The 229,169-nt window shown below is 69.0% G+C and carries 214 protein-coding genes, 1 tRNA gene, 1 other RNA gene, 3 pseudogenes and 1 riboswitch (2 of these 220 running past the window's edge); of the genes and pseudogenes, 115 read left to right on the plus strand and 104 right to left on the minus strand.

Features of this window, described 5'->3' with window-relative positions; all coding sequences use genetic code 11:
* From wag31 to ftsW, 10 genes are all read right to left on the minus strand, one after another.
* Positions 1-92, minus strand: the beginning of a protein-coding gene (gene wag31, locus LTT66_RS02365; protein WP_233063497.1) for a DivIVA-like cell division protein Wag31. 766 nt of this gene lie to the left of the window's left edge; only the first 92 of its 858 coding nucleotides appear in the window; its start codon is at positions 90-92; its stop codon lies beyond the left edge, outside the window.
* A gap of 69 nt (positions 93-161) precedes the next feature.
* Positions 162-464, minus strand: coding sequence for a YggT family protein (locus tag LTT66_RS02370; RefSeq protein ID WP_039797136.1), 303 nt, complete (start codon positions 462-464; stop codon positions 162-164).
* Positions 465-553: 89 nt separating this feature from the next.
* On the minus strand, positions 554-1,336 hold the full coding sequence (locus LTT66_RS02375; protein WP_195065140.1) for a cell division protein SepF: 783 nt from the start codon (positions 1,334-1,336) through the stop codon (positions 554-556).
* Between the two features lie 105 nt (positions 1,337-1,441).
* Positions 1,442-2,203, minus strand: coding sequence for a YggS family pyridoxal phosphate-dependent enzyme (locus LTT66_RS02380; protein ID WP_233063498.1), 762 nt, complete (start codon positions 2,201-2,203; stop codon positions 1,442-1,444).
* A gap of 37 nt (positions 2,204-2,240) precedes the next feature.
* Positions 2,241-2,969 (minus strand): peptidoglycan editing factor PgeF, encoded by a 729-nt coding sequence (gene pgeF / locus LTT66_RS02385; RefSeq protein ID WP_233063499.1) that lies wholly within the window; start codon positions 2,967-2,969, stop codon positions 2,241-2,243.
* A 233-nt stretch (positions 2,970-3,202) separates the two neighbouring features.
* A complete protein-coding gene (ftsZ, locus tag LTT66_RS02390; protein ID WP_181724532.1) occupies positions 3,203-4,447 on the minus strand; it encodes a cell division protein FtsZ in 1,245 nt (414 codons plus the stop codon).
* 350 nt (positions 4,448-4,797) lie between these two features.
* The gene (locus LTT66_RS02395) at positions 4,798-5,520 is read right to left on the minus strand and encodes a cell division protein FtsQ/DivIB (RefSeq protein WP_233063500.1); all 723 of its coding nucleotides are present in this window, start codon (positions 5,518-5,520) and stop codon (positions 4,798-4,800) included.
* 6 nt (positions 5,521-5,526) lie between these two features.
* Positions 5,527-7,050 carry a UDP-N-acetylmuramate--L-alanine ligase gene (murC, locus tag LTT66_RS02400; RefSeq protein ID WP_233063501.1) on the minus strand — a complete coding sequence of 508 codons (1,524 nt, stop codon included), beginning with the start codon at positions 7,048-7,050 and terminating at the stop codon, positions 5,527-5,529.
* Complete coding sequence (murG, locus tag LTT66_RS02405; RefSeq protein WP_233063502.1) at positions 7,047-8,159, minus strand: undecaprenyldiphospho-muramoylpentapeptide beta-N-acetylglucosaminyltransferase; 1,113 nt, start codon at positions 8,157-8,159, stop codon at positions 7,047-7,049. Before murG ends, murC begins: the two co-directional genes overlap by 4 nt.
* Positions 8,156-9,562 carry a putative lipid II flippase FtsW gene (ftsW, locus tag LTT66_RS02410; protein ID WP_233063503.1) on the minus strand — a complete coding sequence of 469 codons (1,407 nt, stop codon included), beginning with the start codon at positions 9,560-9,562 and terminating at the stop codon, positions 8,156-8,158. Before ftsW ends, murG begins: the two co-directional genes overlap by 4 nt.
* A 154-nt stretch (positions 9,563-9,716) precedes the next feature.
* On the opposite strand from ftsW, the gene LTT66_RS02415 reads away from it, so the two are divergent.
* Positions 9,717-10,007 carry a DUF6355 family natural product biosynthesis protein gene (locus tag LTT66_RS02415; protein ID WP_233063505.1) on the plus strand — a complete coding sequence of 97 codons (291 nt, stop codon included), beginning with the start codon at positions 9,717-9,719 and terminating at the stop codon, positions 10,005-10,007.
* Between the two features lie 62 nt (positions 10,008-10,069).
* Here the strand turns inward: LTT66_RS02415 and murD are convergent, their stop codons facing one another.
* The 10 genes from murD to LTT66_RS02465 all read right to left on the minus strand — a co-directional run bounded on the left by murD (position 10,070) and on the right by LTT66_RS02465 (position 21,774).
* Positions 10,070-11,527: a UDP-N-acetylmuramoyl-L-alanine--D-glutamate ligase gene (murD, locus tag LTT66_RS02420; RefSeq protein WP_233068962.1), complete on the minus strand. Its 1,458-nt coding sequence runs from the start codon at positions 11,525-11,527 to the stop codon at positions 10,070-10,072.
* Between the two features lie 47 nt (positions 11,528-11,574).
* A complete protein-coding gene (gene mraY, locus LTT66_RS02425; protein WP_181724526.1) occupies positions 11,575-12,651 on the minus strand; it encodes a phospho-N-acetylmuramoyl-pentapeptide-transferase in 1,077 nt (358 codons plus the stop codon).
* Entirely contained in the window at positions 12,648-14,186 is a 1,539-nt protein-coding gene (locus LTT66_RS02430; RefSeq protein ID WP_233063506.1) for a UDP-N-acetylmuramoyl-tripeptide--D-alanyl-D-alanine ligase, read from the minus strand. Before LTT66_RS02430 ends, mraY begins: the two co-directional genes overlap by 4 nt.
* Positions 14,183-15,766: a UDP-N-acetylmuramoyl-L-alanyl-D-glutamate--2,6-diaminopimelate ligase gene (locus LTT66_RS02435; protein ID WP_181724524.1), complete on the minus strand. Its 1,584-nt coding sequence runs from the start codon at positions 15,764-15,766 to the stop codon at positions 14,183-14,185. The genes LTT66_RS02430 and LTT66_RS02435 overlap by 4 nt, the downstream gene beginning before the upstream one ends.
* A 214-nt stretch (positions 15,767-15,980) precedes the next feature.
* A complete protein-coding gene (locus tag LTT66_RS02440) occupies positions 15,981-17,876 on the minus strand; it encodes a peptidoglycan D,D-transpeptidase FtsI family protein (RefSeq protein ID WP_408638732.1) in 1,896 nt (631 codons plus the stop codon).
* A complete protein-coding gene (locus LTT66_RS02445) occupies positions 17,873-18,649 on the minus strand; it encodes a hypothetical protein (RefSeq protein WP_233069545.1) in 777 nt (258 codons plus the stop codon). Before LTT66_RS02445 ends, LTT66_RS02440 begins: the two co-directional genes overlap by 4 nt.
* Before the next feature lie 127 nt (positions 18,650-18,776).
* Positions 18,777-19,751: a 16S rRNA (cytosine(1402)-N(4))-methyltransferase RsmH gene (gene rsmH / locus LTT66_RS02450; protein WP_233063507.1), complete on the minus strand. Its 975-nt coding sequence runs from the start codon at positions 19,749-19,751 to the stop codon at positions 18,777-18,779.
* Positions 19,752-19,935: 184 nt separating this feature from the next.
* Positions 19,936-20,367 (minus strand): division/cell wall cluster transcriptional repressor MraZ, encoded by a 432-nt coding sequence (gene mraZ, locus LTT66_RS02455; RefSeq protein ID WP_039797118.1) that lies wholly within the window; start codon positions 20,365-20,367, stop codon positions 19,936-19,938.
* A 403-nt stretch (positions 20,368-20,770) separates the two neighbouring features.
* A complete protein-coding gene (locus tag LTT66_RS02460; protein WP_233063508.1) occupies positions 20,771-21,184 on the minus strand; it encodes a DUF3040 domain-containing protein in 414 nt (137 codons plus the stop codon).
* A 149-nt stretch (positions 21,185-21,333) separates the two neighbouring features.
* Positions 21,334-21,774, minus strand: coding sequence for an SAV_6107 family HEPN domain-containing protein (locus tag LTT66_RS02465; protein ID WP_233063509.1), 441 nt, complete (start codon positions 21,772-21,774; stop codon positions 21,334-21,336).
* Between the two features lie 170 nt (positions 21,775-21,944).
* Here LTT66_RS02465 and LTT66_RS02470 point away from each other — a divergent pair, with 170 nt between their 5' ends.
* From LTT66_RS02470 to LTT66_RS02490, 5 genes are all read left to right on the plus strand, one after another.
* Positions 21,945-22,556 carry a GNAT family N-acetyltransferase gene (locus LTT66_RS02470; RefSeq protein WP_043689302.1) on the plus strand — a complete coding sequence of 204 codons (612 nt, stop codon included), beginning with the start codon at positions 21,945-21,947 and terminating at the stop codon, positions 22,554-22,556.
* Positions 22,557-22,563: 7 nt separating this feature from the next.
* Positions 22,564-24,129, plus strand: a complete 1,566-nt coding sequence (locus LTT66_RS02475; protein WP_233063510.1) for a phytoene desaturase family protein — start codon at positions 22,564-22,566, stop codon at positions 24,127-24,129.
* Positions 24,126-24,998 carry a carotenoid biosynthesis protein gene (locus tag LTT66_RS02480; protein ID WP_408638733.1) on the plus strand — a complete coding sequence of 291 codons (873 nt, stop codon included), beginning with the start codon at positions 24,126-24,128 and terminating at the stop codon, positions 24,996-24,998. The genes LTT66_RS02475 and LTT66_RS02480 overlap by 4 nt, the downstream gene beginning before the upstream one ends.
* A gap of 80 nt (positions 24,999-25,078) precedes the next feature.
* Positions 25,079-25,861, plus strand: a complete 783-nt coding sequence (locus LTT66_RS02485; RefSeq protein ID WP_220135801.1) for an LppM family (lipo)protein — start codon at positions 25,079-25,081, stop codon at positions 25,859-25,861.
* Positions 25,862-25,895: 34 nt separating this feature from the next.
* Positions 25,896-27,062 (plus strand): glycosyltransferase, encoded by a 1,167-nt coding sequence (locus LTT66_RS02490; protein WP_233063511.1) that lies wholly within the window; start codon positions 25,896-25,898, stop codon positions 27,060-27,062.
* 27 nt (positions 27,063-27,089) lie between these two features.
* Here LTT66_RS02490 and LTT66_RS02495 read toward each other — a convergent pair whose 3' ends face one another.
* Positions 27,090-27,788, minus strand: a complete 699-nt coding sequence (locus LTT66_RS02495; RefSeq protein WP_233068965.1) for a hypothetical protein — start codon at positions 27,786-27,788, stop codon at positions 27,090-27,092.
* A 383-nt stretch (positions 27,789-28,171) separates the two neighbouring features.
* A riboswitch (SAM riboswitch) is annotated at positions 28,172-28,265 on the plus strand.
* Positions 28,266-28,340: 75 nt separating this feature from the next.
* Here LTT66_RS02495 and LTT66_RS37320 point away from each other — a divergent pair.
* From LTT66_RS37320 to LTT66_RS02540, 9 genes are all read left to right on the plus strand, one after another.
* Positions 28,341-28,652 (plus strand): hypothetical protein, encoded by a 312-nt coding sequence (locus LTT66_RS37320; RefSeq protein ID WP_408638734.1) that lies wholly within the window; start codon positions 28,341-28,343, stop codon positions 28,650-28,652.
* Between the two features lie 117 nt (positions 28,653-28,769).
* A complete protein-coding gene (locus tag LTT66_RS02505; protein ID WP_233063512.1) occupies positions 28,770-30,389 on the plus strand; it encodes an ABC transporter substrate-binding protein in 1,620 nt (539 codons plus the stop codon).
* 2 nt (positions 30,390-30,391) lie between these two features.
* The gene (locus LTT66_RS02510; RefSeq protein WP_233063513.1) at positions 30,392-31,396 is read left to right on the plus strand and encodes an ABC transporter permease; all 1,005 of its coding nucleotides are present in this window, start codon (positions 30,392-30,394) and stop codon (positions 31,394-31,396) included.
* A gap of 135 nt (positions 31,397-31,531) precedes the next feature.
* Positions 31,532-32,329, plus strand: a complete 798-nt coding sequence (locus LTT66_RS02515; RefSeq protein ID WP_408638818.1) for an ABC transporter permease — start codon at positions 31,532-31,534, stop codon at positions 32,327-32,329.
* Complete coding sequence (locus LTT66_RS02520; protein ID WP_233063514.1) at positions 32,326-33,939, plus strand: dipeptide ABC transporter ATP-binding protein; 1,614 nt, start codon at positions 32,326-32,328, stop codon at positions 33,937-33,939. The genes LTT66_RS02515 and LTT66_RS02520 overlap by 4 nt, the downstream gene beginning before the upstream one ends.
* A gap of 179 nt (positions 33,940-34,118) precedes the next feature.
* Positions 34,119-34,454 (plus strand): hypothetical protein, encoded by a 336-nt coding sequence (locus LTT66_RS02525; RefSeq protein ID WP_233063515.1) that lies wholly within the window; start codon positions 34,119-34,121, stop codon positions 34,452-34,454.
* A complete protein-coding gene (locus tag LTT66_RS02530) occupies positions 34,454-34,591 on the plus strand; it encodes a hypothetical protein (RefSeq protein ID WP_233063516.1) in 138 nt (45 codons plus the stop codon). The genes LTT66_RS02525 and LTT66_RS02530 overlap by 1 nt, the downstream gene beginning before the upstream one ends.
* A complete protein-coding gene (locus tag LTT66_RS02535; RefSeq protein ID WP_233063517.1) occupies positions 34,588-35,394 on the plus strand; it encodes a DUF1684 domain-containing protein in 807 nt (268 codons plus the stop codon). The genes LTT66_RS02530 and LTT66_RS02535 overlap by 4 nt, the downstream gene beginning before the upstream one ends.
* Complete coding sequence (locus LTT66_RS02540) at positions 35,391-36,542, plus strand: LLM class flavin-dependent oxidoreductase (protein WP_233063518.1); 1,152 nt, start codon at positions 35,391-35,393, stop codon at positions 36,540-36,542. Before LTT66_RS02535 ends, LTT66_RS02540 begins: the two co-directional genes overlap by 4 nt.
* A gap of 143 nt (positions 36,543-36,685) precedes the next feature.
* Here the strand turns inward: LTT66_RS02540 and LTT66_RS02545 are convergent, their stop codons facing one another.
* Positions 36,686-37,687 (minus strand): methylenetetrahydrofolate reductase, encoded by a 1,002-nt coding sequence (locus tag LTT66_RS02545; RefSeq protein ID WP_233063519.1) that lies wholly within the window; start codon positions 37,685-37,687, stop codon positions 36,686-36,688.
* A 184-nt stretch (positions 37,688-37,871) separates the two neighbouring features.
* On the opposite strand from LTT66_RS02545, the gene LTT66_RS02550 reads away from it, so the two are divergent.
* The 4 genes from LTT66_RS02550 to LTT66_RS02565 all read left to right on the plus strand — a co-directional run bounded on the left by LTT66_RS02550 (position 37,872) and on the right by LTT66_RS02565 (position 43,439).
* Positions 37,872-39,005, plus strand: a complete 1,134-nt coding sequence (locus tag LTT66_RS02550; protein WP_408638735.1) for a polyprenyl synthetase family protein — start codon at positions 37,872-37,874, stop codon at positions 39,003-39,005.
* 37 nt (positions 39,006-39,042) lie between these two features.
* The gene (crtI, locus tag LTT66_RS02555; RefSeq protein ID WP_233063520.1) at positions 39,043-40,626 is read left to right on the plus strand and encodes a phytoene desaturase family protein; all 1,584 of its coding nucleotides are present in this window, start codon (positions 39,043-39,045) and stop codon (positions 40,624-40,626) included.
* 63 nt (positions 40,627-40,689) lie between these two features.
* A complete protein-coding gene (locus LTT66_RS02560) occupies positions 40,690-42,408 on the plus strand; it encodes an alpha-(1->6)-mannopyranosyltransferase A (RefSeq protein WP_408638736.1) in 1,719 nt (572 codons plus the stop codon).
* On the plus strand, positions 42,405-43,439 hold the full coding sequence (locus LTT66_RS02565) for a phytoene/squalene synthase family protein (protein ID WP_233063521.1): 1,035 nt from the start codon (positions 42,405-42,407) through the stop codon (positions 43,437-43,439). Before LTT66_RS02560 ends, LTT66_RS02565 begins: the two co-directional genes overlap by 4 nt.
* Positions 43,440-43,898: 459 nt before the next feature.
* Here the strand turns inward: LTT66_RS02565 and LTT66_RS02570 are convergent, their stop codons facing one another.
* Complete coding sequence (locus LTT66_RS02570; protein WP_233063522.1) at positions 43,899-44,267, minus strand: Rv2175c family DNA-binding protein; 369 nt, start codon at positions 44,265-44,267, stop codon at positions 43,899-43,901.
* Positions 44,268-44,385: 118 nt separating this feature from the next.
* Between LTT66_RS02570 and pknB the strand changes: the two genes are divergently transcribed.
* Positions 44,386-46,353: a Stk1 family PASTA domain-containing Ser/Thr kinase gene (pknB, locus tag LTT66_RS02575; RefSeq protein ID WP_233063523.1), complete on the plus strand. Its 1,968-nt coding sequence runs from the start codon at positions 44,386-44,388 to the stop codon at positions 46,351-46,353.
* A 43-nt stretch (positions 46,354-46,396) separates the two neighbouring features.
* On the opposite strand, the gene LTT66_RS02580 is transcribed toward pknB, so the two are convergent.
* Positions 46,397-47,782, minus strand: coding sequence for a class II 3-deoxy-7-phosphoheptulonate synthase (locus LTT66_RS02580; protein ID WP_195153212.1), 1,386 nt, complete (start codon positions 47,780-47,782; stop codon positions 46,397-46,399).
* A gap of 186 nt (positions 47,783-47,968) precedes the next feature.
* On the opposite strand from LTT66_RS02580, the gene LTT66_RS02585 reads away from it, so the two are divergent.
* Positions 47,969-48,469 (plus strand): polyadenylate-specific 3'-exoribonuclease AS, encoded by a 501-nt coding sequence (locus LTT66_RS02585; protein ID WP_195065660.1) that lies wholly within the window; start codon positions 47,969-47,971, stop codon positions 48,467-48,469.
* A gap of 67 nt (positions 48,470-48,536) precedes the next feature.
* Here LTT66_RS02585 and qcrB read toward each other — a convergent pair whose 3' ends face one another.
* The 4 genes from qcrB to ctaE form a co-directional block, all read right to left on the minus strand.
* Complete coding sequence (gene qcrB / locus LTT66_RS02590; RefSeq protein WP_233063524.1) at positions 48,537-50,156, minus strand: cytochrome bc1 complex cytochrome b subunit; 1,620 nt, start codon at positions 50,154-50,156, stop codon at positions 48,537-48,539.
* Positions 50,153-51,328 (minus strand): cytochrome bc1 complex Rieske iron-sulfur subunit, encoded by a 1,176-nt coding sequence (gene qcrA / locus LTT66_RS02595; RefSeq protein ID WP_372478723.1) that lies wholly within the window; start codon positions 51,326-51,328, stop codon positions 50,153-50,155. The genes qcrB and qcrA overlap by 4 nt, the downstream gene beginning before the upstream one ends.
* 103 nt (positions 51,329-51,431) lie before the next feature.
* A complete protein-coding gene (gene qcrC / locus LTT66_RS02600) occupies positions 51,432-52,295 on the minus strand; it encodes a cytochrome bc1 complex diheme cytochrome c subunit (RefSeq protein ID WP_233063525.1) in 864 nt (287 codons plus the stop codon).
* An 85-nt stretch (positions 52,296-52,380) separates the two neighbouring features.
* Positions 52,381-52,992, minus strand: a complete 612-nt coding sequence (ctaE, locus tag LTT66_RS02605; protein ID WP_195097748.1) for an aa3-type cytochrome oxidase subunit III — start codon at positions 52,990-52,992, stop codon at positions 52,381-52,383.
* Positions 52,993-53,202: 210 nt separating this feature from the next.
* On the opposite strand from ctaE, the gene LTT66_RS02610 reads away from it, so the two are divergent.
* Both LTT66_RS02610 and trpD read left to right on the plus strand, forming a co-directional pair.
* On the plus strand, positions 53,203-53,622 hold the full coding sequence (locus tag LTT66_RS02610) for a hypothetical protein (RefSeq protein WP_233063526.1): 420 nt from the start codon (positions 53,203-53,205) through the stop codon (positions 53,620-53,622).
* Positions 53,623-53,950: 328 nt separating this feature from the next.
* Positions 53,951-55,012 (plus strand): anthranilate phosphoribosyltransferase, encoded by a 1,062-nt coding sequence (gene trpD / locus LTT66_RS02615; RefSeq protein ID WP_233063527.1) that lies wholly within the window; start codon positions 53,951-53,953, stop codon positions 55,010-55,012.
* Between the two features lie 268 nt (positions 55,013-55,280).
* On the opposite strand, the gene LTT66_RS02620 is transcribed toward trpD, so the two are convergent.
* Positions 55,281-55,556 carry an Lrp/AsnC family transcriptional regulator gene (locus tag LTT66_RS02620; RefSeq protein ID WP_043722599.1) on the minus strand — a complete coding sequence of 92 codons (276 nt, stop codon included), beginning with the start codon at positions 55,554-55,556 and terminating at the stop codon, positions 55,281-55,283.
* A 5-nt stretch (positions 55,557-55,561) separates the two neighbouring features.
* A complete protein-coding gene (locus tag LTT66_RS02625) occupies positions 55,562-57,346 on the minus strand; it encodes a DEDD exonuclease domain-containing protein (protein WP_233063528.1) in 1,785 nt (594 codons plus the stop codon).
* A 584-nt stretch (positions 57,347-57,930) separates the two neighbouring features.
* Here LTT66_RS02625 and LTT66_RS02630 point away from each other — a divergent pair.
* The 10 genes from LTT66_RS02630 to LTT66_RS02675 all read left to right on the plus strand — a co-directional run bounded on the left by LTT66_RS02630 (position 57,931) and on the right by LTT66_RS02675 (position 66,765).
* The gene (locus LTT66_RS02630; protein WP_233063529.1) at positions 57,931-58,500 is read left to right on the plus strand and encodes a C40 family peptidase; all 570 of its coding nucleotides are present in this window, start codon (positions 57,931-57,933) and stop codon (positions 58,498-58,500) included.
* Between the two features lie 281 nt (positions 58,501-58,781).
* Positions 58,782-59,783, plus strand: a complete 1,002-nt coding sequence (locus tag LTT66_RS02635) for an NlpC/P60 family protein (protein ID WP_181723521.1) — start codon at positions 58,782-58,784, stop codon at positions 59,781-59,783.
* Between the two features lie 147 nt (positions 59,784-59,930).
* Positions 59,931-60,932: a hypothetical protein gene (locus LTT66_RS02640; protein ID WP_233063530.1), complete on the plus strand. Its 1,002-nt coding sequence runs from the start codon at positions 59,931-59,933 to the stop codon at positions 60,930-60,932.
* Positions 60,933-61,124: 192 nt separating this feature from the next.
* Positions 61,125-62,252: a glycosyltransferase family 4 protein gene (locus LTT66_RS02645; protein WP_181723487.1), complete on the plus strand. Its 1,128-nt coding sequence runs from the start codon at positions 61,125-61,127 to the stop codon at positions 62,250-62,252.
* A 29-nt stretch (positions 62,253-62,281) separates the two neighbouring features.
* Complete coding sequence (locus LTT66_RS02650) at positions 62,282-62,665, plus strand: polyketide cyclase / dehydrase and lipid transport (protein ID WP_181723488.1); 384 nt, start codon at positions 62,282-62,284, stop codon at positions 62,663-62,665.
* Positions 62,666-62,702: 37 nt separating this feature from the next.
* On the plus strand, positions 62,703-63,140 hold the full coding sequence (locus LTT66_RS02655) for an SRPBCC family protein (RefSeq protein WP_233063531.1): 438 nt from the start codon (positions 62,703-62,705) through the stop codon (positions 63,138-63,140).
* Between the two features lie 29 nt (positions 63,141-63,169).
* Positions 63,170-64,447 (plus strand): ArsA family ATPase, encoded by a 1,278-nt coding sequence (locus LTT66_RS02660; RefSeq protein WP_332909688.1) that lies wholly within the window; start codon positions 63,170-63,172, stop codon positions 64,445-64,447.
* Positions 64,437-64,850 (plus strand): hypothetical protein, encoded by a 414-nt coding sequence (locus LTT66_RS02665; protein WP_233063532.1) that lies wholly within the window; start codon positions 64,437-64,439, stop codon positions 64,848-64,850. Before LTT66_RS02660 ends, LTT66_RS02665 begins: the two co-directional genes overlap by 11 nt.
* Positions 64,847-65,857 (plus strand): ROK family protein, encoded by a 1,011-nt coding sequence (locus LTT66_RS02670; RefSeq protein WP_233063533.1) that lies wholly within the window; start codon positions 64,847-64,849, stop codon positions 65,855-65,857. Before LTT66_RS02665 ends, LTT66_RS02670 begins: the two co-directional genes overlap by 4 nt.
* 176 nt (positions 65,858-66,033) lie before the next feature.
* Complete coding sequence (locus LTT66_RS02675) at positions 66,034-66,765, plus strand: lysophospholipid acyltransferase family protein (RefSeq protein ID WP_233063535.1); 732 nt, start codon at positions 66,034-66,036, stop codon at positions 66,763-66,765.
* Positions 66,766-66,828: 63 nt separating this feature from the next.
* On the opposite strand, the gene LTT66_RS02680 is transcribed toward LTT66_RS02675, so the two are convergent.
* Together LTT66_RS02680 and LTT66_RS02685 are read right to left on the minus strand one after the other, a co-directional pair.
* Positions 66,829-67,851 carry a prenyltransferase/squalene oxidase repeat-containing protein gene (locus LTT66_RS02680; RefSeq protein WP_233063536.1) on the minus strand — a complete coding sequence of 341 codons (1,023 nt, stop codon included), beginning with the start codon at positions 67,849-67,851 and terminating at the stop codon, positions 66,829-66,831.
* A gap of 365 nt (positions 67,852-68,216) precedes the next feature.
* Positions 68,217-69,083 (minus strand): DMT family transporter, encoded by an 867-nt coding sequence (locus LTT66_RS02685; RefSeq protein WP_233063537.1) that lies wholly within the window; start codon positions 69,081-69,083, stop codon positions 68,217-68,219.
* 221 nt (positions 69,084-69,304) lie between these two features.
* Here LTT66_RS02685 and LTT66_RS02690 point away from each other — a divergent pair, with 221 nt between their 5' ends.
* The 6 genes from LTT66_RS02690 (at position 69,305) to LTT66_RS02715 (ending at position 75,002) form a co-directional block, all read left to right on the plus strand.
* Positions 69,305-70,069 carry a sporulation protein gene (locus tag LTT66_RS02690; RefSeq protein ID WP_233063538.1) on the plus strand — a complete coding sequence of 255 codons (765 nt, stop codon included), beginning with the start codon at positions 69,305-69,307 and terminating at the stop codon, positions 70,067-70,069.
* A gap of 76 nt (positions 70,070-70,145) precedes the next feature.
* Positions 70,146-71,711, plus strand: a complete 1,566-nt coding sequence (locus LTT66_RS02695; RefSeq protein ID WP_233063539.1) for an alkaline phosphatase D family protein — start codon at positions 70,146-70,148, stop codon at positions 71,709-71,711.
* Between the two features lie 52 nt (positions 71,712-71,763).
* A complete protein-coding gene (locus LTT66_RS02700; RefSeq protein ID WP_233063540.1) occupies positions 71,764-73,041 on the plus strand; it encodes an FAD-binding oxidoreductase in 1,278 nt (425 codons plus the stop codon).
* A gap of 552 nt (positions 73,042-73,593) precedes the next feature.
* The gene (locus LTT66_RS02705; protein WP_233063541.1) at positions 73,594-74,052 is read left to right on the plus strand and encodes a hypothetical protein; all 459 of its coding nucleotides are present in this window, start codon (positions 73,594-73,596) and stop codon (positions 74,050-74,052) included.
* Positions 74,053-74,151: 99 nt separating this feature from the next.
* A complete protein-coding gene (locus LTT66_RS02710) occupies positions 74,152-74,700 on the plus strand; it encodes a hypothetical protein (protein WP_233063542.1) in 549 nt (182 codons plus the stop codon).
* Positions 74,697-75,002 carry a hypothetical protein gene (locus LTT66_RS02715; protein WP_233063544.1) on the plus strand — a complete coding sequence of 102 codons (306 nt, stop codon included), beginning with the start codon at positions 74,697-74,699 and terminating at the stop codon, positions 75,000-75,002. The genes LTT66_RS02710 and LTT66_RS02715 overlap by 4 nt, the downstream gene beginning before the upstream one ends.
* Positions 75,003-75,199: 197 nt before the next feature.
* On the opposite strand, the gene LTT66_RS02720 is transcribed toward LTT66_RS02715, so the two are convergent.
* The 3 genes from LTT66_RS02720 to LTT66_RS02730 all read right to left on the minus strand — a co-directional run bounded on the left by LTT66_RS02720 (position 75,200) and on the right by LTT66_RS02730 (position 76,895).
* Positions 75,200-75,529 carry a hypothetical protein gene (locus LTT66_RS02720; RefSeq protein WP_233063545.1) on the minus strand — a complete coding sequence of 110 codons (330 nt, stop codon included), beginning with the start codon at positions 75,527-75,529 and terminating at the stop codon, positions 75,200-75,202.
* 280 nt (positions 75,530-75,809) lie between these two features.
* Entirely contained in the window at positions 75,810-76,142 is a 333-nt protein-coding gene (locus tag LTT66_RS02725; protein ID WP_233063546.1) for a hypothetical protein, read from the minus strand.
* Positions 76,143-76,352: 210 nt separating this feature from the next.
* A complete protein-coding gene (locus LTT66_RS02730; RefSeq protein WP_233063547.1) occupies positions 76,353-76,895 on the minus strand; it encodes a nitroreductase family deazaflavin-dependent oxidoreductase in 543 nt (180 codons plus the stop codon).
* Positions 76,896-77,147: 252 nt separating this feature from the next.
* On the opposite strand from LTT66_RS02730, the gene LTT66_RS02735 reads away from it, so the two are divergent.
* The gene (locus tag LTT66_RS02735; RefSeq protein WP_233063548.1) at positions 77,148-77,909 is read left to right on the plus strand and encodes an alpha/beta hydrolase; all 762 of its coding nucleotides are present in this window, start codon (positions 77,148-77,150) and stop codon (positions 77,907-77,909) included.
* A gap of 239 nt (positions 77,910-78,148) precedes the next feature.
* Here the strand turns inward: LTT66_RS02735 and LTT66_RS02740 are convergent, their stop codons facing one another.
* Both LTT66_RS02740 and LTT66_RS02745 read right to left on the minus strand, forming a co-directional pair.
* Positions 78,149-78,466 (minus strand): hypothetical protein, encoded by a 318-nt coding sequence (locus tag LTT66_RS02740; protein ID WP_233063549.1) that lies wholly within the window; start codon positions 78,464-78,466, stop codon positions 78,149-78,151.
* Positions 78,466-78,681 carry a hypothetical protein gene (locus tag LTT66_RS02745; protein ID WP_233063550.1) on the minus strand — a complete coding sequence of 72 codons (216 nt, stop codon included), beginning with the start codon at positions 78,679-78,681 and terminating at the stop codon, positions 78,466-78,468. Before LTT66_RS02745 ends, LTT66_RS02740 begins: the two co-directional genes overlap by 1 nt.
* 270 nt (positions 78,682-78,951) lie before the next feature.
* Between LTT66_RS02745 and LTT66_RS02750 the strand changes: the two genes are divergently transcribed.
* Positions 78,952-80,136, plus strand: coding sequence for an MFS transporter (locus tag LTT66_RS02750; RefSeq protein ID WP_233068973.1), 1,185 nt, complete (start codon positions 78,952-78,954; stop codon positions 80,134-80,136).
* A gap of 89 nt (positions 80,137-80,225) precedes the next feature.
* Here the strand turns inward: LTT66_RS02750 and LTT66_RS02755 are convergent, their stop codons facing one another.
* A complete protein-coding gene (locus LTT66_RS02755) occupies positions 80,226-80,786 on the minus strand; it encodes a recombinase family protein (RefSeq protein WP_233063552.1) in 561 nt (186 codons plus the stop codon).
* Between the two features lie 215 nt (positions 80,787-81,001).
* Between LTT66_RS02755 and LTT66_RS02760 the strand changes: the two genes are divergently transcribed.
* Both LTT66_RS02760 and LTT66_RS02765 read left to right on the plus strand, forming a co-directional pair.
* The gene (locus LTT66_RS02760; RefSeq protein WP_233063553.1) at positions 81,002-81,517 is read left to right on the plus strand and encodes a hypothetical protein; all 516 of its coding nucleotides are present in this window, start codon (positions 81,002-81,004) and stop codon (positions 81,515-81,517) included.
* A gap of 668 nt (positions 81,518-82,185) precedes the next feature.
* Complete coding sequence (locus tag LTT66_RS02765) at positions 82,186-83,427, plus strand: IS256 family transposase (RefSeq protein WP_233062422.1); 1,242 nt, start codon at positions 82,186-82,188, stop codon at positions 83,425-83,427.
* Positions 83,428-83,543: 116 nt separating this feature from the next.
* On the opposite strand, the pseudogene LTT66_RS02770 reads toward LTT66_RS02765, so the two are convergent.
* Positions 83,544-83,639, minus strand: a pseudogene (locus LTT66_RS02770) (type VII secretion protein EccB); the annotation flags it as partial.
* 480 nt (positions 83,640-84,119) lie between these two features.
* Between LTT66_RS02770 and LTT66_RS02775 the strand changes: the two are divergent.
* The 4 genes from LTT66_RS02775 to LTT66_RS02790 all read left to right on the plus strand — a co-directional run bounded on the left by LTT66_RS02775 (position 84,120) and on the right by LTT66_RS02790 (position 85,719).
* Positions 84,120-84,506, plus strand: coding sequence for a hypothetical protein (locus LTT66_RS02775; protein ID WP_233063555.1), 387 nt, complete (start codon positions 84,120-84,122; stop codon positions 84,504-84,506).
* A complete protein-coding gene (locus tag LTT66_RS02780) occupies positions 84,503-84,853 on the plus strand; it encodes a hypothetical protein (RefSeq protein WP_233063556.1) in 351 nt (116 codons plus the stop codon). Before LTT66_RS02775 ends, LTT66_RS02780 begins: the two co-directional genes overlap by 4 nt.
* A complete protein-coding gene (locus tag LTT66_RS02785; protein ID WP_233063557.1) occupies positions 84,813-85,337 on the plus strand; it encodes a DUF4254 domain-containing protein in 525 nt (174 codons plus the stop codon). Before LTT66_RS02780 ends, LTT66_RS02785 begins: the two co-directional genes overlap by 41 nt.
* A 226-nt stretch (positions 85,338-85,563) precedes the next feature.
* A complete protein-coding gene (locus LTT66_RS02790; RefSeq protein WP_233063559.1) occupies positions 85,564-85,719 on the plus strand; it encodes a hypothetical protein in 156 nt (51 codons plus the stop codon).
* A 157-nt stretch (positions 85,720-85,876) separates the two neighbouring features.
* Here LTT66_RS02790 and LTT66_RS02795 read toward each other — a convergent pair whose 3' ends face one another.
* Positions 85,877-86,293 carry a cytochrome c oxidase subunit 4 gene (locus LTT66_RS02795; protein ID WP_233063561.1) on the minus strand — a complete coding sequence of 139 codons (417 nt, stop codon included), beginning with the start codon at positions 86,291-86,293 and terminating at the stop codon, positions 85,877-85,879.
* Between the two features lie 14 nt (positions 86,294-86,307).
* Positions 86,308-87,426 carry an aa3-type cytochrome oxidase subunit II gene (gene ctaC / locus LTT66_RS02800; protein ID WP_228825942.1) on the minus strand — a complete coding sequence of 373 codons (1,119 nt, stop codon included), beginning with the start codon at positions 87,424-87,426 and terminating at the stop codon, positions 86,308-86,310.
* A 337-nt stretch (positions 87,427-87,763) separates the two neighbouring features.
* On the opposite strand from ctaC, the gene asnB reads away from it, so the two are divergent.
* Positions 87,764-89,707 carry an asparagine synthase (glutamine-hydrolyzing) gene (gene asnB / locus LTT66_RS02805; RefSeq protein ID WP_233063562.1) on the plus strand — a complete coding sequence of 648 codons (1,944 nt, stop codon included), beginning with the start codon at positions 87,764-87,766 and terminating at the stop codon, positions 89,705-89,707.
* A gap of 92 nt (positions 89,708-89,799) precedes the next feature.
* On the opposite strand, the gene LTT66_RS02810 is transcribed toward asnB, so the two are convergent.
* Positions 89,800-90,768 (minus strand): carbohydrate kinase family protein, encoded by a 969-nt coding sequence (locus tag LTT66_RS02810; RefSeq protein WP_043689202.1) that lies wholly within the window; start codon positions 90,766-90,768, stop codon positions 89,800-89,802.
* A gap of 262 nt (positions 90,769-91,030) precedes the next feature.
* Positions 91,031-91,381, minus strand: a complete 351-nt coding sequence (locus tag LTT66_RS02815) for a HesB/IscA family protein (protein WP_181723503.1) — start codon at positions 91,379-91,381, stop codon at positions 91,031-91,033.
* 197 nt (positions 91,382-91,578) lie between these two features.
* Between LTT66_RS02815 and LTT66_RS02820 the strand changes: the two genes are divergently transcribed.
* Positions 91,579-92,250: a DUF3043 domain-containing protein gene (locus LTT66_RS02820; protein WP_408638737.1), complete on the plus strand. Its 672-nt coding sequence runs from the start codon at positions 91,579-91,581 to the stop codon at positions 92,248-92,250.
* A gap of 490 nt (positions 92,251-92,740) precedes the next feature.
* Here the strand turns inward: LTT66_RS02820 and LTT66_RS02825 are convergent, their stop codons facing one another.
* Positions 92,741-92,902 (minus strand): hypothetical protein, encoded by a 162-nt coding sequence (locus LTT66_RS02825; RefSeq protein ID WP_233063563.1) that lies wholly within the window; start codon positions 92,900-92,902, stop codon positions 92,741-92,743.
* An 85-nt stretch (positions 92,903-92,987) separates the two neighbouring features.
* Between LTT66_RS02825 and LTT66_RS02830 the strand changes: the two genes are divergently transcribed.
* The 5 genes from LTT66_RS02830 (at position 92,988) to LTT66_RS02850 (ending at position 98,120) form a co-directional block, all read left to right on the plus strand.
* Positions 92,988-93,956: a helix-turn-helix domain-containing protein gene (locus LTT66_RS02830; RefSeq protein ID WP_233063564.1), complete on the plus strand. Its 969-nt coding sequence runs from the start codon at positions 92,988-92,990 to the stop codon at positions 93,954-93,956.
* A 493-nt stretch (positions 93,957-94,449) separates the two neighbouring features.
* Positions 94,450-95,004, plus strand: coding sequence for a bifunctional adenosylcobinamide kinase/adenosylcobinamide-phosphate guanylyltransferase (gene cobU / locus LTT66_RS02835; protein ID WP_233063565.1), 555 nt, complete (start codon positions 94,450-94,452; stop codon positions 95,002-95,004).
* A 297-nt stretch (positions 95,005-95,301) separates the two neighbouring features.
* Positions 95,302-96,381 (plus strand): nicotinate-nucleotide--dimethylbenzimidazole phosphoribosyltransferase, encoded by a 1,080-nt coding sequence (cobT, locus tag LTT66_RS02840; protein WP_233063566.1) that lies wholly within the window; start codon positions 95,302-95,304, stop codon positions 96,379-96,381.
* Positions 96,382-96,517: 136 nt separating this feature from the next.
* On the plus strand, positions 96,518-97,273 hold the full coding sequence (locus LTT66_RS02845; RefSeq protein ID WP_233063567.1) for an adenosylcobinamide-GDP ribazoletransferase: 756 nt from the start codon (positions 96,518-96,520) through the stop codon (positions 97,271-97,273).
* 133 nt (positions 97,274-97,406) lie between these two features.
* Positions 97,407-98,120, plus strand: a complete 714-nt coding sequence (locus tag LTT66_RS02850) for an MBL fold metallo-hydrolase (RefSeq protein WP_181723510.1) — start codon at positions 97,407-97,409, stop codon at positions 98,118-98,120.
* Position 98,121: 1 nt separating this feature from the next.
* On the opposite strand, the gene LTT66_RS02855 is transcribed toward LTT66_RS02850, so the two are convergent.
* From LTT66_RS02855 to LTT66_RS02865, 3 genes are all read right to left on the minus strand, one after another.
* A complete protein-coding gene (locus LTT66_RS02855; protein ID WP_043689177.1) occupies positions 98,122-99,219 on the minus strand; it encodes a branched-chain amino acid aminotransferase in 1,098 nt (365 codons plus the stop codon).
* 154 nt (positions 99,220-99,373) lie between these two features.
* Positions 99,374-100,474, minus strand: a complete 1,101-nt coding sequence (gene gcvT, locus LTT66_RS02860; RefSeq protein ID WP_233063569.1) for a glycine cleavage system aminomethyltransferase GcvT — start codon at positions 100,472-100,474, stop codon at positions 99,374-99,376.
* Between the two features lie 52 nt (positions 100,475-100,526).
* Positions 100,527-101,132: a GNAT family N-acetyltransferase gene (locus LTT66_RS02865; protein ID WP_233063570.1), complete on the minus strand. Its 606-nt coding sequence runs from the start codon at positions 101,130-101,132 to the stop codon at positions 100,527-100,529.
* 110 nt (positions 101,133-101,242) lie between these two features.
* Between LTT66_RS02865 and LTT66_RS02870 the strand changes: the two genes are divergently transcribed.
* Positions 101,243-102,046, plus strand: coding sequence for a TetR/AcrR family transcriptional regulator (locus tag LTT66_RS02870; RefSeq protein WP_233063571.1), 804 nt, complete (start codon positions 101,243-101,245; stop codon positions 102,044-102,046).
* Positions 102,047-102,055: 9 nt separating this feature from the next.
* Positions 102,056-103,567 carry a leucyl aminopeptidase gene (locus LTT66_RS02875; protein ID WP_233063572.1) on the plus strand — a complete coding sequence of 504 codons (1,512 nt, stop codon included), beginning with the start codon at positions 102,056-102,058 and terminating at the stop codon, positions 103,565-103,567.
* 346 nt (positions 103,568-103,913) lie between these two features.
* Here the strand turns inward: LTT66_RS02875 and LTT66_RS02880 are convergent, their stop codons facing one another.
* Positions 103,914-104,276: an oxidoreductase gene (locus LTT66_RS02880; RefSeq protein WP_181723516.1), complete on the minus strand. Its 363-nt coding sequence runs from the start codon at positions 104,274-104,276 to the stop codon at positions 103,914-103,916.
* Positions 104,277-104,535: 259 nt separating this feature from the next.
* On the opposite strand from LTT66_RS02880, the gene sucB reads away from it, so the two are divergent.
* From sucB to lipA, 5 genes are all read left to right on the plus strand, one after another.
* Positions 104,536-106,323, plus strand: a complete 1,788-nt coding sequence (gene sucB / locus LTT66_RS02885; protein ID WP_233063573.1) for a 2-oxoglutarate dehydrogenase, E2 component, dihydrolipoamide succinyltransferase — start codon at positions 104,536-104,538, stop codon at positions 106,321-106,323.
* Positions 106,324-106,342: 19 nt separating this feature from the next.
* Complete coding sequence (locus LTT66_RS02890) at positions 106,343-107,251, plus strand: TIGR01777 family oxidoreductase (RefSeq protein WP_233063574.1); 909 nt, start codon at positions 106,343-106,345, stop codon at positions 107,249-107,251.
* On the plus strand, positions 107,248-107,784 hold the full coding sequence (locus LTT66_RS02895) for a GNAT family N-acetyltransferase (protein WP_233063575.1): 537 nt from the start codon (positions 107,248-107,250) through the stop codon (positions 107,782-107,784). The genes LTT66_RS02890 and LTT66_RS02895 overlap by 4 nt, the downstream gene beginning before the upstream one ends.
* A gap of 142 nt (positions 107,785-107,926) precedes the next feature.
* A complete protein-coding gene (lipB, locus tag LTT66_RS02900) occupies positions 107,927-108,679 on the plus strand; it encodes a lipoyl(octanoyl) transferase LipB (protein WP_233063577.1) in 753 nt (250 codons plus the stop codon).
* Positions 108,680-108,689: 10 nt separating this feature from the next.
* Positions 108,690-109,730, plus strand: coding sequence for a lipoyl synthase (gene lipA / locus LTT66_RS02905; RefSeq protein WP_233063579.1), 1,041 nt, complete (start codon positions 108,690-108,692; stop codon positions 109,728-109,730).
* 11 nt (positions 109,731-109,741) lie between these two features.
* On the opposite strand, the gene LTT66_RS02910 is transcribed toward lipA, so the two are convergent.
* Positions 109,742-111,178, minus strand: a complete 1,437-nt coding sequence (locus LTT66_RS02910; RefSeq protein WP_233063580.1) for an ATP-binding protein — start codon at positions 111,176-111,178, stop codon at positions 109,742-109,744.
* An 872-nt stretch (positions 111,179-112,050) separates the two neighbouring features.
* On the opposite strand from LTT66_RS02910, the gene LTT66_RS02915 reads away from it, so the two are divergent.
* A complete protein-coding gene (locus LTT66_RS02915) occupies positions 112,051-112,632 on the plus strand; it encodes a transglycosylase SLT domain-containing protein (protein ID WP_233063581.1) in 582 nt (193 codons plus the stop codon).
* 322 nt (positions 112,633-112,954) lie between these two features.
* Here the strand turns inward: LTT66_RS02915 and LTT66_RS02920 are convergent, their stop codons facing one another.
* Complete coding sequence (locus LTT66_RS02920; RefSeq protein WP_233063582.1) at positions 112,955-114,412, minus strand: helix-turn-helix domain-containing protein; 1,458 nt, start codon at positions 114,410-114,412, stop codon at positions 112,955-112,957.
* A 44-nt stretch (positions 114,413-114,456) separates the two neighbouring features.
* Between LTT66_RS02920 and LTT66_RS02925 the strand changes: the two genes are divergently transcribed.
* From LTT66_RS02925 to LTT66_RS02960, 8 genes are all read left to right on the plus strand, one after another.
* Positions 114,457-114,669 carry a hypothetical protein gene (locus LTT66_RS02925; protein WP_233063583.1) on the plus strand — a complete coding sequence of 71 codons (213 nt, stop codon included), beginning with the start codon at positions 114,457-114,459 and terminating at the stop codon, positions 114,667-114,669.
* Positions 114,666-114,881, plus strand: a complete 216-nt coding sequence (locus LTT66_RS02930) for a hypothetical protein (RefSeq protein ID WP_233063584.1) — start codon at positions 114,666-114,668, stop codon at positions 114,879-114,881. The genes LTT66_RS02925 and LTT66_RS02930 overlap by 4 nt, the downstream gene beginning before the upstream one ends.
* 117 nt (positions 114,882-114,998) lie before the next feature.
* Entirely contained in the window at positions 114,999-115,511 is a 513-nt protein-coding gene (locus LTT66_RS02935; protein ID WP_233063585.1) for a DNA-directed RNA polymerase subunit beta, read from the plus strand.
* A gap of 156 nt (positions 115,512-115,667) precedes the next feature.
* Positions 115,668-116,210, plus strand: a complete 543-nt coding sequence (locus LTT66_RS02940; RefSeq protein WP_233063586.1) for a DUF3558 domain-containing protein — start codon at positions 115,668-115,670, stop codon at positions 116,208-116,210.
* A 15-nt stretch (positions 116,211-116,225) separates the two neighbouring features.
* On the plus strand, positions 116,226-116,600 hold the full coding sequence (locus LTT66_RS02945) for a hypothetical protein (RefSeq protein ID WP_233063588.1): 375 nt from the start codon (positions 116,226-116,228) through the stop codon (positions 116,598-116,600).
* 13 nt (positions 116,601-116,613) lie between these two features.
* On the plus strand, positions 116,614-116,997 hold the full coding sequence (locus tag LTT66_RS02950; RefSeq protein WP_233063590.1) for a hypothetical protein: 384 nt from the start codon (positions 116,614-116,616) through the stop codon (positions 116,995-116,997).
* Positions 116,958-117,899 (plus strand): hypothetical protein, encoded by a 942-nt coding sequence (locus tag LTT66_RS02955; RefSeq protein ID WP_233069546.1) that lies wholly within the window; start codon positions 116,958-116,960, stop codon positions 117,897-117,899. Before LTT66_RS02950 ends, LTT66_RS02955 begins: the two co-directional genes overlap by 40 nt.
* Positions 117,900-117,966: 67 nt before the next feature.
* The gene (locus LTT66_RS02960) at positions 117,967-118,728 is read left to right on the plus strand and encodes an ESX secretion-associated protein EspG (RefSeq protein WP_233063592.1); all 762 of its coding nucleotides are present in this window, start codon (positions 117,967-117,969) and stop codon (positions 118,726-118,728) included.
* Between the two features lie 208 nt (positions 118,729-118,936).
* Here LTT66_RS02960 and LTT66_RS02965 read toward each other — a convergent pair whose 3' ends face one another.
* The 4 genes from LTT66_RS02965 to LTT66_RS02980 form a co-directional block, all read right to left on the minus strand.
* Positions 118,937-119,395 carry a hypothetical protein gene (locus LTT66_RS02965; RefSeq protein WP_233063593.1) on the minus strand — a complete coding sequence of 153 codons (459 nt, stop codon included), beginning with the start codon at positions 119,393-119,395 and terminating at the stop codon, positions 118,937-118,939.
* A gap of 486 nt (positions 119,396-119,881) precedes the next feature.
* Positions 119,882-120,778, minus strand: a complete 897-nt coding sequence (locus LTT66_RS02970; RefSeq protein WP_233063594.1) for a hypothetical protein — start codon at positions 120,776-120,778, stop codon at positions 119,882-119,884.
* Positions 120,775-121,122: a hypothetical protein gene (locus LTT66_RS02975; protein WP_233063595.1), complete on the minus strand. Its 348-nt coding sequence runs from the start codon at positions 121,120-121,122 to the stop codon at positions 120,775-120,777. The genes LTT66_RS02970 and LTT66_RS02975 overlap by 4 nt, the downstream gene beginning before the upstream one ends.
* A 2-nt stretch (positions 121,123-121,124) precedes the next feature.
* A complete protein-coding gene (locus tag LTT66_RS02980; RefSeq protein ID WP_233063596.1) occupies positions 121,125-121,658 on the minus strand; it encodes a YbaB/EbfC family nucleoid-associated protein in 534 nt (177 codons plus the stop codon).
* Positions 121,659-122,328: 670 nt separating this feature from the next.
* Here LTT66_RS02980 and LTT66_RS02985 point away from each other — a divergent pair.
* Positions 122,329-122,832, plus strand: coding sequence for a hypothetical protein (locus LTT66_RS02985; protein ID WP_195065231.1), 504 nt, complete (start codon positions 122,329-122,331; stop codon positions 122,830-122,832).
* 18 nt (positions 122,833-122,850) lie between these two features.
* On the opposite strand, the gene LTT66_RS02990 is transcribed toward LTT66_RS02985, so the two are convergent.
* Positions 122,851-126,294: a phosphotransferase gene (locus tag LTT66_RS02990; protein ID WP_233063597.1), complete on the minus strand. Its 3,444-nt coding sequence runs from the start codon at positions 126,292-126,294 to the stop codon at positions 122,851-122,853.
* Positions 126,295-126,441: 147 nt separating this feature from the next.
* Here LTT66_RS02990 and LTT66_RS02995 point away from each other — a divergent pair, with 147 nt between their 5' ends.
* The 3 genes from LTT66_RS02995 to LTT66_RS03005 all read left to right on the plus strand — a co-directional run bounded on the left by LTT66_RS02995 (position 126,442) and on the right by LTT66_RS03005 (position 131,780).
* Positions 126,442-127,866: a WGR domain-containing protein gene (locus LTT66_RS02995; protein ID WP_233063598.1), complete on the plus strand. Its 1,425-nt coding sequence runs from the start codon at positions 126,442-126,444 to the stop codon at positions 127,864-127,866.
* A gap of 152 nt (positions 127,867-128,018) precedes the next feature.
* The gene (locus LTT66_RS03000; RefSeq protein ID WP_233063600.1) at positions 128,019-129,488 is read left to right on the plus strand and encodes a serine hydrolase domain-containing protein; all 1,470 of its coding nucleotides are present in this window, start codon (positions 128,019-128,021) and stop codon (positions 129,486-129,488) included.
* A 96-nt stretch (positions 129,489-129,584) separates the two neighbouring features.
* Entirely contained in the window at positions 129,585-131,780 is a 2,196-nt protein-coding gene (locus LTT66_RS03005; RefSeq protein WP_233063601.1) for an elongation factor G-like protein EF-G2, read from the plus strand.
* A gap of 125 nt (positions 131,781-131,905) precedes the next feature.
* On the opposite strand, the gene LTT66_RS03010 is transcribed toward LTT66_RS03005, so the two are convergent.
* Genes LTT66_RS03010 through LTT66_RS03020 form a run of 3 tightly spaced genes read right to left on the minus strand, consistent with a single transcriptional unit; the run spans position 131,906 to position 136,576 of the window.
* Complete coding sequence (locus tag LTT66_RS03010; RefSeq protein WP_233063602.1) at positions 131,906-133,999, minus strand: hypothetical protein; 2,094 nt, start codon at positions 133,997-133,999, stop codon at positions 131,906-131,908.
* Positions 133,999-136,011 carry a type VII secretion target gene (locus LTT66_RS03015; protein WP_233063603.1) on the minus strand — a complete coding sequence of 671 codons (2,013 nt, stop codon included), beginning with the start codon at positions 136,009-136,011 and terminating at the stop codon, positions 133,999-134,001. The genes LTT66_RS03010 and LTT66_RS03015 overlap by 1 nt, the downstream gene beginning before the upstream one ends.
* Positions 136,012-136,045: 34 nt before the next feature.
* Positions 136,046-136,576 carry a hypothetical protein gene (locus LTT66_RS03020; RefSeq protein ID WP_233063604.1) on the minus strand — a complete coding sequence of 177 codons (531 nt, stop codon included), beginning with the start codon at positions 136,574-136,576 and terminating at the stop codon, positions 136,046-136,048.
* 243 nt (positions 136,577-136,819) lie between these two features.
* Here LTT66_RS03020 and LTT66_RS03025 point away from each other — a divergent pair, with 243 nt between their 5' ends.
* Positions 136,820-137,911 carry an FAD-binding oxidoreductase gene (locus LTT66_RS03025; RefSeq protein WP_233063605.1) on the plus strand — a complete coding sequence of 364 codons (1,092 nt, stop codon included), beginning with the start codon at positions 136,820-136,822 and terminating at the stop codon, positions 137,909-137,911.
* 73 nt (positions 137,912-137,984) lie between these two features.
* Positions 137,985-139,010: a hypothetical protein gene (locus LTT66_RS03030; protein ID WP_233063607.1), complete on the plus strand. Its 1,026-nt coding sequence runs from the start codon at positions 137,985-137,987 to the stop codon at positions 139,008-139,010.
* 153 nt (positions 139,011-139,163) lie between these two features.
* Here LTT66_RS03030 and glnA (LTT66_RS03035) read toward each other — a convergent pair whose 3' ends face one another.
* The gene (glnA, locus tag LTT66_RS03035; RefSeq protein ID WP_043689092.1) at positions 139,164-140,600 is read right to left on the minus strand and encodes a type I glutamate--ammonia ligase; all 1,437 of its coding nucleotides are present in this window, start codon (positions 140,598-140,600) and stop codon (positions 139,164-139,166) included.
* A gap of 251 nt (positions 140,601-140,851) precedes the next feature.
* On the opposite strand from glnA (LTT66_RS03035), the gene LTT66_RS03040 reads away from it, so the two are divergent.
* Together LTT66_RS03040 and LTT66_RS03045 are read left to right on the plus strand one after the other, a co-directional pair.
* Complete coding sequence (locus tag LTT66_RS03040; RefSeq protein WP_181720566.1) at positions 140,852-141,307, plus strand: RDD family protein; 456 nt, start codon at positions 140,852-140,854, stop codon at positions 141,305-141,307.
* Between the two features lie 53 nt (positions 141,308-141,360).
* The gene (locus LTT66_RS03045; protein ID WP_233063608.1) at positions 141,361-141,732 is read left to right on the plus strand and encodes a YrdB family protein; all 372 of its coding nucleotides are present in this window, start codon (positions 141,361-141,363) and stop codon (positions 141,730-141,732) included.
* A gap of 66 nt (positions 141,733-141,798) precedes the next feature.
* On the opposite strand, the gene LTT66_RS03050 is transcribed toward LTT66_RS03045, so the two are convergent.
* On the minus strand, positions 141,799-142,533 hold the full coding sequence (locus LTT66_RS03050) for a DUF4191 domain-containing protein (protein WP_043689086.1): 735 nt from the start codon (positions 142,531-142,533) through the stop codon (positions 141,799-141,801).
* 62 nt (positions 142,534-142,595) lie between these two features.
* A complete protein-coding gene (locus LTT66_RS03055) occupies positions 142,596-143,039 on the minus strand; it encodes a TY-Chap domain-containing protein (protein WP_233063609.1) in 444 nt (147 codons plus the stop codon).
* 601 nt (positions 143,040-143,640) lie between these two features.
* Here LTT66_RS03055 and LTT66_RS03060 point away from each other — a divergent pair.
* From LTT66_RS03060 to LTT66_RS03075, 4 genes are read left to right on the plus strand one after another with little or no spacing between them, the layout of a single operon-like run.
* Positions 143,641-145,308 (plus strand): CocE/NonD family hydrolase, encoded by a 1,668-nt coding sequence (locus LTT66_RS03060; RefSeq protein ID WP_233063610.1) that lies wholly within the window; start codon positions 143,641-143,643, stop codon positions 145,306-145,308.
* Positions 145,305-146,675 carry a M20 family peptidase gene (locus tag LTT66_RS03065; RefSeq protein ID WP_233063611.1) on the plus strand — a complete coding sequence of 457 codons (1,371 nt, stop codon included), beginning with the start codon at positions 145,305-145,307 and terminating at the stop codon, positions 146,673-146,675. Before LTT66_RS03060 ends, LTT66_RS03065 begins: the two co-directional genes overlap by 4 nt.
* Positions 146,672-147,559: an alpha/beta hydrolase gene (locus LTT66_RS03070; protein ID WP_233063612.1), complete on the plus strand. Its 888-nt coding sequence runs from the start codon at positions 146,672-146,674 to the stop codon at positions 147,557-147,559. The genes LTT66_RS03065 and LTT66_RS03070 overlap by 4 nt, the downstream gene beginning before the upstream one ends.
* A gap of 9 nt (positions 147,560-147,568) precedes the next feature.
* Entirely contained in the window at positions 147,569-148,021 is a 453-nt protein-coding gene (locus LTT66_RS03075; RefSeq protein WP_043722355.1) for a 6,7-dimethyl-8-ribityllumazine synthase, read from the plus strand.
* 6 nt (positions 148,022-148,027) lie between these two features.
* Here the strand turns inward: LTT66_RS03075 and LTT66_RS03080 are convergent, their stop codons facing one another.
* Positions 148,028-149,467, minus strand: a complete 1,440-nt coding sequence (locus tag LTT66_RS03080; RefSeq protein WP_233063613.1) for a neutral zinc metallopeptidase — start codon at positions 149,465-149,467, stop codon at positions 148,028-148,030.
* Positions 149,468-149,864: 397 nt separating this feature from the next.
* Between LTT66_RS03080 and LTT66_RS03085 the strand changes: the two genes are divergently transcribed.
* The 3 genes from LTT66_RS03085 to LTT66_RS37325 all read left to right on the plus strand — a co-directional run bounded on the left by LTT66_RS03085 (position 149,865) and on the right by LTT66_RS37325 (position 153,131).
* On the plus strand, positions 149,865-150,164 hold the full coding sequence (locus tag LTT66_RS03085) for a hypothetical protein (RefSeq protein ID WP_233063615.1): 300 nt from the start codon (positions 149,865-149,867) through the stop codon (positions 150,162-150,164).
* Positions 150,165-150,474: 310 nt separating this feature from the next.
* A complete protein-coding gene (locus LTT66_RS03090; protein ID WP_233063618.1) occupies positions 150,475-152,622 on the plus strand; it encodes a TPR repeat region-containing protein in 2,148 nt (715 codons plus the stop codon).
* On the plus strand, positions 152,619-153,131 hold the full coding sequence (locus LTT66_RS37325) for a DUF3558 family protein (RefSeq protein WP_408638738.1): 513 nt from the start codon (positions 152,619-152,621) through the stop codon (positions 153,129-153,131). The genes LTT66_RS03090 and LTT66_RS37325 overlap by 4 nt, the downstream gene beginning before the upstream one ends.
* Positions 153,132-153,195: 64 nt before the next feature.
* On the opposite strand, the gene LTT66_RS03095 is transcribed toward LTT66_RS37325, so the two are convergent.
* Together LTT66_RS03095 and LTT66_RS03100 are read right to left on the minus strand one after the other, a co-directional pair.
* Positions 153,196-153,636 carry a hypothetical protein gene (locus LTT66_RS03095; RefSeq protein ID WP_233063620.1) on the minus strand — a complete coding sequence of 147 codons (441 nt, stop codon included), beginning with the start codon at positions 153,634-153,636 and terminating at the stop codon, positions 153,196-153,198.
* Between the two features lie 109 nt (positions 153,637-153,745).
* On the minus strand, positions 153,746-154,690 hold the full coding sequence (locus LTT66_RS03100) for an endonuclease/exonuclease/phosphatase family protein (RefSeq protein WP_233063622.1): 945 nt from the start codon (positions 154,688-154,690) through the stop codon (positions 153,746-153,748).
* A gap of 112 nt (positions 154,691-154,802) precedes the next feature.
* Between LTT66_RS03100 and LTT66_RS03105 the strand changes: the two genes are divergently transcribed.
* Entirely contained in the window at positions 154,803-155,204 is a 402-nt protein-coding gene (locus LTT66_RS03105; protein WP_233063624.1) for a hypothetical protein, read from the plus strand.
* Positions 155,205-155,323: 119 nt separating this feature from the next.
* Here LTT66_RS03105 and LTT66_RS03110 read toward each other — a convergent pair whose 3' ends face one another.
* Together LTT66_RS03110 and LTT66_RS03115 are read right to left on the minus strand one after the other, a co-directional pair.
* Positions 155,324-155,971, minus strand: coding sequence for a cysteine hydrolase (locus tag LTT66_RS03110; protein WP_233068975.1), 648 nt, complete (start codon positions 155,969-155,971; stop codon positions 155,324-155,326).
* Between the two features lie 2 nt (positions 155,972-155,973).
* Positions 155,974-156,300, minus strand: coding sequence for a YciI family protein (locus tag LTT66_RS03115; protein ID WP_043689051.1), 327 nt, complete (start codon positions 156,298-156,300; stop codon positions 155,974-155,976).
* A 116-nt stretch (positions 156,301-156,416) separates the two neighbouring features.
* Between LTT66_RS03115 and LTT66_RS03120 the strand changes: the two genes are divergently transcribed.
* Positions 156,417-156,752 (plus strand): winged helix-turn-helix transcriptional regulator, encoded by a 336-nt coding sequence (locus LTT66_RS03120; RefSeq protein ID WP_195065261.1) that lies wholly within the window; start codon positions 156,417-156,419, stop codon positions 156,750-156,752.
* Between the two features lie 43 nt (positions 156,753-156,795).
* On the opposite strand, the gene LTT66_RS03125 is transcribed toward LTT66_RS03120, so the two are convergent.
* The 3 genes from LTT66_RS03125 to LTT66_RS03135 form a co-directional block, all read right to left on the minus strand.
* Positions 156,796-159,807 (minus strand): bifunctional [glutamine synthetase] adenylyltransferase/[glutamine synthetase]-adenylyl-L-tyrosine phosphorylase, encoded by a 3,012-nt coding sequence (locus LTT66_RS03125; RefSeq protein ID WP_233063626.1) that lies wholly within the window; start codon positions 159,805-159,807, stop codon positions 156,796-156,798.
* A gap of 57 nt (positions 159,808-159,864) precedes the next feature.
* Positions 159,865-161,202, minus strand: coding sequence for a type I glutamate--ammonia ligase (gene glnA / locus LTT66_RS03130; protein WP_233063630.1), 1,338 nt, complete (start codon positions 161,200-161,202; stop codon positions 159,865-159,867).
* 161 nt (positions 161,203-161,363) lie between these two features.
* Positions 161,364-162,908, minus strand: coding sequence for an alpha/beta hydrolase (locus LTT66_RS03135; protein ID WP_233063632.1), 1,545 nt, complete (start codon positions 162,906-162,908; stop codon positions 161,364-161,366).
* 181 nt (positions 162,909-163,089) lie between these two features.
* On the opposite strand from LTT66_RS03135, the gene panB reads away from it, so the two are divergent.
* The 4 genes and pseudogenes from panB to LTT66_RS03155 all read left to right on the plus strand — a co-directional run bounded on the left by panB (position 163,090) and on the right by LTT66_RS03155 (position 166,441).
* Positions 163,090-163,944: a 3-methyl-2-oxobutanoate hydroxymethyltransferase gene (panB, locus tag LTT66_RS03140; RefSeq protein ID WP_195098367.1), complete on the plus strand. Its 855-nt coding sequence runs from the start codon at positions 163,090-163,092 to the stop codon at positions 163,942-163,944.
* A gap of 195 nt (positions 163,945-164,139) precedes the next feature.
* Positions 164,140-164,589, plus strand: coding sequence for an RIP homotypic interaction motif-containing protein (locus LTT66_RS03145; protein ID WP_233063633.1), 450 nt, complete (start codon positions 164,140-164,142; stop codon positions 164,587-164,589).
* Between the two features lie 13 nt (positions 164,590-164,602).
* A pseudogene (pip, locus tag LTT66_RS03150) lies at positions 164,603-165,550 on the plus strand (prolyl aminopeptidase); the annotation flags it as partial.
* 21 nt (positions 165,551-165,571) lie between these two features.
* Complete coding sequence (locus LTT66_RS03155; RefSeq protein ID WP_233068976.1) at positions 165,572-166,441, plus strand: CHAD domain-containing protein; 870 nt, start codon at positions 165,572-165,574, stop codon at positions 166,439-166,441.
* A gap of 24 nt (positions 166,442-166,465) precedes the next feature.
* On the opposite strand, the gene LTT66_RS03160 is transcribed toward LTT66_RS03155, so the two are convergent.
* The gene (locus LTT66_RS03160) at positions 166,466-167,917 is read right to left on the minus strand and encodes an RNB domain-containing ribonuclease (protein ID WP_233063634.1); all 1,452 of its coding nucleotides are present in this window, start codon (positions 167,915-167,917) and stop codon (positions 166,466-166,468) included.
* 15 nt (positions 167,918-167,932) lie between these two features.
* The gene (locus tag LTT66_RS03165) at positions 167,933-168,202 is read right to left on the minus strand and encodes a hypothetical protein (protein WP_233063635.1); all 270 of its coding nucleotides are present in this window, start codon (positions 168,200-168,202) and stop codon (positions 167,933-167,935) included.
* A gap of 497 nt (positions 168,203-168,699) precedes the next feature.
* On the opposite strand from LTT66_RS03165, the gene LTT66_RS03170 reads away from it, so the two are divergent.
* Entirely contained in the window at positions 168,700-169,071 is a 372-nt protein-coding gene (locus LTT66_RS03170) for a hypothetical protein (RefSeq protein WP_233063636.1), read from the plus strand.
* A 93-nt stretch (positions 169,072-169,164) separates the two neighbouring features.
* Here the strand turns inward: LTT66_RS03170 and rnpB are convergent.
* Positions 169,165-169,582: RNase P RNA component class A (gene rnpB / locus LTT66_RS03175), an RNA gene on the minus strand.
* 36 nt (positions 169,583-169,618) lie between these two features.
* On the opposite strand from rnpB, the gene LTT66_RS03180 reads away from it, so the two are divergent.
* The 3 genes from LTT66_RS03180 (at position 169,619) to LTT66_RS03190 (ending at position 171,754) form a co-directional block, all read left to right on the plus strand.
* Positions 169,619-170,506, plus strand: coding sequence for an alpha/beta hydrolase (locus tag LTT66_RS03180; protein WP_233063638.1), 888 nt, complete (start codon positions 169,619-169,621; stop codon positions 170,504-170,506).
* 165 nt (positions 170,507-170,671) lie between these two features.
* Positions 170,672-171,244 (plus strand): NUDIX hydrolase, encoded by a 573-nt coding sequence (locus LTT66_RS03185; protein ID WP_233063640.1) that lies wholly within the window; start codon positions 170,672-170,674, stop codon positions 171,242-171,244.
* Between the two features lie 48 nt (positions 171,245-171,292).
* Complete coding sequence (locus LTT66_RS03190; protein WP_233063642.1) at positions 171,293-171,754, plus strand: GNAT family N-acetyltransferase; 462 nt, start codon at positions 171,293-171,295, stop codon at positions 171,752-171,754.
* Between the two features lie 6 nt (positions 171,755-171,760).
* Here the strand turns inward: LTT66_RS03190 and LTT66_RS03195 are convergent, their stop codons facing one another.
* From LTT66_RS03195 to LTT66_RS03205, 3 genes are all read right to left on the minus strand, one after another.
* Positions 171,761-172,441, minus strand: a complete 681-nt coding sequence (locus LTT66_RS03195; RefSeq protein ID WP_233063644.1) for a hypothetical protein — start codon at positions 172,439-172,441, stop codon at positions 171,761-171,763.
* Complete coding sequence (locus LTT66_RS03200; RefSeq protein ID WP_233063646.1) at positions 172,438-173,025, minus strand: GNAT family N-acetyltransferase; 588 nt, start codon at positions 173,023-173,025, stop codon at positions 172,438-172,440. The genes LTT66_RS03195 and LTT66_RS03200 overlap by 4 nt, the downstream gene beginning before the upstream one ends.
* A 91-nt stretch (positions 173,026-173,116) precedes the next feature.
* Complete coding sequence (locus LTT66_RS03205) at positions 173,117-173,515, minus strand: hypothetical protein (RefSeq protein ID WP_233063648.1); 399 nt, start codon at positions 173,513-173,515, stop codon at positions 173,117-173,119.
* Between the two features lie 129 nt (positions 173,516-173,644).
* On the opposite strand from LTT66_RS03205, the gene LTT66_RS03210 reads away from it, so the two are divergent.
* Entirely contained in the window at positions 173,645-174,463 is an 819-nt protein-coding gene (locus LTT66_RS03210) for a helix-turn-helix domain-containing protein (protein WP_233063650.1), read from the plus strand.
* A gap of 7 nt (positions 174,464-174,470) precedes the next feature.
* Here LTT66_RS03210 and LTT66_RS03215 read toward each other — a convergent pair whose 3' ends face one another.
* The 7 genes from LTT66_RS03215 to cobC all read right to left on the minus strand — a co-directional run bounded on the left by LTT66_RS03215 (position 174,471) and on the right by cobC (position 189,822).
* Positions 174,471-181,709, minus strand: coding sequence for an amino acid adenylation domain-containing protein (locus LTT66_RS03215; RefSeq protein WP_233063652.1), 7,239 nt, complete (start codon positions 181,707-181,709; stop codon positions 174,471-174,473).
* A 177-nt stretch (positions 181,710-181,886) separates the two neighbouring features.
* On the minus strand, positions 181,887-184,358 hold the full coding sequence (locus LTT66_RS03220) for an FAD-dependent monooxygenase (RefSeq protein WP_233063654.1): 2,472 nt from the start codon (positions 184,356-184,358) through the stop codon (positions 181,887-181,889).
* A gap of 310 nt (positions 184,359-184,668) precedes the next feature.
* The gene (locus tag LTT66_RS03225; protein WP_233063656.1) at positions 184,669-185,856 is read right to left on the minus strand and encodes a bifunctional RNase H/acid phosphatase; all 1,188 of its coding nucleotides are present in this window, start codon (positions 185,854-185,856) and stop codon (positions 184,669-184,671) included.
* Between the two features lie 34 nt (positions 185,857-185,890).
* A complete protein-coding gene (locus LTT66_RS03230; protein WP_181720597.1) occupies positions 185,891-186,628 on the minus strand; it encodes a zinc ribbon domain-containing protein in 738 nt (245 codons plus the stop codon).
* A 72-nt stretch (positions 186,629-186,700) separates the two neighbouring features.
* The gene (locus tag LTT66_RS03235; protein WP_233063658.1) at positions 186,701-187,345 is read right to left on the minus strand and encodes a hypothetical protein; all 645 of its coding nucleotides are present in this window, start codon (positions 187,343-187,345) and stop codon (positions 186,701-186,703) included.
* Positions 187,346-187,481: 136 nt separating this feature from the next.
* Complete coding sequence (locus LTT66_RS03240; RefSeq protein WP_233063660.1) at positions 187,482-188,603, minus strand: Nif3-like dinuclear metal center hexameric protein; 1,122 nt, start codon at positions 188,601-188,603, stop codon at positions 187,482-187,484.
* Between the two features lie 178 nt (positions 188,604-188,781).
* Positions 188,782-189,822: an Rv2231c family pyridoxal phosphate-dependent protein CobC gene (gene cobC, locus LTT66_RS03245; RefSeq protein ID WP_233063662.1), complete on the minus strand. Its 1,041-nt coding sequence runs from the start codon at positions 189,820-189,822 to the stop codon at positions 188,782-188,784.
* A 44-nt stretch (positions 189,823-189,866) separates the two neighbouring features.
* Between cobC and LTT66_RS03250 the strand changes: the two genes are divergently transcribed.
* Together LTT66_RS03250 and LTT66_RS03255 are read left to right on the plus strand one after the other, a co-directional pair.
* Positions 189,867-190,388 carry a low molecular weight protein-tyrosine-phosphatase gene (locus LTT66_RS03250; RefSeq protein WP_195065282.1) on the plus strand — a complete coding sequence of 174 codons (522 nt, stop codon included), beginning with the start codon at positions 189,867-189,869 and terminating at the stop codon, positions 190,386-190,388.
* Positions 190,388-191,287 (plus strand): SURF1 family cytochrome oxidase biogenesis protein, encoded by a 900-nt coding sequence (locus tag LTT66_RS03255; protein ID WP_233063664.1) that lies wholly within the window; start codon positions 190,388-190,390, stop codon positions 191,285-191,287. Before LTT66_RS03250 ends, LTT66_RS03255 begins: the two co-directional genes overlap by 1 nt.
* A 296-nt stretch (positions 191,288-191,583) precedes the next feature.
* Here LTT66_RS03255 and LTT66_RS03260 read toward each other — a convergent pair whose 3' ends face one another.
* Complete coding sequence (locus LTT66_RS03260) at positions 191,584-192,501, minus strand: cobalamin biosynthesis protein (RefSeq protein WP_233063666.1); 918 nt, start codon at positions 192,499-192,501, stop codon at positions 191,584-191,586.
* 148 nt (positions 192,502-192,649) lie between these two features.
* On the opposite strand from LTT66_RS03260, the gene sigJ reads away from it, so the two are divergent.
* The gene (gene sigJ, locus LTT66_RS03265; protein WP_233063670.1) at positions 192,650-193,609 is read left to right on the plus strand and encodes an RNA polymerase sigma factor SigJ; all 960 of its coding nucleotides are present in this window, start codon (positions 192,650-192,652) and stop codon (positions 193,607-193,609) included.
* On the opposite strand, the gene ald is transcribed toward sigJ, so the two are convergent.
* Positions 193,610-194,719 carry an alanine dehydrogenase gene (gene ald / locus LTT66_RS03270; protein ID WP_233063672.1) on the minus strand — a complete coding sequence of 370 codons (1,110 nt, stop codon included), beginning with the start codon at positions 194,717-194,719 and terminating at the stop codon, positions 193,610-193,612. It abuts the gene before it with no gap.
* A gap of 129 nt (positions 194,720-194,848) precedes the next feature.
* The gene (locus tag LTT66_RS03275) at positions 194,849-195,616 is read right to left on the minus strand and encodes an MBL fold metallo-hydrolase (protein WP_233063675.1); all 768 of its coding nucleotides are present in this window, start codon (positions 195,614-195,616) and stop codon (positions 194,849-194,851) included.
* Positions 195,617-195,687: 71 nt separating this feature from the next.
* Between LTT66_RS03275 and LTT66_RS03280 the strand changes: the two genes are divergently transcribed.
* The 3 genes from LTT66_RS03280 to LTT66_RS03290 all read left to right on the plus strand — a co-directional run bounded on the left by LTT66_RS03280 (position 195,688) and on the right by LTT66_RS03290 (position 197,569).
* On the plus strand, positions 195,688-196,635 hold the full coding sequence (locus tag LTT66_RS03280) for a GlxA family transcriptional regulator (RefSeq protein WP_233063677.1): 948 nt from the start codon (positions 195,688-195,690) through the stop codon (positions 196,633-196,635).
* Between the two features lie 65 nt (positions 196,636-196,700).
* Positions 196,701-197,216 carry a gamma carbonic anhydrase family protein gene (locus LTT66_RS03285; protein ID WP_233063679.1) on the plus strand — a complete coding sequence of 172 codons (516 nt, stop codon included), beginning with the start codon at positions 196,701-196,703 and terminating at the stop codon, positions 197,214-197,216.
* Positions 197,217-197,383: 167 nt separating this feature from the next.
* Positions 197,384-197,569 (plus strand): hypothetical protein, encoded by a 186-nt coding sequence (locus LTT66_RS03290; RefSeq protein WP_043688967.1) that lies wholly within the window; start codon positions 197,384-197,386, stop codon positions 197,567-197,569.
* A gap of 24 nt (positions 197,570-197,593) precedes the next feature.
* Here LTT66_RS03290 and LTT66_RS03295 read toward each other — a convergent pair whose 3' ends face one another.
* A complete protein-coding gene (locus LTT66_RS03295; RefSeq protein ID WP_233063681.1) occupies positions 197,594-198,589 on the minus strand; it encodes a GAF domain-containing protein in 996 nt (331 codons plus the stop codon).
* Between the two features lie 119 nt (positions 198,590-198,708).
* Positions 198,709-199,521, minus strand: a complete 813-nt coding sequence (locus LTT66_RS03300; RefSeq protein WP_233063683.1) for an SDR family NAD(P)-dependent oxidoreductase — start codon at positions 199,519-199,521, stop codon at positions 198,709-198,711.
* Positions 199,522-199,864: 343 nt separating this feature from the next.
* On the opposite strand from LTT66_RS03300, the pseudogene LTT66_RS37330 reads away from it, so the two are divergent.
* Positions 199,865-200,224 (plus strand): annotated as a pseudogene (locus LTT66_RS37330) (TetR/AcrR family transcriptional regulator); the annotation flags it as partial.
* Here the strand turns inward: LTT66_RS37330 and LTT66_RS37335 are convergent.
* Entirely contained in the window at positions 200,189-202,120 is a 1,932-nt protein-coding gene (locus LTT66_RS37335) for an Eco57I restriction-modification methylase domain-containing protein (RefSeq protein WP_408638739.1), read from the minus strand. The pseudogene LTT66_RS37330 and the gene LTT66_RS37335 overlap by 36 nt on opposite strands.
* 180 nt (positions 202,121-202,300) lie before the next feature.
* Between LTT66_RS37335 and LTT66_RS03315 the strand changes: the two genes are divergently transcribed.
* The gene (locus LTT66_RS03315) at positions 202,301-202,987 is read left to right on the plus strand and encodes a nitroreductase (protein WP_233063685.1); all 687 of its coding nucleotides are present in this window, start codon (positions 202,301-202,303) and stop codon (positions 202,985-202,987) included.
* 59 nt (positions 202,988-203,046) lie between these two features.
* On the opposite strand, the gene LTT66_RS03320 is transcribed toward LTT66_RS03315, so the two are convergent.
* The 7 genes from LTT66_RS03320 to aceE form a co-directional block, all read right to left on the minus strand.
* A complete protein-coding gene (locus LTT66_RS03320) occupies positions 203,047-203,532 on the minus strand; it encodes a winged helix-turn-helix transcriptional regulator (RefSeq protein WP_233063688.1) in 486 nt (161 codons plus the stop codon).
* Positions 203,533-203,747: 215 nt separating this feature from the next.
* Complete coding sequence (locus LTT66_RS03325; protein WP_181720614.1) at positions 203,748-205,181, minus strand: acyl-CoA carboxylase subunit beta; 1,434 nt, start codon at positions 205,179-205,181, stop codon at positions 203,748-203,750.
* A 121-nt stretch (positions 205,182-205,302) separates the two neighbouring features.
* On the minus strand, positions 205,303-206,553 hold the full coding sequence (locus LTT66_RS03330; RefSeq protein WP_043688957.1) for a KasA/KasB family beta-ketoacyl-ACP synthase: 1,251 nt from the start codon (positions 206,551-206,553) through the stop codon (positions 205,303-205,305).
* Positions 206,554-206,563: 10 nt separating this feature from the next.
* The gene (acpM, locus tag LTT66_RS03335; protein ID WP_014982996.1) at positions 206,564-206,863 is read right to left on the minus strand and encodes a meromycolate extension acyl carrier protein AcpM; all 300 of its coding nucleotides are present in this window, start codon (positions 206,861-206,863) and stop codon (positions 206,564-206,566) included.
* Positions 206,864-206,983: 120 nt separating this feature from the next.
* Positions 206,984-207,898, minus strand: a complete 915-nt coding sequence (locus LTT66_RS03340; RefSeq protein WP_233063691.1) for an ACP S-malonyltransferase — start codon at positions 207,896-207,898, stop codon at positions 206,984-206,986.
* Between the two features lie 128 nt (positions 207,899-208,026).
* A complete protein-coding gene (locus LTT66_RS03345) occupies positions 208,027-209,361 on the minus strand; it encodes a PucR family transcriptional regulator (RefSeq protein WP_233063693.1) in 1,335 nt (444 codons plus the stop codon).
* Positions 209,362-209,372: 11 nt separating this feature from the next.
* Positions 209,373-212,171, minus strand: coding sequence for a pyruvate dehydrogenase (acetyl-transferring), homodimeric type (aceE, locus tag LTT66_RS03350; RefSeq protein ID WP_456299738.1), 2,799 nt, complete (start codon positions 212,169-212,171; stop codon positions 209,373-209,375).
* Between the two features lie 327 nt (positions 212,172-212,498).
* Between aceE and LTT66_RS03355 the strand changes: the two genes are divergently transcribed.
* From LTT66_RS03355 to LTT66_RS03370, 4 genes are all read left to right on the plus strand, one after another.
* Positions 212,499-213,056: a hypothetical protein gene (locus LTT66_RS03355; RefSeq protein WP_233063696.1), complete on the plus strand. Its 558-nt coding sequence runs from the start codon at positions 212,499-212,501 to the stop codon at positions 213,054-213,056.
* Positions 213,057-213,182: 126 nt separating this feature from the next.
* Positions 213,183-213,605: a DUF3052 domain-containing protein gene (locus LTT66_RS03360; RefSeq protein WP_043688988.1), complete on the plus strand. Its 423-nt coding sequence runs from the start codon at positions 213,183-213,185 to the stop codon at positions 213,603-213,605.
* Between the two features lie 78 nt (positions 213,606-213,683).
* The gene (locus LTT66_RS03365) at positions 213,684-214,148 is read left to right on the plus strand and encodes a peroxiredoxin (RefSeq protein WP_043688949.1); all 465 of its coding nucleotides are present in this window, start codon (positions 213,684-213,686) and stop codon (positions 214,146-214,148) included.
* Positions 214,149-214,165: 17 nt separating this feature from the next.
* A tRNA-Val gene (locus LTT66_RS03370) sits at positions 214,166-214,237 on the plus strand.
* Positions 214,238-214,616: 379 nt separating this feature from the next.
* On the opposite strand, the gene LTT66_RS03375 is transcribed toward LTT66_RS03370, so the two are convergent.
* Positions 214,617-215,093, minus strand: a complete 477-nt coding sequence (locus LTT66_RS03375) for a hypothetical protein (RefSeq protein WP_233063698.1) — start codon at positions 215,091-215,093, stop codon at positions 214,617-214,619.
* A 194-nt stretch (positions 215,094-215,287) separates the two neighbouring features.
* Here LTT66_RS03375 and LTT66_RS03380 point away from each other — a divergent pair, with 194 nt between their 5' ends.
* Together LTT66_RS03380 and LTT66_RS03385 are read left to right on the plus strand one after the other, a co-directional pair.
* Complete coding sequence (locus LTT66_RS03380; RefSeq protein ID WP_233063700.1) at positions 215,288-215,902, plus strand: GNAT family N-acetyltransferase; 615 nt, start codon at positions 215,288-215,290, stop codon at positions 215,900-215,902.
* A gap of 38 nt (positions 215,903-215,940) precedes the next feature.
* Entirely contained in the window at positions 215,941-216,660 is a 720-nt protein-coding gene (locus LTT66_RS03385) for a hypothetical protein (RefSeq protein WP_233063702.1), read from the plus strand.
* Positions 216,661-216,677: 17 nt separating this feature from the next.
* Here LTT66_RS03385 and LTT66_RS03390 read toward each other — a convergent pair whose 3' ends face one another.
* Positions 216,678-217,496 carry a class I SAM-dependent methyltransferase gene (locus tag LTT66_RS03390; protein ID WP_233063704.1) on the minus strand — a complete coding sequence of 273 codons (819 nt, stop codon included), beginning with the start codon at positions 217,494-217,496 and terminating at the stop codon, positions 216,678-216,680.
* Positions 217,497-217,751: 255 nt separating this feature from the next.
* Positions 217,752-217,973 carry a hypothetical protein gene (locus LTT66_RS03395; RefSeq protein WP_233063705.1) on the minus strand — a complete coding sequence of 74 codons (222 nt, stop codon included), beginning with the start codon at positions 217,971-217,973 and terminating at the stop codon, positions 217,752-217,754.
* 330 nt (positions 217,974-218,303) lie between these two features.
* Here LTT66_RS03395 and LTT66_RS03400 point away from each other — a divergent pair, with 330 nt between their 5' ends.
* Complete coding sequence (locus tag LTT66_RS03400) at positions 218,304-219,071, plus strand: methyltransferase domain-containing protein (protein ID WP_408638819.1); 768 nt, start codon at positions 218,304-218,306, stop codon at positions 219,069-219,071.
* A gap of 181 nt (positions 219,072-219,252) precedes the next feature.
* On the opposite strand, the gene LTT66_RS03405 is transcribed toward LTT66_RS03400, so the two are convergent.
* On the minus strand, positions 219,253-219,786 hold the full coding sequence (locus LTT66_RS03405; protein WP_181720629.1) for a DUF3145 domain-containing protein: 534 nt from the start codon (positions 219,784-219,786) through the stop codon (positions 219,253-219,255).
* A 95-nt stretch (positions 219,787-219,881) separates the two neighbouring features.
* Positions 219,882-220,715 (minus strand): serine hydrolase domain-containing protein, encoded by an 834-nt coding sequence (locus LTT66_RS03410; protein ID WP_233063707.1) that lies wholly within the window; start codon positions 220,713-220,715, stop codon positions 219,882-219,884.
* Between the two features lie 42 nt (positions 220,716-220,757).
* Here LTT66_RS03410 and LTT66_RS03415 point away from each other — a divergent pair, with 42 nt between their 5' ends.
* A complete protein-coding gene (locus tag LTT66_RS03415) occupies positions 220,758-221,951 on the plus strand; it encodes a serine hydrolase domain-containing protein (RefSeq protein ID WP_233063708.1) in 1,194 nt (397 codons plus the stop codon).
* Positions 221,952-222,020: 69 nt separating this feature from the next.
* Positions 222,021-222,368: an iron chaperone gene (locus LTT66_RS03420; protein WP_195097952.1), complete on the plus strand. Its 348-nt coding sequence runs from the start codon at positions 222,021-222,023 to the stop codon at positions 222,366-222,368.
* Between the two features lie 6 nt (positions 222,369-222,374).
* Here LTT66_RS03420 and LTT66_RS03425 read toward each other — a convergent pair whose 3' ends face one another.
* The 3 genes from LTT66_RS03425 to LTT66_RS03435 all read right to left on the minus strand — a co-directional run bounded on the left by LTT66_RS03425 (position 222,375) and on the right by LTT66_RS03435 (position 225,308).
* Complete coding sequence (locus LTT66_RS03425; protein WP_181720633.1) at positions 222,375-223,505, minus strand: NDMA-dependent alcohol dehydrogenase; 1,131 nt, start codon at positions 223,503-223,505, stop codon at positions 222,375-222,377.
* Between the two features lie 143 nt (positions 223,506-223,648).
* A complete protein-coding gene (locus tag LTT66_RS03430; RefSeq protein ID WP_233063709.1) occupies positions 223,649-224,179 on the minus strand; it encodes a DinB family protein in 531 nt (176 codons plus the stop codon).
* 73 nt (positions 224,180-224,252) lie between these two features.
* Complete coding sequence (locus tag LTT66_RS03435; RefSeq protein WP_408638740.1) at positions 224,253-225,308, minus strand: phosphotransferase family protein; 1,056 nt, start codon at positions 225,306-225,308, stop codon at positions 224,253-224,255.
* Positions 225,309-225,397: 89 nt separating this feature from the next.
* Between LTT66_RS03435 and pabB the strand changes: the two genes are divergently transcribed.
* Entirely contained in the window at positions 225,398-227,647 is a 2,250-nt protein-coding gene (gene pabB, locus LTT66_RS03440) for an aminodeoxychorismate synthase component I (RefSeq protein ID WP_233063711.1), read from the plus strand.
* 12 nt (positions 227,648-227,659) lie between these two features.
* Here pabB and LTT66_RS03445 read toward each other — a convergent pair whose 3' ends face one another.
* On the minus strand, positions 227,660-228,157 hold the full coding sequence (locus LTT66_RS03445; RefSeq protein WP_181720637.1) for a hypothetical protein: 498 nt from the start codon (positions 228,155-228,157) through the stop codon (positions 227,660-227,662).
* An 84-nt stretch (positions 228,158-228,241) separates the two neighbouring features.
* Here LTT66_RS03445 and LTT66_RS03450 point away from each other — a divergent pair, with 84 nt between their 5' ends.
* Positions 228,242-229,169 carry the 5' end (the start) of a TerD family protein gene (locus LTT66_RS03450; RefSeq protein WP_233063712.1) on the plus strand. It continues 1,088 nt past the right edge of the window, so the window shows 928 of its 2,016 coding nt (coding positions 1-928); the start codon lies at positions 228,242-228,244; its stop codon lies beyond the right edge, outside the window.

Below are 229,169 nucleotides of genomic sequence, written 5' to 3' on the forward strand. Positions count from 1 at the left end.
AACGCGTCGACTTCGTCCTCGTTGTAGCCGCGCTTCCCGATCGGCGGTTTGCTGAACGCGACGTTGTGCACATCGGCTGGGGTCAGCGGCATGGAAGGATCCCTTCACGCGTCTTTTGGAGATCTAGCAGATCTAGCAAGCTGTCTTCTCGGCCCATTCTGTCACACCGGAGCTACCGGTTGCCCGAGCCTGCCCACGATCGACATCAGGATGAAGACGATGAAAAGCAGGACCATAATCGACAGATCCAGGCGAATTCCGCCCAGCGACACCGGGGGTATCAACCGCCTCAGCAGTTTCACCGGAGGGTCGGTGATCGTGAAGATCACCTCCAGGACGACGACCACGACACCGGTAGGACGCCAGTCTCGGGCAAAGCTACGGATGAACTCGACGATCACCCGGCTGATCAGCAACAGCCAGAAGATGAACAGTACGAAGTACAGCACCGCGAACAAGGCCACGACTTCACTCTGCCGTAAAAATCGCTTCGCGCAAAATGACCGCGCCGCACAACCTGCGTGCGGTCTGCTCCACCCCCTAGATCACGAGCTTATTTCTGGTTGTAGAAGCCGGTTTCCGCGATGCGTCTGCGTTCTTCCGCTGATACGTCGACATCCGCCGGTGAGAGCAGGAACACTTTCGTCGCCACCTTGTCGAACGACCCGCGCAGCGCGAAGGCCAGACCCGCGGCGAAGTCGACCAGCCGCTTGGCGTCGGCGTTGCTCAGATCCACCAGGTCCATGATCACCGGGTTGCCCTCACGGAAGCGTTCGCCGATGATCCGAGCCTCGCTGTAGTCGCGCGGGCGCAGCGTCGTGATCTTGGACAAGGGGCCTCCGTCCTCGAAGATCCCGGGCCGCCGCACCGGGGCGGGCTCGGGACGCACGCGCTCCTCCAGCCTGCGCTCCTCGGCGTCGGGATCGACGGCGAGCGCGCCACGGGTGGCACCGCGCAGCGGCGGCGCGGTTCCGCCCGCGCGGAACCGGCCCGACGGGGCGGAGTCGATCCGGGTGGGACGCCGGGGCGCGTCGTAGCGATCGTCGCCGTAGGGCTCGTCGCCGTAGTCGTCGCGACGAGACACCGAGTAACCCGGCTTGTACGGCGACTTGTAGGCGGGCTCGGGGTAGTCGACGTCGTCGAAACGGCCCGCGCCGTATCGATCTTCGCCGTAGCGATCGACGTAGCCGTCGCGGTCGGTGTAGTCACGGGGCCGGGGCCGACGAGCACCGCGCTCGTCCACGCCCCGGGGGGCGCGGTCGTCGACGTAGTCGTCTTCGTAATCCTCGAGCGGAACCATGCCGAAGTACGCCTTGAACTTGTGCAGCGTGCTCATTGGTCGACCTTCCTTCGGCCCCGGTGGCGGCCGGGTGTTGAAGTCTTGCTCAGCCCTCTTCAGTTGCCAGCATATGTGTCGAATGTGACTGATGAGGTTTCTTTGCTAGCCCGAGGTTATCGGTCGCATACCCATCAAGGCGGTACCGACACGCACAACCGTCGAACCGTGTTCGATCGCGGATTCCAGATCGCCCGACATTCCCGCGGAAAGCTCCGTCGCGTCCGGATGAACGGCGAGCAACAACGTGTGCAACGTCGCAAGTCGCGCAAATGCGGCATCAGACTCCACCCCCAAGGGCGGAATGGCCATCAGACCCGACAAACGTAATCCCGAAGAGTTCGCAATCCGTTCTGCGAGCACGGGAAGATCGTCCGCCGCGACACCCCCGCGCGCCGGGTCGTCGTCCAGGCTCACCTGGAGCAACACCTGGATCGGTGCGGTACGCTCCCCCGCCTCCAGCGCGGCCACCGCACCGGCGTCGAGAGCGGTTGCCAGACGTTCGCTGTCGACCGAGTGGACGGTGTGCGCCCACCGGGCCACGCTGCGTGCCTTGTTCCGCTGCAACCGCCCGATCATGTGCCAGCGGAGGTCGGTGAGGCCTTGCTCACGCAGAGCCGAGACCTTGGCGGCGGCCTCCTGCTCGCGCGATTCGCCGAACTCGCGCCGGCCGAGCCGGTGCAGAATCGCCACATCGGAGGCGGGGAAGAATTTCGTCACCGGTAGCAGCCGCACCGAATCGGGCGCCCGGCCCGCCGCCCGGCAAGCCGCGTCGATGCGGGCGAGCAGACCGGCCAGGTTCTCCGACAGTTCGGCGGTACGTGCGGCGAGCGAGCCGTCCACCGCGATCCCCGTTTCGGCGCTCATGCCCGCACCTCGCCCTGGTCGCGGATCGCGCCCCGGCTCATACGGTGGCCTCCATCCAGATCACTCCGCCGATCCGGCCGGTCGGCGCGCCACGGCGATGACTGAACAAGGTGTGGTCCTCGATGGTGCAGCGCGGGTCGACCGCGATTCCGCCGACACCTGCCTCGGCGAGCTGGCGGGAAATGCCCGCGCGCAAGTCGAGGCCGGGCGTGCCGCGCACGGTGGTGGTCGCGCTGCCGGGCAGGTGCGCTTCGACGTCGGCGCGCATCGCGGCGGGAACCTCGTACTGACGGCCGGAGGCCGCGGGCCCGAGGAACGCCCCGATCCGGTCCAGGCGAGCACCGACCGACACCATCGCCTCCAGCACGCGCGGCACGATGCCGATGCGGGCGCCGATCCGCCCGGCGTGCACGGCGGCGATCACGCCCGCCTCGTCGTCGGACAGCAGGACGGGTACGCAATCGGCGGTGAGCACTACCAGCGCGAGGCCGGGCACCGTGGTCACGAGCGCGTCGGTGGCGGGGACCGGCTCGGCGCGCGGGCCGTCGACGATCTCCACGTTGCGGCCGTGGATCTGTTCCATCCAGACCAGCCGCTCGGGCGTCAGGCCGATGCCGTCGGCCAGCCGGTCGCGGTTGCGCCGCACCGCCGCCGGATCGTCGCCGACGTGGTCGCCGAGGTTGAACGAGTCGTAGGGTGGCGCCGAGTAGCCTCCGGACCTGGTCGTGGTGACCCGTCGGACAGTGATGGTCGGCGCGATAGTCATGGCCACGAGCCTAATGGCGCTCGGCGAAGGCCGTCGAAATGCCCAGGTAGAGGCGGAATCTTCCCCCGATAGATCGCGCAGGGCCGTCTCCCGGCCTGCGCTCCCCCCTGAAATTGCTTGTCGGTCGTCGTACTTCGCCGACACCACCCCCGTGTCCCGCTCGCGCGTCCCGGCGCCGGCCGGGATCGCTCTTTCAGCTCGGTCCCGGCCTGCGCCGGAACCTCGTTCCAGCGCTAGCCCCTCCGCATGAACGAAGGCACGTCCACGTCGTCGTCATCGTCGCCGGCATCAGGCGGCGTAATGTGCGATCGCGAGTTGCTCGCCACGGTCGGCTCGGCCAGGGTGCGCGCCCGTTCGGTGTCGCGATAGCTCGGCACCGCGCCGCGGCCGACGGCACTCGCACCGGACGTGCTCGGGGTGCTGTCGCTGCCGCGCGCCGCGATCTCACTGGCGCGGCTCTGCCCGATCTCGCCCGAGCGCGCCGTGCCGATGGTGCTGCGGCCCGGGGTCTCGAAGGTGCGCCGGGCGGGCCCGCCACCGTCGAAGCCTGCCGCGATCACGGTGACCCGGACCTCGTCACCGAGCGAATCGTCGATCACCGTACCGAAGATGATGTTGGCCTCGATGTGCGCGGCCTCCTGCACGAGCGACGCCGCCTCGTTGATCTCGAACAGCCCGAGGTCGGACCCGCCCGCGATCGACAGCAGCACGCCGTGCGCACCGTCCATGGACGCTTCCAGCAGCGGCGAATTGATGGCGGACTCGGCCGCTTTCACCGAGCGGCCCTCGCCGCGCGCCGAACCGATACCCATCAGCGCGCTGCCCGCCCCGGACATCACGCTCTTGACGTCGGCGAAGTCGACATTGATCAGACCGGGGGTGGTGATCAGGTCGGTGATGCCCTGCACACCGTTGAGCAGCACCTCGTCCGCGGAGCGGAACGCGTCCATCAGGCTCACCGCCGCGTCACCGAGCTGCAGCAGCCGGTCGTTCGGGATGACGATCAGCGTGTCGCACGACTCGCGCAGCAGGTTGATGCCGACCTCGGCCTGGTTCCCGCGCCGCTTGCCCTCGAAAGAGAACGGACGGGTGACCACGCCGATGGTCAGCGCGCCGAGCTTGCGCGCGATCTGCGCGACGACCGGGGCGCCGCCGGTACCGGTGCCGCCGCCCTCACCCGCCGTGACGAAGACCATGTCGGCGCCCTTGAGCACCTCTTCGATCTCGTCCTTGTGGTCCTCGGCGGCCTTGCGCCCGACCTCGGGGTCCGCGCCGGCTCCCAGCCCGCGGGTCAGCTCGCGGCCGACGTCGAGTTTGACGTCGGCATCACTCATCAGCAGCGCTTGGGCGTCGGTGTTGACCGCGATGAACTCGACACCTTTGAGTCCCTGCTCGATCATCCGGTTGACGGCATTCACACCGCCGCCGCCGATACCGACGACCTTGATCACCGCAAGGTAGTTGTGCGGGGGCGTCATGGGCTCTCGCCTTCCTTCGATCTAAAGCCTGTCGTTTTCGGATTCCCGGCACTCCGCCTCGGCCCGTTCCGCGGGTGGCGTCGCTGCGAAAAAGCGAACCGCGGTGGGGCAAACCCTAAAGCTCAACCATAGGGTTAGCGTTATGTCAAGTATCCGACTGGTGCGGAACGCTATTCGCAGCCGACGCGATACGCGCGCAGGCGCGCCGAGACGAGAGCCAGAATCTTGCCTGATCCCGCTCGTCTCGCCGCTCCACACGTCGTATGGTGAACGGTTGCCCCCCGGCCCTGCGCTCGGCGCCGGAACAGCTCCCGGACCGCCGAATATTCGCTGGGCGCAATGGGTGTTGATCACTTTACCGTGACCAGATTGGGACTCGACACATCGAACACCGTTCCGGGGCGCGTCAACAACGGCAACACGACCGCCGACTTCCGTTCCGCGTCGTTGGTCCCGCCCCAGAGTACCGTGCGCCCGTCCTTCAGATTCAGCGAAATATCCGAAATGGACCGTGCGGCAACCTCGCTCACCTGAACGGCCAGCGCAGGCGGCACGATGGCGAGTATCGAGACCGCCGCCCTGGTCACCGGATCGGCGGCGCCGGGGTGCTCGCTGACCAACTTCGGCACGCCGATCGGCGTGGGCTCGATCGCGAATTCCACGCCGTCGGCATCGAGCAGATGCGCGCCCTCCGGGCTGTCGTAGAACAACACCGCGGTGCGCTCGACGACCGTCACCCGGACGGTGGACGGAAATACGCGCTGCACCCGCGCCGTGCGCACCTTCGGAATGCTCGCCACCCGCCGCGCGATCGCGGTGGTGTCGATCCGCAGCATCGAACGTCCGGACGGAATTTCGAGCACATCCCGCACCTGCTGTTCGGAAACCGCCACCGCCCCCTCGATCCGCACCGTACGCACCGAGAGCGCCGGAGTGAACCAGGCGACGGCACAGATCACCGCGAGGACGCACACGGCCGGCAATCCCCACAGGCGAACTCGGCGCCAGTCGATCGCGCCGAACCGATCACCCGCGCGGCGCCCGGCCGCGCGCGCCGAACCGACCCCGCGCACGCCTGGTCACCGACCGTGCTGGGGCCGCGCCCGTAGTCCGTCGAGAATCTGACTGCCCAGCATCGTCACGTCGCCCGCGCCCATGGTGATCACCACGTCGCCCGGCAACGCCAAACCGGCGACCTGGCGGCCGACCCGCGACATGTCGGGCTGGTAGTGCACCGGTTTCGTCACCGACTGGGCCACCAGCGCTCCGTTCACGCCGGGCAGCGGCTTCTCCCGCGCGCCGTAGACGTCGAGCACGACGGCCTCGTCGGCCAGGCTGAGCGCGGCGCCGAAGTCCTGCGCGAAGGTCGCGGTCCGGCTGTAGAGGTGCGGCTGGAAGACCACGATCACCCGGCCCTGCCTGGACCGGGCGCCGTCGCGCGCCTCCTGCTGGACCAGTTCGGCGGCGGCGCCGAGCACGGCGCGCACCTCGGTCGGGTGATGGGCGTAGTCGTCGAAGACCCGCACGCCGTTCTCCCGTCCGGCGAACTGGAACCGGCGGTGCACGCCACCGAACCCCTCCAGGCCCTGGATGACCTCACCCACCTCGGCGCCGGTGGCGTGGGCGGCGAGCAGGGCGCCGAGCGCGTTGAGCGCCATGTGCCTGCCCGGCACCGACAGGCGCAGGGTGCGCGGCGCGGCCTCGTCGGCGAGCTGGAACTGCACGAGCCCGCCGACATCGCGCGGCTCCCAGCTGTGCAGCCGCGCGCCCACCGGCACCGGCGCGTCCGCGAGGTCCCCCGAGCCGTAACCGAGGACCCGGACGTTCCGCTCGGCCAAGCGCTCGCCCACTCGCTCGGCCAGCGCCCGCGAGCCCGGATCGTCCAGGCACACCACCAGCAGGCCGCCCGCGGCGAGCCGGTCGGCGAAGTCGTCGAAGACCTGCACGTAGGCCTCGTCGGAGCCGAAGAAATCCAGGTGGTCGGACTCGATGTTGGTGATCACGGCGACGTCCGGGTCGTACTGCAGCAGCGAGCCGTCGCTCTCGTCGGCCTCGGCCACGAAGATGTCGCCGGTGCCGTGGTGGGCATTGGTACCCGCCTCGTTCAGCTCCCCGCCCACCGCGAACGACGGGTCCGACCCGCAGTGCTGCAGCGACACGATGAGCATCGAGGTGGTGGAGGTCTTGCCGTGCGTACCGGAGACGAGCAGGGTGCGATGCCCCTGCATCAGCGATGCCAGCACCGTCGGGCGCAGCAGCACCGGAATGCCGCGCCGGTTGGCTTCGACGAGTTCCGGATTGGTCTTCGGGATGGCCGCGTACGTGGTGACCACCGCGGTCGGACCGCCAGGGAGCAGATCCAAGGCGCCGGTGTCGTGCCCGATCCGCACCTGCGCGCCGCGAGCGCGCAGCGCCAGCACGCCCCGGCTCTCCTTGGCGTCCGACCCGGACACCGAACCGCCGCGAGCGAGCAGGATGCGCGCGATGCCGGACATTCCGGCCCCGCCGATGCCGACCATGTGCACGCGTTCCAGTTCGGGCGGCAGCGCGGTCCGTTCGGTGTCGGTATCCGGCGTCGCCCGGTCGGCGGTGGTGTCGCTCATCGGCGCGCCACCTCCGCCACGATCCGCGCCACTTCGTCGGCGGCGTCGCGGTGCCCGGCGCCTGCGGCGGCCCGGCCCATCTCGGTCAGCCGTGCGGGGTCCATGAGCAGCGGAATCACCTCATCGATCACGTACTTCGGCGTCAACTCGGAATCGGGGACAATTCTGCCACCCCCCTGGCGCACCACCGGCCGGGCGTTGAGTTCCTGTTCCCCGTTGCCGTGCGGCAGCGGCACGTAGAACGCGGGCAGCCCGACCGCGGAGACCTCCGCGACGGTCATCGCGCCCGATCGGCAGACCACCGCGTCGGCGGCGGCGTAGGCGAGGTCCATCCTGGACAGGTACGGCACCGCCACGTAGCGGGCGCCGTTCGGCCCCTTCGCGGCGGAGTCGTCCAGGTCGAGAGTGTTCTTGGGGCCGTGCGCGTGCAGCACCGAGATGCCCGCCGCGGCGAGCTGGGGCGCGGCGCCCGACACCGCCTCGTTCAGGGTCCGCGCGCCCTGCGAACCGCCGAAGACCAGCAGCGTCGGTCCTTCCGGCGGCAGGCCGAAGTGCGCCCGCGCCTCAGCACGCAGCGCGGCGCGGTCCAGGCCGGTGATCGAGGCGCGCACGGGAATGCCCACCACTCGGGCATTCGCCAGCCCGGAGTCCGGTACCGCGGCGAGCACCCGCGCCGCGCGACGGGCGCCGACCTTGTTCGCGATGCCCGCCTTGGCGTTCGCCTCGTGCACCACCACCGGAACCGGGCGCCTGCGCCGCAGCACGCCCGCGCCCGCCGCGAGATACGCCGGAAGCGCCACGTACCCGCCGAAACCGACGATCACGTCGGCCTCGACCGCATCGATGACCGCACGGGTCGCGGCGACCGAGGCCCGCACCCGACCGGGCAACCGCAGCAGGTCGACAGTGGGTTTGCGGGGCAACGGGACCGGAGGGATGAGCTCGAGGGGGTAGCCGCGTTCGGGGACCAAGCGAGTCTCCAGACCGCGTTCGGTGCCCAGTGCCGTCACCCGGATCGAATCGTCGAGCCGCCGCAACGCGTCGGCCACCGCCAGTGCCGGTTCGATGTGGCCCGCCGTGCCGCCGCCCGCGACGATTACCGAGATCACCTAGATCTTCCCCGTTCTCTTGCGTGATTGACCGGATAGCTGGGTTCCCAAGCCCTGGTGGCGCGCGCCGAGCTGGTACCGCGGCTCTCCGGCGAGCGGCGCCGCGGCGGTTCCGCGCCGGACCGCCCGCGCCTGCCCGGCGGCAGCGCCGACTGTCCGCGATCGGTCGTCCGGGGCGCACGGCCGCGGCGGGCCGCGCTCGCCCGAGCCGGTGCGTACACCTCGGGTTTGGGCAACCGCAACAGCCTACTGAAACGACCGTCCTGTCCGGCGTGCAGCGCCGCCACCGCCTCCGGCTCGTGCCGGGCGGCGTTGGCGATGAGGCCGAACATGAGCAACGTGATCGCGAGCGACGAGCCACCAGCCGACACCAGTGGAAGCTGCAGACCGGTGACCGGCAACAAACCCACCACATACCCGATGTTGATCATGGCTTGTCCCGCGATCCACGTCGTCGCGGAGGCGGTGAGCACTTGGAGAAACGGATCCGCCGACCGGCTGGCGATGCGCAATCCCGTGTATACGAACAGTGCGAAAAGCCCGAGCACCAGTGCGCAGCCGAGGAAGCCCAATTCCTCCCCGATGATCGCGAAGATGAAGTCGTTGTGCGCGTTCGGCAAGTAGCTCCACTTGGCCCGGCTCTGTCCCAGACCTCTGCCCCAGATTCCACCGTCGGCGAGGGAATACAGCGCCTGGCGAGCTTGGTAGTTGTCGCCCTGCGGATCCGAGCCCGGGTTGAAGAAGGACCGAACTCGATTCGACCGATATCCAGCGGACATCGCGAGCACACCCGCGGCCACGACACCGGAAACCGCGATCGTCACGAACAGCCGGACCGGCAGGCCGCCGAACCACAGCAGGGCGCCGAGGACGATTCCCACCGCGACCGTGGTGCTGAGGTTCGGCTGAACCACGATCAACAAACACACCAGCACACCGGCCGGGACGAGCGGAACCAGAATGTCACGCAAACTCGAACCGCTCGCTCGCCGAGAAACCAGCAGATGTGCGCCCCATACGATCAGGGTCACCTTCACGATCTCCGACGGCTGCACCGAAACAGGACCGAATATCAACCAACGACGTGCGCCCTGCACGCGGGTACCGATACCCGGGATGAGAACCAGCACCAGCGCCAGCACCGAGATCGCGAACAGTGGGAACGAGGCTTGGCGCAACAGGCGCAGCGGAACCCGCAGAGCCAGATAGAACAGTACGGCGCCGATCGCCGCGAACAACGTCTGCTGGATGAACAAGGAGTACGCCGACCCACCTCCCGCGTACTCCACGACTCCGGATGCCGACAAGACCATGACCAGTCCGAGAGCCGTCAACAGCGTGGCGATCGTAACGATCAGGTGGAACGACGCAAGCGGCCGCGCCAGCCACGCCCCGGGGCCCATACCCAATGCTCGGGCACGCCGTGGTTGCGAGCCGACTTGTCGTGTGCCGGCCGCCTTGGCGGCCCCGCGCGCGCCGCTACCCGGACTCACAATGCGCCCCCGGCCTGCTCTTTGTCGTCGCTCCCAGACCGCCGTTGTGACACCCTGCGGCCGAATGCATTGCAGGCACGCCTTTGCCGCGGCTGGTATCGCCGCGTTGGCATGGACCGGCGTCGTTGTCGTCCAGGCGCCCACGGCTTCGGCGGGTGGTTGTGGTTTCTACACCGAGCGCGGTCGACACTGGTACAACCACTGTGGCAGCGGCAACGTTCGAATCAAGATTCACTGGGCGAACATCGGCCCCGACCGGCACGAAACCCGTTGCGTCGGGCCGGGCGAAACCGAGATCGGCGTGCCGAACGAATTCCAGCGGATCGACTGGGCGAACGCCGAAGGAGCCTGCTAGTCCGCGGAGGTGACTCGGCCGACCGGGGTGGGCGTCCACGCCGCACCCGCCCCGGTCGGCAGTCATCGCAAACCCCCGAGGTCGGTGGTCCCCAGGTCACCGTCTTCCAGAGCGTGCACCGCCGCGGCGAAGCTGCGGCCGCGGTGCGTGTAGTCGGCGAACATGTCCAGTGACGCGGCGGCGGGAGCCAGCAGAACGGTGTCGCCGCGGCGGGCGAAACCGGCGGCCGCTCGCACGGCCCGCGCCATGACGGCGTCGGCGGCGGCGGTTCTCGACGCTTCGTCACCCATCCCTGCATCGTCTCCCGAGACCAGCTCGATGACGGGGACCTCGGGTGCGTGTCGTGCCAGCGCGGCCGCGAGCACCGGCGCGTCGGCGCCGATCAGCACCGCCGCGACCAGCCGGTCGGCGACCTCCTCCACCAGGTCCTCGACGTGCGCGCCTTTGAGCTGGCCACCGGCCACCCAGACGACCTGCGGATGGGCCAGGATCGACGAGCGCGCGGCATGCGGATTGGTGGCCTTGGAGTCGTCGACGAAATCGACACCGGCCAGCTCGCGCACGAACGCGGCGCGGTGCGGGCCGACCTTGTGCTCGATCAAGCCCTCCCGCACGAACTGCGGAGCGACGTCGATCGCCCTGGTCAGCGCGGACGCGGCCAGTGCGTCGGCGACGCCGGCGGGTCCGGGCGGGCTGATGTCGCCGACCTCGGCCAGGATCGCGGCCTTGGTGAACGCGCGGTCGAGCAGCTTGCCGTCCACCACGCCGAGCTCGCCGTCGGCGGGCACCCCGACCCGGAAACCCACGGTCCGGCGAGCTTTGGACTTTCGGGCGAGCGCGGCCGCGACCGGATCGTCCAGGCCGACCACGCCGACCCGGCCGACCAGCGCCCTGGCCTTGGCCGCGGCGTAGGCGTCCAGGCCGCCGTGCCAATCCAGGTGGTCCTCGGCCACGTTGAGGACGACGCCCGCCTCCGGGCGCACCGACGGCGCCCAGTGCAGCTGGAACGACGACAGCTCGACCGCGAGCACCTGCGGACCGGGGTTGCGGCGCAACGCGTCGAGGATGGGAAGGCCGATGTTGCCGCAGGCGACACTGGCGATTCCGGCGGCGCGCAGGATCGCGTGGGTCATCTGGGTCGTGGTGGTCTTGCCGTTGGTGCCGGTGATCACCAGCCACTTGCGCACCGGACCGTAGATCCTGGCCTGATCCACCCACCAGGCGAATTCCACATCGCCCCACACCGGTGTGCCCTCGGCCACCGCCGATGCCAGCACCGGCGAGTCCGGCCGCCAGCCCGGGCTGGTGATCACCAGCGCGAACCGGCTCCAGTCGGCGTTCTCCAGCTCCGCGCCGGTGGCCACGTCCAGCCCGAGTTCCGCGGCCTCGGCCAGGGCAGCGGCGCCGCCGTCGGTGACCACCGGGCGCGCGCCGATGTCGCGCAGCGGTTCGACCAGCGAGCGTCCCGACACACCCCAGCCGGCCACCAGAACGTCGCGACCGCGGAGGAATTCGAGCATGGGGCCTGGTGTGCGCAGGGCCCGCGGAGAATGTTCGACCATCTCGTTCACCCGACCGCGGAGAGGTATTCGCTGTAGAACAGCCCGAGCCCGACGGCGGAGGCCATCGCGGCCAGTAACCAGAACCTGATGATCACCGTCGTCTCGGCCCATTTGCTGAGCTCGAAGTGGTGGTGGAACGGCGCCATCTTGAACAACCGGTTGCGCGTGGTGCGGAACACCGCGACCTGCAACACCACCGACGCCGTCTCGGCGACGAACAGCGCGCCGATGACGATCATCAGCAGCTCGGTCCGGGTGGTGATGGACAGCCCGGCCAGCAGGCCGCCGAGCGCCAGCGAACCGGTGTCGCCCATGAAGATCTTGGCGGGCGCGGCGTTCCACCACAGGAACCCGACGCATGCCGCCGCGCCCGCGGCGCAGACCAGGGCGAGATCCAGCGGGTCACGCACGTTGTAACAGCCGGCCTCGGGCTTGGTTTCGCAGGCGTGGTAGTACTGCCAGAACGTGATGATCACGTATCCGCCCAGCACCAGGCTCATCGAGCCGGCGGCCAGCCCGTCGAGTCCGTCGGTGAGGTTCACCGCGTTGGACCAGGCGACGACCACGAAGCAGACGAACACCAGGAACACGACCACGCCCATGGTCACCGTGCTGATGTCGCGCACATAGGACAGGTGCTTGCTGGCGGGAGTCAGCCCGCTCGCGCCACGGAACTGCAAGGCGAGAAAGCCGAAGATCACGGCCGCGGAGAGCTGGCCGAGATACTTGCCCGCCGCGGTCAGGCCCAGGTTGCGTTGCTTGCGGATCTTGATGAAGTCGTCGATGAAACCCACCGCGCCCAGTGCCGTGGCCAGGCCGAGCACCAGCAACGCCGACGCCGACGGCCCGTCGGCGTCGTAGCCGATGCCGATCAGGTGGGAGCCGAGGTAGCCGGCCCACATGCCGACCAGGATGGCGACGCCGCCCATGGTCGGCGTGCCGCGCTTGGCCTGGTGGCTGGCGGGACCGTCGACCCGGATCTCCTGCCCGAACCCCTGCTTGGCGAACAACCGGATCAGCAGTGGCGTCAGCAGGATCGAGACCGTCAGCGCGATCGCCGCGGCGAAGAGAATCTGTCTCATCCTGCTGCCTCCGTGTCCTGCCCCACCCGGGTGTCCGCCGCGCCGCCGCGTGCGAGCGCGGCGTCCGGGTCGGTCAGATGCTCGGCGACCTCCCAGAGGCCAACCGACTTCGATGCCTTGACCAGCACCACGTCACCGGGGGCGAGGTCCTTGTCCAGCAGTGCGATCGCCGCCTCGATGTCCGGTACGAGAATCGACTCCTCGCCCCACGACCCTTCCATCACCGCCCCTTGGTGCAGCGCGCGGGCAGGTCTTCCGGTGCCGACGACGACCACGCGGCTGACGTCCAAACGCACCGCGAGCCGTCCGATGGCGTCGTGCTCGATGACGGACTCCGCGCCGAGTTCGGCCATCTCGCCGAGCACCGCCCAGCTGCGCCGGGGCGTCCCGCCCGCGCGCGCCATGCTCACCAGCGCTTTGAGCGCGGCGCGGACCGAGTCGGGATTGGCGTTGTAGGAGTCGTTGACGACGGTGATCCCGTCCGTGGTGGTTCGCACGTCCATCCGGCGGGCGGACGCGGCGCGCGCGCCGGACAGCGCCGCCGTGACGGTCTCGAGGTCGGCGCCGCAGGCCAGCGCGACGGCGATCGCCGACAGCGCGTTGCCCACCTGGTGCTCACCGTGCACGGCCAGGTGCACCGGGGCGCTGCCCTCGGGCGTGTGCACCGTGAACGCGGCCCTGGCTTGGTCGTCGAGCCGGATGTCGGTGGCCCGAATCTCGGCGTTCGCGGCCTGCCCGACCGAAACCACCCGCGCCGACGTGCGCGCGGCCATCGCGGCGACCTGTGGATCGTCGGCGTTCAGCACGGCGAGCCCGGTCGGCGGCAGCGCCTCGACCAGCTCGCCCTTGGTCTTCGCGATGGCCTCGCGGCTGCCGAACTCGCCGAGATGCGCGGTGCCGACGTTGAGCACCACGCCGATACTCGGCGGCGCCACCTCGGCCAGCGCGGCGATGTGCCCCGGCCCGCGCGCGGACAGCTCCAGCACCAGGAACCGGGTGTCCGCGTCGGCGCGCAGTGCGGTCCACGGGTGACCGAGCTCGTTGTTGAACGAGCCGGGCGGAGCCACCACCGTGCCCAGCGGTGCCAGCACAGCGGCCAGCAGGTCCTTGGTGGAGGTCTTGCCGGACGAGCCGGTCACGCCGACGACGGTGAGGCCGCCGTCCGCGGCCAGGCGCGACACGCTGGCGCGGGCCAGCGCGGCCAGCGCGGTCAGCACGGCGGCGCCGGAACCGTCCGAATCATGGCTCAGGGCAACCGAACTCGAGGGCACAGCGCCCCGGCTCGGGGTGACCACGATGGCGGGCACGCCCACCGGCCGCGCCGCCAGCACCGCCACCGCGCCCGCGGCGATCGCCGCGTCCGCGTAGTCGTGACCATCGGAACGCTCGCCCGGCAACGCCAGGAACAGATCGCCGGAACCGATTCGGCGCGAATCGAATTCGACCGAGCCGGTGACGCGCACCTCCGGGTCTGCGACGTCGTGCAGCGTGCCGCCGACGACCTCCGCGATCTCCCGCAGTGTCATCTCGATCATGAAACCGTCAAGTCCTCCGCGTGGTTGCCTTGCGGACAACGTCTTTCCAATGCGGCCGCGAGTACGTCGCGGTCGTCGAACGGGTGCTTCACGCCCTGGATCTCCTGCCCTGCCTCATGTCCTTTGCCCGCGATCAGCACCACGTCACCGGGGCGCGCCCACTCCACCGCGGCCGCGATCGCTTCCGCCCGGTCACCGATCTCGCGCACTTCGCCGCGGTCGGTCTCCGGGACCTGCAGCGCACCGGCGCCCACGGCGGCGCGGATGGCCGCCGGGTCCTCGGTGCGCGGGTTGTCGTCGGTGATGATCAGCAGGTCGGCGCCCCGTGCGCCCGCGGCGCCCATCAGCGGCCGCTTCGCCGCGTCCCGGTCGCCGCCCGCGCCGATCACCACCGCGAGCCGTCCCGCGGTGTCGGCCGCGAGATGTCCACGCAGCGTGGCGATCACGGACTCCAGCGCCGCGGGCTTGTGCGCGTAGTCGACGATCGCCAGGAAGTCCTGCCCGCGCTCCACCCGTTGCATCCGGCCGGGCACGTCCACCGTCGCCAACGCGGGCGCGGCGACCGACGGCTCGACGCCCGCCGCGGCGCAGACCGCCACCGCGAGCAGGCCGTTGGCGACGTTGTAGTGGCCGGGAAGCCGCAGGCGCACAGCGATTTCCCCGTGCGGACCGGCCGCGGTGAAGTCTTGTTCGCCGCCGTGCGCCGACACCGCGCCGGTGACGCTCCAGGCGGCGGTCCGGGTGGTCGACACGGTGACGGGGTCCGGCAGACCGGCGGCCAGGCGTCGGCCCCACTCGTCATCGACGCAGACCACGGCGGTGCGCGCGGCGACCGGCGAATCCGGTTCGAACAGCTTGCGTTTGGCGGCGAAGTAGTCGTCGAAATCGGCGTGGAAGTCGAGGTGGTCCTGGGACAGGTTGGTGAACGCGCCGACCGCGAAACGCACCCCGTCCACCCGCCCCAGCGTCAGCGCGTGGCTGGACACCTCCATCACCACCGCGTCCACGCCCTGCTCGACCATCAACGCGAACATCGCGTGCAACTGCGGCGCCTCGGGCGTGGTCAGGGCACTCGGCACCCGCCTGCCGCCGATCCTGGTCTCGATGGTGCCGATCAGCGCGGTGGACAGCCCGGCCGCGGCCAGGCCCGCCTCCACCAGATAGGAGGTCGTGGTCTTGCCGGAGGTTCCGGTGATCCCGACGATGCGCAGCCGCTCGGACGGATTGCCGTAGATCGTCGCCGACAGCTCGCCGAGCACGGCCCGCGGGTTCTCCCGCACCAGCACCGGTACCGGCAGCGGGCCGGCCAGCTGCGCGCCCGCCGCGTCGGTCAGCACCGCGACCGCGCCCTTGGCGACCGCGTCCGCGGCGAAACGGGCGCCGTGCGCGCGGGCGCCCGGCAGCGCGGCGAACAGGTCCCCGGGGAGCACGGCGTCGGACCGCTGCTCGATGCCGGTGACCGACACGCCGCGCGCGGCCGAGTCGGGGCTCGTCGCGGCCCCGATGACGGCGGCCAGCGACGCCAGCGGCGTCGACGGCGAATGCTCTGGCCGCAATGCGCGCGGTTGACCGGACTGCACAGAAACCAGGCTCCTTTCGGGGGCATCGATCGACGTGTCAGGTTACCGGCGACCGGTCACGGCGGGACCATGCGCCCCATCGCAAGGGCGGGGAGGTCGCCCCCGCACCCTACGGGTTCGCCCACCCGGCCGAGACCGCGCCACGCGGCGTCCGGACACCGCGGGGCGCAGCCGCGGCGCACACGCCCGCCTCGCGCCGGGCCAGGGGGCCGGATCACCCCGCCTGCAGGACGAATTGCCTGGACGGCTGCGGCGACGGCGGTATGCGGTCGCGCTGCAGCGCCCACGAGGCGATGTTGTGGAACAGCGGAGCGACCGAACCGCCACCGGAGCCGTCGGAACTGCGGACGGGCGCGTCGAGCATGAGTCCGATCACGTACCGCGGATTGTCCGCCGGAACCATGCCCGCGAAGGTGATCCAGAACGACGACGTGGAGTAGCACCGGCAATTCCGGTCCACCTTCTGCGCGGTGCCGGTCTTGCCCGCCACCTGGTAGCCCGTGATGGCCGCGGGCCACCCGGTGCCGTTCTGGTTGGCGTTCATCGGGTCGCGCTGCACCACCGCCTGGAACATCGTGCGCAGCGTGGCGGCGGTCTGCTTGCTCACCACCCGCACGCCGTCGGGCTGGGTCTCCTCGGTGCGTGTGCCGTCCGGCGCGATCTTCGCCCGGACGATCCTGGGCGGAATACGGACGCCGTCGTTGGCGATCGCCTGGTACATGCCCGCCATCTGCAACGTGGTCATCGAAAGACCTTGCCCGATCGGGAGATTCGCGAAGGTGCCGCCGGACCACTGGTCTCGGTCGGGCATCAGGCCCGCGCTCTCTCCCGGCAGGCCGATGCCCGTGCGCTGCCCGAGCCCGAACCGGTGCGCCATGTCGGCGAAGCGGTCCTCGCCCACTCGCTGCGCGAGCATGAGCGTGCCCACGTTGGACGACCTGCCGAAAATGCCCGTCGTCGTGTAGGGCTCGACGCCGTGCGTCCACGCGTCGTGCACGGTGACACCCGCCATCTGGATCGCACCGGGTACCTGGTGCACCTCGTCCGGATCGGTCAGGCCGTACTCGACGGCGGCGGCCGCCGTGACGATCTTGTTCACCGAGCCGGGCTCGAACACGTCCGTGACCGACGGGTTGCTCAGGTCGGTGTCGGCCCACTTCTGCGGCCCCAGGTCCGGGTTGAAGGTGTTGTCGTTGGCCATGGCCAGGACCTGCCCGGTCTTGGCGTCCAGGACGACCGCCGAAGCGGAGCCCGCACCCGACATGTCTTTGGCCTGCTGCACCTGTTGTTGCACGTAGTACTGCAGATCCGAGTCCAGGGTGAGTTCGACGGCCGACCCGTTGACCGCGGGCTGTTCGTCCCGCCAGCTGCCGGGGATGACCGCCCCGTCGGAACCGCGATCGTAGGTGTAGGAACCGTCGGTACCGGCCAGCACCGAGTCCAGCGACGACTCGAGCCCGACCGTGCCGTGGCCGTCCCATCCGGTGGCGCCGATGACGTTCGCCGCCAGCGAGCCGCCGGGGTGCACCCGGGGGCTCTGATGATCGGAGCCGACTTGGGGGAACTTCTCGATGATCTCGCTCGCGATCCTCGGGTCCACGTTGCGCGCCAAGTACACGAACGACTCGTCGCTGCGCAGCTTCGCCAACAGGTCCGCTTCCGACGGCGCGTCCTTCACTTTCTCGTGGATGGTGCGCGCGATGTCGCGCAGCCGCTGGTCCGGGTCGGGCGCCTTGTCGTTCTCGGCCTTGGCCTCGGCCAGGTCCTGGCGAACCCGGACCGGTTGAAAGGTCAAGGCTTTCGCGGAGACGGTGAAGGCCAGCGACTTGCCGTTGCGGTCGGTGATCGGCCCACGGGTGGCCGGGTCCGGTTGGTGGGTGGTGCGCTGGCTGGCCGCCTGCGCGGACAATCCGGGCGCCGCGACGCTCTGCACCCACAGCAATTGCAGCGCGACCACGGCGAGTGCGACGAGCATGACCACCCGGCCGACGCCGAGGCGTAACCGCAGCGGACCGTCCGGGACAGCGGTGGTGGGCTGGCGTGGCCTGCCCGCGGCGCGGGCGCCGGACGGCCCGCGCCGCGGGCGCGGCGCGGGCCTGGGGTGCGTCACTGCGGCACTCCACCGGCTGCCGTCTCAGGCTGCTCCGCGTCGGATCCCGGCACCGTTTCCGCAGGTGGCTGGGGCGCCTCGACCGGTGGCGCGGGCAGCGGCGAAGGTGGCGGGACGACTGCCGCGGGCGGTCTCGGGACCGGACTTCCCGGAGCGGGCGCCGCGTTCACCTGCGGGTTCTGCGATCCGGCGCTCGGCCTACCCGGTACAGGGGCACCGGGCGTGGTGGTGACGGGAACCACCCGCTCGCCCCACGGCCGCGCCGAAGGCGAGGCGTTCAGCGGGGGCACGGGAGTGCCCTGGGCCGGAGCGGGCTTGCCGATCACCGTGACCGAGCCGTCCGGGCCGACCAGCAGGCGGGCCGGATCCTTGGCCGGGATCATGCCGAGTTCGCGTGCTCGCGCGGCCAGTTCCGGCGCCGAATCGGCGGCCTCCACCTCCCGCTGCAACGCGGCGCGCTCGTCGGCCAGCCGCCGGTTCGTCGCCCGCGCGTCGCCGAGCTGATAGCTGTCCTCCGCGGCGCGCGTGGTCAGCAGCAACGTGAGCGCGAGACCGCAACCGAGCAGGGCGATGATCGCCGTGACGAACGGAATGCGCGCGGCCATCGCCGAGCGCCGCACAGTGGGCAGAAAGGCGGTGTCCGAACCGCTTTCGGCACGCAGGCGCCGCCGCGCGTAGGCGCGCTGCGCCGCGCCCGACTTCACCCGTTCGGCATCCTGGACCCGCCGGGCGACCCGGCCCGGCGCTTCGACGGTCCGCGTCCGCACGCTCATCGATTCCCCTCCTCTGTCCTCCCGGGACGCCGCGGAAGCACAGCGCGATGCTGTCTCATCCGGCCTCCGATATCTCTGCGGGACATCCGCACACAGCCGACGCGATGAGGCGCCGCGCACAGCTTCCTCACCCGGCCTCCTGGATCCGCTCGGCGGCGCGCATGCGCACCGGGGCCGCCCGCGGGTTGTCCTCGATCTCCTGCTCGGTCGCCTTCTCCGCCCCGCGAGTCAGCATCCGGAACTCCGGCCCCATCCCGGGCAGCTCGACCGGCAGGCCCACCGGCGTCCTGGACGCGGTGTGCGTGACGAGTTCGTGCTTGACCACCTTGTCCTCCAGCGATTGGTAGGACATGACCACGATCCGGCCGCCGACACGCAGCGCGGCGAGCGCGGCGGGCAGCGCGGCACGCAAGGAGTCGAGCTCCCCGTTGACCTCCACTCGCAGCGCCTGGAACGTGCGCTTGGCCGGGTGCCCGCCGGTGCGGCGGGTGGCCGCGGGGATCGCGGCGTACAGCAGCTCCACCAGCTCGGCGCTCGTGCTGAACGGTTTGATCTTGCGACGGCGGATGACCTCGGCCGCGATCCGGCTCGCGAAACGTTCCTCGCCGTAGGTTTTCAGTACCCGGGCCAGATCGCCGTGGCTGTAGGTGTTCAGCACGTCGGCGGCGGTAAGCCCGCGGGTCGGGTCCATCCGCATGTCCAGCGGGGCGTCGACGGAATAGGCGAAGCCGCGATCGGCCTCGTCCAGCTGCATCGAGGAGACGCCCAGGTCCATCAGGATCGCCGAGACCGAACCGGTGGGCGGCAGCCCTGCCTCGGCCAGCGCGTCGGCGATGCCGTCATAGCGGGTGTGCACCAACGTGACTCGGTCCGCGTACGGCTCGAGCCGCTCGCCGGCCAGCTTCAACGCGGCGGTGTCGCGGTCGAGCCCGACCAGATGGATGCCGGGGTACGTGCTCAGGAAATGTTCGGCGTGGCCACCCAGGCCCAGGGTCGCGTCGACGTAGACCGCACCCGACTCGGCCAGGGCCGGACCCAGCAGCGCGTCGGCTCGCTCGAGCAGAACCGGAACATGGCGGGGACCGCGCTGTTCACGGTTCACCTCGACCTCCCGGAGTCCTGCCTCGCGTCGTCGCGCACCGCACACGGGTCGCCTTGATACACAGTGCTTTCGATACGGATACGAATGCCCCGTGGTCTCTGACCGAACCTCGGCACCTGGCGTCGGGGAAGTACGTCAGGGTCCGCGTCCGGGCAGAGACCGCGTGGCACTCGTTCGCCCGCGGCTAGAAGATTCCGCCCAGCGACTCGTCTCTGGCTTGCGAAAAGTCCTCCTCGTGCTCGGCGAGGTAGGACTCCCACGCCTGCTTGTCCCAAATCTCCAGGAAGTCGACCGAACCGATCACCACGCAATCCCTTTGCAGGTTGGCGTAGCGACGATGGTCGGCGGACAACACGATCCGGCCCTGCGCGTCCGGACGCTGCTCGTCCGTTCCGGCCGCGAGGGCCCGGACGAACGCGCGTGCCTGCGGGTTGCTTCGAGACGCGGCCGCGGCACGCCGAGCGAGCGCGGTGAACTCTTCCTTCGGGTACACGGCAAGGCTGTGGTCCTGCCCCTTCGTGACCATCAACCCTCCCGCCAGATCGTCTCGAAACTTCGCAGGCAACGTGAGTCGCCCCTTGTCGTCCAAGCGAGGTGTATAGGTACCGAGAAACATCTCGATACCTCCCTATTCGATCACCTCGATGGTCGGCCCTTCAGTACTGCGCGCTCCACATTACCCCACTTTCCCCCACTTTCAATCGAAACAAGCGGTGATCTGGCTCCCGACCCAGACGATTCCGCAGGTCATCCCAGCTATCACCGCCGTGGAGAACTTTCACGAGTTCTGCCGACACGCGCAGGCCCCACGGACAAACCCCCGAAAACACCCAGCAAACGCCCTGGCGCCCCGTGCGCGGGGGCATCGTGGGGGAAGTTTGTGGGGAGGTGTGGGGGAAGGGGGAAGTCCCGCCCGAAGATCATTCGCGGCGCGCTCGGCCGCGCACACGAACCGGCGACGCCGCACCTCTACGGTGCGGCGTCGCCGGTAATGCTGAAGTTGTCAGGCTACGAGCGAGCTACTCTTGCTCGAAACGCCGCCGGAAGCGATCCTCCATACGCTCGGAGAAACCGCCGGACTTCCGCTGGCGCCCACGGCCGCCCGCGCCACCGGCGGAGGCTTCGCCGCCCGAGCGGTCGTTCTTGGCGGCGCTCTTGGAGGTGCCGACCAGCAGGAGCACGCCCGCACCGAACATCACGATGAACCCGATCAGGCTGATGATCGGGAAGCCGCCTGGCTTCACGGGCGCTGCGATGCCTGCGACTAGGAGAAAGAGGCCGAGGACGAACAACGCCGCGGCCTGGAGTCTGCGACGACTCGAGGTCGAACGAAGCCGTCCGCCGCGGACGGACGAGGCGAACTTGGGGTCCTCAGCATAGAGAGCGCTCTCGATCTGTTCGAGCATGCGCTGCTCGTGCTCGGAGAGTGGCACGGTACCTCCCCCGGCACTAGGCGTGGCTGTCGCCTCCGGGTAGGCGACAGATAGCCGACCTTGGCGGCCATCTGTCACCAATGATACGAGTTCGATCAGGGCCAGACCACCTTATGGGCTCAGTCGGCGTAGTCCGTCTTCAGCCCGCATTAAGCGGTCATGCCGCCGGTGACTCCCGGAGCGGGACGCAACCGAGCCGACGCCGCGAGGAGATCCTCCACGTCGTGCAGGAATGCCGCCACCCGCGAAGAGAACTCGTCGGCCTCGTGTTCGTCGACCTTTCGGTCCAGCCCGGCCTCCAGCGCGGCCCGGGTCTCCGAGCGCGCGCTGAAGTAGTCCGCCCACATCACGAACTCGGGCGCGGCACGCTGCATCAGCACCCACGCGTTGCGCGAACGCGCGCGGGGTGCGGCGTCGGCGCCCGTGAGCGCGATCACCGCGCCCGCGCCGCGCAGGGCTGCCAGGTAGGCGGTGCGGAACCGCTCCCGCGGATCTCGTTCCCCCGCCGCCTGCATGAGCAACCCGTCCGCGCGCTCCAGCAGCTTGCCGGCCCGGCCGGGCCGGCCCGGATGTTCCACTCGACCAGACATCGCCGTCCTTCCACCATCGCGTACCTTGGCCCGTATCCGCGCTGGAGGCGGCGTCCCCCACCGCTTTCCAGCAACCGCTCGGACCGAACAGGTATTCGAACGTTTGAATTGAGCTTCAATATAGAGACGCCCACCGACAAACTTCCGCGTCCGCGCGACCGACGAGAGCCATGACCGCCGTCAAGCCCAATCACACTCCCGCACCCGCCGTCATCGATCTCTCGGTGGCGGCTCTGCGCTCCCGGCTGCACGACGCACTGGCGGTCTACGTGGCCGCCATGGACTATCCGCGCGGGACCGAGAACCATCGCGCACCGATGTGGACCGAGCACACCACCCGGCCCGGCTGGCAGGCGGTCGCCGCGGTGCTGCCCGACGACTCCGGCCGGATCGATCTGCGCCGCGCACCGATCGTGGCGATCGCCTACGGCTATCGTGGCGCCGCGCACCAGTGGTGGCATCAGCAGGTGCACAGCGGAATGCGGCGCTCGGGCTGGCCGGAACACTCCACGCGCGAACTGCTCTCGGACTACTTCGAGCTCACCGAGCTGCATGTGCATCCGACCGCGCAGGGCCGCGGCATCGGCGCCACGCTGCTGGAACGGTTGCTGCGCGACCGCACCGAGCGCGCCGTGCTGCTGTCGACGCCCGAGGTGGCCGGTGAGGACAACCGCGCCTGGCGGTTGTACCGCAGGCAGGGATTCACCGACGTGGTCCGCAATTTCGTGTTCGCGGGCGACAACCGTCCGTTCGCGATCCTCGGCAGGCGGCTGCCGCTGTGAGGGTCACGTGACGGTGGTCGTCGTCGGCTCGGGCCACAACGCCTTGGTCGCCGCGTGTTATCTCGCTCGCGCCGGCCACGAGGTCGAGGTGCTCGAACGCGACGAGGTGCTCGGCGGCGCGGTGTCGACGGTCGAGCGGTTCCCCGGCCATCGGGTCGATCGCGGCTCGTCGGCGCACATCATGATCCGCCACACCGGCATCGTCGAGGAACTCGAACTCGACCGCTTCGGGCTGCGATACATCGACTGCGACCCATGGGGTTTCACGCCCGCGCACGCGGGCCGCCCCGCCATCGTGTTCCACCGTGACCTGGAAGCGACCTGCGCGTCGATCGCGGCGGCCTGCGGCCGCCCGGACGCGACGGCCTATCGCCGGTTCGTCCAGGTCTGGGGTCCGCGCAGCGCCCGCGTGATGCGAGCCTTCGGTGGCGGACCGACGCCGGGCAGGCTCGTGCGGTCGTTCTGGGGACTGGACGCGAAAGACGGCGGCAGCGCCCTCTCGCGGGAATTCCTGCAATCCGGGGACGCGCTGCTGGACGCCTTCTTCGAGGACGAGCGCCTGAAGGCGTCGCTGGCCTGGTTCGGCGCGCAGTCCGGGCCGCCGATGTCGGAGCCGGGCACGGCGCCGATGGTGGGCTTCGCCGCGCTCATGCACACCCTGCCGCCGGGGCGGGCGGTCGGCGGCAGCGGAGTGCTGACCACGGCGCTGGTGGCGCGGCTGCGCTCGGACGGCGGAGCGGTCACCGCGGGCGACGCGGTGGCGGCCCTGCGCCGCGACGGCGCCCGCTGGCGGGTGCGCACCGGGTCGGGCCGAGAGCTGTGCGCCGACATCGTGATCGCGGGCAGCCATGTGCTGACCACGCTGGAGCTGCTGCGCGACGGCGGATTCGACGGCGCGGTGCTCGACGACTGGCGGCGGCGCATCCGCGTCGGTCCCGGGATCGGGATGGTGGTGCGGGCCGCCACCTCGGCGCTGCCCAGCTATCCCGGCAGCCCGATCGATCACTCCGCCCGCGGCCTGCAATTCCTGGTGTCCGACCGCGCGCAGTTGCGCCGTGCGCACGGCGCGGCGCTGGCGGGGGACCTGCCGCCGCGGCCGGTGGTGCTGGCGATGAGCTTCAGCGCCCTCGACCCCACCATCGCGCCGCCGGGTGAACATCAGTTGTCGCTGTGGGCGCAGTGGCACCCGTACCGACTGGCCTCCGGTGCCGACTGGGCCGGCCTCGCGCAGCGGGAAGGCGACCGGATCATCGCCGAAGTCGAGTCGTACGCACCCGGTTTCGCGCAGACGGTGTCGCGCACGCACGTGCAGACGCCGGTGGACTTGGAGCGCGAGCTCGGGCTCGTCGGCGGCAACGTCATGCACGTGGAGATGTCGCTGGACCAGATGATGCTGTGGCGGCCGCTGCCGGAACTGGCGGGGCAGCGGGTGCCCGGTGCGCCGGGGCTGTATCTGACCGGCGCGTCCACCCACCCCGGCGGCGGTGTCTCCGGCGCGAGCGGCCGCACCGCCGCCGCGCTCGCGCTGCGCGACCTGAAACGGCGTCGGCTACGCCAGTGGCCGCGACGATGACGGACTCGGGCGAGCCGGCACTGCTGCCGGGAAAGACCGCGTCGACACAGGAACACCCCACGGACCCGGTGCCCTGGAATCGCTCGGTGCGCCTTCTCCTTCCCCTCGTCTTCGCCGCCGCGGCGATCGTCGCGCAGATCGGATATCCGCTGACCACCGGCGGCGCGCGCGACCGGATCACCGTCGCGATCGTGCTGCTGTCCGCGGGCGCCGCGCTGGCACACGCCACCGCGACCAGGGGACTGCGGTACGCCATCGGCTTCCTGGTCGTCGTCTCCGGTCTCGGGCTCACGGCCGAGGTGATCGGCACCGCGACCGGAGTGCCGTTCGGCTGCTACGAGTACGCCGTCGACCGGCTCGGTCCCGCCTTGCTCACGGTGCCGTTGATCGTGCCGCTGGCCTGGACCGGCGGAATCTACCCGGTATGGGTGGTGGCCGGGATGTTGTCGCGGCACACGCTGGTACGGATCGTGACGACGGCGGTCGGTGCGGTGGGCTGGGATCTGTTCCTCGATCCGCAAATGGTGGCCGACGGGCAGTGGACCTGGTGTGACACCCACTCCGGACTACCGGGGCTGGACTGGATTCCGGTGACGAACTACCTGGGCTGGTTCGGCGTCGCGCTCGTGATGGGCGGATTGCTGGCGGCCTGGGAGCAAGCGGCGCCGGATCCGGTACGGACGCCGCCGGAACACGGTCGCGCGCCGGCACGCGTCGTCCCGGTGACCTTGTTCCTGTGGACCTGGCTGGGGTCGGCGCTGGCCCACGCGGTGTTCCTCGGCCTTCTGCCCTCCGCCGGTTACGGCTTCGCCGGTATGGCTGTGCTCGGCGTTCCCTTACTGGTCGTAGCTGCTCGGGCGCGCCGCTGACCCGGTGCGGTCCACCCGGCGCGGCAGACCGACGCGCGTTGCGACTGGTGCGTTTCATTCCGGGCCGACGGCCTGGCACGATGTCACCCGTGCAGCCGAGTCCCGTCACCACGAAGCCCGATGCCCCGGACCTCCCGCAGCGGCGGGCCCGACGCCGCGGCGTGCGTGTCGCGGCGGCCGTTCTGCTCGCGGCGATGCTGGTGCCGATGCTCGCTAGCTGCCTGCGGGTCCAGGTGTCGATGGGCGTCTCGTCCAACGACCGGGTGTCGGGGCGGCTCGTGGCCGCCGTGGTGCCCGCCGACTCCGGCGACAAGGGCCCGCAGCTGAAGGCTCCCGAGACGCTGGCCGCGAAGGTGCGCGTGGAGCCGTACGCCCAGGACGGTTACACCGGCAGCCAGGTGTTCTTCGAGGATCTGTCCTTCGGTGAGGTGCAGCAGCTCGGCCAGCTGTCCGAGCAGACCCAGGGCATGTTCCAGCTGCAATTCCAGCGCACCGGCGACCTGGTCAAGATGACCGGGCGCGTCGACCTCAAATCCGTTCCGCCGCACGGCTCCGACGTGCAGTTCACCATCGCGTTTCCGGCCCGCGTCGCCAAGACCAACGGCAGCCGCGACGGCGACAACGTCGTCTCCTGGAGGCTGCCGCCCGGCGAGGTCTCCAGGCCCAGCGCCGAGGTGAGCTACGCCGACCCGAACACCCGCTCGTTCGCGGGCTGGGCGGGCATCGCGGGCGGCATCACCCTCGCGGTAGCCGCCATCGTCGCCGCGCTGGCCTACATGGACCGCAACCCCGCCCCGCCCGGTGCGCCGGAAGTCGGCTTCTCGATGAGCCGCTGGTGGCGCTCGGTGACGCAGAATCGCTGAGCGGTAGGTCGGTGTGCCGGATAGCGTGGCGCACATGGTGAGTGCCGACCTGCCGAAGACGTTGCGCGCGACCTCGCTGCTGCCGCCCTGCGCTACCGCGCTGGCCGTGCTCGGCGCGGGTATCGCGCTGTACAACCGGATCACCCTGCGGCGGTTGGCGGACACCCCGACGACGGTGATCGAACCCGTCACCGTCTGCGTCCCGGCACGGAACGAGGCCGACCGGCTGCCCGACCTGATCGCCGACCTACGCGCCCAGGTGGGCGTACCGCGCCTGACGGTGCGCATCCTCGACGACGCGTCCACCGACGACACCGGCGCAGCCGCCCGCGCGGCGATCGGGGACGATTCCCGTTTCACCCTGCTGCGCACCGAATCCGGCCCGCTGCCCGGCTGGACCGGGAAGGCCGCCGCCTGTGTCCGGCTGGCCGAGGAGGTGACGGCGCCGGTGCTGATCTTCGTGGACGCCGACGTGCGACTGGCCCCGGCGGCGATCGCCGCGGCGGTCGGCGCTCTGCGCAGACGAGGAGCCGCGCTGGTCTCGCCGTGGCCGTCGCAAGTAGCCGGTTCGGTCGCAGAGGCCATAGTGCAGCCGCTGCTGTGCTGGTCGTGGGCCTCCACACTGCCGGTCGCGGTGTCCGACCGGAGCCTGCGGCCCTCGACGGCGGTGGCGTGCGGACAGTTCCTCGTGTTCGACAACGCGGTGTACCGCGCGGTGGGTGGCCACGCGGCGGTGGCCGGGAGCATCACCGAAGACCTCAACATCGCCCGTACGCTGCGGCGCGCCGGTCACTCCACCGTTCTGGTGGCCGCAGGGCCGCTGGCCGGCACCAGGATGTATCGCGGCGCCGCTGAGCTGGACGCGGGCTACACCCGCTGGCTCTGGTCGGCCTACGACGGCACGATCGCGGGCGGAGCGGCGGTGGGACTCGTTGCCGCTCTTGCCTATTGGGTGCCGCCAGTGGCCGCAGTGCTCGGCAGGGGCGCGGTCCGGCGGACGGGCGCCATCGGCTGGCTGGCCGCCGTCGGCGGGCGGCTGCTGGCCCGCTCCACCGAGACCGGCGGTCCGCTGCGGGCCTCGGATGTGCTGGCCGCCGCCGCGCATCCGGTGTCGGTGGCGGCGTATCTGCTGCTGTGGGCGCGTTCGCATCGGGCCCGCCGCCGCGGCACAGCGCGCTGGAAAGGTCGCTCGCTCGGCTGAGCGGTCAGCGCCGCGGCGGCCGAGACCTCATGGCACCGGCGTGATTCCGACCGTCGGCAAGAAGAAGCAGGACTTGGCGCCGTTCTGCACCGTGCCGAACACCGCGGCGAGCACCGTGCCCTTCCCGGTGTCCACCGGGACCGCGCGCACCCCGCCCATCGGCAGGGCCGCGAAGAGGAAGTCCCGGATCGCCTGCTCGGCCGCAGGCCGCAGGTCGGCGGGAACGGACGAAGGGATCATCGCGCGGGCGACCTCCGACAGCGGCCCCATGGCGGCCGTGCCGCCGCGGCCGGTGTTCAGGTTGAGCCAGGCGACCTGCATGCCCGCGGTGTTCGGGCCGTCCGGACCGAGGCCGTAGGGCACGAAGGTGAACATGGCCTGCCCAGCCTTGACGGCGCTGAGGTCCTGGCCTGGAATCTGCACGGTGTTCTTCGGCCATGGTCCCGGAATGGCGCCCGCCACGGCGGGCGCCAAACCGCCCGTGGTGTTGTCGAGGCAGAACGCCGACGCGGTCGGGTACGCGAACGGCGCGATTCCGAGCGCGCGCAGCGCGTCGAGCGCGGCTTGGTAGGCGCCGAACAGGTCGCCGGGGGCGGCCACCTGTACGGAGTGGTCGGAGAACGCGGGAATCGGGGCATCCGGAGCCGCGAGCGCGGCGCCCGGCCCGGCGAGCACGAGAGCGATGGAACCGGACACGACAGCGGACAATTGGGTCAGAGAGCGCATTGTGATCACGAAACCTCCTCATCGGCGGGACGATCGAGGGGCACAGTACTCCGGCAAACGCGTCCAGCAGTATGGATTACGAACAGCAATTTTGTGGCGAGTCCCGTTTGCCCGAAAACGAACCCGCCGCATTCCCCACCCTCGGCAAGAGCCGTATGCTGCATCGGGCCGTCGGCATTCGGTACTGGACCTCGCCGGCGATGACGCGGTGGGCTCGCACCACCCTTCGGCAGAGCAGCGCATGCCTGGTTACTACAAAGATCCGATGAATCCGGGTGCGACAAGATCTACGCTCACGGTGATTACTTCTCTTGTTCCCGGCTTCACTTGCTGGGCATCATGATTCGGCTCGACCCGGTCACCGGTTGACGGGGGGTCGGCGCCAACCATCCAGAGCGACCGAGAGACCTGGCTCGTCGACGTCGCAGCAACCCCCCGGTCACCGGGTGCGGGTGCTTCCGCCGGGACCGATGGAGGAACCGAAGTGATCATCGAGGACCGGCCGACCGCGTACGCGGTCGCGCCGAAACCGAGCGCACGCCGGGCGCGGGCATGAGCGCGTCCACCGCACCCGATGCCACCCCCGCGGCGGCCGCGCCGGGCGAACCGGATCCGACCGGCACACTCGTCCTCGTTGCCGCTCCCGCCGACGCCGCCCCGACCCCCACCGTGGCCAAGACCCGGCACCCCTGGCGCTGGGTGGTCAGTGCCGTCGCGCTGATCCTGCTCGCCCAGTTCGTGCACGCGCTGGTCCACGCCATCGAGCACGGCGCCTACCAGCAGGTGATCGACCGCTGGGGGCTGCACAGCGAGGCGGTCACCGAATCGCGGATCAACCCGCCCGGCCTGCCGACGAAGCGGTGAGCCGATGACCCGGCAGCGCCGCATCATGCCCAGCCGACCGTCGGCGACCGTTGTCGCCGGCGCCGATCCCCGCCAGGGCGAACAGCTCGCCCGCACCGAAGTATCTGGAGTTGTCTCGTGACCCGAACCCGTCACCGAATCCTCGCGCTGGCCGGCGCGCTCGCCGCGGCCACCACCGTGGCCGCCTGCGGCAGCGATTCGGCCGCGCCCGGCGGCGACGCGGGCCCGCCCCGGCCGGGCGGCACCCTGCGCTACGGCCTGTCCCAGGCGCCGACCTGCTCGGACCCGGCCCAGGCCGGCACCAACCAGACGGTGTACGTGGCACGGCAGATCGTGGACTCGCTGACCGACCAGGATCCGGCCACCGGCAAGCTGAAGCCGTGGCTGGCGCAGAGCTGGGAGGCCACCCCCGACGCGAAGGTCTTCACCTTCCGCCTGACCGACGGCGTCACCTTCAGCGACGGCACGCCGCTCACCGCGGACTCGGTGCGCAACACCTTCGATTCGATCCTGCGGCTCGGCTCGGGCAAGGCGCCGCTGGGCAGCAGTTACCTCACCAACTATGTCGGCGCCACGGCCGTCGACCGGCTCACCGTCCGGGTGGAGTTCAGCAAGCCCAACGCGCAGTTCCTGCAGGCGTCCTCGACCGCGCAGCTCGGCATCCTGGCCGACGCGACCACGGCGAAGCCCGCCGAGCAGCGCTGCCTCGGCGACAACGTCGGCAGCGGGCCGTTCACCTATGCGGCCTACCGCCAGGACGCGGCGGTGATGCTGGCCAAGCGCACCGGTTACCACTGGGGTTCTGCGGTGTTCGCGCACCGCGGCGAGGCCTACCTGGACAAGATCGAGTTCACCGTGGTGCCCGAATCCGGCGTGCGCACCGGCAGTCTCGCGTCCGGGCAGCTGGACGCGATCAGTGACGCGCTACCGCAGGACGCCCCGCAGATCGAGGCGGCGGGCGGACGGGTGCTCAGCACGGCCAACCCGGGCGTGCCGTTCGGCCTGCAGCCCAACGTCACCCGCGGACCGTTGCGCGATCCCGCTGTGCGCCGAGCACTGCTGCCCGCGATCGATCGCAGGCAATTGGTGGACACCGTGCTCGGCCCGCAATTCCGGCCCGCCACCAGCGTCCTGGCAGGCAGCACACCCGGCTACACCGACCTCTCGGCCCGCCTGGCCTACGATCCGGCGAAAGCGCGCACCATCCTCGACCAGGCCGGGTGGGTGCCCGGCGCGGACGGCGTCCGGACGAAGAACGGTGAGCGCTTGTCGTTCTCGGTGCTCTTCAGCCAGGTGTTCGCGGGCAACCAGGCGATCCTCGAGCTGGTGCAGCAGCAGCTGCGGCAGGTCGGCGTCGAGCTGAAGCTGGACCTGGCGTCGGTGGCGGAGACCACGGCGCGGCAGGGCAGCAAGGACTTCGACACCTTCTACGGCAACACCACCCGCGCCGACGGCGACATCCTGCGCACCAACTTCGGTCTCGAAGGGCGCAATCTCAACGCGCGCGGCCCCATCCCCGCGTTGGACGACGCGCTGACCGGCCAGGTGAGCACCGTTGACACCGCGACGCGCAACGGGCTCATCCGCACCGCGCAGCAGCAGGTGCTCGACGCGGGGCTGTTGATCCCGACCGTGGAGCTGTCCCAGGCGATCGGAGCGGGCGGCAACACGCAGGACCTGAAGTTCGAAGCCTCCGCGCGATTGCAGTTCTTCGACACCTGGTTGAGCGGACGATAGTCATGGCACGCTATCTGGCCCTGCGGGCGCTGCAAGCGATCTGGGTGCTGTGGGCGGCGTTCACGCTGTCGTTCGTTGTGCTGTATCTGCTGCCCGCCGACCCGGTCTCGATCGCGGCCGACGGCGGCGGCTCGGGCACACCGGTGGACCAGGCCGCCATCGCCGAGTTGCAGGCCCGCTACGGTCTGGATCGGCCGCTGTGGGAACAGTATCGGACCGCCCTCGGCCATGCCGTCCGCGGTGATCTCGGGCATTCCATCGCGACCGGGCAGCCGGTCACCGACGCCATCGGTGACGCGCTGCCCGCCACGCTCGAGTTGACCGGCACCGCATTGCTCTTCGCGGTCATCGGTGGCGTCACGCTGGCCTTCGCGGCGACCCAGACCCGTCGGCCGTGGCTGCGCAACGCCTTGGCCGCGCTGCCCTCGCTGGGTGTCTCGGTGCCGACCTTCTGGACCGGACTGCTCCTGCTGCAGGTGTTCTCGTTCCAGTTGCGGTTGGCGCCCGCGTTCGGCGGGCACGGGTTCGCGGGCACGGTGCTGCCCGCCCTCACCCTGGCGCTGCCGATCGGCGCGGTCATCGCGCAGGTGCTCACCGCCGGTCTGGAGACGACCTGGCGTCAGCCGTTCGTCGACGTGGCCCTGGCCAAGGGCGGATCGCGCTGGTGGGTGCGGCGCACGCACGTGCTGCGCCCGGCCAGTGTGCCCGCGTTCACCATCGCCGGGGTCCTGGTGGGCAACATGCTCGCCGGATCGGTGGTGGTGGAGACGGTCTTCGCCCGCCAAGGCGTGGGGCGACTGACCCAGACCGCGGTGCTGGCCCAGGACATCCCGGTGGTGCAGGGCATCGTGCTGCTCACTTCGGTGGTGTTCGTCAGCGTGAATCTCGCGGTCGACCTGCTGTATCCGCTGCTCGACCCGCGTATCGCGGCCCGTTCACGCGGCGCGAGCGGCGAGTCCGAGCAGACCGCCGCGAACGCCACCGAGGAGGCGATCATCCGTGCCTGACGCTGCTCCCGCCGTCCGTACCGGTGCGCGACGCGCCGCTTGCCGAGGAGGTGCGCACCCGTGGTCGGCGTGACCGAAGAACAGCGCAGAGCGGTACTGCCCCGCCTGCGGCGACCGGCCGTGAGCTGGAAGACGTTGCGCGCCAACGCTGGATTGCTGATCGCGACTACGGTCGCGCTGCTCGCCGTGGGATGGGCGCTGGCGCCGTCGGTGTTCGCCGGCGGCGACCCGCTGACCGGCGTGCCCGCGCAGAAGTTCCAGTCCCCCAGCGCCGAACACTGGTTCGGCACCGACAACCTCGGACGCGACCTCTACACCCGGATGGTGCACGGCGCCGGTCTCTCGCTGACCGCCACGCTGGCCGCCGTCGGCATCGCGCTGGTCGCCGGGTCGCTGCTCGGGCTGCTGTCCGGCGCGATCGGCGGCGTGGTCGACGCGGTGGTGATGCGGCTGGTCGACGTACTGCTGTCGGTCCCCGCGCTGCTGCTGTCGCTCGCGCTGGTGACCGCGCTCGGCTTCGGCACCGGCAACGTGGCCGTCGCGGTGGGCGTTTCGCTGGTGGCCAACTTCGCGCGCGTGATGCGTTCGGAAGTGCTGCGGGTCCGCCAGGCGGTGTACGTGGAGGCGGCGCACGCCGCGGGCGTGCGCTGGTACACGGTGCTGGCCAGGCACGTGCTGCCCAACTCCTACCAGCCGGTGCTCGCCCTGGCCGCGGTCGAATTCGGCATGGCAGTGCTGGCCGTGTCGGCGCTGAGCTTTCTCGGCTACGGTGCGAAGCCGCCCACCCCCGAGTGGGGCACGCTGATCTCCGAGGGACGCAACTACCTCGCGACCGCATGGTGGATGACCACACTGCCCGGCTTCGTCATCATCGCCGTCGTGCTCGCCGCCCAGCGCCTCGGCCGCGCGATCGCGAAGGGTGAACAGCCATGAGCGCCACGGCGTCACCGCTGCTGCGCATCGAGGACCTGCGGGTTCGCTATCGGTCCGAAACAGGCCCGATCACCGCGCTGGCCGGCGTCTCGCTCACCGTAGCCCGCGGTGAGGTGGTGGCGCTGGTCGGCGAATCCGGTTCCGGCAAGTCCACTCTCGCCCAGTCCGTGATCGGGCTGTTCGGGGCGAACGCCGAGATCACCGGTGGGACCGTGACCTTCGACGGGGCGGTGGTCGACACCGGCGACGAACGCGCGCTGCGGCGGCTGCGCGGCGCCCGGATCGGCTTCGTCCCGCAGGACCCCGGGTTGTCGCTGAACCCCGTCCGCCGCGTCGGCGATCAGGTGGCCGAAGCACTGCTCGTGCACGGGCGCGCCGACCGCAAGGCGGCTCGGGCGCGGGCGATCGACCTACTGGCCGACGCGGGCTTGGATCGGCCGCAAGCGCGCGCGGCCCAGTATCCCCACGAGTTGTCCGGTGGTCAGCGCCAGCGGGTGCTGATCGCCGCGGCGCTGGCCTGCGCGCCGGACCTGGTCATCGCCGACGAGCCGACCAGCGCGCTCGACGCGACCGTCGCGCGCCGGGTGCTGGACCGGCTCGCCGAGCAGATCGCGGCGCGCGGCACCGCGGTGCTGCTGATCACCCATGATCTGGCCGTCGCCGCCGAACGCGCGGACCGGCTCGTCGTGCTCAGCGGTGGCGAAGTGGTGGAGAGCGGCCCCACCGCCGAGCTGCTGGCGGCGCCGCGCCACCCGTATACCAAGCGCCTGCTCGCGGCGTCGCCGAGCCTCGCCCCTCCCGGCGACTATCGCGCGCCCAAGCCGCGCGCGGGCGAGCCGCTGCTGGTGTTGCGCGAGATCCACAAGAGCTTCCGCGCGCACGGCGGTCACACCGTGACCGCGGTGGCCGGCGTCGGTTTCGAACTCGGCCGCGGCGAGACGCTCTCGCTGGTCGGTGAATCGGGATCGGGCAAGTCCACCACGGCGCGGATAGCGTTGCGGCTCACCGAACCCGACCGCGGCGAGGTCACCTTCGACGGGCAACCGCTGTCGAAGGCCCGCGGGTCGAGACTGCGCGCACTGCGTAAACGCTTCCAGGTGGTGTACCAGAACCCGTACGCCTCGCTGGACCCGCGCTGGCGGGTGGGCGCGATCATCGAGGAACCGTTGCGCGCGTTCGGGGTCGGGAATCGCGCGGGGCGGCGGGACCGGGTGGCGGAGCTGCTCGCACAGGTCGCGCTGCCGTCCGAGTTCGCCCAGCGCCGACCCGCCGAACTCTCCGGCGGACAGCGCCAGCGGGTCGCCATCGCCCGGGCGCTGGCGCTGCATCCCGAGCTACTGGTGCTCGACGAGCCCGTCTCCGCGCTGGACGCCTCGGTGCAGGCGCAGATCCTCGAGCTGCTGGACCGTCTGCAGGCCGAGCTGTCGCTGAGCTACCTGTTCATCTCGCACGATCTGGCGGTGGTGCGCCGCATCAGCGACCACGTCGCGGTGCTGCGGCACGGCCGCGTCGTCGAATCCGGCCGCACCGCCGAGATCTTCGACAACCCGCGCCACGAGTACACCCGCGAGCTGTTGTCGGCCATCCCCGCCGCGAAAGGCGTGGCGTGATGCCGGATCCGGCCTACCGCCACAGCCGGGTACTGAACCGGCGGGCGCGCTGGGCGCCGTGCCGCAGCCGCCCGGAGCCCGCCCTCCCGTCCTCCGCGACCAACCGTCCCCACCTCCCGGAACCCACCATCGGCCACAAGCCGGACACGTGGTGGCACCGACCGAAAAGGATCGCTCTGATGGTGTACTCCGCCTTCCACCGGAAACCGGCCGCCACCGACGCCGGAACGTCACCCGCGCCGGAGATTCCGGCCGACCTCGCCGCCCCCGAGGCCGGTCCGTCCCGCTGGTGGCGCACCCGCCTGCGCGCCCCGCGTACCGCCGACACCTCCGGTAGCGGCCGGGTGCACGCCGTCGCACCTGTTCGCGCCGAGCGGGAGCGCCGCGTCGTCCGGTCCTCGCGCGGCGTATCCGCCGCGCTGTGGCAGGAGGCGTTGTTCCTGGCGCCCGACGTCGCCGGTGCGGGAACACACCCGGCGTTGCGGCGGCAGATCGACGCGGAGGGCACGGCCTGATGACGCACCCGCTCGACACCCGCGCGCGATCCGACGCCGAGTTCGTCCTGCGCCCGCACCTCACCCCGCGCGGCCACCTCGACCCGCACCACCCGCACCGTCGCACCACCGCCCACGAAGGAGCCAAAGCGTCATGACCACCAGCATCACCAGCGTTTTCGAGACCGAATGGGCGCATTGGCACCACACGCGCGAAGACCGGTTGCGCGACCCGCTCGGCTTTCTCAGCCTGACCGGGCTGCACTGGCTCACCGACAGCCCCGAGCGGCTGCCGGACGTGCCCGGCACCTGGTGGGTCACCGACGGCAAGGTGTTCATCACCGCACAACCGGCCGACCGGCTGCAATTCGACGGAGTGGGCATCGCGGGCGTGCAGATCGTCACACCCGTCGAAGGCGCGCCCGGCCTGCACGTGTCGCACGAGCGGCGGGTGCTCGAGGTGATCCGCCGCAGCGGCCGCCACGCCGTGCGGGTGCACGACCCGGCCGCTCCCGCCCTGCTCACCTTCGACGGCATCCCGGCCTACCGGCCCGATCCGCGCTGGGTGGTCTCCGGGCGGTTCACCCCGTTCGAAACCCAGCAGACCGTGATCACCGGCGCCGTGTTAGAGGGCCTCGAGCACCACCACAGCGCAGCGGGCACCATCGAATTCCGCGTCGGCGAGGTGACCGAACGCGTCGTCGCGTTCGGCGACCGGAACGACCTTCGGGTGCTGTTCACCGACGCGACCAGCGGTGTGACGACCTACCCGGCGGCGCGTTCGCTGACCGTCGGTACGCCGGGCCCGGACGGCACGGTGGTGCTGGACTTCAACCGGGCCGCGAATCTGCCGTGCGCCTTCACCGATTTCGCGACCTGCCCGGTCGCGCCCGCGCAGAACCGGCTGCGCGTGGCCATCGAGGCGGGCGAACAGGATCCACGGCAGGGACGTGCGGCATGACCGTCCCGCTATCGATCCTGGACCTGTCCCCCATCAGCGCGGGCTCGACCGCGCAGCAGGCGCTGCGCAACACCGTCGATCTGGCCCGGCACGCCGAACAGTGGGGTTACCACCGGTACTGGCTGGCCGAACACCACTTCGTCTCGGTGGCCAGCTCCTCCTCGATCACCCTGATCGGCTTGGTCGCGGCGGCCACTCAGCGCATCCGGGTGGGTTCGGCGGCGGTGCAGGTGGGGCAGCACACCTCGGCCTCGATCGTGGAGGCGTTCGGCACGATCGACGCGCTGTACCCCGGGCGGCTCGACCTGGGTCTGGGCCGGTCGGGTCATCGGCGCAGTCGGTTCGGGGCGGAAACCGCGCGGACCGAAGGCGGAAAGCCGGTGGTCGACACGGTGACCGGGCGCACCGAGATCCGTGACGGGGTGGTGGTTCCGCCGCCGTTCGACCCGGGCCGCATCCTGGACCGGTCGAAATTCATCGCCTCCGTGGGCGCGTTGCAGCAGCGCGGCGCGCAGCCGCTGGACTTCGCCGAGCAGGTCGGCGAGGTGCGCGCCCTGCTGGAGGGCACCTTCGTCAGCGCGGAAGGCGTCGCGCTGCACGCGGTTCCGGGTGAGGGCGCGCAGGTGCGGCTGTGGCTGTTCGGCAGCACCGCGGGTGAGAGCGCGGAACTGGCCGGGCGGCTCGGGCTGCCCTTCGCCGCGGCCTATCACGTCTCGCCGGGCACCGCGCTGGACGCGATCGCGGCGTATCGCAAGGCGTTCCGCCCGTCCGCCGAGCTGGCCGAGCCGTACGTGGTGATCTCGGCGGACGTGGTCGTGGCCGACAGCGACGCGACCGCGCAGCGGCTGGCGGCAAGCTACGGCCACTGGGTCTACAGCATCCGCAGCGGCGCAGGCGCGGCCGACTATCTCGACCCCGCGACCGTCGCCCCGCTCACCGCCGAGCAGCGGCGCCTGGTCGACGATCGCCTGGCCACCCAGTTCGTCGGTTCACCGGGCACCGTCGCGGAGCGGCTCGCCGCGCTGCAGCGGGTCTCCGGCGCGGACGAACTGCTGGTGACCTCGATCACCCATCGGCACGCCGACCGCCTGGAATCGCATCGGCTGCTCGCCGAGGCATGGGGGCTGCGCGCCGCCCGTGCGGCCTGAACCGGTTCCGGCCGGCGCGCCCGCGCGCGCACCGGCCGGAGCCTGGGCGCGCGGGCCGATGCTTCGCGGCGACGATGCCACCGCGGTGATCGCCGGATCGGCTCGGCCACGCCGTCCCGGACGGTCCACGTGGGGGGATGCGCTCAGGCGCTGACCGGTGCGGCCGTGACGCCGTAACCGAGGTTGGTCAGCACCTCGCTGGTCGCCTTGGCGAAATTGAGCGTGATGAAGTGCAGGCAGGGCGCGCCCTCGTCGATCAGCCGCTGCGCGATCTCGGTGGCGATCTCGATGCCTGCCGCGCGCACCGCAGCGGCGTTCTCCTCGTGCCCGTCGCCCGCCGCGGTGCGCAGCCGCCGCAGCACGGAGGCGGGCAGCGGCCTGCCGCACAGTTCCTCGGCGCGCTGCACGGTGCGCAGCGACGTGATCGGCATCAGCTCCGGAATGATCGGCTTGGCGCCCTCGATCGGGTCCAGCGCCACGAGCCGATCGCGCAGGCGCAGGTAGTGCTCGACGTCGAAGAACATCTGGGTGATCGAATACTCCGCGCCCGCACGCAGTTTGGCGGCCAGGAACGCGGTGTCGGTCGCCAGGTCCGGCGAGCGGTGGTGGCCCTGCGGGAACGAGGCGACGCCGACGTGGAAATCACCGAGGTCACGCACGATGCGCACCAGTTCCTCGGCATAGGAGACGCCCTCGGGGTGCTTGTGCCACTCGCCGAGCGGATCGCCGGGCGGGTCGCCGCGCAGGACCAGGATGTTGCGGATGCCGCAGTCGGCGTACGCGCCGACCAGCGAGCGCAGCTCGGCGACGCTGTGGTCCACCGCGGTCAGATGCGCGACGGGCAGCAGCGTGGTCTCCTGCGCGAGCTCTCCGGTCACGCGGACGGTGCGGTCGCGAGTGGAACCACCCGCGCCGTAGGTCATCGACACGAAGGCGGGGTGCATGCGCTCGAACTGCCGCACGGCGCGCCACAGCCGCGCCTCGGCGGCGGCGTCACGGGGCGGATTGAACTCCACGGAGAACGGCACCGCGCCCCCCGTGTGAGCCCGCAGCCTCTGTACGACCGAAGGTGTTCCAGAGACGTTCGGGTGCGTCCGGGACGGCCGGCCAGGGGTCGAGCTTCCCCGCACGTTGTCGAAAGTCACCGGTTCAGTGTAGAGGTGGCCGGTGGCGGCCCCGTGGGGTCGCTCGCACACCCCGCGTATTCTTCGCATCGGGCGACCCGTTCGCCACGCCGGGCGACACGCGCGACCGTTTCCGCTCGGCCCCGAATCACCCGCAGCGCCCGGGCACCCTCCGCGACCCCGTGCGTCCATCATCCGCACGACCTTGGAGGCTCCTCTGTCCGCCGGAACCGGGACTCAGACGCCGCGCCCCGCCGTGCCCCAGCCGGGCACCCCCGCCTTCGTCACCGCCGTGGAAGACGCCCTGACCGGGTTCTTCGCCACCCGGCGTCCGACGACCGAGCGCCTCGGCCCGGTCTTCGTCGAGGCCACGGACGCGCTCGAACAGTTCGTCCTACGCGGCGGCAAACGCACCAGGCCCGCGTTCGCGTGGACCGGGTGGCTCGGCGCGGGCGGCGATCCGCACGCGCCCGAGGCCACCGCGGTGCTCACCGCCTGTTCCGCGCTCGAGCTCGTCCAGGCGTGCGCGCTGATCCATGACGACATCATCGATTCCTCCCGCACCCGCCGCCGCTTCCCCACCGTGCACGTCGACTTCGAGCAGCGCCACCGCGACCGCGGGTGGGCGGGCGACTCGGCGCACTTCGGTGCCAGCGTGGCCATCCTGATCGGCGATCTGGCGCTGTCCTGGGCCGACGACATGGTGCACGCGTCGGGTCTGGCTCCGGCGGCCGTCGCCCGGTTCGCGCCGGTGTGGGCCGACATGCGCACCGAGGTGCTCGGCGGCCAGCTGCTCGACGTCAACGGCGAGGCGGGCGGCGACGAGTCGGTGGAGGCCGCGTTGCGGATCAACCGCTACAAGACCGCCGCCTACACCGTCGAACGCCCGCTGCATCTCGGCGCCGCCATCGCCGCCGCCGATCAAGGGCTGATCGGCGCCTACCGCACCTTCGGCACGGCCATCGGCATCGCCTTCCAGCTGCGCGACGACCTGCTGGGCGTGTTCGGCGACCCGGCGGTGACCGGCAAGCCCTCCGGCGACGACCTGCGAGAAGGTAAGCGCACCGTGCTGCTGGCCGAGGCGCTGCGCCGCGCCGACGAGACCGATCCGGCCGCGGCCGCGCTGCTGCGCGCGAGCATCGGCACCGACCTGAGCGGCGAGCAGGTGCAGCGGCTGCGCGCACTGCTGGTCGAACTCGGGGCGGTCGACGAAGTGGAACGCCGGATCGCCGAACTCACCGACAGCGGGCTGGCCGCCGTCGAATCCAGCTCGGCGACGGCCGTGGCCAAGGAACGGCTGCGCGCGATGGCCCTGGCCGCGACCAAGCGGGCGGCGTGAGAGCGATGGCCGGCGCCGCGACACAGAGAGGAACCGGATGAGAACCGTTGCGGGGCCGACCGATCGCGTTGTCGTCGTCGGCGCGGGACTGGCCGGCCTGTCGGCCGCCCTGTATCTCACCGGTGCCGGTCACACGGTCACGGTGCTCGAGCGGGCCGACCACCCCGGCGGCCGGGTCGGGCGCTACCGCGGCCGGGACTACGCCATCGATTCCGGCGCCACCGTGCTCACCTTGCCCGAGCTGATCACCGACGCGCTCGCCGCCGTCGGCCGCACGCCGGAGACCTGTCTGCCTCCGCTGCGCATCCACCGGCTGGCGCCCGGCTATCACGCGCGGTACGCCGACGGCGCCGAGATCAGGGTGTTCGCCGATCCGGACGCGATGGCCGCGGAGGTCGAGCGGACCTGCGGCCCGGCCGAGGCACGCGGATACCGGCGCCTGCGCGCGTGGCTGGCACGGGTCTACGCGGCCGAGTTCACCGAGTTCATGGACACCAACTTCGATTCGCCATTGGATCTGGTGCGCCTGCGGGAAAAGCGCCGCGCGCTGGTCGATCTGGCGCGACTCGGCGGCTTCGGCAGGCTCGGCCCGCAGGTGCGCAAGTTCGTGCGGGATCCGCGCCTGGCGCGCCTGTTCACCTTCCAGGCCCTCTACGCGGGTATGCCGCCCGCTCGGGCGCTCGCGGTCTACGGCGCGATCCCGCACATGGACACCTCCCTCGGCGTCTACTTCCCCGAGGGCGGCATGCGGGCGATCGCCGCGGCGCTGGCGAACGCGTTCACCGAGGCGGGCGGCACGCTGGAACTGAACGCCGAAGTGACCGGGATCGACTATGCCCGCCGGCGGGCCCGGCGCGCCCGCACCGCCGACGGGCGCTCGTTCGACTGCGACGCGCTCGTGCTCACCGCCGACCTCGGGTCGCTCGACCGCTTCGGCGTGCGACCCCGGCGCGGGCTGCGCGCCTCGCCGTCCGCGGTCGTCGCGCACGGCACCGTCCCCGCCGCGGTCGCGGCGCGCTGGCCGGTGCAGGCGCACCACACCATCGAGTTCGGCCAGGCCTGGGACCGGACGTTCGCCGAGATCACCGCCCGGCGCGGCCGCGGCAAGTTGATGAGCGACCCCTCCCTCCTGCTGACCCGGCCCGCCCTGACCGATTCCGGCCTGTTCATCACCCGCGGCGGCGAACGACACGAACCGTTCTCGGTGCTCGCGCCCTGCCCGAATCTGTCATCGGCGCCGCTGGACTGGCCGCGACTGGGCCCCGCCTACCTCCGCGAGCTGCTCTCCGTGCTGGAAGCGCGCGGCTATCGGGGCATCGCCGAGCATTTCGCCGTCGATCGGCTCGACACGCCGCAAACGTGGTTCGACCACGGCATGCTGGCCGGCACGCCGTTCTCCGCAGCCCACCTTTTCCGGCAAACCGGTCCGTTTCGACCGAGCAATTTCCCGCGTTCGAGCGACAACGTGGTTATCGCCGGTTGCGGCACCACTCCCGGCGTCGGCGTGCCGACCGCACTGTTATCCGGAAAACTGGCGGCAAACCGCATAGCGGGCGAGTTCGGGCGCGCTTCGCGTGGAACCCCCCGCACCAGCCGGATAGTGTTCGAGGCGACGCCGTAAACTAAGCGCCGACCTATTCGCTCGCGGTTGCGACCGCCGACCACTCGGGGGGACCGACACCAGATGGCATCCCCCGAAACGCGCACCGCTGAGGCCGCCTCCACCGGTGTCACCGACCCCGAGTCGCCCGCCTCCGCACACCGCGATTCGGCCACCCCCCGTGGCGTCCTGTGGTGGATGCGCGCCTCCGCCGACTTCGCCAGAAGCCCGGAGGGTCACGCCGCCCTGCTCGGTTTCTTCGGCGCGATCATGATCACGTTCGGCGGGTTCGGCGCGGGCAGCGTCCGCAAGCGGGATCCGCTGCTCGAGGCCATGCACCTGTCCTGGCTGCGCTTCGGGCACGGCTACGCGCTGTCCACGATCTGCATCTGGATCGGCGTGCTGCTCATGATCACCGCCTGGGTCCGGCTCGGGCGCGCCACGATCGGCACGGGCGACCGGACCGGCGCGGAGGTGACGCTCAACGAACTGCGCGCCATCGTCGGCATCTGGATCGCGCCGCTGCTGTTCGCCGTGCCGATGTTCAGCCGCGACGCCTACTCCTACCTCGCCCAGGGCGCGCTGCTGCGCGACGGTTTCGACCCCTACCAGGTCGGGCCGGTGGCGAATCCCGGTGTGCTGCTGGACAACGTGAGTCCGGTGTGGACCACGACCACCGCGCCTTACGGCCCGGTCTTCCTGCTGCTCGGACGTGCCATCACCGCCGTGACCGGCGACAACGTGGTGGCGGGCACCATCGCGATGCGGCTGGTCATGCTGCCCGGCCTCGCGCTGATGATGTGGGCCGTGCCGTATCTGACCAAGCACCTCGGCGGCAAGCCCACCGTGGCGCTGTGGCTGGCGGTGCTCAACCCGCTGGTGCTGATCCACCTGATCGGCGGCGTGCACAACGAGATGCTGATGGTCGGCCTGATGTGCGCGGGCATCGCACTGGTGCTGGAACGCCATCACGTCGCGGGCATCGTGGTCGTCGCGATCGGCGTGGCCATCAAGGCCACCGCGGGCGTGGCGCTGCCGTTCCTGGTGTGGATCTGGATGCTGCACGAACGCGAACGCCGCGCCGCACAGCGGGTCGGGCGCGATCCGGCGCACCTGCCTGCCGACGAGCAACCCGGCGACGCCGCGGAGCCGACCGAGGACATGCCGCATCCGGCGCTGATGTTCGCCAAGATCGCGGGGCTCGGCCTGAGCGTGTTCGCCGTCGTGTTCGTCGCCGCCTCCGCCATCGCGGGGGTCGGCATCGGCTGGCTGACCGCGCTGTCCGGGTCGAAGAAGATCATCAACTGGCTGTCGCTGCCGACCGTGATGGCGCACGCGACCACCTGGATCACCCCGCTGCGCCTGGAATCGGTACTCGAGGTGACCCGCGCGATGTGCGCGCTGGCGCTGGTCGCGGTGCTGGCCTGGACCTGGTGGCGATTCCGGCACAGCGAACGCGAGGCCGTACTGGGCATCCTGATCGCGTTCGTCGCGATCGTCATCCTCTCGCCCGCCGCACTGCCCTGGTACTACTCGTGGCCGCTCGCGCTGGCCGCCGGATTCGCGCTGTCCACCACGACCCTGATGGGCCTGGTCGGCGTGTGTACCTGGCTCATGCTGGTCTTCCAGCCGGACGGTTCGATCGGCCTGTACAACTTCTGGCACGTCGTCGCGGCCACCTTCGCCGCGGTGGTGGCGGCGCTGTCGCTGCGCACGGTGGACCCACTGCGGCTGCGCGCCGCACCGCCGAGCAATGTCGCGGTCACCTCCCGCGACACCGCCGCTTCGCCCGCCACTCCATGACCGAAGGCCGTCTACCGGATTCCGTCCTGCTCCCGCTCGCCTACCGCGAGTGCAGGCAGATCGCCGCCACCCACGGCCGGACGTATTTTCTGGCCACTCGGCTGCTGTCGGCCGAGCGCCGCCCCGCGGTGCACGCGCTCTACGCGTTCGCGCGAATGGTGGACGACGTCGTGGACCGTGCTGGCCGGCCGGCGGCGCACGCGGATCCGGCAGCGGAACTGGACCTGATCGAGCGGGACCTGCGCGCCGCGCTCGGATCGGGCCCCAGTGAGACGGGCACTCCGAGCAGTGCTCCGCTCCCGTCTGCCGCGGATACGGAGCACGGCCGGGCATGGGAAGCCGACCAACGGCCGCGCACGCTCGTGCTGGCCGCCGTCACCCACACCATCCACCGCTACGGCATTGCCGCACAGCACTTCTGGACGTTCCTGGATTCCATGCGCATGGACGCGCCGGGTGCGCCGGGCTTCCGGAACCGCTACGCGACCATGGCCGAGTTGCGCGAATACATGCGCGGCTCCGCGGCCGCGATCGGATTGCAGCTGCTCCCGGTGCTCGGCACGGTCGTCCCGGTGGACGAGGCCGAGCCGTCCGCCGCCGCGCTCGGTGAGGCGTTCCAGCTGACCAACTTCCTGCGCGATGTCGCCGAGGACCTCGACCGCGACCGGATCTACCTGCCCGCCGATGCCCTCACCGCGTTCGGCGTCGACCACGACCTGCTGCGCGAGTGCCACAGCACCGGACGCACCGATCCGCGCGTGCGCCGTGCCCTCGCCCACCTCATCGCGGTCAACCGCGATCTCTACCGCCGTGCCGAACCCGGCATCGACCTGCTCGAACCACGAGTGCGCCCCGCCATCCGCACCGCGGCCACCCTCTACGCCGACATCCTGCGCCACATCGAACGCAGCGACTACGCCGTCTTCGACCACCGCGCCGTAGTCCCCCGCCACCACCGGCTCCGCATAGCCGCCACCGAATTCACCACCGCGACCCTCCGCAACCGACTCCCCCGCCTCTCCGCACCGTAGGCCGAGCCGCGCCTATCTGTCCGCCGCGCCCCAGCAGTTCCTGGCACCACCGCCAGCGGTTGACACAGGAGCGAGCGGCGAACACTCGCCCCACCGCACGCAACCACCCAGCCGAACCACCGGTTTCGAGCAAGCGAGACCTAGCATTGCCCGTTCGCGGGCGCTAAAAACCAACACCGCCAAGCTCGCGCCCGACCGGCCGCCGCGTACGCGACGAAGGAGCAGCCGCGAACACTCGACCACCCGCAACGGCAAACCTTCGCACGACACGGTCCCCGCAGCACGCAACCACACCAGCTCAACCACCGGTTTCGAGCGAAGCGAGACCTAGCATGCGCCGTTCGCGGCCCGGCTCGCGTCCGAGCGGCCGCCGCGTAGGCGACGAAGGAGCAAGCGGCGGTCGCTCGGACGCGAGCCACAAGAGGGCCGCGAACACGCCGCGCCCGCGCGGCCAAAGATTCAGAACGGATCCGCGGCCGCCCGGCGCAGGACTTCGCGGGCCAAGGGGCCTTGCAGGGCGTCGACGGGTTTGCCGGGGAGGCTCTCGTCTTCGGTGAAGATCCATTCCAGGATCTCCTCGTCGGTGTACTTCGCGTCGCGCATCACGGTGATCAGGCCGGGCAGGTGTTTCACGACCTCGCCGGTGTCGTCGAAGAAACGCTCCGGGACGCCCGCCACACCGTCTCTGCGGACGGCGATCAGTTGATGGTCACGCAGCATCTGATGGACCCGGGTCACCACCAGCCCGAGCCGGTCGGCCACCTCCGGCAGCGGCACCAAGGTCACCGACTGCGGAAGGACGTCGTCACTGCAGGGAAATGCACTCACGCGGACAACGGTAGACGGTGCCGCGCCGCACGTCGTGAGACACCCGGGGTGGTGGGAGTCGATACCATCGTGGGGGCCGCACCCAGCGGCGAACTTTGTGAAAGCCGGAGGACTTCTCTTGATCGGCCAGATGCTGGAAGGGCGCTATCGGATCGATGCGCCGATCGCCCGCGGCGGAATGTCGATGGTCTTCCGCGGGGTCGACACCCGCCTGGACCGGCCGGTCGCCATCAAGGTGATGGATCCGAAGTTCGCCGGCGACCCGCAGTTCCTGTCCCGGTTCGAGTTCGAGGCGCGCGCGGTCGCCAAACTCAAGCATCCGTCGCTGGTCGCGGTGTACGACCAGGGCGTCGACGGCGACCATCCGTTCCTGATCATGGAGCTGGTCGAGGGCGGCACACTGCGCGAGTTGCTGCGTGAACGCGGCCCGATGCCGCCGCACGCGGTGCGCGCCGTCGCCGAGCCGGTGCTCGCGGCGATCGGCGTCGCGCATTCGGCCGGTCTGGTGCATCGCGACATCAAGCCGGAGAACGTGCTGATCTCCGACGCGGGCGAGGTGAAGATCGCCGATTTCGGGTTGGTGCGCGCGGTGGCCGCGGCGAACACCACGTCGGCGAGCGTCATCCTCGGCACCGCCGCCTACCTGTCGCCCGAGCAGGTCACCAGCGGCTCCGCCGACGCACGCAGCGACGTCTACTCCTTCGGCTTGCTGATCTTCGAATTGCTCACCGGCCGGGTTCCGTTCACCGGCGACACGTCGATCTCGGTGGCCTATCAGCGCATCGAGAACGATGTGCCGAGCCCGAGCGGGTTCATCTCCGGGGTGCCGCCGGAGTTCGACGAACTGGTCGCCAAGGCCACCGCGCGCGAGCCGGCGCATCGGTTCGCGGACGCGAACGAGATGGCCGCCGCGCTGCGGCAGATCGGCGTCGCACTGCAACTGCCCTCCTACCGGGTGCCAGCGCCACAGGAGTCCGCCGAACATCTCAGCGCCGGCTACCGAACCGTCCAGCCGGATCACGACGACCGGCCGGAATTCGCCGGGGCGTCGGCCCACGAACCTCACGCAGCGCAGCCTGTGCAGCACACCAGAGTGGTCACCGCCCAGCGGCCCCGGCTCGACTACCCGCCGGACGCCTACGACCGTCCGCAACCGGTGCGCCAAGCCCACCCCGCGTCGCCGTATCCGCCCTATGCCGACGAACTCAACCGGTCGCGGCGCACGGTGTGGCTGTGGGTAGCCATCGTCGCGATTCTCACGTTGGTGGTGGGTATCGGTGGCTGGTGGCTGGGTGTGGGCCGCTACACGGCCGTGCCGCCGATCGCCGGGCTGGACACCGACAAGGCGGTCGCCACCCTGCAGAACGCCGGGTTCGAGACCGAGATCCGGCAGAAGGCGTCGGACACGATCCCGGTCGGCGGCGTGGTCGGCAGTGACCCGTCGGCCGGATCCAAGATCACCCAGGGCTCCACGGTCGCCGTCCTGGTCTCCAACGGCAAGCCCAAGGTGCCGGACGTCAAAGCGGGTGATCCGACGTCGAAGGTCAATCAGTTGATCCGGGACAACGGCTTGCAACCGGTCGACGCCGGGGAGGAGTCGAGTTCAGCGCCCAAGGGAACGGTGGCCCGGGTGGAGCCGAGGCCGGGGACGGTGTTGCCGCTCGGCGCGCAGGTGAAGGTGTATCGCAGCAAGGGGTCCAAACCGGTGAAGATCCCGGACGTGCGGGGCAAATCGACCGCCGAGGCCACCAAGATCCTCACCGACGCCGGCATCGCGATTCGCGAGACCACGACCCAGTTCGACCGCGCCGTCGAAGCGGACAAGGCGATCGGCACCCAGCCGGCCGCGGGCGCCACCATCCAGTCCGGCGACGGCGTCGTCCTGCTGGTGTCCAACGCCCTGCAAATGCCCGATGTGCGCGGGTGGACCGTAGGCAACGCCCGCACCAAGCTGGAAAGCCTCGGCTTGCAGGTCGAGGTGAAACAGTTGGCCAAGTCGGACAGCTCGCTGGTGGTCTCGCAGACCCCGGCCATCGGAGTCAACCTCGAAGCGGGCGACACGGTCACGATCGTGGCGCTGCCCTAGGTTTCGTTCCGGCACCGGGCGCAGAAGCGCCCGGTCCGCGTGTTCAGCGCAGCATCTCGGCGACGAGGAACGCCAGCTCCAGCGACTGCTGAGTGTTCAGCCGCGGGTCGCAGGCGGTCTCGTAGCGGCCGGACAGATCCAGGTCGGAGATGTCCTGGGCGCCGCCGAGGCATTCGGTGACGTCCTCGCCGGTGAGCTCGATGTGCATGCCGCCCGGGTGCGTGCCCAGCGCGTGGTGCACCTCGAAGAAGCCTTGCACTTCGTCGACGATGCGGTCGAAGTGACGGGTCTTGAAGCCGGTGGACGCTTCGTGCGTGTTGCCGTGCATCGGGTCGCACTGCCAGATCACCTGGTGACCGGTGGCCTGCACCTTCTCGATGATGGGCGGCAGCACGTCGCGCACCTTGCTGTGGCCCATGCGGGAGACGATGGTCAAACGGCCCGGCTCGTTGTTCGGATCCAGCCGCTCCACGTACTCCACGGCCTGCTCGGGCGTGGTGGACGGGCCGATCTTCAGACCGATCGGATTGGCGACCAGTTCCGCGAACGCGATGTGCGCGCCGTCGAGCTGACGGGTGCGCTCGCCGATCCAGAGGAAGTGCGCGGACAGGTCGTAGAGCACCGGCTCGCCGATGGCGTTCTCGCTCAGCCGCAGCATGGCGCGCTCGTAGTCCAGCACCAGCGCCTCGTGGCTGGCGTAGATCCGGGCGGATTTCAGGCTCGGGTCGTTGACCCGGCACGCGGTCATGAACGCCAGGCCGCGGTCGATCTCCTCGGCCAGCGCCTCGTAGCGCGCGCCTGCGGGCGACTTGGCCACGAAGTCACGGTTCCAGTCGTGCACCTTGTGCAGGTCGGCCATGCCGGCGCCGGTGAGGGCGCGCACGAGGTTCATCGCGGCGCTCGCGTTGGCGTAGGCCCGCACCAGGCGCGACGGGTCGTGCTCGCGCAGCGCCGCGTCGGCGGCGAGCGCGTTCACCATGTCGCCGCGGTAGGACTTCAACCCGAGCGAGTCGACGTCCGAGGAGCGCGGTTTCGCGTACTGACCGGCGATCCGCGCGACCTTCACCACCGGCATACTCGCGCCGTAGGTGAGCACGACCGCCATCTGCAGGAGGGTGCGGATGTTGCCGCGAATGTGCGGCTCGGTGTTGTCGGCGAACGTCTCCGCGCAGTCGCCGCCCTGCATGAGGAACGCCTCACCACGGGCGACCTCGGCCAGCTGCTCGCGCAGCTCCTCCACTTCGGCGGGCACGCAGATCGGCGGCACGCTCTCCAGCACAGTGCGCATTTTGGCCGCCTGCTCCGGATCCCAGGACGGCTGCTGCAGCGCGGGTCGCGCCAGCGCGTCGTCCAGCCGCCTGCGCAGTTCTGCGGGCAGCGGCGGCAGTTCCGGCAGGCGATCGATGGGTACGTCGACGGTCCAGTTCACATGTTTCAGAATACGGACCGCTACCCCTGCGGGGATAGCCGGTAGCAGTGCTGAAGGGCCGCACCAAGGTGGCGGAAATCTCCACCGCATGGGCCCTTGCACACGCCGCCCCGCCCATCACCTTAGGGTTGCCAGGAACCCGTACCTGCCACAACGGCACCGGAAGCCGAGGAGAGACCGATCTCGCTGCGATATTTCTACGACTGCGAATTCATCGAGGACGGTGTGACCATCGATCTGGTCTCCATCGGCGTCGTCTGCGAGGACGGCAGGGAGTACTACGCGGTGTCCACCGAATTCGATGCCGAGCGCGCGGGGCCGTGGGTCCGCAAGTACGTACTTCCGCAATTGCCTTCGCCGTCCTCGCCGCTGTGGCGCAGCCGCGAGCGGATCCGCGACGAGCTGTACGCGTTCCTGGTACCGCGGCCGACCGTGCAACCGGAGCTGTGGGCCTGGGTTGCCGCCTACGACCATGTCGCCTTGTGCCAGCTGTGGGGCTCCATGGTGGATCTGCCGAACACACTGCCGCGCTACACCAACGAGTTGCGCCAGCACTGGGAGGCGCACGGCCGTCCCGAGCTACCGCCGATCCCGCCGGACGCGCACGACGCGCTGGCCGACGCCCGGCACAACCTCGCCAAGTTCGACGCCATCGAAGCCGCTCGCCGCGCGACGCCACGCCTGTGACGCGCGCGCCGTGACGCGCGACGGCCCCGAGTCGAAGATTCGACTCGGGGCCGTCGCGTGCCGGGCGTCAGTGGCCGTGCTTGCCGTTGGCCGCCTCTTGAGCCCGCTGCAGCACCTTCAGCTGCCTGTGCTCTTCCTCGTGCTCGATCTCGAAGTGCCGATCGCTCTCCTCCTGCGGGTCGGGCCGCAGGAAGCTGCCGGTGCCGGGCTTGCCGGCCGAGCCGAGCTGGTTCATCTTCTTCGGGACGGGGGCGCCCTGGTACTCCAGCGGAATCGGGTGACCGTGCGCGTCCACCGGGCCCAGCGGCTGGTGCACCTCGATGTACTCGCCGTGCGGCAGACGCTTGATCACACCGGTCTCGATGCCGTGCTCGAGCACCGCGCGGTCGCTGCGCTGCAAACCGAGGCAGAACCGGTAGGCGATGTAGTAGGCCGCAGGCGGGGCGACGAGCAGGCCGATGCGGCCGATCCACGTGGTCGCGTTCAGCGAGATGTCGAACTTCAGCGCGATGATGTCGTTGACACACGACAGCGTCAGCACCACGTAGAACGCGATCGCCATCGAACCGATCGCGGTCCGGACCGGGACGTCACGCGGGCGCTGCAACAGGTTGTGGTGCGCGCTGGTGTCGCCGGTGAGCCGCTTCTCGATCCACGGATAGGCGATCAGCACGGTGAACACCAGACCCATGATCAGCGCGACCCAGAACACCGCGGGCACGGTGTAGTTGCCGATGTACAGCTCCCACGGCGGCATCAACCGGGCCATGCCGTCGGTCCACATCATGTAGAAGTCCGGCTGCGAACCCGCCGACACCTGCGACGGGTTGTACGGGCCCAGGTTCCAGATCGGGTTGATCTGGAACACGCCGCCCATGATGCCCACGATGCCGAGGGTGAAGGCGAAGAACGCGCCCTGGTCGGCGGCGAACACCGGCACGATCCGTGCGCCCACCACGTTGTTCTCCGTGCGGCCAGGGCCGGGGAACTGGGTGTGCTTCTGATACCACACCAGCGCCACATGCGCGGCGATCAGCGCCAGGATGATGCCCGGGAACAACAGCACATGCGCGATGTACAAGCGCGGGATGATGATGTCGCCGGGGAAGTCACCACCGAAGATCAGCCAGTGCATCCAGGTGCCGACGATCGGGATGCTCATCGTGATACCGCCGAACGCGGCCCGCAGGCCGGTGCCCGACAGCAGGTCGTCGGGCAGCGAGTACCCGAAGAAGCCCTCGAACATCGCCAGGATCAGCAGCAGCGAACCGATCACCCAGTTCGCCTCCCGCGGCTTGCGGAACGCGCCGGTGAAGAAGATCCGGAACAGGTGGATGATGATCGACGCGGCGAACAGCAGGGCCGCCCAGTGGTGGACCTGCCGTACGAACAGACCACCGCGGACCTCGAAGGTGATGTTCAGCGCCGTCTCGTAGGCCCGCGACATCGTCACACCACGCAACGGCTGATACGCGCCGTCATAGACGACGTGGCTCATCGACGGGTCGAAGAACAGCGTCAGGTAGACGCCCGACAGCAGCAGGATGATGAAGCTGTAGAGCGCGATCTCGCCGAGCAGGAACGACCAGTGGGTCGGGAAGACCTTGTTGATCGACCGCTTCATGAACGCGGCGGCGCGATACCGCTCGTCCGCCTCGTTGGCTTGGGCTGCGGCAGAAGGACTCATGAACGGCGCTCCCAGTAGGCCGGGCCGAGCGGCTCGATGAAGTCGCCGTTGGCGACCAGGAAGCCCTCAGCGTTGACGGTGATCGGCAGCTGCGGCAGCGCGCGAGCGGCGGGACCGAAGACCGGCTTGCCCCACTCGGTCGCGGAGAACTGCGACTGGTGGCAGGGGCACAGGATCCGGTTGGTCTGCTGCTCGAACAGCGAGGTCGGGCAGCCGAGGTGGGTGCAGATCTTCGAGTAGGCGAAGTAGTCGCCGAAGTTGAAGCTCTCCTGCCCCTTGCGCTTGATCGCCTTCTGCGCGTCTTCGGTGCGCAGGCGGATCAGCATGACGGCGTTGCGGATGCCGCGCAGGGAATCCAGCGTCGCGTGCTCGTCGCCGCGCCACTTCTCCTTCCACGGGAACACCGTCTCCATGGCGCCCGCGTCGAGATCCTCCGGACGCACCAGCACCACGTCCTCCGGGCGACCGGTGTCGCGGCGGATGTAGATGGTCTCGCCCGGGAAGTCCGGCGTCCAGCCGGAGACCCACAGCGGCGACTTGTCGCCCTTGGCCCACGGGTTCTTGATCATGCCGCCGACGAACACCAGCAGCGCGCCGATGCCCAGCACGCCGACGCCGGCGCCCGCGGTGCGGGTGATCATCTTGCGGCGGCCGAGGGTGGAGGTGTCCAGCGCGTCCTGCAGCTCGGCCACCAGGGTGCGGCGCTCGACCTCGGGCGACGGACCGTCGTGCCGCTGCTGGATGGACAGCTCGGCGGGGATGAACAGCTTGCGGATCAGCACCACCGCGACGCCGATGACCAGCACCGAGATGCCGAAGGTCAGGCCGACCAGCGGGGTGAACAGCGAGTAGGCCGCGTGGCCCTCATCTTCCTTGCTCTTGAACTCCCACGGCCAGAACAGGAACACGCCGACCAGCGCCGCGGCCGCGATGCCGGACACCGCGAACCAGAAGGTCACGGCGCGCTCGGCACGCTTCTCCGCCCGCGTGCCCGGGATCGGGAAGCGTTCGCGGCGGTAGGCGACGTCTACGCCGTCGCGCTCGGTACCGAGCTTGACCAGTTCGTCGCGCGACATCTTGTCGAGGTCGGCCTCGGTCGGCTCCGCCGCGGGGGCGTTCACCGGCTGCTCCTTCGACTGGTGCGCGTCGTGGCCCTCATCCGGGCGACCCATGTCGTCTCGCTCCTTATCCCTATCGCTCATGACCTGTGTCCTTTCGGCATGACCGGGGCGCCCTCCGTGGTCACGCGAGCTACCGACTCCGGGCGCTGACCGGTCATGACCGGGATCCGATCCACATCGCCGCGCCGACCACGAGCGTGATGCCGACCACCCAGATGGCCAGGGCCTCGGTCGCGGGACCGAATCCACCGAGATCCCAGCCGCCCGGGCTGTGCTCCTCGGAGGAGTTCTTGACGTAGGCGACGATGTCGCGCTTTTCCTCCGGGCTCAGCTGGCGGTCGGAGAACTTCGGCATGTTCTGCGGGCCGGTGAGCATCGCGGCGTAGATCTGCTGCTCGCTGGCGGGCGCCAGCGGCGGCGCGAATTTACCGGAGGACAGCGCGCCGCCGCGTCCGGTGAAGTTGTGGCAGGACGCGCAGTTCATCCGGAACAGCTCCGACCCGCGGGCGATGTCCGCACCGCGCAGCGACTCCTGGGCGATCTCGCCGTCGGCGTCGCGGAGCACGGTCGGCCCGCCGCCGTTGGCCGCCACGTAGGCGCTCAGCGCGTCGGTCTGGTGGGCGTCGAACTTCGGCGGCTTACGCTGCGCCTGGGCCTCGTTGCGAGCCATCGGCATGCGGCCGGAGGACACCTGGAAGTAGACGGCGGCCTCGCCGACGCCGATCAGGCTGGGACCGCGGTCGGCCACACCTTGCAGGTTCGCGCCGTGGCAGGTGATGCAGGACGTGTCGTAGAGCTGCTGGCCCTCGCGGATCAGCGCGGACTGGTCCTGGTGCGCGGTCGCGCGCTGCGGGTCCGGCGTCAGGGCCGATGCCAGGAAGCCTGCTCCGACGAGACCCACCAGCAGCGCAAGTCCGCCCGCGATGCGACGGCGAACGCGGCGCTGCCTGCGCGTCCTGCTGGCCTGGCCGTTCCCGGGGCTGGCGGGCTCTGGCGCTGACGGGGGAGATGAACTCATCTGTGTCCCTTTGGAGTAGACGGAACCGACTTGTGCGAAAGATCTTGGGTCTCGCCGCGCCCGCTCGGCGGCGCGACGTCCACGATCAGCGGACGAAGTAGATCGTGGCGAACAACCCGATCCACACGATGTCGACGAAGTGCCAGTAGTAGGAGACGACGATCGCGGCGGTGGCCTGCGCCGGGGTGAACTTGCTGACCTTGGTGCGCAGCAGCAGGAACACGAACGCGATCAGACCACCGATGACGTGCAGACCGTGGAAGCCGGTGGTGATGTAGAACACCGAGCCGTAGGAGCTGCTGGAAATCGACGTTCCCTCGTGCACCAGGTTCATGTACTCGTAGCCCTGGCCGAGGACGAAGAACGTGCCCATCGCCAACGTGACGACATACCAGCGGCGCAGGCCGAACACGTCGCCCTTCTCCGCGGCGAACACGCCCATCTGGCAGGTGAACGACGACGCGACCAGCACGGCCGTGACCGGTACGGCGAGCTTCAGGTTCAGCTCGGTCGGCTCCGGCGGCCAGTTACCGTTCGCCTGGGCGCGCGCGACGAAATACATCGCGAACAGGCCGGCGAAGAACATCAGCTCGCTCGACAGCCAGATGATGGTACCGACGCTGACCATGTTGGGCCGGTTCAGCGAATGCACACGCTGGGTAATGGCCGATCCTGGGGTCCCTACTGCGGTCGTCACGGGGGTAAGTATGACTCGTCGTAGTACGACGCCAGTACCCGGGTACGAAACTCGTTCCTCCGTGTCGGAAAACGCAGGGAAGGACAGGCTCTCGACCAGGTGAGCGCGTGGGGCGAGCGGTGTGCGCGAGCCTGGAACGGGTCGCACCGCGGACGAACGCCCGGACAGCATGACAGGCGAGGGTAAGGAGAACCTGAGATGGAGGCGCATATGGCATCCCGGCTGTGGCGGCGGCTACTGCGGCGAGATCGGCAGACGGCGCTGGACCCCCACCGCGCGGACCTGGTCGTGGTCGCGTCCGGCTTCGACGACGCGGAGGCATGTTCGACCGCGCTGGCGCGCGCGACCGGACTGACGCCGGACGCACCCGCGGTGTTGCGCCACCACCTGCGCATCCCGCCCCAGCACGTGGACGCCGTCTACGCGATCGCCGCACAGGACGGCTACTCCCCCGCGCCCCAGGTGGACGGCCCGGCCGCCGACGCGCTCGAAACGGTGATCCTCCAGCGCGTGCAGCGGCTCGACGCCCTGCACTGCGCCCAGGAACGCTCGCGCATGGCCGGCCTCGCCCAGCGTCACGACGGCACCGCCGACGGCTGGGACGCCCTGCAACCGCGGCCGCACCCATGAACGCGTAAACGCGCCGACCCACGCCTCTGGGCGGTCCCTCCAGGACCGTGGCGCCCGGAACCACAGCACCCCGACCACGGGTTTCGAGCGAAGCGAGACCGAGCATGCGCCGTTCGCGGCCCGGCTCGCGTCCGAGCGGCCGCCGCGTCCGCGACGCAGTCGCCAGCGGCGGCCGCTCGGACGCGAGCCACCAGGGGGCCGCGAACACCCAGCGCCGCAGGCGCTGGCAAAACAAACACAGCCGCGACGGAGTCGCGGCCGATCGAACACAGCTAGGCTCCTCGAGAAGAGACTGGTGCGCGAAAACCAGTGTGACGGGAGAAGTGGAATGAGCGTGCGCAGCTGGCCCCAGGTGCTCGGAGTCCTCGCCGACGGTGGCGACCTGGCCGCGGACGACACGTCGTGGGCGATGAACGAGATCATGTCCGACAACGCCACCCCCGCGCAGATCGCCGCGTTCGGCGTCGCGATGAAGATCAAGGGCCCGACGCCCACCGAGCTGACCGGCCTGGCCACGGGCATGCTCGAGCACGCCCGGCTGGTGCGGATCGATGGCGACGCGGTCGACATCGTCGGCACCGGCGGTGACCGCTCCGGCTCGGTGAACATCTCCACCATGTCCTCGATCGTGGTGGCCGCGGCCGGGGTGCCCGTGGTCAAGCACGGCAACCGGGCCGCGTCGTCGAAGAGCGGCGGCGCGGACGTGCTGGAGGCGCTCGGCGTGAAGCTCGCGCTCGGTCCCGAGGCGGTGGCGCACTGTGTGCGGGAGGTCGGCATCGGCTTCTGCTTCGCGGCCGTGTTCCACCCCGCCCTGCGGTACGCGGGGGCGGCCCGCAGCCAGATCGGCATCCCGACGGTCTTCAACGTGCTCGGACCGCTGACCAACCCCGCGCAGCCGCGCGCCGGGCTGGTCGGCTGCGCGTTCGCCGACCTGCTCCCGGTGATCGCGGGCGTATTCGCCGAACGCGGTGCCAGCGCCCTGGTGGTGCGCGGCAACGACGGGCTCGACGAGATCACCACCTCGGACACCACCGAGGCATGGATCGTCTCGGGCGGACGGACGCGGCGGACCACCATCGACCCCACCCGCATCGGCATCCCCCGGGTCGACCTGGACGCGCTGCGCGGCGGCGACGCGGAGGTGAACGCGGGCGTGGCCCGCGACGTGTTCGCCGGTCACGGTGGAGCGGTCCGCGACGCGGTGCTGCTGAATTCGGCTGCGGCGATCGTGGCCTACGACTGGTCGCGCGGCGCGAGTGATCCGGACGCGGACCTGCACGCCGCGCTCGCCGCGGGCATCGAACGCGCCGCCGAGGCGATCGATGCGGGCAACGCGGCCGCGCTGCTGGAGCGCTGGGCGAAGCTGACGCAGACGCTCGGCGACAGCTGACGCTCGGTAGGTCGAGGCGTGCTGTCCCGCGCTGCCGCCCCGGGGGCGAATGCGCCCGAGGGCACCTTGTTCGCCGACGGCCTCGCGCACGAAGACCCCGTCGCTGCCTCGAGGTCGTCGACTGGTTCGACGTGGAGATCTGCAACCGCGCCGACGGCGTCGCGCACCGGTACGACCCGCGGGCCGCAGAGGGCGATGTGGTCGAAGTGCTCGCGCCGAACGACACCGCCTGTTTCGCGGTGCGCCCGGTCCGAGTCCTGAGCGGGGATTACTCGCCCAGCGAGAACCCGGCCTCGACTTCGGCTCGCGAGTACGACTTGAACGCGATATGCGTCGTGGTGCGCAGCACACCGGGCGTCTTGTCGATCCGCCCGGTGACCACCTCGGCGATCTGCTCGTGATCGCGCACCCGCACGATGGCGATCAAGTCCACGTCACCCGCGCAGGAGTAGACCTCGGCGACGCCCTCGGTGTCCGCGACCGCCTGCGCGGTCTCGGGGATGCGGCCGTTGTCGGCGTGGATCAAGACGATCGCGGTAATCATGGTGCTCAGCCTAAGCGGTCGAGATAGACCTGCTCGGTCGGTTGGGCGCGGACCGCCGAGTCGGCGAGCTCCGCCCAGCCCAGCCACCGCGCCGCACCGAACAGGGGCTCGTGGTACCCCTCGGTGGTCCGCACGATCCGCGCCCCGGGCCGCGCCAGCCAGCGGACGACCAGCGCCACTTCCTCCGGTACGGCGCCCCGCAGCGGTGGGGCGGCGTCATCCGCAGGAGAGCCGGTGTGGCCGGAAACCACTGTCGGCAGCACCGTTTCGGCGGCGGCCACGATCTGTTCGACGATGGGCATCGGCGGCACACCGCGCGGCGCGGCGCCGGAACCGGCGAGGCGGCCGTAGCGGATGACCGCGAACTCCCAGCCGCCGTTGCCGTCGGGATGCGCGGCGATCAGTTCGGCTATGCGCGCCAGCGCGGCGAGTCGCTGGGTACGGCGCAGCGCGCGCACCACCCGCGCGGCACGGTCGCGTAGCCGGGCGGCCGCCTCGAAATGCTCCGCACGCGAATGCGTTTCGATCCGATCGAGCATGAGCCGAATCGGTGCGTCGCTGCGCCCGGCGAACAACGCGCGCACGAGCGCGGGTGCGGGTGCGTACTCCGCTTCGCCCAGCGCCCTTCCCCCGGAGCCCGCCGGACACCCGCCGACGAGTGCGGGCGGGCACTCGTGCATCGCCTTCCGGGACAGCCGCGTCGTACAGGTGCGCAGCCCGGTGAACTCGGCGATGATCACCCCTAGATCGACGGCGTCGTTGCGGGAGTTGAACGGCCCCAACGCGTCCCGGGCCGGTTCGCGCACCACCGAGAACCGGGGGAACGGCTCGTCGGTGAGAGTGAGCCACCAGGCCCGCTTCGGGAACTTCGACCGGCGGTTGTAGGGCGGGGCGTGTGCCACCAGCAGCCGCAGTTCGCGCACTCCCGCCTCGAGCGCGTGCGCGCACACCACATGGTCGACCCGAATCGCCAGCGACACCATCTCTTTCATCCGGCCACGGGTCTCCGAACCGGTGAAGTAATTACGGACACGGCGGCGCAAGTTCACGGCCGTCCCTATATATAGGACTTCATCGGAAGGACCGCGGAAAAGATACACCCCGGGCGAAGCGGGCAGGTCGGCCGCCAGCACCCGTTTGGAGCGCTGCCGGGGCGTGACGTCGGGCAGATAGTCGAGCAGCTCGGTGAGACTGTGGACGCCTTGGTTGCCGACTCGCCCGATCAGCGCGTGCAGCACGTCGACGGTCGCCCGGGCGTCTTCCAGTGCGCGGTGGGTCGGCTGGGTGGCGGCACCGAGCAACCGAGCCAGCGAACTCAGCCGCACCGAGGGCGCTTCGTCGCGCCCCAGTACCCGCCGCGCCAGTTTCACGGTGCACAGCACCTGTGTGGGCGGCCACGGCGTGTCGCACTGCGCCGCGGCGGCGCGCAGGAACCCCATGTCGAACCGGGCGTTGTGCGCGACCAGCACGGCGCCCGCGGCGAACTCGAGGAAGCCGGGCAGCACCGCCTCGATCCGCGGCGCGGCGTACACCATCGCGGTGGTGATGCCGGTGACGTGCACGACCGCGGGCGGAATCGTGCGCCCCGGGTTGACCAGCGTCGCGAACTCGCCGAGCACCTCGCCGCCGCGCACCTTCACCGCGCCGATCTCGGTGATGCCGTCGGCGCCGGGGCTCGTCCCGGTGGTCTCCAGGTCCACGACCACGAACGTGGTGTCGTAGAGGGGCGTGTCGAGCTCGTCGAAAGCCAGCTGCTGAGCGGCGGCCGGGCGCGGCGCGGGGTCGGGCACGGCGTGCAGCGTAGGGCCGCGGTCCGACAGAAACGGGCGCGCGAGCACAGCACGCGATGCGCGAATAACACCGTGCGGATTCTCGGGCGATACCCGGAAAATGATCTAGAAATACCCGAAAGAGACCCAGATCACATAAGGGAGAAAACTGTATCAAACATTGCGGCGCGCCCCAGGGAACGGGATCGCCCGCGGCCGGGTGTGTCGGCCACGTACGGCTCTACAGCGTACGAACGGGCGACCATACCCGGATCTACGGCAAATTCTCTGGTGCTACCTGGCAAAACGCTCCATCGAACGCCGGAGTGCCGCCGACCGGATCCACCCATCCGAACCCGGTCTCGACACGACATTTCCCCGTCGTTATCTTTTCGTGATTCGATGGGACATATCTCACACCGATTCGCCGACATTTTGTTGAGCATTGCCTTTTCGCATTCCCCGCGGCTTTACAAATGACCGTGATGTGTTCGTAACCTTTTCGAGACCTCACGGAGTCCGCCGCGCCGATCGGTGCGGTGCCGACGAAGTCCCGCGGCACCACCGGGTGCCGGCGTCGTGAGGCAGATTGGGAGTACCGCATCATGACGACCAACGCCGTCAAGCGTCACGCACAGCGCGCTGTTGCCGCCGGGGCCGTCGGCGCTGCCACCATCGGCGCGTTCCTGCTGCCCGCAGCCCCCGCGTCGGCCCAGCCGGTGACCATCCCCGGCGTGGGAACCTTCGACGTTCCGAACGAGATCCCGGTCCCGCAGGCTCTCCCGGGCCTCGAACTGCCCGGTCCCGCTCCCCTCCCGTTCGCCGCCCCCAAGTCCTCCGGCGAGGTCGCCCTGGACGCCGCGCTGAGCAAGGTCGGCTCGCCGTACGTCTACGGCGCCGCGGGCCCCAACTCGTTCGACTGCTCCGGCCTCGTCCAGTGGTCCTACCGCCAGGCGGGCGTCGAACTCCCGCGCACCAGCGGCGCGCAGCTCGCCGCGGGCAGCCCGGTGTCGCTGGACAACCTGCAGCCGGGCGACCTCGTCTCGTTCTACGGCGGCGGCCACTCCGGTCTCTACGCCGGCGACGGCAACGTGGTGCACGCGGCCACCTCCGGCACGCCCGTGCAGGTGGCGCCGATCTCCTCGATGCCGATCGTGGGCGCTCGCCGCTTCTGAGAAGCAGCTGGTCGGGCCGCGATCGCGCGGCCCGACCGCAACACGGCCCTGTGATCGTTTCGTTCTCTACTGGACATCGACCACGGCCGTTCCGTAACCTAACCGAGACCTTTCACTGACTGCCCCGGGATTTCGACGCGCAAACCCCGGAGTTCACGAAGGTCTCTGCGTCGGTTTCACGAGAGATCGCTTCACGAGAGAACGGGGCACCGCGGGCTGTGGCTGCACATCACCGGAGACGGCACACCAAACGTCTGGTGGGAGGGGCGCTGGCCGCCGGAATGCTGGCCGCGGGCCTCTACAGCGGCGGTCCGGCCGGAGCGGATCCGGTAGCGCTTCCCACCACCGCCACCGAAGCCGTGCAGCGGATGGTCGATCTGTCTCGTCAGTCCGAGCAGCTCAACCAGCAGGTACTGGGCGCGGAAGCCGAGTTGGAGGCCAAGCTCGCCGTGCAGCGCGGCGCCGACGAGCGGCTCGCCGCCAGCACCGACATGGTCGACCGAGCCCGCGACGAAGTCCGCCGGTATCAGCCGGTCATCGACCGCACCGCGATCGCCGCCTACCAGGGCGCCCGCACCAATCGACTGTTCGCCGTGCTGGTCAGCGACTCGCCACAACAACTGCTCGATCAGATGTCCACCCTGGATGTGGTGTCCGCGCAGACCTCCGAGCAGCTCGAGCACTACACGAAGGCCACCGACGCCGCGACCGCGGCCGAATCGGCGGCCCGCACCGCCGCCGACGCCGCCCGCGCCGCCGCGCAGAAAGCCGACGCGGTGCGCATCGACCTGGAACGTAAGCGCGACGACCTCGGCGGCGCCGTCGCCGAGGTGGTGGCGGCCTGGGGCGCGCTGTCGGCCAAGGACAAGTCGGCGCTGGCCGGCTCGCCGTTCCCGCCCGGCTTCGACCGCGACACCCTCCTGCAGGGCCTCGTTCCCGGCAGCGGCACCAGTGCGCTGGCCGCCGGGCTCACGCGGGTCGGCGACCCGTACGTCTGGGGCGCCACCGGTCCGAACCAGTTCGACTGCTCCGGTCTGGTCCAGTGGGCGTTCAAGCAGGTCGGCAAGAACGTGCCCCGGACCAGTTCGCAGCAGGCCGCCTACGGCACCCCCGTGGCCAAGGACGATCTGCAGCCCGGCGACGTCGTGTTCTTCTACTCCGACATCTCGCACGTCGGCATCTACGCCGGCAACGGACTCATGCTGCACGCCTCCACCTTCGGCGTTCCCGTCGCGGTCGCACCCATCAGTTCGACGCCCTACCACTCGGCTCGGCGATACTAGGCGTCGTGAGCGAGCCAACCAGCGGCGAAGCGCCATCCACGGCACAACCGACCGGCAACGGACGACGATGAGCGGTCCGCGCGGTCGATTCGTCACACCGGCCGCCGCACGGCGCCTCGCCGACGCGCGCCGCGCCGGAGTCCGCAGATGAGTGGAATGCGGAAGTTGCGCGCCTGGTGGTCGGCGCGGCGGCGATTCGAGTTCTGCCTCACCGTCGCGATGGTGATGGCGCTGACCGGCGTGTGCGTCGCGCTGATCATGCTGCCGAACACGGTGCCGCCGAAACTGCGAGCCGCTGAACCGGGTACGGCCGAGGCCGTGGGTCAGGCCGCGGCCGCAGATCCCCGGCTGGCCGAGGTGCGACGCATCGTCGAACCGTTCGGGCCGATCGTCGCCCGCCAGGTGCCGACCGGTGACGGGCGGCAGTCCCTGGTCGTCGGCCATCCCGGCCAGCGGGTCGAGATGGATGTCCTGGAGCGCGCACTCGCCGATGCCGTCACCGCAGTGACCGACGTGTGGGGTCCGGGATGGGCGCAGTCCGCGCTCGTCGTCGTGGCCTCGTCCCCGTCCGAGTTCGCCGCTCTGGTGCGCTCGGCCGATCTGCTGCCCGCCGAGGTCGCCGCCGCCTCGATCGCCGACCCGTTCCCCCCGGGCAGCCGGCCCACCGGTCAGCGCGTCGTCTTCGGTCCCGAGACCGGGCGCCGCCTCGATCCCGAGGGCATGGCGAGCTTGCTGCGGCACGAACTCACGCACATCGCGGCCCGCGCCGACACCGTCGACGGCGCCCCGCTGTGGATGCTGGAAGGCTTCGCCGACTACACCGCGCACCATCGCGAGGCGCTGCGCTTCGCCGAGGTCGCTCCGACCCTCACCGCCCATGCGCACGCGGGCCGGCTTCCCGGCGATCTGCCCACCGACGCCGATTTCTCCGGCCCCGACGCCGCCCTCACCTACGAGAAGGCCTGGTCGATCTGCGCTTTCGTGGCCGAGAAATACGATCGGCCCCGCCTCGTCCAGCTCTACCACCGCATCGCGGCGGGCAAGCAGACCCCGGCCACCGAAGACCACATCCTCCGCGAAGTCCTCGGCGCCACCCGCACCGAGTTCATCGACGACTGGCGCACCTGGCTCCGAGCCCAGACCGACTGACGTAGATCCCCCGGGTGAATCCCCAGCGCACACCGACGACAGGTTCCAGCCCCCACGAACAGCCGTGCGCTATGTCCTGAGTTCGACTGTCAACGCGCCCAGCGCACCGCAACCCCGACGCGCGAGCCACAAAGGGGCCGCGAACACGCAGCGCCGCAGGCGCTGCAAATCAGACCCAGTATTTTGTTGCGCATGGCCCGAACTTTGCTGGTTACCAATGATTTCCCGCCGCGGCCGGGCGGTATCCAGTCATATCTGCAGGCTTTGGCCGGTGAGCTGCCCCCGGATGACCTGGTGGTCTACGCTCCGCGCTGGCGGGGCGACAGCCATCTGAAGTTCGATGCCAAGCAGAAGTTCCAGGTGGTTCGCCACCCCACCACGCTGATGCTGCCGACGCCGCTGGTGCTGCGCCGCGCCACGCGTCTGCTGCGCAGCGAGAAGTGCGACACGGTGTGGTTCGGTGCGGCGGCGCCGCTGGCGCTGATGTCGCCCGCGCTGCGGCGCGCGGGCGCCGAACGCATCCTGGCCAGCACCCACGGCCACGAGGTCGGCTGGTCGATGCTGCCGGGCGCCAGGCAGGCGCTGCGTGCCATCGGCGAGCACACCGACGTGGTCACCTACGTGAGCCGCTACACCCGCCGCCGGTTCGCTTCCGCGTTCGGGGCGAACGCGGCGCTGGAGTATCTGCCGCCCGGCGTGGACACCGAGGTGTTCCGTCCGGATCCGGCCGCACGGGCCGAGCTGCGCGACCGTTACGGCTTGGGCGACCGTCCGACCATCCTGTGCCTGTCGCGTCTGGTGCCGCGGAAGGGACAGGACGCGCTGATCCTCGCGATGCGCGAGGTCCGCGAGCGGGTCGACGGCGCGGTGCTGGTGATCGCGGGCGGCGGGCCCTTCGAGGACAAGCTGCGCGCCCTCGCGGTCGCCGCGGGCGTCGCCGACGACGTGGTGTTCACCGGCCGCGTCCCATCCGGCGAGCTGGCCGCGCATCACACACTGGCCGACGTCTTCGCGATGCCTTGCCGGACCAGGGGCGCGGGACTGGACGTGGAGGGTCTCGGCATCGTCTACCTGGAGGCGTCCGCGTCCGGCGTCCCGGTGGTGGCGGGAAATTCCGGTGGCGCGCCGGAAACGGTGATCGAGGGCAAGACCGGTCGCGTGGTGGACGGCCGGTCCGTGGCGCAGATCGCGGACGCGCTGGTGGCGATCCTCTCCGATCCAGACGCCGCGGCACGGATGGGCGCGGCGGGGCGTGCGTTCGTCGAGCAGCAGTGGCGCTGGGACACCCTGGGCGCGCGCCTGCGACAGCTGCTGCGGTGATCCGCGTCGCATCTACTACGCTCAGCGGAGTGAGCAGTATCCAGGTCGCAGATCAGACGTTCGTCGCCGCTTCGGGGGCCGCCGTGGCCGAACTGCTGGCGGGACCGAACACGTGGCGCCGCTGGTGGCCGGACCTGGACTTGGCGGTCCGGGAGGATCGGGCCGAGAAAGGAATCCGCTGGGCGGTGACGGGAGCGCTGACCGGAACCATGGAGGTGTGGCTGGAGCCCTCGCTCGACGGGGTGATCCTGCACTACTTCCTGCATGCCGAGCCGCAGCCCGCGTTGCCCGTCGGCAAGCTCGCCGCGGCCAACCGGGCACGCCGGGTCGCGGGGAAGAACATGGCGTTCGAAGTGAAGTCCCGGCTGGAGGCCGATCGCCCCGCCGGTGTCGCTCCCGCGCCCCTGGCGTGATCTACCAGCACCGACGCTGAAAGGAACCGCTGTCCGCATGGCCGACAGGACCCAGAGATCGATCGTCATCGAGGCCCCGTCGCAGCAGGTGATGTCCGTTATCGCCGATCTGGAGTCCTACCCGGAGTGGGTATCGGCGGCGAAGTCGGTCGAGGTGCTGGAGGCGGGCGAGGACGGTTTGGCCAAGACCGCGCGGTTCGTGCTGGACGCCGGAGTGGTCAAGGACACCTATGTGCTGTCCTATGACTGGCGCGCCGACCGCAAGGCGGTCAGCTGGCGGCTGCTCAGCGGCGATCTGCAGAAGGCGCAGAACGGCACCTACGAGCTGATCGATCGGCCCGGCGGCGGCACCGAGGTCTTCTACACGCTGACCGTCGACCTGAACATCCCGATGATCGGCATGTTCAAGCGCAAGGCCGAGAAAGTGATCACCGACACGGCGCTGAAGGAACTGAAGAAACGGGTCGAAGGCTGACCGCGCACGAGACCCGGGTCGAACTGTTCATCGGCAAGGGTGGCGTAGGCAAGACCACGCTCGCGTGCGCCACCGCCATGGCCGAGGCCAGAGCGGGCCGTCGCGTGCTGGTCGCCTCGCTCGACCAGGCGCATTCGCTCGGCGACGCGCTGGGCTTCCGTTTCCCGCACGACCCGGGCGCCGTGCCCGGCGTCGCCACCGTGCTGCCGGGTCTGGACGTGATCGAGCTGGACTCGCTCGCGCTGCTCGAGGACCGGTTCCGGGACGTAGTGCGGATGGTCGCCACCGGCCGCGGGCACGAGCACGGTTTCGACCTCGCCGCGCTGGACCCGGCCGAGCTGACCGGATTACCCGGTGTGCAGGAACTGCTGATGCTGGTGGAGATCACCCAGTTCACCGCGGACGACGAGTGGGATCTCATCGTCGTCGACTGCCCGCCCTCGGCGGACATGCTGCGCATCGTCACCGCGCCCGGCACCCTGCTCGGCTACGTCGAACGCATGTGGCCCCCGCACGCGCGAGCGATGAGCGCCACCGGCACCGACCTGCGCCGCGCCGTGCTCGCCGCGACGGTGGAACGGATCGTCAAGGCGGTTACGGAGGTTCGCGACCTGCTCGCCGATCACCGGCGCACAGGCGCGCGGCTGATCACCGTCGCCGAGCGGGTGGCGGTGGCCGAATCGGAGCGGGTGCGTTCCGCCGCGGCGCTGCTGGGCCTGCGGCTGGACGCCGTGGTGGTGAACAAGGTGCTGCCCGAGCTCGCACCGCCCGGCGATCCCGCCGGAGCCGAACATCCGGCAGTGCACTGGTATTCGAATCGTTGCGGCGAGCAATCGGACGTCATCGCCGAGTTGCGGAGCAAGATGCGGGGTATCCCGGTGGTGATCGCGCAGCACACCGGTCCCGAGCCGATCGGGCTGAACTCGCTGGCCGCGCTGTCGTACGCGACGGACTCGGCGGGCGGCACCGGCGACGCTGCGCTTATGCTGAGCGACAATCAGACGGAGGTCGACGCGAGTTCCGGCGAACCGCTGGTTCTCCGGGAATCCGGCACCGGATTGCACGCGGTGTACGCGCTGCGCATGCACCTGCCGGTGGTCGACGCCGCCACGTTGCGCCTTGGCCGAGTGGAGGACGATTTGATCGTGGGAGCGGACGGGGTCCGGCGCCGGGTGCGCCTGGCGCCGGTATTGCGGCGGTGCACGGTCGACAGCGCCGAGCTCGATGACGGAAACCTGGTGGTCCGCTTCCGGCCCGATCCGCTGGTCTGGGCGCACGCGTCCGAAAGTCACGACCATGACCGGTGATCCGCACCCGCCCGGGGGCGACGCGGCCGGCCCACACGCGGACGGTGTCGCCGAATTCGCCGCGGAATTGAAGCTGCTGGCCGAGGCGGTGCTGGAACGGGTCGAGCCGGTGCTGCGGCGGGCCGCCGCCGAGGGACAGGTCGAGTGGGCCAGCTGCAATTGGTGCCCGGTGTGCGCGGCCGCGGCGCTGGTGCGCGGGGAGCACCACGAGGTGCTGGCCGCGGTCGCCGATCACGGCACCGCGATCGTCACCGTGCTGCGCGAGGCGCTGGCGGGGGTGCCGGTCGAACCGGTCATGCCCACCGGCGCCGATCCGGAAACCGGTGCGCCCCATCACCACGGTCCACGCTCGGACGACGAACGCCCGCGGTATGTCGACATTCCCGTGAACATCAAGGTATGACGCACCAGATGGCCGGTACGCGACCGCTGACCGTGGGAATCGACGTCGGCGGCACCAACATTCGGGCGTCGGTGATCGACGACAGCGGCGAGGTGCTCGACACGGTCCAGGCGCCGACGCCGCAATCCGCGCGGGCGCTGGAGGACGCGCTGGACCGGGCCGTGCGCGACCTGTCCGGCAGGCACCCCGTCGGCGCGGTCGGCTTGGCGGTCGCCGGGTTCATCAACGGCGACCGCTCCACGGTGCGGTTCGCCCCGCACCTGCCCTGGCAGGACGCCCCGGTCGCCCAGCGCCTGAGCGAACGGCTGGAACTGCCGGTGATCCTGGAGCACGACGCCAACGCGGCGATGTGGGCCGAATACCGGTTCGGCGCCGCCGCGGGCGGGCACAACGTGGTGCTCGTCGCGATCGGCACCGGCATCGGCGCCGCCCTGCTGATCGACGGCCAGCTGTACCGGGGCACGCACGGCGTCGCGCCGGAACTCGGTCATCTGCAAGTGGTTCCGCAGGGGCGCGCCTGCCCGTGCGGCAAGCACGGGTGCTGGGAGCGCTACTGCAGCGGAACCGCCCTGGCCGACACCGCGATCGAGCTGCTGGCCAGTGATCCGGTGCGCTCTGTGCTGGCCAGGGACGTCGCGCGCGATCCAGGCTCGCTGACCGGTCGGCGGGTCGCGGGCGCGGCGCAGGACGGCGACCCGCTCGCGACCCGGGTGATGGCCGACTTCGCGCGCTGGCTCGGGCTGGGGCTGGCGTTCGTCAGCGACATCTTCGATCCCGATCTGGTGGTCATCGCGGGCGGTGTCAGCAGTTCGGCGCCGCTGTTCCTGGACGAGGCGCGCGAGGAGTACGCGCGCACGATCACCGGCGCCGGACACCGGCCGCTGGCCCGCATCCGGACCACCCAGCTCGGTGAGGCCGCGGGCATGATCGGCGCCGCCGACCTCGCCAGGGCGGCCCTGTCCACCGGGGCGCGCAAGTCCGCGCGGATCGCGCGGACCAGCCGTTGAGGCCGCGCCCAGCACCCCGGTCGGCCGGGCGACACGCCGACCATGACCATCGGTCGGCGTCGGGGCCGTAGTGTGGTGAGATTCGCCGCTGCGGTTGGATGTGATCTTGCACCAGCGGTAAAGTCGGCATTTGACGCAGGTGCCCGCTACTATCCCGGTCCCGGGGGAAGGACGTCATGTTCTACTGGCTGCTGAAGTACGTGCTGCTGGGACCGTTCATCCATCTCTACAATCGGCCGACGGTCGAAGGTGTGGAGAACATTCCGGCGGACGGGCCGGCCATCATGGCAGGTAACCACCTCTCCTTCGCCGACTGGCTGTTCGCTCCGTTGCTGAGCCCCCGGCGGATCAACTACCTCGCCAAGGCCGAGTACTTCACCACCCCCGGCATCAAGGGCCGGTTCCAGAAGTTCTTCTTCAGCGCGACGGGCCAGTACCCGATCGACCGCAGCGGCGCCGACGCTGCCGAGGACGCGCTGAACGCCGCGCGCAAGCTGCTCGATCAGGGCCGCCTGGTCGGCCTCTACCCGGAGGGCACCCGCTCCCCCGACGGCCGCCTGTACAAGGGCAAGACCGGTCTGGCCCGCCTGGCGCTGGAGACCGGCGTCCCCGTCATCCCGGTCGCCGTGATCGGCACCGACGAGGTCAGCCCGCCCGGACCGTTCCGCTGGCGCCGCCGCAAGGTGACCGTCAAGTTCGGCGAGCCCATCGACTTCTCCCGCTACGAGGGCATGGGCGGCAACCGCTTCGTCGAACGCGCCGTCACCGACGAGGTCATGTACGAACTCATGCAGCTCACCGGCCAGGAATACGTCGACGTCTACGCCCACAGCCTGAAGAAGGACGTCCCGAGCGGCAGCCGCCCCGAAGCCGTGTCCGTCCGCATCCCCCACACCGCGGCAGGCTGATCCTCTCCCCCGACCTAAGCCCCGAGACTGTGGGTCTCGGGGCCTTTTCATGCGGGCGACGCGCTATGCGAGCAGAAAAGCGACGACGGGAAAGACGATCGCCGTAAACGCAGCGAATACCACGGCACCGACTTTCCCTTTGGGGATCGAATTCAACCGGGTGGCCGCGAAACCGTAGATTCCGAGGAAGACGAAGAGCGTGCCCCAGGAGACCAGCGCCCGACTGGCGATATCCCCCAAGCGTTCGGCGAAGATCAAGGCCAGGGTGACGATGGTGGAACCGGACGCGGCGCCCATCGCCAGGAACGCTGCTCCTGCCGGACTGTTCATGACCATCGGCGCACGGCCGACCGGGACGACCTCCTGCGGGTCCGTGTGATGAACACCTTCGCGCCGACACAACATGTCGAATACTTTTGCCGGGTTGACCCACTCGCCGACCTCGGACCGCACCTGAGCGAGTGCGTGCACAGCCTGCGCGGTCGCATACGAGGTGATGAAGCCTTCACGCGACGTGCGGAATCCACCGCGATCTCGATGGATCGGTGACAACTGCTGATAGTCGAGCAACTCGATAAACGCCCTGCGGAAGGTCGGGTGAAAGATCCAACGGTCACCCGAAGTGGCCAGCGCCGCAACCGACAGTTGCAAGGTAGCGTGATGCCAGGTCTGGGCCACGCTGCCACGACGTATCTGTTCTTCCTCGAGTTTGCCAAGGCCGGTGTCCAGCGCGGCGAGCACCCGTTCTGTCGCCAGTTCATGGGCTCGGCGCACACGGGTGCCGCCGAGCACCGCGATCTCCGGTACCGCCAGCAAACTCGCGATCTGCGCCGCCGCGTAGTTCGGGTCGACACGCGGGTCTTCGTCCAGCATCGCGGACACCAGAAAGCTCGTGCCGCGCAGCGCAGCACGCGCAGCCTCGTCGTCGGACGCGGACAACTCCACCAGCGCCCGGATCGCCGCCGTCGTGGCCGTCACCGAGACCGCGGAGACACCGTCGGCCAGCGACCAGCCACCCGTGTCGGCGTCCTGCGCGGTGAGCAACGCGTTGCGGCAGGCCACCAGATCGGCGTCCGCGGCGGCCATACCGAAGCATCGTAGAGCGCGCAACCGCCAGGCCGCGTCTACGGGCGCATGGAACTCCCACTCGCCGCGAGTGCTGTGGCGGACCACGTCGCGCCGCACCAGTGCCAATACCGCTGGTGCTTCCGGCACGGGCCGGTTCACCCGGGATAAAGCGCAGACGACCTCGGCGGTGTCTTGCGGATTGGGCGGCACGTCGGTTGACCATCCCCAGCCCGCATACCCGTCATCGTGCTGGACGAGATTCCTGCCGAACCAGTCGGCAGCCAGACCGATGCGGTCGTCTACGTATGACACAGTGCCCCCTTACGGACGATGAAAACCACTGCCCTCGTGGGCAATACGTCTCACCGCCCGGACGATGATCGTCAATATATCCGTTCTTCGGCGTCCAGCAGAACCGCTGCGGCAACGAGAACCCCACCCAGCACCGTCGGTAGCGAGAGCTGCGATCTGTCCAGTGCCGCGATCACGATCGAAGCTACGACGGCCTCGTTCACACCGAGCGCACCGGCGATCGGCGGGCTGAGGCGCCGCATCGCTCGCCAGTACAGTGCGAAGCCCGGACCGAGCAGGGCTGCGCCGAGCCCCAGCTCGGCCAGCGTTCGTCCCCAGTCCCACGTGGTCGTCGTCAGGAGGAAAGGCGCGGTGAGCACACCGGCGACGGCCAATTGCAGCCCGGCCGAGACGGTCGGGTCGCGGTCCTGGGACTCTCGGGCTACCAGAACGATCAACGCGGTTACCGCGGCCGCGCTACCGAGTGCCAGACCGCAACCGATCAGTGCACTGCCGCTACCGATCTCCGCCCCGGGCCGCGCGGAGACCAGCACGATGGCGGATGCCAGTAGGAGCAGCTCGACCACGATCCGGACGTTCATCGCCCGCTTCCCGGTGACCACCGCCAGGACCAGCAACATGATCGGAGATGCCAGGTGCAGCGCGACGACCACGGGTACCGGACCGATGGACAAGGCAGCGACGTACAGCGAAATGTTCACGGCCTCGAGCAGGCCCAGTTGGATATAGATCCTCGGGTGCGAGCGCAGCTCGCGGCCGGGCCGCCGGCCGGTGACTGCGGCGACTATCAACAGCGGAGTCGCGGCGCTCATCGCCACCAGCGGCCCCGCCCGATCGGAATCCAGCAAGGCGAGCCCGGCGCTGAACAATCCCCACAGGCTTGTTCCTGCGACGAGCAGCGCCACCGACGATGCCCGTCCTCCAGCGGACTGTCCCACACCCACCCCCTTCTGGAGTCGGCGGCTGCGGTGCCTCGCGACTCCGAGACTGCAGCATTGGCAGTTACGCGAATGTGCTGCGCCATCGAGTATTCCAATAGGGAACACGTCACGGTGGCCGGACGTGCGGGCAGCGACTCAGAGGCAGTGCGCGATGAGGTTGCCCACAACATAAGGAAACGCCAAGGTTTCTTTCGGCAAGGGCGGGGAGACTGCGGAGCATGTTCAAGAAGTTGCTGGCGGCGGCCGGGGTCGGTGGGGCCGAAGTGGAGACCGAGTTGTTCACGCCGGGTGTGCAGCCCGGGGGTGCCGTCGAGGGCGTCATCCGGTTGCGGGGCGGTGCGGTCGCTCAGGAGATCGCCTATGTGGCCGTGGAGTTCGTGACCAGGGCCGAGCAGGAGTACGAGGATCACGAAGGTGTTCGTGATATCGCGTTCGGCCGCACCGGGGTGCACGGCCCGCTGCATCTGCCTCCGGGCGCGGTGCTGGATTTCCGGTTCGCGGCACGCGCGCCGATGGAGACGCCGATCACCTTCTACAACGGCCGCCACCTGCCCGGCACGGTCGTCTCGCTGCGCACCATCGTGGAGATCCACGGCGCGGTGGACGCCGCCGACACCGACCCGATCGGCGTCGGCGCGCTGCCCGCACAGCACGTCGTGCTGGAAGCCGTGGAACGCCTCGGATTTCACCTGCGCAGCGCGGACGTGGAGTCGGGACGGGTGCACAACACACCGCAGACGCTGCCGTTCTACCAAGAGATCGAGTTCGCCGGTTCACCGCACTACCCGCGCCTGAACCAGCTCGAGGTGACTTTCGTCCCGACCGAAACCGGCATGAGCGTGGTGTTGGAGGCGGACAAGCGCGGCGGCTGGATCTCCGAGGGCCGCGACGTCTTCGATGCCCTGTGGGTGGATTACCAGCACTTGGGCGGCGTGGACTGGGCGGGCGAACTGCACCACCGTCTGGCGCGCCTGGCGCACTGACGAACGAGCGCGCTTGTTGGCCGCGCGGACCCAGCGCGTTCACGTGACGTTGACGTGATTGCGCCAGGGTGGCCTTATGACCGGCTCGCCCTCAGGCCCATCCCGGCGCACCGTCCTACGCGCCTCCGCACTCGGACTCGTGGCGGCCCCCGCGCTGACCGCGTGCTCGTCGGACAGCGGCCCGGGGCTGGTCCGGCAGCGGCCTGTGCTCACCCATGGCGTAGCGGTCGGTGACCCGCGCACCGACGGCGCGCTGATCTGGGCCCGCGCCGATCGGCCCGCCACCTTGATCGTGGAGACCGCCGCCACGCAGTCGTTCACCGATGCCAAGCGTTTCACCGGACCGCTGCTCACGCCGGATTCCGACGGCACCGGCCGCGTGCGGGTCAACGGCCTGCCCGCGGGACAGCAGGTGCACTACCGCGTGACGCTGTCGGGCGAGGACGGCGCCACCTCCGAACCGGTCACCGGCGTCTTCCGCACCGCGCCCACCGCCGCGGCGGACATCAGGCTCCAGTGGAGCGGCGACGTCGCGGGCCAGGGCTACGGCATCAACCCGGAGCTGGGCGGCATGAAGATCTTCGCCGCCATGGCCGCCCGCGACCCGCACCTGTTCGTGCACTCCGGCGACTCGATCTACGCCGACGGACCACTGAAGGAATCGGTTCCTCTGCCGGACGGCCGGATCTGGCGCAATGTCGTGAGTGAGGCGAAAAGCGCTGTCGCGCAGACCTTGGATCAGTTCCGCGGCAACTACGCCTACAACCTGACCGACGCGAACTACCGGCGCTTCAACAGCTCGGTCGCCCAGGTGGTGCAGTGGGACGACCACGAGACGGTGAACAACTGGTACCCGGGCGGGCTGGTCGCCGAGTCCAAGGGTTACTCCGAACGGAGCATGGACACCCTGGCCGCCCGCTCCTGGCAGGCCTTCCACGAGTGGATGCCGCTGGAACCCAGGGAAGCGGTGGACGGTCGCCTGTACCGCAAGATCGCCTACGGCCCACTGCTGGATGTCTTCGTGCTGGACATGCGCGCGAACAAGGACATCAACGACGCCAACAACGGACCCAGCGGTCGCATTCTCGGTCCGGCGCAGACGAAATGGCTGAGCGACAGTCTGCGCTCCTCCACGGCCACCTGGAAGATCATCGCCAGCGACCTGCCGCTCGGCGTGATCGTCCCGGACGGGGAACAGAAGAACACCACCGCCTACGAAGGCCCGGCCAACGGAGACCAGGGCGCACCTTCGGGGCGGGAACGCGAGATCGCCGAGGTGCTGTCATCGATCCGGGCGAACAAGGTGGCCAACGTCGTCTGGCTCACCGCCGACGTGCACTACACCGCGGCGCACCGCTATTCCCCCGAGCGCGCGGTCTTCACCGACTTCGACGAGTTCTGGGAGTTCGTCTCCGGCCCGCTGAACGCGGGGGCGTTCGGCCCGAACCAGCTGGACGGCACGTTCGGCCCGGAGGCGGTCTACGTGCACGCGCCGCCGGTGCAGAACAGCTCGCCCCTGGACGCCTTCCAGCATTTCGGCGAAGTGCGCATCGACGGAAAGTCAAGGGAACTGACCGTCGACCTGTGCGATGCCGCCGGATCCGTCCTGTTCAGCAAGAGCCTTGCGCCTGCGTCGCGGTAGCCCTCGAGTTCGGGGAAGCGGCGCGGGCCGCGCTGTGGTTAGCTTTTCTGCCATGAGCACGCCGCAAACTGTCTCCCATGCCGAGGAGTACCTCCCCCGGGACACCGCAGATGTCGTTCGCACGGTGCGGGATTCACGCGGACGATCGGAACGGCTGATGGTGCGCGGCGGCGAGCTGCTCGATGAGGGCCTCACGCTGCCCGCCCAGCCGACCGTGGTGTCGCTGCGCCGGATGAATCAGGTGCTGGACATCAACCTGGGCCGGCGCACCGTGCGGGTGCAGGCGGGCGCCAAACTCTCCGACATCGACCGCAGGCTCGGCGCGCACGGCCTCGGCCTGCCCATCGTCGGCGACCACCGCGACATCACCGCGGGCGGCTTCGCCTCGGTCGGCGGCGTCAGCACGGCGTCGCACAAGCACGGCCTGTTCATCGATCAGATCGTCGATCTGGAGTACGTGGACACCGATGGGCGCATCGGCACCTGTGGGCGGACCCACCACACCGAGCGGTTCCAGCGGATCCTGGGCGCGGGCGGCCGTGCGGGCATCATCACCGCACTCACCCTGGACGCCATCGAGATCGACAAGGAGCGCACCTGGCTGACCACCAACGCCGACCGGTTCCTCGACTTCGACTCCTTCGTCGAGCACGCCTACGCCGAGATCGCCCGGCCCGGCAACGCCGAGCTGCAGGTGGGCCGCTGGGTCGACACGGCGCCGCTGAAGGTGGCGAGGCCGGTCGGCACCGGTCACGTGCAGCTGGGCACCGTGCGCTTCGGTCAGTGGTCGAGCCTGTACCCGACCGCGCCCACCCGAGGGCTGCGAGCCCGGCGCGAGGTCGGCTCCCGGGCACGTAAGTCGCTGGGCGCCATCGCCTCCGCGGCGCCCGGCAAGGCGGGCATGCCGGTGCGCAATGCGGCCGCGGGCGCGGTGCTGTTCGCGCCGAAGGTGCAAACCCTGCGGGACGCCGAATATCTGGCCGATACAGCGCTCAGCTCTTCCGAGCGTGGCCCCGCCTACCGGGTGGGCGTTTTCGCGCCCCTGTCGAGCTATACGTCGGTGTTCTACCGCCTCCACGACCTGTTCTCGGGGCACCGGGAACGCACCGGCTGCTTCACCGTCATCTCCGCGATGACCTACGGCGTCCGCTCGCGCTACCTGCGCGCCGAATCCGCCGCCCGCGGCCTGCCCCCCGAAGACCACGGCCTGATCACCTTCACCTGCCGCCTGCGGCCAGCCGCCCTCCCCTCGGAACTGCTGCGCGACATCGTCTCCGGCATCGAAGAGATCTGCCGCTCGGAGAACGCGCTGCGGTACGAGGCGGAGTAGGCGACAGCCTGTCCACCGGCACTACTCCCCTAGATCCGCTCGGCGGTGCAACTTATCGGCGATGACATCGGAGGATGCCGACAGAACTACCGTCTCGGTGTTCTCGACACTGATGAGATAGCGGCCGTGGGCTGGTTGGTCGTCCCGGATGTCTATCCAGCTCACATACGACGGTGGGTGTGGTCGCCGGTCGCGCAGGTAGCGTTCGACTCGCAGATGCCCTTCCGCCGTGCGGGGCAGTCGTAGCAGTGCACGAATTCGCTCTTCGGCGGGGTGCCCGCAATCGGATGGCCGCCATGACGTGGGAGGTTCTTCACCACGCACGCGGGGTGTGTAACCGGTCATTCGGCTCGCGGCACCGGCAGGTGAAGCGGGCATAGTCGCGGCGACGTGCCGACCGAGGTTCTGCCGCCGCGTGACGACCAACTTGATATCTCCGCCGAAGTCAGCGGTCGTGCCCGACCTCTGAAAGAGAACGACACCGAGGTCCCCCACCGCCACCGCGACCGTGCGGACCCGTTTGTGTGACCGAAGCGATCGTCCGAAAAAGCGGTGCGCTACGAACTTCGCGAAGTAGCCGAGGCATTCAGCATCGACCCCGACTTCGAAGCCGCGCACTTCCAGCGCTACGCCGAGGCCGCAAGCGTGTGGGATCGGGAATCCGCCGCGATCGACCTCGTGACCGCCCTGCCGATGCCCGAAGCCGCGAAAGACGCCGCGACCCAGGCCGTGGTGGCGTGGCGCGGACCCGAAGTCGACCCGCTGGATCCGGACGAGCACCGCTTGAGCCAGAAGGTGCAACGCGAGCAGCTCGACGTCGACCTCGCCGCCGCCCGGCTCACCGCCGAGGACCGTGCGCGGGTGGAGTTCGTGGTGGATTACGTGCGCGGGGAAACCTCGCGGGTGGATCTGCTCACCACTCCGGTGGTCGTCGACCCGGGTGAGGAAAGCCCGTGGCCGGGTGGCGGGGCTGTTGGAGCAGTTTGCGCGCAACCCGAAGGCCGCGCGTGAGGTCGGCAAGCAGATCTCGGTGCTGACGGCTGACGACCAGGAACGTGTCCGCGACGTCGGCCGCGCCATCCAGGCGGGCCAGCCCGTCGATTTCGCGGTGTGGCCCGGCTAGATCAACCCGAGCTGTCCACCGCGACCCGCCATGAGATCACTGAGCTGATCAACGCCACCGGCGCGGTCACCCCGGGCAGCCGCGAGGACGAGCGGCTGCGCTTCGAGGTGTCCGCGATCAGCGACTCCGTTTTCAGCGTGGCCGCCGGATCGCCAGGCACCGGCGTGGATCTGGACCGCCAGCAGTACACGATCAAGCGCACCGAGCTGGTCAAGGCACTGGCCCGCGCGGGCGTGGAGCCGGAAGTGCGCCAGCAGATCCGGACTCTGGTCGATGACCGCGCCCGCCAGGCCGGGGAGCTCGGGCGCGGCGCTGCCGCTCGCCGCCAGCAGTGGAGGGACAAGTCCGCCCACGCTGTTGCCGCCCGCGACGACGCGATCGCCCAGCGTCAGGCCGCCGCCGCCGGCCGCGGACCGAACCCCGGGACGCGGGCCTGCACCACTCGACCCGAGCGCACCGCAGGACAAGGCCAGTCCCGGCCCATGCCCGCTGTCGGCGGCCGCCGCCAGGCCCAGCGCGAGGAGATCGGACGATGACCGACACCGAAGCCGTCGACCTACACATCATCGCTCGCCTGGACGATCCCGCTGGTGCGGTCGCCGATCTCGACGCCTGCGAGTTGTTCTATAGCGACGACGGCAGCGTCTACGGCCGCCACGTCAGCTGCCGGTGGGAATCCGTTCCCACCGACCCGGGCTCCCCGGTCAGCCTCGACGCGCTCGACGCTGCACTCATCGCCGCCGGGTACACCCGCACCAGCATCTGGCAGCGCAAGACCACCAGCTCCGGCGCGGTGCGGTTCTTCACCGTCGCCACCATCCGAATCGAGGACATCTGATGAAGACACCGCAAGGAACTCGGCGGCGTGTGCTCGCTGTGTGGTGGCGCGGCCTGCGTCACGAGGTCGTGCACGCGCGGCGGCTGCGGCGGGCGCTGCTGTGTGCCGAGCTGCACGGGCGGGGTGTGGCCCACACCAGCGGCGGGGACGCGGTCACCGTGCGTGTGGATGGGCTGTGGTTCGACGTGTACGCCTGGCTACGCGAAGACGCCGGCTTGACCTGGGTGGTCGACCACCCGCAGGCGCTGGCGCCTACGGCGCCAAGCCGACAGCAGCTCTGCGCGGCCGGTGATGTAGTCGCGGCCGCGGGTCGGGTTCCAGGCTCGCAGCTGCTCGTCGATGGCATTACGGACCACCACCTCGACGACACCTAGGACTTCCTGCAGGGCGGCGGCGAGCTGAAGGTTCCACTGGTAGAGCGCCAAGGCCAGATCGCGGTCACCGGAAGCGGCAGTCAGGTGGGGCGCCATGCGAGGGCTGCTCAGGTAACGGCTGACCTCGACGGTCACCGCGCGGTGTGCAGGCATCAGCAGAGCGTGACCCACCTACGGCTCAGTTTCAACCCTCCCCCTTTCGACAACTGTCGGGGGACAAATGTCGTTACCCGGGTAATATGGCGGTTGAATGCGGGAGACAAGAGCTGCCGCGAATCACATGGGAACGCCCCGGAGCCGATTGCTCCGGGGCTTCTCTCTTTCCTCGCCTTTGTGCAGGTCAGGCAGCGCCGCGGGCCGCCGATGCGGATGCCCAGTTCGCGTAGCCGCGTGCGGGTGGCCTCCAGGCGTGTGGTGGCCTGGTAGCGGAAGTTCAGCTCACCCGCCGGCTGAAGAACGGTCGAGCGTTCGACTTGTCGGCGACGAGCAGGAACAAGTGCAGGTAGAAACTAGTGCAGAGCAGGCTGAACACCGCCCACAAGACCAGCAGGGCGATCAGCAGCACATTCTGGACGACTGAGCTCTCATCGATCCTCGGCACGGCAGGGATCATCATCAGGGCACCCAGGCCGGAGAAAGGGAAGGTGAAGAGGAACACCGCAGCCGACGTTCGAGACCGTCCCACCGTCAAGAATCGGGCGCCCACCAGGAATGCGGCGAAGCAGGACAACCAGAGCACCGCCCCGAGCACGAACAGCGTCATCATGTGCTGAGTATCGAGCACACCACCGACACCGGCGGCCGAATCGGAGTTCTTGCCGCCCAAGCGTTTTCGATCCGACCAACTCGTGGCGACCGACAACCCGGGAACCCGTCTCGATACAAGGTTCGGAGACCCCCTCACTGGCCACGGTTGGACCTGACATCGGCGGTCGCGGAATCCGGTCTCAAATGAGGTGTCGTAAAACGATCGTCTTTACCGACACCCGGGCGCTGGACGAGTCGGGTCGGGTATGGCGCGGGTCAGCGCGAAGATGCGTAGATCGCGGGTGGTTCGGTCGCGGTACTTGGCATACGGGCTCCACACCTCTACGAAGCGCTGAAATATAGGCCCCTTGGCCGCGCCCTCGATGGGAGTGGCGGTTACCGCTATTTGCTCGCCCGCGATGGTCACAGTCGCGCTCGGCTCGGCGAGGAGGTTGGCGGTCCAGGACGGGTGGTGGGCTTGGCCGTAGTTGCTGCCGATGACGTACAGGGTGTCGCCATCGTGCACGTATAGCAGCGCCTGAGTGCGCGGCTGCGCAGATTTGCGGCCCACAGTAGTCAACAGGATGACGGGCGCGCCGACCGGGCCCAGAAGGGTGTACTTGGCATCGGTGCGTTCCAGCAGCCAGCGATCCAGCGGCGCGAGCTTACGGCTCACCCAGGACCCGGGTCTGGTCGCGGCGAACCTTTCCACCACGCTCAAAAGGGGATTGTGCGGAGAACCCCACTGCCACTGCGGGAAAGGAGTCGTCATGTGGCGGAATATACCTGCAGGTCACGGCCTTGCAGGTCACGCAACCCCAGAAGATGGACTCGTGTTGCCATGGCTAGCTGTGCCGGTTCGCACCGGCTGATTGGCGTATCAGCGGCCGCGCCCTGGACGTTACGCCGCCCGCCCGGGCACGCCAGAGCTGTTCGGAAACGATCGATTGACGCACACAGACCGCTTACACGGCAGCATCAACCCGACCATCCGGGAGGCCAGGCCCGGCCTATCCTGTTCAGCGTGGGGGTGTACGAGCAAGTCACGTATTCGGTCGTCCGCGGGTATAGGCCACTGCTGCTGGACCTGTACCTCCCCGAAGGGGTGCACAGTCCTCCGATCGTGGTGTGGATACACGGCGGTTCCTTCCATTCGGGGGATCGACGATGGCTGCATCGCACGATTCCGGACAACTCCGTGTTCACCGGCCTGGTCGAGGCTGGGATCGCTTGCGCCTCGATCGACTATCGCCTCAGCAAAGAGGCGGTCTGGCCGGCCCAGAAGGACGATGCGGGGGCTGCGATCGAGTTCCTGCGCGCGCAGGCCGAGAGGTATGGCTTCGATGCCGATCGCATGGGGGTTTGGGGTGACTCGGCCGGCGGCCTTCTGGCCTTGATGACGGCGTTCACGAGGACCGACGTCCGGGCGGTGGCGGCGTGGTATCCGATCACCGACATCCTGGATATGGATGGCGCGGGCGGTGAGCTGCCGTATTCTCCCTGGCTGGGCGGTTGGCCATCAGAGATTCCAAATCTCTGCGCCCAGGCCAGTCCCATCACGCACGTACGGCCGAACCTGCCACCATGTCTGCTCGTCCACGGCGAGAAGGACACGCTCGTACCCGCACGCCAGAGCCAGCGCTTGTACACCCGGATGGCCGAGGTCGGTGCCGAGGTGGTCTACCGGAACGTCCCCGATGCGGAACACGGGTTCGACGGTCACCCGAACGTGGCGGGCATCGTGACCGAAACAATCGAGTTCCTGCGGGCAACTCTCATCTCCTGATGCAGGAACTCATCGAGTCGCTTCTCCTTGCCGATCGACCAGTCGATAGCAGGGTTTTCGTGGTGTCGTAAAACGTTCGGTTCTCCGACACTCGGTCATTGGGGCGGGAGTCGCAGGACTTCGGGCGGTTCGCGGTGTGCAAGAAACGTGTCGAGCAGCCGTGGGGGAGCGGGTTGGAGCCCGGAGATGTCTTAAGCATCTCCGGGCTCCAACGCTTCGGTCGGGAGCGAACACCGCGTTCAGGGGCCGAGTATGGCGCGGATCTGGTCTGCGGCTCGGCGCGTTATCTCGGTGTCCACGACCGCGACCGGCTCTTCGGAACCCGCGAACCATTGCGGGCCGACGGTGAACGGTGCGCCGGTGAGGGCGACGCCGAAGGAGCCGAGTTCGCAGATGATGGCATCGCCGGACAGCGGGTCGGAGACCACTTCGACGATGATGTACTGGCGGCGGATTCGGTTGTAGTCATCGGAGCTGACGATCAGGCACAGCATTCCGCCGGGCAGCACCGAGCCCGACGGGGCGTGCCAGACCTCGCCGAATCGGGGTGCGGCCATCAGCCGGCCGTACGCCGCTGCGCGATCAAGCCAGTCGTGACGGCGGTCGCGCGGTCCGGGGTGTATCCGGCGGCGTTCAAGGTGGCGCTGTCGGCGGCGAGCCGCCGCCGCAGATCGTCACGGCGAACTAGCTGCGAAAGGTAGGCCGAGCGGTCCAGTCCTTCCTCCTCTGCCCGGCGGGCAAGGATTTCTAAGGTCTCCTCGTCGAACGACACCGACGTCTTCCGTCCAGCCATACCGCTAAGCCTACCGCCGTCGGCGGTAGATGTCGGTGGAGTCCCGAGCCTCCTGTTCACAAGGCGCACTCCGGAAGGCTCGAAATTCATGGAACCGATCGCTGTGCCGCTGCGTCTCATATTGCCGATTTTGGAAAGCACGTCCGATGATGCAGGTGTCCAAAAATTTGCTGCATCTTGATGTAGGGGGATTCTGTGCGACTGACAGTATTGGCGGCAGCGCTGGGGATTTCCGCTGCCGGCGGTTCGGTGGCGCGGATAGCGTTGCTGTTGCTGTTGCAGGACCACTCGGCGTTGTGGGTGTCGGCGTTCCTGTTCGCCAGTCTCGTGCCGGGTGTGTTCCTGGCTCCACTGCTCGCGCCGGCGGTGGACCGCATCGAGTCACGTCGCTTGCTGACGACGACTTTGCTGGCTCAGGCGGTGGTGACGCTGGCGATGGCAGCCGCGGGTTCCCTGCCGGTTGCGGTGATCGTGGGGCTGGCGTTCACGGCCGGATGCTTGTCGGCGTTGAACGCCCCGGCGATGATGCTGCTGGCCGAACAGGCCGACGAAGTCGCGGCATCCAACCCCGCGCGCGCCTACGCCACCCTGGACGCTGCGCGCATGACCGGGATCCTTGCCGGTCCGGCCTTGGGCGGTGCGGCGGTCGGCTTGCTGGGGTTCTCGGTCACGATGATTCTCGACGCGGCATCGAGTTGCGTGTTGGTGGCGTTGATCGCTGTTTTGGGCCTTCGCCGCATGCCGCCGAAGACCGGTGCGCAACGCCCGACATGGTGGAAGCAGGTTGCCGAGGCCCCGGTCCTGCTTGCCTCGGACGCGGTAGTTCGCGCCGCGATGGCGTCGTTGGCGGTGGCCATCGTGTTCACCGCCATCTTCACTGTGGCGGAGGTGTTCTACGTCCGCGACACGCTCAGCGCTTCGCCGGTGATGTTCGGCGTGGCCACCACCGCGTTCGTCGTCGGCCGGCTGGTCACCTCGTCGTGGATAGCAGGCAGGATCCCGCCGAATCGTCAGGCGCGGATGCTGGTCGTCGCGGGTCTACTGATGGGAGCCGGCCTGGCCGGTGCCGGAGCATCTCATTCCTTGGCAGGGGCGATGATCGGGTTCGCGGCCGCGGGTGTGGCGAACTCGCTGCAGGTTTCAGCGATCAGCGTGCTGATCAGCACGCATGTGCCCGCCGAGGTCAAGGGCCGCGCCTTCGCGGCGATGGGCTCGTTCAACAGCGGCGCCACCATGCTCGGCACGCTCCTCGGCGCTCCCGTGGTATCCGGCGTCGGCCCGGCCGGTGCGCTCGTCGTCGCAGGCGTGGGCACATTCGCAGCGACAGCGCTCGCAGCTCCGATCCTGCTGCGCCGCCACCCGAAAACAGCAGATACACAGTCGGAAAGCGACACCACGGCGCTACCGCAGGCATCGAACGCCGAAGCCGTCTGAATCGCTGCGATCAGCTCCGATGGGGGATGTCACCACACGGAGCTCTCACCACTTCTTACTCCGGCAGATGGACCCGGAACCTCCGCAGGTCAAGACGTGGCGGCGTCGGCCCGCAAGTAGCTGTAGACGGTTTCGCGGCTGAGGCCGAATTCCTTGGCCAGCGCGGCTTTCGACACTCCGGCGGCCGCGCGGGCGCGCAGCTGGGCGGCCTGCTCGGCGGTGAGGGCTGGTTTGCGGCCGGTGTAGGCGCCGCGGGCCTTCGCCGCGGCGATGCCCTCGCGTTGGCGTTCGAGGATGAGGGCGCGTTCGAATTCGGCGAAGGCACCCATCACGCTCAGCAGCAGGTTCGCCATCGGCGAGTCCTCGCCGGTGAAGGTCAGCGACTCCTTCACGAACTCCACCCGCACGCCCTTGCCGGTCAGGGTGCGCACCAACCGGCGAAGGTCGTCGAGGTTGCGGGCGAGGCGGTCCATGGAGTGCACGATCACGGTGTCGCCGTCGCGGACGAATGCGATCAGCTCGTCCAGCTGTGGGCGTGCGGTGTCCTTCCCGGAGGCCTTGTCGGTGAAGGTGCGCTCGACGTCGATCCCGTCGAGCTGACGGACGGTGTTCTGGTCGACCGTGCTCACCCTGATATAGCCGACGCGCATGACTGACCTCTCTGCGACTTGAAATGTCAAGTTGAAGTCTAAGAACCCAGAGGACATGCGTCAAGAAATGTGGAGATGGACTCTATTCTGACACTTTCCGGGCCGGTCACGGCTGTGGTGCTGGGGTGTACCCCAATTGGCAGTGGTCGGGATCCGGCGGATCCTGAACTCCCGTGTCAGGCACTATCCCGTGCGCAGACTTCGGCTCCACCTCGATGACCTCGATTCACTTCGAAACGAGTAGCTGGGTACTCGCGCCAACCGGGAAAGGCCCAGGAACGCTTGTGGGCGACTGCATAGCCCCACATGGAAGGAAGACAGCGATGGTTCAGGTCAACACCATATTCGTCGTCCACACAACGAAGAACGTAGGGACCGCTGACACGGACGCGAACTTCGAACTCCAAATCGAACGGCCGGGGGAAGATCTCGTCCTACGCTTCCCTGAGCTCCCACACGATGAGAGAGCACGAGGCCGAACCGACAGCTACAGGTTCGACGTATCCGGAGCGAGCATTGACCACGCGAATCTGCGCATCCACATGAAGATGATCGACACCGCGGATGGTTGGCTTCCCGAGTCGATATTTGTCATCGGCATAACACCGACTGCCGCGCACGTTCTTCTCGGGTCTCATCCAAACTGGCCGGCCACGGGCTGGTTCGATCGAGGGGGCAATCCCGCGGGTCCGTCCAAATACCTCATCAGCGGATTCAGCGGCGCACGCTGATACCGAATCTCTCATTGCCCACAGGGCTGGGGTGCCGCGACCGCAATATGTGGTGATCACTCCATCCGTGGCGGGCAGGATCGGGGTGTGACCGACTTCGAGCAGGCGCCGGTGAAAATTGTTCGGCTGGTGATCGCGGGTTCGGGTCGCAATCGGCGCACTCGCACCCGCAGGCGCACTCGAATCGGTCCGCGTCGTCGGGCCACCTGCACCCGCTCCGGTGGGCGCATCCCTAACCGGACATCTGCCCCGCTGGCCACCCATTTGGACCCAACCGGGTGATCGTCAGCGCCATCCCCTGCGGCCACCTGCGCACCCACCATCGCTCCTACAGCTGTCGGGCGTGCCGCAAGGGTCGTGTCCTGGCCGCCGATCGCCGCGGGCTGCAACCACTTCGGCAGTCCACGCAACCTCTGACCGCTCAGCCCGCCTCGGCTGTCATCGACACGGGCCCCGCCAGCATCTGACTACGGATCAGAAGGTTAGGAGCCCAGCCGGATAGTGTCAGCATGAAGCGGACCGGCACCTCGATCTGACGGGTTGCGTCCGGCAGAGTGGTGTACCAGCGATTTCGGAGCGACCGCGTGAGCGTGTCGTAGCCGGATAGTGGGCGGTCACCGCGTGATCCTTCTTGAACCGCCAAGCTCAACGAAGGAGAAGTTCACGCGATGACCTCTGTCGAGCCTATCGACCCGTCGAAGTTGTTGTCCGATCAACTCGCCGTCGCCAGCCCTGACCTGCTGCGCACCATGCTCTCGACGTTCATCCAGTCGCTGATGAGCGCCGAAGCCGACGCGGTGTGCGGTGCCGGCTACGGCGAACGCTCGCCCGAGCGGGTCAACTCCCGCAACGGCTACCGGCATCGTGATTTCGACACCCGGGTCGGCACGATCGACGTCGCGATCCCGAAACTGCGATCGGGCAGCTACTTCCCCGACTGGCTGCTGGAGCGCCGCAAACGCGCCGAACGCGCACTCACCAGCGTGGTCGCCACCTGCTATCTGCTCGGAGTATCCACCCGGCGGATGGAGAAGCTTGTCGAATCCCTCGGGATCACAAGCCTGTCCAAGTCGCAGGTGTCGATGATGGCCCGCGACCTGGACGCCCAGGTCGAAGCGTTCCGCACCCGTCCGCTGGATCAAGGTCCATACACCTTCGTCGCCGCCGACGCCATGGTGCTGAAAGTCCGGGAGAACGGGCGGGTGGTGAACGTGCACTGCCTGATCGCGACCGGCGTCAACGCCGAGGGCTACCGCGAAATCCTCGGTATCCAAGTCACCTCAGGTGAGGACGGAGCCGGTTGGCTGTCGTTCTTCCGGGACCTGGTCGCCCGCGGCCTGACCGGAGTCCGTCTGGTCACCTCCGACGCACACGCCGGACTGGTAGCCGCGATCGGCGCCACCCTGCCCGGCGCGAGCTGGCAGCGCTGCCGCACCCACTACACAGTCAATCTGATGTCGGTGTGTCCGAAAACGTCGTGGCCGTGGGTGCGGACCCTGCTGCACTCGGTATTCGATCAAGCAGACCCGGAATCAGTTGCCGCCCAATACGACCGGATGCTCGACGCGTTGACCGAGAAACTGCCGAAAGTCGCCGACCACCTCGACACCGCCCGCGCCGACCTGCTCGCGTTCACCAGCTTCCCCAAACAGATCTGGCGCCAGATCTGGTCCAACAACCCCCAAGAACGGTTGAACAAGGAGATCCGCCGCCGCACCGACGTCGTCGGCATCTTCCCCGACCGCGCCGCGATCATCCGCCTCGTCGGCGCCGTGCTCGCCGAACAACACGACGAATGGATCGAAGGCCGCCGCTACCTCGGCCTCGACGTCCTGACCCGATCCCGCACCACCACCGACACCAACCCGAATGAACAGGAGGAAACCACCACCCCAGCCCTCACCGCCTGACCACCAACCGGATCAGCGGTGACCGCCCCTCCTACACCACGCCCCTGGACTTGACCATCTGACGCTCTCCGCGCCGCCTGGCTCGACCTCAATCCTGCTCAGTTCTCAGTGCCCCGCATACGCACATCCCGGCGCACCAGGGCATGCTCCATCCGCCGGACCAGGAAGCGGTAACCGCTCACCTGCCAACGAGTAGTGGGTTTTGAAGGCATAAGTGCTCCCCCGACCAGTGCTCACAACTTGCCGACATACCCTAGCCCCGCGACACCTCCCCAGCGCTAATCCGACGGCCAACCACGGGTTGGTCCCCAGCTGATCCACGACAGGACGCACGCACCACCTGAAGGCGGAAGATTGACGGTGCGGCACGAGCCATGGGACTCCGGATCGGAAGGAGCCCAGCCGGAGAGCGTCAGGATGACGCGACTGGCACCTAACTCGACGTTCTCTACATCGCCTCCACCGTCCATCCAAGTTCGACGTAGTGGACTTCGACGCGCGGAAGGTCCCGGACTGTGTGGTCCGGGACCTTCCGAGAGGTCGGTCAGGCGGCGCGGCCAGGACCGTGACGGCGGATCCGCTCGGCCATTCAGCCAGCCCGACAGTCGTAAGCCGTCGCACGAACCACGCTCGTTCGTCGAGGGCACCGGACGCCGAACGATCCAACCAACGACCGATTCTCCGGGGGCACTATGAACTACACCCGCATCATCAATCCACCTACCGCTGACATAATGGCGCCGTCGATCAGCGCTCGGCCGAAGGCCATCGGGTTTGTGCGTACCGACGTATCCGGATCGCACGCACCACGTCACGCCGATGAGGTGCAGCGCCACGCACGTTCGTTGGGATTCGAGTACGTGTACACGGTCCGGCCGCCGGCCGACGAGCACGACCCGATCGGGTATGCGCTCGGTATGGCCGCCGGGCTCGGCGTGGAAATCATCTTTGTGTTCGACCTGGAGCAGGTGAACAACCGTCCGGCGCTGATCTGCGACGAAGGCTACGACTTGGAAACCGTTTGCCCGCAAAGCACTTGGGCGCGTTCGGCCGATGTCGAAATCGGGGCGACCCGATGAGTGAAGCTACCCTTGTTGCGCCACCGAGCATTTGCGCGATCGCCGAGGTCGCAATCGCTCATCGGCAGATGCAGCGTCACCGCGCCTGCCGGATCGATCTCTGCGCGTGGAAGTGGGTCGCGTACTACATGCTCGTCTACCACGGCCGCATCACGCCGCCGAAGTTGAGCCCACGCGAGCGGGCGTACGTGCGCGGCATCTCCTTCCCCACCGAGAACACCGACACCGACCGACGTTCGATCTGCGCCAGCTTGCCGAAACCGCAGACATTTCAACAAGTTCTCGACGGACTCACCGCGCTCGCACATGACAAGCTTCACCCATCGGACACGGGGAGCGAACGTTGAACAGCAGCGGGCCACTTCTTCCGTCGAAGAACTCTCTCCTGGACGCCTGCACCGGGTGCATCCGTCAACCGCACCCGTCCTGGAGGCGGCGTACGAACTCGCCGCACTCCACGAAGCACGCCTGAATACTCGCTACCCGGCCCGGCAGGACATCGACCACCATCGCACAAGACTGATGCGGCATATCGACCGCTGGGTGGCGTCCTCCTCACCGCAGGCATTGGGAGCGGCATACATGCACACCGAGACGATCGGCGCGGTGGTCGACCGACTCGCCGAGTACTCCGTGCTTGCCCATACCGCATTGAACTGCGACACACGGCAGCCGCATATGCACTACGTATGGCAACAACTTGCAGAACTCTCACTCGGCTACGGCGACCTAGCCTTGAACTCACCGCAGGAACCCGCCGCCTCCCGAGCTGCGTGGTTCAGCAATCGGCTATGCGCACGTAAGTCTCAGCAACCGACCGCGATCTTCTGATAGGTGATTGGGCAGTGGCCCGTTTGCCTCTGTGAGCAGCGGTCGGCTCGCGCCCACCGCGCACATGTACAGTCCGGTCGGCGACTGGCGGCACGCCCGCCGACCGGCATCGGAACCGACTGCTGCTTTCTTCGCAACGAACGCTCACCCGACCGTGCGGGCGCGGGCCTCGCAGATGTTGCTCGTGATGGGAACCGCCCTCGCGCGTCAACCTAGGATGAGCCCGATGAAGCTGCGGGAACGTCCGGTCGTGGTCGCCCTGATATACATTCTGCCCCATCGCGGCACCGCCGGCCTGTGGATTGAGAATCTGGTACAGGCCCGAGCCATCAAGGAACTGAGTCATGGTCTCCTCCTCACCGTGCGGGCGTACCGGCATTGAGCTTCAGGCCGCGCTGATCCAATAGCTGCGGTCAGCAGTGTATGAACCCGGAGTCGAGAATTTTTTCACCTATTCCGGGTGAATCTCGATCGGAGATGCGTACAGACGAAACGGCCCCACCGGATCTCCGATGGGGCCGTTTCAGCAGGTCTTCAGCTCAGTGCTTCTCCGGCCCGAGGTAGTACTCGAACACCAACCCCGCGGCAGCCGCGAGCACGCAGACCACGCCGATGCCGATCAGCCAGAACTGGAAGAACGCGAGGCCGAGGGCGGTCACCGAGCCTGCGGCGGCCAGGGTGATCGGCCAGAAACTGCCGGGTGAGAAGAAGCCCAGGTCGCCGGCGCCGTCCACGATCTCGGCGTCCTCGTAGTCCTCCGGGCGCAGGTCGAGACGACGGGCGACGAACCGGAAGTAGGTGCCGATGATCAGCGACAGGCCCGCGGTCAGCACCATGGCGGTGGTTCCCGCCCACTCGACGCCGGTGCGTGACTGGCCGGTGAAGAATCCGTACACCACCGCGATGATGATGAAGAACACCGTGAGCAGTTCGAAAATCCGCGCTTCGATCTTCATGTCAGATCAAATCCTCACTTGCTCTCGGCCGAGGCCGCGCTCTTGGTATCGCGCCTGGTGTTGAACGGCGTGGTGGACGTGGCGACCGGGGACTCACCGATGGACTCCAGCGCCTCGGCATTGGTCTTGCCCGCCTGGCGCGCGTCCAGGTACTTGGTGAACTTCTCCGGCGTGACCGCGCGGACCTCGAAGTTCATCATCGAGTGGTAGGTGCCGCACATCTCGGCGCAGCGGCCGACGAACGCGCCTTCCTTCTCGATCTTGGTGATCTGGAAGACGTTGTCGGAGTTGTTTTCCTTCGGGTTCGGCATCACGTCGCGCTTGAACAGGAACTCCGGCACCCAGAAGGCGTGGATCACGTCGGCGGCGGCGAGCTGGAACTCGATGACCTTGCCGGTCGGCAGCACCAGGACCGGGATCTCGTTGCTGGAGCCGATCGTCTCGACCTTGTCGTAGTGCAGGTAGGACAGGATGTCGTTCTCCGGCTTGCCGTGCACCGGGCCCGGCTGCGGGTGACCGTCCTCGGTCCGCTCCTGGTACTCCTCGAGCTGTTCCTGGCTCAGCGACTCACGCGCGGTGTCGATGCCGTCGAACTTGTAACCGTCTTTGAAGTCGACGTTGCGGTAGCCGAACTTCCAGTTCCACTGGAAGGCGGTCACGTCGACCGTGACATCCGGGTCGGCCACCTTCTCGTGCACGTAGTTCTGCACGACCACGGTGAAGTAGAACAGCACGGCGATGATGACGAACGGGATCGCCGTGTAGGTCAGCTCCAGCGGCACGTTGTAGCCGGTCTGGCGCGGGAACTCCGGGGAGTCCGCCTTCTTGCGGTGGAACGCGACGGTCCAGAAGGTCAGGCCCCAGACCAGCACGCCCATCGCCAGCGCGGCGACAACCGACCAGGTCCACAGTTCCCGCATCCGGGTGGCCTGCGGCGTGATACCCGAGGGCCAGCCGAACCGCAGCCAAACATTGTCGATCGAGCAGCCCGAGACGAGCAGCGCGGTGATCCCCAAGGACACCGCCAGCCCGGCCCGCCGAAGGATGCGGCCCTGCCGACCCCGGGCGGGTCGTGCCCCGATCTCTTCGCTCGCCTTGTGCGCCACGCTCACGCCTTCCTGGTCGCCACACATTCCGACAGTGCATCGTGCGGGGCTGCGATCGGCCCCGACGATACGTCCTAAGCTCGTTTCAGGACGCCCTCCGGGCCAGCGCGTCCGCGCGGGTCGCCTGAGAGAGACCTGAGTACTACGCAGCGTAGACCAAACGCACCCCCCGTTCGTCGTCGGGTCGGCTTCGACACCTCGCCGAGCGCACCCGGATCACCGTCACCAGCGATTCCGGCCGGGACGCGATGCGCACGACGCGCGAATCCGGTGGGTGCGGCATACTCGGACACTAGATTTCGTCCCCTCGCGCGCCATCCGGTGAGCGCGTATCCCGACTGCGAGAAATGAGGTTGCCGACGCCGTGTGTGGACTGCTCGGATTCCTGGCATCTGACGAGGCGGCACCCGACACGGTGGAGCAGGTCTACGACGCCTTGCACTGCGTGCGGCACCGCGGCCCGGACGAGCGCGGCACCTGGCACGACGACCGGGTGATCTTCGGCTTCAACCGCTTGTCCATCATCGACATCGAGCACTCGCACCAGCCGCTGCGCTGGGGCCCGCCGGGGCAGCCCGACCGCTATGCGCTGACCTTCAACGGCGAGATCTACAACTACCTGGAGCTGCGCGCGGAACTCACCGAGGCGCATGCCGAGGAGTTCCCGGACGGAAAGATCTTCCGGACCGAAGGCGACAGCGAGGCCATCGTCGCGGCGTTCCACTACTGGGGCCCCGAGGCGGTGCGCCGCCTGCGCGGCATGTTCGCGTTCGCGATCTGGGATACCGAGACCAGGGAGCTGTTCCTCGCTCGCGACCCGTTCGGCATCAAGCCGCTGTTCCTGGCCACCGGACCGGGCGGCACCGCGTTCGGCAGCGAGAAGAAGAGCCTGCTGGAGCTGCTGCCCGCGTTGCGGCTGAGCGACGCGCTGGACCCGCGGGCGCTGGAGCACTACACGGTGCTGCAATACGTGCCGGAGCCGGAGACGCTGCACAAGGACGTGCGCAGGCTCGAATCGGGCAGCTACGCCACCGTGCGGCCCGGCGCGGCTGCGGAGATCACCCGCTACTTCACCCCGAAGTTCGCGGTGCGCCCGTTCACGCCGGGTTCGGCGGCGGCGCGCTACCGGGAGATCGCCGCGGCGCTCGAGGACTCCGTCGCCAAGCACATGCGCGCCGACGTCACGGTCGGCTCGTTCCTGTCCGGCGGCATCGACTCCACCGCGGTCGCCGCGCTGGCCATGCGGCACAACCCGAAGCTGATCACGTTCACCACCGGGTTCGAGCGCGAGGGCTACTCGGAGGTGGACGTGGCCGCCGAGAGCGCCGAGGCGATCGGCGCGCGGCACGTGGTGAAGGTGGTCTCCCCCGCCGAGTTCGCCGCGGCGATCCCGGAGATCGTCTGGTACCTCGACGACCCGGTGGCCGACCCGGCGCTGGTTCCGCTGTACTTCGTGGCGAAGGAAGCGCGCAAGCACGTCAAGGTGGTGCTCTCCGGCGAGGGCGCCGACGAGCTGTTCGGCGGATACACCATCTACCGGGAACCGCTGTCGTTGAAACCGTTCGAGAAGCTGCCCCGCGGACTGCGCAGGCTGGCGGGCAGGCTTTCGGACCGGATTCCGGAAGGCACCAGGGGCAAGAGCCTGCTGCACCGCGGCTCGCTCAGCCTGGAGGAGCGCTACTACGGCAACGCGCGCAGCTTCAACGACGCGCAGCTGCGCGCGGTGCTGCGCGAGTTCCGGCCGGAGTGGACACACCAGGACGTCACCGCGCCGCTGTACGCCCAGTCCCGTGGCTGGGACCCGGTGGCCCGCATGCAGCACCTGGACCTGTTCACCTGGCTGCGCGGCGACATCCTGGTCAAGGCCGACAAGATGACCATGGCCAACTCGCTGGAGTTGCGCGTGCCGTTCCTGGACTCCGAGGTGCTGAAGGTCGCCGAGGGCCTGCCGTTCGACCAGAAGATCACCAAGGAGACCACCAAGTACGCGCTGCGCCAAGCGCTGGAGGGCATCGTGCCCGCGCACGTGCTGCACCGCGCCAAGCTCGGCTTCCCGGTACCGCTGCGGCACTGGCTGCGCGGGACGGAACTCTACGACTGGGCTCAGCAGCAGATCGCCGAGTCGCAGACCGACCACCTACTGAACAAGGCCGCGATCAGCGAGATGCTGGTCGCGCACCGGGCCGGGACCGCCGATCACAGCCGCAGGCTGTGGACACTGCTGGTGTTCATGGTGTGGCACGGCATCTTCGTCGAAGACCGGATCAAGCCGGAGATCCAGGAACCGGTCTACCCCGTTTCGCTATAGCTTGCCCGATCGGTAATCGCGCTGTGTACAGCTGGGGCCCGCCGTCGATGACGGCGGGCCCCAGTGTGTCGAATTGTGGTGAGTGCCGATAACTACAGCAGCGGCTTGATGTCGGCCGCGGCTTCGGGGCCGTATGCCTGGGTGAGGCGCTCCAGCGCGGACTCCTTGTTGAGCGTCCACTCCTGGGTGCCCATGGTCTCCAGCACGAGCACGGCGATCAGCGATCCCAGCTGCGCGGAACGCTCCAGGCTCAGCCCGGCGGTGTGCGCGGTGAGGAAGCCTGCGCGGAAGGCGTCGCCGACACCGGTCGGCTCGACCTTCTCGGTCTCGGGCACCACACCGACGGTCACTTCGGTGCCGTCGCGGTCGACGATCCGCACCCCCTCCGCGCCCAGGGTGGTGACGCGGATGCCGACCTTCTGGGCGACCTCCTCCTCGCTCAGACCGGTCTTCTGCAGCAGCAGCGCCCACTCGTACTTGTTCGTGAAAAGGTACGCGGCGCCGTCGATGAGCTGCACCGACTGGTCGCCGTCCAGGCGGGCCAACTGCTGGGACGGATCGGCGGCGAACGGAATGCCGAGTTCGCGGCACTCGGCGGTGTGCCGCAGCATCGCCTCGGGGTCGTTGGCGCCGACCAGGACGAGGTCGAACTCGTGGGTCTCGGCGAGCTCGGCGATGGAGATGTCGCGAGCCTCGCTCATCGCGCCGGGGTAGAACGACGCGATCTGGGCCATGTCGTCATCGGTGGTGCAGACGAAGCGGGCGGTGTGCGCACGATCGGACACCAGCACGGTGGAGCAATCCACGCCGTGCTTCTCCAACCAGGCGCGATACTCGCCGAAATCGGCGCCGACGGCACCGACGAGCAGGGGCGCGCGATTGAGCAGGCCCATGGCGTAGACGATGTTGCCGCCGACGCCACCACGACGGATCTGCAGATCGTCGACGAGGAAGCTCAGCGACACGTGGTCGAGCTGGTCGGCCAGCAGTACGTCGGCGAACCGTCCGGGAAAACGCATGAGGTGGTCGGTCGCAATGGACGCGGAAACGGCGATGGACACGTGGCTGGGCCCTTCAACTGTAGGCGGCAGGCGGTCAAGACCGGGACGACGAAGTCCCGATCTCGATCTCACCGTAGCGGATCCGCCTCACCGATTCGGGCGCAGCTGCGCACGCGCATATTCAAATTAGGCAACTGATTTCGCGAGACATGGGTAACTCGTCGGGACCGCCCAGAACTCGAGCGGCACCCGACGCACGACCTGAACGTGAGACCTACGTCTCCCGACCGGTACGGCCTCGAGCCCCGGAAGGCGAGCAGGCTCAGTTGAAGGAGTCGCCGCAGGCGCAGGAGCCGGTGGCGTTCGGGTTGTCGATGGTGAAACCCTGCTTCTCGATGGTGTCGACGAAGTCGATCGAGGCGCCCTGCACGTACGGCGCGCTCATCCGGTCGACGGCCAGCTTGACGCCGCCGAAGTCGACGGTCAGGTCGCCGTCGAGCGAGCGGTCGTCGAAGAACAGCTGGTAGCGCAGGCCGGCACAACCACCCGGCTGCACCGCGATCCGCAGCGCCAGGTCGTCGCGTCCCTCCTGGTCCAGCAGTGCCTTCGCCTTCGAGGCGGCGGCGTCGGTCAGAGTCACACCGTGGGTGGCGGTCTCGTTCTGCACAGTCATGAACTCTCCTCGAGGAACCTGTGGTCAACCCGTGAACAGCGCACGGGTCGTGTTTGTCAACACCACTCGGCCGGCTGCTATTCCTCCATCTTGCCATCACCTGATCCGCGGTGACACGCAACCTGCGTGAGCCCGCACACTCCCGGCGAATCGGACCGCATTTCCCGCCGCGCAGCCCATCGAATAGCCTGGTCGATGTGAAATTGTTCCGTCGCGGCGAGTCCAGCACCACCGACGCGACCGCCGAATCGACGGTGGTCACGGACGGCGACTCGGCCGCGGGCACCACCCGCACGGCCACGACGGCCACCGCGGGCAAGGGCCGACCCACCCCGAAACGCCGTGACGCACAAAGCAAGCGCCGCGGACCGGTAGCACCCGCTCCGCTCACCGCGAAGGAAGCCCGAGCCCGGCGCAAGGCCACGAAGGGCACCAAGGAGGAGCGCAAGGCGGCCGCCGCCAAACGGCGCGAGGCCGCCGCGGATCGACGCGAACGCATGCTCGCGGGCGAGGACAAATACCTGCCGCACCGCGACCAGGGTCCGGTCCGGGCGTTCGTCCGTGACATCGTCGACGCCCGGCGCAACCTGGTCGGCCTGTTCATGCCGATGGCGCTGGTGCTGATCCTGTCGATGTTCGTCGCGCCCGCGCTGCAGACCATCGTCACGCTGGCCATGCTCGTGATGATGCTGTTCATGGGGATCGAAGGCTTCCTGCTCGGCCGCGTCGTGAACGGCCGGGTCAGGGAGCGTTTCCCGGAGACCACCGACATCGGCTACCGACTCGGCTGGTACGCCTTCGTCCGCGCCTCCCAGATCCGCAAGATGCGCGCCCCGAAACCGCGCGTCAACCCGGGCGACGCTGTGTGATTTTTCCAGCGCCTGCGGCGCTGGGTGTTCGCGGCCCCTTTGTGGCTCGCGTCCGAGCGGCCGCCGCTGGCGACTTCGTCGCGGACGCGGCGGCCACTCGGACGCGAGCCGGGCCGCGAACGGCGGATGCTCGGTCTCGCTTCGCTCGAAACCTGTGGTTGCGGTGCGCTGGGCGCGTAGGTATGGAACTCACTATCGATGCGCGCGGTTCGTCCTAGTGGTCGGCTGTTGACTCGGCCCGGCCGCGGCCGGTGACGGCGTCGCGGACGCGGCGGTCGCTCGGACGTGAGCGGACCGTGAAACACGCATGCTCGCTCTCGCTTCGCTCGAAATCGGGTGGGTTGGGCCGGGGGCGGCGCGAAGGGGGCATACAAGGGTTGTGCAGCCCGCCGACTGACCGCCGTGCTCATCGCTCCTGGCCGCGGCGCCGTCGACGGCGCGCTGCACATGGCTGCACGCGTTGCTTACGAGGCGGCCCGTTCCATCCTGCTCAGCGGTGGTGGTTGTCCCGGCCGAGCATTGCCGTCAGCTCGGAGTGCAGCCGCTGCGCGTCGCGGTCGATGACGTCCGACGAGCCCGCGCGCCCCGTGCTGCGGGCGATGACTGTGGCGAAAGCCACGATGACTGCCAGGGAGACGAGGAAAGTAGCCATGGCAGTAATTTTGCGTTCCATGATTTACCGCCGAAAGTGGCGGTACTGACATTGTTCGTAAAAATACGGCCAGTAGACTGGCGGCATGCTGTCGAAGGTCGCCGTGGTGCTGTCCGAACGCATGGCCATGTTCGAATTCGGGGTCATCTGTGAGGTTTTCGGGCTGGACCGTACGGCCGACGGACTGCCCGCCTTCGATTTCCGGGTGTGCGGCGCGCAGCCGGGCGTCCCGCTGCACTCGACCAGTCCGGGGATAACCGTCACACCGGAGTACGGGCTCACGGAGCTGTCGGCGGCCGATCTCGTCGCCATCCCGGCCGCCGCGACCGACCGCGGGTTCGATCCGCGGGTCGTGGCCGCCGTCCGCGACGCGGCGGCAGCCGGGGCGACGGTGCTCACCGTGTGCTCCGGAGCTTTCCTGGCCGGGGCGGCCGGACTGCTCGACGGCCGCAAATGCACCACCCACTGGCGCTATGTCGAGAAACTCGCCGACGAGTACCCCGAAGCGACCGTCGATCCGGACGTGCTGTTCGTCGACGAAGGTGATCTGATCACCAGCGCGGGCACCGCCGCGGGCATCGATGCCTGCCTGCACCTGGTGCGGCGTGAACTCGGCAGCGGCGTGGCCAACGCGATCGCGCGGCGCATGGTGGTCCCGCCGCAGCGCGACGGCGGGCAGCGCCAGTTCATCGAACGCCCCGTCGCCCCCTGCACCTCCGACAGCCTCACCCCCACCTTGGCCTGGATGAACGAGCATCTCGACCTGCCGCACACCGTCGAAGACCTGGCCACCCGCGCCAACATGTCCACTCGCACCTTCGCCCGCCGCTTCGCCGCCGAGACCGGAACCACTCCGGTGAAATGGCTCACCAACCAGCGCGTACTACTGGCCGAGCAGCTGCTCGAAGAAACCGACCTCGGGCTGGAGCACATCGCTGCCCGCTCCGGCTTCGGCTCCGGCGCCCTCTTGCGCCACCATTTCCAACGCTTGGTCGGCATCGCTCCCACCGAATACCGCCGCCACTTCGGCCGCAGCCCGGAAGAACCGGCCTGATTTCGCCGAGGCCCGTGTTCAGCTCCGCCCGCCCGGCGTCCCCGATAGGAGTTGCGACTCCACCTGGTGCCGCTGGGTCCGCGAGATGCGTCCTGGCCCGGCCTGCCAGGGCGAGACGGATCGGCAAATGCTGCGGTCGTCGGCCGCACAACCACGCTCCGGGATCGGATACCTCGATCCGCCCGCGCGGCGTCCCGACCAGAGCTGCCACCACACTCCCGGCGGGCGGATGCCCCTGGAGTCCGCGAGACGCGCCCTAGCCCGGCTTTGCCAGGGCGAGACGGATCGACAAATGCTGCCTCGGCGGCCGCACAACCACGCTTCGGGATCGGATACCTCGATCCGCCCGCGCGGCGTCCCGACCAGAGCTCCCCAGCACCTTTCAGCCCGGTGTCATGGCGGTCCGCGAGAGATGCGTCTCGGCGCGGCACGCCGGGGTGCGGTGGAGCCGCAGACGTGCAGCGGTCCGCTGTTCGGTTGATACCGTGCACCCGTGTCACAAAACCCCACGTCCGCAGCGCCACGAAGCACCCTCGTTCTCGGTGGCGCGCGGTCCGGGAAGTCGGCGTTCGCGGAGGACCTGGCGGTGCGGGCGGGAGGCCCGGTGCGCTATCTCGCCACCGCGATGCCCGATCCCGACGACCATGATTTCGCCGAGCGCATCGCCAAGCACCGCGGGCGGCGCCCGACGGGCTGGTCGACCATCGAAAGCGCCGATCCGGCAACGATTCTCACCGAATCCACGCCTTCGGCCTGCACCCTGATCGATGACATCGGCACCTGGCTCACCGCCCGCATCGACGCGCGCGACGCCTGGGAAGCCCCGCGCGGCACGGTCTCCCCCGACACCGACGCGCTGGTCGCCGCCGTCGCCGCCTATACCGGTGATCTCGTGATCGTCAGCCCGGAGGTCGGCATGGGCGTCATCCCCGCCACGCGCTCCGGCTGCCTCTTCCGCGACGAGATCGGCACCCTCAACCAGCGCCTGGCCCAGGTCTGCGACGAAGCGTTCTTCGTCATCGCCGGTCTCCCGCTCCGGCTCAAATAGCAACAGGCCCCCTCGCACGTGCCCGCCCTGCGAGGAGCCGACTGCCGGGCAGTCGTCCCGCACCGATCAGCCCGTCAAGCGGCGAGGTCAGGCCCGCGCTGAACATCTCCGCACACATCGCAACCGCGCATTCGCACCCCGCTGGCCGGAATCGGAGCAAGCCATCGAGCGGCTCGGGGCCCCGGCGGCACTGCCGAGCGGGTGCGGCGGGGCCGGACGTCCAGCCGACGGCGGGGCGGGCAATGGCAAGATTGGGCGGCGTAGTCGGCGGAACCGCCATGACCGAAAGGCTCGATAGTGACGCACGGATTCGGACCGGTAGCGCCTCCGGACGCACAGTTTCGTGCGGCGGCCGAGCAGCGGCAGGCACAGCTGACCAAACCGCATGGGGCACTGGGCCGACTGGAGCAACTCGGTAACTGGGTGGCGGCCTGCCAGGGCGCGTGCCCGCCCCAGCAGTTCGAGCGCGCTCGGGTGGTGGTGTTCGCCGGGGATCACGGCGTCGCGCGGCACGGGGTGTCGGCGTATCCGAGCGAGGTCACCGCGCAGATGGTCACGAACTTCCTGGGCGGCGGGGCCGCGGTGAACGCGCTCGCGGCCGTGGCGGGCGCGACCGTCCGGGTCGCCGATCTCTCCGTCGACGCCGACACCGACCCGCAGGTTTCCAAGCACAAGGTGCGTCGCTCCAGCGGGTCGATCGATCGCGAGGACGCGCTCACCGCCGCGGAGGTCGAGTCGGCGATCGCCGCGGGCCGCGCCATCGCCGACGAGGAGATCGACGCGGGCGCCGACCTGCTGATCGCGGGCGACATGGGGATCGGCAACACCACTCCGGCCACGGTGCTCATCGCCAGCCTCACCGATACCGAACCGGTCGCCGCGGTGGGCCGCGGCACCGGCGTGGACGACGCCGGATGGATCCGCAAGGTCGCCGCCATCCGCGATGCGATGCGCCGCGCCCGCCCGGTGGTGAAGGACCCGGTCGAACTCCTTCGCGTGGCAGGTGGCGCCGACTTCGCCGCGATGGCCGCGTTCCTCGCCCAGGCCGCCACCCGGCGCACGCCCGTCATCCTCGACGGCGTCGTCGTGACGGCCGCGGCGATGGTCGCCGAAGACCTCGCCGCGGGTGCGAGCGCCTGGTGGCTGGCCGGCCATCGGTCCACCGAACCGGCACACGACCTCGCGCTGCGACATCTGCGCCTCGAACCCTTGGTCGACCTGACCATGCGCCTCGGCGAAGGCTCCGGCGCCCTGACAGCACTTCCCATCCTCCGCTCGGCGGTGGCGACTCTCACGGAGATGTCCACCTTCGCCGAGGCGGGCGTCAGCACCGCGGAACCCGAACCGGCAACCCCCGCGCCGAACCTGCGCAAGTGAAGTCTTCCCGCCCCTGCGCCGCCTTACTCCACCCGTCGACGCCGGGTGGGACGCGGGAGAACCCGGCACCGCCGCCGGTCATCGACCAGGTTTCCGGCAACACGCGCCGAGTACCGCCTGCCGAACGAGGTTGGGCGTGAACGGGGTTCGGTTGGCGATCTCCTGGCTCACGGTACTGCCGGTACGGGGGCCCGATGACGTCGATCGATCCGCGGCGCGGCGGGCGATCCTGTTGGCGCCGCTGGTCGGCGCGCTACTCGGCGCGGGGGCCGCGGGCCTGCTCTGGGCGCTGACCCGGGCGGGAACGAGCGCTTCGCTGGCCGGGCTGCTGACGGTCGGCGCACTGGCGTTGGTCACCAGGGGTATGCACTTGGACGGCCTGGCCGACACCTTGGACGGGCTCGGCAGCTACGGGCCGCCCGAGCGGGCCAGACAGATCATGAAGAGCGGCGGGGCCGGTCCTTTCGGTGTCGCGGGGCTCACGTTCACCATTGGGGTGCAAGCGTTTTCGTTCGCGGCCCTGGCCGATTCGGGCAGATGGCTCGCGGTGGCCCTCGCCGTGGCGAGCGGCCGTGTCGCGGTGATCCTGGCCTGCCGGGGCATTCCCGCCGCTCCGGGCACCGGGTTCGGCGTTCTGGTCGCGGACACGCAATCGGCTGTGGCCGCGGTGTGCTGGCCGGTGGCCGCCGTCGCCCTCGCCGTTTTCGCCGTCTCCGGCTACCCCTGGCTCGGGCCCCTCGCCGTGACGCTCGGCCTGGCCGCCTCGGCGATCCTGGTCCGGCACTGCGCCCGCCGCTTCGGCGGAGTCTCCGGTGACGTCCTCGGCGCCGCGGTCGAGACGACCGTAGCGGTTACCGCGGCCGTCCTGTCCCTCGCGGTCCAGACCGTCTGACCCGCCTGCGCCGTAGATTCGACATGCCGACTTGGACATTGGTCCAGTTCGGAACCGCCCGAGAGTCTGGGTCACTGGAATTTTTCCGGCCGCGGCGCGCGGATCGTCTGGGTCGGGCAATAAGGTGGGCGGTATGTCTTCTGAACGCCTGTATTTTCGCCAGCTGTTGTCGGGACGCGACTACGCCGTGGGCGATCCGATCGCGACGCAGATGCGTAACTTCGCGTATCTGATCGGCGATCGGGAAACAGGCGAATGCGTGGTGATCGATCCGGCATACGCGGCGGGTGACCTGGTGGACATCGCCGAGGGAGACGGTCTGCGGCTCAGCGGCGTGCTCGCCACTCACCACCACCCCGATCACGTGGGCGGCACGATGCTCGGCTTCACCCTGCGCGGGGTGCGCGAACTCCTCGAAAAGACAAGCGTCCCAGTGCATGTCAACGCCAAAGAGCTGCCGTGGGTGGCCAATGTCACGGGTATCGCCGAAAGCGAACTGACCGGTCACGAGCACGGCGACAAGGTCACCGTCGGGGCCTTCGACATCGAGTTACTACACACGCCCGGACACACTCCGGGCAGCCAATGCTTCCTGTTCGACAACCGCCTGATCGCCGGCGACACCCTGTTCGTCGACGGCTGCGGCCGCACCGATTTCCCCGGCGGCGATTCGGACGAAATGTTCCGCAGCCTGCGCTACCTGGCCGGACTGGCGGGCGACCCGGTCGTCTACCCGGGCCACTGGTATTCGCAGGAACCCAGCGCCGCACTGTCCACTGTCCGGGACAAAAACTACGTCATGCGTCCGCAGACGCTGGAGCAGTGGCACATGCTGATGCCGGGCTGAGTCACATACGCCGCATCCAGCCGTGCTTGTCGGCGAACGTGCCGCGCTGGATGCCGGTGAGGGTGTCGCGCAGAGCCATGGTGACCGCGCCGGGCTCTCCGCCGCCGATGGTGAACTCGCCCGTACCGGAACGGACCCAGCCGACCGGGGTGATCACCGCGGCGGTCCCGCAGGCGAAAACCTCGGTGATCTCACCGGATTCGGCGCCCTTGCGCCATTCCTCGACCGAGATCTTGCGTTCCTCGACCGGGAAGCCGGAATCGGCGGCAAGGGTGAGCAGCGAATCGCGAGTGATGCCCGGCAGCAACGAGCCGGAGAGTTCCGGCGTGACCAGCCGCGCCTCGGAACCGGACCCGAAGACGAAGAACAGGTTGTTGGTGCCCATTTCCTCGACGTAGCGGCGCTCACACGCGTCCAGCCACACCACCTGATCGCATCCCTTGGCCGTTGCCTCGGCCTGGGCGAGCAGCGAAGCGGCGTAATTGCCCGCGACCTTCGCCTCGCCGGTGCCGCCCGGCGCGGCGCGCACGTATTCGGTGGACAGCCAGACCCGCACCGGCTTCACACCGCGCGGGAAGTACGCCCCCGCCGGGGAACCGAGCAACAGGTACTTGTACGCCGCGGCGGGCTTCACACCGAGTCCGGCCTCGGTGGCGAACATGAACGGCCGCAGGTACAGCGATTCCTCGCCGCCCGCCGCGGGCACCCAGTCCCGGTCCACCTCGAGCAGTTGGCGCACCGACTCGATGAACAGCTCGTCGGGCAGCTCCGCCATCGCCATACGGCGAGCCGACCTGCGGAAACGCGCGGCGTTGGCATCAATCCGGAAGCAGGAGACGCTGCCGTCACCCTGACGGTAGGCCTTGAGCCCCTCGAAGATGGCCTGGCCGTAGTGGAACACCATGGTCGCGGGGTCCAGCGCCAGCGGGCCGTACGGCTCCACGCGCGCGTTCGTCCACGTGCCGCCGACGTAATCGATGGAGACCATGTGATCGGTGAAGTACCGCCCGAACCCCGGCTCCGCCAGTACCTCTTGTCGCCGCTGCGCCGCGAGTGGCGCGGGATGCGGAACACGGGTGAACTGTGCGGCAGCGGTCATGGCGACGATCCTATCCGGCTCGATTCCGGCGATTTCGCCACGGTCCGCGCCCCTGGTCCCCCGCGGGGCACGGCGCAGACCACGGGGGACCAGGCGAGCGCGGCGGGGCGGCGAAAGTCGCCACCGCGCCGTCGCGGCCGCCCCGCGGCGGGAGTTACTTGGTGTTGGTGCGGACGAACGGTGGGCGCACGGTTTCGCAGCGCAGGCGGCGGCCGCGGACGTCGACCTCGACCTCGGTACCGGGTTCGATGCCGGCCGAGGTGTCCAGCAGGGCCAGCGCGATGCCGACCTTGAGGGTGGGCGAGAAGGTGCCGGAAGTGGTTTCGCCGACCGGTTCGCCGCCCCTCAGCACGGTTTGCCCTTGCCGGAGCACACCGCGGTCGAGCGCCTTCAGGCCGAGCAGGATTCGGCGCGGGCCGTCCGACTTCTCCTGCTCCAGAGCGGCCTTGCCCCAGAACTCCGGTTTCTTCCAGCCGACCGCCCACCCGCAGCGCGCCTGCACCGGGGAGATCTCCAGCGAGAGTTCGTGCCCGTGCAAGGGATAGCCCATCTCGGTACGCAGGGTGTCGCGGGCGCCGAGCCCGGCCACCTGGCCTTCGGCGGCGCGCACCCGCTCGATCAAGGCGCCGAACAGCGGTTCGGCGTCGCCCCAGCGCGGCAGCAGCTCGTAGCCGTGTTCGCCGGTGTAACCGGTGCGGCAGACCCGGACGGGGCGCCCGTCCCACACGGCGTCGGCGTAGGCCATGTACTCGAGGTCGGTGGGCAGGCCGAGCGCGCTCAGCACCTCGGTGGAACGCGGGCCCTGCACGGCGAACACGGCGTACTCGCGGTGCTCGTCGGTGACGGTGACGCCGTCGGGCGCGGCCTTGCGCAACTCCGCGACGACCGCCGCGGTGTTGGCGGCGTTCGGCACCAGGAAGATCTCGTCGTCACCGGCGTAGTAGGCGATCAGGTCGTCGATCACTCCCCCGTCAGGAGCACAGCACAGCGTGTACTGCGCCTTGCCCGGCTGGATGCGGCCGAGATCGTTGGTGAGCGCCGAGTTCACGTACGCCGCGGCGCCGGGGCCACGCACCGTCGCCTTGCCGAGATGGCTGACGTCGAACAGACCCACCGCCGTGCGAACCGCCTGGTGCTCGGTCACCGTGCCCGCGTAGGACACCGGCATCTCCCAGCCGCCGAACGGCGCGAAGGTGGCGCCGAGCTCGACGTGCACGGCGTGGATGGGTCCTTGCAGGAGGCTCGTCTCGGTCACCCGCCGAGCTTATCCGCCGACCGCGGCGCGTAGCCGTGGTCCTCGCCCCGCGTCAGGGCCGGAACCACATCGGAATCAGTGTCGGACCGTTCTCCGGCAGGGTGTGGGTAGTCCCGGTCGCGGCGAATCCGCAGCGGCGGTAGAGCCGAGCGGATCGTTCGGTGCTCGCTTCGAGAAACGCCGGAACGCCCGCTTCGGAGGCCGCTTTCAACCGGTCGGCGAGAATCGCCGCACCGGCTCCTTTGCCGCGATGCTCCGGCATCGTGACGATCACCTGCAGGTATCGGTGCGGGAACTCGCGGGGGTGTTCCCGGGCCAGCAGGTCCGTGACGATCTGTAGCCGCTGGAGCACGCGCACGTCGGGAGCCTGCTGCGCCATGGTCCGCGTCTCGGCGGCTTCGGCGGCGAACCGCTCGACCGAGGTGACGTGCTGCCAGATCGACATGGACCAGATCTCCGCACCCGCGCCCGCCACCCAGATCTCGTCGTCCCGCAATGCTCGGTCGACCAGACCGGGCACGAACGCGGTGCGCAACCCGCCTTCGGGTTGGCCTTCGAGCACCCACGTGGTCACCACCTCGTCCGCACTGGCGATGCCGAATGCCTCGATCAGCGCGTCACGGTCCTCGGCCCCGGCCTGGCGAGTGGTGATCTCCATCGCGTTCCTTTCCTTGTGAACACCGTATTGATTCGCAAATCTAGGCAGGTCAGAGCCATCTCGCTAATATTTCGTCACACCTGTTCGTGTGTCGAAATGGAAGCATCGGAATGACCTGTGCGCTCTGCCGGAACGAACTCGTCCAGCCGACGCTCGGCCGTCGGCGCAAGTACTGCTCCCGTTCCTGTCAGGCCCGCGCCTACCGCGCCCGCCGCGCGGCGATCCCCGTGCGCCGCGCCGCCCGCCCGACGCGGCTCACCGCCGTCGGCATCACCCGCGCGGCGGTGGAGCTGGCCGACCGCGACGGGATCGACGGCCTCACCATGCGCCGCCTGGCCGGCGCGCTCGGTGTCGCGACGGCGGCCCTCTACCGCCATTTCCCCGACCGGGAAGCGCTGCTGGCGAGCATGGCCGAGCTGGTACTCGATGAGATTCCGCCGCCGCCCGCCGAGCGCACCGGCTGGCGGCCCCGGTTACGGCACGAGGCCCACGAGGAGTGGCGCCTCTACCGCAGGCATCCGTGGATGCTGCCGCTCCTGGCGCGCACCCGTCCGCCGCTGGGCCCGGCGCTGCTGGACGTCCTGGAACGAAACTTCGCCGCTCTCGACCACCCCGGCCTCACACAGCGCACCGGATTCACCATCTACCTCGCGCTGTCGGGGTTGGTCCAGGGACTCGCGCTGTTGTGGAGTTCCGAGCGCGTCGACCGCTTCGGTGATCCGCGCGACGCCGCCGAGGCGATGCCGCACCACGACCTCGCCGAGTGGCTGGACCCGGCGATCCGCCCCGTCCTGCATCGTCTGCTCGCCGACCAGAACTCCGGTTTCGAGATGGACTTCGACGACCTGCTCGTCGCCGCGGTGGAACTCCTGCTCGACGGCGTCGCGGTGCGTCATCCGGAACGGAGCGAATAGCCTGTGCCAATGACCGCTGTTGCAGATCGCTCGCTCGGACCGGAACTGGCACGCACCGAGACCATCGGCGCGGACACCGATGTGCTCGTCATCGGACTGACCTCCTCGGAGGACGGCCCCGCCATCGTGCCCGAGGACCTGTTCGGCGACGTGCTCACCGCAGAACTGCGCGGGGAACTGCTCGACCAGCTCGGCACGGTCGGGGCGAAGGGCAAGGCCGAGGAACTGACCCGCATCCCGGCGCCGTCCGGCTTGGCCGGAGTGTCCAGCGTGCTCGCCGTCGGCCTGGGGTCCGCCGACAAACTCGACGCCGAGCAGATCCGCCGCTCGGCCGGTGTGGCCGCCCGCGCGCTGTCCGGCACCGAACTGGTGGTGACCACGCTGTCCGGGCTCGACATCGGCGCCGCCGCGGAAGGCTTCTACCTGGGTGCCTACACGTTCACGCCGTTCCGCTCGGACAAGTCCGCGCCCAAGCCGGACGAGCGTCCGGTGGCCCGCGTCGAGTTGCTGGTGCCCGAGGCGGGATTCGGTGAAGAAGCGCTGTTCCGCGCGCAGCTCACCGCCGAGGCCGTCGCCACCGCACGGGATTTCGTGAACACCCCGCCCAGCCACCTGTTCCCCGCCGAGTTCGCCTCCCGCGCCCGGGAACTGGCCGAGGCGGCGGGCCTCACCGTGCAGGTGCTCGACGAGAAGGCGCTGGAAGCGGGCGGTTACGGCGGTGTGCTCGGCGTGGGCAAGGGCTCCTCGCGTCCGCCGCGCCTGATCCGGATCACCTACGCGGGCGGCCCGAAGAAGGTCGCGCTGGTCGGCAAGGGCATCACCTTCGACACCGGCGGCATCTCCATCAAGCCCGCGCAGAACATGGAGAACATGACCTCCGACATGGCAGGCGCCGCCGCCGTGATCGCGACGACGCTGCTGGCCGCCCGGCTGAGCCTGCCGATCACCGTCACGGCCACGGTGCCGATGGCGGAGAACATGCCCTCGGCCACCGCGCAGCGCCCCGGCGACGTGCTCACCCAGTACGGCGGGGTCACCGTCGAGGTGCTCAACACCGACGCGGAGGGCCGTTTGATCCTCGCCGACGCGATCGTGCGCGCGAGCGAGGACGAGCCGGAGTACCTGATCGACGTGGCGACCCTGACCGGAGCGCAGATGGTCGCGCTCGGCACCCGCACGCCCGGCGTGATGGGCACCGACGAATTCCGCGATCGGGTGGCCCGCATCTCCCGCGAGGTGGGCGAGAACGGCTGGGCCATGCCGCTTCCGGCCGAACTGCGCGGCGACCTGAACTCCAAGATCGCCGACCTGGCCAATGTCGCGCCGCACCGCTGGGGCGGCATGCTCTCGGCGGGGCTGTTCCTCAAGGAGTTCGTCCCGGAGAACGTGCAGTGGGCCCACCTCGATGTGGCCGGTCCGGCCTATAACACCGGCGGCCCCTTCGGCTACATCGGCAAGGGCGGCACCGGCGTCCCGGTCCGCACGCTGATCGCCGTGCTCGACGACATCGCCGCCGAGTGAACTCGCGAGTGCGTCGTCCGGGGCGATCTCCGGACGACGCGCTCCGGCCCCGCCGGGACGGATAGGACGGTCGCGCGCTCACCGGTTGGCGACCGGGCGGCCGCCCGAGACTCCCCGCGCCGAATGGAACCGCGGCAAGGGCGCGATGAGCGGTGCATCGGCGCGGCCGGCGCGCGCTCGGCGCGGCCGGTGCGGCCGGTGCGGCCGGTGCGGCCGGTGCGGGAATAGTCCGGGCCGACGACGCGTGGGGCGGCCTGCCCCCAACGGTTCGCAGAGCGGCTCGCCCGTCGTCGCGGGCACCTGACGAGCCCGCGCGAGAACCGGGCGGAACGGACATATCGACGGCTCAGAGGTCGTACAGATCCCGTTCCAGCTCGCGCCGCCGCTCCACCCGTTTCCGGGCGTCGTAGTCGCGCATCCGCTGCGGATACCCAGTCTTGCGCACGTCGTAGACGGGGATGTGCAAATCCTTGGCTAGCCGCTGCGCCCCGCGCTCGCCGACGATCCGGCGGGTCCATTCACCATCAGCGGCAATAAGAACGACTGTGACATCTGTCACCGTGGTCTTCGGCTCGATGTAGCCTTCGACGCCCACGTGGGTGCGCACCCATTCGGAGAGATAGCGGGCATCCTGCCCGGCCACCGAACCCCCACGTAGAACGCCGCCAGCCCGGGCAGCGCCGCCACGGAAACGATCCAGCAAACCCAACGACGCCGACCTCCTTTCCTGCACCGGAGAATGTTCACCGCCGGTCTTCCCATACTGCCAGCTCTGTGCAGTTCGCCGCCCTGTGCTACCTGGCTTGCGTACGAGTGCAAGGATGGACCGCGGTACAAGAACCACACGGATCTCCGGTGCCACCACAATGATCGGTGGCTTCCGGACTCCCGGCGCGACCCGCGGCGGGCGTCCGCAGCGAGATCAACTGTTGTAGAACCCCGTCGAGCAGTCAGAGGAGTCAACGGACATGGCCTTCTCCGTCCAGATGCCCGCTCTTGGTGAGAGCGTCACCGAGGGAACGGTGACCAGGTGGCTGAAGCAGGAAGGAGACACGGTCGAGGTCGACGAGCCGCTGCTCGAAGTCTCCACCGATAAGGTCGACACCGAAATCCCGTCCCCCGCGGCGGGTGTGCTGTCGAAGATCGTCGCGAACGAAGACGACGTGGTCGAGGTCGGCGGCGAACTCGGCGTCATCAGCGAGCCCGGTGAGGCGGCTTCGTCCGCGCCCGCGCCCGCTCCGGAAGCCGCCGCGCCCGCGCAGGAAGCCCCAGCGGAGGAGGCGCCCGCGGCCGAGCCCGAGGCTGCTCCCGCCCAGGAGTCCGCGCCCGCCGCCCAGGCCGCGCCCGCGTCGTCCGGTGACGGCACGTCGGTGAAGATGCCGGAACTCGGCGAGTCCGTGACCGAGGGCACCGTCACCCGCTGGCTGAAGGCCGTCGGTGACGAGGTCGCCGTCGACGAGCCGCTGCTCGAGGTCTCTACCGACAAGGTCGACACGGAGATCCCGTCGCCCGTCGCGGGCACCCTGCTGGAGATCACCGCCCAGGAAGACGACGTCGTCGCGGTCGGCGGACAGCTCGGCGTGATCGGCAGCGGTTCCCCCGCGGCCGCCGCCCCGGCCCCCGCTCCCGCCCCGGCTCCCGCGCCCGCCCCGAAGCCCGAACCGGCCCCGGCTGCCGCCGCGCCCGCTCCTGCTCCTGCTCCTGCTCCGGCGCCCGCTCCTGCTCCCGCCCCCGCTCCGGCCCCCAAGCCCGAACCGGCCCCGGCGCCCGCCGCAGCCGCGGCCGCCGAATCCTCCAACGGCGCAACCCCGTACGTCACGCCGCTGGTCCGCAAGCTGGCGGAAGAGAACAACGTCGACCTCGCCAGCGTCACCGGCTCCGGTGTGGGCGGGCGCATCCGCAAGCAGGACGTGCTGGCCGCCGCCGAGGCGAAGAAGGCGCCTGCCCCCGCTGCCGCTCCGGCCACGTCCGCACCGGCCGCCGCGAAGGCGCCCACCGCCGCCCCCGCCGCGGCGCGCGCGCAGCTGGCCCACCTGGTCGGCACGGTGCAGAAGGCCAACCGAATCCGCCAGATCACCGCGACCAAGACCCGCGAGTCGCTGCAGACCACCGCGCAGCTGACCCAGGTGCACGAAGCCGACGTCACCAAGATCGCCGCGCTGCGCAAGCAGGCCAAGTCGACGTTCAAGGAGCGCGAGGGCGTCAACCTGACGTTCCTGCCGTTCTTCGCCAAGGCCGTCGTCGAGGCGCTGGGCGTGCACCCGAACGTCAACGCCAGCTACGACGAGTCCAGCAAGGAGATCACCTACCACGCCTCGGTGCACCTCGGCATCGCCGTCGACACCGAGCAGGGTCTGCTGTCCCCGGTGATCCACAACGCCAGCGACCTCTCGCTGGCCGGCCTGGCGCGCGCCATCGCCGACATCGCCGATCGCGCCCGCAACGGCGGCCTCAAGCCCGACGAGCTGGCCGGCGGCACCTTCACCATCACCAACATCGGCAGCCAGGGCGCGCTGTTCGACACCCCGATCCTGGTTCCGCCGCAGGCGGCGATGCTCGGCACGGGCGCGATCGTCAAGCGCCCGGTGGTGGTGACCGACGAGACCGGCAACGAGTCCATCGGTGTCCGCTCGATGTGCTACCTGCCGCTCACCTACGATCACCGCCTGATCGACGGCGCCGACGCCGGTCGTTTCCTGACCACGATCCGGCACCGCCTCGAGGAAGCGGCGTTCGAGGCCGACCTCGGCCTGTGAGGAAGGTTCCGCCGCACGTATGAAGGTCGTGATCGCCGGCTCGTCCGGGTTGATCGGGACGGCGCTCGTCGCGGCTCTGCGCCGCGACGGGCACCAGGTCGCCCGGCTGGTCCGCAGAAAAGCGGCGGGCCCGGACGAATTCGCCTGGAACCCGGTCCGCGCCCACCTGGACCAGCGGGCGCTTCGCGGCGCCGACGCGGTGGTCAACCTGTGCGGTGCGGGCGTCGGCGGGCGCCGCTGGACCGGCAGCTTCAAACAGGAGTTGCGCGACAGCCGGATCACGCCGACCGACGTGCTGGCCGGCGCGGTCGCCGCCGCGGGCGTGCCCGTGCTGCTCAACGCCAGCGGAGTGCATTACTACGGTGGCGATACCGGCGATCGGGTGGTGGACGAAACCGCCCCCGCCGGTACGGGTTTCCTGGCCGCCCTGTGCCGGGACTGGGAGAAAGCCACCGAGCCCGCCGCGGCCGCCGGGGTGCGCACGGTGCTGTTGCGCAGCGCCGTGGTGCTGTCGCGCGCCGGAGGCATGCTCGGCATGCTGCACCCGCTGTACGCGCTCGGGTTGGGCGGGCGGCTGGGCAACGGCCGCCAGTACACGCCGTGGATTTCGCTGGCCGACGAGATCGGCGCGATCGTCTTCGCGCTCACCCACGACACGGTGTCCGGTCCGGTCAACGTGGTCGGCCCCGCACCGGTCACCAACGCCGAATTCAGTCGCGCGCTGGGCCGGGCGCTGCATCGTCCCACTCCCCTCGTGGTCCCGGCCTTCGCGCTGCGTGCGCTGGTCGGCGAGATGGCGGAGGAGGCGATTCTGCGCGGGCCGAGGGCCATTCCGACCGCCCTCGAGGAAGCGGGCTACCAGTTCCACCATCCCACCATCGGCGCCGCGCTGGCCGACGTGGTGGGACGACCCGGAGACGCTCGATGACCGACCGACTCGACACCAGGCCCACCACCGTCGTCCGGGACGCGACGCCCGAGGACCTTCCCGCGATCCTGGACATCCACAACGCGAATATCGCCGCGTCCACCGCGATCTGGGACACCGAGCGGGTCGGCTTGGACGAGCGTCTCGGCTGGTTCCGGGCCCGCACCGGCGCGGGGCTGCCCGTGCTGGTCGCCGAGATCGACGCCGAACTGGCGGGTTACGCGAGTTACGGCCCCTGGCGCACCAAATCGGGCTACCGCTACACGGTCGAGAACTCCGTCTACGTCGACGAACGCTTCCACCGGCGCGGCATCGCCACCGCCCTGCTCACCGAGCTGATCGCCCGTGCCCGCCGGGGCGGCACGGTGCACGCGATGATCGCCGCGATCGAATCCGGCAACACCGGTTCGATCGTTCTGCACGAGCGCTTCGGCTTTCACACTGTCGGCGTCCTCCCCGAAGTGGGTCACAAATTCGGCCGTTGGATGGACCTGACCCTCATGCAATTGACCCTGCCCGTCGAGATCGCCTGAACCACTGCGGTCCGGGGCCCGGCCGCGCTGCGCCTACCGCATCCCGCCGCAATCCCTCAGCTCTCTCCCGGCAACTCGCCTCCGCCTGTGGGGGTTCCCACATCGAGGTGCTGGAAGTGGCCTATCCCCGGGGCGTACCGTCATGGCTGTGACCGACACGCGCACCACCCTGTCCGCCCGATTCGATACGACCCCGATCGTGGTCGAGGATCTCGGACTCATCGACTACCACGCCGCCTGGGAGCTGCAGCGCACCATCGCCGACCAGCGCGCCGAGGGCACCGGATCCGATCATCTGCTGCTGCTCGAGCACCCCTCGGTGTACACCGCGGGTCGCCGCACCGAGGCCGAGGATCTGCCGATCGACGGCAGCCCGGTGGTGCAGGTCGACCGCGGCGGCAAGATCACCTGGCACGGTCCCGGCCAACTCGTCGGCTACCCGATCGTGCGGCTGGCCGAGCCGGTCGATGTGGTCAATTACGTGCGCCGCCTCGAGGAGGCGTTGATCAGGGTCTGCACCGGCCTCGGCCTCGTCTGCGGCCGGGTCGAGGGCCGCTCCGGCGTCTGGCTGCCCGCCACCGAGCTCTACGCCGAACGCAAGATCGCCGCGATCGGCGTGCGCGTGCAGCGCGGCGTCGCCTTGCACGGCATCTCGTTCAACTGCAACTCCGCCTTGGACGGCTTTCAGGCCATCGTCCCGTGCGGCATCCGTGACGCGGGCGTCACCACCCTGACCCGCGAGCTCGGTCGGGAAGTAACCGTCGCCGAGATCAAGCCGCTGGTGGCCGACGCCATAGTTCGCGCTCTCGACGGCGACCTGCCGGTCGGCGAGCACAACATCGCGCGTGTCATCCCTGGTGACACCACCCCGCAGCCCCCGAGTGCGACGGCGTAAGGTCGATCAAGTGACCGCAGTCGACACCCCGACACCACACAACGCTGCCGCACCCAACGGCCGCAAGCTCCTGCGCATCGAAGCCCGCAACGCGGAAACCCCGATCGAGCGCAAACCCAAGTGGATCCGCACCCGCGCCACCATGGGCCCCGAGTACTCCGAACTCAAAGGCCTGGTGAAGCGCGAGGGTCTGCACACCGTCTGCGAGGAAGCGGGCTGCCCCAACATCTTCGAATGCTGGGAAGACCGCGAGGCCACCTTCCTGATCGGCGGCGAACAGTGCACCCGCCGCTGCGATTTCTGCCAGATCGACACCGGCAAGCCCGCCGCCCTCGACCGCGACGAGCCCCGCCGCGTCGCCGAAAGCGTTCAGGCCATGGGCCTGCGCTACTCCACCATCACCGGCGTCGCCCGCGACGACCTGGAAGACGGCGGCGCCTGGCTCTACGCCGAAACCGTCCGCGCCATCAAGCGTCTCAACCCGCACACGGGCGTGGAACTGTTGATCCCCGACTTCAACGCCGACCCCGACCAGCTCGCCGAGGTCTTCTCCGCGCGCCCGGAAGTGCTGGCGCACAACCTCGAAACGGTCCCGCGCATCTTCAAGCGCATCCGCCCCGCGTTCCGCTACGAGCGCTCCCTCGCGGTGCTGACCGCCGCACGGGAAGCGGGACTGGTCACCAAGTCCAACCTCATCCTCGGCATGGGCGAAACGCCGGAGGAAGTCACCCAGGCCATGCGCGACCTGCACGAGGCGGGCTGCGACATCCTCACCATCACCCAGTACCTGCGCCCGTCCCCGCGCCACCACCCGGTCGACCGCTGGGTGAAGCCGGAGGAGTTCGTGGAGCACTCCAAGGCGGCCGAGGAAATGGGCTTCGCAGGCGTGATGGCCGGTCCCCTGGTCCGCTCCTCCTACCGGGCGGGTCGGCTGTATGCCCAGGCGATGGCGCACCACGGTCGCGAAATCGCCCCGGAAATGGCTCACCTCGCCGAGGAAGGCACCGCCTCCCAGGAAGCCAGCTCGGTGCTGGCCCGCTTCGGGAGCTGACCGAGACCGGGTCAACCCCGCCACGCCCGAACCAGGTCTTCCGGACCCCAGTGCCCAGCCAGCGGCAGATTGTCCGCGATGCCGGATCGGGAGACGGCTACCAGCGCGGTGTCGTGATCGGTACCCGGTAGCGCCGGCAGGGATCGGGCGAGGGTGTCGTAGTCGTGGCGGTCGAAAGGGCGGTCTTCGAGCCATTTGATGGAGCCGACGAAATGGATTGCCTTGGCGACAGGTTCGCGGTCGGCGCCGATCAGGTCGATTTCAGGGTTGTTCTGCCGGTTCCACCAGCCACCGACCGTTTCGGTTTCGGGCCATCGATCGTCGGGGAGCAGGCGCAGCAGGGATTCGCGGATCAAGGGTTCGATGGCACGTCCACGCCAAGTTGTCCACGAGCGTTCTATTCGGGCCAGTGCGAGGTCGCCGCGGCCGCGTTCGATGAGTGGAATGCCGCGTTGCAGGAAGGCCAGCCAGAAGCGGAGGTAGGAGTCGGCGATTCGGTACCGCTTGTTCTTGGTGTCCGGCTTCGTGGACAGCGGAAGGTCGCTGGCGACAATTCGCTTGGCCTGCAACATGTTCAGTAGCGGATGCAGGGTCCCCGCGGGAAGCGCGTTCACCCCACCGGCTTGTGCGGCGATGGTGCTGAAGGTCCGTTCTCCACTGCCGATGGCTTCCAGGACCGCGCGCGAGCGCATCCCTTCCGGGAACTCACCGAGCAGTGACAGCTCGCCTGCAACCAACAGCGGAGCCAGTGGGTTCGCCGCCGCGTCGCGAAGGAAATCCGTCCGGCTCATTCCCGGCCGCCATGAGCGGACGATTTCCGGGAACCCGCCGGTGATCAGCTGCGCGTCTATGCTCGCGGCGGCACCGAGGCCGGTCATCGCCTGCACGTCGGCCAGGTGCAGTGGTTCGACCGTCATTTTCGTCGCGCGCCCGAAGAACGGCCGATCGCGGGATCCGAGCGCCTCCATGACCGAGATGTCACTACCGACCAGGACGAGAAGCACCGGCTTGGCCGACAGGTGACGATCCCACACCGTCTGCAACGCGCCTTCGAACTCCGGATCCTGTTCGACCAGCCACGGCACCTCATCGATCACCGCGATGCAGGGCGCGTCCTGCGGCAACGCGATAGCGAGGGATCGGAGAGCTTGATTCCAGTCGCCGGGCTGCAACCCGCTCACCAGTTCCGCGTCGCCTAGTGGGGACTGGGCGATCGTGGCCGTGAATTCCTCCCGCTCGGCGACTGGATTGCGACCACGTGTCGCCTGGAAGACCACATACGCGCGCTTCGAGCGATCGCAGAACTCCTGGACGAGCCGTGATTTCCCGACGCGTCTCCGACCGGTCACGATGACCGCACGCCCGCGAGTGGTACCGGTGCCCTCGATCACCGAGTTCAGCTGACGGTCGAGCAGGTCGAGGTCGGTGGCTCTTCCGGTGAACTCCACCCTTCACTCCTAACTGAGGTCAAATCTTACTAAGATCGTATCTTAGTTCAACGCGTGCGACATTGGTCCGAGAGTAGGCACCTGAGAGGCGTCCCGTGTCGATGCGGCACGCCATCCCGATCCGGCAATGCCCTCGTCACGACTGCCGTCCGTCTACCGGCTCCGACCCAGGGCCACTGCGTCGGCCATCTCCGGCACTACCGCGCTCGATCCAGCCACTCCGTATGACCCCAAGCGGCAACGGGTTTCCGTTCACTCGGCGGATCTCGACGTTCACTCCGGTCCGGCCGAAGCAGAGCATTGGCGAGATCAATTTCTATTCGCGTACACCGACGACGAAGGATGAGAGTTTCGGTCGGGCATCGAAGGAATTACCGATATCTTGGCCTGGCTCGTCGGAACTCGTACCGATTCGGCCGAGTTGCCGGGGTCGAATCGCTCCATGTCGCATTTCGTTACCGAAATTCGTTCATGTGACGCAGATCATGTTTGTCACCAAACTACCTGATCAGACAGCATGGATACGCCGCTGATCAGGCGATTTCAAGATCGCAGATATCGTTCATTAACTGCCTATTTGCCGTGCGTTCACCCGCCGTGATCAAGCTGAGATCCGGGTCGGAGAGACCTGAGAAATCAGTGGCCTGGACCGCTACCGGATTCTCCCCCGCATGACAGCGGCACCCCACGGGCATCGATCCCGGGTAGCTCACCGCGTCGCGCCGCCAGGAATTCGTCGCCCTGGCTTTCACAACAAAATCCGAAAACAGTACATGAGCTCGGACGGGCGACCTTCCCTGCCGGATGCCCGTCGTCGATACCCGCTGCCGCTTGCGGCTGAATCGCTGCACTATCGAGGAACTGATTTCGCCATGCCTGACGCACGCCACTCCGTTTTCCGTCATCTGTCATTCCGCAACGGCGCCTTCGTGGTTGCCGCACTCGGCGTCCTCGCCGTCGGCGCATCCTCCGGCGTGGCCTTGGCGGAGGACAGCGTTCCGTCCTCACCCCAGCCGGTCGCCGCCGCCGCGCCGATCGACGCCCTGGCCTTCGCGCTGCCCGGACTGCCCGAACTGCCTCCGCTGCCCGCGCTGCCCGCCCCCGGCTTCCTGCCCGCGCCGCCTCCGGTCTACGAGGACAACCTCGACGGCTGGATTCGCCAATCGCTGGACATCATGCGCGCCCACAACATTCCGGGTAGCTACGAGGGCATCCACCGCAACATCATGCGCGAATCCGGCGGCAATCCCCGGGCCATCAACCTCTCGGACTCCAACGCCGCGAAGGGCACCCCTTCCAAAGGCCTGCTCCAGGTAATCGACCCGACCTTCAACGCCTACCACGTCGACGGCACCGCCTTCGACATCTGGGACCCGGTCGCCAACATCACGGCGGCGTGCAACTACGCGGCTCACCGGTACGGCTCGATGGACAACGTCAACGGGGCCTACTGAGCTCGGCGGCACCCGGATTCAGTCCTCGCACATCCTGTGAATGTGCGAGGACCGAATGCTCCAGTGCGACGGATCTATGTCAGCTCAGTGGCCCGATCCGGGTGGCGTTCGTTCCGGAAGCACGACCGCCTCGGCCGGGCCACACGGCGGCGGTGGATAGTGAGTCGCTCCACGAAATGGATGCGTCACCGGTTCACACAGTTCATCTGAAATGCTTTGCACGGCATAGGAGCGGCTTCGTCAATGCGCCGGGGCGGCCGAGGACCCGCTGAGACGAGGACAAGGGCACTTATTCCTTCGGCGTGGGTCCATGCGCGCCGATTCAGCTCAGTGCCGCTCGCTTCGCCAAGAATGCTCGAACCTCGGGAACCGCGGAGTGGGCGCGAACCATGGTCGCGATGGCGTCGATGCGCTGGTGCAGACGTGTGGAAGCGAGACCGGCGATGGTGTCGTAATTGTCGATAAGCAGTGAGCATGCTCGGGCGAGATCACCGGCGTCGACCAAGTTGCGTGCAAGATTGAGCTGCCCGGCCGCCCGTTCTCGCGGCCAAGCCGACGAGCTGCCGATCGCGGCTTGCATGTGGGCGGTAGCTGCCTCGTGCTCGCCCACCCACATCTGGGCTTTGCCTGCGACCAGGTTCAGCTCGGATTCGGGAAGGAAAACCCACTCGGGATCATGCCCGCGAGTTGATTCATACGCGCGGAAAGCGCGGCTGATCGCCGCCGTCATCGCGGTTTTGTCTCCACGTGCTCCATGAGTTTCGGCTTCCCGGATCGCCATCAACGCGCGCAGTTTCGGCCCGCCCTCCCGAAGAGATGCCTGGGACGCGGCTTGCGCATACTGCACCGCCAACGGATTCCTTCGCATCTCGCCGGGCAGACTGATCATGAGGCAGCTGGCGTTCCCCAGCGCATGCGCCGCCGCGATCCCGTCATTGGCCGCATTCGCGGCGTTCGCTGCGTCCGCGTAATACCGCCGAGCAGCATCGAGGCGACCGGCGTCGTAGTGCACCCACCCGGCGGCGGTCATCATCTCGGCGGCCGCGCTGGTGAGCGCCCGGCCCACCGCCTCGGTATAGCTGCCGTGGTCGAGAAGCTGCTCGACATAGCGGACTTGATTGGCCGCCACCCGGCACAATCGGTCGCCGCCGACCACCAGATCGAGTTCGTGGATCTGGTTCACGCTCTCGGTGATGGCTTCGACATCGCTCGCGCCGACTTTCACGCTGGACGCCGACGCGGCGTCGGCCGGGGCGGATACCGACATCATGGCGGCCCCCGCGCTTACCGATGCCCCTGCTCTGAAGAAATTGCGACGGTCCACATCTGCCTCCTGGTCCGACTCCACTACCAGTATGGCAAGCGGAACCTGAAGCGCACGGGACACCAGCCGCAGGACGCGAACGTCGTGCGAGGCCGGACCGCCCCGCTCGAGACCCGAGACCGCGGGCTGCGAGAAGTTGATCAGCGCGCCCAGCTCGGTCTGGGTCATGCCGATGGATTTCCTGATCCGCCTGATCACTTCGCCAGTGGTCATAGGCATAGCCCAGCATCCCCCCGATCGTCGGTCGATTTCCCCACAGCTTTCACCGCGAAAGCGGATGTCCCGGCAGAATATACGGCTCGTGACATAGCCGGAACCGAAACTCGAATCCGCCCTCTCACCTCGCCGTTCGCGCGACCTACTTTCGGTCGCGGCGCCCGGTGCCGGGCCGACGCCGCACCTCTGCGGCGCACCGGCCCACCAGAGTGGCGGGGCGGTGGCGAAAGCCCCCGGCACCGAGCGCCGCCGACCGACCGGTGCTCGACTCAGAGAGGCGTCACGTGTCCACCAATTCCCTCGCCATGAATCAGCTCATCGCCCTGTTCGACGCCGCGCATCAGGCGCCGAGCAAGCCGTTCACGGTCGGCCGAGCCCACGAGGTGATGCAAACCCATGTGGCCTGCCGCGCGAAACACTGCGCCCGCAAAGCGGCTGCCCGGCAGGTGCTGATAGAGGCCGGGCGAATGGTTCCGGACACCAGCAGGCCGCAGTGAAGGCGCCTGCTCCCGGCCCCGGACCGCCGGACCGACGCCGCCACATCCAGATCGAAACCGGACCGCTGCGCCTGGACTACCAGGCGAGCGCCGACCAGGCCGAGAGCGTCGCACGCGCACTGGCGCAACGCTTTCCGGAGATCACGGTGACCGTCGACGACAACCTGCGCGACGACCTCCCGCACCTCCCATGCGCACAGCTGTGGGACTGATCGCTCTTCGCGCGCCACACCATCCATCCTCGAAATCAGAACGGAGCCTGCGCCGATGCGATCCGACCGGACCGAACAAGCTCAACTCTCCGCCCGATCCATACTGTCGGGGCAGCCATGAGATCAGATCCCGCCGCTGATGCGACGCTGACCCGCTGCCAGCACTACCGACACGTCTACGGGTTGCCATGTTACGTGCACGAGGAAACGCGACGAATCACTCTGCGCGCGGGTGACATAGGCGCGGTCACGGTCCCTGAACAGCTCGGCAGAATGGTCTACGCCGACCTCTCCGAGCAATACCTGCTCGGCCCCGTCATCGCCCACGGCTCCGGGCGTTGGACCATCCTCGTCCGTCCCGACGACACCAACCAGCTCGCCAACGACCGCGACATCTTCGTCGCGCTGCTGCGTGCCTCCGCGACGATCGTCCCCAACGGCGGCGAGATACTGCTGCCCTCCCCCGCCGACGAACGTACCGGATACCGCTGGTGGGTCGTCGCACCACGCGACGCGTTCCGCCCACACATCAGCACCGTCGTGCAGTCGATCATCGGCGCGAACCCGAGTTCGACTCCGCGCCATCGCTCTGGATTCCAGGGGCCTGACAGGCCGCGCGATCACTCGTAGCTCCGATTACCGCCCTGCGCTCCCGCGCGTCGATCCGATGGCGCAAGGTTCGCCATAGCTTCCGATCCAACGAACCGAATCCGGTGGAACCGGAGGGCCCGTGAGTGCGTCATAGACTTCAGGGACGACTTCGACAGCCCATATCGGGAGGCTTCGGTGGGACGACGGACGACGGCGACGGTTGTGGCGCTCGCCGGGGTGGTGCTGGTCGCATCGGGATGCGACGCGGGCACGAACGGGACTGCCACGCCCAGCACGACGACCGACATCTCGGCAGCCACGGCCGCCCTGTGGGACCCGTGCACGCAGGTTTCGGATCAAGTCCTGCAGAAGATCGGTGTGAGTCCGTCGACAAGGGAGTCCGGGGTCGCCGGCGTCGAAGAGCCCGGATGGAAGCACTGCACCTGGAGCGGTGCGGACTTTGCACTCGGCGTCTGGTCGACAATCCACTCCGTCGACGACTTCAAAAGAAAAGAAGGAAACGTCGGATTCACTGATATTTCCGTCGGCGGACGTAGCGGCGTTCAGTACCGTCGGGCTAAGGACAAGTTCGACGAAGATTGCGACCTGGTCTTTCCGGCCAGCGATGGCGCACTGAGTATTACAATCTACAACCATGCATCGTCAAAGAATGTGATTGCGCCATGCACCAGGGCAATGACAGCCGCTGAGACTCTGGTCCCGATATTCCCGCGCTGATCAAGGAGATCAACTATGGCGATGGAAGAGGAGGTATCGCGCTGGCGCTACCTCGCTGACGAAGCGAAGGCGGGTCGCCTCTACCTGGACCGCTCGGCCGCGAAAGGGTGCTGGGACGCCTGTGATCGCCAAATTCAGCTCTACAACACTCTTCGCGCAAACCTGAAGGATGTCGAGATGGTCACCGGACTCGGCGACTTCGACTGCGCAGACGAGCTGGCGAACATGCTGGGCGCCAAGGCAATCGGCGGCGAAGGCGATGTGGACTCCGCCCTCAAGGAGCACATCGAGGTACTGACCCTGATGCGTGATACGATCCAGATTTCGGTGGACCGGATCGGCGCACAGGACGATTCCAATGCGCAAGACACGAGCAATCTGCTGAACTGACCGGGGGAATCTCATGGGCCTGCCATTCCTGGTAGCGATCGGCGCCGCCCTGCTCGAGCAGTCGAAATCGGGCCCGCCGGACAGTGGTTCGCGCGACGAGAGCCCCGACGCGGCCATCGCGCGGAATCGCATCGCCGAAATCATGCGCGCTGGCAGTGATTTGCAGACGCAGTCGCCGAAAGTTCCGGAGAGCGCGTACAAGAATCCGGACGGCATCGACGATCTCTATCAACGTGTGCAAGCGATGTCGATCACCGATGTCGTCGCACTGCACCAGCGGTGGGAGTCCATTCGCAACCGGCTGGAGCAGGGTTTGCAGGGTTTCGCCCCGGAGATCAGCAAGGCCATGGAAGGCAAATGGGAGGGGCGGCGGCGAAGGCTGCGGCGGACGGGGTGAAGGAATACGTCGACAGGTCCAGTGGGCTGATCGGTTCGGTGCAGATCGTTGCCGAGAAGGTGAAGATCATCCGATCGGGTATCGAGGTCACCCGGCCCGCCGTGCAGGAAGCGCCAGGGCATACGTGGACCAGCGACATCGCCAGTTGGGTGCCGGGCCCCACGTGGAAGTTGAACCAGCATCGCGACGACGTTGCGCACGATGCTTCCGTGAACGTCGTCAAGAACGTCTTCTATCCCGCGGTTCGGGAAGCCGACAGCGGCGTTCCGCTGGTACCTAAGCCGTACAACCCCGTGCACAATTCCGGTGACCAGCCGTCCGCACCCAACAACGGCTGGCAGCCGTCGTCATCCGGTAACGACGCCGGCGACAAACCCACCACGGTGGACCCATCGCAACTACCAGGTACTGAGAACACGCCAGAGAGCACCGCCCCGTCCAGCACGAATCCGGCTGCTGAGCAGGAGAACTCAGCAGACCAGGCAACGACCACGCCCGCAGGCACGAACCCGTCGACCCAACCGGCAAGCACCAGCCCCGGCCCGGATCCATCACTGGCTCGCCCCGGAACACCGAGTCCAGGATCTCCTGGCACGCCGAGCCCCGGCACACCCAGCCCAGGCGTTCCCGGCCTCGGAACCCCCGCGCCGGGCCGCAGCATCAACGGTTCCCCTGCCGTGCCGAGCGGCGTTCCCGCTGCCGCCTCCGCGCGTCCCGGCATCGGTCGACCGGGAACGAGCGGAATGCCGGGCATGATGGCGCCGGGTGCTCGCGGAAACGGCGATGATGACAAGGAACACCAGACGAAGGACTACCTGGTGAATCAGCGCAACGGCGAGGAACTCACCGGTCTCGGGGCGGAGAACAGGGTGAAGTCGGTGCCACCGGTGATCGGCGAGTGAGCGAGCCGAGTATCGACGCCGTGCCACGCACGACGCGACCGTGGTGCACGACGAAGGATCCGGCGTCATGAGCCGAAGAGACTGGTCGTTCACAGCGCTCGGCTTCACCGTGCTGTGGCGGGCCGTCGACCGAGACGTGCTGCCATACCCGTTGCAGTACCGATCCACCGCGGAGACGGTCGCCGATTACGAGTCGGAGTGGAAGTCCGAAGCCGCCGGACTGCACCGTCGCTTCGACGAGTCCCTGTACAGCGCTTTGCGTGTGCTGGCCGAACCCGAGGCACGTATCGAGATGGCAGGCTTCAGCGGGAACGACAAGCTGCGCGTCCACGCGGCCGTGCACTATCGGCATGCTGTTCTGCTGGTACAGGAACCGACCTCGTCGCCGGATCGAGGTGGGGCCGTGCATATGTCGCTGATCGATGCCGAGGTCGCAAGCCGTCGGGTCATCGACCTGCTGCCCGATGCCGCACGCGGCAGCGGCCCCGGCATCGAGATCTCTCGGCACGAACTCGACGCCGAGGACGAGGAACCGTACCGCGTGGGCGCGCCGCCCACCCCCCGCGTCCGAGCCGAACAATTCTTCGAACGCCCTCGCACCACCGTCGCCCACATCGCGGTATACGCGGGCCCGGCGTGGGACAACCGCCCGGCACCAGCCCGCGGCTTCCACGTGATGGATTATCCCGACGGCCGCTATCTCGTGCGCAGCGGAGACACCATCAAGGCTGTCCCCGTCGGCACCGGCGAAGTACGAACACAACTCGACCGGGTGGTACATGTAACGGTCAAAAGCTTTCGTGAGGAGAACGATCCGAGTTTCACCTAAGCAGAGGATCACCGCGACACGTTCGAATCCAATCGACCTGCCTCTCCGCGAGCAACCGGGCCGGCTGATCACCATTGCTCTCGGGCTGCGCCCCGCCTGACCGTCGTCACCCTCTCATCGATTCGCCGATCTGCCGCCCGCGTTCTTTACCGAGCCGCACCAGCACTGTTGCCTGCACAGTGGCCAGAGCGGCAGACGTTTCGACAGCTCAGTCGAGGATGTTCAGCACCACCGCCGTAAGCATCAGGGCGAACAATGCGCCGAAGACCACCCAGCTGGTGCGGATCCAGTTGAGACCCGGCCACCTCGGCGGTTTCGGGGCGATTGCGCCCGGCAGGAGATGGAACGCCGGTGAGCGGTAGTAGACGGTCGTTCGGCATCCAGGTTCTACCGGCACGACGGCGTCCGCCGGACCCATATCGAAGTCCCACGCCCGGACGAAGAATCTGATGAGAAGGTTGACACCCCGCGTCAGAACCTCGATGCGGTAGAGCCCAGGTGCCACCGGGATATAAGTGGGACCCCAAGAGGCGTTCGGTATTTCATTGCCGTTCACGTAAATGCGCGGTCCGGTGGACGCGTATACAGGCCCCGCGATCCACCATCGAAAGTAGGACGTGTCGACCACGATCCCGGTCTCGCCCGGTTCAGGCTGGTAGGCGTCCACCGGGTGACGTTCGACGTTTTGGAAGAACCGAAGTCTCGGCCGGTCAACGGTATGTATCGGCGGCGGCACATGGTATGTGGCCCCACCATAGGAATGGACCTCCGGCGCATACGGCTGCGGATGGAATACGTTGTGCGACGGTGGGTTACCGTTCCGATGCGGTGTTCCGCCGAAGCCTTCCGGTCCCCGTTGCGGCGCCGTTCCTGTGCCCAACTGCGCGGGTGGCAATGAATCACCCCAACCCGCCTGGCCCGACTGTTGCAGAGCACCTGCACTGGGTTGTCGAGGTTGCTGCGGGCCACCGAAGCCCGCATGGTGCGCTTGGGCGCCACCCGATCCCGCCTGTCCGCCTGGGGGTGGGGGTGCGGACGGTTGGCGCCCGGGACCGCCGGCATACGGCGCGTGCTGATCGTTCACAGTGCGTGGACCCCTTCTTCGACGCCGGATATTCGCAAAGAATGCCTTCGCGAAGCCGGATCCAGATCGTCAGCCCTGGGCGGGCTGGTTTTCCTTGCCCAAAAGGGCATAGATGACAGCGGCAACCGCCTGGGTGAGCGTCTGAACGTCCTTGAAGGCACTCGCCATGTCGAGCAGTAGCTTCGAGATCTTCAAACCATCGCGCCCGATCCTGGCGACCACCGCGGCGGCGACATGTGGCCCTGCCGCGCCGAGGGACGCCGCGAGTTCGACGGTGTACCCGATCAGTGCTCCGGCCAGGCTGGTCAGGATGTCCTGCACCATCTTTCGGAACGCCTTGACGATTTTCGACACGGTGTCCATGATTTCGCCGAGCGTGGCCGCCACCCCGCCCGCGCCCGCGATCTGGTCGATGAGGTCCGTGGCCCGGGTCCGGTAGGCGTCACCCGCGCTCCCGGTCCACGTCGCTATGTCGGCCGCGAGACCCGACTGCCACGTCGTGCTCATGTCGGTCAGCTCTTTGCCGATACGGTTCCAGCTCTCGGAATACGCCCCCACCATCTTGTCGTTTCCGGCGAGCCCGTCCAGCACCTTGCGGTATGGCTCGACGTGCGTGAGCATCCATCCGGCGATCTGATCGCCCACGAATCCGAACGGGTCGAACCCTGCGTCCGCTACGGTCGCGCCTACCGCGATGCCGCCGGTGATCGCCTCGAACGTCTTTGCGTTCCGGAAATTGGCGTAAGCCTCCCATGCGTCCCCGGCTATCGTGCCGGACAAGACCCCGGGCAACCTGGTCTCTCGATCCTGCTTCAGACCGATGTCGTGCATCCAGAAGACGGTTTCCTGGAAGTACTCCTCCCGGTAGTCGGTCCCCTCGGCGATCAGTGGATTGTTCTCGGGTTTCTTCCGGTCGTCGAAACCGGGAGTGTTCTCGTTGAGCCAGTCACCGATTGTCGTGCTCACTTCGGCCCTCCCGGTGCGTCGGCGATGGTCTCGCGCAGTTCGGTCACCGACCTGCCGAAGGCGCCGTCCTTGTCTTCGAATGCCGCGGCGACGGTGTCGAGCTTGCCGGGCAGCGCCGCGACGTCCTCGGCGAGCTTGCGGATCACATCGATGGTGTTGCGATGTTTGTCCTCGAGCACCAACTGCACGAGAGGCCGGGGTATCTCGCCGAATCCGTCATCGGCTGCGCCGAGATAGCTGGCGGCTTCCAGCGACAACGTCAAGCTCTCCATGAGCTTTTGCAGCTTTCCGGCATGACTGCGCACTTCGGCTGGATCTACGGAGATCGCATCAGGATTCGTCACAGTCACACCAGCCAGGAACGGTTGTAGTACTCGGTCTCCGGATCCGGTTCGTCCGGGACGACGATCTGGTCACGGTCGGGCTTGCGGCTGCGCGGGGCGGCCGTATCCGAGGACGCCGGTCCCGGCTGCGGCGGGAAGTAGGGGGCCGCCATCGAGAGGTTGTCACCGGACGGATGCGAAGTGCGGTGTGCGGACGGTTCGACCGTGGGCGGATCGGGGTCAGGGAAGCGCTGTGCGTACTGTTCGGTGATCGCGACGCCCGCCGGGTCGTCTCCGACGGTGCTCCGCACCAGCCCGGTGACCTCCGCGCGCAATGTCGAATGCGCTTGCCGCAGACAGGACATGATCTCCGCGGACAGCACCGCCGGATCCATCCCGCGCGAACTCGGCGACAGGGTGATCGCCGTGGGCACACCGCTGCTGTCCACGGTGACCACGACGCGACGATCCTTGCCCGACCCGGTGACCGTCAGCTCCCGCATCCGGCCCTCCAACTCCTGAAACCTTCCGGCCCGGCGCTCGAAATCCGCTGCCATCTGCGCAAAGTCCTCCGCAGCGCGGTTCACATCGAATGCGGCCACTCACACCTCCCACTTCGCAGCTACCTATTGACTGACAACCCCGCCGCACGCATCGCGGATTCGACTTGTCTTTACACCTGACTCTGACGCAGCGTGCGGCCGATAGGTTCCATCGATTCCTGGAGCGTCACCGACACGGTAAGCGACCGATCGGCCGGAATCCTTCGTGCAACCGCCCGGCTCGGAGCGACCTGCCACGCGACGACTTCCGAACGAATCTGTTGCCGCACAGTGATGTTCGACTTCGCCTGCGATGGCGCGCCGGGTGCCGCCACCGCGCGACCGACCGACTGTGCCGATGATCACCGGTTCGCCCTGGTCACACCGCTACTCCCGCCAGTGACAACAATCGCGGCGTAGAGATATTTACGCTTGGATCATGCCTCGCTGGAGTACGCACGGTCGCAAGGCAGCGGAAGTGGGCCGGCTGGCGCGGCTCGGGGGCGATCCCGAAACACTCTCGGCGGCAACTATTTCCAGAGCGCGAACGAGATCGATCACCGCTGCTTCGAGCAGGCCCGGGTCATCGTCGACCGCCGAGGGCGAAGCAGCGGTATCCATCCCTTCCACCCCGCATCCCGGCTCGCGGCCACTGAAGCACGAATCCCGCTCGAGGACAGCGGCAATGGGAATGCCTCCGCTACCCCCACGACGTCTGGACGACGAGCCGCACCGGTTGCACAATTCGGGTGCGGCCGCCTTCGTCGGACTCTGCGTCGGTGTGCTGATCCTGGTGGTGTCCGGGTGGCTGCTCCTCGGCCCTCCGACGGAAACGGCGGCGTCACCCACGACGACCCGGGCGGCTGCGCCGAGCACCACGCCACCGCCGTCCACCGTGCGCACGACCACTCCCGTACCCCCGCGCCCTATCGAACGAACGGGTGTCGCGGTGACGGTCGGGAAGGTCACCGCCAACGACGGGACGACCCTGGTGGTCAAGAACGCGGTGACCGGCAACAGCGTCAAGGTCCGCACCGACGCCGACACCAAGGTGTACGTCCTGGTCGCCAAACGGGCGAAAGATATCCGCGTCGGCGCCGCCATCGCCGTTTACGGGCGGCAACACCCCGATCAGACGATCAACGCCGATTTCATCACCGGCATCTCGCTCGGCGCCGCCCCCAATTGAGCCCGGCACGCGCCGATCTCACCCGCGTAGTGCGGCTTCCACCACTCCGCTGTCGACCGGCTCACTGTGGCCCCACACAGCCCGCGCCAGCCGCAACTTGCCGACCATGCTGGCTACCAGCGCCGCCTCCGCCGCCCCGTCCGCGTCTCCCTGCGCGAGCACCTTGCGGTAGCGAACCGCGTCGACGATGACCGACTTGACCCGCTCGTGATCGAGGTAGGTCTGCAGGTCGCGGCGCCACTCCCCGATCGCCGCCTCGGGCTCGGCGGTGATCCACTCGGTGAGGAACGCCTCCTGCTCCTGCGGGAGGTAGCCCATCTTGTGCAGATGAGTGGCCACGTCGTACAGCGGGTCGCCGTACAGGGCGAATTCCCAGTCGAGGAAGACGACCTGCCCGTCGCGCACGATCATGTTCTTCCGGTGCACGTCGGCATGCACCATCCGGAACGGCCGGGCTTCGAGCGTGTTCCAGGACGCGAGTACGGCCTCGAGCGGCCGGTCGGGGACGCCCAACCGGCGGTACAGTTCCCCGAATTCCGTGCTGCTCTCGCGGTGCACCCGGGCGGTCACGGCCGACAATCGCCGCGCGAATCCGGCGGGCTCCTCGTCCCAGTCCGGCTCGACCGGAGGCAACAGCTGCCGCGGAATACGGCGCAGTCCGGCGAACAGCGCCGCCACATCCGCCGGGACATGTGCCGGAACCGGGACGCCGCGCGGCGCGATCCGATCCAGCAGGTCGCCGTCGATGAAGTCGTGGATCTGGTAGGCGGGGCGGGCCGATTCCCACCGCAGCTTCGGCGCCGGGGCGACGAAAGGCTCGATCGCGATCAAGATCGCGGCTTCGGGCCACTGGCGCAGATCCATCACATCCGCGCCTTCGACGGGGATGCGCACGTTCACCGCACCGGAGACCCCGTCGACGCGCACGTTGTGGTTGTAATACCCGGCAGACGACTGCGATCGGGACAGTGCGGCGTCGTACATCACCTCCGCGTCGACGCCAAGGACCCGTGCGATCACCCGTGCCGCATCGCGGTCCAGGCCTGATCCGGGCGTCGGCGGCTGGATGCGCGATCGCGCGGCCGCGGCGGCTTCGGAGATGTCGGGCTCGGTCCAGCCGTACAGCGCCAGGACCGCTCGCGCCACGAGCACCAACCCCGGGTAGACGTTCGCGCCCTCGAATTCCGCGATGGCCCATCGCGCACTGCGTACGGCCTCGTCGCGGCGCCCTCGGCGCGCGGAGACGCCCGCGCGGAACAATTCGGCCCTGGCCCGGCCCGACCGGTACCCGGCCTGCTCGAGAATCCCGCACGCTTCGGTGAGCGCGTGCTCGGCCGCGTCCAGTTCGCCGAGCGACAAACGCGCCAAACCCAGTGCGGTGTAGGCCTTTCCGAGCTCGTGCAACGCACCGAGCTCGCGCTGCTGCACGATCGCCGCTCCGGCGGCCTGGATCGCCCGCGACGGATCGGTGAGCGCCAGGAGCTCCGCGACATTCGTCGCGATATTGGCCTGTCCGACGACGCTGCCCGCGGCCCGGTAATGGGCTTCGGCCTCGGCGAGATATTGTGCGGCGCGGTCGGTGTCGAACGCGAGCCGGTAGGTCAGGTGACGCAACCGCGCCACATCTCCGAGGAACTCGCGGTCGTCGTCGTCCGCCATCGCCACGAGTTCCTCGCACATGGTCAATGCCTGGCCGAACCGACCCTGGCACATGTGCAGGTCCGCCGCCCACTGCCCGGCGACGAGCCGCGCCCGCCCCGATCCGCGCGACCACACGTCCTGGTAGATCGCCAAGGCATCGTCGGTGTCGCCGAGGATGCGGCGCGCATTCGCCGCGGCGACAGCCAATCGCTCCGCGATCGGTCCGGTCCGATCCAAAGCGACGTCCCGGGTGAGCCGATCGGCTTGCTTGGCGTCGCCGAGCAGCACCGCCGCTTCCGCTTCCAGGCACCGCGTGAGTTCCGACAGTTCGGCCATACCTGCCAGGTTCTCACGCGGATCGCTCAGGTAGCGGTCCAGATCACTGATCACGCCGCCGATGCCTTGACTGCCACCTGCCGCTTCGATCCGGTCGACGTATCCGAGCAACGTCACCGCGGACAGCAGCCCGGACCGGACGCCGTGATAGCCCGCCTCCCGCAAGGCGGCGACCCGGCCGGTGGGTCGTTCCGCACGGGCGAACCAGAGGTCGTGCAGCAGCGCGTGCAGGGTGCGCCGAATCTCCGGATCCAAGCGCCGTTGCAGTGCGTCCACCATCAATTGGTGCAGCTGGAAGCGCTCGCTCTCGTCGCCTTCGTCCGCTGCGTACACGAACGAGTACGCGATCAGGGATTTCCACGCCGCGACGTGCCGCGGAAGCTCGAACTGCCCGGCCACCGCGATGAAGATCTCCCGATCGAAGGTGCGAGGCAGCCCCAGCAGTTCCAGCATCCGCACTTCCTCGGGCCGCACGTGCTGTAGGAAGCGTTCGAGAATCGTTTCCGGGGAGACCAATTCGCTGGGCGTCACCCAACCCGCACGGGTGCGGGCATCGATGGCCAGATGCAGATAGAACGGAACACCCGCGCTGGCGTCGGCGATCGCCGCCCGCTCGGCGGGATCCTCGATCCCGGACGCGTCGAGCAGTTCGAAACGCGCGTCCGCGGGCAGGTCGTCCACCGGCACCGCCCGGACCCGGGTCGACCACTCCGGATCGTGCCGCTCCCACCCCAGCGGCTCACGGCTGGCGATCACCACCAGCCCGGTGTCCAACTGGGCGACCACATCGCGTAACCAAGCGTCCGATGCCGCCGCCCGGCCTTCGCGATCGGTGCCACCCATCAAGGCTTCGTAAGCGTCCAGGAAGACCACATAGGGCTGCCTGCCTTCCGTTCCGCTCTTGAGGTCTTCGGCGAACAGGTAGGAGACGGCTTCTTCCAAGCTCGCGAGACTCAACCGGTCGAGTTCCTGCAGGACCGGATCGTGGCGTATCCGATGGGTGCGGATGGCCCGGCGCGCGCCGAGATCCAGCAGCCTGGTCGCGGTACCGAAGACCGGGATCCCGGTGGCGTCGTTGAGGATCTCGGTCAGGATCTCGCTGTGCTCGGCGAGCGCCAGCGAGTCGGAGGTCAGGCGGAGGTGGGGGTGCATGCGCTGCCACAGCACCGCGCAGGCGATGTCGAAGCGGTGGAACTTGATCTTCTGCGCGCCGAACTGGACGCGCAGCACGGCCAGACCGTCCGCGGCCTGCCGATGACTCGGAACCTGCAGATCGAGCACCGCCGCCGGATGTCCGCGCTCGACGCGCGCTCGCAGCTCGGTGACCAACCGGGACTTGCCGATACCGCCGACACCGCTGAGCAGCATGACGCGCGGTTGCTCGGCGGCGTCGGCCAGCAGTGCGTCGAACCGCGCCAGTACCAGTTCACGGTCGACGAACGGACGGCTGGTCGATCCCGGCTGGAAGCGCGCGGTCAACACCATGGTGTGTTCCCCCTCGTGACGAGCCCGGCACGATTCTGCCAGACCCGGCCCCCGCCAGGTCGGCCGATCGAGCGACGATCCGCCGAATGTCGGTACCCCTTGCTAACTTTCGTTCCGTTCTGATCTGACGAAAACAGGCGAGGCGCTATGACAATCGGGGGAACCACCTATCTCGAGCTGTCCGAGGACAGCGGATCCGCGCACAAGTTCTACGAGGTGATCGTCGCGGGCACGCAAGTGAGTGTCCGTTTCGGTCGCATCGGGGAGCAAGGGCAGACGAAGGTCAGTTCGTTCGCCAGCGAGGAGAAGGCGCGGGCCGCTGCCGCGAAGAAGGTCGGCGAGAAGGTGCGCAAGGGCTACGCGCCCGCGGTGATGGGGGCCCGGGCCGCCCGCCCGGTGACCAGGCGGGCGATCACCAGCGGCCGCTCCACCGCGAAGGCCGCGCCCGTGCTGTGGAGTTTCGACTCCGGCGCCGCGGCCTTCGGCATCTTCGTCGACGAGCGCCGCTGCTGGGTGGGCAACGAGAGCGGTGACGTGTTCACCCTGACCCCGGACGGCGTGGTCACCGGCCGGTACCGGCTGCCGGATGCCGTGAAATGCATTGTGGCCGATGATTTCTGGATCTATGCCGGATGCGACGACGGGCGCGTCTACGACCTGTCGGGCAAGGTGCCGCGGGCGTCCTACGACATCGCGGCCGATGTCGACATCTACTGGCTCGACATCCACGACGGCGTCCTCGGCGTCTCCGACCGCCAAGGCGGCATCACCGTGATCGACTACGAGGAGGAGTCGCTGTGGACCCGGCGCAGCACCGGCGACTCGGGCTGGATGGTGCGCATCGACGCCAACGGCGTCTACCACGGACATTCCGGCGGAATCACCAAATACGACCTGGACAGCGGAAACACCCTCTGGCAGCAGGCCACCGGCGGCCCAGTCCTGTTCGGCTGGCAGGAATCCGATGCCGTCTACGCGGGCACCGCGCGCAACCAGGTCCGCATGGTGGCCAAGGGCGGCCGGGCCGAACGCACCTACCAGTGTGACGCCGCGGTCTTCTCCTGCGCCACCTCACCGGACGGCCGCTACGTCTTCGCCGGCGACAACTACTCGTCGGTGTACTGCTTCGACGCCGCCGGGAATCGCGTGTGGAAGCTGGCCACCGGCTGCGGCTCGGCCTATTCCATGCAGTACCACGACGAGAAGCTGTACCTGGTCACCACCACCGGCACGCTGGCCTGTCTCGACGTCAGCGAGGCCGCCATCCGCGATGCCGAGCAGGGGGTGCTGCCACAAACGGTGTCGGTGAAAGCTCCCGAGATCTCCGCCGTGGTGCCCAGCGACACCGTCGAGGTCACCTCCGATGCCGGGTCGGGCGTCATCGTGGAGTGCGTCGACCACGGCAGTTCGCTGCGCGTGCGGGTCGTCTCGCCTGGGTATCGGCAGGGCTGGAACGTCCAGTTCCCCAAAGATATTCGCCGAGCCGGAGCTCGCTACGTGGTCGACGGTATAGCCGAGTCGGCGCGCGGCGGCTTCTACCGCGTGCGCGGGGACATCCGCCGGCTGTCCTGAGCGACAGAAGTTCCCGGACGAAACGTTCCTCGCACGTCTCGCGCGATGTGCGGGGGGCGTCTCTGAAGGAACCGGCTGCTCGCGGTCCTGGCAGACTGACAGAAGCACTATCGAAATGGGGGGACGGCTCGATGGGTGGACGATCCACATCGTTGACGGCGATCGCCGTGGCGCTGACGACGGCGGCGCTGCTGGTCGGGTGTGCGTCGGACGAGCGTCAGGACCGAAGGTTTCCAGCCGAGACAGCCGGGCAGATCGATCACATCGTGCGGCCGCAAATGGACGCGCGGCTCGCCCCCGGGGCACTGGTGGCGGTGAACGACCCCGAACGAGGGACATTCGTGAGGGCGTACGGCACAGCCGATCTCGCGACCGCCCGCCCGATGAACGCGGCGGATCATGTTCGGATCGGCAGCATCACCAAAACGTTCACCGCCACCGCGGTGCTGCGCGCGGCCGACGAAGGCAAGCTCTCGTTGGACGACGTGCTGGCACGGTATGTGCCGGGAGTGCCCTACGGCGACACCATCACCCTCCGTGATCTGCTCGGCATGCAGGGCGGCGTCTGGGATATCCGGGAAGAGCCCGCCTTCGCCGAGCAAATAGTCGCGAAGACTCCGGCATCCGAATGGCATGAGGGCGACCGTCTGCGCGCCATCATCGCGCACCCGGAAAGGGCGATGCCGCCACGCTGTCGCGTGGAGTACTCCAACTCCGAGTACTACCTGCTGGGTCTGGTGCTCGAGAAGGTCTTCGGAAAACCGGTGCACGAAGTGATCGGTGATGTCATCGCCGCGCACGGGCTGCGCTCCACGACATATCCCACCGACGCCAGCATGCCCGCACCGGACAGCCGCGGGTACGCGCACTTCGACGAGACTCCCACCGACGTCACCGCGCGCACCACCCCGGCGCTTGCCGGTGCGGCGGGCACGATGGTGTCCACGATTTCCGACCTCGCCGACTACGCCCGCATGCTGGGCCGCGGCGATCTGCTGAAACCGGAGACCTTCCGTGCCAGGACCCAGTTCACCGGGGACCTGCGCTACGGACAGGGCATGGCGGAGTTCGGCCGCTGGATCGGCCACAACGGGGCGGTACCTGGCTACGCCACCCATATGGGTTACCTGCCCGAGCTGGACGTCAGCGTCACCGTCGCGGTCAACGAATTCACTTCTCCGCCCCTGCTCGGGCTCACCGCATCGATCATTTGGTTCGGCATCGTCCGGCAGCTGTACCCGGGCACGGTGCCCGAGGATCGGGCGAACAGCCGGCCGAGCCCGCCGATCCCTGCGGTCGCCGACCTCGACAACCGCCTGCGGCGCACGCTGGACCCGGCGGTCTCGGTGGCGGAGAAGCCGCTGCGGATCGCCGACGACGACAAGGATCCGGAGTTGATCACTCGGATATCCCGGGTCTACGCGCCAGTCACCACGACGGTCGTCCAAGTGACCGAGGTCGGCCCCGGTCAGCTGCTCGCGACCGCCGTTCTCGGCAGCCCGGAAGGCCGCGTCCCGGCCGTCGTCCCGTTCGTCGCGCGCGACGGATCCTGGTACATCGCCACGGGCTGGGCCTGCCGGACGATCCTCGCGACCGGCGAGTCCTCTCCCGCCTGCCCTTGACCGCCTTCACACGCTGATCCGCCGATTCGTGGACGGAACGCGACGCCCGGTGGGAAGGTTGAGGTACGGCAGGTGTCAGCAAAGGGAGCGAGACACATGGTGGACAAGACCAACGGAGCTGCCGCGGGCAACGGCGGCGTGGTGACAGCGGAGCGGCCCGAGCAGATCCGCAACGTGGTCCTGGTCGGGCACAGCGGCTCGGGCAAGACGACGCTGGTCGACGCCATGGCGCTCACCGCGCGGGCGGTCAATCGCGCCGGGCGGGTCGAGGACGGCACCTCGCTGTCGGACTACGACGAGATCGAGCATCGCCAGCACCGGTCGGTGCAGTTGTCGGTCGTGCCGGTGGCGTGGGACGGAATGAAGATCAACCTGGTCGACACGCCGGGATACGCGGACTTCGTGGGCGAGCTGCGGGCCGGGCTGCGCGCGGCCGACGCGGCGCTGTTCGTCATCTCGGCCGCCGAGGGAGCGGACGGGATCGCGGGGGCGACCAGGGCGCTGTGGGAGGAGTGCGCCGCGGTCGGGATGCCGCGCGCGATCGTGATCACCCACCTGGACACCGCGCGCGACGAGTTCGACGTGATGACCGAAACCTGCCGGACTGTGCTCGGCGGCGGATCGTCGGAGAACATCCTGCCGCTGCATCTGCCCGTGTACGGGCCGAAGAACCCGGACGGTCACCGGCCGGTCACCGGCATGGTGGAGCTGCTGCCGCACTGTGTGGGCGACTATTCCTCCGGAGAAGAGGTCCAGGGCGACCCGGCCCCCGATCAGGTGCCCGCTCTCGAGGACGCGCGCAACCGGCTCATCGAGGGCATCATCGCGGAGAGCGAAGACGAGAGCCTCATGGAGCGCTACCTCGAGGGCGAGGAGATCAGCCTGGCCACGCTGGTCGCCGACCTGGAGCGCGCGGTCGCCCGCGGCAGCTTCCATCCGGTGCTGTTCGCCGCGCCCGCCCCCGAAGGGGCCAAGCAGGGACTGGGCACGGTCGAGCTACTGGACCTCATCACCGGCGGCTTTCCGACACCGGCCGAGCACGTCATCACCGCCAGCAACGGCGCCGAACCCCATCCGCTGCGCTGCGACCCGGCCGCCGAGCTGGCCGCCGAGGTCATCCGCACCGCGTCGGATCCGTACGTCGGGCGGGTCTGCATGGTCCGCGTGTTCTCCGGCACCTTGCACGCCGACGACACGGTGCACGTCAGCGGGCACGGCCTGGAGGACCGGGGCCACGAGAGCCACGAGCTGGACGAGCGGGTCGGCGCGATCTCCGCTCCCTTCGGCAAGCAGCAACGTCCCCTGCGGCAGGCGATCGCGGGCGACATCGCCTACGTCACCAAGCTCGGTCACGCCGAAACCGGCGACACCCTGTCGTCCACCGACAACCCCTTGCGTATCGAGCCGTGGCCGATGCCGGACCCGCTGCTGCCCATCGCCATTCGCGCGCACAGCAAAACCGACGAGGACAAGCTGTCGCAGAGCCTCGCCCGGCTGGCCGCCGAAGATCCGGCGCTGCGCCTCGAGCACAATCCGCAGACCCATCAGCTGGTGCTCTGGTGTCTCGGCGAAGCGCATCGCGACGTCGCGTTGGAGCGATTGCGGACGCGGTTCGGCGTGCAGGTCGACGTCACCGAGCATCAGGTGGCGTTGCGGGAAACGTTCGCGGGCAAGGCGACCGGGCGCGGCAGGCACGTCAAACAGTCCGGCGGGCACGGACAGTACGCGGTGTGCGAAATCGAGGTCGAACCGCTGCCCGAGGGGTCGGGGATCGAGTTCGTGGACAAAGTGGTCGGCGGAGTCGTTCCGCGCCAGTTCATTCCGTCCGTGGAGAAGGGCGTCCGAGCGCAGGCGAACCGCGGACTCACCGCCGGTTACCCGCTCGTGGACGTGCGCGTCACCCTGTTCGACGGCAAAGCGCATTCGGTCGACTCCTCCGACGCCGCGTTCCAGACCGCAGGCGCGCTCGCCCTGCGCGAGGCGGCGGCCGCCGCCGGGATCAGGGTGCTGGAGCCGCTGGCGGGAGTCTGGGTGCTGGTCTCCGACGAGTACGTCGGACCGGTTCTGAGCGACCTGTCCAGCCGCCGCGGTCGCGTTCTCGGCACCGAACCGCACGGCACCGGGCGCACCCGCATCCACGCCGAAGTGCCGGAACTCGAACTCAGCCGCTACGCCATCGATCTGCGCTCGATCTCGCACGGAACGGGCGATTTCACTCGCAGCTACGCCCGCCACGAGCCGATGCCGAACCAAGTCGCCGCGTCGGTGCGCGGGGAGAAAGCGCGCGCGTGATCCGCTCATAGCCCCGTGGACGGCGAGGGTGCCGTCGAGCGGTAACCTGCGCGAGTTCTGAAGCGCGGTGTTCGAGGGTCGTGGGCGATCGCTTCGCGCCGCCGAGTGGCCGGGTCGCCGGTTGCTCAGACCTGGGGTGGCGGCCCAACGGGGGGCGGTCCGGCAGGCTGCGCCGCGCTCACCGTCGGCGGAGGTGGCGCCAGTGCTCCGGGGTCGACGGTATTGGAACCGACGTCCAGACCTGTCGGGTGCGCGTAGCCGGTGAAACTTCCGTACTTTTCGGTCAGCGGCGGGTTGTTGGGGTCCAAGGGAATGAGTTGACCATTGTCCAGGATGTTCAGGCCGTTCTCGTTCTTCACGATCAGCGCACTGTGCTTCTCCCACTGCACGACATCGCCGGTCTTCAACTGAGCGACATCGTTAACCGTCGCCCACGGGTGGTCCGCCGTCGACGCGCCCGCGGTTCCGTCGTACGCGGCTACCGCATTCGTCGCGGTGTTCTGCGTCTGCCGCTGCAAAGCCTCCGCGACCGGCTGGGAGACCTGCACCGTCGAATTGCCGATCTTGTAGTCGACCATTCCGCCCGGTGTCGTCACCGCCGGCGGAGCGCCCGCGTACGTGGGCGCCGTCACGCCAGGAGGACTCGTCTGCTGAACCGCCTGAGTCGCGGTGGTCGCCTGAGGGTTGCGGTTGCGTTCGCGTTCCCGCTCCTCACGCCGCTCCCGGTCCCGCTCCGCGACGGCTCGCTCATAGGCCCGGTCGTCGTCGGGCTGACGATTCCCCTGGTTCATCATCCCGCTCATGGCGCTCATCATCGCCATCTGCTGCATCGCATTCGCCATACCGTTGTCGCCGGCGGCGTTGGCAGCGGGTGCGACAGAGCCGGTGTTCGCGCCGGTGTTCATACCGGTATTCGTCCCGGTCCCGGTCCCGGCGACGTTCTGCAACGCAGCACGAGCGGCGGCGAGCGGGTCCGAACTCGTGGACGGGTCGGTGCTTCCGGTGTCCGAAATGGGCAGGGTGCCCGTGGTCGTACCCGTGCTCGGATCGGTCAGCGAGCCATCGGTGTCCGTAGAGCCGCCCAGCAAGTCGTCGTACGTGGAACTCCAGTCGTCGTTCGTGGTGCCCGACGGTTGCGTGGTTCCATCCTGACCAGGCGGCACATAGGTGTTGCCATTCGTGGTATTGCCGGTATTGGTATTACCGGTGTTCGTATTGCCGGTATTGGTATTACCGGTGTTCGTATTGCCGGCGTCGGTGTTCTGACCATCGATGTCCGCGGCCTTTTTCTGAAACTCCTTGGTGGCGTTCTCGTACTCATTGTCCCAACTCTCGGCGGCCGCGTCGATATGCCTGACGTAATACGACTGCTCCGCTTCGGCGGTCAGGTAGTAGTTGCCCGATTCTTTGTTCTTCTCGTAGGCAACGATCTTGTCCGGCATGTTGTCGGCACCTTTGAAGCTGTATTCCATCTTTCCGTCGACCACCTTGGCGCCCGGAAATTCGAATTGCAGCTTCTCGTTGAGATCGTCCTTGATTTTCTTCAGCTTCTTGAAGGTATCCGAATTGAGGATCGCGGAGTCGTTGGTGTCGCCGTTGACATTCTTGTGCGCGTCCTTGTACTCGGTCTGACGCTTGCTCAACTGCTCCTTCAGCGTCTCGTGCGTGTTTCTGACCTGTGACCAACCGTCCGCGGTCGTGACCTGCTGGCCATCGAGCACGTTGGTGAAGTCGGGCGCGGCCTTGGGATCACGCACGCCCAATGTGTCGAATCCCCACTGCATCGTGAACTCGGTGTCCTCGATGAGACTGATCAGCGCCGCACTGGCGCCCTTCGGCTGATACAGATCGACCCGATGCAGATGCTCTTTCTCGTCGGGAAGTTCCCACCCATAGCCATCGGCGAATTTGGGCTGCTCGGCATCTTGCTCCTGCTGCTTCTTGACTTTCAGGTAGGCATCAGGTTTTCCGTCTTTCAGCGCCGCCAGGAGGCCGGTATATTTCTTGTCCGACATGACATCGCCGTCGATTTCCTTCAGGAGCTCGGCGACCTTGACACTGTCGAGCTTACCGAAAGCTTGCTCGAACTCGGTCGAGTTCAATGCGAGGAGCGTGTCCATCGCTTCCCGGCCTTCGTTTCCATCGAAATTCGTGGAATCCCAGGTGTTTGTCTCGCCGAGTTCGTTGAACCTGTCGGCGGCATCCTCTGCTTTACCCATCAGCCCGTTCTCTTCTCGCCGGAGCCCCCGGAGACTTTCGATCCGTTCCACAACTCGGCAATGGACGCGGGAGGCCCGCCGACGCCTATGGGACTTACGCTGATGGAACCGGCGCCATAAGCATCGGACCCCACACTGCGTCCCGCTCCGGTATCCGCGGGCGCGGGACGTACGCCGATCGTTTCCATCGCGTGCGCCGCAGGTAGCAGCGGATGCTCCGCTATCTGGCCGTACGAGTAGAGCACATCACGCAGCGTCTGCCGGCCGGGCTCACCAGCGGCGAGCAACAGCAGCACTTCTCCCGCACGACGCTCGAAGAACATGTCGCGAGAGACTTCCGCGCCGGACACATCCGGGCGAACTTCGCCGACAGGAAGGTGGGACACGTCCACTCGCTGCGATCGCAGTGCCGCCGCCATCGTGTCATCGGCAGCCCGTACTTCATCCCACCAACTCGCGGGGATGGGCTGACCCGCCTCCAGCGCGTCGAGGATGCGTTGCCGGTGGGCACGATGTGCGTAGGTCTCTCCGTCGATGCCGGAAACGGCAGCGCGAACCCGGCCATCCGCCGCTCGCGCCAACTCGAGGCACTTGGCCCAGATTTCCCTGTCGGACACTGTCGCCGCCTGTTGCAGCAACTCGCCCGAGCCGGCCAACGTGAGCCGATCGACCAAGCCGACACCGGGCGAAGTGAAGTCGACGGCAGACTCGGCGGCGGATACCCCGCCTTCGAGGGCGACATCGTCACCGAGGGCCGCGCGCAGATCGTCGTGGATCGCCCCGGAGGACACCAGGGCGCTGATCCGGACATTCTTGCGACCGCCCACCATCACGCCGAACTCGGCGAGCATCCTGGCCGGGTCGGCGGTACCTTCCAAAGCCGCGACGGTCTGCCGACCCGCCGCGCCACCGAAGACGAAGTCCCACCTCCACGGGAGACTGACCTCACAGGGCAGAAAGAGTCCGGGAGGCAGCCAGCCGCGACCTTCAGCGGAGGTCAGCACGACGATGGGCCCGACAGGGGTCCGCCCTACCGCCACTGCCCATTCCAAGCCAGGCGCCGAATCAGCGACAGCGGCAAGAGTAGCGCCGAGCAGGGTGCGGGCCAGCGCCAAGTCGTCTTCGACCCGTTCCCCCACCACCAACAACGGGAGCGCTCGCTTGTCTTCGGAGAGGTGGGCCGCCGCCACGAACGGACCCGTCGCCAGAGGTGCGGGCATCCCTCCGGCGATTCCCGCGCCAGTGACGGCAGCCGCCGCCGCGAGCGAATTCGCCACCGGTAGCGCGTCGAGCCCGCCAACTGTGCCTGCGGCACTGTTCGAATCGACAGCCACGGTGGCGGTACCGCCCGGGTCGACGGCGGGAGTGACGGTCCGGTCGTCGATGGAAGGCTCCGATTCGCCAGCCGCGTACTGCACCGGGCCGACCGGTGCGATGAGTTCGGTGGGTGGCGTGCCGTACGTCTGCGGAGCCGAAGCGTTGGCGGGCATCAACGGCTGGTCGTCGGTGCGGGTTTCCTCGCCGAGGATGCTCGGCGCGTCAGGCAACGTCGTGGCGGGCGAGGTAGCAGGCGATGTGGGGGTGGAGGGCGGCGCGAACGGCGTGTCCTTCGCAGGGAGCACACCCGGGCTGCTCTCCGTTGGTGTGGAGGGATCCGGGGAGCCGCCTGGTGCCGGACCACCCCGGGGAACTCCGTTGCCGAAGTCACCGGCACCGCCGACACGTTGCCCGCCGGACTGATCAGCGTCTTCGAGCGCGTCCGCGGCGGCGAGCAATTCGTCTCGTGACCGCTCGTGGTTCGCCGCAAGGCGCTCGGCGGTTTCATGTCGCCGGTTGTAGTAGTCCACCAAAGCCGCCCGCACCGGATCGGCGATCATGCCGTAACCGGATTCGAAGTCGGCGAGCCAGCCGTGCGGGACTTCACCCCACTTCCGGATGTTCCCGGCGGCCAGATCGTGCTGCTTCGCGATCCTGCGCAGCTGATCCGGCTCCACATCCAGGTAATTGGGCATGCTCGGTCGATTCCTCCCGCCAGCTATCTGAGCTTTATTCTTCCGCCTTCCCAAAGTTGGGAACTTGCTGGTCCGACCCCTTTTCGGCTCGCCATTCCCGCATGACCTCCGCGAGCGGCCGCGGCAGGTTGTCGGTGCTGTTCATCGCGATCTGATACTGCCGCCGAGCGTCCTCGGCGCTCTCCGTGATGGCAGCCATGATCTCGGCAGCCAGCTCCGCGTTGTCGAATCGCGCGCACGTGCCGGGCGCCAGATACAGGTCCAGTAGTCGTCCCGTCGCATCGACCTCGGGCACGACCAAGCCGCTCGGAGAGGGGCGGCGCGCGACGATCGCGTCAGCCCGCTCACGCATGCTGGCTATTCGGTGCCGCAACTCGCGCGCCATGCCGAGTGCGGCACGCACGTTGGGATGAATGTCTCTCAATGGATCCTCACTCATTCGCGGGCCGAACGCCCGCCCGTGCAGCAACTGACCAGCGAGCCCCTTCTCACTCACATACTCGGCAACACCGTTGACGAGCGTCCAGGCGTCGAGCGCTGCCTGCCCTACAGGATGCGACACCACGACCGCGCGCTATTCCCAACTGCGGGAAGCACCCATACTCTGTGCGAGCTGCATTCCCCGAGCTGCGACCGCCAAATTTCCCGCGAGGCCCCCATCGACGAGTTCGCCACCGACTTCGGCGGCCTACAACGCGCCGCCCCGAAGGTCGTGCACCGGATGCCCTCCGCGTTCCCTGCCGCACTGCTCGGATCCGGTCGACCGTTGACATTGCGCGGTGCGGGACATTCCTGTGATGGACAGACCGTGACAGATGGTGAGTTGCTCGTCACCTACGCGCCGGACACCGCTGCACAGCAAGTACGCGATGTCGGCGACGGGTTGATCGAGGTGCCCGCCGGGATGAGTTGGTACGGCTTGGAGCGGTACCTGAACCGCCGCGGCAGAGCCGTACCGGTGTTACCCAACTACCTGCACATGTCCGTGGGCGGCACCCTTTCGGTGGGCGGCGCGGGGATCAACTCGGTGCGACACGGCATGCAAGTCGATCACGTGGAGTCGATCCAGTTGGTCGACGGAACTGGAGCAAGCCGCTGGTGCTCTCGTACCGAGCACCCAGATCTGTTCCGGTTCGCACTCGGCGGGCTCGGCATGGTGGGGTTGATCGAACGGGCGGTGCTGCGCACCGTGCCATACGTCCGATATACGCACGTCCACCGCGCACACCATGCCACATTGGCCGAACTGGTCGAGCACACCGAACAGATCGCCCAGCGCGACGATGTCGACATCCACTGCGCGTTCCTGCGCCGCGGCACGCTCGGCTCCACCACCGGATGGGTCGGCGGCGACCTGAAGCGCTGTGGCGCCGAGAACTGTTCGGTCGTACGCGACCTGCCCCTCATCGGACATCCCGACACGGCCGAGATGTCGGCCCACCCCTCGGGCCAAGTGCGCCTGTGGACCGACTACGTAGTGCCTGCGGGGCGGCTCGCGGAGATGGTCGCGGCCGTCGACGCGCTACGACACCGCCCGCCAATCGACCGTGTTCGCACGGAGTTGTACATCCTGATCGTGCGCCGTCCTGCGGATGCGACTTCGTTCGCCTTCACTCCGGCTGGCACTACCCCCGTCTCGATCGGATTGGGCGTCTACACCTGGATAGACCGCGACCCGGCCACGGCCGCCGCCGTCCGCCACGAGTTTCGCGGCCTCATGGATCGTTGTTGCGAATTAGGGGGGCGTCCCTACCTCTACGGCGTCCACGACCTCGACGACGCGCTGGCCGAGCGACTTTACGGAACCGATCTCGATCGGCTGGCACAGCTGCGCGACTCGCACCGGTTGCAGCACGTGAACGCCCATCTTCCGCTCGTCAGAACCGCCCTGCATGCCTGACCTACCGGCCCAGCCGAATTCACAGACACGCACCGCCAGGAACGAGATGCGGAGGAATCGAGTGTCGGTCGAGATGGATACGACGGAAGCTGCCGGAGAATTTTTGGTGGACGTGGCCGAGCGGTTGATGCTGCGGTGTGACCCCGCGCCCATCCGCGCCATGATGGCACGCGCCTGTGGCGGACAGCTGGACGCCAAGGGGCCGGACGGTCAGCGAGCCAGCACGCTGACGATCTCCGGCACCCCGTTCGAAGCCAGTGTGAGCGGCGGCAAAGGGAGATTCACGTCGGCGATCCGGTATGTCACCGAGACCGCGACGCAAGAGATGGTGTTCGGATCCCGCGTCGCCGCTCAACTTACCGCGATCCGTGATCTCGTCGCGTGGTTGCCGAATGCAGACGAGAAGGTAGCGGCCATGCTGCAATCCTTCGTCGCGACGCTGTATCCCGATCCTGCCAAAGTCTCCACACGGGACCGCTCCGCCACCTGGATAGGGATAGTCCATCATCCCGCGGCACCACAACATGCCGCCCGTTTGAAGGTGTACGGCGGTCTGCAGATCGTGCCGGGAGCGATGAACCGGTTGTGCACCGAATGGCCCGGGTTCGCCGGACTAGCGTCAGTACCTGACGAAGACAGAATCATCACCCCCATTGCTGCCGCGATCGAGGTGGACGCGCGGGGCGAGGTGAATCACAAGGTCTACCTGAAGACTCGGTACACCGATGTCGCCGCGCCGATGAAACTGGTCCGCAACTTCGGACATCAGGCGTGGGAAGTACTGTCCGAATTGGTTCGGCATGGAGTCGACCCCGCCGAACTCCACCGACACAACTTCTTCGTCTGCTGCTCACGCGGTGCGGGTGGCTCTGGCTTCGGGCTCCACTTGAGCGCACGGCGAGACGAGGATTTCACTCCACTCGTGTCGGAACTCGCGTCCCGGCACCACGGCAGCACCCGTGCGGTCAACGCCCTCGCCGAGGCAGCGGAATGCTGTGGAGCCACCTGGCGCTACTCGGCGATCGGGCTCGGTTTCTCCGCCGACCACGGCATCGACAAACTCAACGTCTACGGCACACCGACCTGGGGCACCGCATAGTTTGTCGGTAATCCGAGCGATCCGACCCGCTCCCGAACGCAGACGAGTCCGCCCGCTTCACGAAGTGATCGCGAAGCGGGCGGACTCGACGAAACCCACCGCGGACGGAGAACCCGAGTCGGGTCCTCCCCGCGAGGCAGAGCCGGTAGCGACTTACACGTCGAAGTACAGCTCGAACTCGTACGGGTGCGGCCGCAGGTTCACCGGGGCGATTTCCTGGGTGCGCTTGATGTCGATCCAGGTCTCGATGAGGTCGGGGGTGAAGACGTTGCCCTCGGTGAGGTAGTCGTGGTCCTGCTCGAGGCGGTCGATCACCGACGCCAGGCTGGTGGGGGCCTGCGGGATGTTCTTGGCCTCCTCCGGCGGGAGCTCGTAGAGGTCCTTGTCGACGGGGGCCAGCGGCTCGATCTTCTTCTTGATGCCGTCCAGGCCGGCCATCAGCATGGCGGCGAAGGCCAGGTACGGGTTGCCCGAGGAGTCCGGCGCGCGGAACTCGATGCGCTTGGCCTTCGGGTTGTTGCCGGTGACCGGGATGCGGACCGCGGCGGAGCGGTTGCGCTGCGAGTACACCAGGTTGATGGGGGCCTCGTAGCCCGGCACCAGACGGTGGTAGGAGTTCACGGTCGGGTTGGTGAACGCCAGCAGCGAGGGCGCGTGGTGCAGGATGCCGCCGATGTAGTGGCGGGCGATATCGGACAGGCCACCGTAGCCGGCCTCGTCGTGGAACAGCGGCTTGCCGTCCTTCCACAGCGACTGGTGGGCGTGCATGCCCGAGCCGTTGTCACCGAAGAGCGGCTTCGGCATGAAGGTGACGGTCTTGCCCTCGGCCCACGCGGTGTTCTTCACGATGTACTTGAACAGCTGCAGGTCGTCGGCCGCACCGAGCAGGGTGTTGAACCGGTAGTTGATCTCGGCCTGACCGGCGGTGCCGACCTCGTGGTGGCCGCGCTCGAGCTCGAAGCCCGCGTTCTGCAGGTTGGTCGCGATCTTGTCGCGCAGGTCGACGTAGTGGTCGTACGGCGCGACGGGGAAGTAACCGCCCTTGTTGCGCACCTTGTAACCACGGTTCAGAGTGCCGTCCGGGTTGAACTCGGCACCGGTGTTCCAGGAGCCCGAGACCGATTCGATCTCGTAGAAGGCGCCGTTCATGGCCGAGTCGTAGCGGATCGAGTCGAAGATGTAGAACTCCGCCTCGGCGCCGAAGTACGCGGTGTCGGCGATACCGGTGGAGCGCAGGTACTCCTCCGCCTTGCGCGCGATGTTGCGCGGGTCGCGGCTGTAGGCCTCCCGGGTGAACGGGTCGTGCACGAAGAAGTTCAGGTTCAGCGTCTTGGCGGCGCGGAACGGGTCCACGCGCGCGGTGGAGAAGTCGGGCAGCAGCAGCATGTCCGACTCGTCGATGGACTGGAACCCACGAACGGAGGAGCCGTCGAACGCTAGCCCTTCCTCGGCGAGGTCGGTGGTGAAAGCCTTCCCGGGGATCGAGAAGTGCTGCTGCACACCGGGCAGGTCGCTGAACCGGATGTCGACGTACTCGATGTCCTCGTCAGCGATGAATTTGATGACCTCGTCGGCCGTGCTGAACGTCACTTGTTCTCCTTACGGATCGGTTCCCAGCCAGTGTCGCTTGCATGGGTTCGTCGCGACCAGACGCTATGGATGCCGTGTTTCCCTGTAGTCAAGGATGTGTTTCGCCGGTGTTACACGTGCGTCAGGCCGCGTGGTACTGACCACCCGGACTCGAATTGCATGGTAGTCCTGCCCCCGCCGCGGCGCGCGCCGACGCTGAACTCCGCTTATGCGGTACGGGACGCCGGTACGGGCCCGCCTATTCTGGGTGCATGGCACGCATCACCGGCTCCTGGCTCTCCGGACCCCCGGCCGACTCCGGCGGCCCGGCAACTCCCGAGTTCCCCGGTGAGCACCTCGGCCTCCCGAACACCGGAGCGGGCTCGCTGGCCGGCATGGGCCGCCGGATCGCCGCCCTGTTCGTGGACTGGATGATCGCGCTCGGCATCGCGGCGCTCATCGCGCGGAGCACGTCGGCGTCGAGCCTGACGCTGCTGATCTGGTTCGTCATCGGCGTCGGCGCGGTGACCCTGTTCGGCTTCACCCCGGGGCAGTACTTCCTGCGGCTGCGGACGGTCCGCATCGACGCGCCGGTACCGGTCGGCTTCGTCCGCGCGCTGGCCAGACAGGTACTGCTGTTGTTCGTGGTGCCCGCGCTGTTCACCGACGCCGACGGCCGCGGAATGCACGATCGTGCGACCGGCACCGCACTGGTGCATTCGCGCTGAGCCGCCCGGCATCGAGCCCGTCGGCCGCCGGGTCACACCACTAGGCTGCGCCGGTGTCGTTGAATCCGGTGATGCTCGTCGTCCGTTTTCTGCTCGAGCTCGTTGCTGTCGCTTCCTTCGGTGTCTTCAGCTGGCGCGCGTTCGAAGGGCCGTGGAAGTTTCTGCTGGTGGTGGCGCTGCCGGTGATCGCGGCAGTCGTGTGGGGCGCTTTCTCGGTGCCCGGCGACCCCAGCCGTAACGGGCAGCCCAGGGTCGCCGTATCCGGCTCGGCGCGCCTGGTGATCGAGCTCTCGGTCCTCGGCGGCGGGGCGCTCGCGCTGCAGTCGGCCGGCCTGCCGCACTGGGGTTCGGCGCTCGCGGTGCTGGTGATCGTCTATCACGCGCTCGCCTACGACCGGGTCGTCTGGCTGCTCACCCGCAAGTGACGCGGCATCCGGACACGCGCGCCGTCGAGCGGCGCGCCGGTAGCTGGTGCACGTGCGAGGAGCGGGTCAGCGGCGGCGGATGGTCCGCTGCACGCCGCGCATCTTCGCGCCTGCGGGCATCGGCCCCTTCGGCAGGGCGGGCCCACCGCGCGCGCTGAGTGCGGCCAACCGGCCTTCGATGAGGTCGATCCGCTTGGTGTCGATGTTGCGCGGCAGCTTCGTGAGGTAGCGCTGCAGGTCCTTGAGCGGAACCTGGCCTTCGTCGTTGCCGATGACGACGTCGTAGATCGGGGTGTCACCGATCAACCGGGCCGTGCGCTTCTTCTCCTGGGCGAGCAGCGACTTGACCCGCTGAGGGGAGCCTTCGGCGACCAGCACCACGCCGGGCAGGCCGATCACCCGATGCACCGCGTCCAACTGGGTAGTCGCGGCGATGCCGTTGCTCACCCGCCACTTGCCCTGGAGGTTGTCCAGCACCCAGGCCGCGGCGCCCGCCTGACCCTCGGCCTTGCGGTAGACGCTCTTCTGCACCCGCCGTCCGAAGATGATGAACGCCACCAGCGCGCCGAGCACCACGCCCAGCGGGACGAGGAACAAGGTCAGCCCGAAGATCAAGCCGATCACGACGAAGACGGCGGTGATGCCGACCAACGCGCCGATCATCAGTGGCAGCAGCAGCTTGTCTTCCTTGCGCTGCATCTGGAACGCCTGCCAGAGCTGTTTGCGGCGCTCTCTCGACTGCTGCTTGCGGGCCGCTTTCGCCGCGGCCTTCGCTTCCTTGGTGGGCTTGCCTGCTGCCATGTCTCTCAGAATAGTGCCCAGGTAGTCGCGGCTATGCCGTGGGACAGCGGCCGACGGCGGCGCTACCCGCGGCGGGCGATCGGGCCGAGCGCGGTGAGATCCAGGTCACCCGACGCCTCGGTCCAGCCCATCGCGCGCAACTCGACCGGCGCGGCCACACCGAGGGCGTCGCGCAGGCCGACGGCCACCGAGCGCGCGAACTCGACCAGACTGTTGGGCGCGATGGGCCAGAAGAGGGTCCTGGTCCAGTTGTCCGCGTCGCGCCGCACCGCGGGCTCGTGCCAGCCCAGTGTCCGCAACTCCTGCGCGGCGGCCTCCGGGATCGGGTTGCTCAGGTAATGGTTCCCCGCCAGTTCAGCGGACAATTTGATGTCGTATTGGACAAATTGGACATAGCGATTTCCGGGTGCGGCGATGATGAGAGTCGCCCGGGAGGGCAGCTCCGAAAGACAGTGCGCCAGCGCTTGCACGAACCGTTCCCAGTCCGCGGTCGCCGACTCGCTCATTCTTCCCCCGGGTATCGGCACTGGCCTGATCATACGCCGACGGGCCCGGGACACCAGACGAAATTTATTGCGCCGCCGTCCAGTTCGGCCCGGGTCATAGCCATTGTCCATATCCGCCGTCTCATCCGTGCAGCACCGCCCCGACCTGCGGCGTCTCGGCCCGGTAAGCCCTTCCTGAGCAGTCCCTGACTCGTCTTCGTCGCCGAAGCGATACGCGGATGCATTTCCTAGGATGGCACGGCGTCGCGGCGTGCGTGAATTGCGCGAATCCCGCCGGGATTCCGGCCACTTCCTCTCGAGAACCGGCATGCCGAAGGTCGAAGGCCGAGTGAGCGCGCGGTAAGTCTGAGTTCGCGCTTCGAATCGCAGGATGGCTTTCGTCTCCGCTCGAGGAAGTCCGTGCCGATGCTGGTGCGCCGACGCCGATCGTTTCGGGATGCCCGTCTGATCGTCGCCACGCGTCGGCGGACCCGGAATCGCGCTCCGGCATAGCGCCGATGCCGGTCTGGCCGGATGAACACCAGACAGTGTGCGCCCGGAGATTGGGCGACCACCCCGGTTCCGGGGGCTGGACGGCCGTCCGGGCACACTCGATAGTCCTATGGTGACCGAACGAGCCGTCTTGTCGCGCGCCCTGTGCGGCCTGCTGTTGCTGCTGGCCGCGATCACCCCGGTGACCGCGGTCGCCGAACCGCTGCCGGTGCCCTACCAGTGGAAACAGGCGTACATCGACGGCAAGGACGGCACCCGGCTGCACGCGGACATCCTGCGCCCGGCCGGTGTCTCCGACGACACCCGGACGCCCGTCGTTCTCACCGTCAGCCCGTACCGCGCGCACCTGGCGTACCTGAGCGAGCCGCGCCTCACCGGCGGCCCGTCCACCGACAACCTCACCGCCGAGCTGTTCCTGAACGCGGGCTACACCTACGTCGTCGTAGACCTGCGCGGATTCGGCGGCTCCAACGGCTGCCCGGACTTCGGCGGGCCCGGGGAGCGCGCGGACGTCACCGCGGCCGTGGAGTGGGCGGCGAGCCAGCCGTGGTCCACCGGCAAGGTGGGGCTGTTCGGCACCTCGTACGAAGCCTGGACCGGCCTGATGGGTTTGGCCACCGCACCGAAGGGCCTCGCCGCGGTGGGCGCGTTCGAGCCGGTCGTCGACCCGTACTCCTACCTGTACATGCAGGGCGTCTCGTGGAAGTTCTCCGGCAAGCCGATCACCGAGAGCGGTGTGCGCCCCGCCGATTTCGCGGGGCTGGAGCATCTGCTCATCGCCTCGACCCCGCCGCGTCCGGAGGACTCCGGCGAATACCAGGCGAACGCGACGCAGCTGCCGTGGCCGTGCTATCAGCAGTACCTGGCCGAGATCGGCGATCACGACGCGGACACCGCCTTCTGGCGCGACCGCGACCTGGTGGCGAGACTGCGCGGCAACACGATTCCGCTGTTCCTCGGTCAGGGCTTCGTGGACTACAACACCCGGGCCTACCGGGTGTTCGACCTGTGGAACGGCCTCGGGCCCGGCGACCACCGGGCCTGGTTCGGCCAGTGGGGGCACCGCACCTGCCACGACAAGTGCGGCACACCGCACTTCGATACCGAGCTGCTCGCGTTCTTCGACAAGCACGTCGCGGGCCGGGACGTGCGGATCCCCGGCCCGCGGATCACCGTCGGCCAGTTCGACGGCCGCTGGCGCGCGGAGACCACGTGGCCGCCCGCCGACGCCCAGCGGTTCTCGGTGGCGCTGCGACCCGGCGACTACACCGACCGTGGCCTCGTCCCCGGGCCGGACCGCGAAATCTGGTCGGTCTCCGCGCCGCTTGCCCAGGACCAGCACCTGTCCGGCATCCCGACGGCCACCCTCCGGCTGAGCGGCCCGGCGAGCGCGACGGTCGCCGTCGAGCTCTACGACATCGCACCCGACCTGCGCGCGACCGTGATCACCCGAGGCATCGCCCCCGTCCGCGACACCGCCGAGGTCCGGTTGCTCGCGCAGGACTGGCCGATCGCGGCCGGCCACCGGATCGGTGTGCGGGTCACCGACGTGGTCGACGACGTGTGGTCGCACGCACCGGCCTTCGCTCCCGTGACGGTGACGGCGGCGAGCGTCGAGCTGCCGCTGCTGATCGCGACACGTCGTCCCGAGTTGCCGGGCGGGCTCACCGAAGGCATCGTGAAGTGGCGAAACGAGAAGACGATCGCCCTCGATCCGAGTGTGCTGAACAATGCAACGGTGCCCATGAATCTGCCCGACCGCACCGGTGACCGATGACGGACCCGGTCGACGACCTGACCGCCGAGCGCCTCGCCGCCGCGCTGCGGTGTGCGACCGTGTCCACCGACGACCCGCGCGACGCCGACACCGACGCGTTCGACCGCCTCGACGCGCACCTGCGGGCGTCCTTCCCCCGCGTGCACGCCGAACTCGAGCTACAGCAGTTCGCGCACAGCCGGCTCTACCGCTGGCCGGGCGCCGAACCGGACCGAGTGGCCGCGATCCTGCTCGCGCACCAGGACGTGGTGCCCGTGGACGACCCACAGCGCTGGACCCATCCGCCGTTCGCGGGGGTGGTGGACGACGAATTCGTCTGGGGCCGTGGCGCGATCGATGACAAGAGCCGCGTGCTGGCCATCCTGGAGGCGGTCGAGTCGGCGCTCGCCGCGGGCCTGCGGCCCCGGCACACCGTGTACCTGGCCTTCGGGCACGACGAGGAGGTCTTCGGCGGCGAGGGCGCCGAGCGGATGGCCGCGCATCTGCGGCAGGCGGGCGTGCACGCGGATCTGCTGCTGGACGAGGGCGGGGTGATCACCTCGGGGATCGTCGACGGGGTGCGGCAGCCGGTGGCCACGATCATGCTCGGCGAGAAGGGCTACGCGACGGTCCGGCTGTCGGTGACCGAGGTGGGCGGCCATTCGTCCATGCCGGGCAAGCAGACGGCGGTCGGCCGGATCGCGCGGGCGGTGGGCCGCATCCAGGACCATCCGATGCCGCTGCGCCTGACCCCCGTGATCGCCGACATGCTGGCCAGGTTGCGCGAGGTCATGCCGGGACCGCGGCGGCACCTGCTCGGTCTCGCGCGCATCGCGGGACCGGCGATCACCCGGGTGATGGCGACCCAGCCGCAGACCGAGGCGATGGTGCGCACCACCACGGCGCCGACGGTGATCCGCGGCGGCGTGCGGGCCAACGTACTGCCCCAGCGGGCGGAGGCGATGGTGAACTTCCGCATCCTGCCGGGTGACACGGTTTCCTCGGTGCTGGCGCACTGCCGGAAAGTGGTGCGCGACAAGGGGATCGAATTCGAGCTGGTCGGCATGTCGTCGGAACCGTCGAAGATCACCGGACCCGGCCCCACTTTCGAGTTGATCGCCGAGCTCGCCCGCGCCGTCGCCCCCGGCATCGCGGTGACCACCGGCATCGTTCCCGGCGCGACCGATTCCAGGCACTACGACGACCTGGCGGCCACCCGCTGCAATTTCGCGCCGATCGTGCTGGACGAGCGCGACCTGGCCTCGATCCACGGAACCGACGAACGCCTCTCCCGGGTCAACTACGCTCGACTCATCGAGTTCAACCGGCGGCTGATCGAGCATTTCGCGACGGTCGGCGCGCCATCGACGGCAGGAGCCGAGGCATGACGACCGAGCCGAAGGCGGGCGACACCGCGCCCGCCGAGCCGCCCACGATCCGCACCGAGACCGGCGAGTTCGACGGCATCGGCAGCGGGGTCGCCTGGCGCGCGTGGCTGCCCGATGGCGCCGCGCGGGGCGTGATCGTCCTGGTGCACGGCGTGGCCGAGCATTCCGGCCGTTACACCCACGTCGGGCAGCGCCTGGTCGCCGCCGGTTTCGCGGTCTACGCGCTCGACCACATCGGGCACGGGAAGTCCGCGGGCGGCAAGGCCAACATCGGTTCCATGGAGGGCGCCGCCGACAACGTCGCCGCCATGCTGGCCATCGCGAGCCGTGAGCAGCCGGGCGTGCCGCGCTTCGTGCTCGCGCACTCGATGGGCAGCCTGATCACGCTGTATCTGGCCACCCGCGCGCCGATCGATGTCGCGGGCGTCGTGCTGTCCGCGCCGCCGCTGGACATCCCGGTGGGCAATCCGGTGCAGCGCATGCTCGCGCCGGTGCTGAGCAGGTTCACTCCGAATCTCGGTGTGCTGAAGCTGGATTCGTCGCAGATCAGCCGCGACCCCGCGGTGGTCGCGGCCTACGACAACGATCCGCTGGTCTACCGGGGCATGCTGCCCGCCCGCACCGGCGCCGAGATGCTGAACGCGACGAACACGGTCAAGCAGCGGCTGGCGCGGCTCACCGTGCCGCTGCTGGTGCTGCACGGCACCGCCGACTCGATCGCCGCGCCGTCCAGCTCCGATCTCATCGAGCGGGGCGCCGGGTCCGAGGACCTCACCGTGATCCGCTACGAGGGCCTCTACCACGAGGTGTTCAACGAGCCCGAGCAACAGAAGGTGCTCGATGATGTTGTCGGCTGGCTGGAAGCGCACCTTACCGAACCGTAGTATCCCGGCATGAGCAATACCGGATCCATCGCGTTCATCCGTGCCAGCTGGCACAGCTCGATCGTCGGCAAGGCGTACGAGGGTTTCCGCACCGAATACGCCGACCTCGGCTTCGATCCCGCCACGATCGACGTCTACGAGGTGCCTGGCGCCTTCGAGATCCCGCTGCACGCCAAGCGGCTCGCGCACTCCGGCCGGTACGCGGCGATCGTCGCGTCCGCGCTGGTGGTGGACGGCGGCATCTACCGGCACGACTTCGTGGCCTCGGCGGTGATCGACGGGCTGATGCGGGTCCAGTTGGACACCGACGTGCCGGTCTTCTCGGTCGTGCTCACCCCGCATCACTTCCACGAGCACAGCGAGCACGTCACGTATTTCACCGAGCACTTCGTGACCAAAGGCGCCGAAGCGGCCCGCGCGCTGGCAAGCACGCTCAGCTCGTTGCGATCGCTGCCGGTGTAGGTCCGGCTACCGGAACTTGGCCAGGCAGGCGCTCTCGCCGTCCAGAACGCCGGTGCGGAACGCCTCCAACCGCTGGTAGCCGCTTGCCACGACCTTGCCGTTCACGTCCGCGGCCGCCAGCCCGTCGGCGAGCAGGCCGGAGACCGCTTCGTCCAGGTCACCCGCGGACAGGTGCGGATCGCTGCCCGGCTCGCTCAGCTTCGTGGTCACCGCGCCGCTGAGGCAGGCGGTGCGCAGGCCCGCCGTCTCGGCACCGGTCAGCGACAGCTTGCGATCCTGTTGCACGGCGAGCACGTACCGCGACACGAAGACGACGAACGCGTTGTAGTCGCCGTCCACGACCGCCGAGAGCGGGTCCTCCCCCGCCATCGGTCCGCCACGGCGGGCCAGGGCAGGGACATCGGTGCCGATCCGGTTCGCGCTCGGGCAGTACGACACCGGCCGGGTGAGCGTGACCTCCGAGCAGCTGCGGCCCACCCCGGAATAATCGAACTGCGGCGGCCGCGCGATCGGGAAGATCTCGGCCAGCGCCTTGCTCAGGCTGGTCAGCGCGGCCGCGTCCACCGGCAGTTGCGCCTGCTCCTCACCGGGTTCGAAGGTGGTGGGCAGGTTGCCGCGGCGCTGGGCGATCTCCTTCCTGGAGATCTTCTTGCAGCCGTCCGCGCCGTCGGTGTAACCGATCTGCACCGCGGTCACCCGTTCGAAGGCCGACCCGTGCACGTTGTCCGGATCGTTCGGATCCTGGTCACGGACGGCCACCGTGGCGCCGAGCACGGCGTTGAGGCCGTCGGTGGTGTTGAGCGTGAAGTGCGCCGAATCCCCCTCCGCCGCATGGCGCAGGAAGACACCGGCGAGGCAGTCGGCCTGCTGTTCCTGCACCAGCGGCGGAGTCAGGAAACCGGCCAGCTTCGCCTGCCCCTGAATGGCGTGGCCGTACTCGTGGGCCAGCACCATCACCACCGCCATCTCGCCGTACTTCTGTACCAATTTCGGCAGCAGCACGCCGCGATCCCAGCCGATGGTGTGGTCGCCACCGCAGTAGGCGGCATTCACCACCTGGTAGGTGTCGGACTTGCAGAACTTGACCGATTGCGTCTTGGGCGCCTTCGCATCCCAGGAGATGTACCTGGTCACCGGCTTGAAGGTGCCGGGAAAGTACTCGGGGTACCGGGCGGTCCAGAACTCCTGGACGTCGGCGACGGCATTCAGGGCCAGCTTGTCGATCGCGCCGCCGTCGCCGTTGTCCGCCGTGAGCGGCGCGTCCGGCACGCCCTTGCGCGGACCGTTCGGGCCGGAAGCCGTCATCGATCCGGCCAGCTCCCAGGTGTCGGCAGGCGGCGAGACCTGCTGCGCCGGACGACCGTTCGTGCCCTGCGCGCATCCGGCCAGCACCATCGCCACCACCGCGAGCACGGCCACCACACCGAATCGCTTCTTCTTCGCCATCGACCCGCCTCCCCGAGTACCGCGTCTCGGGCCCGCCGAGCGCTCATATCGTAATCGCGGTAAATCGGTCGCGCGCATCAATCACCACGCAGTTGTCGCGAAACAGCGCGCCCGCGTGCGGAAACCGAGGCCGCGCCCCGCTGTGGTTGAACGCCGCATACGAAAAAACTTGCGGCTGAATGCCATACAGACCTCCGCTGCCGATCCCCCGAAGTGGATCTCGGCCCGGACCGGCTCCTCCGCCCCTTTCCGCTGCCGCTGACCGTCCCGGGCGGTAAAGCCGCTCGCAAGGCGACCGTGTCCACCTGTAAGGCCGCGTCGGCGACGTTCAGCGGCGCGAACGGTCGACCGTCGTCATGCTAAATTCGTCGCCAGTTTCGAGGAGGAGGGGGCGGAGTTGCTGCAAGCCGATGTGGACCAAATCCGTGCGATGGCGGACAAACTGCTCGCCGCGGGCAACACTATCGACAGCATCGATGTACGAACCTCTGCGGCGGGCCTGCAAGCGGCCGCGCCAGGGTCGGATATCCCGCGAGCGATCGAACTGGCCGCCGAGTTCGTCGAGGGCGCGTACCTGCGTGTCGCCGAGCGGCTGCGCGAGGTGGCGAACAAGTCCAAGGACGCGGCAGGCAATCTGCAGACCAGCGATCAGCAGTTCGCCCAGATGATGCACGCCATGGACGTGCACCATGCTTAGCCCCGGCGACGTCGAGCGCTGGGATCTCGGGGCGCTGAACACATGGACGGGCAAACTCGCCGAATCCCGATCCACGCTGACGGAGCAGCTCGACAGCGCGCGCAAGCACTTCGACGAGGTCCGGCACGACTGGCAGGGTGTCGCCTACGACGCCGCCTACAACCGGGTCGGCCAGGACCACGATCAGGGTAAGAAGCTCGGGTACGAGATCGACGAGCTGATCGAGATCCTGACGCGAGGAGTCGGTGCGGTAGCCGGGTTCCGGGACACGCTGCTGGCGAAGCTGAACGACGCGCGCGCCGCACAGCTCATGGTGGACGACACCTGGAAGGTGCTCGACAAAGAAGGCGTCGACCCCGAGGTGATCCGCACCCATCAAGATGCGATCAACGGTGCGTTCTCCCCGTTCCGCGACGCCGTCGAGGATTTGGCGAAGCAGATCGGCGACCAAGCGCTCGAGATCCGATCGGGCGGCGACCTCCTCGGCTCCAGCCTCGACGTCGCCGACGCCGACAACCAGGCAGCCCGGTTCGGCAAGCAGGACGGCAAGGCGCTCGCGGACGCGGCGCGCAACGGCGATACCGCGGCCATCGACCAGATCGCCTCCGACATGCCCGAGCACGTGCTGAGTCCGGACGAACTGCGCCGCCTCGCCGCGGGCGAGGAGATCAGCACCGTCCCGGCCAGCGTGCAGGACTACTACAAGGCGCTGTACCAGGAAGCGGGCAAGGACGGCATCCTCGCGCTGAACCAGCGACTGCTGGAGCGGGAACAGGCCGGTGATCCCGTCGCGGCGATGAAGCGCGACAACCTGGCCAACTCGCTCATGGTCGTGTCGAACGAGAAGATCGGCTCCGGCACGCGACGCGGCTCCTACGCTGACCTCCCGCCCGGCGTACGGGAACTGGTGTCCGGGCGCTACGAAGAACGCGACGACATGGTGATCGACGGACAACGCCCCGTCAAGGAGCAGATGCTTCAGCAGGCCGCATTCGCCGAACTGCTGACCCAAGCCAATCCCGGATACGAACCCGGCCGGACTCTCGGCATCGAACTGGGCAGACAGAGCGCCAGCCTCGCCGAATACGTCGAAGCCGGCGAGAAGGATTGGCACGGCTATCCGCCCGGCTTCGACAAGGGCGACCTGGACAAGGTCGAGGCAGCCAGCCGGCAGTTCCTGGAAACGAGCACCCGCAACAACGAATCCAGCTACGCCCTGCTGACCGGCAAAGATCCGAACACCGGCCAGGACATCCCCGGCGACCTGTCCTTCGGCGCCACGGACAACCTGTACAACCCGCAGGAGTTCGACCCGCAGAAATTCACCTCGACCGTCTTCTCCCACGAGTGGGACGACGACGGCAAAACCGCTGCGGGGCTGTACGAATGGATCGCCGATGGAACCGACAAGCCGGGACAGGAAGGACTGCTGGCCAAGCGTGCGCTGGCGGAGCTGCCGAACATCTTCGCACCGGAAGAGCTTGATGATTCCGGACGACCGAAGTTGAAGGCTGGCGAGGACGGCACGGTTTTCGAGGACAACGCGAAGGCGTTCGTCACCAATCCGAAGCTGGCGGACGGGCTTTCGCATGTTCTGGCTACGAACATGGAAACCTATCTGAACCCCAATGCGGATAGGACCGAGATCCACGACGATCCGCTGACTCCAGGCGACCAGGCCAATGTCATCCTCGACAGGACAGACGCCGACCGTTTGCTGTTCCTGGGCAGCCAGTCCGAGACCGGCAGGTTCAATCTGGAATTCGCCCGGCAGGCCTACGAAGCCGAGATGCTGGACCGGGCGATCACCGAAGGTGGCGGCGACCCGCAAAAGTGGCTGAACATCCACGCACCCGAACTCGCGACGCTGGACGCGCGGACCACCAATGCGTCCTTGAACGCGCTCACCTACCAGCTGGAAAAGACCGCCGACGACGATTTCAGCGCCAAGCAGGACACGTACGAGATGCGCCAGAAGGTCGGCGACATCGTCAAATCCCTGACCTTGGACAACCTTGAACTTCCCGGCCGGACACCAGTAAGCGTGATCGGCAACCAAGTGCTCGAAGTCGCCAAGGAAGAGGGCTACAACGCCGCTATGGAGAAGTTCAACCCCGAACCAGAGAAGGAATATCCCACATATCCCGACCGGTCTCAGGCAACCGCCGAAGCGAACCAGCAGATTATCCAGCAACTGTTCACCACACTGCACGCCAGCGGACAGCTGCCACCGGAATTCGTCGGCCCGGACGGCAAACCGCTCGACGTCGCCCCCTTCATGGCCCCCTCGCTGCAGCCGACGCTCAACCGGTTCCTCGACGACCGCAACCTGCTGGATTTCACTCGCTCTTACGTGAACGCGCATTCCTTCGAAATTCTCTCCGGCATGGCGCGAAAACCTGGAGACATGACGTACTACATGACAGGACAGCCCCCTGTGGAACCGGCGAAGAAATGAGGAAACCGTCACGGGTAGCGATAATCTGCGTCCTGCTCTGTGCGGCATTGAGCGGTTGCACACGGGACAAATCCGCCCCTGTCGACACCACATCGACCGCCTATATGTTCGACAATATATTCAATCCCTGCCGCCAAATGCCGCAACCATTCCTAGATAGACACCAGTTCGGCAGCAACCCAGAGAGCACCGATAACCGCATCGAGGACTACGTCTCTCTGGGATGCTTCTACCAGAGCCCGAAGTATCACCTCGCCGTGGGAGTAAGCAACGCACCGCTCAGCGAGGTCGGCCGCACGGCCCCCCACACATTCCAAACGATCCGTATTGCGGGGCGCTCCGCGAAAATCCAATCCCTACCGCAGGAGCAACGATTCTGTGTGCTGAGGGTCGAAATGACAGGCGGAATACTGTCGCTCTACCTGTCTCACGATGTCGCGCTCGATCCGTGCACAACCCTGACAGCACTGGCAGAGGAACTCGTACCACTACTCCCACCGGGAGTCTGAACCGGCACGGCGTGGCAGTCCGGCCTTCCGCAGGGACCTGTCAGATGATGAGCAGCCCAGGCGTTCAGTTCGTTTCCAGGGAGCGCTTGATCTCCGCATCCACGTAGGCGATGAGGCATTGCAGCGGCCAGCGGCCGTCGTCCATCGGCCCGAAAGTGTCGATACGGTCGCGTAGCTCCCATAAGAGGTTGTCGATCTCTTCGATGTCGTGCTCGGTCAGGCCACCGCGCTGAGTTTCGGCCAATGCCCCCAACAGTTCTCGATCGATCTCCGCCAGCTCGCCGTGAAGCCATTCGGTGCGGCCCAGGACGGCATCGTGGCTCTTCAGCTCGAGGTAGTCGAACAGGTTTCGTAACGGCGTCTGCTCGATGGTGTCCGGCGGCGGGAAGGGAACGCGATTGCGAACGGCGTCGAGCCGGCGCCGGACCTCGCGGGCACTGTCTATCGAGAAGTCCTCGCTCAGATAGGCCGACAGACGGAGAAGCAGTCGCTCGATATCACTCACTCTGCGGGCTCCCCTCTTTCGGTACCCGGCAGGCCCAGCGCTGAGCGGTAACCCATGGACGCTGCGGTATCGGCAACACCGGAACCTGCGCATCATAGCGGAGCGCCGTTCAGTGGAGCCGGATTCGGGCGATGAGGGCTCGGTGGTCGGAGCCGGGGACGGTGAGGCTGTGCAGGTCTTCGGCGGTGGCGTCCGCCAGCAGGATGTGGTCGATGCCGATCACCGGGCCCCAACTGCGGTCTTCCGGGTAAGTGGGCAGCAGACCGGCCCCGGTTTGGTCGGCGGCCGAGGCGAAGCGGCCACGCAGCAGATCGCGGTAGGCGGTGTGGTCGCGGGTCGCGTTGAAGTCGGCGCCCACGATAGCGGAGCCCTGGTGCGCGTCGAGGATTTCGCGGGTCTTGCGCATTTCCGCGGTCCAGGCGGGGAAGTCGAACGGCGGCGGGACCGGATGGAACGCGAAGACGGTGATCGGTCCGCGTTCCGGGTGATCCATCGTCGCGGAGATGTTGTGCAGGATGTAGCCGTCGTACTTCCTGGTGTCACGCAGCGGGTACCGGCTGTAGATGCCGGTGCCGCCACCGCCGTCGCGGGTCGGCTCGGTGTAGCGATGGGGCAGTTCGCCGAGCAGGCCCGCGCCCGCCAGCCGCTCGACCGCGGCCTCGGTCAGTTCGTCGACGGTCAGCACGTCGACGTGGTTGTCCCGCACCGCGCGCACCACGGCGGCCGGATCGGCGCCGCCGAACAGCAGATTCGACTGCATGACGGTCAACCGCGGACCGCTCGCGGCCCGGCTCTCCGGCACGAACACGGGAACCAGCGTCCACAACACCGCCACGGCCAGCACCCCGGCGACGGCCGCGCTGCGCCACCCGCGCGCGATCAGCAGCAGCACCACGCCGGCGATCGCGCCGATCATCAGGTACGACGCCCCCGAGGCGAGCAACACCAGCCAGCGCTGCTGCCACGCGCCGAAATGCAGCACGATCCCGACGGCGCCCACAGCGACAGCGCACCACCCCACACCGAGCAATGCCCGGCCCATCCATTCACGCATGCGGTCGAGCCTAGGCAATGTCTTCGAAGACGCGGTGGAGCGCAGGTGTGGGTTCTGTGTGGCTCGAGTGAGATCCGCCCCACGTCTACACTGGCTCACTACTGTCGGCGACGTGACGAGGTCGAGGATGTACGTCGAGGAATTCCCGGCGAAGGGGCCGCTCACAGCCGAGGTCGCCGAAGACCTGGCCTTCGTTCCGGGCGTATCTCGTTCGTCCATCACGATCAGCAGTAACGGGCGCAGCGTGCACGCGCCCGTTCTGCCGGTGGCCTGGGACATCCTGCGGATCGACTCCGGCACCATGGTCACCGTCACCGCCGCCAACGGGCTCGGTGACGAAGACCGGCTGGCCATACGCCAGTTCGTCGACCGCTTCCAAGCGTTGACCGATACTCCGAGCACTCGGTCGGCGGCACGCGCGGCGGATGCCCCAGACGGGATCGGCAAGCGCATGTTCCGACTGCGAGGCTGCGGTGGGAGGACCGCTACCCCGCGCGGGTCGCGGCCCTCCTGAGCATCACCGGCCCGGTCGTCGGCGCGATGCGGGTGCGGCGGAGTACCGGCGCAGGAGATTCGACCTTCCGCGCGATAGCGGCCCGGCCGAGGGACACCGGATGGATCGCGTCGCGTGCGTCACGGTGCGCGGCGACTCATCAGATCGCTCAGTTCGGCCGTGTCGGTGGTCAGTGATCCTCCCGCGAATTCGAGCGTGGCGTAGGACCTTTCGGCGGCTTCCGGGTGGCCCGCTCCGCAGGCGTCGGGGACGATGATCGGCAGATAGCCCAGATCCAGGCTGTGCCGGACCGTCGGCTCGATGCCCACTTCCATGGCGATGCCCGCGACGGCGTAGGTGTCGATGCCGCTGTCGCGGAGGGCGAAGTCCAGCGGCGTCGACGCGAACGCCGACATGGTGATCTTGTCGAACACCACCTCGTCCGGTCCGGGCGTCAATTCGGGCGCCAACTGGAACTGCGGTGAGCCCTGCGGAAAGCTGGAGCGCAGGGCGGCTGGGTCGTCCACCCGCTGCCAGGACATCGCGGTGCGCAGCTGCGCGACACCCGAGGCCGCGACCGGCAGCGACATGTGCCGGGTATAGAACACCCGGAAACCACCGGCCCGCGCGGCGTCGCGCAACCGCACGCACGCGCGGACGATCTGCTCACCCTCCGGGATCTGCCGCACGATGCCGACCTGCATGTCGTAGATGAGCAGCGCCATCCGCGCGGGATCGCAGGCCTCGGATACGGTCTGCGGGATGCTCAGGCCGAACGCGTGTCGCATGCTCACGCGGTCCGGTCGTAGGGCTCGGCGACATCGACGGCCGGGTCCATCAGCGCTTCCAGCGGCAACGGCGCCTGCACCGGGACGTACGTCCACTCCAGGTACCCGGCCTTGGTGAGCGGGAAGTCGGCGACGTACTTCTGTGCCTCCTCGACGCTGTCGACCTCGAACACGATGACCACGCCGGGCTCGTCGGCCCGGGCGTAGTTCTCCCGGACGATGCCCGCCTTCCACAGCCGCCACACGTTGGCGACCTCCTCGGGCAGGTACGGGTTGATCGTCTCCAGGGTGACGCCGGGCTTGAATCGGTCGAAAACGATGACCTTCATTGCTGTTTCGCTCCATGGTTGCGGTTGTCGATTTGAACGGCATCCATGGAATCGTGATGATTACAGTGTTACAAGAACGCACTTTTCGGTGAGTAGGTAGCCAGGAGGTCCACCGCGTGCCCGACAAGCGCTACCAGTGCGCCGTGGAAGTGACCGTCGACCTGATCGGCGGCAAGTGGAAGCCGGTGATCCTGGCCCACCTCAAGGAGGGCGTGCACCGCTACGGCGAGCTGCGCAGGCGGATGCCGACCACCAGCGAGAAGATGCTGGTCCAGCAACTGCGCGAACTGGAATCCGACGGCCTGGTCCGCCGCACCGTCTTCGACACGGTGCCTCCGCAGGTCGAGTACACCCTGACCGACGAAGGCCGCACCCTCGTCCCCGTCCTCACCGCGCTCTACGACTGGGGTGAACAGCGGGCGGCCCGCACCGGCCTCGCCCTCGGATCGTGAGTCCGGCCGTGCGGCGATGTGGGACCCGGTGCGCGCGGAACCGTCACGCGCCGAAGACTCGCTCGACGACAGCTTTGGCGCGCCGCGTGACGCGCATGTAGTGGTCGAGGAATTCGCTGCCGTCGTCGTTGGGCCATCCCGCGACGCGCGCGACGGCGGACAAGAGGCGCCCGGGGCCCGGGAGCTGGTCGCTCGGCTTGCCGCGCACCAGAACCAGGGCATTGCGCGCGTTGGTGGCGGTCAGCCACGCGTCCCGCAGCAGCGTCACGTCGTGGGCGTCCAGCAGCTCGGTCTGCTCGATCACGTCCAGCGCTTGCAGCGTGGAGGTGTTGTGCAGGCCGGGCACCTCGTGGGCGTGGCGCAGCTGCATCAGCTGGACGGTCCACTCGATGTCGGCCAGGCCGCCGCGCCCGAGCTTGGTGTGCGTGGCCGGATCCGCGCCGCGGGGCAGCCGCTCCGCGTCCACCCTGGCCTTGATCCGCCGGATCTCGCGCACCGATTCGGCCGACACACCGCCCTCCGGGTACCGCACCTTGTCGATGACGTGCAGAAAGCGCACCCCGAGCGCCTCGTCACCGGCCACCTGATGAGCGCGCAGCAACGCCTGCACCTCCCAGGGTTGTGCCCACTGCTCGTAGTACGCGGCGTAGGCGCCCAGCGTGCGCACCAGCGGGCCGTTGCGCCCCTCTGGGCGCAGCCCGGCGTCCACGTGCAGCGGCGGGTCGGTGCTCGGCGCTCCGAGCAGCTGCTGCACCCGGTCGGCCACCCCGGTGGCCCATTTCACGGCCTTGGTCTCGTCCTCGCCCGGCCGCGGGGCGCAGACGAACAGCACGTCCGCGTCGGAGCCGTAGCCGAGTTCCATGCCGCCGAGCCGGCCCATGCCGATCACCGCGATGTCGGCGGGCGCGGGCGCACCCCGCTCCGCCTCGCTCGCCCGGATCACCGCCAGCAACGACGCTTCGAGTACCGCGACCCACACCGACGACAGCGCCCGGCACACCTGGGGCACCTCGAGCATGCCGAGCAGATCGGCCGACGCCACCCGGGCCAGCTCGTGCCTGCGCAACGAACGAGCCGCGGCCACAGCGCGTTTCGGGTCATCGTAGCGGGCGGCGGCGGTGAGGATGCCGCGGGCCACCTCGTCGGGCTGCGGGCCCAGCAGCAGCGGGCCGCCGGGTCCGTCGGCGTACATCCGGATGGTCTCGGGCGCGTTGATCAGCAGATCGGGCAGATACGCCGAGGAGCCGAGCACGATCATGAGCCGCTGCGCGATGGCTCCCTCGTCGCGCAGTTCGCGCAGGAACCAGATCTGGTCGGCGAGCCCCTCCGACACCCGGCGGTAGGCCAGCAGTCCCGCATCGGGATTCGGTGTGTCGCTGAGCCATTCGAGCAGCGTCGGCAGCAGCAGGGCTTGAATGCGGCCTTTGCGGGACACGCCGCCGGTCAGCGCCTTCAGATGACCGAGCGCGTGCTCCGGCGCCGCGTAGCCCAGCGCGGCCAGCTGCCGGATCGCGGCCTCGGGGCTCAGCCGCAACGCGTCGGAGTCCAGGCGCGCCACCGATTCCAGCAGCGGCCGGTAGAACAACTTCGCGTGCAATCGCCGCACTCGTACCGCGTTCCGGCGGATCTCGCTGCTGAGCACACCGACCGCGTCCTGTCTGCCGTCGGGCCGGATGTGCGCGGCACGGGCCAGCCACCGCATGCCTTCCTCGTCGTCGGCGGCGGGCAGCGTATGGGTGCGGCGTAGCCGCTGTAGCTGGAGCCGGTGTTCCAGCAACCGCAGGAATTCGTACGACGCCGTGAGATTGGCCGCGTCGTCGCGACCGACGTACCCGCCCGCGGCCAGCGCGGTCAGCGCCTCGACCGTGCCCTGCACGTGCAACGTCTCGTCCACCCGCCCGTGCACCAATTGCAGTAGCTGCACGGCGAATTCGACATCGCGCAGACTGCCGTGCCCGAGTTTGAGCTCACGCTCGCGCAGGTCGGCGGGTACCAGATCCTCCACCCGCCGGCGCATCGCCTGGACGTCGGCCACGAAGTCGGGACGTTCCGACGCCTGCCAGACCATCGGCATCAGCGCGGCGCGGTACTGCTCGCCGAGCGCGAGATCACCGGTCGCCGGGCGGTTCTTCAACAGCGCCTGGAACTCCCAGGTCCGTGCCCACCGCTTGTAGTAGGCGACGTGTGAATCCAGCGTCCGCACCAGCGCCCCGGCTTTGCCCTCCGGCCGCAGCGCCGCGTCGACTTCGAAGAACGCCTGGCTCGCCACGCTCATCATCTCCGCGGCCAGGCGCGTGGCGGTGGCGTCGGCCGGTTCGGCGACGAAGACCACGTCGACGTCGCTGACGTAGTTCAGCTCGCGCGCGCCGCACTTGCCCATCGCGAGCACGCCCAGCCGCACCGATACCGGGGCGTCCTTGCAGACCCGCGCCACGGCGACCGCCAGCGCCGCGGTCAGGGCGGCGTCGGCCAGGTCGGTGAGCTGCCTGCCGACCACCTGGTAGGGCAGCACGGGCTCGTTCTCCACGGTGGCCGCCAGATCCAGCGCGGCCAGCAGCATCAATTGGTCCCGGTACCGCCTGCGCAGCGACGCCACCACTTCGGGGCCGGAGATCCCGGCACGGAACAGCAGCGGCGCCGCGTTCGGCCCCTGCTCGGGTTCCGCCTCGACCACCGCGAGCAGATCGGCGATCAGCTCGTCGCGATCGGGCAACTCCTTGCGCCGCAGGACCTCCCAGGCCGACGGCTCGGCGACGAGGTGATCACCCAGCGCGCTGGACGAGCCGAGCAGCGCGAACAGCCTGCCACGCAGCGACGTATCCGTGCGGATCGCCGAATCGATGGCGTCCCAACCATTTCCGATGCTCTCGCGCAGCCGCATGAGGGTGCTCAGCGCCAGGTCGGCGTCCGGTGCGCGGGACAGCGCCCACAGCACGGGGATGCTCTCGACGTTGTCCCAGCCCAGGTCGCGCAGCGACGCGGCAGCGGACGGCTCGAGCAACCCGAGCCGGCCGACACCAGGGACGGCGGAGCGCGCAGACGGTGGCCGGACCATGGTTCTCAAATTACATGGCCGGGACCGGGGGCACGCCGCCCACGGACATCGCCCGGGTTACAACCCCAGGTATTCCTTGAGCTCGAACGGCGTGACCTGGCTGCGGTAGTCCGCCCACTCCCGGCGCTTGTTGCGCAGGAAGAAGTCGAACACGTGCTCACCGAGGGTCTCGGCGACCAGTTCGGAGCGCTCCATCGCCTGCAGCGCCTCGTCCAGCGTGCCGGGCAGCTCACGGAAGCCCATCGCGCGCCGCTCCGCGACGGTCAGCGCGAACACGTCGTCCTCCGCCTCCGGCGGCAGCGTGTAGCCCTTCTCGATGCCCCGCAAACCGGCCGCGAGCAGGACGGCGAAGGTCAGGTAGGGGTTGCACGCGGAATCTGGGCTGCGAATCTCGACACGGCGCGAGGAAGACTTGTTCGGCGTGTACATCGGCACGCGGACCAGCGCGGAGCGATTGGACCGGCCCCACGAGGCGGCCGTGGGCGCCTCGCCGCCGTGGATGAGGCGCTTGTAGGAGTTCACCCACTGGTTGGTGACCGCGCTGATCTCCGGGGCGTGCTCGAGGATGCCCGCGATGAACGCCCGCGCCGTCTCCGACAGGTTCATCGGGTCGTCGGGGTCGTGGAAGGCGTTGGTCTCGCCTTCGAACAAGCTCATGTGCGTGTGCATCGCCGAGCCCGGGTACTGGGCGAACGGCTTGGGCATGAAGGTCGCGCGCACGCCCTCGTCGATGGCCACTTCCTTGATCAGGTAGCGGAAGGTCATCACGTTGTCGGCCATGGACAGCGCGTCGGCGTAGCGCAGGTCGATCTCCTGCTGGCCCGGTGCGCCCTCGTGGTGGCTGAACTCCACGGAGATGCCCATGGACTCCAGCGCGTCGATGGCGTGGCGGCGGAAGTTCGGCGCCGAATCGTGCACGGCCTGGTCGAAGAAGCCGCCGCTGTCGGCGGGTACCGGCGCTGCGCCCTGCGGACCGTTCTCCAGCAGGAAGAACTCGATCTCGGGGTGCACGTAGCAACTGAAGCCGACATCGCCGGCCTTGTTCAGCTGGCGCCGTAGCACGTGGCGCGGGTCGGCCCAGGACGGCGAGCCGTCGGGCATGGTGATGTCGCAGAACATGCGCGCGGAGTGCTGGTGGCCCTTGCTGGTGGCCCACGGCAGCACCTGGAAGGTCGACGGGTCCGGCCGGGCGACCATGTCGGCCTCCGAGACGCGGGCGAAGCCCTCGATGGCCGAGCCGTCGAAACCGATACCCTCTTCGAACGCGCCTTCCAGCTCGGCGGGGGCGATCGCGACGGACTTCAGGTAACCCAAGACGTCGGTGAACCAGAGACGTACGAAGCGGATGTCCCGCTCTTCGAGCGTCCGCAGCACGAATTCCTTCTGGCGATCCATGTCCGCGAGCGTAAGCATCCGGCGTTAAATCTGTGTTACATACACGCTTAAGATTGCTGACCTGGATTTTTTCGAAAGACTCCGCACAGCCGGATCGTCCGGTTTGTGAGATTTCCGCTGCGAACCGGGCGCCGTCACCCCGTCAGCAACCGGCGCGGGGTTCAGCAGGTGAGGCCAGGAGAGGGTTCGGTCAGGTCGATCAGATAGGCGGTGACCGCGTCGTCCACACACGCCACGCCGCCCGCCAGCGCCACCGTGTGCCGGTTGCCCTGGTAGGTGATCAGCGCGGCGCCCAGCTGCGCGGCCAGGTCGACGCCGGCCTGGTACGGCGTGGCCGGATCCTCGGTCGTGGACACCACCACCGTCTTCGGCAGGCCCGTCACGGAAATACGGTGCGGTTCACTCGTGTTCGGCACCGGCCACGCGGTGCACAGCTCCAGCGGAGCCGCCCCGGTGGCGCGGCCGTCGTCCAGGAACGGTGCGGCCTTGCGGTACTCCGCGTCCTGGCGTGCTGTGACCGCGCGATCGCTGATGCGCGGGTCATCGACGCACCGGATGGCGTTGAACGCGTCGGTGGTGTTGGAGTAGCTGCCGTCGTCGCGGCGGCCGTCGTAGATGTCGGCCAGCGCCAGCAGCGTGTCGCCGCGTCCGTCGCGCAGCTCGGACAACCCCAGCGTGAGCACCTTCCACAGCTCGTCGGTGTAGAGCGCCTGCCGCACGCCGGTGAGCGCGTCACCGTAGGTGAGCCCGCGCGGATCGGTGGTCGGGGCGGGCTTGTCCCACAGCGGGTTCACCAGAGCGCGGAAGCGCGCCACCGCCTGCGCCGGATCGGCGCCGAGCGGGCAGTCCGGCTGCTTCGCGCAGTCCGCGGCGTAGGCGTCGAACACCTTCTGGAAGCCCGCCGCCTGCCGCAGCGACTCCTGCACCGGGTCCTGTGAGGAGTCGATGGCGCCGTCGAGCACCATGGCGCGCACCCGGTCCGGGAACTTCTCGGCGTACGCCGAGCCGATCTTGGTGCCGTAGGAGTACCCGATGTAGGTCAGCTCGGCGTCGCCCAGCACGCCACGCATGACGTCGAGGTCCTGCACCACTTCGCGGGTGCCCACGTGGGCGAGGAAATCCTTCCCGGTGCGCTCGGTGCAGCGGTCGGCGTACTCGCGATTGTCGGCCTCGGCGTCGGCGATGCCCTCCCGGGTGTAGTCCTCTTGGGGCTCGGCGCGCTCGGCGTCCTGCTCCTGCGGGGTCTGGCAGACGATCAGCGGTGTGGAGGACCCGACGCCGCGCGGATCGAAACCGACCCGGTCGAAGCGCTCGGCCAGCGGCGTCTTGTTGGCGAGTGAGGACATGGCGAGCCCGGACTCCCCCGGTCCACCCGGGTTCATCAGCAGCGAACCGACGCGCCGTCCGGTCGCCTGGATCCGGGACACCGCGATCTGCGCGGTCGGGCCGTCGGGCGCCGCGTAGTCCACCGGCACGGTGATCCGCGCGCACTGGGTGTTCGGGGGCAGTCGGTCGTCCGGGCCGCCGAAGTCGGCGCAGTCCCCCCACTGCACGGCCTGGCCGTAGAACTTCTCCAGTCCGGTGGGCGCGGCCGGCATCGGCTGACCCGATTCGGTGCGGGTGACGGCGCATCCCGAGACCAGGACCGCGACCAAGGCCGGCACCGCCACCACGAGCGCACCGCGCCTACTCCGCACCGTCGACATGTCTCGATATTGCCATCGAGCCAACCTGGACGCCGACCCGGGCGAGCCCACGCGCCGCTGTGACCAATTGCACCGGTCATCGGCCTTAATCCGGCACCGTGGCGGGTGGCACACTGAATCTCGTCAGACAATCCCGGGGACCCGGACGGGCCCCGAGGCGACACAGACGAAAGGGACGATGATGTCCGTATCCCATTCGGAAACCCCTGCCTACGGTGCGGCGCCCGCGGAGCCCAAGAAGGCGCGCAAGACCCGGGTGCACCACCTGCAGCAGATGAAAGCCGACGGCGAGCGCTGGGCGATGCTGACCGCCTACGACTACTCCTCGGCGCGGCTGTTCGAAGAGGCAGGCATTCCCGTGCTGCTGGTCGGCGACTCCGCGGCCAACGTCGTCTACGGCTACGACACCACCGTGCCGATCACCGTGGACGAGCTCATCCCGCTGGTGCGCGGCGTGGTGCGCGGCGCACCACACGCGCTGGTGGTGGCCGACCTGCCGTTCGGCACCTATGAGTCCTCCCCGCAGCAGGCCCTGGCCACCGCGACCCGGTTCATGAAGGAGGGCGGGGCGCACGCGGTGAAGCTGGAGGGCGGCGAGCGGGTCGCCGAGCAGATCGCGGTGATCACCGCGGCGGGCATCCCGGTCATGGCGCATATCGGCTTCACTCCGCAGAGCGTGAACACGCTGGGCGGATTCCGGGTGCAAGGCCGCGGCGACGGCGCCGAGCAGCTGATCGCCGACGCCATCGCGGTCCAGGAGGCGGGCGCGTTCTCGGTGGTCATGGAAATGGTTCCGGCCGAGCTGGCCGGGCAGGTCACCCGCAAGCTGACCATTCCGACCGTCGGCATCGGCGCGGGCGCCGACACCGACGCGCAGGTGCTGGTCTGGCAGGACATGGCCGGCTACACCAGCGGCAAGACCGCGAAGTTCGTCAAGCGCTTCGGCAACATCGGCGACGAGTTGCGCACCGCCGCCGCGGCGTACGCCGACGAAGTGCGCCGGGGCACCTTCCCCGGCCCGGAGCACAGCTTCTGACCGGCGGCTCCGAGGAGACGACGACCGGCCGGGCAGCGCGCACCCCTCACGCTGCCCGGCCGACCGCTGCGACCACGCTCGATGAGTTGCGCGGGCACTTCTGAACTATTCCCAGCGAAATCGGCGGGTTCGGGCCGGTCGGTGAAATCAATGGCAGACTCGATGCCGACAATACCGACACGACCAGAGGTACCGATGCCGTACAGCCGTTGGATTTCACGCAGCACCCTGCTGGTGGCGGGCGCTCTCGCCGCCGCGGCGTTGACCGCTTGCGGCAGCGAGACGAGTCCGGAGCCCACCGGCAGCTCGAGTTCGACCACGGCGTCGGCCACCGCCACGCCCGGCACGACCTCCGGCCGCGTCACGCCCGCCAGCCCGGAGATCTCCGACGCGGCCGCGATCCAGCTGTGCGACATGATCCGGCCGGAGCTGTCCAACTGGCGCATCCAGGGCGGGACCCTCGGCAAGATCGGGTTGAACGCGCTGGTGCACGAATGGGCGCTGCGCAACGGCGGCATCAACGCCGCGGTGCTGGGCGACAAGGCGATCGTCGACCGCGTCACCACGAAGAGCTGCGCTGACGTGCGTCAGCAGGCCGTGGAGGCGCTGGGCATCCCGGACCTGGCCTCCGGTCTGGCGTTCTGATCCGGCCGGCCCGATGCGCACCCTCTATCCCGCGATCGAGCCCTACGAGTCCGGCATGCTGGCGGTCGGCGACGGCCAGTCGGTGTACTGGGAGGTCAGCGGCAACCCGGACGGCAAGCCCGTGGTGTTCCTGCACGGCGGCCCCGGTGGCGGCACCGCGCCGTTCCACCGGCGATTCTTCGATCCGGCCGCCTACCGCATCGTGCTGTTCGACCAGCGGGGTTGCGGCCGCTCCACCCCGCATCTGGCCGACGGCGCGAGTCTGGAGCACAACACCACCGCGCACCTGATCGCCGACATCGAGGCGCTGCGCGAACATCTGGCCGTCGAACGCTGGCAGGTATTCGGCGGCTCTTGGGGTTCCACGCTCGCGCTGGCCTACGCGCAGCGGCACCCCGAACGCGTGACCGAATTGGTGCTGCGCGGAATCTTCCTGTTGCGCCGCAAGGAAATCGACTGGTACTACAACGGTGCCGCGGGTTACGTCTACCCGGACGAGTGGGAGAAATTCCTCGCGCCGGTCCCCGAGGACGAACGCGACCAGGACCTGGTCGAGGTCTACCACCGGCTGCTGCACTCGCCCGACGAAGACCTCGCCCGCGCGGCCGCGATCGCCTGGTCCACCTGGGAGGGCGCGACGAGTTCGCTACTGCCGCACCCGGATCGAGTGGCCGAAACGGCCGAGCCCCGGTTCGCGCTGGCTTTCGCCAGAATCGAGAACCATTACTTCCGCCACGGCGGGTTCCTCGACGAGGGCCAGCTGCTGCGCGACATCGCCGCCATCAGGCACATTCCCGCCGTGATCGTGCAGGGCCGCCACGACATCGTCTGTCCGGCGGTCAGCGCGTGGGAACTGCATCGAGCCTGGCCCGGGTCGGTCCTGCACATCGTGGACGACGCCGGGCACGCGGCGAACGAGCCCGGCATCACCCATCACCTCGTGGAAGCGACCGACCGATTCTCGACAGTGCGTGTGAGCACGGTGACCACGGCCGCGGACGCACTGATCGGCGCACTTCGAGACGACATCGACCGGCTCTCGGCCGCCGAGCCCGAGGTCAGGGCCGACGCGGAGGATTCGGTTCACCAGATGCGGGTGGCCACCCGCAGGCTGCGCAGCGTGCTGCGCTCCTACGGCACCCTGCTGGCCAAGAAACCGGCCGCCGCGATGAACGCCGAACTCAAGTGGCTGGCCGGCTTGCTCGGCGAGGCGCGGGACGCGGAGGTGCGCGCCGAACGGTTCGCCGCGCTGCTGGCCGAGCACGGTGAGCAGGCCCAGCCGGCCGATCTCGACGCGGTCACCGCACGCCTGGTGAACGCCGAGCGGGATCGCTATCGCGCGGCGCACGACGAGGTGCTGGCCGCGCTGGACGGCAAACGCTACCGCAAGCTGCGCGGCGAACTGGACCGGTGGCGCACGGCCCCGCCGCTGCGCCACTCCCGCGCCGAGGCGCCCGCGACGGACGTCTTCGGGGAGGTGCTGCGGCGTGATCTCGACCGGGTGGCGTCCCTCGTCCGCGCCGAACCCACCGTGGACCCGCACGAACGGGTCGAGCTGCTGCACGATATTCGCAAGAGCGCCAAGCGTTTACGTTATTCCTGTGAAGCAGCGGAGCACGTGATCGGGGACGAAGCCGCCGAGCGAGGCCGCCGAGCGAAGAAGCTGCAGACCGTGCTCGGCGACCATCGCGATGCGGTGGAGTCGCACAGCGCGATCGTGCGCCGGGCGGCCGAAGCCGCGGCGGCGGACGAGGATGCGGGCCTCTACGACATTCTCGCGGCCGCGGAGGACGCGGCGGCCGGTCGTGAACTGAGCCGCTACCCGGCCACCGCCGCCGCGCTGCTGGGATGAGTCGCCTCGGGTGACCGCACCGGTTCACGCAGGGTAGGCGAAGGACACCTTCCGTTCCCTCGGGTCCGCCGTCACCAACCGCACCCGTACCGTCTCCCCTTCCGGCGGCCCGCCCGCGCACGCCCCCAGCACCGGCGGATCGGCGATGAAGACCACGGCCGGGCGATTGCCGTTGGCCTCGCGCACCACGACGGCGTCGAACTCCGCGCCGGTCCGCCGCGCCAGCAGGGTGGACTCGGTCAGGTCGATACAGGCGCGTTCGATCTTGCCCGCTACGCCGTCGCTGCGCCGCATGGCCTCGGCCGCGCCCGCCAGCCCGTCCCGCACCCAGCTCGGCACCTCGGCGCCCGCGCACCGGGCCAGACAGATCTCGGTCGCGAACCGGTCCGACAACCGCCGCAGCGGGGCCGTGACGTGCGCGTACGGAGCGCCGATCGCACTGTGGCGCAGCACTGCCGGTGCGAGCGGCTCGCCTGCCGCGCCGTCGACGACGGTGTAGGAGGCTCCGCGCAGCAAGGTCGTCGCCTCGGACATCAGCACCAGCGCGGCGGGCGTGTTCGGGTCCAGCCGGGCCAGCATCCGCCCGACCGCTTCGCCGGCGGGCCAGGCCACGTCCAGCGCCTGCGCGGTCCGGCGCATCGAATCGATCGCGGAATCCGACGGCGGCGGCATGGTGCGCAGCAGCGCTACCCGCTCACCCGCGGGCGCGTCCGCGTTCAGCATGATCTGCGCCGCGCACATACCGGTCAGCAGCGAGACCTGCTCGTTCCAGTCGTCGGCGGCGGTGCGCGGTTCCACCACCAGCCGCCAGTGCCCGTCGGCGCGCTCGTCCTTGACGACGGCTTGCGCAGGCAGCCGCAGTCCGATCGCACCGCGCGCCAGCCCCGCCTCCACGCGCCGCGTGCCGAAGTCCGGCAGGGCCGCGATGGACGGATGCAGCCGACCGGCCTCGGCGTCGGCCTGGACGCGCGAGTAGTCGAGCCGGGCCCGGGAGCGCGCCAGCGCCCGTACCACGGTGAACCGCACCGGTTCGGCCTGCTCGTCGAGTTCGATGGTCCACAGCGCGACCGGACGCGTCCGGTCGGGAAGCAGGCTCGCGGACCCTTCCGACAGCGCGCGCGGGTGCAGCGGCACCGTGCCGTCGGGTAGATAGAAGGTTTGCCCCCTGGCGCCGGACTCTTTGGCGAGTGCGCCGTCGGGCGGGATCACGGCACCCACGTCGGCGATGGCGTAGTGCACGGTGAAGCCGCTGGGGGTGCGATCGATGTGCAGGGCCTGGTCCAGATCCATGGCCCCGGGTGGGTCGATCGTCACGAACGGGATGTCCGTGCGATCGACCCGGGCACCCGCGAACGCGTCCACCGCGTCGCGGGCCTCCGCGCCGGCCTCGGCAGGATATGCCGAGGCCAGCCCGAACTCGGAACGTATGGCGCCGAAATCGACCGGCGCCGAGACGATCCGCTGGTGCAGTTCCACGCTTCCGCGCCGGTCCTACTGCAGGGCCAGCATGGTGCCGTTCAACTGGTCGAACGGCCCGTAGACGGTGAACGTGACCCGGCCACCCGGCACCGAGGACGACACCTCGGCCGCCGCGTCCAGCGCCTGACCGAACGAGGCGGCGGACGGGTGCGGCAGCCCGGCGAGGGCCAGGCCGACGTTGTTCTGGTGCACGAATACCGTGTCGGCGGGACTGAGGTCGACTTGGACCCCACCCGGCAGCGGGGTCACCGCGACGGCGCCGGCGGAACCCGCACCCAGCACCGCGAAAATCGAAGCGGCGCCTGCGACCAATGCGCCGGCGACTATGGAGCGAACTACTCGCATATGTGTTGAGACCTGCTTTCCCGCGATAGAAGTATGAACGGCCCGGTGCTGCCCCGCACCGCGCCTTGCCAACGGCGACTACTTTATGACGTCGATCACGATCAGGGCCAGTTCCGCACGAATCGGACAGACCGTGATCTCGCCTGACGGCGCGAGTGCGCCCACGCTGCTAACGTGGCCCGCCGTGACGGGCGTCGCGTTCGCCCGCGCCTCAGGAAAATGTCCCGTACGTCGACAATTGGGAGTTCCACACCTATGTCATCAATTTTGTTCGACTACCTGCTGCCTCTGCTCGGCCCCGAGCAGGCCGCGTACTGGGCTCAGGTTTTCGTGATCAACCCGGTCTGACCGCGCGATTGTTCTCCCACTACTCGTCGCCTCCCGTTCACCTGACGGGAGGCGACGGTGGTTGTCGGCCGCTAGCATCCCGCTGCGTGACCAGAACTACCGCCGCGCTCGCGGCCAGCGCCACCCTCTTCGCCCTGCTCCTCACCGGTTGCGGGGACGACAAGCCCAGCGATGCCACCTCCCCCGCCACCACGACGGCGGCGCAGGCCACCGCCCAGGTCGACAGTGTCAAGGCGGGGGCGTTCGTCGTCAGCTTCCGCGGCGCGTTCCCCAAGCTGGCCAACGGCAAGGACGACGCGAAGATCGCGAGCATCCTGTCCGAAACGTGCGGCGACATCAAAGCGGGCAAATCCGAGGACGAGGTCGTCGCGAACATCACCAAGCGCGCGGGCGGCACCACTCAACCCAGCCCCGAGGAAGCCAAAGCGATCTACCAAATGGCCAAACTCATGTGCTGAGTTCCTGCCAGGCGTGCTTCGCACACCCGCCGATTCCTCGCAGCGCGCTCGGCGTGAGGAATCGAGCCGGTGTGCGAAGCAGGCCGTAGCGGGCGGACGAGTTGGTCTGTAAGCCGGATCCTGTCCCCGGCCGTGTGGCCAGGGGGCGACCATCCATCTGGACACTCCGTTGCCGGGTGCCTCGAGCGGTCCACCCGCAGGCTCGGGCGAGCAGCCCTCGAGCGCCTGCGCAGCCGCACCGCGAACGGTGTGACCTTCGACCTTGCTCCGGGCGGGGTTTACCTAGCCGCCCCGGTCACCCGGGGCGCTGGTGCGCTCTTACCGCACCGTTTCACCCTCACCGCACGGCCCGTCAAGGCCGTGGGCGGTCTGTTTTCTGTGGCACTGTCCCGCGGGTCACCCCGGGTTGCCGTTAGCAACCGCCCTGCTCTGTGGAGTCCGGACTTTCCTCGGCGCCGGGCGGCGGCACGACCGTGCCCGTTCCCAGCGCCGCGGCCGCCCGACCAACTCGTCCGCCAGAACAGGATACTGGGTACGGTTGGTGGCCATGGAACGTGTCGAGGTCGGCTTCCCTTCCGGAAGCGAACAGTGCGCGGCGTGGCTATATCGCCCGGATGGCGCACCCAAACCCCGCCCGCTAGTGGTGATGGGACACGGCCTGGGGGCCAATCGGGAAATGGGACTGGATCGGTACGCGCGGCGTTTCGCTGCCGCGGGGATGGCGGTCCTGGTATTCGACTATCGGCATTTCGGCGCCAGCCAGGGCACACCGCGCCAGTTGCTGAGCATCGCACGGCAGCGCGAAGACTGGCATGCCGCCATCGCGTTCGCGCGCACGCTGCGCGGCATCGATGCGACCCGGATCGCGTTGTGGGGCACGTCGTTCGGCGGCGGGCACGTGCTGTCGGTGGCGCCGGACGACGCCTACATCGCGGCCGTGGTCGCGCAGGTGCCGTTCACCAGCGGCCTGTCCTCGGCGCTGGCGAAGGGGCCGATCAGCCTGATCAAGGTGTCCGCCATCGCGGCCACCGACCTGCTGCTCGGGCCGATCCGGCGCAAGCCGGTCGGCATCCGGCTCGCCGGACGCAAGCGTTCCGCGGCGCTGATGAGCGCGCCGGACGTGCCGGAAGGGTTCCGCAGGCTCACCGACGAGAGCGAGACCTACGAGCCGAAAGTGGCCGCGCGCGTGGCATTCTCCGCACTCTTCGACGCGCCGGGGCGACGCGCGAAGGCGCTCAAGATGCCGGTGCTGTACGCGCTGTGCGACGACGATTCCGTGGCGCCGGTGAAATCGGCGCTGCGTGCCGCCGAACGCACCAAGCACGCGGTGGTGAAGCGTTATCCGGCCGGGCATTTCGACATCTATTTCGACGAGGTCTTCGAGAAGACCGTCTACGACCAGACGGAATTCCTGGTGTCGGTGCTGCGGCCCTAGGTGATCGTGGCCCGGCTTTGTCGCCGGGCCACATTTTCGGTGGCGCATCGTGAACGGAGTCGATCCCGAGCATTCCGCCCGGCGGTGATCGCCCCGCTGCGCCGCGAAGCATCGCCTCGTCGTGCTGGCCGAGGTTGTCGGTGCCCGGCGCTAAAGTCCCGAGCCATGAATTCAGCGACCGCTGCCGTCGCCGAGGTCGTGAATCGAATCGAGCCGCTCGACGAGGTGGAGCAACGGCACATCGAGACGACGCGGGCCTGGCTGGCGTCGACCGACGACATCTTCCGGCGGGTCAAACCGGCCACACCACCGCGGCACCTGGTTTCCTATGTCGTGCTGGTCGATCCGCAGGCACGGGCGGTGTTGCTGGGCAAGCATCGCCTCGCCGGGCTGTGGCTGCCGACCGGAGGGCATGTCGATCCCGGCGAGCATCCGCTCGAGACCGCGCGGCGGGAAGCGGCCGAGGAGATCGGCATCGAGGCACGGTTCGACCTGGTCGGGCCTGTTCCGCTGTTCCTCACTGTCACCACCACCGTCGGTTCGGGCACCGCGCACGAAGACGTCAGCCTCTGGTACGTCATCCGAGGTGACCGCACCTCCGGCCACACCCTCGATCCACGGGAGTTCGACGGTGAGCGCTGGTGGGATGTCGGCGAATTCGCCCTTCCGGACGCCGACCCCCACTTCGGACGTTTCCTCACCAAACTCGACACCGCACTGCGGCTCACCGCCGAGTGAGGCCGCCTCGAGTCGACGGCGGCCGCCGATGATGTCACCATGGCGCGAATGATTGTCAGGCTTGCGCGAGAGGACGACCTCGCCGGATTCCTCGAACTGGCGGGGCAGGTCGAGCACTGGTTCGGTGCGGCGGCCGACGACGCCGGCTTCCGTGCCGCGGTGCTGCGGCACGTCCAGCGCGGCACGGCGCTCGTCGCCCGGTCCGCGGGAGCGGAGGTGCTCGGCGGCATCATGTTCGGCGCGAAGCCGCCGGTCTATCGGGTGCACTGGCTGGTGGTCGCGGAGCAGGCGCGCGGGCACGGCATCGGCCGGGCGTTGACCACGGATGCGATCCGCCGATATGTGCTCCATCCGGGAACGCTCGAGGCGGTCACCTTCGGGCCCGATCATCCCGGCGCGGTGTCGAGCGGTGCGCGGGTGTTCTACCAGAAATTGGGCTTCCACCCTGCCGAGGACACGGCTGCCGGGCCGGAGGGCGGCTCCCGGCAGGTCTATCGACGTCGCGTCTGACGCGGGTCAGCGGCCGCGGAACGCGCGCCAGAAGATGAAGGCCAGGACCGAGGCGGGTATCGCGGCGAGGATGGGCTTGTCGCGGAGCGTCTCCAAGAGTGTGCGGCCCGGACCGCTCACCGGTCCGGGTAGTCCCGCCGCGCCACGTTCGCCCGCGGCGGCGGCGTCCGCCTGCACCTGCTCGGCGCGCTCGGTAGCGCGTCGCACGGACTCCGCGATCGGTGTGTCGTGCCAGCTGTCGTCCGCGGCCGACGGCAGCGCGGATTCCGGCTTCGCATTTCCTGCCGCGCCAGGGGCGTGGCCCGTCTTCGCGGCCTCAGGGATCTGCGCCGAGGTCACCGTTTCCGGCTCCCCCGCCGCACTCGCGGCACCGCCCGGCTGCGCAGCCGGGACCTCGGGAATCTGCGCCGAGGTCACCGTCTCCGGCTCCCCACCCGCGGCACGGCCCGTCTCCGGAATCTGTGCCGCATCACCTGCGCTGGGCTCGGCGTCCGGTACTCCGGCATCGGCACCGCTCGCCGCGGCAGGCGCATCCGCCGTTCCGCGCCCCGCGCCGGGCTCCGCGTCCCCGCTCGCTCCAGCGGCCACGCCGTTGGACGGCTGCACCGCATCGGGCGACGTGCCGGAGACCTCCGGGGTGCCCGGTGCGTCGTCGGTCCCCTTGTCCGCGGGTTTGCGATCGTTCATCGCTGTCTCCTGTCCTCGGCGTCGCGATGCGGGACGGATGTCTCGGCTGCCGTCGAGGCCCGGATACCCGGCGTATGGGCGGGCAAACCGGACTCGAGCGGCCGCCATTCCATCTCGAATTCCCGTCGCGGGTCGCCCGGGGCGACCGGCCCAACCACCCCGGTCCGCACGAAGCCGTGGCGCAGGTACAGCCGCTCGGCGAAGGAGTTGTGCTCGGCGAACTCCAAGCGGACCACCTGGTGCCCGCCCGCCACCGCCCAATCCAGCACCGCGCGAACCAGCCGGTCGGACACACCGGTTCCCCGCGCCCGCGGCGCCACCCACATCGAGATCAGGTGAACGCCACCGCGTTCCGGGTCGAGCATGCCCGCGACGGTACCCACCTCGTTACCGTGCCACTCGGCCAGGAACTGCGCCCGATCCGACAGGAGGTGCCGCCAATCGCTCTCGGTGCGGGCCTGCGCCTCGGCCAGCGTGCTACCGAAGAACTGCGGCGCGTCGGTCAGCGCCGCGAGCCGGACGCGCCGGAACACCGCCCAGTCGTCGGGAAGGAGCAACCTGATCTCGGGTGTGTAGACGTCCATCGGGACTTCTCTACGTGCTCGGTGTCGGCGTGCGCAACGGATTTCCGGCCCGTCGCTGTCCGGTCACCCCGCGGCGGGAACGATTCCGGTGTCACCCGAGCCTGCGCAGCCCGGCGAATTCCAGCCCGGCGAAGCTCGCTACCGCGGCCGCGCCGACCAGCAGGACCACTACGTCGAGACCGGTCAGGGCGAGCACATCCGAGCCGGCCAGCCCGAGCATCCCCACGGCCGACAGCGCGTTGACGGCGACGACCGCCTGCGCGTGGCGCGCGGAGATCGCCGGGCGCCGGGCGATCGACAGCAACGCGAGTGCGCCGCCCACCATGACGACGCCGAACACGATGCTCCAGCCGATCGGCAGTCCGAGCGGGTCGCGCAGTAGTCCGGCTCCGGCGAGCAGCACACCGCCGAAGAGTCCGGTGCTCCAGCCGTCCACGCGCAGCGCGGCGCGCAGGAACGCGGCGCGGTCGGCCAGGGTCGTGGTTCTCATTCGTACTCCTGTCAGTCGAACTGCCGGGGCCGATCGGCTCCCGGCACCAACCCTGCTGACCGAAGGTGGGTGTCTCAATAACCTCGGAGGTCATGGCCGCACCGCGCGACCGGGTGCTTAGCTGGTCGAGTGACATCAGTGCAGACCCCGTCGAGAGCGGGCATCCTGCTACGCGAATGGCGGCAACGGCGCAGGCTGAGCCAGCTGGATCTGGCGCTGGCTGCGGACACCTCCGCACGGCACCTGTCGTACGTCGAGACCGGCCGGGCCGCCCCCAGCCGCGCGATGGTGCTGCGGCTGTGCGACACGCTGGAGGTGCCGCTGCGCGAACGCAACACCTTGCTGGTGGCGGCCGGTTTCGCGCCCGCCTACCGGGAGAGCAGCCTCGACGACGCCCATCTCACCTCGGTCCGCGCCGCGTTGGACACCATGCTGACCGCACACGAACCGTACCCGGCGGTTGTCATCGATCGGCTGTGGAACGTGGTGGCGGGCAACGCGGCGATGAGTGTCCTGATGGATGGCGTCCCCGAGCACGTGCGGATGCCGCGGCCCAACGTGTACCGGCTGGTGCTGCACCCGGAGGGCCTCTCGGCCCGCCTGTGCAACCTCGCCCAGGTGCGCGAATCGTTCCTGGAGCGGCTGGGCAGGCAGGTCAGCGCGACCGGCGACGCGGAGCTGGCCGCGCTGTACGACGAGGTGTCCCGCTACCCCGCCCCACCGGAGGCGCCCGGTACGGAGGCCGAGGACGGCGCGCCGCCGGGCCCGTTCGAGGTGCCGATCCGGATCCGCACCCCGGCGGGCGAGCTGTCGATGTTCAGCACGATGGCCACCTTCGGCGCTCCGGCCGATGTCACCCTGTCGGAGCTGGCCATCGAATTGTTCTATCCCCTGGACGACTTCACCGCGGCCGTGCTGCGCGCAGCGGCGGCCGCGGTGAAGCCCTGAGCGGACCTCAGGCGTCCAGCATGGATTCGTCCCATTCCCGGTCCAGATCGGGGTCGGCGGCCGAGAGCACCTCGTCCAGCCGCAGCCCCAGCTCGCCGATGTTCGGCTCGGTCATCATGTTCAAGTGATCGCCCGGCACGTCGATCACGGTGAACCGGCGCGCAGCGTACCGTTTCCAGCCGTTGTCGGCGCTGTCGAACATGCTGCCGACGGTCTTGTGCGCCAGGTCGACGCCCGGCGGCAGGCCCTCGGTGGCGCGCAACAGGGTGATGTCACGGTCGTACGGCTCGAGTTTGTAGTCCAGCATCGCGGAGTAGTTGGCGAAGAACACCTCGTAGAGCCGCCGGATCGCCTGCGGCGAGCTGTCGGCGGGCAGGATGCCCGACCGCACCGACTCCTCCAGCATCGCCGCGAACAACTCCTCGGAATTGTGCACGTCGGGCTCGAAATCGACCAGGGCGGACTGGCTTCCCCGCGCGTACCAGAGCAGTTCGAGGAAGAACCACCGGATCAGTTTCTCCTCCGGGATCGGCGTTCGCGCGCGGGCGCGCAGCGCCATGGTGTCCAGCAGCGTCACGCTGGACACCTCGTGCTCGGGAAGCTGGCGGGCCATCTCCAGAGCGACATAACCGCCGAACGACCAGCCCGCCAGGTGGTATGGACCGTCCGGATGCACCCGCCGCACCGCCTCCAGGTACGACTCGGTCATCGCCGCGATGGATTTCTCCGGCGCGCTGCCCGAATCCGCCCCGGCCGCCTGCAACCCGTACACCGGACGGTCCGGGTCCAGGTATCGCGCGAGAGCCAGGTAGCACAGCACGTTGCCGCCGATCGGATGCACCAGGAACAGCGGTGGCTTGGTGCCACCGACGCTGATCGGCACCAGCGGGTCGAACGTGCGCTGGACGTCGCCCGACCGCACCAGCGCGGCGAGTCCGGCGGCGGTGGGCGCGCCGATGAACGCGTCCAGCGGCACCTCGACTCCCCAGCGGCGCGACAGCGCCATCACCACGCGCATCGCCCCGATCGAGGTGCCGCCCGCCGCGAAGAAGTCGTCGTCCACGCCGATCGCGCGCAGCCCCGCGTACTCGGCCAGCAACCCGACCGCCGACCGCTCGTACTCGTCGGCCGGTTCCCGCCGCGCCGCCACCGAGTCCGTGGTGTCCTCACCGTAGGCGCGCAGCGTGGCGTCGTCGCGTTTACCGCTGGGCGTGCGAGGCAGTTCGTCGAGCCAGACGAACCGCGACGGCACCATGTGCGCGGGCAGCACCGAGCGCAGGTCGTGCCGCAGCGCGGCGAAGTCGGTCTGTTCGGCCGCGCCGACCAGGAACGCGATCAGCGAACCGTCGATACCGCCGAAACCGCGGGCCACCACGGCGGCCTCGGTGATACCGGGGAACTTCTCGACCAGACCGAGGATGCACAGCTCCACCTCCGCCGGCTCCACCCGGAACCCGCGGATCTTGACCTGGCTGTCGCTGCGGCCCAGGCAGACGATGTCGCCGGAGAACAGTCGGACACCGAGATCACCGGTGCGGTAGCGGATTCCGCCCGCGTGCGTGGCGACGAACCGCTGCGCGGTGAGCGCGGGCCTCCCCTCGTAGCCGCGGGCGATGCTGCGGCCGCCGAGATAGATCTCGCCGATCACACCGTTCGGCACCGGGCGCAGCGCGCTGTCGAGCAGTTCCACGGTGTCACCGTCGACGGCGCGGCCGATGGGCGGCAGAGCGGGGAATTCGTCGGCGGGCCCGGTCAGCGTGAACTTGGTCGCGACGTGGGATTCGGTGGGGCCGTACTGGTTCTCCAGCACCAGGCCGGGAACCACCTTGCACAGCGCGCGGATCTCGTCGGTGATGCGCAGCTGTTCGCCGGAGGAGATCAGCACCTTCAGCTCGGTCGGGAACATCCGCCGCCCCACGGCAGCCTCGGCGAACGCCTGCAGGGCCACGTACGGCAGGAACAGCCGCTCGATGCCCTCCTCCACCACCGTGTTCAGCAGTTGCTCGACATCCGATCGCAGGTCGGCCGAACTCACCCGCAGGGTGGACCCGGCCGCGAGGGTGGTGAAGATCTCCTGGAACGAGACGTCGAAACTCAACGGCGCCAACTGCAGTGTGCTGAGCAGCCCGGTGCCGGTGGCCGCGCGATTCTGCCAGTCCACCAGGGAGGTCAGGCCGCGGTGCGGCATCGCGACCCCCTTGGGCTCACCGGTCGACCCGGACGTGAACAGCACGTAGGCCACCGCGTCGGGCGAGACATGGTCGGGCAGGAGCACATCCGCGTCGAGCGCGGAGTCGTCGAAGAGCGCGGCGGTGTCCAGGACCAAGGCGGCGTCGTCCACGATGTCGCGATAGGCGGCGTCGGCGATCACCCGGTGCGGGCGGGCCCGGTCGATCATGAGATTCAGCCGGGCCCGCGGGTAGCTGACATCCAGCGGAACGCACGCGGCCCCGATCCTGGTCAGCGCGAGCACGAGCAGCACCAGTTGCGGACGGCGCCCCATCAGGATGCCGACCCGGTCGCCGGGCGCCACCCCGAGTCCGACCAGGCGGCGCGCCAGCCGATCGGAGCGTTCGATCAGCTCGTCGTAGGTGACCGATTCGTCGTCACCGGCCAGGGCGACGCGGCCGGGGTTGAGCGCGGCGGCCTCGGCCACCAGTGTGCCCACGTCACGGGCGGTGGCCGGGCCGACGCCTCGGTCGATCACCGCGTCGGGGTCGGCGACGAGGCCTGCCAGCATGCGCAGCTGGGTCAGCGCCACCGTCTCGCACTGCTCGGCGGTCAGGGTGTGATCTCCGTTGACCCGCAACCACATCCGGCCGTCGCGCGGGTCGGTCGCCGCGGTCACCAGCAGCTGGAAATTGGTCTCCTCGCGGACGTCGAAGTCCAGCAGGCGCACGCCGTCCAGCACGAGCATGGGCTGGAAGACGTGGTAGTTGACGAAATTGAACGCCGTCTCGAAGACCGGCCCGCCGTCGGCGAGGATCGACCGCAGCGGGTAGCGGCGGAACGGATAGGCCTCGCGTTCCCGGCGCGCGATCTGTTCCACCGCCGCGCGCCAGGTGGTCGCGGTGCTGTCCAACCGGATCGGCAGCGTGTTGAGGAACAGCCCCGCCACCCGCTCGGCGCCGGCACGGTCCGGGCGGCCGTGGCTCACCACGCCGGTGGTGACGTCCGCGCGCCCGGTGAGCGCCCGCAACGCCAGGCAGTGCGCGGCCAGGTAGACCGATTTCTCCGGGACCTGGTGGCGCGCGGCGAACGCCGAGACCCGCTCGGCCAGCCGACGCGGCACCAGCGCACGCGCTTGCGGCACGCCTGCGCCCACCGGCTGGTGCACGCCGAGCGCGGTGAGCGCGGTGGGTTCGGCTCCGGCGAGGGCGGTGAGCCAGTACTCGCGGGCCGCGGTGTCGTGCGCGGCGCCCTGCTCGGCCTGCGCGTATTCGGCGAGCACGGTGGCCGGATGCGGCGTGGCCTCGATCCGGGTCCTGGTCATGCCGATGTGGTTCAGGTAGTCCAGCAGCAGTTCCAGCACCGACGTGGCGACGCTCCAGCCGTCCAGGATGGCGTGGTGGAAGCTCAGCACCAGGTCCACCGTGCCGACCGGGTTTTGAGGACCGGGGCGGACGAACACCCGGATGGCGAACAGCGCGGCGACCGAGATGTCGTAGTGGGCGTGGGTGCGTTCCTGGAGATAGATCTCGATCAGGTCTTCGCCGGTCGCCTCGTCCATATCGCCGAGGTCCACGATCTCCAGCTCGTAGGACGGCGCGACGTGCACGACCTGCAGCGGGACCGAGTGCCTGCTCAGTTCGAACGACGAACGCAGCGCGGGCTGGCGCCGCACGAGCCGGTCCACCGCTTCCCGGAATTGCGGTGCATCCCAAGGGATTTCGAGCCGATAACGGAATGCGTCCTTATAGGTGACCGAGTCGGCGCGCTCGATGCTGTGATACAGCATGCCCAGTTGCAAGGCCGTGGCCGGGAACGCGTCCTCGACCTGGTGCAGTGCGGCGCGGTCGATCAGCGGCACCGTCTGCAGGGGCGTCCCGATGTGCCCGCGGCCACCGTGCCGGTCGTCGCGCACCACACGGGCCAGCTCGGCGATGGTCGGCGCCTGGTAGAAGGCGTCCACGTCGAAATAGAGACCGGCGCGTTCGGCGGCGGTGCGCACGGCCAGGGCGAGGATGGAATCGCCGCCGTGGGTGAAGAAGTTGTCGTGTACGCCGATCGACTCGACGCCCAGCACCGTTCGCCAGACCCGCGCGAGCCGGGTTTCGACCTCGGTGCGCGGTTCGCCGCCGCCGGCGAACGGCTCGGCGCCGTGGCCGAGGACGAGTTGCGCGGCGAGCGCGCGGCGATCCAGTTTCCCGTTGCGGGTCAGCGGGATCCGGTCCACCCGGATCAGCCGGGACGGCACCATGTAGCGGGGCAGCGTGGCCGCGAGCTGGTCGGCGATCTCCTCGCCGGAGACGTCGGCTCCGACGAAATAGCCGACCAGTTGGACGCCGTGCGCCTCCGAGACCTCGTCCACCACGGCCGCCGCGCGCACCCCGGCGCAGCCGAGCATGGCGTTGTGCACCTCGCCGAGCGTGATCCGGTTACCGCGGATCTTCACCTGATCGTCGAACCGCCCCAGGTACTCGAGGTTGCCGTCCGGCAGCCACCGCGCCAGGTCTCCGGTGCGGTAGCGGCGGCGTCCGGGCACCGCGCGATCGTCGACGAACGCCGCGGCGGTCAGCTCGGGCCTGCCTCGGTAGCCGCGAGCCACGCCGACGCCGGCGATGTTCAGCTCTCCCGGCACGCCGACCGGCACCCGGCGGCCGGTGTCGTCGAGCACGAGCAGATCGATGTTGTCGATGGGGCGGCCGATCGGGACCACGTCGAGCGGGTCCTCGGCCGGGCAGTCGAAATAGGAGACGTCCACGGTGGCTTCGGTGGGGCCGTAGAGATTCACCAGCTGCGGCGCTGTGGCACCGGCCGCGGCGAAGACCGCGTGGAACCGGCGCACCAGCGCAGGCGGTAATGCCTCGCCGCTGCAGAACACCCGCCGCACGCTGCCGATCCGCGCGACCGTCGCCGGATCGGCCGCCAGCTCGTCGACGAACGCGGCCAGCATGGAGGGCACGAAGTGCAGCACGGTCACGGCGTGCGCGGCGATCGCTTCGGCGATGCGGCGCGGATCGCGCTCCCCGCCCGGTTCCAGCAGCGCCAGCCGGGCGCCGGTGATCGCCCACCAGAACAGCTCCCACACCGACACGTCGAAGGTGACCGGCGTCTTCTGCAGGATCACGTCCGTGGCGTGCAGGGGATAGCGCCGCTGCATCCAGGTCAGGCGGTTCACCACCGACCGGTGCTCGATCATCACGCCTTTGGGCACGCCCGTGGAGCCCGAGGTGTAGATGAGATAGCTGAGATCCGCCGGGTGCGAGACGTGTTCGACGCCGCGCGCCGGGCCGATATCGCCCACGGCGATCCGGGTGACGCCCAGTTTGTCGAAGACCGCTCGATGCCGCGGCCCCGCCGCGACGAAGCGCGCCCCGCAGTCGGCGAGCACCGTTTCGATGCGGGCGGCCGGGAAGTCCGGGTCCAGCGGCACGTACGCGCAGCCCGCGCGCAGCACGCCGAAGATCGCGACGAGCATCTCCGTCGAGCGGGTCAGCACCACCGGCACGCATTCGTTGCCGGTCGCGCCCAGCGCGCGCAGCTCGGCGGCGAATCCGTCGGCCAGCGCCGACAGTTCGCCGTAGCGCAGCGGCTGCTGCCCCGAGCCCGCGACCGGTTCGATCGCGACTCGTTCCGGATGCCCGGTGGCCGTCTCGGCGAACAGCCGGTCGATCGTGGTGTACGGGAACTGTTCGCGCGGACCGGATTCGAACGCCGCGATGGCGGCCAGCTCGCGAGCGGGCATCAGCGGCAGCGCCGAGACCGGCGCGCCGGGCCGGTCCAGCGCCGCCACCAGCAGGGCGCCGATGCCGCGCACCACCGACTCGAACGGGAAGTTCGCGTCGAAGACGTCTCGGTCGTAGTAGAGCTGGAGGTTCAGCGAGCCGTCGCGGGCATGCTCGACGCCGAGAATGTTCAGCGCCTCGAGCACCGTGCCCGGATTGACGATGTCGAGGGTGCCGAGGATCTTGTCGAGGTGATCCGACGGCGGCATCTTGATGTAGGAGTACGCCACGTCGAACAGCGGCGGCGCCGTCGGATCACTGTTGAGCGCACGGGCCAGGTCACCGTACGGAAAACGCTCGTAGCGCTTGAGTTCCCGGATCTGCGCGGCCACCTCGGTCACGACCGCCGACAGCGGCTCGGCCGGGTCGACCCGGATGCGCAGCGGCACCACGTTCGTCCGGTGCCCGGAGGTGCGGAAGGTCTCCGCGCTGTTCCGGTTGAGCATCGGGACCCCGATCACCACCTCCTCGGAGCGGTGGATGGTGGTCAGGTAGGCGGCGAGCGCCGAGACGGTGAACGCGAAGACGGAGAAGCCGGTGGCCCGGATCCGGTCCAGGAACGCCGGTTCCACGACCACGCGTCTGCGTCCCCGGTTCACGTTCGGGGTGCTCGCACGGCCGGAGAACAGCGCGGGGACCACGCCTTCGAAACGGCGCACCAGCGCGTCCCGGTCCGCCACCCACTGCGGCGAGGACAGATATTCCTCGTGCTCGGCGGCGATCTTGCGGTAGGTGGCCGCGCCGCGGTCGGTCTGCTCGGTCGCCGGGTCCGGCTCGGCGAGCAGTTCCAGCGGCAGATCCGTGCGGCTGTAGTTGTCCACCAGCGCGCTCCACAGCGCGTTCACGCCCCAGCCGTCGATCATCGCGTGGTGCATCGCCACGTAGAGATGGAAGTGGTCGGGGCCGTCGACCAGCGCGGCGATCCGGAACGGCTGCCGCGGCGGGGACGGTGTCACGTTGGCCCGGTTCACCCAGTCCCGGCGGGCGGCGGCGGGGTCGGACGCCCAGCTGAGATCGACCAGTTCGACTTCCGGTAGCTCGTCGGACACCCACTGCCAGAAACGGCCGTCGGAGAATTCGAACCTCAGCCGCAGTGCGTCGTCACCCAGCAGGGCCTTGCGCACCACGGCCCGCAACCTGGCCATATCGAAAGGCTCGTCGAGGAACGCGCAGTAGGCGTTTCTGGTGACCGGCGCCGGGGCATACCGGTAGGCGACCGACAACACGTCTCGCTGGTACGCGCTGACCGGCCAGGCCTCGGGAGGTCTCTCGGAAGTAGCACTCGGTTCGGATGTCACAGTCACTCCTATCGCGACAGTCGCGGCACCGGCCGTGCGCGGATCTACCCAAGCCCACCCTGATCGCTGACACGCAAAGCTGCTACCACACTTATCCAGTTATCGATATCGCGAATCACGGCATCGGCTGTGCCGATGCCGCGACTCTGCTGTTGTATCGCGGTGTATGCGGGCAGGTCAGCAAGCCGACAGCAACGCGCGCACGCTTTCGTCGGCGAGACGGACGGCTCGATCGCGCGAGACCGCGGGCTCGACGTAGCCGATGTTGAAGGACAGCTCGTTGTGCGTCGCGTTGGCGGTGGCCATGATGAAACCGCTGACGGACATGCCGGAGACGAACTGCGCCCCCTCCAGCTGCCAGGAGCCGACCTTGTCCGGGAAGGGATAGCTGCCCAGGTAGGTCATACAGAGATGACCCGGGCCGCGGGTGTCCATGAGTTTCACCGTGGACGCGCTGGCGGCCACCGACTTCGGTGCGGCCACCTTCAGCAGATTCAGTGCGGACAGGTGATCGCGTCGCTGCATCCGCGCGCCGTACTCGCGCTCGATCTCGGCGGCGATCTCCCACAGCGAGGCCCACGGCGCGTACTTCGCCGGGGTGGCGATCATGCCCTGGTACGTGCCGACCTCGGTGTCGGCGGCGGCGCCGTCGAGATGGCCGCGGAAGTTGACCGAGCTGCCGACGGTGAACCAGACGGCCTTCTCGGTGCCCGCTTCCCTGGCCGCCGCGATCAGCAGCGCCGCGGACAGCGCCGCCTGCAGGCCGACGCCGTGGCGGGCGCAGCCTGCCGTGAGGGCGTCGAGCCGGTCGGCGTCGAGGCTGCGATGCACGACCCGGCTGCGCCGCTGCGCGGGGGGCGCCAGCGAGGTGGGCTCGAGCCTGCGCGGCTTGCGCAGCTGCGACTTCTGGTCGCGCAGGAACGAACCCGCGGTGCGCAGCGCACCGCCAGCTCCCTGGAAACGCGGCGGGAACAGCTCCTCCGGCCCCGGCCGCACCGGCGCGGGCGCGAAGTCGGCCGCTTCCCCGGCGGCCACCTGAAGCACCTGCTTGGCCACCGACAGCGCGCTCTCCCCGTCGGCGATGGCGTAGTGCAGCGTGACGATCAGCTCGTTCGTGCCGTCGGTTTCCTTGATCAGCACCGCCCTGGCCAGCGGGCCGGTACGCCAGTCGAACGGCTCGCGCAGTTCCACCTCGTCGGCCTCGGTCAGCCAGTTCGTGCTGTCCTCGGATTCGATCACGCGCAGCGGAATCGGCGCCTGCACCGGCACGAAACGCGGTGCGGTGCCGTCCGGTTCGGCGGCGACGGCGACCCGCAGGAGCGGATGTCGGCGCTGCACCTCGTCCAAGCCTGCGCGGATCTGCTCGACCTCGACGTGCCCGCGGATCCGCACGCGCGACAGGATGTGCAGCGGCGCGAGCTGATCGGCGATCCAATGCCAGCGCTCGACCGGTGACAGCGGGCGCGGCAGCCGGGCGGTCGGCCCGTCCGGCGGCGGGAAGGACATCGGCTTGCCGAGCTCACGCAGGAAGAATTCGGTGGGCGCGTGCCGGAAGTAAGTGTCGCGCACCCGCACCAGACGCGGGTCGGTGGTCTGCTCGATCTTGGCCAGCGAGGCCGATCCGTTGACGAACATGGCGGTGCGGTCGGCGCGCAGTTTCTCGTAACGGCGCAGGCCCGCAACCGGATCCAGGGAGTTGCGCAGCACGCTCGCCAGCACCACCGCGTCCTCGATGGCCGCGTTGGCGCCCTGGCCGAGGCTGGGCAGCATCGGGTGCGCCGCGTCGCCGAGCAGCGTCACCCGGCCGCGGCCCCACTGCGCGAGCGGCGGACGGTCCTGCGCGGGCACGGCCAGGATCGCCGATTCGTCGGTCTGCTCGATGCAGGCGCGCACCTCCGGCGCCCAATCGGCATACGCGCGCAGCAGGTCCTCCTTGCCGCCCTGCCAGTTCGCGGCCTCGTCGGCGGGCAGCGTCTTGGTGCCCCACCAGTACACCCGGCCGTGGCCGATGTCGTGGATGCCGAAACGCATTCCGGTGCCCCAGAAGTGGGCCGAGAGCCCGCGGGCGACATTGGGATGCTCGAACGGGATGCAGGCCAGCCAGCACACGAAATTGCCCGGGCGCGGCTCGGCGCGACCGTGCAGCTGAGCGCGCACCACCGAGTGGATGCCGTCGGCGGCGACGAGCAGATCACCCTCGGCGACCCGGCCGTCGGAGAATTCGACGCGGACGTGTTCGCCCTCGTCCTCGAAGCGAGTGGCCTGCGCGCCAACGTAAGTCGGCGTGTCGCCGATCGCGCGCAGCAGTACGTCATGGAGGTCGGTGCGGTGCAGCGCCACGGCGGGGGCGCCGAGCTGGGCATCGAGCCGGTGCACCGGAAGCACCCGGATCGGGCTGCCGTCGGGGTTGCAGAAACGGAAGGTCTCGACCCGGCCGCCGCGTTCGAGCAGTTGCTCATCGATGCCGAGGCCGAGGGTGCGCAGCGCGTTGATCCCGTTGGCCTGCACCGAAAGTCCGAATCCCTGGGCCCGCAGCTCCGGCCCCGCTTCGTAGAGTTCGACGCCGAAACCCGCATGCCGCAGGGCGGCCGCGGTGGTGAGCCCTCCGATCCCCGCCCCGAGAACGACAACCTTGATCGGACTGCTCATCGAACCTGCACTCTCATCGAACCACTCGACGGCACAGGAGCTTCCTACGACGCGGCCTGCGGGCGTCACTGCCCGCGAGCCATCGTCCCCTGAACAGCACTGACCGAGGACGCTGCGTCGACCCCGACCAGGCAACCCGGTAGGACGCCTGTGCCTGACCGTCCGGAAGCCTACCGCTACTCGGCGCGCAAGGCAGAGTTGAAGTGAGATTCACCGCATCGCTCAAATGTGAAACGCAAATGTGTTGCAATAGGGCATAATTCGCGCTCCGCGCACCGCATATGCCCTCGATTCGGGCTCGGCGGCGTCCTCAGAGGTAGGACGTATCGTTCACCAGACGCACCGAAGACCCGCCGTCGGGATAGAACTCCGCTATCGATAGCGACGCCAGATCCAGATGCAATCGATACAGCAACGCAGGACCGACATCGAGGGCCAGCCGCAGCATCGTCTTGATCGGGGTCACATGACTGACCACCACCAGGTTGGCGCCGGGGTACCGCTCGAGCAGGTCGCGCCGAGCCGCGTCCACCCGCTCCGTGACCTCCTCGAAGCTCTCCCCATCAGGCGCGGCGACGGCGGGATCACCGATCCAGCGCGCGTGCAGATCGGGGTCGCGCCGCGCGGCCTCCGCGAAGGTCAGTCCCTCCCACACGCCGAAGTCGGTCTCGATCAACCCGTCGTGGACCTCGACCGGAACTCCGAGCGCGGCGGCCGCCGCCTCGGCGGTCTCCCTGGCGCGGCCGAGCGGAGAACTGACCACGGCCGTGATGCCGCCTTTGGCGGCGAGCATCTTCGCGGCACGGGCGGCCTGCTCCCGGCCCAGCGGGGTGAGCGGTGGGTTGCCGCGACCGGAATAGCGACGCTGCACCGACAACTCGGTCTGGCCGTGGCGAAGCAGCAGCAACCGGGTGGGACGACCGGTCGCGCCGGTCCAGCCCGGGCTGTACTCCGCGGGTTTCGCCTGCTCGGGGTGTGCGTCCCTGACTTCGTCGATCCAGCTCGGCCGGTCGTGTTCGGTCACCGCGAGCGCCGGATCGGCGGCCTCGGTCGACCGCGTGTCCGCGGCGGTCGCACGGTCGACGCCGGTGCCCTCGTCCATGGCCTCGTTCGCCAGTCGATCGGCGGCGGAGTTCTCCGCGCGGGGGATCCAGGTGTAGGTCACCCGGGCGAACCCGGCGGCGATCCTGCGGGCGCGGTCGGCGAGCGGGATCAGGGCCGCGTGCTTGATCTTCCAGCGGCCGGACATCTGCTCGACGACCAGCTTGGAATCCATGCGCACCACCACCGACTCGGCGCCCAGTTCCGCCGCCGCCTCCAATCCGGCGATCATTCCGCGATATTCGGCGACGTTGTTGGTCGCGATGCCGAGGAATTCCCGCCGCTCGGCGAGCACCCGGACGTGGTCGCCGTCGTAGACCACCGCGCCGTACCCGGCCGGACCGGGATTGCCCCGCGAACCGCCATCGGCTTCGACGATCACTTCCGAAAAACTCATCGCCGGGCTTCCCCGGCACCCGCTCGCGGTGAGCTCACAGCCCCGATTCCTTGGTCCGGACCAGAATCGCGCCGCACTCCGGGCAGCGCACGACCACGTCGGGCGCCGTCTTGGCGATGCGCGCGATCTCACCGCGATCGAGCTCGATACGGCACGCCCCGCAGCGGCGAGCCTGCAGCAGCGCGGCGCCGACGCCGTGCTGTTCGCGCTGACGGTCGTAGATCGCGAGCACTTCACCGGGCAGCTTCGCCACCACGGCGGCACGGTCGTTGTGACAGCGGGTCTGCGCCACGTCCAGATCCGCCAGCGCCTCGTCGCGATGCCGCTGCGCGGCCGCGAGTTCGTCCTCGGTCTTGCTCAGCCGGGCGCCCGCGTGCTCGTGGTCGGCGGCGGAGGCCTCCCGCCGCTCCATCACCTCGAGCAGTTCGTCCTCCAGGATCGAGCGGCGGCGCTCCAGACTGCCCAGCTCGTGCTGGATCTCCGAAAGCTGTTTGGCGTTCACCGTTCCCGCGGTGAGCATGCCTTTGTCGCGGTCCTCGCGCTTGCGCACCGCCTCGACCTCGCCCTCCAGCTTGCGAATGTCGCGGTCGAGGTCGTCCAGCACGATCTCCACCGCCACCGCGGCGTCTTTGTGCGCGTTGCGCTCGGCCTCCAGCCGGGCCACCTCCTGCTGCTCGGGCAGCACGGTGCGCCGGTGCGCGATCCGGGTCAGCTCGGCGTCGACGGAGGCGAGCCGCAGCAGTGCGGCCTGGATCGTGGGTTCGACATTCAACGCGGACAAACTCCTGGAGGGGGTGGACGGGACTGGTGTTCAACCGTACCCCGCCGGGCCGGTGGACCGGCGTCAGCCGCCGACGGTGCGGGTTTTGATGGCATCCCGGGAGATGTAGACGTCGTATTCGCCCGGCACCGCGATCACGGCGTTGCCGTAGGCGGAGCGGACGAACGGCTCGGTCCACCAGCGGCCCTCGCGCATGTCGGCGAAGAAGTCCTGGTCGCCCTCGTTGAGGAAGATCTGGTTCTGCGTGGTCGCGACGCCGTCGAGGCGCTGGCCGTACAGGCGGCTGATCCGGTAGCCGGAATGGAAGCCCAGGGCGTTCACCCACGGTTCCAGCTCGACGATGCCCGATTGCAGTACCCACATATCGCCCTCGACCCGGTAGGTCTTGCGCTGTTCGGGGTGGTCGTCGTCGCCGTACAGGGTGAGGTCGACGTCCAGTTGGTGTTCCTGCCCCGGCACCGGCTTGGCCACCACATGGGCCGCCTTGATCTCACCGGTCAGTCCGAGATACGTCTGCAGCAGGGTCGCGATCCACAGCAACACCACAGCGACCAGCAGCAGCGCGAGCCCGCCCGTCCCGCGCGCGAGCAGCGGCCGCATACCCACCCGGCGCGCGGCGACCAGACCGGAGACGATCAGCGCCACACCGACGACCAGCAGCAGGATCAGCCCGATCTGCACGAGCCCGAAATCAACCGGGAAGTTCATGCGGTAGTTGTACCCCGCACGAACTACTCGATTCACCCGAACCGCCCAACCCTTTACGGCCCCGGGCGGACACGCCCCGACACGCCGTGCTCAGTTCGTCGCCGGGACAACGGCATCGGACGCAGACGCTCGGTGCTCAGCTGGGCGAACGCACCGTCCACGGGTCGGTGCGCAAGGTGGACACCCTGGTCTCCAGGCTGGGCAGTGCGCTCCGGACGAGCGCTTCGGCCTGCGCGCACCAAGGGAATTCGGTGGCCCAGTGCGCGGCGTCGACCAATGCGGGACCGCCCGCGCGCAAGTGCTCGTCGACCGGATGGTGGCGCAGGTCGGCGGTGACATACACGTCGACGCCGAGCCTGGTGGCCCTGTTCAGGTAGGAGTCGCCCGCTCCCCCGCACACCGCGACGGTGTAGACAGTGCGGTCCGGGTCGCCCGCGGCGCGAACGCCCCACGCGGTGTGCGGGAGCGAACGGGCCACGCGATCGGTGAACGCGCGCAACGTTTCCGGTTCGGGCAGCGTGCCGACCCGGCCGATGCCGAGCGACGACGGCAACTGGGCGCGTTCACTGATGTGGTACGCCGGGTCTTCGTAGGGATGCGCGGCGCGCAGCGCGGCGAGCACGGCCGAGCGCACCGCGGGCGGGGCGACCACCTCGATCCGTTCCTCGTCGACGTGCTGGAGTTCGCCCAGCGTGCCCTGCGCCGGAGCCGCGTCGGCCACCGGACGGAACTGCCCTGTCGCGGGCACCCGCAGCGCACAGTCGCAATAGTTCCCACTCCCGCCCGCACCGGCGGCGAAAAGCGCGGCGAGCACGGCCTCGGTGTGCGTGCGTGGTACCTGGACCACCCAGTTGTCCACGGCGGACTCGGGTTTCGCGTCCAGCGGTCCGGTCACCGTGAGACCGAGCGCCGCGGCGAGCGCGTCGGAGACACCGGGAGCGGCGGAGTCGGCGTTGGTGTGCGCGGTGAACAGCGCGCAACCGGAACGGATCAGCCGGTGCAGCAGTGCGCCTTTCGGCGTGCTCGCCGCGACGGTGTCGACGCCGCGCAGCAGGAGCGGGTGGTGCACCACCAGGGCCTGCGCGCGCCAGTCGATCGCCTCGTCGACGACCGCCGCGGTCGCGTCGACCGCGAACAGCACCCGGGTCAGCTCCTCGGCCGGGTCACCGCAGACCAGGCCGACCGAGTCCCACGACTCGGCCAGCGCGGGCGGGTAGGCCGCGTCGAGCACCCCGATGAGATCCGCGAGCGTGGTCATCGTCCACCTTCCTTCACATCGCTCCTGCACTGCTTCGCTCGTTCCCCGACTGCCCGGTGCTGGTTCGAGCGCCGCGCGGCCTCCCGCGCACCGGGCGCCCGAGATCGCCGTGCGGCGCCCGCGTCCGCTCGGCGCTCGGCATCGGGTCCGCGACCCGCCTCGCGCGGCCGAAACGCGCTCACCGGACATCCGCCGACCGGATCGCGGCGACCAGCCGATCGACCTCCGCGCCGCCACGGACCGCGACCCGCAGATGATCCGAGCCGAGGCCGGGGAAGGTGTCCGCGCGACGGACCGCGATGCCCTCGGCGGCCAGATGTTTGCGTAGCAATTCGCCGTCCGCCACGCGCAGCAGCAGGAACGGGCCCTCCGCCGGGAGGTGGACGTCGACGCCCACGCCGGTCAGACGCTCGATCATGGCGGCGCGATGCACCGCGAGCGTCTCGGCGCCGCGCGCGGCCTCGGCGACGGCCGCCGGGCTCGCGGTGGCGGTGATCGCCTCCAATTGCAGGGTGCCCAGCGGCCAGTGCGGCCGCCCGTGGTCCAGGCGCGCGAGAACGTCGGGCGCCCCGAGGAAATAGCCGCAGCGCAGACCGGCCAGCGCCCAGGTCTTGGTGAGACTGCGCAGCACGAGCAGGTCGGGCGCGGAGTCGGCGGCGAGGGATTCCGGCTCGCCCGCCACCGCGTCGGCGAAGGCTTCGTCGACCACGATGACGCGCCCCGGCCTGCGCAGGGCGCGGATGGTGTCGGCCGGGTGCAGCACCGAGGTCGGGTTGGTCGGGTTTCCCAGCACCACCAAATCGGCCTCGACGGGCACCGCCGCGGGATCCAGCCGGTAGGGCGGCCGCAGCACCACCCTGGTCACTGGGACGCCGGCCTCGCGCAGCGCGAGTTCGGGCTCGGTGAACGACGGGTGCAGCACCGCGGCCGAGCGCGGGGCGAGGCGGGGCAGCATCGCGAAGCCTTCGGCGGCGCCCGCCAGCAGCAGCACCTCGCCGGGAACGCGGCCGTGCCGGGCCGCGACCGCGCGGCGGGCGGCTTCGGCGTCCTCGGCGCTCGGATAGCGGCCCAGATCGGACAGCCGCGCGGCCAGACGGCGCCGCAGCCACTCGGGCGGCGCGATCCCTTGCACGTTCACCGCGAAATCGAGCATGCCCGCCCGCGCGTCCACGTCGCCGTGGTGACGCAGTTTCGCGCGATCGACGGTGTCCTCGGCCACGAGAACACACCCTACGTGGCGGCCGGGTAGCAGGACCGGCCAGAATGGCAGGCGTGGGTCAGCTGCACGTCTCGTTCGTCTGTACCGGCAACATCTGCCGCTCTCCGATGGCGGAAAAGATCTTCGCGTCGCACCTGTACCGGGCCGGACTGGCCAATCGGGTACGGGTCAGCAGCGCGGGCACCGGTTCGTGGCACGTCGGCGCCGACGCCGACCCGCGCACCAGCGCGACCCTGCGCAAGTACGGATACCCGACCGGCCACATCGCCGCCGTGTTCGGCGCCGCGCACAGCGACGCCGACCTGGTGATCGCCTTGGACCGCTCGCACCGGCGCGACCTGGCACGCCTGGGCATCCCGGCCGAGCGGCTGCGGTTGCTGCGCGCCTTCGACCCGGACGCCGACGGTGAGGACGTCGCCGATCCCTACTACGGCGACGCGGCCGACTTCGAACTCGTGCGCGCTCAGATCGAGGCGGCGGTGCCCGGTCTGCTCGACTGGGTGCGCGCCGAACTGGCCGCCGCCGAGCCGCCCGATCCGCGCCTAGTCGCCGACGAGCGATCCTGATGCGCAGGCTCGCCTTCCTGCTGCGCCCCAGCTGGCTGATCCTGGCGGTGCTCGTCGCCGCGTTCGCCTACCTGTGCTTCACCGTGCTCGCGCCGTGGCAACTCGGCAAGAACACGGCCACCTCGCACCGCAACCAGCTGATCGCCGACTCGGTGAAGGCCGAGCCCGTCGACGTCACCGCCGTGCTGTCCGAGACCGGAAGCGGCACGCCCACCGAGTGGCGGCGCGTCACCGCCTCCGGCAGTTATGTACCGGACTCCACCGTGCTGGTGCGGCTGCGCCACCTCGACGGTGCTCCCGGATACGCGGCGCTCGCCACGTTCCGGTTGGACGACGGCCGCGTGCTGCTCGTGGACCGCGGGCTGGTGTCGGCGGTCGACGGCACGCGCCCGCCGCGGATCCCCGAGCCGCCCGCCGGTCCGCAGCGCATCGAGGCCCGCGTCCGGATGTCCGAGGGCGTCACGCCCGGCAAGGACCCGAGCGTCCAGGACGGCTACCGCCAGGTGTACTCCATCGACACCACCCAGGAGTCGACGGTGCTGAACCAGACCCTGACCGCCCTCCCGACCGGCGACCGCGGCGGCTACCTGCAGCTGAGCGAGAACCAACCGGGCGCCTTCACCCCCACCCCCCTGCCCCGACTCGAGGCGGGGCCCTACCTGTCCTACGGCCTTCAATGGCTCGCCTTCGGCATCATGGCTCCCCTGGGCCTCGGCTACTTCGTCTACGCCGAGATCCGGGAACGAAGGAAGGAAAAGGCCGCGGCACAGCCACCCCGCGCGGCATCCCCCGCCGAACCAGCCCGCTCCGAGCCGATTCCCGCGACCACGCCGAGCCCGCCCGCCGCACCGACCACCCAGGCGCGCCTCGCCGACCGTTACGGCCGCGGCCGCGGTTGATTCCGGCCCGGCGGATGCTCGCCGCGAGCCGTCCTCTGCACGGAGGACCACCGGAGGATGCCCGACGCGGCGGGGGGACTTCGCACGCGGGCCGAGCGGCAGCCGGTGCTCCTCACCGTGCCGGAGCAGGCACTGTTCGAAGCCCCGAGTCGACATCGCGCCATCCCAGGTCGACGCGCCGATACCGACGGTCTGCGGAATGCGGGTACGTGATCGGCGGCCCGCCGATCACGTACCACCCGCAAATGTTCCGGCTCGAGGTGGTGCCGCCCGCCGAGGTACCCGCGCGAAACCGCTCAGCGCTTGGTCGCCGCCACGGCGGCGGCCAACAGGGCGGCGGTGAGTTGCACGGCCTCGGATAGACGAACTGCCCGGCGCAGGTCGTGCACGGTGGGGGCCGGACCGTCGCCGAGGACGGGTCGCAGTTCGACGCCGTGCGGATACTGCGTGCGGCCACCCAGCCGGACGCCGAGCGCCCCGGCCATCGATGCTTCCACCACCCCCGCGTTGGGACTGGGGTGCCCGGCGGCGTCCCTGCGCCAGGCGTCGAGAGCCGCCGCGGGCCGCCCGCCGATCATGGGGGCGAGCGCGGCGGTGAGCAAACCGGTGAGGCGAGCCGGGATCAGGTTGGCCACGTCGTCGACGCGCGCGGCCGCCCAGCCGAAACGCCGGTAGCGCTCGTTGCGGTAGCCGATCATCGCGTCGAGCGTGTTGACCGCGCGATAGCCGAGCAAACCCGGGACGCCCGCCACGGCGCCCCAGAGCACCGGGGCCACAGCCGCGTCGGAGGTGTTCTCGGCGATGGACTCCAGGGCCGCGCGGGCGAGTCCGTTCGCGTCGAGCGCCTGCGGATCGCGACCGCACAGCGAGGGCAGCAGCGCGCGAGCGCCGTCGAGGTCGCCGTCCGCCAACCGGTCGGCCATCGCATGACCGGTCCGGGCCAAACTGCGTCCACCCAGGACGGTCCAGGTCGCGACCGCGGTCGACACCACCCCGCCGCGCCGTGCGGCCACGCCGAGTCCGACCACCGCGCCGACGGCGAGCGCCTCGTGCACCAGTCCCGCCGCGCGCCGGTCGGCATAGGTCACCGACTCCAGAGCCGCCACCGCCGAACCGAATCCGGCCACCGGGTGCCACCGGCGCGGATCGCCGAACGACCGGTCGAGCGCGAATCCGAGCAGCAACCCGATCGCGGTGGAAGTCCCCTTCTGCACCCGGCGAGGTTATCGGGTGGGCGACCGGCGCCGCGCACACGGCTCGTCCCCTACGGCCGTGTCACACTCTGTTCCCCTGCGTCGTCGTCCTGGTGATGCACCATAGACTCGCCCCCGCAGGGGCCGAACGACGAACGGGCGAACAGAAGTGACCTCCGAACAGCCTTCCCGCGAGCCCCTCGACCAAGCCGAGCTGGCCCGGCAGTTCGAGGAGCACCGGCCGTATCTGCGCAGGCTCGCCTACAGCACCTTGGGCAGCCTCAGCGACGCCGACGACGTGGTGCAGGAGGCGTGGTTGCGGTTGCAGCGCCAGTACGAGGCGGGCGCCGCGGGCGAGATCGACAACCTGCGCGCCTGGCTGTCCACCGTGACCGGCCGCCTCGCCCTCGACCACCTCGGCTCCGCGCGCATCCGCCGCGAACAGTACGTCGGCGAATGGCTGCCGGAGCCGGAGGTGACCACCTGGGAAGACCCCGCCGACCGGATCACCCAGGACGAGCGGGTCACCACCGCGCTGCTGGTGGTGCTCGAGTCCCTGTCGCCGGCCGAGCGCACCGCGTTCGTGCTCCAGGACGTCTTCGGCATGAGCGGGCCGGAGGTCGCCGACGTGGTCGGTCGCACTCCGGCCGCCGTCCGTCAGCTCGCCTCCCGGGCCCGCAAGCACGTCGAGAACGGCACGCCGCGCTTCCCGGCCTCGCCCGACGAGCAGAAGAAGGTGGTGTCGGCCTTCGCGCTGGCCTGGCGTTCCGGCGATCTCAGCGCGCTGCTGGGCGTGCTCGACTCGAACGTGAGCCTCACCGCCGACGGCGGCGGCAAGGTGCCCGCGATCCGGCAGCCGGTGCACGGCGCCGAACTGGTGGCCAAGCTGCTGCTCGGTTGGTACCACGCGCCGTCCGCAGCGGGCGCCTGGGGCCGCGCGGTGCTGGTCAACGGCCAGCCCGGGCTGGTGGTCTTCGACGGCACCCACACGGGCGTCTTCTCCTTCACCGTCGACGACGGCCATATCGTGGCGATCGACGTGGTCCGCAACCCGGACAAGCTGCGCGACCTGCCCACCAGCGGCGAGCCGGACTGGTACCTCGGCGAGGGCCGGGCCGAGCAGGAGTAGTCAGCCCGCGACGCCGAGCGGCCTCGAATACCCGTGCGCGGCCGCGACTTCGGCCGAGAGCAGCCGCCCGGCGTCCGCGGTGAGCCCGTGCGCGAGATCGGGGTGCGCGGCGCACGCCTCTTTCCAGCCCAGAGCGGCGATCGCGCGCACATAGGGCAGGGTCGCGTTGGTCAGCGCGATCGTCGAGGTGTGCGGCACCGCTCCCGGCATGTTGGCCACGCAGTAGAACAGCGCGTCCGCTACCCGGAAGGTGGGGTCCGCGTGCGTCGTCGGGTGCGCGGAGGCGAAGCAGCCGCCCTGGTCGATGGAGATGTCCACCAGCACCGCGCCGGGACGCATGCCCGCGACGAGGTCGTCGGTGACCAGTCTCGGCGCGCGCGCACCGGGGACCAGCACCGCGCCGATCACCAGGTCGGCCGACAGCACCGCGCGCCGGATCTCCGCGGCGTTCGACGCGACGGTGATCACCCGCCCGGCGAAGCGTGCGTCGAGTTCGCGCAATCGGTGCAGGTTGGTGTCGAGCACGCTGACGCGGGCGCCCATGCCCACCGCGACCGCGGCCGCGTTCGAGCCCGCGACGCCGCCGCCGAGCACCACCACCTCCGCCGGACGCACGCCGGGGACGCCGCCGGGCAGCAGTCCGGCGCCGCCCAGCGGCGCCATCAGGTGGTACGCGCCGACCTGGGCGCCGAGTTTGCCCGCGATCTCGCTCATCGGGGCCAGCAGCGGCAGCGATCCGTCGGCGGCACGGACCATCTCGTAGGCGATCGCGGTGATCCCCGAGCGCAGCACGGCGTCGGTGCATTCGCGCGACGCGGCCAGGTGCAGGAAGGTGAACAGCACCTGCCCGCGACGCAGCCGCGGATACTCCTGCGCGATCGGCTCCTTCACCTTCAGCACCAGTTCGGCTTCCCGCCACACCTGGTCGGCGTCCGGGACCAGACGCGCCCCCGCCGCGGCGAACTCGGCATCGGGAAACCCCGATCCGACGCCCGCGCCGGCCTGCACCAGCACGTCGTGTCCCTGGCCCGCCAGTTCCCCGGCGCCCGCCGGAGTCAGGGCTACCCGGAACTCCTGCTCCTTGACCTCCCGTGGTACTCCGATCCTCATACCGCCATCGTGGCCCCGCCACCGTGCCCGCGCCACGAGCGACGCGCCGGTCGCGCACGCCGACCACCCGGGGCCCGCCCTTCGCGCCGGTTTCTCGGCACGTTGCTCAGCTGAGCGACCGCGCGGGCGTCATACGGTGGCCGCCCGCCCCAAGGGCGGTATGCGCAGTTGGTCGGCGCGACCGGCGTAGCGGAACGCTCGGCCCAGATAGTCGAGCGTCTCGCTGAAGTGGGCCCAGCCTTCGCCGTGCACCGCCACGATCACGGCGTCGCCGAGCACTTCGGCGGCCAGCAGGGCGGTGCGCGCGTTCAAGGTGACGTCGGCCTCGATGAAGCGGCCGACGTTCGCGGCGCCGACGTTGAGCACGGCGATGTCGATCCGGCCGATCCGTTCGACGATGCGCCGCACCACGTCGACGGAGGCGTTGTCCCCCGAGACGTACACCGTCGGTTCTCCCTCGGCCCGCAGCACGAACCCGGTGACGATTCCGGTGATCGGTTCGCAGCCCTCCGGGCCGTGCAGGGCGGGCACGCCGGTCACCTGCACCCCGTGCACCGTCACGGTCTCCCAGTTCTCCAGGCCGCGTACACCCTCGATCCTGGTCGCCGCGCCCGGCGTGGACAGCACGGTCGGCACGGTGCCCAGGAATTCGCGGCCGGAGTTGTCCAGGTTGTCGGCGTGTTCGTCGTGCGAGAGCAGCACGACGTCCACCGGGCCGACCTCTTGCGGCGACACCGCGGGTCCGACGAGTTTGTGCAGCGTGACGGGCCCGGGGTAGTCGCCGGGCTCGTCGAAGGTGGGATCGGTCAGCCACGTGCGGCCGGCGTAGCGGAACCGCAGTGTCGGGCCGCCGACGTGCAGGACTTCCAGGGTGGTGCGTTCGATCGTGTCGCTCATGCCGTTGATCTTGTCCGGCGCGCGCGCCGACCGACAGTGGCCCGTGAGCCGCTCATCGTTAAGATCGGGCCATGCGCACCGTAGCCGTCTTCGCCTACGACGGGATCAGTCCATTCCACCTGTCGGTACCCAGCCTCGTTTTCGGGCGGATAGGGGTGGACGGGTCCGGGCCGTATCGAGTCGACGTGTGCGCCGAGCAACCTGGAAGCCTCACTACGCCCGCCGGATTCGACATCGATGTCCGGCACGGCCTCGATACGCTGACCCGCGCCGACACGGTCGTGATCCCGAGCTGGCGAGCCGGCATGCCGCTGTCGGGCGACCTGCGCGCCGCGCTGCACACCGCCCACGCGGGCGGCGCGCGGATCGTCGGGCTGTGCCTCGGCTCCTGGGCGGTGGCCGCCAGCGGGCTGGCCGACGGACGTGAGGTCACCACGCACTGGGCCGCCGCCGCCGAACTGGCCCGCGCGTTTCCCGCGGTCCGCGTCCGCGCCGACACGCTGTGGTCGGACCTGGGCGACGTGGTGACATCGGCCGGCGTGGCCGCGGCACTGGACTGCTGCCTGCACCTGGTCCGCGGCGATCTGGGCAGCAAAGCCGCCACCGAGCTGGCCAGGGCGCTGGTCACCGCACCGCACCGCAGCGGCTCACAGGCGCAGTACATCCCGGTCGCGGTACCCGACGCCGCCCAGGACGATCCGATCGAACGCGCCATGGTCTGGGCGCGGACCCATCTCGGCGACCCGATCGACCTGGACGGCTGGGCCAGGGTCGCACTCATGTCGCGGCGCACCTTCACCCGCCGCTTCCGCGACCGCACCGGCAGCAGCCCGCAGCAGTGGTTGCTGCTGCAGCGCACCGACCGGGCGCGGCTGTTGCTCGAGTCCACCGCCGACAGCGTGGAACGCATCGCCGCCGACACCGGCTTCGGCACAGCGGTGAGCCTGCGCCACCACTTCCACCGCATTCTCGGCACCAGCCCGGCCGCCCATCGCACCAGCTTCCAGGGGCGCGGCTGAGCGGCCACCGCGCCTCGCCGCGGGCTGCGGACGCTCACCCGGACGCGCCCGTTATGTTCATGAACATGCGGATTCAGCTGGGCGAGCATGCGCCGGAGATCGATGAGAGCGCGTGGATCGCGCCGAACGCCACCGTGATCGGCCGGGTGCGGCTCGGTGCCGAGGTCAGCGTCTGGTACAGCGCGGTGCTGCGCGCCGACCTGGAGACGATCACGGTCGGCGCGCGCAGCAATATCCAGGACGGCTGCGTGCTGCACGCCGACCCGGGCTTCCCGCTTGCCGTCGGAGCCGGGGTGTCGGTGGGCCACAACGCGATCCTGCACGGGTGCACGATCGGCGACGACGTACTGGTCGGCATGGGCGCCACCATCCTCAACGGGGCCGTCGTCGGATCGGGCAGCCTGATCGCGGCCAACGCGCTCATCCCGGAGGGCGCGAAGATCCCGCCCGGCTCGCTCGTGGCGGGCGTGCCCGGCAAGGTGCGCCGGGAACTCCGCGCCGAGGAACAAGATCGCATTCGCCTGAATGCGACTGTCTACCTAGCAAATACAACTCAACATCGCACGGGAAATGCGGTGTGAAACGGAACACACTGGTCAGGTGTCCAGCAGAAATCGCTGATAGCATTCTGCCAGCGTGCCCGGCGACCCGGGCTCTCCTGTCGACACGGTAGTCGTGCGACTTGTAGCGCAGTGGTGAACCCACCCGGGTCGATGGGTGGGCGAGCGTGCAGGCAGGAGGTAACACGGTGTCGTACGTGCAGTCGGGCGTGCACCGGCCCATGGGCCGGATCAGCGTCGCCGACATCGCGGCCCAACCCGGCGGAGTCGAGGCACTCCAGCGCCGGGTTCATGAATTGCGTTCGCGCGGTGTGGATTTCGCCGCGAATGCGATCGAGAAGGAAATGGCCGAGCTGGATCTGCCGCGCCAATGACTTCGACGCCACGGTCACCGCGGTTCATGATGCCGCGGTGACCGTGGCGAGTCCGGCCGTGGTGTGCTGATCCAGCGCCATCAGCGCGGCCCGTACCCGCACCCGTTGCCAACCCCCGTCGAGACGGCGCAAGCGCACCGTCCCCTCGGTACGATGCCGCGCCAGGTCGCGCGACATGGCCTGCGCGGTGACCAGATCGTCCGGATGGATCTGCGGTCTCGGCTGCCAGGGAAGGTCCTCCCAGGCGATCTCCGGCATGGGCGCGCCGATCCACCGGATCAGCCGCAACGAGCGCAGATTGACGATCGCGCGGTATTCGCCCGGCTCGGTGGCGGCTTCCAGCACCGCGTACTCCAGGATCGCCGGTGGCGGGGCCGCGGAGACCGTGGTGGCGGCGCCGATGTCCTGGGTCACGCCGCGCAGCAGCACGTGCCGTACGCCGGCGTCGTCCGGCTCGGCGACGATCCGGCAGGCGAAGTGGCCGGCCCGCAGAGCGTTGTCGTCGCGCCGGATGGTCCAGACCGCCTGGTGCTCGGTGCCCGGCGCCGAGTTGACGATCTTGGCCAGCGCCTCGCTCTCGTCACGGTTGGTGACCAGCCGGGTGAACGCGCCGGCGATGGCCAGCTCGGCGGCGCGGTCGCGCGGCGCGACGCCGTACAGGTCCAGCAGGTCGTCGCTGCGCACCGAGCGGTTGGTCGTGAGATCGAAGTACCACGCGCCCATCGGGTCCGCGGCGGCGACCGGCTCCGGCGCCGGGCCCACCCACAGCCGCACGGCATGCGCCTGCCGCGGCGCGATGAGCAGCGGCTCGGCCCGCACCGTGCGCCTGCCGTCGTCCGATGCCCGCGCGACCGGCGCACCGGTGGCGCAGGCCTGCCGCAGCGCCGCCCGCGCGTCGGCCAGCGACAGCGGATTGCGCACGATGTTGGTCAGCGGCACGAACGACTTCGGCGTGGACCCCACGGCGATCACCTGCCCCGGCGAACCCGAAAAACACTCGAGCAGAATCCACTTCGTCACCGCTCGCGCCTCGGCGTGCCGTCCCGATGCGGCGCGGCGGTCATCCACCATAACGTGAGATACGTTCGGCCAGTTGTCATTTCGTCATCCCCATCCGTGACCGCGTACCCTGCGCGCGGTCACGAACGGAATACCATGTCCAGCACCTTCTCGTGGTACGACCCGGCGATTCTTGTGACCAGGTCCACAACGACGGCGTCCAGTCCCACCAGGACCTTGGCCTCGCCGCGCGCCGCCCCGCGCAGAATGGTCCGCGCCGCCGCGGCCGGACGGGTGCGCGCCACGTGCCCTTCGAATCGGCGCACCACCTGCGCCGCGTCGACACCCGGCGCGACACTCGCCGAGCGGGCGATCCCGGTGAGCACGCCGCCGGGATACACGCCGGTGACCCGCACGTTGCCGCCCGCCGCCCGCATGTCCTGGCGCAGCGAGTCGGTGAAGCCGCGCACCGCGAACTTCGCCGCGTTGTACGGCGCGTGCCGTGCCACCGCCACCAATCCGAAGGCCGAGGACATGTTCACGACATGCGCGCGCTCGGCGGCCAGCAGATGCGGCAGGAACGCCTTGGTTCCGTTGACCACACCCCAGAAATCGACGGCCATCACCCGTTCGAAGTCGCTGAACGGTGACTCCAGCACGCTGCCGACATGCAGTATGCCCGCGTTGTTGAACAGCGCCTCGACCCGCCCGAACCGCGCGACGGTCCGCTCCGCGTACTCGAACACGGCCGCGCGGTCGGTGACGTCCACCGTGCTCACCTCGGGCTCCCGGCCCGCGGCGGCGCACAACACGCCCGTCTCGGCGACGGCATCCGCCGACTTGTCCGACAGCGCCAGCCACGCCCCCGCACGAGCCGACGCCACGGCCAATTCCCGGCCGATCCCCGAGCCCGCACCGGTGATCGCCACGACGCGATCCGCGAAATACCCCATGGCCCAACCCCTTTCCGCACCGGCCGGTGGTGCGGCCGGACACCGTCCACAGGCTAGTCAGCCAAACCTGGACACGCGACCTATTGTCCGAGGGCGGCGCGGTTCGGCAATGCCCGATCACGCCGTGCGGAACCGATGAAATAATGGACGTCCCGCCCGCACCCGTCGCGATGCCGCGTCTACCGGCCACGGGCCGGCCACCGCCGCCGAAACCACTGGAGATCCGATGCCAACCGTCTCACCCATACTGCAGCGCATTCTGGAGAAGCCGGTCGCCGACGGGGAAAAGCTCCTGGAAAGCGCGCTCTCGGCATTCCTCGACTTCGGCATCAAACGAACCAGCATGGGCGAGATCGCCCGCCGCGCGGGAATCAGCCCGGCCACGCTGTACCGGCGCTACGAATCGAAGAACGACCTCGTCGAGGCGGTCAGCGTCCGGGAGGCGCAACGCTTCGTCGCCGCCATCGACAAGCAGGTGCACGCCGTCTCCGGCACCGACGACCAGCTGGTCGAGATCTTCGTCGCGTTCATCCGCGCCATCGCGGGCAACGAACTGCTGCGCAGGCTGCTGCGCACCGAACCCGACCTGATCCTGCCCCGCCTCACCACCGAAGCCGGACCGATACTCGCCGTCGGCCGGGACTACCTGGCCGAGAAACTGCGTGGACTACGGGATGCCCGTGGCACGCACGACTTCGACGCCGATCTGGTCGCCGAGATCATGGCCCGGCTCGCGCTCTCGCTCGCCCTCACCCCCGACGGCCTGATCCCGGTCAGCGACCAGAGCGCCGCGCGCGAGTTCGCCCGCCGCACCCTGCTGCCGATGGTCGGGGTCCGGGTGAGCGCGTAACCGCACGCCGAACGCGGCGGCCACCCGCTCGTCCAGTTCCGCCTGTGCCGCCGGGTCCGGCGCCCGGCCCCGCACGAACTCGCGCACCAAGTCGATCACCTCCGCCGACCGGGCGGACGCCGGATCGGGCACCGGCAGCCGCGACACGTACTGGGTGATCCAGCGCCGCCTGCCCGAGTACAACCGGTTGCCGCAGACCGCGTCGTAGAACCGCAGCCCCAGCTCCGAATTGGCCACGCCCATCAACAGGTACGCCAAGCGCGTCGCCTCGGCGGGCACCTCCGACAGATCGGGCAGCGAGATCCAGTAGCAGTCGCCGTTGACCACCGCGCCCGAGCTGTCGAGCGCGAAACGCGGACGGTCGCTGATGTCCGGGAACACCAGTTTCGGCTCGCGCCACAAGTGCGGGCGCTGCGGAACCCAGATCTCGTACCAGGGTCGACCGCTCTCGACGACGTAGCGTCGCCCGGCCAGCGTCTCCCGATGCGACAGCAGATACGCGGCGGCGCCGGGGAACTCGGTCAGGTCTATCGGCGTCCGGCGCGAACGGGCCAGGTCGTAGGGATACAGCACGCGAACGTCGCGCACGCGGACCGCCCGCCACGGCGCGAGGTCGTGGTGGGTGATCAGGTCGAGCAGCAATTCCGATTCCGGGCGCGGTTGCGCTTCGGCCCAGCGATCGGAGATGAACACGTGGTCGGCGGTCGTCTTGATGCCGACCCGGATACGTGCCAGGTCACCGAAATTGCGCCAGGTCGCCGCCGCTACCTTCGTCAACCAGGCATCGACCGCGTCGTGCGACATCCGCCACGCGACATCCGGTTCGTGGGACACGTCCCGGCGATTCGCTTTCCTCCCGGGTGTCGCCGTGCGGCCGGTCGAACTCTCGCCGCCCCGAATTCCGGAATCGTCCCTGGGCGTCGCCGTCACCAACTCGCCGACCTCCACGGCGAAGGTCCGGCCGTTGAACTCGACAATCGAGCCGTCCGAGTCGGCAAGCGCCTCGAAAAGCGTCTTCTCACCAGGCGTCGCACCGCTGACCTGGTAGGCGGAGACATAGCGGCAGCCGTCGCCGTAGCTCCCGCGCCGCGCGATGGTGATCGCAGGCAGGACAGCGGCGGTGAAGAGTTTGGTGTCCCCCAGGTCGTACAGCTCGACCGGCGCCAGGTCGGTCAGCAGCAGCCGCCGGATGTTCGCGCCCGCCTTCGTGGTCAGGAAGCGGTTGGCGCACAACAACCCCAGCACGCCCCCGTCGGCCAGCAACCGAGGCAGCGTCGCGACGAATGGATGGGTCAGGTCGATCCGGCCGCGCAGGCCGAAGCGCTTGCTCAGCAACTGCGCGGTCGATCCGCCCAATTGCTGGGTGCGCACGTACGGCGGGTTGGTGATCACCGCGTCGAACGAGGCGTCCGCGAGCCGGGATTCGACCGCGAGGAAGTCGGCTCGGTGCCAGCGCGCGGCGATCCCTTCCGCACCGGCGCGTTCGCGGGCGACCGCGAGCGCTCGGGCATCGAGGTCGTAGCCGGTCAGCGCCAGCCGGGTGCCCGGGAATCGCGCCGCGATCTCGTGATGCACCGCGAGCAGCAACTCGCCGTCACCACAGGCCGGATCGAGCACGCGCAGGACGCCCGCGTCCGAGGGCGCGACCTGGCGTAACAGCCGCTGTGCGAGGAACCGGGCCAGCACCGGGGGCGTGTAATGCCTGCCGTGCCGTTTGCGGTCCCGCGCGGCGGGGGCTTCGGACGCCATATCGGGATTCTGCCTCGTCCCGCCGCGCCGATTGCCGCAACGCGGACAACCGGATCGCACGGCTGCGCGCGTCGCGCTCGACGCGCCCGCCCTCGGCGACCGTGCGGCCGCCCGGCTTTCGCGTCGCAGTGTTCGATGCTAGCTTTGGTCTCGAAATAGGACTGATAAGGAGGCGGGGGAATGACAGTGACGACCGACGACTTCACGGCGCTGACCCGGGTGCTCGACGAACGGTGGACCTGCAGGCAGTTCCGCTCCCAGCCCGTCGAGCGCGACACCATCCGCGCCCTCTTGCGGCTGGCCCAGCGGACCCCGTCGTGGTGCAACACCCAACCGTGGCAGGTCGTGGTGACGGAGGGCGCGGGCACCGATCGCTTCCGGAAGGAGCTGGTCGAGCACATCGCGACCGCCACGCCCGCACCGGATTTCGAGTTCCCCGGCCGATACACCGGGGTGTACCGCGACCGCAGGCGCGAATGCGGGAAGCAACTCTACGACAGCGTCGGCATCGTCAAAGGCGACCACGAGAAGACCATGCGACAGGCCGTGCGGAACTTCGAACTCTTCGACGCGCCGCACGTGGCGATCGTGACCAGCGAGGCGGATCTGGGCGTCTACGGGGCGGTCGACTGCGGCCTCTACATCGGCAGTTTCCTCTTGGGCGCACAGAGCCTCGGTCTCGGCGCGGCGCCGCAGGCCGCGCTGGCCTCGTACTCCCCCTTCATCCGGGAGTACTTCGGTATTCCGGAACATCGCAAGGTCGTGGCCGGGATCTCGTTCGGATACCCGGACCTCGACCATCCCGTCAACGGCTTCCGCACCACCCGGGCCGAGCCCGAGGAAGTCGCCACCTGGTTCGCCGACTGATCACCGCGCGACCGCGCCCAGCGTGGTCGCCCGCACGGCGTTCGCCGCCGCGACGATTTCTAGCGCGTGCTGTTCGCGGTCACGTCGGCGCCGGTGACGTTCAGCAAGCCCGGCCCCGGCTCCGGGGTGACCTCGCGGGCGGTGAGTTCGCTTCCGCACGTATCGCATTCGAGTTTGACGTGCGCCTCGCCCGCGCACTCGCGGTGGCTGTAGCGCACCGGAGGCCCTTCGGGCGCCATGTAGGCATCGCCCCAATCACGGATGGCCAGCAGGATCGGGTAGATGTCGTGGCCTTTGGGCGTGAGGCGGTATTCCTCGTGCGCGCCCACGGCAGCCTTCTGCTTGACCAGGATGCCGTTGTTGATCAGCCGGTCCAACCGATCCTGCAACCTGCTGCGCGAGATGCCCAGCGTGCTCTGAAAAGCGTTGAACCGCCGGATGCCGGAGAAGCAAGACTTGAGGATGAGCAGAGTCCAGCGATCACCGAAGATCACGAGGGGGCGCGTGATCGAGCACGGCACGTCGGCCAGTTCTTCGTAGCGCACCTCCCGATGCTACCGACCACTCCCCCGAGCCCGCCCCGGGAAAGCTCACGATCCCGTCCGTTTCGGACGAGGACACCCCACCACTGAATCGACTCAGCCACTCGACCGGGCGAAGCGGCACCCGTGGTCAGCGCTGCCCGATGCCGGGCCGTTCCGCGAGGGCCGGAAACGCGAAGCGGGCCCCGGGAGTGCCGGGGCCCGCTTCGGTGGGTCGATCAGAGCGGAATGTTCTTGTGGTGGCTGGCGCGGGCCGGGGCCGCGGCGAGTGCCGCGGCGATGGTGCTGCGGGTCTTCGCCGGGTCGATGACCTGGTCGACGACCCCGATCGCGATGGCGCGCTCCACGCCGCCCGCGATGCGCTCGTGTTCGGCGGTGAGCCGCTCGTGCAGCGCCTCGCGCTCCTCCTCCGGCGCGGCCGCGAGGGCCTTCTTGTGCAGGATGCCGACCGCGGCCTTGGCGCCCATGACGGCCACCTCGGAACCGGGCCACGCGTAGACGGCCGTCGCACCGAGCGAGCGGGCGTTCATCGCGATGTAGGCGCCACCGTAGATCTTGCGGGTGACCAGCGTGACCCGCGGAACGCGCGCCTCGGCGAACGCGTGCAGCAGCTTCGCGCCGCGCCGCACGACGCCTTCCCACTCCTGGCCGACACCGGGCAGGTAGCCGGGCACGTCGGTGACCACGACCAGCGGAATGCCGAACGCGTCGCACAGCCGCACGAAACGCGCCGCCTTCTCCGCGCTTTCGGAGTTCAGGCAGCCGCCGAGCCGGATCGGGTTGTTCGCCAGCACGCCGACGGTGCGGCCACCGAGGCGACCCAGACCCGTGACGATGCTGCGGGCGTACAGCCCTTGCAGCTCCTCGAACGACGACTCGCCGTCCACGTTGTCGAGCAGCTCGTGGATGATCGGCTTGACGTCGTAGGCGCGCTTGGCCGATTCCGGCAGCAGGGCCTTCAGGTCCACGTCGCCGTGCTCGGCCGCGACCAGGTCGAACTCGCCCTGCTCGGCGAACATCGACACCAGCCGGCGTGCGCGGTGCAGCGCGTCGGCCTCGTCGTCGGCCACGATGTGGGTGACGCCGGACTTCTTGCCGTGCGTCGCGGGTCCGCCGAGGGTGGCCATGTCCACCTGCTCGCCGGTCACGCTGCGCACCACGTCCGGGCCGGTCACGAAGACGCGGCCTTCCGGAGCCATGATCACGATGTCGGTCAGCGCCGGGCCGTAGGCGGCGCCACCGGCGGCGAAGCCGAGCACCACGGAGATCTGCGGCACCAGCCCGGACGCGCGGACCATGGCCTCGAAGACCAGGCCGACCGCGTGCAGCGCCTCGACGCCCTCGGCCAGGCGAGCGCCGCCGGAGTGCCACAGGCCGACCACGGGGACGCCGGAGCCGATGGCGGTGTCGATGGCGTCGACGATGTGCTTGCAGCCCTCCACGCCCATCGCGCCGCCCATCACGGTGGCGTCGGAGCAGTAGGCGACGGTGCGGACGCCGTCCACCTCGCCGATGGCGGCGAGCACGCCGGACTTGTCACGCGGATGGAGCGGAAGAATGGTCCCGGGATCGAAGAAGCGCTGGAGTCGACCCAGCGGATCGCGCGGGTCGGTCGCCGTCTCTTGATGCAACGCGGGAGCGATGATTGTCATCGCGTGGTCTCCTCAACTCGATGAGTGTGCCGCTGCTGCGGCTGCGTATGGCGAACCGCGGCGGGGCCGGGCCAGTGCGAATGGCCGACCCCGCCGGGATCGTGTGCAGTCGATCGCGCGGCTATGCCCGACCGAAGGCGAGCGCCACATTGTGCCCACCGAATCCGAAGGAGTTGTTGATCGCGTACTCGATCTCCTGGCGGCGGGCTTCGCCCTTCACCACGTCGAGGTCGATCTCCGGATCCTGGTTCTCCAGGTTCAGCGTCGGCGGAACGATGCCGTCGCGAATGCTCATCACGGTCAGCACGGACTCCAGGGCGCCGACGGCGCCGATCGAGTGACCGAGCGCCGACTTGGGCGCGTACACCGAGGCGTGGTTGCCCACGGCCTTGCTGATCGCGTTCGCCTCGGCGGTGTCGCCGATCGGCGTCGCGGTCGCGTGCGCGTTGATGTGCGTGATGTCCTTCTTGGTCAGCCCCGCGGACTGCATCGCCCTGGTCATCGCCCGCGCGGCGCCGTCACCCGTGGGGTCGGGCGCGACGAGGTGGAAGCCGTCGGAGGTGATGCCTGCGCCGAGCAGTCGCGCGTGGATGGTCGCGCCGCGGGCCTTGGCGTGCTCTTCGGTCTCGATGACCATGAGCGCGCCCGCTTCGCCGAAGACGAAGCCGTCGCGATCCTTGTCGAAGGGACGCGACGCGCCCTTCGGATCGTCGTTGCGGGTGCTCATGGCGCGCATCATGGTGAACGCCGCGATCGGCACCGCGTCGATGAAGCCCTCGACGCCACCGGTGACGACGATGTCGGCGTCACCCATGACGATCATGCGCCAGGCATTGGCGATGGCCTCGGAGCCGGACGAGCATGCCGAGACCGGAGTGACCACTCCTGCCCTGGCCTTCAGTTCGAGACCGACAACGGCCGAGGGGCCGTTCGGCATGACCATCTGCACAGCCAACGGGGAAATCTTGCGATAGCCGCCGTTCTTCAGCTTGTCCACGGAATCGATGAGGGCGTCGCCGCCCCCCAATCCGGTGCCGATGGCCACACCCAGTCGTTCCGGGTCGACTTCCGGGCTGCCCGCGTTCCGCCACACCTCGCGACCGAGCACGGTCGCGAGCTGCTCGACGTACGCCATGCGCCGGCATTCGACACGAGACAACAGAGTGTCGGGCCGGACCTTCAGGTGGCCGCCGATGCGGACCGGAAGGTCGTATTCCTCGACGAAGGAATCCTCGAGAACGTCTATGCCGCTCTCGCCGTTGAGGAGTCCCTTCCACGTCGCATCGACGTCACCCGCGATCGACGTGGTCGCCGCAAGGCTGGTTACGACGACGTTGGGGAAATTCCCGTTCAAGGTGGAAGGAGTGGTCACTGTTTCGGCCCTACTCGGCGTCGAACTTGGCCTTGAGCTCCGCGGCCGCGTCAGCGTTCTCGGCCTCGAGCTTCTGGATGTAGGCGACGGCGTCGCCGACCGTCTTCAGGCTGGCCAGATCCTCGTCGGGGATCTTCACGCCGTACTTGTCCTCGGTCTGAACCGCGATCTCGACCATGGACAGCGAGTCGATGTCCAGGTCATCGACGAAGGACTTCTCGATCGTCACTTCGGAGGGCTCGATACCGGTCACCTCTTCGATGATCTTGCCGAGTTCCTCGACGATTTGTTCCTGGGTCAGAGCGGCCACTTCGTGGCTCCCTTCTTGATACTTTGTAGGGCTCTACTGGTTTTTTTCGGATCGAGCGCGGTAATAGTTACCGCCTCTCGGTCACGACCTCGCATCTGAATGCTCGGTCGCGGAGGAAAGCTAGCCGGACACGGTCAGCTCAGCCAACGCGGGGAGGTCTTGCGGGGTCTTCAGGGCCAGCGTGGGCGTGCCCTTCAGCTCCCGCTTCGCGATACCGACGAGGGTGCCCGCCGGCGGCAGTTCCGCCACTGCCGAAACGCCGGCTCGCCGGACGGTTTCGGTGCACAGATCCCAGCGAACGGGCCGGGTGACCTGCGCGGCGAGCTTGTCGATCGCGTCCTGTCCGGACGTGACCGGCTTGCCGTCGAAGTTCGAGAGCAGGACCCTGGTCGGCTCGTTCGGCGTGATCTTCGTTATGGCATCGGTCACAGCTTCCTGCGCCGGGGCCATGAACGCCGTATGGAACGCGCCCGCGACGGGCAGCGCCCGAACCCGGGCCTTCTCCGGGGGATTCGCGGCGAGCTCGGCGAGAGCGTCCAACCGACCCGCGGCCACGATCTGGCCCACCGCGTTGCGGTTGGCCGGGACGAGGTCGAGTTCGGTGAGCCGTTCCAGCACGGCGGCTTCGTCGCCGCCGAGCACCGCGGACATACCGGTCGGCTCCAGTGCACACGCCTTGGCCATCTCCGCTCCGCGGATCGCGGCCAGCCGGACCGCGTCGTCGGCGGAGATGACTCCGGCGACCGCGGCGGCGGCGAGTTCACCGACCGAGTGCCCGGCGACGATGGTATCGGCCGGAAGCGCGTCCTGCGAGATCTCCGCGAACGCGAGCAGCGCCGCGGCGACCACCAGCGGTTGGGTGACGGCGGTGTCGGTGATCTCCTCGGCCGTCGCGGTGGTGCCGAGACGGACCAGATCCAGGCCGGAGGCCTTGGACCACAGCGTGAGGCGCTCGTTCGCGCCGGGAAGGTCGAGCCAGGGCGCGAGCATGCCGGGTGTCTGGGAGCCCTGTCCAGGGGCGAACAACGCGATCACGCCTCTAAGAAAACACTGTGAGGCGGGCCGCACGAGATGTCGACGCGAATGAAGGTTCGGAAGCGCTTTTGTGGGGGTTCCACAAAAGTCCACGTGGGCTGTCCGAATCGACCGATTCGACGGATGCGTTACAGCCCCTCGTGACCGAGCGAGACCCGAGGGTCCTCTGGGGCAGATGTTGACGATTCGTTACGGGTTCGTGTCAAACGACCCACTGTGGCGGCGATCCGGAGCACGTAGGCGTCCCGAGGATTCATCGGATCACGGCCCGTGATCTCGGCGATGCGCTTGAGCCGATACCGAACCGTATTTGGATGGACGTACAGCTGACGCGCACACGTCTCGACAGCTCCACCACAATCCAGATAGGCATCGAGCGTGTCCGCCAGCGACGACCCCGCCGCGGCCAACGGTAGGACAAGGTACTCGTTCAGCGCGTCGATCGCAGCTCGATCACCCAACAAAGCGCGTTCCGGCAACAATTCCGCCGCGTGCACCGGCCGCGGCGCCCCGCGCCAGCCCACCACGGCCTCCATTCCGGCCAGCGCTTCCACCGCACTGGCGTGGGCCGCGCCCAGGGTGCGCGTGGTCGGCCCGATCACCACCGGACCGTCGGAGAACACCTCGGCGAGCAGGTCGGCCAGGAACGGGGGGACGTGCGAGGTCTCCCCCAGGTGCCCGGAGACGACCATCACCAGTCTGGCGCCCTGCACCACCGCGAGCGCGGCCCGCCCGTGCCGCGCCGCGATGGCATGCACCGACCCCACCGAGGAGACGCCCTGCTCGCCGGGCGGGGTGCCCACCAGCACCGTCGCCGGTGCGGTGGCGTCCCAGTTCAGCGTCGCGGCCCGGGAGAGCATGTCCGGACCCGTGTCACCCCGCACCACGGCGTCGACGACGAGCGCCTCCAGCCGGGTGTCCCACGCGCCGCGCGACTCGGCGGCGCTGGCGTACACCGAGGCGGCGGCGAACCCGAGCTCACGCCCGTACCGCAGCACCGCCTCGGTGAGGGCCACCAGCTGCCGGTCGTTGCGCGCGAGCGCGGGCAGCCACTGCTCGAAGAACTCCATGGCGACGCGGACCATGTCCACGGTCTGGCGCAGCGTCAACCGCCGCGCCAGGTCCTGCGGGATCACCTGAAAGGCATCCAGGCTGAACCGGATGTCGCTGTCGGGGTCCTGCAGCCACTCCAGGAAGTTCACCACCGCGGTCTGCACCAGCATCTGCACGCCCGCCCGCTGCGCGGCGTCCAGATCGGCGAAGAACGGCAACCGATCCTGCATCGACCCCACCGCCTCGGTGGAGAGGCGGCCGGAGAACTGCTTCACCCGTTTGAGCAGTGTGTCCGGAAGGGGGTCGCGGGTTTGCCGGTTCGGGGAGAGCGCGCCCGTCGGCAGATACACCTCGTGCTCGGAAGAGCCCTCGGAGATCCGTCGCGGCCGCGGCGGTTTACGATCCACCATCCAATGTTCCGCTACGCGAGTTCTTCTTCGGCGCTTGCCGCGGGCTTCGGCGCGGCGTCGACGTCATCGATCCGGTACTTCGCCGCCGCCTCGACCGCCTTGGCGGGATCGATCCCGCCCGTGCGGCCGAGACCGGCCAGCGCGGCCACCACGATGGACTGCGCGTCGACGTTGAACACCCGTCGCGCGGCCGGGCGGGTGTCGGAGAAGCCGAAACCGTCCGTGCCGAGCGTGGTGAAGTCGCCGGGTACCCACTTGCGGACCTGATCGGGCACCGCGCGCATCCAGTCGGTCGCCGCGACGTACGGGCCGTCGACCCGCGACAGCGCCTCGGTGACGTACGGGACGCCGGGATCGGCGCCCGGATTGCGCAGCGCGGCGATCTCCTTGTCGAGCGCCTCCTTGCGGAGCTCGCCCCACGAGGTCACCGACCACACGTCCGCCTGCACACCCCACTCCTGCGCGAGCAGCGCCTGTGCGCGCAGGCCGTCCGGCACGGTGACGCCGGAGACCAGGATCTGGGCGCGCACCGCGCCCTCACCCCCGCGCTTGTACAGGTAGATGCCCTTGAGCAGACCCGCGACGTCGAGGTCTTCCGGCTCGGCCGGCTGCGGGTACGGCTCGTTGTAGAGGGTGATGTAGTAGAAGACGTCCTCGCCGCCGAACTCACCCGCGCTGCCGTGCGGATGGGTGCCGGGCAGCGGAGCCGCACCCTCGGGCGCGGTGCCGCCGCCGTACATCCGGCGCAGGCCGTCCCGCACGATGTGCGCGATCTCGAACGCGAACGCCGGGTCGTAGGTCACCACGGCCGGGTTGGTCGAGGCGAGCAGCAGGGAGTGCCCGTCGTTGTGCTGGAGGCCCTCACCGGTCAGCGTGGTGCGCCCGGCGGTCGCCCCGAGCACGAACCCGCGGGCGAGCTGGTCGGCCGCGGCCCACAGTCCGTCACCGGTGCGCTGGAAGCCGAACATCGAGTAGAAGATGTACAGCGGGATCATCGGCTCGCCGTGCGTGGCGTACGAGGTGCCCGCCGCGGTGAACGACGCCGTCGAGCCTGCCTCGTTGATGCCCTCGTGCAGGATCTGCCCGACGGCGCTCTCTTTGTAGGCAAGCATCAATTCCGCGTCGACCGATGTGTACAACTGGCCATTGCGGTTGTAGATCTTCAACGAAGGGAACCAGGAGTCCATACCGAAGGTCCTGGCCTCGTCGGGGATGATCGGGACGATCCGCTTGCCGATCTCCTTGTCCCGCAGCAGCTCCTTCATCAGCCGCACCAGGGCCATCGTGGTGGCCACGTTCTGCTTGCCCGACCCCTTGCGCACCGACCGGTAGGCCTCGTCGCCGGGCAGCTTCAGCGGCTTGGCCGCGGCGCGCCGCTCGGGCAGGAACCCGCCGAGCGCCTTGCGCCGGTCGAGCATGTACTGCACCTCGCGGGCCTCCATACCGGGGTGGTAGTACGGCGGCAGGTACGGATCCTTCTCCAGCTCGGCATCGCTGATCGGAATCCGCTGCAGGTCGCGGAAGTCCTTGAGGTCCTGCAAGGTCAGCTTCTTCATCTGATGCGTGGCGTTGCGGCCCTCGAAGTGCTTGCCGAGGGTGTAGCCCTTGATGGTCTTGGCCAGGATCACCGTCGGCTGGCCCTTGTGCGCCATCGCGGCCGCGTAGGCGGCGTACACCTTGCGGTAGTCGTGACCACCGCGCTTGAGGTTCCAGATCTCCTGGTCGGACAGGTCCTGCACCAGCGCCTTGGTCCGCGGGTCGCGGCCGAAGAAGTGGTCGCGCACGTAGGCGCCGTCATTGGCCTTGTAGGTCTGGTAGTCGCCGTCGGGAGTGCTGTTCATCAGGTTCACCAGCGCACCGTCGCGGTCGGCGCCCAGCAGCGCGTCCCACTCGCGGCCCCAGATCACCTTGATGACGTTCCAGCCCGCGCCGCGGAAGAACGACTCCAGCTCCTGGATGATCTTGCCGTTGCCGCGCACCGGGCCGTCCAGGCGCTGCAGGTTGCAGTTGACGACGAAGGTCAGGTTGTCCAGACCTTCCATGGCCGCCACGTGCGCGAGACCGCGCGACTCCGGCTCGTCCATCTCGCCGTCGCCGAGGAAGGCCCACACGTGCTGGTCGGAGGTGTCCTTGATACCGCGGTCGTGCAGGTAGTGGTTGAACCGCGCCTGGTAGATGGCGTTCATCGGGCCCAGGCCCATGGACACCGTCGGGAACTCCCAGAAGTTGTTCAGCAAGCGCGGATGCGGGTAGGACGGCAGCCCGTGGCCGGGGCCGCCGTGGCTGTACTCCTGCCGGAACCCGTCCAGCTGATCGGACGACAGCCTGCCCTCCAGGAACGCGCGGGCGTAGATGCCCGGCGAGGCGTGCCCCTGGATGAAGATCGAGTCGCCGCCGCCGGAGTGATCCTTGCCACGGAAGAAGTGGTTGAAGCCGACTTCGTACAGCGCCGCCGAGGACGCGTAGGTGGAGATGTGCCCGCCCACGCCGATCCCGGGCCGCTGGGCGCGATGCACCATGATCGCGGCGTTCCAGCGGATCCAGGCGCGGAAGCGCCGCTCCACCTCCTCGTCGCCGGGGAACCACGGCTCGTTCTCGGTGGGAATGGTGTTGACGTAGTCGGTGGAGGTCAGGGATGGGATGGCGACGCGACGTTCACCGGCCCGCTCCAGCAGACGGAGCATGAGGTAACGCGCACGGCCGGGACCTTCCCGGTCGAGCATTTCATCGAACGACTCGAGCCATTCGCTGGTTTCCTCCGGGTCGATGTCCGGTAGGTAGGACGCCACCCCTTCGCGGATCACCCGCACCCGCCCGCCCGGCTGCGGCGGGTGCGACCCGTTCGGATCGCGGCTCGCGGCGGGCGCGGGGGCGGGGTTGGTACCGGCGGATTTCGCCGGTGCGGCAGAGTGGATCAGGTCGGTCAAATCTGCTCCTCGTACAGGGGTGGACATGCTGATGGCGTCGGTATCCCCGGGCGGTTTCGCTGGTTGGCGGACCGCCCGTTTACGAAAGGTTCGGGCGCACCATCCATCCTTGCCGATGACGCGTCCCAAATCATCATGTCAGCCGTAAATCCAGTACCGTTCGACAGGCAAGGTGAGTCGAGCGTGGCAGCCCTGAGGAGCGGGAGGACGATGAAGCTGCTGAACCCACGGGGGTTCGGAATGGTGTGCGCCACCGGAGCCGTTGCCATCGGATTGGTCGTCGCGGGATGTGCCAACCAGGTGGACGGCGTGGCCGGTCCGAACGCGAGCGATCTGGCGGCCTACAAGACCGAAGCGGCGTCCTCGTCGGCGGCCGCGACCTCCTCCCGGCGCGCGGCAGCCGAGGCCAAGGCCATCGCCGACAACTGCGGCCAGTTCCCCGGCACCACCGGTGCGGGCGTGAGCAGGTACAACGAGTTCGTCGACGCGCACGATTCGAACGCGCCCGATTACGTCACCAAGCGCGACTCGGCGGCGCAGACCCTCGAGGACGCCGCGAACAAGGTGGAGAGCGGCGTGAACTCCGCCAAGGACGCGCTACCCGCGGACTTGGCGGCCAAGCTCACAGAGTACGTGATCGCGGCCCGCGCACTCGCCGCCGAGACGCGCACGATGACCTACACCGCCCCGGTCGCGGCGCTCAACGACGCCAGCAGGCGGGTCAACGACGCGCGCAACGTCGTGCGCGACTCGTGTCCGAAACGCTGAGAAAGCCCTTGACACACCATCGCAACGCGACATTCCGTAGCTATTTCGCCGGATCGGCTTGCGCTGAAGGCCATAACCATGTTCGCTTGCAACTACCTACTGTCGGGAGTTGAGGAGGACACCACCGTGGTCGCCGCGGCGGACGCGCAGAACTACGCTCAGAAGCTTGGCATTACACACGGCTTGGTTGTCCAGGAATTGGGCTGGGACGAGGACGTCGACGACGAACTGAGGGCCGACGTCGAAGACGCGGTCGGCGGCGAACTCGTAGACGAGGACTCCGACGAGGTGATCGACGTTGTGCTGCTGTGGTGGCGCGATGGCGACGGTGACCTGGTGGACGCACTGATGGACGCGATCGGCCCGCTGGCCGACGACGGTTTCGTCTGGGTGCTCACCCCCAAGACCGGACAGCCCGGCCATGTCGAGCCGAGCGAAATCGCAGAATCCGCACCGACCGCCGGTCTGACGCAGACTTCGGCGATCAGTCTCGGCTCGTGGACGGGTAGCAGGCTGGTTCAGCCCAAGGCGCCCTCGAAGCAGCGCTGAGCCACCGCGCTATGGTTTCCACCAGGGTTGGTCTCGGAGGGCCGCCCGGTGGAAACCCGACACGATGGAGGATTCGCTATGCCGCTCGAGGTTGGCACTCTCGCGCCGGATTTCACGCTGAAGGACCAGAACAACCAGGAAGTGACCCTCTCGGACTTCCGGGGGAAGAAGAACGTCCTCATCGTGTTCTACCCGCTCGCGTTCACCGGGATCTGCCAGGGTGAGTTGTGCAAGGTGCGCGACGAGCTGCCCAAGTTCCAGAACGACAACGCGGAGATCATCGCGATCTCGGTCGGCCCGCCGCCCACCCACAAGATCTGGGCGGCCGAACAGGGCTACACCTTCCCGCTGCTGTCGGATTTCTGGCCGCACGGCGCGATCGCCCAGGCCTACGGCGTCTTCAACGAGAAGTCGGGCTACCCCAATCGCGGCACGTTCGTCGTCGACCGCGAGGGCTACATCCGCTTCGCCGAGATGAACGGCCCCGGCGAGCCCCGTGACCAGGCAGCTTGGGAGAAAGCGCTCGCCGCGCTAGATTCATAAGCCGCCGGTAACGGCACGGGCGTATAGCTCAGCGGTAGAGCACTGGTTTTACACACCAGCGGTCGGGGGTTCGATCCCCTCTGCGCCCACCGAAGAAGATGCAGGTAGGACTCATACTCGGCGTTTGACGACTCGCCCCACGCAGGTCGTATGGGGCAAACGTGGGGCAGGATTCAGTGGCGGATCATGCGCGACGTTGAGGGGCTCCGCCACGCGCAGATCTACGGGGAACGCGGCCAAGATCAGCAAGGGCTCGACGTGGTAGCCCTTACCCCATGACTGGGTGGGAGAAGATAAGGCCCGGCGCGTCCCGATTGGCGATACTCGCCGGTCCATCGACAGCCCGTCATTCGAACGCCTGTCGTAGGACACCGCGACAACCGCGACAACTTCTCCGACTCCGCCTTCCAAGAGCGGGATGCGTCGAGGGAAATGGCAGGCAGCTGGAGACCTTTCGGGAGACAGAACCTAATCCACCCTGATCGGGCGGCCGCCCTCAAAGGATCGGCTTTCGTAGATTTTGCCGACCTTTGTCGGTTCTGCGGGGTCTCTATAGGTATGTGCGGCTGTCACTTTCAGGCGCGACGTGCGGGCGAGCCCGCCCAATTTCCAATCTCCTGAAAGGTACAGGGCCACCTTGTCTTCCAGCTCCTCGACAGGACCCACATCGTGAGTGTGCGTGTACAGGACGCCGAGGGGGCACCCCCAGAAGGGCCAACCCATGCTTCCTGTGCAGATCCAGCCGTCGTGGGTGTTGTCCGAATCGATATATAGCTCCCAGTGGTGAACGCCGGGTATCCGCGGCACGTAGTGCGCAGCGATCCAGATCACCAACTCGTGGATCGTGGACGTGGCCGGAAACATCCAGCGTTGGCCGTGCGGGCGCGAATCGTCGCCGGCGTTCAGCGACTCACGAGCGAGGCTCACTTCCACCCAATCCGACACGAACTGGATACTCCCAAAGGCCGACGACGACTCGGTACAGGCGCGCCGCACGGCGCCGGCCGATTGCCTCGAGCACGACGACTACGACCGCCTGCGCGCCGGGAGGACCACCCGCCTCCGATCAGGCGGTTTCCGCTTCGCGCCGAGCGGTGCGAGGGCGGTCGTCGTTCACCCCGAATCGGTATCGTCGCGATATGCCCGGGCTGATCGCTCCTACTACGCGCCTGCACACCGCTTGGCTCGAGGCGTACGACGAGTGGGGTCCCGGCCGGCACGAGGATGGCTTCGGGCTGCGGCCGGCCGACGAGGTCGACTCGCCGACCGGTTTCGCGGCCTGGGTGGCCCGGCTGGCTGACGAATCGGGTCAGGTCGGGGTCGAAGCAGGCAGGGCGCGTTGCACGTACCGATGGATCGTTGAAGGCGATCAGGTGCTCGGCGGGATCGCTCTGCGGCACGGTTTCGACGACTTCGTGCGATGGGCAGGCCATATCGGCTATGGCATCCGACCGTCCGCGCGTCGGCGCGGGCTGGCCACCTGGGCATTGGGCCGGACGCTGGATGAGGCCGGGAAACTGGGAATGGATCGGGTGCTGATCGTCTGCGCGGCCGACAACATCGCCTCGGCGAACACCATCGAGCGCCAAGGCGGCGTTCTCGAGCGCATCCTGGACACCGAGATCGGTCCGGCACGGCGTTACTGGATCGACACCGCCGACCGTGTGGCCGCCGACGGCCGGCCTGTCGTGCCCCCAGCTGGTGAGCACGTCGTGGATGCGGCCGCAGCCGTCCGCCCTCTCCGCGAGACGTAAAATAATCGGCACAAGTCCACTCCGCGAGGAGGCTGGCGATGACCGACAGCCCACGATCGATCGCAGAAATCGACAAAGCGCTCCCACCGGGTGCGGAAGAGGAGCGATTCTCCGGCTACGGGGTGATGGGAATGCCCTTCACCAGCGGCCACTACTTGGCGCTGCGGCATTTCCCGGCCAGCTCCGTCGGTGCGGGGTACGACGCGGTGTGGCATCGAGACCCCGCGGGCAAGTGGGTGATCTACAGCAGTGTCTCCCCGGACACCAGTTGCGCCCGCTATTTCGGCTCAGCGCTCGAAGACGCGCGAATGGCAGATATCTCGGTGACCTGGACGGGTCCCTCCGCGCTCACAGTGCAGGTGCGCGACCGGATCGAGTGGGATCTCGAGCTGGGACGATCGGCCGCGACGGTGGCGATGACGGGTCTCGGTCGCATGATGCCTGCCGCTCTATGGCGACGGCCTGCCGTCTTGTCCCTCATGTCGCTGGTCGCGGGCCCCGCGCTGGGCGTCGGGCGGGTGCGGCTGCGCGGGACTTCCCCGAACGGTCAGTGGTTCCTGGCCAACCCCCGGATGCTGTGGACCGTCGAAAACAGCAGTGCCCGGATCGATGGCATCGACATCGGTCCTCCCGGGCCACTGGCCGAGCAGACCAGATTGGGTGACTTCTGGCTGCCGCAACGCGGAATGTTCGCCGTGGGTGAGTCCTATTTCGAGCAGTACGATCCGACGCGGCATCACCCCCTCGCCGCCTCTTGATGGCCGCGCTCGCCCGCCTACCCCGATCGGCGTGCGGTGACCAAGAGGTACTCCCATTCCATTCGCCCGTTGCCCACATCGTGGCGGGCCGCGAGCTCCGCGAGTGCGCCGTCCAGCTGCGCGATCTTGTCGGGTTCCCCGGCGATGGCCTTGTACACCGCGACCGTCGGTCCGTAGTAGGTCTTGAAGAAGTCGCGGAACTCGGTGGCGTCGGCGAAACGGTCGATGACCGCGTTCTCGCGCCGTAACTCGAGGTCGGTGACGCGGTCACCCAACAGACCCCGGACATGCGTTTCGTCGCCCCACAGCGGAGGCGGCTGCGCGCCGGGCGGGGGCGGCGGAGCGAACGGTTTCATCGTGGCGAACATCTGCCCGATGAATCCGGTGGGCGTCCAGTTGATCAGCCCGATCGTGCCGCTTGGTTTGGCCACGCGCACCATCTCGTCGGCGGCCGCGCGGTGGAACGGCGCGAACATCACACCTACACACGAGATCACGGCGTCGAACTCGGCGTCGGCGTAGGGCAATGCCTCGGCGTCGGCTTCCTGCCACTGCAGGTCGACGCCCCTGGCAGCGGCGATCCGCCGACCCGCCTCGAACAACTCCGGCGTGAGATCGCTCGCCACGACATTCGCACCGGTCTCCGCGGCCGGGATCGCGGCGTTCCCGGATCCGGCCGCGACGTCCAGCACCCGTTGCCCCGGGCCGATCCGGCAAGCCTCCACCAGACGCCGGCCGAGCCCCGGGATGACCTCGGTGGCGACGGCCGAATAGTCGCCCAGTGCCCACATGGCGCGATGCCGCTTCTTGAGATCCGCGGAACCGGATTCGGTCATCTGACGCTCCCTTTGTCGTCGGGCCGGTCGAACCATTCGCGGGTTCACACCCGCTCAGCTACCGAAAGAAGGTCCGCACCATGCACCTGCACGGGCGTTTCACTCGCGCACCAACTCAGAACGTGGGCTCGTCGAATCCCGAGCCAAACGGGTGCTTACCCGGTAACGGTCACCAACAAACCGGATAGATCAGCTTCTGCCCGCGCTCACCGGACTGCGAGCGACGACGATACGGAGTCGGTGTCGGAGCCACACTCAGAAAAAATGGCACTGGTCCGGTGGGAGGACACGGACCAAGCACAAACCGACAATGCCGAAGAACAACACGCTGGCGATCGCGCCGCGTACCGAGTCGACAACTCCCGGGGGCAGATCCACCGCCGAGGCAACCGGCTGGGCGGTGATTTCGGCGGTTGCCGTGGCAGGCACAGCCGTCGCGACAGTCAGTGCGATCGCGGTGGCCGCGATGACGCGCATACCGGCATGCTTCATGGTCGACTCCTTGCTATCCGGCCCCGACCGTGTGACGACAGTACGTCCGCCGACGAGCAGACGACAGCCGCCAGTTCTGGTGGGCCGACGCCGGGCACCCGGCGTCGCGACACGCTCGACGTGTGACCTCGGGTACCCGCGACTCGAAGCGGAGCTGCGGTACAGCTTGTCGGAGCGCCTTTCGCCGCCGGGTGCGGCGACTACTGTCGGGGCATGCCGACCGAAAACGTGACGCCCCGTCCGGCACCGTCGTTCCACACGGATGCGATACCCGCTGATCGGTCCGAACGGCCCGGCGAGGCCGCCGACGACCCGATGGCCCTGCTGGTTGCCATCCTCGATCTTCAGGCAGCGCTGCCGGGCATTCGGCGGATGCGGCGATGGGGGCATGACGTTCTCGCGGTCGGGCCTGGTGAGCGAGCGCTGGATATCGGTGCGGGGACGGGGTCCGAGGTGCTCGCGTTCGCCGAGCGCGTCGGGCCGGACGGCGAGGCGGTCGGTGTCGATCCGAATCCCGCGATGCTCGCCGTCGCCGGAGCGCGGGCCGAGGCCGCCGGGGTGCGCGCCCGTTTCGTGGAAGGCACCGCCTACCGCTTGCCCTTCCCGGACGATTCCTTCGACGCGGTCCGTTGCGAACGCGTCTACCAGCACCTCGACGACCCGGCCGCCGCCACCGCCGAGATCGCGCGGGTCCTGCGGCCGGGTGGGCGGGTGCTGCTCATCGACAGCGATTGGCACACCGCGATCGCCCATCCGGGCGACGACGACGTGATCGCCCGCCTGAGCACGTCGATGCTCGCGACCACCCCGAACCCCAAGTCGGGCCGAAGCCTGCGCGGCCTGCTCACCGCCGCCGGTTTCGCGATCGACGACATCGGATCGGAAGCGGTGATCTGGGACCCGGAAACCATCCGCCCGCTCTTCGCCCAGATGACCGAGCGCGCCCGCTCCGACGGAGCGATCACCGAGCAGGAACGTCACGACCTGTCCGCCGCCATGGAAGCCGGGATCGCCCGAGGCGACTACCACCTCTCGGTCACCATGTTCGCCGTTCTCGGACGTCTGGGTCCGCCCGCGAAATAGGACTGGGCCGAACGGCTCTCACCATTGCCGCCCCGCATCCGGCCGTGCTCGTACGCACTGCTGATACGACCGCCCTCGGGAATGCGGGGCGACGTTCGAGTTTGTCCGAGCGATCGGCGTCGCAGCGAGTCGATGATGGACCGTAGATCCCGGGTGGCTGCCGGAACCGGAGCGGCGCGACCTACCCCACGTCCCGGCGCAGCCAGGTGACCTCGGCGCCGGAATCGGTTCCGTAGCGGTAGATTTCGAGGTCCTCGTCCCAGGGGGTGCCGAGGGCGCGGTCGATTTCGGCGGCCAGGTCGTAGGCGGTGTACTTGCCGAGTTCGCGGGTGGCCTGGAGCATGGCGCGCAGGCGCATTTCGCCGATCATGACGTCGCCGTTGGCGCTCGTGGAGCCGTGCCACAGACCGAGGCCGGGAACGAAGCTGTAGCGCTCGCCGTCCACGCCGTCGCTGGGGTCCTCGGTCACCTCGAAGCGCAGAACCGGCCAGGAGCGCAACGATTGGGCGATCTTCGAGGCGGTCCCCACGGGGCCGATCCACTCACTGGTGGCGCGCAATTGACCGTCGGCCGGCTGGGCGGTCCAGCGCAGTTTCGCCGGGGCGCCCAGGGCAGAGGTGAGTGCCCATTCGACATGCGGGCACAGCGCGGCAGGCGACGAGTGGATGTAGACCACACCCGCCGTCGCGTCCGCGAACTGACTCGATGCGCGCACCACCAACACCTCCAGCTTCGACGAGGAACGTCTTCCCCAACGATTCGTCGAACTGGCGTTGCCCGAGTGTACTGGAGTGCCCGAAGTTACACGTGTTACTTCGCAACCGTGTTGCGCGTGGCGGTCACCTCCGCGATGACAGCATCGCTCAGTGGTGGCCAGGCCGCGCGCGCCCAGTCGCCGAAATTCTCGTCGCTCAGGGCGAGACACGCCAACCCCGTTTTCGGGTCAACCCATAAAAATGTCCCGGATTGGCCGAAATGTCCATAGGTTTGTGGCGAATTCGTGCCACCGGTCCAGTGCGGCGTCTTGCCGTCGCGGATCTCGAAGCCCAGCCCCCAGTCGTTGGGGCGCTGCGAACCATAGCCGGGCAGCACACCGTTCACACCCGGGAACTGCACCGAGGTGGCCTCCGCGTGCGTTTGCGCCGAGATCAACCGCGGATTCAGCAATTCGGCGGCGAAGCGGGCGAGATCCGCCGCGCTGGAGCGTCCCGCGTGCCCGGCCGAACCGGCCAGCACCGAATCCGTCATGCCCAGCGGCCGGAACACCGCGTCGCGCAGGTACTCGTCGAACGCGATTCCGGTCTGCTCGGTGACGAACGCGGCGAGCACCTCGAAGCCCGCGCTGGAGTAGATCCGCTTGACACCGGGCCGCGCCTGCACGTCGGTGGTGTCGAAGGCGAGCCCGGAGGTGTGTGCCAGCAGATGGCGCACCGTCGCGCCGGGCGGCCCCGCGGGCTGGTCGAGTTCGACCGCGCCCTCCTCCACCGCTACCAGCACGGCGTAGGCCACCAGCGGCTTGGTCACCGACGCGAGCGGGAACACCCGCTCGACCGAACCTTCGCTCGCGGTAGCACCGTCGGCGGTGACCACCGCGGACGCCGCGTGCCGTACCGGCCATTCCCGAATCTGCTCGAGTGAACGCACCCTGCGAGCCTACGAGAACCGCGTGACTACCATCGACTCACCATGAGTGAAAAGCCCACTGTTCACGGTGACGTCGCGTCCGGTTTCGGACCGGTCGCCGACGCCTTCCGCCGCAACTTCGAGCGCCACGGGGAAATCGGCGCCGCCGTAGCGGTCTACGCGGGCGAGCGCCCGGTGGTGGATCTGTGGGCCGGCTTCCGCGATCGCAGGCGCACGCTGCCGTGGGAGCGGGACACGATCGTGCCGGTGTTCTCCTCCACCAAGGGCATGGCGGCCTTCACCGTCGCCGCCGCGGTCGCCGAGGGAGTGCTCGACTACGAGCAGCCGGTGGCGAAGTACTGGCCGGAGTTCGCCGCGCACGGCAAGGACACGGTCACCGTGCGCCAGCTGATCGACCACCAGGCGGGGTTGTCCGGCCTCGGCGAGACCGTGCGCCTGGCGCAGGTCGCCGACCTGGACGGCCTCGCGCGCATTCTCGCGGAGCAGAAACCCGCTTGGCGTCCCGGCACCAGGCACGGTTATCACGCGATCACCCTCGGCCTGTATCAGGGCGAACTGCTGCGCCGGGTCGATCCGCGCGGCCGCACGCTCGGACGGATCTTCGCCGAAGACATCGCCGGACCGCTCGGTGCGGATTTCTTCATCGGTCTGCCCGCCGAACAGGGCATGGACCGCATCGCCACGATGTCGGCAACCCGCGGCGTGGACGTGCTGCGCTACGAGCGCGATCTCCCCCTGCGCATCGGCGCCGAGATCTACGCCAAACGCGGGCTGTCCTACGCGGCGCTGACCAACCCGCGCTGCGGAGCGCCGGCACGAGCCACCCGCCGCGAATTCCTCGAAGTGGAACTGCCGGGATCCAACGGGGTGGGCAACGCCCGCGCGCTGGCCAAGGTCTATGGCGCGGCCGCCGGTCGCACCGGCGCGCTGCCGATCGACGACGCGCTGCTGGACCGGCTCGCGGCGGCCCAGACCGCCGACGACGTCCCCGCCGACGACTTGGTGCTGCACACCAAGAGCCGCTACCACCTGGGCTTCCGTAAGTCGCGCGGCTCGTTCCGCTTCGGCTCGGACAAGCGCGCGTACGGCACCACCGGACTCGGCGGCTCGTTCGGCTTCGCCGACCCCGCGACCGGTCTGGGTTTCGGTTACACGATGAACCGGCTCGGCCTCGCGGTGCTCGACGACGTGCGCAGCCGAAACCTGCGCGACGCCCTCTTGCGCTGCGCGATCTGAGCACCCCGGTTCCGTAGACTGGCCGCGCTCGAACAGCGGTAGCCGATCGGCGGAACCGAGGAGACCCTGGTGGCGGAGCAGCCCGAGAACATCGACGCGTATCTGGCCGGATTCCCGGACGACGTGCGCGAGATCCTCAGCGGGATCCGTGCCGCCATCCGGCGTGCGCTGCCCGACGCCACCGAGGCGATCAGCTACGACATCCCCACCTTCAAGCTGCACGGCCGCAATGTCGTGCACTTCGCGGGCTGGAAGCAGCATGTGAGCCTCTACCCGATCCCGGACGGCGATCCGGCCTTGGAACGCGAACTCGAGCCGTACCGGGCGGGCAAGGGAACGCTGCGGTTCCGGCTCGGCGAACCGGTGCCGTACGAGCTGATCGCACGGATCGCCACCGCGCTCGCCGAGCGACGCTGAGGCGATCTACCAGTCCGCTTCGGTGTACTTGATGATGCCGCGGATGTTCTTGCCGTCCAGCATGTCCTGGTAGCCCTGGTTGATCTCCTCCAGGGAGTAGCTGCGGGTGACCATGTCGTCCAGGTTCAGCTGGCCCGCCTTGTACAGCGCGAGCAGGCGCGGCGCGTCCTGGCGGGCGTTGCCACCGCCGAAGATGCAGCCCTTCACCGTCTTCTGCAGCATCGACAGCAGGAAGCTGTTCAGCTTGACGTCGTTCTCGTCCATCCGGCCCATCGAGGTGACCACCAGGGTGCCCGCCTTCGAGGTGAGGATCAGGCCCTCTTCGATGTACTCGCCGTGCATCTCACCCATGGTCAGGATGACCTTCTCGGCCATCCGGCCCTCGGTGGCCTCCATCAGCGGCATGATCGCGGCGGCCATGCTCTCGTAGGTGTGCGTGGCGCCGAACTTCTGCGCCTGCTCGCGCTTCCATGGGTTCGGGTCGATGGCCACCACTTTCGAGGCGCCCGACAGCACCGCGCCCTGCAGCGCGCTCATGCCGACGCCGCCGATGCCCGCGATCACCACGGTTTCGCCCGGGGCCACCTGGGCGACGTGGGTGGAGGAGCCGAAGCCGGTGGGCACGCCGCAGCCGACCAGGCAGGCGACCTCGAACGGAATGCTCGGATCGATCTTGACCACCGAGGTGTGATGCACCGTCATGTACGGCGCGAAGGTGCCCAGCAGGCACATCGGGATGACGTTCTCGCCGCGGGCCTGGATGCGGTAGGTGCCGTCGCTGATGGCCTGCCCCATCAGCAGGCCCGCGCCCAGGTCGCACAGCGCCATGTGTCCTGCCACGCAAGCCGGACAGCGGCCGCAGGCGGGGATGAACGACAGGATCACGTGGTCGCCGACCTGGAGATCGGCCGGGCAGTTCGGGCCCAGCTTGGTGATCACGCCCGCGCCCTCGTGCCCGCCCATGACGGGGAAGGACGGCATCGGGGTCGCACCGGTCACGATGTGATGGTCGGAGTGGCACATACCTGCGGTTTCCATCCGGATCTGCACCTCGCCCGCGACCGGGTCACCGACCTCGATCTCCTCCACCGACCACTGCTGGTCGATCCCCCACAGGATCGCGCCCTTCGTCTTCATTCCTGTCGACCCTCTCGCATGCACGTGCTTGTATGTGACTGCACCCACAGTACGAGAAAAATGTAACGCGTTCTAGTACTGGTCGAAAAAATCGTCGGTATAGCGTGACCTCAGAACCGAACGCGTTACAGTTTCGCGATGAGTCAGCCCCGGACGTCGCGCACGTGATGCACCAGATCGTGCACGAAGTACCGCGCGAACGACTCCACCGTGAACAGCGCTCCGTCGCTGCGCGCGCCGCGCAGACCACGCCGCTCGGGCGGCACCGATTCGAAGCAGCGCGCCACCCGCTCGGCGGCCTCGTCCAGTTCCGCGGCCACCCGGGCCGGGTCCTGCTCGTTGTAGCGGTCGGCGACCGCGGTCTCGTCCTGATCCCAATTCGCGAAACGCGGGGGCTCGTCCTCGGGGGTACCGGCCAGCATCAGAGCGAGTCGAGTGTCGAACAGGCGGCACACGTCGCGTACGTGCGCGCCGTATTCCAGGGCGGACCAGGTCGATTCATCCGGACGCGTGCGGACGCCGGGACGGTCGAGCACCGCGGCGAAGCGGTCGGCGGCATCCCTGGTCAGCGCGGGGACGGATTCGTAGGCGGTCGCGGCAGCGTCGAAACCACATTGCGGACAGGGGCGCTCGAGCACCCAGGTCCAGTCTTTGACATCGGGAACGATCGGCATGCGCTCAACCTAGGCGCGGCCGGATGACACCTTCCACCGATATCCGGTCACTTGTCGGCAACTTCCCGACAGTTCACTCCATCAGCCGCTGCGCCCGCCCGAAGAGTTCCAGCGTGATCGCGTGCAGGAAGTCGCCGACCTGCTTGGGAGCCTTACCCGCGAAGGCGCGGGCATGGGTGCCCTCCAGGACGATGCCGAGCTTGAAGCAGGCCAGCACGGTGTACCAGGGCATCGCGCTCAGGTCGCGCTCGGAGAACTGCCCGTAGTGCGCGATCATCTCCTCGGCCGTCGGCAGCCCGCCGACCGCGCCGAGCTTGCCCACCAGCGCCGCGCCGGTCGTGCCCGGCTCCGGGCGGGTGGCGATCTGCCAGCCCAGATCCAGCAGCGGGTCGCCGATGGTGGACATCTCCCAGTCGACCATCGCCGCCACCTGCGGGCCGTCGAAGGAGAACATCATGTTCGCCAAATGGCAGTCGCCGTGCAGGATGCCCGGGGTCCACTGGGCGGGACGATTGCGGTCCAGCCACTCACCGACCGCCGCCACACCGGGGATCTCCGGCCCGGGATAGCCCTCGTTGGCCGAATAGGACTCGAGCTCACCGAGCCAGCGTGGCACCTGACGCTCCAGGAAGCCCTCCGGCTTGCCGTAATCGGCCAACCCGAGCGCCTGATAGTCCAGCGCGCCGAGCCGTGCGATGGCCTCGACCGCGGAAAGACCCATCTGCCTGCGAATCTCCGGATCGCCCGCGTGCAGGTCGGGCAGCTCGTTCTGCGGATTGAAACCGTGGATCGGCTCCATCAGGTAGAAAACCGCGCCGAGCACCGCCTCGTCGGCGCAGGCCGCGATCACCCGGGGCGCGCGAACCTGGGTGCCGCCGAGCGCCCCGAGCAGCCGGGCCTCGCGCCGGATCACGTCGTTGCTCTTCGCGCGCAGATGCTTCGGCCCGCGGCGCAGCACATAGGTCCGGCCGCCCCGGCCGAAGCGGAGCATGATGTTCTGCGTTCCGCCGCCCAGCGCGGTCACGTCCTCGAACTCGCCGGAGGGCAGACCCTGCTCATCCATCCACTTTCCGACAACGGCGAAGTCGACGACCGCGGGATCCACATCGACCGGTTGCGCAACAGACATGTCCCACATTGTGCACCACCGGCCGACCAGAACTGAAGGCAGACGACAACAGTTAGCTCCGACCGGCGCGGCGTAGGGTTTCCAGAACCATGCACACGCTGTTGATCGACAATTACGACTCGTTCACCTACAACCTGTATCAGCTGATCAGCGAGGTGAACGGCGTCGAGCCGACGGTCGTGCGCAACGACGAGGCGCGCACGGTCGCCGACCTGGATCCGCAGCGCTTCGACAACATCGTCGTCTCGCCCGGCCCCGGGCGGCCGGACGTGGCGCGCGACGTGGGAATCTCCGCGGCGGTGATCCGCGAGTGCGACCTGCCGCTACTCGGGGTGTGCCTGGGCCATCAGGGCATCGTGGTCGCGGCGGGCGGCGTGGTCGCGGCAGCGCCCGCCGCCAGGCACGGGTATCTCGATAGGATCGAGCACGACGAGCGGGACCTGTTCACCGGTATCCCGCAGGGCTTCACCGCCGTGCGCTATCACTCGCTGTGCGCGCAGCGGCCGCTGCCGGACGAACTGGAGATCACGGCACAGTCCGGCGACGGCGTGATCATGGGCGTGCGGCACCGCACGCGACCGCAGTGGGGCGTGCAGTTCCACCCGGAATCCATCGCAGGCGAATTCGGCAGGGCATTGCTGCGCAACTTCGCGAAACTCACCGCCACGCAGGGGAGCCGGCGTGCTCTCGCCTCGCGCAGCCGGTCGTTCGGCATCGAGCGCGCGGGCGCCGCGGTGCCTGTCACGAGCGGATCCCCGCTTCCCACGGCACGCCCCGAGGCAGCGACCGGCACCCACCTGCCGCTCGCACCCGAGCAGTTCCCCGCCGGAGCGTTCGAACTGGACCGCCCTGCCGAATCCCCCGCCGCACGCACGGATCCGGTGCGCACCGACCTCCCGGCGGCGCGGACCTTCCGGCTCCAGCGGGCCGTGATCGAGCGGCCGATCGATACCGAGAGCGCGTTCGTGCAGCTGTACGGCAACTCCCCCACGGCGTTCTGGCTGGACAGCGAGCACGTCGAACCCGGGGCGGACCGGTTCTCCTTCCTCGGGGACGCGAGCGGTCCCCTGGCCGAGGTGCTGCGCTACCGCGTGGGCGACGGCGCGGTGACGGTGGAGTCCTCCGATGGGCACCGGCGCACCGCACCGGGCGGCATCCTGGAGTTCCTGTCCGCCGAACTGCGCGCGCGCAGGCTGGAACTGCCCGACCTGCCCTTCGATTTCGCCGGAGGCTACGTCGGCTACCTCGGCTACGAGGTCAAAGCCGACTGCGGCGGGGACGCGGTGCACCGTGCGCCGACCCCGGACGCGCAGTGGATCTTCGCCGACCGGATGGTGGTGGTGGACCACGTCGGCGGGCGGACACACCTGCTCGCGCTGAGCGACGACGTGGCCACCGCCCGATCCGGCGCCGACTGGTTGCGCGACACCCGCGAAATCCTCGATACCCTTCCCACCTGGTCGAATCCGCCGACGCTCGAGGTGCCGCAGGACAGCGACGCCGTCGAGCCACTGCTCACCCGTGGCCGGGAGCGCTATCTCGCCGATATCGCGGTCTGCCAGCAGCGGCTGCACGCGGGAGAGTCCTACGAGATCTGCCTGACCGACAGCGCCACGATCCCCGCCGCCGCGGCCGACGGCCTCGACTTCTACCGCACGCTGCGCCGGTGCAACCCCGCCCCGTACGCCGCCTACCTGCGCTTCGACGACCTCGACATCGCCTGCTCGTCGCCGGAGCGGTTCCTCAAGGTCGACCGCCGCCGCATCGTGGAGAGCAAACCGATCAAGGGCACCGCGCCGCGCGGCGCGACACCCGAGCAGGACGAGCGCCTGCGCCGTGAGCTGGCCGACAGCCCGAAGACCAGGGCGGAAAACCTCATGATCGTCGACCTGCTGCGCAACGATCTCGGCCGGGTCTGCGAGATCGGCAGCGTGTACGTTCCGAAGCTGATGGCCACCGAGCAGTACGCGACGGTGCATCAACTGGTGTCGACGGTGCGCGGCAGGCTTCGCCCGGAGGTCGGCGTGGTCGATTGCCTGCGCGCGTGTTTCCCCGGCGGCTCGATGACCGGCGCGCCGAAGCTGCGCACCATGGAGATCATCGACGCGCTGGAAACAGAGGCGCGCGGTGTCTATTCGGGCACCATCGGCTACCTCGGGCTCGGTGGCACCGCGGATCTCAACATCGTGATCCGCACGGCCGTCCGCTATGGCGGGCACTGGCGGATCGGGGCGGGCGGCGCCATCGTGCTCGACTCGGATCCGGCCGAGGAATACCACGAGGTCCTGATCAAGGCCGCCGCCACGTTGCGCGCCGCCGCCGACCACGCGCACCGCTGAGCGCGTACCCGGCTAGCTCCGGCGCCTGGGGGACTTTCGCCGCGGTGGCTCGGCGGCGGGTTGTTCCGGCGCGCTCAGACCGGTCAGCTTGCCGAGCAGGGCGACGCCGGGCACCTTCGCCAATCGGCCGAGCACGTCCTCGCCGAGCGAGATCATCGCTTCCAGCCTGGGCAGCAGCCGGTCGTAGGCCGCGAACGCCGGATCGGCCAGGGCCAAGGTGCGATCGAGCCGATCGATGGTGGAGTTGAGCCGCTCGATCGCGGTCGAGAGGTTCTCGACCAGGCCGGGCAGTTGCGCGGCCAGCTGGGCCGACGCGGGCGGCAGCCGCACCGCCGTGTCGAACGCCGACGTCGCGGTCAACTGGGCGGCTTCCAGCGCTTGCCCCGCGGCCGTCTGTGCCGCTTCGACCGCGGCCTGTGCGGCGGCCAGCACGTCGGCGGGGCCGGGCACCCGCCCACCGGGCAACTTCGGGGTCGGGGGCTTACGACCCGGGCGCTTCGGGTTCGTCATGAGACCACTGTGCCGCACGCCCCGCCGAAGGACGTCCCCTCGCGAGTTCGGCGTGTCGGAGGGTCGTGGCATAGTTCGAGCACAATGAATCTCAGCAAGGGCGCGAACGCAGCGGTACCGACATCTCTTCTAGCCGTGGTTGTTTCATGGCGATCGGAGCACTCGGTGGACGCGCACGCCTTGCTGCTGGACGCGTCGGGCTCGGTTCGCTCCGACCGCGACCTCGTGTTCTACAACGCACCGCGGCACGTCTCCCAGGCGGTCACCCTCGACCAGGAACCGGCGCCGGGCACCGCGCGGCTGAGCGTGTCGCTGCCGCGCACCGAAGCGGACGTCGATCGCATCGTCGTCTCCGGCTCGGTGGACGGGGGCACCTTCGGCGACATCCACGGACTGACCGTCGCCGTGCACTCCGTCGACGGGGCGGTCGTGACGTACGAGATCGATGACGCGGACGCGGTGCCCGCGCTGATGTTCGGCGAGTTCTACCGCCGCGACGGGCAGTGGCGGTTCCGCGCCATCGGCCAGGGCTGGTCGAGTGGACTGGCCGGGTTGATCAGCGAATTCGGCGTCCAGGTCGACGATCCCTCGGCGCCGGCCCGCACCACGCATCCCACCAACCCGTTCCGGGTGCACCGATCGGCCACACCTGCGCGGGAACGACTTCCGGACCGATCCGCGAGCGGGACCGAGTCCGGCCTCGATTCCGCCAACCGGTTCGACCGCCATGCCCGGCACATCCCGCACGGGGCGTTCCAGGCTCGCAGGAACGGGGATTCCGCCGCGGCCGAGCGAACGGACGCACCGAACGGCGCCGCCGAACGTGGTCCGGTGCAACGCATCGGCGAGCAGCACGGCCAGGCCGAGAACTCACCCGGGCGGTTCGACGGGCCGCTCCCCGGCCCCGACACACCCGTTCGGCCACGCACCGAGGTGCTCGACCGCGTGGACACCGCTCCCCTGCCGCACACTCACCGTACGGTCGACCTCAACCGGTACACCCCCGAAACCG

Source organism: Nocardia gipuzkoensis, assembly GCF_021183645.1.
In the GTDB taxonomy this organism is placed as follows: domain Bacteria; phylum Actinomycetota; class Actinomycetes; order Mycobacteriales; family Mycobacteriaceae; genus Nocardia; species Nocardia abscessus.

Coding starts and splice junctions, on each gene's coding strand:
- LTT66_RS02375 (WP_195065140.1), bottom strand. CDS start 1,336: ATGAGCACGCTGCACAAGTTCAAGGCGTACTTCGGCATGGTTCCGCTC.
- LTT66_RS02380 (WP_233063498.1), bottom strand. CDS start 2,203: ATGAGCGCCGAAACGGGGATCGCGGTGGACGGCTCGCTCGCCGCACGT.
- pgeF (WP_233063499.1), bottom strand. CDS start 2,969: ATGACTATCGCGCCGACCATCACTGTCCGACGGGTCACCACGACCAGG.
- ftsZ (WP_181724532.1), bottom strand. CDS start 4,447: ATGACGCCCCCGCACAACTACCTTGCGGTGATCAAGGTCGTCGGTATC.
- murC (WP_233063501.1), bottom strand. CDS start 7,050: ATGAGCGACACCACCGCCGACCGGGCGACGCCGGATACCGACACCGAA.
- ftsW (WP_233063503.1), bottom strand. CDS start 9,562: ATGGGCCCCGGGGCGTGGCTGGCGCGGCCGCTTGCGTCGTTCCACCTG.
- LTT66_RS02415 (WP_233063505.1), top strand. CDS start 9,717: ATGCATTGCAGGCACGCCTTTGCCGCGGCTGGTATCGCCGCGTTGGCA.
- murD (WP_233068962.1), bottom strand. CDS start 11,527: ATGCTCGAATTCCTCCGCGGTCGCGACGTTCTGGTGGCCGGCTGGGGT.
- mraY (WP_181724526.1), bottom strand. CDS start 12,651: ATGAGACAGATTCTCTTCGCCGCGGCGATCGCGCTGACGGTCTCGATC.
- LTT66_RS02430 (WP_233063506.1), bottom strand. CDS start 14,186: ATGATCGAGATGACACTGCGGGAGATCGCGGAGGTCGTCGGCGGCACG.
- LTT66_RS02445 (WP_233069545.1), bottom strand. CDS start 18,649: ATGAGCGTGCGGACGCGGACCGTCGAAGCGCCGGGCCGGGTCGCCCGG.
- mraZ (WP_039797118.1), bottom strand. CDS start 20,367: ATGTTTCTCGGTACCTATACACCTCGCTTGGACGACAAGGGGCGACTC.
- LTT66_RS02465 (WP_233063509.1), bottom strand. CDS start 21,774: ATGTCTGGTCGAGTGGAACATCCGGGCCGGCCCGGCCGGGCCGGCAAG.
- LTT66_RS02470 (WP_043689302.1), top strand. CDS start 21,945: ATGACCGCCGTCAAGCCCAATCACACTCCCGCACCCGCCGTCATCGAT.
- LTT66_RS02480 (WP_408638733.1), top strand. CDS start 24,126: ATGACGGACTCGGGCGAGCCGGCACTGCTGCCGGGAAAGACCGCGTCG.
- LTT66_RS02485 (WP_220135801.1), top strand. CDS start 25,079: ATGTCACCCGTGCAGCCGAGTCCCGTCACCACGAAGCCCGATGCCCCG.
- LTT66_RS02490 (WP_233063511.1), top strand. CDS start 25,896: ATGGTGAGTGCCGACCTGCCGAAGACGTTGCGCGCGACCTCGCTGCTG.
- LTT66_RS02495 (WP_233068965.1), bottom strand. CDS start 27,788: ATGCGCTCTCTGACCCAATTGTCCGCTGTCGTGTCCGGTTCCATCGCT.
- LTT66_RS37320 (WP_408638734.1), top strand. CDS start 28,341: ATGAGCGCGTCCACCGCACCCGATGCCACCCCCGCGGCGGCCGCGCCG.
- LTT66_RS02510 (WP_233063513.1), top strand. CDS start 30,392: ATGGCACGCTATCTGGCCCTGCGGGCGCTGCAAGCGATCTGGGTGCTG.
- LTT66_RS02520 (WP_233063514.1), top strand. CDS start 32,326: ATGAGCGCCACGGCGTCACCGCTGCTGCGCATCGAGGACCTGCGGGTT.
- LTT66_RS02525 (WP_233063515.1), top strand. CDS start 34,119: ATGGTGTACTCCGCCTTCCACCGGAAACCGGCCGCCACCGACGCCGGA.
- LTT66_RS02530 (WP_233063516.1), top strand. CDS start 34,454: ATGACGCACCCGCTCGACACCCGCGCGCGATCCGACGCCGAGTTCGTC.
- LTT66_RS02535 (WP_233063517.1), top strand. CDS start 34,588: ATGACCACCAGCATCACCAGCGTTTTCGAGACCGAATGGGCGCATTGG.
- LTT66_RS02540 (WP_233063518.1), top strand. CDS start 35,391: ATGACCGTCCCGCTATCGATCCTGGACCTGTCCCCCATCAGCGCGGGC.
- crtI (WP_233063520.1), top strand. CDS start 39,043: ATGAGAACCGTTGCGGGGCCGACCGATCGCGTTGTCGTCGTCGGCGCG.
- LTT66_RS02560 (WP_408638736.1), top strand. CDS start 40,690: ATGGCATCCCCCGAAACGCGCACCGCTGAGGCCGCCTCCACCGGTGTC.
- LTT66_RS02565 (WP_233063521.1), top strand. CDS start 42,405: ATGACCGAAGGCCGTCTACCGGATTCCGTCCTGCTCCCGCTCGCCTAC.
- qcrB (WP_233063524.1), bottom strand. CDS start 50,156: ATGAGTCCTTCTGCCGCAGCCCAAGCCAACGAGGCGGACGAGCGGTAT.
- qcrA (WP_372478723.1), bottom strand. CDS start 51,328: ATGGGTCGCCCGGATGAGGGCCACGACGCGCACCAGTCGAAGGAGCAG.
- qcrC (WP_233063525.1), bottom strand. CDS start 52,295: ATGAGTTCATCTCCCCCGTCAGCGCCAGAGCCCGCCAGCCCCGGGAAC.
- LTT66_RS02610 (WP_233063526.1), top strand. CDS start 53,203: ATGGCATCCCGGCTGTGGCGGCGGCTACTGCGGCGAGATCGGCAGACG.
- trpD (WP_233063527.1), top strand. CDS start 53,951: ATGAGCGTGCGCAGCTGGCCCCAGGTGCTCGGAGTCCTCGCCGACGGT.
- LTT66_RS02620 (WP_043722599.1), bottom strand. CDS start 55,556: ATGATTACCGCGATCGTCTTGATCCACGCCGACAACGGCCGCATCCCC.
- LTT66_RS02630 (WP_233063529.1), top strand. CDS start 57,931: ATGACGACCAACGCCGTCAAGCGTCACGCACAGCGCGCTGTTGCCGCC.
- LTT66_RS02635 (WP_181723521.1), top strand. CDS start 58,782: ATGCTGGCCGCGGGCCTCTACAGCGGCGGTCCGGCCGGAGCGGATCCG.
- LTT66_RS02640 (WP_233063530.1), top strand. CDS start 59,931: ATGAGTGGAATGCGGAAGTTGCGCGCCTGGTGGTCGGCGCGGCGGCGA.
- LTT66_RS02645 (WP_181723487.1), top strand. CDS start 61,125: ATGGCCCGAACTTTGCTGGTTACCAATGATTTCCCGCCGCGGCCGGGC.
- LTT66_RS02655 (WP_233063531.1), top strand. CDS start 62,703: ATGGCCGACAGGACCCAGAGATCGATCGTCATCGAGGCCCCGTCGCAG.
- LTT66_RS02665 (WP_233063532.1), top strand. CDS start 64,437: ATGACCGGTGATCCGCACCCGCCCGGGGGCGACGCGGCCGGCCCACAC.
- LTT66_RS02670 (WP_233063533.1), top strand. CDS start 64,847: ATGACGCACCAGATGGCCGGTACGCGACCGCTGACCGTGGGAATCGAC.
- LTT66_RS02675 (WP_233063535.1), top strand. CDS start 66,034: ATGTTCTACTGGCTGCTGAAGTACGTGCTGCTGGGACCGTTCATCCAT.
- LTT66_RS02680 (WP_233063536.1), bottom strand. CDS start 67,851: ATGGCCGCCGCGGACGCCGATCTGGTGGCCTGCCGCAACGCGTTGCTC.
- LTT66_RS02690 (WP_233063538.1), top strand. CDS start 69,305: ATGTTCAAGAAGTTGCTGGCGGCGGCCGGGGTCGGTGGGGCCGAAGTG.
- LTT66_RS02695 (WP_233063539.1), top strand. CDS start 70,146: ATGACCGGCTCGCCCTCAGGCCCATCCCGGCGCACCGTCCTACGCGCC.
- LTT66_RS02700 (WP_233063540.1), top strand. CDS start 71,764: ATGAGCACGCCGCAAACTGTCTCCCATGCCGAGGAGTACCTCCCCCGG.
- LTT66_RS02715 (WP_233063544.1), top strand. CDS start 74,697: ATGACCGACACCGAAGCCGTCGACCTACACATCATCGCTCGCCTGGAC.
- LTT66_RS02720 (WP_233063545.1), bottom strand. CDS start 75,529: ATGCCTGCACACCGCGCGGTGACCGTCGAGGTCAGCCGTTACCTGAGC.
- LTT66_RS02725 (WP_233063546.1), bottom strand. CDS start 76,142: ATGATGACGCTGTTCGTGCTCGGGGCGGTGCTCTGGTTGTCCTGCTTC.
- LTT66_RS02730 (WP_233063547.1), bottom strand. CDS start 76,895: ATGACGACTCCTTTCCCGCAGTGGCAGTGGGGTTCTCCGCACAATCCC.
- LTT66_RS02740 (WP_233063549.1), bottom strand. CDS start 78,466: ATGGCCGCACCCCGATTCGGCGAGGTCTGGCACGCCCCGTCGGGCTCG.
- LTT66_RS02755 (WP_233063552.1), bottom strand. CDS start 80,786: ATGCGCGTCGGCTATATCAGGGTGAGCACGGTCGACCAGAACACCGTC.
- LTT66_RS02760 (WP_233063553.1), top strand. CDS start 81,002: ATGACCTCGATTCACTTCGAAACGAGTAGCTGGGTACTCGCGCCAACC.
- LTT66_RS02765 (WP_233062422.1), top strand. CDS start 82,186: ATGACCTCTGTCGAGCCTATCGACCCGTCGAAGTTGTTGTCCGATCAA.
- LTT66_RS02775 (WP_233063555.1), top strand. CDS start 84,120: ATGAACTACACCCGCATCATCAATCCACCTACCGCTGACATAATGGCG.
- LTT66_RS02780 (WP_233063556.1), top strand. CDS start 84,503: ATGAGTGAAGCTACCCTTGTTGCGCCACCGAGCATTTGCGCGATCGCC.
- LTT66_RS02785 (WP_233063557.1), top strand. CDS start 84,813: ATGACAAGCTTCACCCATCGGACACGGGGAGCGAACGTTGAACAGCAG.
- LTT66_RS02790 (WP_233063559.1), top strand. CDS start 85,564: ATGAAGCTGCGGGAACGTCCGGTCGTGGTCGCCCTGATATACATTCTG.
- LTT66_RS02795 (WP_233063561.1), bottom strand. CDS start 86,293: ATGAAGATCGAAGCGCGGATTTTCGAACTGCTCACGGTGTTCTTCATC.
- ctaC (WP_228825942.1), bottom strand. CDS start 87,426: ATGTGTGGCGACCAGGAAGGCGTGAGCGTGGCGCACAAGGCGAGCGAA.
- LTT66_RS02815 (WP_181723503.1), bottom strand. CDS start 91,381: ATGACTGTGCAGAACGAGACCGCCACCCACGGTGTGACTCTGACCGAC.
- LTT66_RS02825 (WP_233063563.1), bottom strand. CDS start 92,902: ATGGCTACTTTCCTCGTCTCCCTGGCAGTCATCGTGGCTTTCGCCACA.
- LTT66_RS02830 (WP_233063564.1), top strand. CDS start 92,988: ATGCTGTCGAAGGTCGCCGTGGTGCTGTCCGAACGCATGGCCATGTTC.
- LTT66_RS02850 (WP_181723510.1), top strand. CDS start 97,407: ATGTCTTCTGAACGCCTGTATTTTCGCCAGCTGTTGTCGGGACGCGAC.
- LTT66_RS02855 (WP_043689177.1), bottom strand. CDS start 99,219: ATGACCGCTGCCGCACAGTTCACCCGTGTTCCGCATCCCGCGCCACTC.
- LTT66_RS02865 (WP_233063570.1), bottom strand. CDS start 101,132: ATGGAGATCACCACTCGCCAGGCCGGGGCCGAGGACCGTGACGCGCTG.
- LTT66_RS02870 (WP_233063571.1), top strand. CDS start 101,243: ATGACCTGTGCGCTCTGCCGGAACGAACTCGTCCAGCCGACGCTCGGC.
- LTT66_RS02875 (WP_233063572.1), top strand. CDS start 102,056: ATGACCGCTGTTGCAGATCGCTCGCTCGGACCGGAACTGGCACGCACC.
- sucB (WP_233063573.1), top strand. CDS start 104,536: ATGGCCTTCTCCGTCCAGATGCCCGCTCTTGGTGAGAGCGTCACCGAG.
- LTT66_RS02890 (WP_233063574.1), top strand. CDS start 106,343: ATGAAGGTCGTGATCGCCGGCTCGTCCGGGTTGATCGGGACGGCGCTC.
- LTT66_RS02895 (WP_233063575.1), top strand. CDS start 107,248: ATGACCGACCGACTCGACACCAGGCCCACCACCGTCGTCCGGGACGCG.
- lipB (WP_233063577.1), top strand. CDS start 107,927: ATGGCTGTGACCGACACGCGCACCACCCTGTCCGCCCGATTCGATACG.
- LTT66_RS02915 (WP_233063581.1), top strand. CDS start 112,051: ATGCCTGACGCACGCCACTCCGTTTTCCGTCATCTGTCATTCCGCAAC.
- LTT66_RS02935 (WP_233063585.1), top strand. CDS start 114,999: ATGAGATCAGATCCCGCCGCTGATGCGACGCTGACCCGCTGCCAGCAC.
- LTT66_RS02945 (WP_233063588.1), top strand. CDS start 116,226: ATGGCGATGGAAGAGGAGGTATCGCGCTGGCGCTACCTCGCTGACGAA.
- LTT66_RS02950 (WP_233063590.1), top strand. CDS start 116,614: ATGGGCCTGCCATTCCTGGTAGCGATCGGCGCCGCCCTGCTCGAGCAG.
- LTT66_RS02955 (WP_233069546.1), top strand. CDS start 116,958: ATGGGAGGGGCGGCGGCGAAGGCTGCGGCGGACGGGGTGAAGGAATAC.
- LTT66_RS02960 (WP_233063592.1), top strand. CDS start 117,967: ATGAGCCGAAGAGACTGGTCGTTCACAGCGCTCGGCTTCACCGTGCTG.
- LTT66_RS02980 (WP_233063596.1), bottom strand. CDS start 121,658: ATGGCAGCGGATTTCGAGCGCCGGGCCGGAAGGTTTCAGGAGTTGGAG.
- LTT66_RS02985 (WP_195065231.1), top strand. CDS start 122,329: ATGGGAATGCCTCCGCTACCCCCACGACGTCTGGACGACGAGCCGCAC.
- LTT66_RS02990 (WP_233063597.1), bottom strand. CDS start 126,294: ATGGTGTTGACCGCGCGCTTCCAGCCGGGATCGACCAGCCGTCCGTTC.
- LTT66_RS02995 (WP_233063598.1), top strand. CDS start 126,442: ATGACAATCGGGGGAACCACCTATCTCGAGCTGTCCGAGGACAGCGGA.
- LTT66_RS03005 (WP_233063601.1), top strand. CDS start 129,585: ATGGTGGACAAGACCAACGGAGCTGCCGCGGGCAACGGCGGCGTGGTG.
- LTT66_RS03010 (WP_233063602.1), bottom strand. CDS start 133,999: ATGGGTAAAGCAGAGGATGCCGCCGACAGGTTCAACGAACTCGGCGAG.
- LTT66_RS03015 (WP_233063603.1), bottom strand. CDS start 136,011: ATGCCCAATTACCTGGATGTGGAGCCGGATCAGCTGCGCAGGATCGCG.
- LTT66_RS03030 (WP_233063607.1), top strand. CDS start 137,985: ATGGATACGACGGAAGCTGCCGGAGAATTTTTGGTGGACGTGGCCGAG.
- LTT66_RS03040 (WP_181720566.1), top strand. CDS start 140,852: ATGGCACGCATCACCGGCTCCTGGCTCTCCGGACCCCCGGCCGACTCC.
- LTT66_RS03050 (WP_043689086.1), bottom strand. CDS start 142,533: ATGGCAGCAGGCAAGCCCACCAAGGAAGCGAAGGCCGCGGCGAAAGCG.
- LTT66_RS03055 (WP_233063609.1), bottom strand. CDS start 143,039: ATGAGCGAGTCGGCGACCGCGGACTGGGAACGGTTCGTGCAAGCGCTG.
- LTT66_RS03060 (WP_233063610.1), top strand. CDS start 143,641: ATGGTGACCGAACGAGCCGTCTTGTCGCGCGCCCTGTGCGGCCTGCTG.
- LTT66_RS03065 (WP_233063611.1), top strand. CDS start 145,305: ATGACGGACCCGGTCGACGACCTGACCGCCGAGCGCCTCGCCGCCGCG.
- LTT66_RS03070 (WP_233063612.1), top strand. CDS start 146,672: ATGACGACCGAGCCGAAGGCGGGCGACACCGCGCCCGCCGAGCCGCCC.
- LTT66_RS03075 (WP_043722355.1), top strand. CDS start 147,569: ATGAGCAATACCGGATCCATCGCGTTCATCCGTGCCAGCTGGCACAGC.
- LTT66_RS03080 (WP_233063613.1), bottom strand. CDS start 149,467: ATGGCGAAGAAGAAGCGATTCGGTGTGGTGGCCGTGCTCGCGGTGGTG.
- LTT66_RS03090 (WP_233063618.1), top strand. CDS start 150,475: ATGGTGGACGACACCTGGAAGGTGCTCGACAAAGAAGGCGTCGACCCC.
- LTT66_RS37325 (WP_408638738.1), top strand. CDS start 152,619: ATGAGGAAACCGTCACGGGTAGCGATAATCTGCGTCCTGCTCTGTGCG.
- LTT66_RS03100 (WP_233063622.1), bottom strand. CDS start 154,690: ATGCGTGAATGGATGGGCCGGGCATTGCTCGGTGTGGGGTGGTGCGCT.
- LTT66_RS03110 (WP_233068975.1), bottom strand. CDS start 155,971: ATGCGACACGCGTTCGGCCTGAGCATCCCGCAGACCGTATCCGAGGCC.
- LTT66_RS03115 (WP_043689051.1), bottom strand. CDS start 156,300: ATGAAGGTCATCGTTTTCGACCGATTCAAGCCCGGCGTCACCCTGGAG.
- LTT66_RS03125 (WP_233063626.1), bottom strand. CDS start 159,807: ATGGTCCGGCCACCGTCTGCGCGCTCCGCCGTCCCTGGTGTCGGCCGG.
- glnA (WP_233063630.1), bottom strand. CDS start 161,202: ATGGATCGCCAGAAGGAATTCGTGCTGCGGACGCTCGAAGAGCGGGAC.
- LTT66_RS03135 (WP_233063632.1), bottom strand. CDS start 162,908: ATGTCGACGGTGCGGAGTAGGCGCGGTGCGCTCGTGGTGGCGGTGCCG.
- panB (WP_195098367.1), top strand. CDS start 163,090: ATGTCCGTATCCCATTCGGAAACCCCTGCCTACGGTGCGGCGCCCGCG.
- LTT66_RS03145 (WP_233063633.1), top strand. CDS start 164,140: ATGCCGTACAGCCGTTGGATTTCACGCAGCACCCTGCTGGTGGCGGGC.
- LTT66_RS03180 (WP_233063638.1), top strand. CDS start 169,619: ATGGAACGTGTCGAGGTCGGCTTCCCTTCCGGAAGCGAACAGTGCGCG.
- LTT66_RS03185 (WP_233063640.1), top strand. CDS start 170,672: ATGAATTCAGCGACCGCTGCCGTCGCCGAGGTCGTGAATCGAATCGAG.
- LTT66_RS03190 (WP_233063642.1), top strand. CDS start 171,293: ATGATTGTCAGGCTTGCGCGAGAGGACGACCTCGCCGGATTCCTCGAA.
- LTT66_RS03195 (WP_233063644.1), bottom strand. CDS start 172,441: ATGAACGATCGCAAACCCGCGGACAAGGGGACCGACGACGCACCGGGC.
- LTT66_RS03200 (WP_233063646.1), bottom strand. CDS start 173,025: ATGGACGTCTACACACCCGAGATCAGGTTGCTCCTTCCCGACGACTGG.
- LTT66_RS03205 (WP_233063648.1), bottom strand. CDS start 173,515: ATGAGAACCACGACCCTGGCCGACCGCGCCGCGTTCCTGCGCGCCGCG.
- LTT66_RS03220 (WP_233063654.1), bottom strand. CDS start 184,358: ATGAGCAGTCCGATCAAGGTTGTCGTTCTCGGGGCGGGGATCGGAGGG.
- LTT66_RS03225 (WP_233063656.1), bottom strand. CDS start 185,856: ATGAGTTTTTCGGAAGTGATCGTCGAAGCCGATGGCGGTTCGCGGGGC.
- LTT66_RS03235 (WP_233063658.1), bottom strand. CDS start 187,345: ATGAACTTCCCGGTTGATTTCGGGCTCGTGCAGATCGGGCTGATCCTG.
- LTT66_RS03240 (WP_233063660.1), bottom strand. CDS start 188,603: ATGACCACGCTCGCGGATCTCATCGGGGTGCTCGACGCGGCCTACCCG.
- LTT66_RS03250 (WP_195065282.1), top strand. CDS start 189,867: ATGGCAGGCGTGGGTCAGCTGCACGTCTCGTTCGTCTGTACCGGCAAC.
- LTT66_RS03255 (WP_233063664.1), top strand. CDS start 190,388: ATGCGCAGGCTCGCCTTCCTGCTGCGCCCCAGCTGGCTGATCCTGGCG.
- ald (WP_233063672.1), bottom strand. CDS start 194,719: ATGAGGATCGGAGTACCACGGGAGGTCAAGGAGCAGGAGTTCCGGGTA.
- LTT66_RS03275 (WP_233063675.1), bottom strand. CDS start 195,616: ATGAGCGACACGATCGAACGCACCACCCTGGAAGTCCTGCACGTCGGC.
- LTT66_RS03280 (WP_233063677.1), top strand. CDS start 195,688: ATGCGCACCGTAGCCGTCTTCGCCTACGACGGGATCAGTCCATTCCAC.
- LTT66_RS03285 (WP_233063679.1), top strand. CDS start 196,701: ATGCGGATTCAGCTGGGCGAGCATGCGCCGGAGATCGATGAGAGCGCG.
- LTT66_RS03300 (WP_233063683.1), bottom strand. CDS start 199,521: ATGGGGTATTTCGCGGATCGCGTCGTGGCGATCACCGGTGCGGGCTCG.
- LTT66_RS37335 (WP_408638739.1), bottom strand. CDS start 202,120: ATGGCGTCCGAAGCCCCCGCCGCGCGGGACCGCAAACGGCACGGCAGG.
- LTT66_RS03315 (WP_233063685.1), top strand. CDS start 202,301: ATGACAGTGACGACCGACGACTTCACGGCGCTGACCCGGGTGCTCGAC.
- LTT66_RS03325 (WP_181720614.1), bottom strand. CDS start 205,181: ATGACAATCATCGCTCCCGCGTTGCATCAAGAGACGGCGACCGACCCG.
- LTT66_RS03345 (WP_233063693.1), bottom strand. CDS start 209,361: ATGGTGGATCGTAAACCGCCGCGGCCGCGACGGATCTCCGAGGGCTCT.
- LTT66_RS03355 (WP_233063696.1), top strand. CDS start 212,499: ATGAAGCTGCTGAACCCACGGGGGTTCGGAATGGTGTGCGCCACCGGA.
- LTT66_RS03365 (WP_043688949.1), top strand. CDS start 213,684: ATGCCGCTCGAGGTTGGCACTCTCGCGCCGGATTTCACGCTGAAGGAC.
- LTT66_RS03380 (WP_233063700.1), top strand. CDS start 215,288: ATGCCCGGGCTGATCGCTCCTACTACGCGCCTGCACACCGCTTGGCTC.
- LTT66_RS03385 (WP_233063702.1), top strand. CDS start 215,941: ATGACCGACAGCCCACGATCGATCGCAGAAATCGACAAAGCGCTCCCA.
- LTT66_RS03390 (WP_233063704.1), bottom strand. CDS start 217,496: ATGACCGAATCCGGTTCCGCGGATCTCAAGAAGCGGCATCGCGCCATG.
- LTT66_RS03395 (WP_233063705.1), bottom strand. CDS start 217,973: ATGCGCGTCATCGCGGCCACCGCGATCGCACTGACTGTCGCGACGGCT.
- LTT66_RS03400 (WP_408638819.1), top strand. CDS start 218,304: ATGGCCCTGCTGGTTGCCATCCTCGATCTTCAGGCAGCGCTGCCGGGC.
- LTT66_RS03415 (WP_233063708.1), top strand. CDS start 220,758: ATGAGTGAAAAGCCCACTGTTCACGGTGACGTCGCGTCCGGTTTCGGA.
- LTT66_RS03425 (WP_181720633.1), bottom strand. CDS start 223,505: ATGAAGACGAAGGGCGCGATCCTGTGGGGGATCGACCAGCAGTGGTCG.
- LTT66_RS03430 (WP_233063709.1), bottom strand. CDS start 224,179: ATGCCGATCGTTCCCGATGTCAAAGACTGGACCTGGGTGCTCGAGCGC.
- LTT66_RS03435 (WP_408638740.1), bottom strand. CDS start 225,308: ATGTCTGTTGCGCAACCGGTCGATGTGGATCCCGCGGTCGTCGACTTC.
- pabB (WP_233063711.1), top strand. CDS start 225,398: ATGCACACGCTGTTGATCGACAATTACGACTCGTTCACCTACAACCTG.
- LTT66_RS03445 (WP_181720637.1), bottom strand. CDS start 228,157: ATGACGAACCCGAAGCGCCCGGGTCGTAAGCCCCCGACCCCGAAGTTG.